Source organism: Ruegeria sediminis, assembly GCF_005938215.1.
Lineage (GTDB): Bacteria > Pseudomonadota > Alphaproteobacteria > Rhodobacterales > Rhodobacteraceae > Ruegeria > Ruegeria sediminis.
The window spans coordinates 110663-330672 of the sequence record NZ_VCPD01000001.1; the positions used below are offsets into that span (position 1 = coordinate 110663).

The 220010-nt window shown below is 63.8% G+C and carries 232 protein-coding genes, 3 tRNA genes, 1 pseudogene and 2 riboswitches (2 of these 238 running past the window's edge); of the genes and pseudogenes, 122 read left to right on the top strand and 114 right to left on the bottom strand.

Annotation, left to right across the window (positions count from 1 at the left end):
- Nucleotides 1–241: the 5' portion of a succinate dehydrogenase assembly factor 2 gene (locus FGK63_RS00570; RefSeq protein WP_138839656.1), read on the bottom strand. 17 nt of this gene lie to the left of the window's left edge; the window shows 241 of its 258 coding nt (coding positions 1–241); its start codon is at nucleotides 239–241; the stop codon falls past the left edge of the window.
- A complete protein-coding gene (locus FGK63_RS00575) occupies nucleotides 238–630 on the bottom strand; it encodes a helix-turn-helix domain-containing protein (protein ID WP_171052538.1) in 393 nt (130 codons plus the stop codon). The genes FGK63_RS00570 and FGK63_RS00575 overlap by 4 nt, the downstream gene beginning before the upstream one ends.
- A gap of 91 nt (nucleotides 631–721) precedes the next feature.
- Between FGK63_RS00575 and FGK63_RS00580 the strand changes: the two genes are divergently transcribed.
- Nucleotides 722–1924 carry a pyridoxal phosphate-dependent aminotransferase gene (locus FGK63_RS00580; protein ID WP_138839657.1) on the top strand — a complete coding sequence of 401 codons (1203 nt, stop codon included), beginning with the start codon at nucleotides 722–724 and terminating at the stop codon, nucleotides 1922–1924.
- A gap of 10 nt (nucleotides 1925–1934) precedes the next feature.
- A complete protein-coding gene (locus FGK63_RS00585) occupies nucleotides 1935–2336 on the top strand; it encodes a hypothetical protein (protein WP_138839658.1) in 402 nt (133 codons plus the stop codon).
- Between the two features lie 2 nt (nucleotides 2337–2338).
- Here the strand turns inward: FGK63_RS00585 and FGK63_RS00590 are convergent, their stop codons facing one another.
- Nucleotides 2339–3688 (bottom strand): MATE family efflux transporter, encoded by a 1350-nt coding sequence (locus tag FGK63_RS00590; protein ID WP_246043880.1) that lies wholly within the window; start codon nucleotides 3686–3688, stop codon nucleotides 2339–2341.
- A 105-nt stretch (nucleotides 3689–3793) separates the two neighbouring features.
- On the opposite strand from FGK63_RS00590, the gene FGK63_RS00595 reads away from it, so the two are divergent.
- From FGK63_RS00595 to FGK63_RS00610, 4 genes are all read left to right on the top strand, one after another.
- Nucleotides 3794–4435, top strand: a complete 642-nt coding sequence (locus tag FGK63_RS00595; RefSeq protein ID WP_138839660.1) for a TIGR02453 family protein — start codon at nucleotides 3794–3796, stop codon at nucleotides 4433–4435.
- A 56-nt stretch (nucleotides 4436–4491) separates the two neighbouring features.
- On the top strand, nucleotides 4492–5370 hold the full coding sequence (locus tag FGK63_RS00600; protein ID WP_138839661.1) for an alpha/beta fold hydrolase: 879 nt from the start codon (nucleotides 4492–4494) through the stop codon (nucleotides 5368–5370).
- Between the two features lie 81 nt (nucleotides 5371–5451).
- Nucleotides 5452–7410, top strand: a complete 1959-nt coding sequence (parE, locus tag FGK63_RS00605; protein ID WP_138839662.1) for a DNA topoisomerase IV subunit B — start codon at nucleotides 5452–5454, stop codon at nucleotides 7408–7410.
- A gap of 34 nt (nucleotides 7411–7444) precedes the next feature.
- Complete coding sequence (locus FGK63_RS00610) at nucleotides 7445–8005, top strand: hypothetical protein (RefSeq protein WP_138839663.1); 561 nt, start codon at nucleotides 7445–7447, stop codon at nucleotides 8003–8005.
- A gap of 550 nt (nucleotides 8006–8555) precedes the next feature.
- On the opposite strand, the gene FGK63_RS00615 is transcribed toward FGK63_RS00610, so the two are convergent.
- Nucleotides 8556–8951: a YybH family protein gene (locus FGK63_RS00615; protein ID WP_138839664.1), complete on the bottom strand. Its 396-nt coding sequence runs from the start codon at nucleotides 8949–8951 to the stop codon at nucleotides 8556–8558.
- 244 nt (nucleotides 8952–9195) lie between these two features.
- Nucleotides 9196–9966: an alpha/beta hydrolase gene (locus FGK63_RS00620; protein ID WP_138839665.1), complete on the bottom strand. Its 771-nt coding sequence runs from the start codon at nucleotides 9964–9966 to the stop codon at nucleotides 9196–9198.
- A 127-nt stretch (nucleotides 9967–10093) separates the two neighbouring features.
- Between FGK63_RS00620 and FGK63_RS00625 the strand changes: the two are divergent.
- Nucleotides 10094–10843, top strand: a pseudogene (locus tag FGK63_RS00625) (hypothetical protein); the annotation flags it as partial.
- Nucleotides 10844–10850: 7 nt separating this feature from the next.
- Here the strand turns inward: FGK63_RS00625 and FGK63_RS00630 are convergent.
- The gene (locus FGK63_RS00630) at nucleotides 10851–11528 is read right to left on the bottom strand and encodes a TIGR04283 family arsenosugar biosynthesis glycosyltransferase (RefSeq protein ID WP_138839666.1); all 678 of its coding nucleotides are present in this window, start codon (nucleotides 11526–11528) and stop codon (nucleotides 10851–10853) included.
- A 73-nt stretch (nucleotides 11529–11601) separates the two neighbouring features.
- On the opposite strand from FGK63_RS00630, the gene ygfZ reads away from it, so the two are divergent.
- The gene (gene ygfZ / locus FGK63_RS00635) at nucleotides 11602–12339 is read left to right on the top strand and encodes a CAF17-like 4Fe-4S cluster assembly/insertion protein YgfZ (protein WP_138839667.1); all 738 of its coding nucleotides are present in this window, start codon (nucleotides 11602–11604) and stop codon (nucleotides 12337–12339) included.
- A 111-nt stretch (nucleotides 12340–12450) separates the two neighbouring features.
- Nucleotides 12451–13380 carry an ABC transporter transmembrane domain-containing protein gene (locus FGK63_RS00640; RefSeq protein ID WP_138839668.1) on the top strand — a complete coding sequence of 310 codons (930 nt, stop codon included), beginning with the start codon at nucleotides 12451–12453 and terminating at the stop codon, nucleotides 13378–13380.
- A gap of 67 nt (nucleotides 13381–13447) precedes the next feature.
- On the opposite strand, the gene efp is transcribed toward FGK63_RS00640, so the two are convergent.
- On the bottom strand, nucleotides 13448–14011 hold the full coding sequence (gene efp, locus FGK63_RS00645; protein WP_138839669.1) for an elongation factor P: 564 nt from the start codon (nucleotides 14009–14011) through the stop codon (nucleotides 13448–13450).
- 219 nt (nucleotides 14012–14230) lie between these two features.
- Between efp and FGK63_RS00650 the strand changes: the two genes are divergently transcribed.
- Both FGK63_RS00650 and FGK63_RS00655 read left to right on the top strand, forming a co-directional pair.
- Nucleotides 14231–14551 (top strand): DUF6280 family protein, encoded by a 321-nt coding sequence (locus FGK63_RS00650; RefSeq protein ID WP_138839670.1) that lies wholly within the window; start codon nucleotides 14231–14233, stop codon nucleotides 14549–14551.
- A 175-nt stretch (nucleotides 14552–14726) separates the two neighbouring features.
- A complete protein-coding gene (locus FGK63_RS00655; RefSeq protein WP_138839671.1) occupies nucleotides 14727–16184 on the top strand; it encodes a cobyric acid synthase in 1458 nt (485 codons plus the stop codon).
- Nucleotides 16185–16187: 3 nt separating this feature from the next.
- Here the strand turns inward: FGK63_RS00655 and FGK63_RS00660 are convergent, their stop codons facing one another.
- From FGK63_RS00660 to FGK63_RS00670, 3 genes are all read right to left on the bottom strand, one after another.
- Nucleotides 16188–17015: a hypothetical protein gene (locus FGK63_RS00660; RefSeq protein WP_138839672.1), complete on the bottom strand. Its 828-nt coding sequence runs from the start codon at nucleotides 17013–17015 to the stop codon at nucleotides 16188–16190.
- Between the two features lie 202 nt (nucleotides 17016–17217).
- A complete protein-coding gene (locus FGK63_RS00665) occupies nucleotides 17218–18636 on the bottom strand; it encodes a TolC family outer membrane protein (RefSeq protein ID WP_138839673.1) in 1419 nt (472 codons plus the stop codon).
- Nucleotides 18637–18729: 93 nt separating this feature from the next.
- Nucleotides 18730–19383 (bottom strand): protein-L-isoaspartate O-methyltransferase family protein, encoded by a 654-nt coding sequence (locus FGK63_RS00670; RefSeq protein ID WP_138839674.1) that lies wholly within the window; start codon nucleotides 19381–19383, stop codon nucleotides 18730–18732.
- A gap of 239 nt (nucleotides 19384–19622) precedes the next feature.
- Here FGK63_RS00670 and FGK63_RS00675 point away from each other — a divergent pair.
- Nucleotides 19623–19696, top strand: a tRNA-Cys gene (locus tag FGK63_RS00675).
- Nucleotides 19697–19764: 68 nt separating this feature from the next.
- Here the strand turns inward: FGK63_RS00675 and FGK63_RS20635 are convergent.
- Nucleotides 19765–19917, bottom strand: coding sequence for a hypothetical protein (locus FGK63_RS20635; RefSeq protein WP_171052539.1), 153 nt, complete (start codon nucleotides 19915–19917; stop codon nucleotides 19765–19767).
- Between the two features lie 144 nt (nucleotides 19918–20061).
- A complete protein-coding gene (locus FGK63_RS00680) occupies nucleotides 20062–21027 on the bottom strand; it encodes an NAD(P)-dependent oxidoreductase (protein ID WP_138839675.1) in 966 nt (321 codons plus the stop codon).
- A gap of 123 nt (nucleotides 21028–21150) precedes the next feature.
- Here FGK63_RS00680 and FGK63_RS00685 point away from each other — a divergent pair, with 123 nt between their 5' ends.
- The 8 genes from FGK63_RS00685 (at nucleotide 21151) to cobJ (ending at nucleotide 30384) form a co-directional block, all read left to right on the top strand.
- Nucleotides 21151–22035 carry a LysR substrate-binding domain-containing protein gene (locus FGK63_RS00685; protein WP_138839676.1) on the top strand — a complete coding sequence of 295 codons (885 nt, stop codon included), beginning with the start codon at nucleotides 21151–21153 and terminating at the stop codon, nucleotides 22033–22035.
- Between the two features lie 71 nt (nucleotides 22036–22106).
- A riboswitch (cobalamin riboswitch) is annotated at nucleotides 22107–22315 on the top strand.
- 70 nt (nucleotides 22316–22385) lie between these two features.
- A complete protein-coding gene (locus FGK63_RS00690; protein ID WP_138839677.1) occupies nucleotides 22386–22769 on the top strand; it encodes a DUF1636 family protein in 384 nt (127 codons plus the stop codon).
- Nucleotides 22770–22771: 2 nt separating this feature from the next.
- A complete protein-coding gene (gene cobW / locus FGK63_RS00695; RefSeq protein ID WP_138839678.1) occupies nucleotides 22772–23827 on the top strand; it encodes a cobalamin biosynthesis protein CobW in 1056 nt (351 codons plus the stop codon).
- Between the two features lie 15 nt (nucleotides 23828–23842).
- Nucleotides 23843–27136 carry a cobaltochelatase subunit CobN gene (cobN, locus tag FGK63_RS00700; RefSeq protein ID WP_138839679.1) on the top strand — a complete coding sequence of 1098 codons (3294 nt, stop codon included), beginning with the start codon at nucleotides 23843–23845 and terminating at the stop codon, nucleotides 27134–27136.
- Complete coding sequence (locus FGK63_RS00705; RefSeq protein WP_138839680.1) at nucleotides 27133–28260, top strand: cobalamin biosynthesis protein CobG; 1128 nt, start codon at nucleotides 27133–27135, stop codon at nucleotides 28258–28260. The genes cobN and FGK63_RS00705 overlap by 4 nt, the downstream gene beginning before the upstream one ends.
- Nucleotides 28260–28889: a precorrin-8X methylmutase gene (locus tag FGK63_RS00710; protein WP_138839681.1), complete on the top strand. Its 630-nt coding sequence runs from the start codon at nucleotides 28260–28262 to the stop codon at nucleotides 28887–28889. Before FGK63_RS00705 ends, FGK63_RS00710 begins: the two co-directional genes overlap by 1 nt.
- Entirely contained in the window at nucleotides 28886–29614 is a 729-nt protein-coding gene (locus FGK63_RS00715; RefSeq protein WP_138839682.1) for a precorrin-2 C(20)-methyltransferase, read from the top strand. Before FGK63_RS00710 ends, FGK63_RS00715 begins: the two co-directional genes overlap by 4 nt.
- Nucleotides 29611–30384: a precorrin-3B C(17)-methyltransferase gene (cobJ, locus tag FGK63_RS00720; protein ID WP_138839683.1), complete on the top strand. Its 774-nt coding sequence runs from the start codon at nucleotides 29611–29613 to the stop codon at nucleotides 30382–30384. The genes FGK63_RS00715 and cobJ overlap by 4 nt, the downstream gene beginning before the upstream one ends.
- On the opposite strand, the gene FGK63_RS00725 is transcribed toward cobJ, so the two are convergent.
- Nucleotides 30375–31106, bottom strand: a complete 732-nt coding sequence (locus FGK63_RS00725) for a cobalt-precorrin-6A reductase (RefSeq protein ID WP_138839684.1) — start codon at nucleotides 31104–31106, stop codon at nucleotides 30375–30377. The genes cobJ and FGK63_RS00725 overlap by 10 nt on opposite strands.
- On the opposite strand from FGK63_RS00725, the gene cbiE reads away from it, so the two are divergent.
- From cbiE to FGK63_RS00770, 9 genes are all read left to right on the top strand, one after another.
- Nucleotides 31105–32304, top strand: coding sequence for a precorrin-6y C5,15-methyltransferase (decarboxylating) subunit CbiE (gene cbiE / locus FGK63_RS00730; RefSeq protein WP_138839685.1), 1200 nt, complete (start codon nucleotides 31105–31107; stop codon nucleotides 32302–32304). The genes FGK63_RS00725 and cbiE overlap by 2 nt on opposite strands.
- The gene (locus FGK63_RS00735; protein ID WP_138839686.1) at nucleotides 32301–32669 is read left to right on the top strand and encodes a cobalamin biosynthesis protein; all 369 of its coding nucleotides are present in this window, start codon (nucleotides 32301–32303) and stop codon (nucleotides 32667–32669) included. The genes cbiE and FGK63_RS00735 overlap by 4 nt, the downstream gene beginning before the upstream one ends.
- Entirely contained in the window at nucleotides 32666–33460 is a 795-nt protein-coding gene (cobM, locus tag FGK63_RS00740) for a precorrin-4 C(11)-methyltransferase (RefSeq protein WP_138839687.1), read from the top strand. Before FGK63_RS00735 ends, cobM begins: the two co-directional genes overlap by 4 nt.
- Nucleotides 33447–34766 (top strand): cobyrinic acid a,c-diamide synthase CobB, encoded by a 1320-nt coding sequence (locus tag FGK63_RS00745; protein WP_138839688.1) that lies wholly within the window; start codon nucleotides 33447–33449, stop codon nucleotides 34764–34766. Before cobM ends, FGK63_RS00745 begins: the two co-directional genes overlap by 14 nt.
- Entirely contained in the window at nucleotides 34763–35491 is a 729-nt protein-coding gene (gene cobA / locus FGK63_RS00750) for a uroporphyrinogen-III C-methyltransferase (RefSeq protein ID WP_138839689.1), read from the top strand. The genes FGK63_RS00745 and cobA overlap by 4 nt, the downstream gene beginning before the upstream one ends.
- Nucleotides 35484–36227 carry a precorrin-6A synthase (deacetylating) gene (gene cobF / locus FGK63_RS00755; RefSeq protein ID WP_138839690.1) on the top strand — a complete coding sequence of 248 codons (744 nt, stop codon included), beginning with the start codon at nucleotides 35484–35486 and terminating at the stop codon, nucleotides 36225–36227. Before cobA ends, cobF begins: the two co-directional genes overlap by 8 nt.
- A gap of 43 nt (nucleotides 36228–36270) precedes the next feature.
- A riboswitch (cobalamin riboswitch) is annotated at nucleotides 36271–36480 on the top strand.
- Between the two features lie 36 nt (nucleotides 36481–36516).
- On the top strand, nucleotides 36517–36687 hold the full coding sequence (locus FGK63_RS00760; RefSeq protein ID WP_138839691.1) for a CbtB domain-containing protein: 171 nt from the start codon (nucleotides 36517–36519) through the stop codon (nucleotides 36685–36687).
- A 4-nt stretch (nucleotides 36688–36691) separates the two neighbouring features.
- Nucleotides 36692–37384, top strand: a complete 693-nt coding sequence (locus FGK63_RS00765) for a CbtA family protein (RefSeq protein ID WP_138839692.1) — start codon at nucleotides 36692–36694, stop codon at nucleotides 37382–37384.
- A gap of 64 nt (nucleotides 37385–37448) precedes the next feature.
- Entirely contained in the window at nucleotides 37449–37931 is a 483-nt protein-coding gene (locus FGK63_RS00770) for a hypothetical protein (RefSeq protein WP_138839693.1), read from the top strand.
- Here FGK63_RS00770 and FGK63_RS00775 read toward each other — a convergent pair.
- A complete protein-coding gene (locus FGK63_RS00775; protein ID WP_246043881.1) occupies nucleotides 37919–38278 on the bottom strand; it encodes a DUF1636 family protein in 360 nt (119 codons plus the stop codon). The genes FGK63_RS00770 and FGK63_RS00775 overlap by 13 nt on opposite strands.
- A gap of 148 nt (nucleotides 38279–38426) precedes the next feature.
- Between FGK63_RS00775 and FGK63_RS00780 the strand changes: the two genes are divergently transcribed.
- The 7 genes from FGK63_RS00780 to mdoH all read left to right on the top strand — a co-directional run bounded on the left by FGK63_RS00780 (nucleotide 38427) and on the right by mdoH (nucleotide 47918).
- Entirely contained in the window at nucleotides 38427–38891 is a 465-nt protein-coding gene (locus tag FGK63_RS00780) for a DUF302 domain-containing protein (protein ID WP_138839694.1), read from the top strand.
- A gap of 79 nt (nucleotides 38892–38970) precedes the next feature.
- Nucleotides 38971–40590: a thiamine pyrophosphate-binding protein gene (locus FGK63_RS00785; protein ID WP_138839695.1), complete on the top strand. Its 1620-nt coding sequence runs from the start codon at nucleotides 38971–38973 to the stop codon at nucleotides 40588–40590.
- Entirely contained in the window at nucleotides 40577–41761 is a 1185-nt protein-coding gene (locus FGK63_RS00790) for a CaiB/BaiF CoA transferase family protein (protein ID WP_138839696.1), read from the top strand. Before FGK63_RS00785 ends, FGK63_RS00790 begins: the two co-directional genes overlap by 14 nt.
- A gap of 180 nt (nucleotides 41762–41941) precedes the next feature.
- Nucleotides 41942–43309 carry a tetratricopeptide repeat protein gene (locus FGK63_RS00795; RefSeq protein WP_138839697.1) on the top strand — a complete coding sequence of 456 codons (1368 nt, stop codon included), beginning with the start codon at nucleotides 41942–41944 and terminating at the stop codon, nucleotides 43307–43309.
- A 27-nt stretch (nucleotides 43310–43336) separates the two neighbouring features.
- On the top strand, nucleotides 43337–44554 hold the full coding sequence (locus FGK63_RS00800; protein WP_138839698.1) for an OpgC family protein: 1218 nt from the start codon (nucleotides 43337–43339) through the stop codon (nucleotides 44552–44554).
- Entirely contained in the window at nucleotides 44551–46050 is a 1500-nt protein-coding gene (locus FGK63_RS00805) for an OpgD/OpgG family glucan biosynthesis protein (RefSeq protein ID WP_138839699.1), read from the top strand. Before FGK63_RS00800 ends, FGK63_RS00805 begins: the two co-directional genes overlap by 4 nt.
- A complete protein-coding gene (gene mdoH, locus FGK63_RS00810; RefSeq protein WP_138839700.1) occupies nucleotides 46047–47918 on the top strand; it encodes a glucans biosynthesis glucosyltransferase MdoH in 1872 nt (623 codons plus the stop codon). The genes FGK63_RS00805 and mdoH overlap by 4 nt, the downstream gene beginning before the upstream one ends.
- Here the strand turns inward: mdoH and FGK63_RS00815 are convergent, their stop codons facing one another.
- Both FGK63_RS00815 and FGK63_RS00820 read right to left on the bottom strand, forming a co-directional pair.
- Nucleotides 47919–48734, bottom strand: a complete 816-nt coding sequence (locus FGK63_RS00815; protein ID WP_138839701.1) for a CE1 family esterase — start codon at nucleotides 48732–48734, stop codon at nucleotides 47919–47921.
- Nucleotides 48731–49213, bottom strand: a complete 483-nt coding sequence (locus FGK63_RS00820; RefSeq protein WP_138839702.1) for a rhodanese-like domain-containing protein — start codon at nucleotides 49211–49213, stop codon at nucleotides 48731–48733. The genes FGK63_RS00815 and FGK63_RS00820 overlap by 4 nt, the downstream gene beginning before the upstream one ends.
- A gap of 233 nt (nucleotides 49214–49446) precedes the next feature.
- Here FGK63_RS00820 and FGK63_RS00825 point away from each other — a divergent pair, with 233 nt between their 5' ends.
- Genes FGK63_RS00825 through selD form a run of 7 tightly spaced genes read left to right on the top strand, consistent with a single transcriptional unit; the run spans nucleotide 49447 to nucleotide 57546 of the window.
- Nucleotides 49447–52323 (top strand): monovalent cation/H+ antiporter subunit A, encoded by a 2877-nt coding sequence (locus FGK63_RS00825; RefSeq protein WP_138839703.1) that lies wholly within the window; start codon nucleotides 49447–49449, stop codon nucleotides 52321–52323.
- 1 nt (nucleotide 52324) lies between these two features.
- Nucleotides 52325–52684 (top strand): Na+/H+ antiporter subunit C, encoded by a 360-nt coding sequence (locus tag FGK63_RS00830; protein ID WP_138839704.1) that lies wholly within the window; start codon nucleotides 52325–52327, stop codon nucleotides 52682–52684.
- Complete coding sequence (locus FGK63_RS00835; protein ID WP_138839705.1) at nucleotides 52681–54228, top strand: monovalent cation/H+ antiporter subunit D; 1548 nt, start codon at nucleotides 52681–52683, stop codon at nucleotides 54226–54228. Before FGK63_RS00830 ends, FGK63_RS00835 begins: the two co-directional genes overlap by 4 nt.
- Nucleotides 54225–54722, top strand: coding sequence for a Na+/H+ antiporter subunit E (locus tag FGK63_RS00840; RefSeq protein ID WP_138839706.1), 498 nt, complete (start codon nucleotides 54225–54227; stop codon nucleotides 54720–54722). The genes FGK63_RS00835 and FGK63_RS00840 overlap by 4 nt, the downstream gene beginning before the upstream one ends.
- Complete coding sequence (locus FGK63_RS00845; RefSeq protein WP_138839707.1) at nucleotides 54719–54988, top strand: K+/H+ antiporter subunit F; 270 nt, start codon at nucleotides 54719–54721, stop codon at nucleotides 54986–54988. The genes FGK63_RS00840 and FGK63_RS00845 overlap by 4 nt, the downstream gene beginning before the upstream one ends.
- 7 nt (nucleotides 54989–54995) lie before the next feature.
- Nucleotides 54996–55382 carry a Na+/H+ antiporter subunit G gene (locus tag FGK63_RS00850; protein WP_138839708.1) on the top strand — a complete coding sequence of 129 codons (387 nt, stop codon included), beginning with the start codon at nucleotides 54996–54998 and terminating at the stop codon, nucleotides 55380–55382.
- A gap of 4 nt (nucleotides 55383–55386) precedes the next feature.
- Complete coding sequence (gene selD / locus FGK63_RS00855) at nucleotides 55387–57546, top strand: selenide, water dikinase SelD (protein WP_138839709.1); 2160 nt, start codon at nucleotides 55387–55389, stop codon at nucleotides 57544–57546.
- Here the strand turns inward: selD and mnmH are convergent.
- Both mnmH and FGK63_RS00865 read right to left on the bottom strand, forming a co-directional pair.
- Nucleotides 57537–58589, bottom strand: coding sequence for a tRNA 2-selenouridine(34) synthase MnmH (mnmH, locus tag FGK63_RS00860; protein ID WP_138839710.1), 1053 nt, complete (start codon nucleotides 58587–58589; stop codon nucleotides 57537–57539). The genes selD and mnmH overlap by 10 nt on opposite strands.
- A gap of 65 nt (nucleotides 58590–58654) precedes the next feature.
- Nucleotides 58655–59320, bottom strand: coding sequence for an SOS response-associated peptidase (locus FGK63_RS00865; RefSeq protein ID WP_138839711.1), 666 nt, complete (start codon nucleotides 59318–59320; stop codon nucleotides 58655–58657).
- A gap of 72 nt (nucleotides 59321–59392) precedes the next feature.
- On the opposite strand from FGK63_RS00865, the gene FGK63_RS00870 reads away from it, so the two are divergent.
- The gene (locus FGK63_RS00870; RefSeq protein WP_218961083.1) at nucleotides 59393–61198 is read left to right on the top strand and encodes a tetratricopeptide repeat-containing sulfotransferase family protein; all 1806 of its coding nucleotides are present in this window, start codon (nucleotides 59393–59395) and stop codon (nucleotides 61196–61198) included.
- 85 nt (nucleotides 61199–61283) lie between these two features.
- Here FGK63_RS00870 and FGK63_RS00875 read toward each other — a convergent pair whose 3' ends face one another.
- Nucleotides 61284–62861 carry a bifunctional metallophosphatase/5'-nucleotidase gene (locus tag FGK63_RS00875; protein WP_138839713.1) on the bottom strand — a complete coding sequence of 526 codons (1578 nt, stop codon included), beginning with the start codon at nucleotides 62859–62861 and terminating at the stop codon, nucleotides 61284–61286.
- Nucleotides 62862–62989: 128 nt separating this feature from the next.
- Between FGK63_RS00875 and FGK63_RS00880 the strand changes: the two genes are divergently transcribed.
- The 4 genes from FGK63_RS00880 to arsC are packed head-to-tail and all read left to right on the top strand — an operon-like array spanning nucleotide 62990 to nucleotide 65149.
- Entirely contained in the window at nucleotides 62990–63328 is a 339-nt protein-coding gene (locus FGK63_RS00880) for a DUF952 domain-containing protein (RefSeq protein WP_138839714.1), read from the top strand.
- Nucleotides 63325–63756, top strand: coding sequence for a DUF1330 domain-containing protein (locus FGK63_RS00885; RefSeq protein WP_138839715.1), 432 nt, complete (start codon nucleotides 63325–63327; stop codon nucleotides 63754–63756). The genes FGK63_RS00880 and FGK63_RS00885 overlap by 4 nt, the downstream gene beginning before the upstream one ends.
- The gene (locus FGK63_RS00890; protein ID WP_138839716.1) at nucleotides 63753–64811 is read left to right on the top strand and encodes a quinone-dependent dihydroorotate dehydrogenase; all 1059 of its coding nucleotides are present in this window, start codon (nucleotides 63753–63755) and stop codon (nucleotides 64809–64811) included. The genes FGK63_RS00885 and FGK63_RS00890 overlap by 4 nt, the downstream gene beginning before the upstream one ends.
- Nucleotides 64808–65149 carry an arsenate reductase (glutaredoxin) gene (gene arsC / locus FGK63_RS00895; RefSeq protein ID WP_138839717.1) on the top strand — a complete coding sequence of 114 codons (342 nt, stop codon included), beginning with the start codon at nucleotides 64808–64810 and terminating at the stop codon, nucleotides 65147–65149. Before FGK63_RS00890 ends, arsC begins: the two co-directional genes overlap by 4 nt.
- A 3-nt stretch (nucleotides 65150–65152) precedes the next feature.
- Here the strand turns inward: arsC and FGK63_RS00900 are convergent, their stop codons facing one another.
- From FGK63_RS00900 to FGK63_RS00910, 3 genes are read right to left on the bottom strand one after another with little or no spacing between them, the layout of a single operon-like run.
- On the bottom strand, nucleotides 65153–66469 hold the full coding sequence (locus tag FGK63_RS00900) for an MATE family efflux transporter (protein WP_138839718.1): 1317 nt from the start codon (nucleotides 66467–66469) through the stop codon (nucleotides 65153–65155).
- Nucleotides 66470–66475: 6 nt separating this feature from the next.
- Entirely contained in the window at nucleotides 66476–66994 is a 519-nt protein-coding gene (locus tag FGK63_RS00905; RefSeq protein ID WP_138839719.1) for a PaaI family thioesterase, read from the bottom strand.
- 1 nt (nucleotide 66995) lies between these two features.
- Nucleotides 66996–67415: a PaaI family thioesterase gene (locus tag FGK63_RS00910; protein WP_138839720.1), complete on the bottom strand. Its 420-nt coding sequence runs from the start codon at nucleotides 67413–67415 to the stop codon at nucleotides 66996–66998.
- Between the two features lie 116 nt (nucleotides 67416–67531).
- Between FGK63_RS00910 and FGK63_RS00915 the strand changes: the two genes are divergently transcribed.
- The 7 genes from FGK63_RS00915 (at nucleotide 67532) to FGK63_RS00945 (ending at nucleotide 75302) form a co-directional block, all read left to right on the top strand.
- Entirely contained in the window at nucleotides 67532–67900 is a 369-nt protein-coding gene (locus FGK63_RS00915; protein ID WP_138839721.1) for a MerR family transcriptional regulator, read from the top strand.
- A gap of 551 nt (nucleotides 67901–68451) precedes the next feature.
- Complete coding sequence (locus tag FGK63_RS00920; RefSeq protein WP_138839722.1) at nucleotides 68452–68853, top strand: MerR family transcriptional regulator; 402 nt, start codon at nucleotides 68452–68454, stop codon at nucleotides 68851–68853.
- Nucleotides 68854–68901: 48 nt separating this feature from the next.
- Nucleotides 68902–70683, top strand: a complete 1782-nt coding sequence (locus FGK63_RS00925) for an acyl-CoA dehydrogenase C-terminal domain-containing protein (RefSeq protein ID WP_138839723.1) — start codon at nucleotides 68902–68904, stop codon at nucleotides 70681–70683.
- Nucleotides 70684–70735: 52 nt separating this feature from the next.
- The gene (locus tag FGK63_RS00930) at nucleotides 70736–70948 is read left to right on the top strand and encodes a hypothetical protein (protein ID WP_138839724.1); all 213 of its coding nucleotides are present in this window, start codon (nucleotides 70736–70738) and stop codon (nucleotides 70946–70948) included.
- Between the two features lie 282 nt (nucleotides 70949–71230).
- A complete protein-coding gene (locus FGK63_RS00935) occupies nucleotides 71231–71869 on the top strand; it encodes a glutathione S-transferase family protein (RefSeq protein ID WP_138839725.1) in 639 nt (212 codons plus the stop codon).
- Nucleotides 71870–71879: 10 nt separating this feature from the next.
- Nucleotides 71880–73091, top strand: coding sequence for an acetyl-CoA C-acetyltransferase (locus FGK63_RS00940; protein WP_138839726.1), 1212 nt, complete (start codon nucleotides 71880–71882; stop codon nucleotides 73089–73091).
- A 12-nt stretch (nucleotides 73092–73103) separates the two neighbouring features.
- Complete coding sequence (locus FGK63_RS00945) at nucleotides 73104–75302, top strand: 3-hydroxyacyl-CoA dehydrogenase NAD-binding domain-containing protein (protein WP_138839727.1); 2199 nt, start codon at nucleotides 73104–73106, stop codon at nucleotides 75300–75302.
- Nucleotides 75303–75378: 76 nt separating this feature from the next.
- Here the strand turns inward: FGK63_RS00945 and FGK63_RS00950 are convergent, their stop codons facing one another.
- Both FGK63_RS00950 and FGK63_RS00955 read right to left on the bottom strand, forming a co-directional pair.
- Nucleotides 75379–76080: a Hint domain-containing protein gene (locus FGK63_RS00950; protein ID WP_171052540.1), complete on the bottom strand. Its 702-nt coding sequence runs from the start codon at nucleotides 76078–76080 to the stop codon at nucleotides 75379–75381.
- 324 nt (nucleotides 76081–76404) lie between these two features.
- Nucleotides 76405–77313: a DMT family transporter gene (locus FGK63_RS00955; RefSeq protein WP_138839729.1), complete on the bottom strand. Its 909-nt coding sequence runs from the start codon at nucleotides 77311–77313 to the stop codon at nucleotides 76405–76407.
- 171 nt (nucleotides 77314–77484) lie between these two features.
- On the opposite strand from FGK63_RS00955, the gene FGK63_RS00960 reads away from it, so the two are divergent.
- The gene (locus FGK63_RS00960) at nucleotides 77485–78498 is read left to right on the top strand and encodes a hypothetical protein (RefSeq protein WP_138839730.1); all 1014 of its coding nucleotides are present in this window, start codon (nucleotides 77485–77487) and stop codon (nucleotides 78496–78498) included.
- 24 nt (nucleotides 78499–78522) lie between these two features.
- On the opposite strand, the gene upp is transcribed toward FGK63_RS00960, so the two are convergent.
- From upp to FGK63_RS00990, 6 genes are all read right to left on the bottom strand, one after another.
- Nucleotides 78523–79155, bottom strand: coding sequence for a uracil phosphoribosyltransferase (gene upp, locus FGK63_RS00965; RefSeq protein ID WP_138839731.1), 633 nt, complete (start codon nucleotides 79153–79155; stop codon nucleotides 78523–78525).
- Nucleotides 79152–80138: an adenosine deaminase gene (locus tag FGK63_RS00970; protein WP_138839732.1), complete on the bottom strand. Its 987-nt coding sequence runs from the start codon at nucleotides 80136–80138 to the stop codon at nucleotides 79152–79154. Before FGK63_RS00970 ends, upp begins: the two co-directional genes overlap by 4 nt.
- Complete coding sequence (locus FGK63_RS00975) at nucleotides 80135–81346, bottom strand: phosphopentomutase (protein ID WP_138839733.1); 1212 nt, start codon at nucleotides 81344–81346, stop codon at nucleotides 80135–80137. The genes FGK63_RS00970 and FGK63_RS00975 overlap by 4 nt, the downstream gene beginning before the upstream one ends.
- Nucleotides 81343–82650, bottom strand: a complete 1308-nt coding sequence (locus tag FGK63_RS00980) for a thymidine phosphorylase (RefSeq protein WP_138839734.1) — start codon at nucleotides 82648–82650, stop codon at nucleotides 81343–81345. The genes FGK63_RS00975 and FGK63_RS00980 overlap by 4 nt, the downstream gene beginning before the upstream one ends.
- Nucleotides 82651–82654: 4 nt before the next feature.
- On the bottom strand, nucleotides 82655–83047 hold the full coding sequence (locus tag FGK63_RS00985) for a cytidine deaminase (RefSeq protein ID WP_138839735.1): 393 nt from the start codon (nucleotides 83045–83047) through the stop codon (nucleotides 82655–82657).
- Between the two features lie 107 nt (nucleotides 83048–83154).
- On the bottom strand, nucleotides 83155–84240 hold the full coding sequence (locus FGK63_RS00990; RefSeq protein WP_138839736.1) for a cupin domain-containing protein: 1086 nt from the start codon (nucleotides 84238–84240) through the stop codon (nucleotides 83155–83157).
- 143 nt (nucleotides 84241–84383) lie between these two features.
- Between FGK63_RS00990 and FGK63_RS00995 the strand changes: the two genes are divergently transcribed.
- The 3 genes from FGK63_RS00995 (at nucleotide 84384) to prpE (ending at nucleotide 89210) form a co-directional block, all read left to right on the top strand.
- Nucleotides 84384–86657, top strand: a complete 2274-nt coding sequence (locus FGK63_RS00995) for an NADP-dependent malic enzyme (protein ID WP_138839737.1) — start codon at nucleotides 84384–84386, stop codon at nucleotides 86655–86657.
- Nucleotides 86658–86699: 42 nt separating this feature from the next.
- Complete coding sequence (locus tag FGK63_RS01000; protein ID WP_138839738.1) at nucleotides 86700–87089, top strand: GFA family protein; 390 nt, start codon at nucleotides 86700–86702, stop codon at nucleotides 87087–87089.
- Between the two features lie 231 nt (nucleotides 87090–87320).
- Nucleotides 87321–89210, top strand: a complete 1890-nt coding sequence (prpE, locus tag FGK63_RS01005) for a propionate-CoA ligase PrpE (RefSeq protein ID WP_138839739.1) — start codon at nucleotides 87321–87323, stop codon at nucleotides 89208–89210.
- 36 nt (nucleotides 89211–89246) lie between these two features.
- On the opposite strand, the gene FGK63_RS01010 is transcribed toward prpE, so the two are convergent.
- Complete coding sequence (locus tag FGK63_RS01010) at nucleotides 89247–90056, bottom strand: class I SAM-dependent methyltransferase (protein ID WP_138839740.1); 810 nt, start codon at nucleotides 90054–90056, stop codon at nucleotides 89247–89249.
- Nucleotides 90057–90223: 167 nt separating this feature from the next.
- Here FGK63_RS01010 and FGK63_RS01015 point away from each other — a divergent pair, with 167 nt between their 5' ends.
- A complete protein-coding gene (locus FGK63_RS01015; protein WP_138839741.1) occupies nucleotides 90224–91666 on the top strand; it encodes an amidase family protein in 1443 nt (480 codons plus the stop codon).
- Between the two features lie 268 nt (nucleotides 91667–91934).
- On the opposite strand, the gene FGK63_RS01020 is transcribed toward FGK63_RS01015, so the two are convergent.
- Nucleotides 91935–92696, bottom strand: a complete 762-nt coding sequence (locus FGK63_RS01020) for an NAD kinase (RefSeq protein ID WP_138839742.1) — start codon at nucleotides 92694–92696, stop codon at nucleotides 91935–91937.
- A 167-nt stretch (nucleotides 92697–92863) separates the two neighbouring features.
- On the opposite strand from FGK63_RS01020, the gene glyA reads away from it, so the two are divergent.
- Nucleotides 92864–94159 (top strand): serine hydroxymethyltransferase, encoded by a 1296-nt coding sequence (glyA, locus tag FGK63_RS01025; protein WP_138839743.1) that lies wholly within the window; start codon nucleotides 92864–92866, stop codon nucleotides 94157–94159.
- A 49-nt stretch (nucleotides 94160–94208) separates the two neighbouring features.
- Here the strand turns inward: glyA and FGK63_RS01030 are convergent, their stop codons facing one another.
- The gene (locus FGK63_RS01030) at nucleotides 94209–94583 is read right to left on the bottom strand and encodes a hypothetical protein (protein ID WP_138839744.1); all 375 of its coding nucleotides are present in this window, start codon (nucleotides 94581–94583) and stop codon (nucleotides 94209–94211) included.
- A gap of 91 nt (nucleotides 94584–94674) precedes the next feature.
- Between FGK63_RS01030 and FGK63_RS01035 the strand changes: the two genes are divergently transcribed.
- Nucleotides 94675–95433, top strand: a complete 759-nt coding sequence (locus FGK63_RS01035; protein ID WP_138840420.1) for an alpha/beta fold hydrolase — start codon at nucleotides 94675–94677, stop codon at nucleotides 95431–95433.
- Nucleotides 95434–95451: 18 nt separating this feature from the next.
- Here FGK63_RS01035 and FGK63_RS01040 read toward each other — a convergent pair whose 3' ends face one another.
- Nucleotides 95452–95844 carry a rhodanese-like domain-containing protein gene (locus FGK63_RS01040; protein WP_138839745.1) on the bottom strand — a complete coding sequence of 131 codons (393 nt, stop codon included), beginning with the start codon at nucleotides 95842–95844 and terminating at the stop codon, nucleotides 95452–95454.
- 329 nt (nucleotides 95845–96173) lie between these two features.
- Nucleotides 96174–97163, bottom strand: a complete 990-nt coding sequence (locus tag FGK63_RS01045; RefSeq protein ID WP_246043884.1) for a helix-turn-helix domain-containing protein — start codon at nucleotides 97161–97163, stop codon at nucleotides 96174–96176.
- Between the two features lie 122 nt (nucleotides 97164–97285).
- Here FGK63_RS01045 and FGK63_RS01050 point away from each other — a divergent pair, with 122 nt between their 5' ends.
- Both FGK63_RS01050 and FGK63_RS01055 read left to right on the top strand, forming a co-directional pair.
- On the top strand, nucleotides 97286–97597 hold the full coding sequence (locus tag FGK63_RS01050; RefSeq protein ID WP_138839747.1) for a hypothetical protein: 312 nt from the start codon (nucleotides 97286–97288) through the stop codon (nucleotides 97595–97597).
- A gap of 100 nt (nucleotides 97598–97697) precedes the next feature.
- On the top strand, nucleotides 97698–97856 hold the full coding sequence (locus FGK63_RS01055; protein ID WP_138839748.1) for a DUF1328 domain-containing protein: 159 nt from the start codon (nucleotides 97698–97700) through the stop codon (nucleotides 97854–97856).
- Nucleotides 97857–98005: 149 nt separating this feature from the next.
- Here FGK63_RS01055 and FGK63_RS01060 read toward each other — a convergent pair.
- From FGK63_RS01060 to FGK63_RS01070, 3 genes are all read right to left on the bottom strand, one after another.
- Nucleotides 98006–98091, bottom strand: a tRNA-Leu gene (locus FGK63_RS01060).
- A 137-nt stretch (nucleotides 98092–98228) separates the two neighbouring features.
- Nucleotides 98229–99104, bottom strand: a complete 876-nt coding sequence (locus FGK63_RS01065; RefSeq protein ID WP_138839749.1) for a cytochrome c — start codon at nucleotides 99102–99104, stop codon at nucleotides 98229–98231.
- A 6-nt stretch (nucleotides 99105–99110) separates the two neighbouring features.
- On the bottom strand, nucleotides 99111–99569 hold the full coding sequence (locus FGK63_RS01070; RefSeq protein WP_138839750.1) for a c-type cytochrome: 459 nt from the start codon (nucleotides 99567–99569) through the stop codon (nucleotides 99111–99113).
- 497 nt (nucleotides 99570–100066) lie between these two features.
- Here FGK63_RS01070 and FGK63_RS01075 point away from each other — a divergent pair, with 497 nt between their 5' ends.
- From FGK63_RS01075 to FGK63_RS01085, 3 genes are all read left to right on the top strand, one after another.
- Nucleotides 100067–100609, top strand: coding sequence for a hypothetical protein (locus FGK63_RS01075; protein WP_218961084.1), 543 nt, complete (start codon nucleotides 100067–100069; stop codon nucleotides 100607–100609).
- 115 nt (nucleotides 100610–100724) lie between these two features.
- Nucleotides 100725–101006 (top strand): hypothetical protein, encoded by a 282-nt coding sequence (locus FGK63_RS01080; protein ID WP_138839752.1) that lies wholly within the window; start codon nucleotides 100725–100727, stop codon nucleotides 101004–101006.
- On the top strand, nucleotides 101006–101347 hold the full coding sequence (locus tag FGK63_RS01085; RefSeq protein WP_138839753.1) for a hypothetical protein: 342 nt from the start codon (nucleotides 101006–101008) through the stop codon (nucleotides 101345–101347). The genes FGK63_RS01080 and FGK63_RS01085 overlap by 1 nt, the downstream gene beginning before the upstream one ends.
- Here FGK63_RS01085 and FGK63_RS01090 read toward each other — a convergent pair.
- Nucleotides 101297–102241 carry a site-specific integrase gene (locus FGK63_RS01090; protein WP_138839754.1) on the bottom strand — a complete coding sequence of 315 codons (945 nt, stop codon included), beginning with the start codon at nucleotides 102239–102241 and terminating at the stop codon, nucleotides 101297–101299. The genes FGK63_RS01085 and FGK63_RS01090 overlap by 51 nt on opposite strands.
- A 92-nt stretch (nucleotides 102242–102333) precedes the next feature.
- Nucleotides 102334–102409 (bottom strand) — tRNA-Thr (locus FGK63_RS01095).
- A 153-nt stretch (nucleotides 102410–102562) separates the two neighbouring features.
- On the opposite strand from FGK63_RS01095, the gene FGK63_RS01100 reads away from it, so the two are divergent.
- Nucleotides 102563–103441 carry a hypothetical protein gene (locus FGK63_RS01100; protein ID WP_138839755.1) on the top strand — a complete coding sequence of 293 codons (879 nt, stop codon included), beginning with the start codon at nucleotides 102563–102565 and terminating at the stop codon, nucleotides 103439–103441.
- Between the two features lie 18 nt (nucleotides 103442–103459).
- Here FGK63_RS01100 and FGK63_RS01105 read toward each other — a convergent pair whose 3' ends face one another.
- The gene (locus FGK63_RS01105; protein ID WP_138839756.1) at nucleotides 103460–103726 is read right to left on the bottom strand and encodes a DUF2312 domain-containing protein; all 267 of its coding nucleotides are present in this window, start codon (nucleotides 103724–103726) and stop codon (nucleotides 103460–103462) included.
- 156 nt (nucleotides 103727–103882) lie between these two features.
- On the opposite strand from FGK63_RS01105, the gene FGK63_RS01110 reads away from it, so the two are divergent.
- A complete protein-coding gene (locus FGK63_RS01110; RefSeq protein ID WP_138839757.1) occupies nucleotides 103883–104101 on the top strand; it encodes a hypothetical protein in 219 nt (72 codons plus the stop codon).
- A 9-nt stretch (nucleotides 104102–104110) separates the two neighbouring features.
- Here the strand turns inward: FGK63_RS01110 and FGK63_RS01115 are convergent, their stop codons facing one another.
- Entirely contained in the window at nucleotides 104111–104326 is a 216-nt protein-coding gene (locus FGK63_RS01115) for a hypothetical protein (RefSeq protein ID WP_138839758.1), read from the bottom strand.
- Nucleotides 104327–104595: 269 nt separating this feature from the next.
- Between FGK63_RS01115 and FGK63_RS01120 the strand changes: the two genes are divergently transcribed.
- From FGK63_RS01120 to FGK63_RS01135, 4 genes are read left to right on the top strand one after another with little or no spacing between them, the layout of a single operon-like run.
- The gene (locus FGK63_RS01120) at nucleotides 104596–105459 is read left to right on the top strand and encodes an MBL fold metallo-hydrolase (RefSeq protein WP_138839759.1); all 864 of its coding nucleotides are present in this window, start codon (nucleotides 104596–104598) and stop codon (nucleotides 105457–105459) included.
- Between the two features lie 39 nt (nucleotides 105460–105498).
- Nucleotides 105499–105927, top strand: a complete 429-nt coding sequence (locus FGK63_RS01125; protein ID WP_138839760.1) for a YeeE/YedE family protein — start codon at nucleotides 105499–105501, stop codon at nucleotides 105925–105927.
- A complete protein-coding gene (locus tag FGK63_RS01130) occupies nucleotides 105927–106358 on the top strand; it encodes a DUF6691 family protein (protein WP_138839761.1) in 432 nt (143 codons plus the stop codon). The genes FGK63_RS01125 and FGK63_RS01130 overlap by 1 nt, the downstream gene beginning before the upstream one ends.
- 9 nt (nucleotides 106359–106367) lie before the next feature.
- On the top strand, nucleotides 106368–106799 hold the full coding sequence (locus FGK63_RS01135) for a protein tyrosine phosphatase family protein (protein ID WP_138839762.1): 432 nt from the start codon (nucleotides 106368–106370) through the stop codon (nucleotides 106797–106799).
- A 24-nt stretch (nucleotides 106800–106823) separates the two neighbouring features.
- Here the strand turns inward: FGK63_RS01135 and FGK63_RS01140 are convergent, their stop codons facing one another.
- The 5 genes from FGK63_RS01140 to FGK63_RS01160 form a co-directional block, all read right to left on the bottom strand.
- Nucleotides 106824–107945 carry a FliM/FliN family flagellar motor C-terminal domain-containing protein gene (locus tag FGK63_RS01140; protein ID WP_138839763.1) on the bottom strand — a complete coding sequence of 374 codons (1122 nt, stop codon included), beginning with the start codon at nucleotides 107943–107945 and terminating at the stop codon, nucleotides 106824–106826.
- A 78-nt stretch (nucleotides 107946–108023) separates the two neighbouring features.
- Entirely contained in the window at nucleotides 108024–110702 is a 2679-nt protein-coding gene (locus FGK63_RS01145) for a sensor histidine kinase (RefSeq protein ID WP_138839764.1), read from the bottom strand.
- Nucleotides 110690–111010, bottom strand: coding sequence for a hypothetical protein (locus FGK63_RS01150; RefSeq protein WP_138839765.1), 321 nt, complete (start codon nucleotides 111008–111010; stop codon nucleotides 110690–110692). The genes FGK63_RS01145 and FGK63_RS01150 overlap by 13 nt, the downstream gene beginning before the upstream one ends.
- Entirely contained in the window at nucleotides 111007–111387 is a 381-nt protein-coding gene (locus tag FGK63_RS01155) for a response regulator transcription factor (RefSeq protein WP_138839766.1), read from the bottom strand. The genes FGK63_RS01150 and FGK63_RS01155 overlap by 4 nt, the downstream gene beginning before the upstream one ends.
- 82 nt (nucleotides 111388–111469) lie before the next feature.
- A complete protein-coding gene (locus tag FGK63_RS01160; protein WP_138839767.1) occupies nucleotides 111470–112768 on the bottom strand; it encodes a helix-turn-helix transcriptional regulator in 1299 nt (432 codons plus the stop codon).
- Between the two features lie 232 nt (nucleotides 112769–113000).
- On the opposite strand from FGK63_RS01160, the gene FGK63_RS01165 reads away from it, so the two are divergent.
- The 5 genes from FGK63_RS01165 (at nucleotide 113001) to FGK63_RS01185 (ending at nucleotide 118260) form a co-directional block, all read left to right on the top strand.
- The gene (locus FGK63_RS01165; protein WP_138839768.1) at nucleotides 113001–114353 is read left to right on the top strand and encodes a substrate-binding protein; all 1353 of its coding nucleotides are present in this window, start codon (nucleotides 113001–113003) and stop codon (nucleotides 114351–114353) included.
- A gap of 129 nt (nucleotides 114354–114482) precedes the next feature.
- Nucleotides 114483–115514 carry a branched-chain amino acid ABC transporter permease gene (locus FGK63_RS01170; RefSeq protein WP_138839769.1) on the top strand — a complete coding sequence of 344 codons (1032 nt, stop codon included), beginning with the start codon at nucleotides 114483–114485 and terminating at the stop codon, nucleotides 115512–115514.
- 3 nt (nucleotides 115515–115517) lie between these two features.
- A complete protein-coding gene (locus FGK63_RS01175) occupies nucleotides 115518–116723 on the top strand; it encodes a branched-chain amino acid ABC transporter permease (protein ID WP_138839770.1) in 1206 nt (401 codons plus the stop codon).
- Nucleotides 116724–116735: 12 nt separating this feature from the next.
- Nucleotides 116736–117491 carry an ABC transporter ATP-binding protein gene (locus FGK63_RS01180; RefSeq protein WP_138839771.1) on the top strand — a complete coding sequence of 252 codons (756 nt, stop codon included), beginning with the start codon at nucleotides 116736–116738 and terminating at the stop codon, nucleotides 117489–117491.
- 13 nt (nucleotides 117492–117504) lie between these two features.
- A complete protein-coding gene (locus FGK63_RS01185) occupies nucleotides 117505–118260 on the top strand; it encodes an ABC transporter ATP-binding protein (protein ID WP_138839772.1) in 756 nt (251 codons plus the stop codon).
- A 128-nt stretch (nucleotides 118261–118388) separates the two neighbouring features.
- Here FGK63_RS01185 and FGK63_RS01190 read toward each other — a convergent pair whose 3' ends face one another.
- From FGK63_RS01190 to FGK63_RS01205, 4 genes are all read right to left on the bottom strand, one after another.
- Nucleotides 118389–119006, bottom strand: coding sequence for a LysE family translocator (locus tag FGK63_RS01190; protein ID WP_246043886.1), 618 nt, complete (start codon nucleotides 119004–119006; stop codon nucleotides 118389–118391).
- Between the two features lie 134 nt (nucleotides 119007–119140).
- The gene (locus tag FGK63_RS01195; protein ID WP_138839773.1) at nucleotides 119141–119944 is read right to left on the bottom strand and encodes a 3-hydroxybutyrate dehydrogenase; all 804 of its coding nucleotides are present in this window, start codon (nucleotides 119942–119944) and stop codon (nucleotides 119141–119143) included.
- Entirely contained in the window at nucleotides 119941–121449 is a 1509-nt protein-coding gene (locus FGK63_RS01200) for a class I adenylate-forming enzyme family protein (RefSeq protein ID WP_138839774.1), read from the bottom strand. The genes FGK63_RS01195 and FGK63_RS01200 overlap by 4 nt, the downstream gene beginning before the upstream one ends.
- Nucleotides 121446–122606: an acetyl-CoA acetyltransferase gene (locus FGK63_RS01205; protein ID WP_138839775.1), complete on the bottom strand. Its 1161-nt coding sequence runs from the start codon at nucleotides 122604–122606 to the stop codon at nucleotides 121446–121448. The genes FGK63_RS01200 and FGK63_RS01205 overlap by 4 nt, the downstream gene beginning before the upstream one ends.
- 86 nt (nucleotides 122607–122692) lie before the next feature.
- Here FGK63_RS01205 and FGK63_RS01210 point away from each other — a divergent pair, with 86 nt between their 5' ends.
- The 4 genes from FGK63_RS01210 to aat all read left to right on the top strand — a co-directional run bounded on the left by FGK63_RS01210 (nucleotide 122693) and on the right by aat (nucleotide 125905).
- Nucleotides 122693–123229 (top strand): LuxR C-terminal-related transcriptional regulator, encoded by a 537-nt coding sequence (locus FGK63_RS01210; protein WP_138839776.1) that lies wholly within the window; start codon nucleotides 122693–122695, stop codon nucleotides 123227–123229.
- 150 nt (nucleotides 123230–123379) lie between these two features.
- Nucleotides 123380–123871, top strand: a complete 492-nt coding sequence (gene accB / locus FGK63_RS01215; RefSeq protein ID WP_138839777.1) for an acetyl-CoA carboxylase biotin carboxyl carrier protein — start codon at nucleotides 123380–123382, stop codon at nucleotides 123869–123871.
- Nucleotides 123872–123880: 9 nt separating this feature from the next.
- Nucleotides 123881–125230 carry an acetyl-CoA carboxylase biotin carboxylase subunit gene (gene accC, locus FGK63_RS01220; RefSeq protein ID WP_138839778.1) on the top strand — a complete coding sequence of 450 codons (1350 nt, stop codon included), beginning with the start codon at nucleotides 123881–123883 and terminating at the stop codon, nucleotides 125228–125230.
- A 42-nt stretch (nucleotides 125231–125272) separates the two neighbouring features.
- Nucleotides 125273–125905, top strand: coding sequence for a leucyl/phenylalanyl-tRNA--protein transferase (aat, locus tag FGK63_RS01225; protein ID WP_138839779.1), 633 nt, complete (start codon nucleotides 125273–125275; stop codon nucleotides 125903–125905).
- Here the strand turns inward: aat and FGK63_RS01230 are convergent.
- The 6 genes from FGK63_RS01230 to FGK63_RS01255 all read right to left on the bottom strand — a co-directional run bounded on the left by FGK63_RS01230 (nucleotide 125869) and on the right by FGK63_RS01255 (nucleotide 129630).
- On the bottom strand, nucleotides 125869–126225 hold the full coding sequence (locus FGK63_RS01230) for a DUF2155 domain-containing protein (protein ID WP_138840422.1): 357 nt from the start codon (nucleotides 126223–126225) through the stop codon (nucleotides 125869–125871). The genes aat and FGK63_RS01230 overlap by 37 nt on opposite strands.
- On the bottom strand, nucleotides 126225–126680 hold the full coding sequence (mlaD, locus tag FGK63_RS01235; protein WP_138839780.1) for an outer membrane lipid asymmetry maintenance protein MlaD: 456 nt from the start codon (nucleotides 126678–126680) through the stop codon (nucleotides 126225–126227). The genes FGK63_RS01230 and mlaD overlap by 1 nt, the downstream gene beginning before the upstream one ends.
- A 13-nt stretch (nucleotides 126681–126693) precedes the next feature.
- Nucleotides 126694–127077 carry an NADH:ubiquinone oxidoreductase subunit NDUFA12 gene (locus FGK63_RS01240; RefSeq protein WP_138839781.1) on the bottom strand — a complete coding sequence of 128 codons (384 nt, stop codon included), beginning with the start codon at nucleotides 127075–127077 and terminating at the stop codon, nucleotides 126694–126696.
- A 78-nt stretch (nucleotides 127078–127155) separates the two neighbouring features.
- Nucleotides 127156–127518: a RidA family protein gene (locus tag FGK63_RS01245; protein ID WP_138839782.1), complete on the bottom strand. Its 363-nt coding sequence runs from the start codon at nucleotides 127516–127518 to the stop codon at nucleotides 127156–127158.
- 63 nt (nucleotides 127519–127581) lie between these two features.
- Nucleotides 127582–128850: an ATP-dependent Clp protease ATP-binding subunit ClpX gene (clpX, locus tag FGK63_RS01250; RefSeq protein ID WP_138839783.1), complete on the bottom strand. Its 1269-nt coding sequence runs from the start codon at nucleotides 128848–128850 to the stop codon at nucleotides 127582–127584.
- Nucleotides 128851–128997: 147 nt separating this feature from the next.
- Entirely contained in the window at nucleotides 128998–129630 is a 633-nt protein-coding gene (locus FGK63_RS01255) for an ATP-dependent Clp protease proteolytic subunit (protein WP_138839784.1), read from the bottom strand.
- 270 nt (nucleotides 129631–129900) lie between these two features.
- Between FGK63_RS01255 and FGK63_RS01260 the strand changes: the two genes are divergently transcribed.
- Nucleotides 129901–130905 (top strand): GlxA family transcriptional regulator, encoded by a 1005-nt coding sequence (locus FGK63_RS01260; RefSeq protein ID WP_138839785.1) that lies wholly within the window; start codon nucleotides 129901–129903, stop codon nucleotides 130903–130905.
- A gap of 18 nt (nucleotides 130906–130923) precedes the next feature.
- On the opposite strand, the gene FGK63_RS01265 is transcribed toward FGK63_RS01260, so the two are convergent.
- The 11 genes from FGK63_RS01265 to FGK63_RS01315 all read right to left on the bottom strand — a co-directional run bounded on the left by FGK63_RS01265 (nucleotide 130924) and on the right by FGK63_RS01315 (nucleotide 140841).
- Nucleotides 130924–132186, bottom strand: coding sequence for an NAD(P)/FAD-dependent oxidoreductase (locus FGK63_RS01265; protein ID WP_138839786.1), 1263 nt, complete (start codon nucleotides 132184–132186; stop codon nucleotides 130924–130926).
- Between the two features lie 34 nt (nucleotides 132187–132220).
- Nucleotides 132221–132931 (bottom strand): c-type cytochrome, encoded by a 711-nt coding sequence (locus FGK63_RS01270; RefSeq protein ID WP_138839787.1) that lies wholly within the window; start codon nucleotides 132929–132931, stop codon nucleotides 132221–132223.
- A gap of 1 nt (nucleotide 132932) precedes the next feature.
- Entirely contained in the window at nucleotides 132933–133994 is a 1062-nt protein-coding gene (locus FGK63_RS01275) for a c-type cytochrome (RefSeq protein ID WP_138839788.1), read from the bottom strand.
- The gene (gene soxC, locus FGK63_RS01280) at nucleotides 133978–135249 is read right to left on the bottom strand and encodes a sulfite dehydrogenase (protein WP_138839789.1); all 1272 of its coding nucleotides are present in this window, start codon (nucleotides 135247–135249) and stop codon (nucleotides 133978–133980) included. The genes FGK63_RS01275 and soxC overlap by 17 nt, the downstream gene beginning before the upstream one ends.
- A 73-nt stretch (nucleotides 135250–135322) precedes the next feature.
- A complete protein-coding gene (soxB, locus tag FGK63_RS01285) occupies nucleotides 135323–137020 on the bottom strand; it encodes a thiosulfohydrolase SoxB (RefSeq protein ID WP_138839790.1) in 1698 nt (565 codons plus the stop codon).
- A gap of 100 nt (nucleotides 137021–137120) precedes the next feature.
- Complete coding sequence (gene soxA / locus FGK63_RS01290; RefSeq protein ID WP_138839791.1) at nucleotides 137121–137972, bottom strand: sulfur oxidation c-type cytochrome SoxA; 852 nt, start codon at nucleotides 137970–137972, stop codon at nucleotides 137121–137123.
- Between the two features lie 73 nt (nucleotides 137973–138045).
- Nucleotides 138046–138375, bottom strand: a complete 330-nt coding sequence (gene soxZ / locus FGK63_RS01295; RefSeq protein ID WP_138839792.1) for a thiosulfate oxidation carrier complex protein SoxZ — start codon at nucleotides 138373–138375, stop codon at nucleotides 138046–138048.
- Between the two features lie 32 nt (nucleotides 138376–138407).
- Nucleotides 138408–138824, bottom strand: coding sequence for a thiosulfate oxidation carrier protein SoxY (gene soxY / locus FGK63_RS01300; protein ID WP_138839793.1), 417 nt, complete (start codon nucleotides 138822–138824; stop codon nucleotides 138408–138410).
- A 42-nt stretch (nucleotides 138825–138866) separates the two neighbouring features.
- Nucleotides 138867–139343: a sulfur oxidation c-type cytochrome SoxX gene (gene soxX, locus FGK63_RS01305; RefSeq protein WP_138839794.1), complete on the bottom strand. Its 477-nt coding sequence runs from the start codon at nucleotides 139341–139343 to the stop codon at nucleotides 138867–138869.
- A gap of 174 nt (nucleotides 139344–139517) precedes the next feature.
- Nucleotides 139518–140096 (bottom strand): thioredoxin family protein, encoded by a 579-nt coding sequence (locus tag FGK63_RS01310; RefSeq protein WP_138839795.1) that lies wholly within the window; start codon nucleotides 140094–140096, stop codon nucleotides 139518–139520.
- A gap of 19 nt (nucleotides 140097–140115) precedes the next feature.
- On the bottom strand, nucleotides 140116–140841 hold the full coding sequence (locus FGK63_RS01315) for a cytochrome c biogenesis CcdA family protein (protein WP_138839796.1): 726 nt from the start codon (nucleotides 140839–140841) through the stop codon (nucleotides 140116–140118).
- A 47-nt stretch (nucleotides 140842–140888) separates the two neighbouring features.
- Here FGK63_RS01315 and FGK63_RS01320 point away from each other — a divergent pair, with 47 nt between their 5' ends.
- From FGK63_RS01320 to FGK63_RS01330, 3 genes are all read left to right on the top strand, one after another.
- Complete coding sequence (locus tag FGK63_RS01320) at nucleotides 140889–141260, top strand: thioredoxin domain-containing protein (protein ID WP_138840423.1); 372 nt, start codon at nucleotides 140889–140891, stop codon at nucleotides 141258–141260.
- Between the two features lie 139 nt (nucleotides 141261–141399).
- Nucleotides 141400–141738, top strand: a complete 339-nt coding sequence (locus FGK63_RS01325; RefSeq protein WP_138839797.1) for an ArsR/SmtB family transcription factor — start codon at nucleotides 141400–141402, stop codon at nucleotides 141736–141738.
- A 140-nt stretch (nucleotides 141739–141878) separates the two neighbouring features.
- Nucleotides 141879–142934: a YeeE/YedE family protein gene (locus FGK63_RS01330; RefSeq protein WP_138839798.1), complete on the top strand. Its 1056-nt coding sequence runs from the start codon at nucleotides 141879–141881 to the stop codon at nucleotides 142932–142934.
- A gap of 8 nt (nucleotides 142935–142942) precedes the next feature.
- Here the strand turns inward: FGK63_RS01330 and FGK63_RS01335 are convergent, their stop codons facing one another.
- Complete coding sequence (locus tag FGK63_RS01335) at nucleotides 142943–143881, bottom strand: zinc ABC transporter substrate-binding protein (protein WP_138839799.1); 939 nt, start codon at nucleotides 143879–143881, stop codon at nucleotides 142943–142945.
- Between the two features lie 94 nt (nucleotides 143882–143975).
- Here FGK63_RS01335 and FGK63_RS01340 point away from each other — a divergent pair, with 94 nt between their 5' ends.
- From FGK63_RS01340 to FGK63_RS01360, 5 genes are all read left to right on the top strand, one after another.
- Complete coding sequence (locus tag FGK63_RS01340) at nucleotides 143976–144455, top strand: Fur family transcriptional regulator (RefSeq protein WP_138839800.1); 480 nt, start codon at nucleotides 143976–143978, stop codon at nucleotides 144453–144455.
- A complete protein-coding gene (locus FGK63_RS01345; RefSeq protein ID WP_138839801.1) occupies nucleotides 144452–145216 on the top strand; it encodes an ATP-binding cassette domain-containing protein in 765 nt (254 codons plus the stop codon). The genes FGK63_RS01340 and FGK63_RS01345 overlap by 4 nt, the downstream gene beginning before the upstream one ends.
- Nucleotides 145216–146010, top strand: coding sequence for an iron chelate uptake ABC transporter family permease subunit (locus FGK63_RS01350; RefSeq protein WP_138839802.1), 795 nt, complete (start codon nucleotides 145216–145218; stop codon nucleotides 146008–146010). Before FGK63_RS01345 ends, FGK63_RS01350 begins: the two co-directional genes overlap by 1 nt.
- Nucleotides 146011–146085: 75 nt before the next feature.
- Nucleotides 146086–146223 (top strand): entericidin A/B family lipoprotein, encoded by a 138-nt coding sequence (locus FGK63_RS01355; protein WP_138839803.1) that lies wholly within the window; start codon nucleotides 146086–146088, stop codon nucleotides 146221–146223.
- 843 nt (nucleotides 146224–147066) lie between these two features.
- Nucleotides 147067–147495: a type II toxin-antitoxin system Phd/YefM family antitoxin gene (locus FGK63_RS01360; RefSeq protein WP_138839804.1), complete on the top strand. Its 429-nt coding sequence runs from the start codon at nucleotides 147067–147069 to the stop codon at nucleotides 147493–147495.
- On the opposite strand, the gene FGK63_RS01365 is transcribed toward FGK63_RS01360, so the two are convergent.
- The 3 genes from FGK63_RS01365 to lepA form a co-directional block, all read right to left on the bottom strand.
- Nucleotides 147492–148121 (bottom strand): hypothetical protein, encoded by a 630-nt coding sequence (locus FGK63_RS01365; RefSeq protein ID WP_138839805.1) that lies wholly within the window; start codon nucleotides 148119–148121, stop codon nucleotides 147492–147494. The genes FGK63_RS01360 and FGK63_RS01365 overlap by 4 nt on opposite strands.
- Before the next feature lie 382 nt (nucleotides 148122–148503).
- A complete protein-coding gene (locus FGK63_RS01370; RefSeq protein ID WP_138839806.1) occupies nucleotides 148504–149100 on the bottom strand; it encodes a hypothetical protein in 597 nt (198 codons plus the stop codon).
- Nucleotides 149101–149199: 99 nt separating this feature from the next.
- The gene (gene lepA / locus FGK63_RS01375; protein ID WP_138839807.1) at nucleotides 149200–150999 is read right to left on the bottom strand and encodes a translation elongation factor 4; all 1800 of its coding nucleotides are present in this window, start codon (nucleotides 150997–150999) and stop codon (nucleotides 149200–149202) included.
- A 162-nt stretch (nucleotides 151000–151161) separates the two neighbouring features.
- On the opposite strand from lepA, the gene FGK63_RS01380 reads away from it, so the two are divergent.
- The 3 genes from FGK63_RS01380 (at nucleotide 151162) to FGK63_RS01390 (ending at nucleotide 153666) form a co-directional block, all read left to right on the top strand.
- Nucleotides 151162–152217 (top strand): Hint domain-containing protein, encoded by a 1056-nt coding sequence (locus FGK63_RS01380; protein ID WP_138839808.1) that lies wholly within the window; start codon nucleotides 151162–151164, stop codon nucleotides 152215–152217.
- Nucleotides 152218–152261: 44 nt separating this feature from the next.
- Nucleotides 152262–152579, top strand: a complete 318-nt coding sequence (locus FGK63_RS01385; protein ID WP_138839809.1) for a hypothetical protein — start codon at nucleotides 152262–152264, stop codon at nucleotides 152577–152579.
- Between the two features lie 121 nt (nucleotides 152580–152700).
- A complete protein-coding gene (locus tag FGK63_RS01390; RefSeq protein ID WP_138839810.1) occupies nucleotides 152701–153666 on the top strand; it encodes a LysR family transcriptional regulator in 966 nt (321 codons plus the stop codon).
- A gap of 6 nt (nucleotides 153667–153672) precedes the next feature.
- Here FGK63_RS01390 and FGK63_RS01395 read toward each other — a convergent pair whose 3' ends face one another.
- On the bottom strand, nucleotides 153673–154113 hold the full coding sequence (locus tag FGK63_RS01395; RefSeq protein ID WP_138839811.1) for a low molecular weight protein-tyrosine-phosphatase: 441 nt from the start codon (nucleotides 154111–154113) through the stop codon (nucleotides 153673–153675).
- A 30-nt stretch (nucleotides 154114–154143) separates the two neighbouring features.
- Here FGK63_RS01395 and FGK63_RS01400 point away from each other — a divergent pair, with 30 nt between their 5' ends.
- Entirely contained in the window at nucleotides 154144–154842 is a 699-nt protein-coding gene (locus tag FGK63_RS01400) for an NAD-dependent deacylase (RefSeq protein ID WP_138839812.1), read from the top strand.
- 41 nt (nucleotides 154843–154883) lie between these two features.
- Here the strand turns inward: FGK63_RS01400 and FGK63_RS01405 are convergent, their stop codons facing one another.
- Complete coding sequence (locus FGK63_RS01405) at nucleotides 154884–155363, bottom strand: copper chaperone PCu(A)C (protein WP_138839813.1); 480 nt, start codon at nucleotides 155361–155363, stop codon at nucleotides 154884–154886.
- A 50-nt stretch (nucleotides 155364–155413) separates the two neighbouring features.
- On the bottom strand, nucleotides 155414–155764 hold the full coding sequence (locus FGK63_RS01410; protein WP_138839814.1) for a hypothetical protein: 351 nt from the start codon (nucleotides 155762–155764) through the stop codon (nucleotides 155414–155416).
- Nucleotides 155765–156241: 477 nt separating this feature from the next.
- Between FGK63_RS01410 and FGK63_RS01415 the strand changes: the two genes are divergently transcribed.
- Complete coding sequence (locus FGK63_RS01415; RefSeq protein ID WP_171052541.1) at nucleotides 156242–157006, top strand: methyltransferase domain-containing protein; 765 nt, start codon at nucleotides 156242–156244, stop codon at nucleotides 157004–157006.
- A 69-nt stretch (nucleotides 157007–157075) separates the two neighbouring features.
- Here the strand turns inward: FGK63_RS01415 and rpmB are convergent, their stop codons facing one another.
- On the bottom strand, nucleotides 157076–157363 hold the full coding sequence (gene rpmB, locus FGK63_RS01420; protein WP_138839816.1) for a 50S ribosomal protein L28: 288 nt from the start codon (nucleotides 157361–157363) through the stop codon (nucleotides 157076–157078).
- 190 nt (nucleotides 157364–157553) lie between these two features.
- Nucleotides 157554–158531 carry a methylmalonyl Co-A mutase-associated GTPase MeaB gene (gene meaB, locus FGK63_RS01425; RefSeq protein WP_138839817.1) on the bottom strand — a complete coding sequence of 326 codons (978 nt, stop codon included), beginning with the start codon at nucleotides 158529–158531 and terminating at the stop codon, nucleotides 157554–157556.
- A gap of 148 nt (nucleotides 158532–158679) precedes the next feature.
- Between meaB and hrpB the strand changes: the two genes are divergently transcribed.
- Nucleotides 158680–161124, top strand: a complete 2445-nt coding sequence (hrpB, locus tag FGK63_RS01430; RefSeq protein WP_138839818.1) for an ATP-dependent helicase HrpB — start codon at nucleotides 158680–158682, stop codon at nucleotides 161122–161124.
- 46 nt (nucleotides 161125–161170) lie between these two features.
- On the opposite strand, the gene FGK63_RS01435 is transcribed toward hrpB, so the two are convergent.
- A complete protein-coding gene (locus tag FGK63_RS01435; RefSeq protein WP_138839819.1) occupies nucleotides 161171–162781 on the bottom strand; it encodes a GMC family oxidoreductase in 1611 nt (536 codons plus the stop codon).
- Nucleotides 162782–163056: 275 nt separating this feature from the next.
- Between FGK63_RS01435 and FGK63_RS01440 the strand changes: the two genes are divergently transcribed.
- Entirely contained in the window at nucleotides 163057–163515 is a 459-nt protein-coding gene (locus tag FGK63_RS01440) for an NUDIX hydrolase (protein ID WP_138839820.1), read from the top strand.
- A gap of 91 nt (nucleotides 163516–163606) precedes the next feature.
- On the top strand, nucleotides 163607–165085 hold the full coding sequence (locus tag FGK63_RS01445; RefSeq protein ID WP_138840424.1) for an inorganic phosphate transporter: 1479 nt from the start codon (nucleotides 163607–163609) through the stop codon (nucleotides 165083–165085).
- A 105-nt stretch (nucleotides 165086–165190) separates the two neighbouring features.
- Here the strand turns inward: FGK63_RS01445 and FGK63_RS01450 are convergent, their stop codons facing one another.
- From FGK63_RS01450 to FGK63_RS01465, 4 genes are all read right to left on the bottom strand, one after another.
- On the bottom strand, nucleotides 165191–165943 hold the full coding sequence (locus tag FGK63_RS01450; RefSeq protein ID WP_138839821.1) for a hypothetical protein: 753 nt from the start codon (nucleotides 165941–165943) through the stop codon (nucleotides 165191–165193).
- A gap of 342 nt (nucleotides 165944–166285) precedes the next feature.
- On the bottom strand, nucleotides 166286–167212 hold the full coding sequence (argF, locus tag FGK63_RS01455; protein WP_138839822.1) for an ornithine carbamoyltransferase: 927 nt from the start codon (nucleotides 167210–167212) through the stop codon (nucleotides 166286–166288).
- A 76-nt stretch (nucleotides 167213–167288) separates the two neighbouring features.
- Nucleotides 167289–168476 carry an aspartate aminotransferase family protein gene (locus tag FGK63_RS01460; RefSeq protein WP_138839823.1) on the bottom strand — a complete coding sequence of 396 codons (1188 nt, stop codon included), beginning with the start codon at nucleotides 168474–168476 and terminating at the stop codon, nucleotides 167289–167291.
- Nucleotides 168477–168729: 253 nt separating this feature from the next.
- Nucleotides 168730–168987, bottom strand: coding sequence for a zinc ribbon domain-containing protein (locus FGK63_RS01465; protein ID WP_138839824.1), 258 nt, complete (start codon nucleotides 168985–168987; stop codon nucleotides 168730–168732).
- Between the two features lie 77 nt (nucleotides 168988–169064).
- Here FGK63_RS01465 and FGK63_RS01470 point away from each other — a divergent pair, with 77 nt between their 5' ends.
- From FGK63_RS01470 to FGK63_RS01480, 3 genes are all read left to right on the top strand, one after another.
- Nucleotides 169065–169430, top strand: a complete 366-nt coding sequence (locus FGK63_RS01470; RefSeq protein ID WP_138839825.1) for a MerR family transcriptional regulator — start codon at nucleotides 169065–169067, stop codon at nucleotides 169428–169430.
- Between the two features lie 51 nt (nucleotides 169431–169481).
- The gene (locus FGK63_RS01475) at nucleotides 169482–170372 is read left to right on the top strand and encodes a DMT family transporter (RefSeq protein ID WP_138839826.1); all 891 of its coding nucleotides are present in this window, start codon (nucleotides 169482–169484) and stop codon (nucleotides 170370–170372) included.
- A gap of 130 nt (nucleotides 170373–170502) precedes the next feature.
- Entirely contained in the window at nucleotides 170503–171744 is a 1242-nt protein-coding gene (locus FGK63_RS01480) for an MFS transporter (protein WP_138839827.1), read from the top strand.
- Here the strand turns inward: FGK63_RS01480 and FGK63_RS01485 are convergent.
- Nucleotides 171741–172544 carry an ABC transporter permease gene (locus FGK63_RS01485; protein ID WP_138839828.1) on the bottom strand — a complete coding sequence of 268 codons (804 nt, stop codon included), beginning with the start codon at nucleotides 172542–172544 and terminating at the stop codon, nucleotides 171741–171743. The genes FGK63_RS01480 and FGK63_RS01485 overlap by 4 nt on opposite strands.
- Before the next feature lie 130 nt (nucleotides 172545–172674).
- On the opposite strand from FGK63_RS01485, the gene FGK63_RS01490 reads away from it, so the two are divergent.
- Together FGK63_RS01490 and FGK63_RS01495 are read left to right on the top strand one after the other, a co-directional pair.
- Entirely contained in the window at nucleotides 172675–173253 is a 579-nt protein-coding gene (locus FGK63_RS01490; RefSeq protein ID WP_138839829.1) for a GcrA family cell cycle regulator, read from the top strand.
- A 355-nt stretch (nucleotides 173254–173608) separates the two neighbouring features.
- A complete protein-coding gene (locus FGK63_RS01495) occupies nucleotides 173609–174283 on the top strand; it encodes a J domain-containing protein (RefSeq protein ID WP_138839830.1) in 675 nt (224 codons plus the stop codon).
- 21 nt (nucleotides 174284–174304) lie between these two features.
- Here FGK63_RS01495 and FGK63_RS01500 read toward each other — a convergent pair whose 3' ends face one another.
- A complete protein-coding gene (locus FGK63_RS01500) occupies nucleotides 174305–174823 on the bottom strand; it encodes a YHS domain-containing (seleno)protein (protein WP_138839831.1) in 519 nt (172 codons plus the stop codon).
- A gap of 248 nt (nucleotides 174824–175071) precedes the next feature.
- Here FGK63_RS01500 and yghU point away from each other — a divergent pair, with 248 nt between their 5' ends.
- Nucleotides 175072–175950: a glutathione-dependent disulfide-bond oxidoreductase gene (yghU, locus tag FGK63_RS01505; protein ID WP_138839832.1), complete on the top strand. Its 879-nt coding sequence runs from the start codon at nucleotides 175072–175074 to the stop codon at nucleotides 175948–175950.
- A gap of 50 nt (nucleotides 175951–176000) precedes the next feature.
- Here yghU and FGK63_RS01510 read toward each other — a convergent pair whose 3' ends face one another.
- Nucleotides 176001–176789 carry an SseB family protein gene (locus tag FGK63_RS01510; protein WP_138839833.1) on the bottom strand — a complete coding sequence of 263 codons (789 nt, stop codon included), beginning with the start codon at nucleotides 176787–176789 and terminating at the stop codon, nucleotides 176001–176003.
- The gene (locus FGK63_RS01515) at nucleotides 176782–177369 is read right to left on the bottom strand and encodes a uracil-DNA glycosylase family protein (protein WP_246043888.1); all 588 of its coding nucleotides are present in this window, start codon (nucleotides 177367–177369) and stop codon (nucleotides 176782–176784) included. The genes FGK63_RS01510 and FGK63_RS01515 overlap by 8 nt, the downstream gene beginning before the upstream one ends.
- A gap of 294 nt (nucleotides 177370–177663) precedes the next feature.
- Here FGK63_RS01515 and FGK63_RS01520 point away from each other — a divergent pair, with 294 nt between their 5' ends.
- The 4 genes from FGK63_RS01520 to FGK63_RS01535 are packed head-to-tail and all read left to right on the top strand — an operon-like array spanning nucleotide 177664 to nucleotide 182246.
- A complete protein-coding gene (locus FGK63_RS01520; RefSeq protein WP_138839835.1) occupies nucleotides 177664–178323 on the top strand; it encodes an ABC transporter ATP-binding protein in 660 nt (219 codons plus the stop codon).
- The gene (locus tag FGK63_RS01525; RefSeq protein ID WP_138839836.1) at nucleotides 178301–179893 is read left to right on the top strand and encodes a KpsE/RkpR family capsule polysaccharide export protein; all 1593 of its coding nucleotides are present in this window, start codon (nucleotides 178301–178303) and stop codon (nucleotides 179891–179893) included. Before FGK63_RS01520 ends, FGK63_RS01525 begins: the two co-directional genes overlap by 23 nt.
- A gap of 5 nt (nucleotides 179894–179898) precedes the next feature.
- Entirely contained in the window at nucleotides 179899–180732 is an 834-nt protein-coding gene (kdsA, locus tag FGK63_RS01530; RefSeq protein WP_138839837.1) for a 3-deoxy-8-phosphooctulonate synthase, read from the top strand.
- Between the two features lie 17 nt (nucleotides 180733–180749).
- The gene (locus FGK63_RS01535) at nucleotides 180750–182246 is read left to right on the top strand and encodes a phosphomannomutase/phosphoglucomutase (RefSeq protein ID WP_138839838.1); all 1497 of its coding nucleotides are present in this window, start codon (nucleotides 180750–180752) and stop codon (nucleotides 182244–182246) included.
- 81 nt (nucleotides 182247–182327) lie between these two features.
- On the opposite strand, the gene FGK63_RS01540 is transcribed toward FGK63_RS01535, so the two are convergent.
- The gene (locus FGK63_RS01540) at nucleotides 182328–184277 is read right to left on the bottom strand and encodes an AsmA family protein (RefSeq protein ID WP_138839839.1); all 1950 of its coding nucleotides are present in this window, start codon (nucleotides 184275–184277) and stop codon (nucleotides 182328–182330) included.
- A 101-nt stretch (nucleotides 184278–184378) separates the two neighbouring features.
- On the opposite strand from FGK63_RS01540, the gene rimO reads away from it, so the two are divergent.
- Entirely contained in the window at nucleotides 184379–185767 is a 1389-nt protein-coding gene (gene rimO / locus FGK63_RS01545; RefSeq protein WP_138839840.1) for a 30S ribosomal protein S12 methylthiotransferase RimO, read from the top strand.
- A 48-nt stretch (nucleotides 185768–185815) separates the two neighbouring features.
- Here rimO and FGK63_RS20890 read toward each other — a convergent pair whose 3' ends face one another.
- Nucleotides 185816–186046, bottom strand: a complete 231-nt coding sequence (locus FGK63_RS20890; protein WP_218961086.1) for a hypothetical protein — start codon at nucleotides 186044–186046, stop codon at nucleotides 185816–185818.
- Between the two features lie 5 nt (nucleotides 186047–186051).
- Between FGK63_RS20890 and FGK63_RS01550 the strand changes: the two genes are divergently transcribed.
- The gene (locus FGK63_RS01550; protein WP_218961087.1) at nucleotides 186052–186375 is read left to right on the top strand and encodes a hypothetical protein; all 324 of its coding nucleotides are present in this window, start codon (nucleotides 186052–186054) and stop codon (nucleotides 186373–186375) included.
- A gap of 80 nt (nucleotides 186376–186455) precedes the next feature.
- Here the strand turns inward: FGK63_RS01550 and FGK63_RS01555 are convergent, their stop codons facing one another.
- Nucleotides 186456–186812, bottom strand: coding sequence for a diacylglycerol kinase (locus tag FGK63_RS01555; protein ID WP_138839842.1), 357 nt, complete (start codon nucleotides 186810–186812; stop codon nucleotides 186456–186458).
- A gap of 177 nt (nucleotides 186813–186989) precedes the next feature.
- Here FGK63_RS01555 and FGK63_RS01560 point away from each other — a divergent pair, with 177 nt between their 5' ends.
- Nucleotides 186990–187838: a trypsin-like serine peptidase gene (locus FGK63_RS01560; protein WP_246043890.1), complete on the top strand. Its 849-nt coding sequence runs from the start codon at nucleotides 186990–186992 to the stop codon at nucleotides 187836–187838.
- 57 nt (nucleotides 187839–187895) lie between these two features.
- Here FGK63_RS01560 and FGK63_RS01565 read toward each other — a convergent pair whose 3' ends face one another.
- A complete protein-coding gene (locus FGK63_RS01565; RefSeq protein WP_138839843.1) occupies nucleotides 187896–188081 on the bottom strand; it encodes a hypothetical protein in 186 nt (61 codons plus the stop codon).
- 231 nt (nucleotides 188082–188312) lie between these two features.
- Between FGK63_RS01565 and FGK63_RS01570 the strand changes: the two genes are divergently transcribed.
- Nucleotides 188313–188555, top strand: a complete 243-nt coding sequence (locus tag FGK63_RS01570; RefSeq protein ID WP_138839844.1) for a CDGSH iron-sulfur domain-containing protein — start codon at nucleotides 188313–188315, stop codon at nucleotides 188553–188555.
- Here FGK63_RS01570 and FGK63_RS01575 read toward each other — a convergent pair whose 3' ends face one another.
- From FGK63_RS01575 to FGK63_RS01595, 5 genes are all read right to left on the bottom strand, one after another.
- Nucleotides 188556–188813 carry a DUF6455 family protein gene (locus tag FGK63_RS01575; RefSeq protein ID WP_138840426.1) on the bottom strand — a complete coding sequence of 86 codons (258 nt, stop codon included), beginning with the start codon at nucleotides 188811–188813 and terminating at the stop codon, nucleotides 188556–188558. It lies immediately after the preceding gene.
- A complete protein-coding gene (locus FGK63_RS01580) occupies nucleotides 188813–189082 on the bottom strand; it encodes a DUF6455 family protein (RefSeq protein ID WP_138839845.1) in 270 nt (89 codons plus the stop codon). Before FGK63_RS01580 ends, FGK63_RS01575 begins: the two co-directional genes overlap by 1 nt.
- Before the next feature lie 15 nt (nucleotides 189083–189097).
- On the bottom strand, nucleotides 189098–189349 hold the full coding sequence (locus tag FGK63_RS01585) for a DUF6455 family protein (protein ID WP_138839846.1): 252 nt from the start codon (nucleotides 189347–189349) through the stop codon (nucleotides 189098–189100).
- A gap of 71 nt (nucleotides 189350–189420) precedes the next feature.
- Nucleotides 189421–189789, bottom strand: coding sequence for a YigZ family protein (locus FGK63_RS01590; protein WP_138839847.1), 369 nt, complete (start codon nucleotides 189787–189789; stop codon nucleotides 189421–189423).
- A complete protein-coding gene (locus FGK63_RS01595; RefSeq protein ID WP_138839848.1) occupies nucleotides 189786–190496 on the bottom strand; it encodes a M48 family metalloprotease in 711 nt (236 codons plus the stop codon). The genes FGK63_RS01590 and FGK63_RS01595 overlap by 4 nt, the downstream gene beginning before the upstream one ends.
- Before the next feature lie 122 nt (nucleotides 190497–190618).
- On the opposite strand from FGK63_RS01595, the gene FGK63_RS01600 reads away from it, so the two are divergent.
- Nucleotides 190619–190867 (top strand): hypothetical protein, encoded by a 249-nt coding sequence (locus tag FGK63_RS01600; RefSeq protein ID WP_138839849.1) that lies wholly within the window; start codon nucleotides 190619–190621, stop codon nucleotides 190865–190867.
- A 25-nt stretch (nucleotides 190868–190892) separates the two neighbouring features.
- Here the strand turns inward: FGK63_RS01600 and FGK63_RS01605 are convergent, their stop codons facing one another.
- Nucleotides 190893–191081, bottom strand: a complete 189-nt coding sequence (locus FGK63_RS01605; RefSeq protein WP_171052542.1) for a hypothetical protein — start codon at nucleotides 191079–191081, stop codon at nucleotides 190893–190895.
- 142 nt (nucleotides 191082–191223) lie between these two features.
- Here FGK63_RS01605 and FGK63_RS01610 point away from each other — a divergent pair, with 142 nt between their 5' ends.
- Together FGK63_RS01610 and FGK63_RS01615 are read left to right on the top strand one after the other, a co-directional pair.
- Entirely contained in the window at nucleotides 191224–191802 is a 579-nt protein-coding gene (locus FGK63_RS01610; protein ID WP_138839851.1) for a nitroreductase family protein, read from the top strand.
- Nucleotides 191799–192512, top strand: a complete 714-nt coding sequence (locus FGK63_RS01615) for an EI24 domain-containing protein (protein ID WP_138839852.1) — start codon at nucleotides 191799–191801, stop codon at nucleotides 192510–192512. The genes FGK63_RS01610 and FGK63_RS01615 overlap by 4 nt, the downstream gene beginning before the upstream one ends.
- Here FGK63_RS01615 and FGK63_RS01620 read toward each other — a convergent pair.
- From FGK63_RS01620 to mce, 3 genes are read right to left on the bottom strand one after another with little or no spacing between them, the layout of a single operon-like run.
- On the bottom strand, nucleotides 192503–193822 hold the full coding sequence (locus FGK63_RS01620) for a ferredoxin reductase family protein (RefSeq protein WP_138839853.1): 1320 nt from the start codon (nucleotides 193820–193822) through the stop codon (nucleotides 192503–192505). The genes FGK63_RS01615 and FGK63_RS01620 overlap by 10 nt on opposite strands.
- A 40-nt stretch (nucleotides 193823–193862) precedes the next feature.
- Nucleotides 193863–194138, bottom strand: a complete 276-nt coding sequence (locus FGK63_RS01625; RefSeq protein ID WP_138839854.1) for a DUF1467 family protein — start codon at nucleotides 194136–194138, stop codon at nucleotides 193863–193865.
- Nucleotides 194139–194162: 24 nt separating this feature from the next.
- Nucleotides 194163–194567 carry a methylmalonyl-CoA epimerase gene (mce, locus tag FGK63_RS01630; RefSeq protein ID WP_138839855.1) on the bottom strand — a complete coding sequence of 135 codons (405 nt, stop codon included), beginning with the start codon at nucleotides 194565–194567 and terminating at the stop codon, nucleotides 194163–194165.
- A gap of 136 nt (nucleotides 194568–194703) precedes the next feature.
- Here mce and FGK63_RS01635 point away from each other — a divergent pair, with 136 nt between their 5' ends.
- Both FGK63_RS01635 and FGK63_RS01640 read left to right on the top strand, forming a co-directional pair.
- On the top strand, nucleotides 194704–195423 hold the full coding sequence (locus tag FGK63_RS01635) for a response regulator (protein WP_138839856.1): 720 nt from the start codon (nucleotides 194704–194706) through the stop codon (nucleotides 195421–195423).
- Between the two features lies 1 nt (nucleotide 195424).
- On the top strand, nucleotides 195425–195646 hold the full coding sequence (locus FGK63_RS01640) for a hypothetical protein (RefSeq protein WP_138839857.1): 222 nt from the start codon (nucleotides 195425–195427) through the stop codon (nucleotides 195644–195646).
- A 130-nt stretch (nucleotides 195647–195776) separates the two neighbouring features.
- On the opposite strand, the gene aspS is transcribed toward FGK63_RS01640, so the two are convergent.
- The gene (aspS, locus tag FGK63_RS01645) at nucleotides 195777–197552 is read right to left on the bottom strand and encodes an aspartate--tRNA ligase (RefSeq protein WP_138839858.1); all 1776 of its coding nucleotides are present in this window, start codon (nucleotides 197550–197552) and stop codon (nucleotides 195777–195779) included.
- Nucleotides 197553–197759: 207 nt separating this feature from the next.
- Between aspS and FGK63_RS01650 the strand changes: the two genes are divergently transcribed.
- The gene (locus FGK63_RS01650) at nucleotides 197760–198986 is read left to right on the top strand and encodes an SAM-dependent methyltransferase (RefSeq protein ID WP_138839859.1); all 1227 of its coding nucleotides are present in this window, start codon (nucleotides 197760–197762) and stop codon (nucleotides 198984–198986) included.
- Between the two features lie 12 nt (nucleotides 198987–198998).
- Here the strand turns inward: FGK63_RS01650 and FGK63_RS01655 are convergent, their stop codons facing one another.
- The 3 genes from FGK63_RS01655 to FGK63_RS01665 are packed head-to-tail and all read right to left on the bottom strand — an operon-like array spanning nucleotide 198999 to nucleotide 201396.
- Nucleotides 198999–199670, bottom strand: coding sequence for a CPBP family intramembrane glutamic endopeptidase (locus tag FGK63_RS01655; RefSeq protein WP_138839860.1), 672 nt, complete (start codon nucleotides 199668–199670; stop codon nucleotides 198999–199001).
- Nucleotides 199667–200314 carry an aminotransferase class IV family protein gene (locus FGK63_RS01660; RefSeq protein WP_138839861.1) on the bottom strand — a complete coding sequence of 216 codons (648 nt, stop codon included), beginning with the start codon at nucleotides 200312–200314 and terminating at the stop codon, nucleotides 199667–199669. The genes FGK63_RS01655 and FGK63_RS01660 overlap by 4 nt, the downstream gene beginning before the upstream one ends.
- Complete coding sequence (locus FGK63_RS01665) at nucleotides 200269–201396, bottom strand: aminodeoxychorismate synthase component I (RefSeq protein ID WP_138839862.1); 1128 nt, start codon at nucleotides 201394–201396, stop codon at nucleotides 200269–200271. The genes FGK63_RS01660 and FGK63_RS01665 overlap by 46 nt, the downstream gene beginning before the upstream one ends.
- A gap of 177 nt (nucleotides 201397–201573) precedes the next feature.
- Here FGK63_RS01665 and carB point away from each other — a divergent pair, with 177 nt between their 5' ends.
- Both carB and FGK63_RS01675 read left to right on the top strand, forming a co-directional pair.
- Complete coding sequence (carB, locus tag FGK63_RS01670) at nucleotides 201574–204918, top strand: carbamoyl-phosphate synthase large subunit (protein WP_138839863.1); 3345 nt, start codon at nucleotides 201574–201576, stop codon at nucleotides 204916–204918.
- Nucleotides 204919–205279: 361 nt separating this feature from the next.
- Nucleotides 205280–206410: a beta-ketoacyl-ACP synthase III gene (locus tag FGK63_RS01675; RefSeq protein WP_138839864.1), complete on the top strand. Its 1131-nt coding sequence runs from the start codon at nucleotides 205280–205282 to the stop codon at nucleotides 206408–206410.
- Here the strand turns inward: FGK63_RS01675 and FGK63_RS01680 are convergent.
- Entirely contained in the window at nucleotides 206403–206864 is a 462-nt protein-coding gene (locus FGK63_RS01680) for a hypothetical protein (protein ID WP_138839865.1), read from the bottom strand. The genes FGK63_RS01675 and FGK63_RS01680 overlap by 8 nt on opposite strands.
- Before the next feature lie 354 nt (nucleotides 206865–207218).
- On the opposite strand from FGK63_RS01680, the gene FGK63_RS01685 reads away from it, so the two are divergent.
- A complete protein-coding gene (locus FGK63_RS01685; RefSeq protein WP_138839866.1) occupies nucleotides 207219–207797 on the top strand; it encodes a thymidine kinase in 579 nt (192 codons plus the stop codon).
- A 2-nt stretch (nucleotides 207798–207799) separates the two neighbouring features.
- On the opposite strand, the gene FGK63_RS01690 is transcribed toward FGK63_RS01685, so the two are convergent.
- The 10 genes from FGK63_RS01690 to FGK63_RS01735 all read right to left on the bottom strand — a co-directional run.
- Nucleotides 207800–208756: a 2-hydroxyacid dehydrogenase gene (locus FGK63_RS01690; RefSeq protein WP_138839867.1), complete on the bottom strand. Its 957-nt coding sequence runs from the start codon at nucleotides 208754–208756 to the stop codon at nucleotides 207800–207802.
- On the bottom strand, nucleotides 208756–209094 hold the full coding sequence (locus FGK63_RS01695; protein WP_138839868.1) for a tRNA-binding protein: 339 nt from the start codon (nucleotides 209092–209094) through the stop codon (nucleotides 208756–208758). Before FGK63_RS01695 ends, FGK63_RS01690 begins: the two co-directional genes overlap by 1 nt.
- Nucleotides 209087–209902 carry a pyrroline-5-carboxylate reductase gene (proC, locus tag FGK63_RS01700; protein ID WP_138839869.1) on the bottom strand — a complete coding sequence of 272 codons (816 nt, stop codon included), beginning with the start codon at nucleotides 209900–209902 and terminating at the stop codon, nucleotides 209087–209089. The genes FGK63_RS01695 and proC overlap by 8 nt, the downstream gene beginning before the upstream one ends.
- A gap of 39 nt (nucleotides 209903–209941) precedes the next feature.
- On the bottom strand, nucleotides 209942–210442 hold the full coding sequence (locus FGK63_RS01705; protein ID WP_138839870.1) for a type III secretion system chaperone family protein: 501 nt from the start codon (nucleotides 210440–210442) through the stop codon (nucleotides 209942–209944).
- 525 nt (nucleotides 210443–210967) lie between these two features.
- Nucleotides 210968–213364 carry a hypothetical protein gene (locus FGK63_RS01710; RefSeq protein WP_138839871.1) on the bottom strand — a complete coding sequence of 799 codons (2397 nt, stop codon included), beginning with the start codon at nucleotides 213362–213364 and terminating at the stop codon, nucleotides 210968–210970.
- A gap of 10 nt (nucleotides 213365–213374) precedes the next feature.
- The gene (locus FGK63_RS01715) at nucleotides 213375–216737 is read right to left on the bottom strand and encodes a TipJ family phage tail tip protein (protein ID WP_138839872.1); all 3363 of its coding nucleotides are present in this window, start codon (nucleotides 216735–216737) and stop codon (nucleotides 213375–213377) included.
- Nucleotides 216728–217144: a C40 family peptidase gene (locus tag FGK63_RS01720; protein ID WP_138839873.1), complete on the bottom strand. Its 417-nt coding sequence runs from the start codon at nucleotides 217142–217144 to the stop codon at nucleotides 216728–216730. Before FGK63_RS01720 ends, FGK63_RS01715 begins: the two co-directional genes overlap by 10 nt.
- On the bottom strand, nucleotides 217141–217665 hold the full coding sequence (locus FGK63_RS01725) for a hypothetical protein (protein WP_138839874.1): 525 nt from the start codon (nucleotides 217663–217665) through the stop codon (nucleotides 217141–217143). The genes FGK63_RS01720 and FGK63_RS01725 overlap by 4 nt, the downstream gene beginning before the upstream one ends.
- Nucleotides 217662–218084: a hypothetical protein gene (locus tag FGK63_RS01730; protein WP_138839875.1), complete on the bottom strand. Its 423-nt coding sequence runs from the start codon at nucleotides 218082–218084 to the stop codon at nucleotides 217662–217664. The genes FGK63_RS01725 and FGK63_RS01730 overlap by 4 nt, the downstream gene beginning before the upstream one ends.
- A protein-coding gene (locus tag FGK63_RS01735) for a phage tail length tape measure family protein (RefSeq protein WP_246043894.1) crosses the window boundary here: on the bottom strand, nucleotides 218081–220010 show its 3' portion. It continues 539 nt past the right edge of the window; only the last 1930 of its 2469 coding nucleotides appear in the window; the start codon falls outside the window, past its right edge — the gene reads right to left on this strand; the stop codon is at nucleotides 218081–218083. Before FGK63_RS01735 ends, FGK63_RS01730 begins: the two co-directional genes overlap by 4 nt.

Sequence of the window (220010 nt, forward strand, 5' to 3'; positions counted from 1 at the left end):
GCGAGATGTCCGAAATCAATTCGGCATAGGGTTCCGGCGACGCGACCTGCCCGGTTACCCATTGATAGAGATCCTGGTCGTTCTCGTGCAGCAGCGAGTCGTAAAGATCCAGACCCGCGTCGTTCATCCCGTCCAGATTGCGGTCGGCATAGGCCGACAGGATCAGGTCCATCTCCTTGATCCCGCGCCGCATCGAGCGCATCTTCATGCGCTTGATGCGGTTCTCGCGTGTTTCGGTCATTCCTGCCGTTCCATCATCAGCCGCACCCGCTTTTCCAGCCGCGCGGCGCGTTCGGCACTGGACCGCATCTCGCCGCGCAGGACGCGCAGTTCGGCGGTGATGGCCGACAGGTCGGCGGTCTCGTCGCTCAGGTCGACCGGGGCTTCCATGCCCTCGCCTTCGCCGGTCAGCAGCCATTTGATGGAAACGTTCAGCATTCCCGCCATCATCGACAGCCTGTTGGCGCGCGGCTCGGACAGATCGTCCTCCCAGGCGACGATGGTCGATTTCTTGACGCCCAGCCGCCGGGCCAGCTGCGCCTGCGTCATGCCTGCCGCCTCGCGGGCGCCGGCGACCCGGTCTCCGAAAGTGGCTGCATCCGGTCCGAACCAATCTGCGGTTTCGCTCATCAGGGCCTCCATTGGCTTCCTTCCATATCGCTTGATCACAATTCTGCCGCACCCTATGACAGACAGGCTCAACATACAAACCGAGGCCCGCATGAGTTTCCTGTCTGCGACATTGTCCCGCGTCAAACCGTCTCCCACGATCGCGATGACCGCCCGGGCAGCCGAACTCAAGGCCGAGGGCCGCGACGTCATCGGCCTCAGCGCCGGCGAGCCCGATTTCGACACGCCGCAGAACATCAAGGACGCCGCCGTCGCCGCCATCGCGGCGGGCAAGACCAAATACACCGCGCCCGACGGCATTCCCGAACTGAAGCAGGCGGTCTGCGCCAAGATGGCGCGCGACCACGGGCTTGCCTACACGCCGGCGCAGGTTTCGGTCGGAACCGGGGGCAAGCAGACGCTCTACAACGCCCTGATGGCGACCCTGAACCCGGGCGACGAGGTGATCATCCCCGCCCCCTACTGGGTCAGCTACCCCGACATGGTGCTGCTGGCGGGCGGCACGCCCGTCGTGGTCGAAACCACGCTGGAAAACAGCTTCAAGCTGACCGCCGGACAGCTCGAGGCGGCGATCACGCCGAGGACCAAGTGGTTCATCTTCAACTCGCCCTCGAACCCGACCGGCGCAGGTTACAACCGGGCCGAACTCAAGGCGCTGACCGACGTGCTGATGCGGCATCCCCATGTCTGGGTGATGTCCGACGACATGTACGAACACCTCGCCTATGACGGGTTCGAGTTCTGCACCCCCGCCCAGGTCGAGCCCGGCCTCTACGACCGCACGCTGACATGCAACGGCGTCTCCAAGGCCTATGCCATGACCGGCTGGCGCATCGGCTATGCCGCCGGGCCGGTCGAACTGATCACCGCGATGCGCAAGATCCAGTCGCAATCCACCTCGAACCCCTGCTCCATCAGCCAGTGGGCGGCGGTCGAGGCGCTGAACGGCACCCAGGCGTTCCTGGCCCCCAACAACGAGATCTTCAGGCGCAGGCGCGATCTGGTCGTCTCGATGCTGAACCAGATCGACGGCATCACTTGCCCCACGCCCGAGGGCGCCTTCTACGTCTACCCCTCGATCGCCGGCCTGATCGGCAGGACGACGCCCGCCGGTACGCTGATCGACACGGACGAGGCCTTTGCCAACGCGCTCCTCCAAGAGGCGGATGTCGCCGTGGTCTTCGGCGCCGCCTTCGGGCTGTCTCCGAACTTCCGGATCAGCTACGCGACGTCCGACGAGGCCCTTGAACGGGCCTGCGCGCGCATCCAGCGCTTCTGCGCCGCGCTGAAATAAGGGGCCGAGGATGACCAGTGAACTGCCCGAATTCTACTTCCGCGCCCGTGAAAACGGAGCTTTCGTGTTCCGGGTGGACACCGAGAACCGGCAACGGCGGGTCGAGATGGAACAGATCGCCGTCGTCAACATCCGCAACGGCGAGATCAAGCCGCAGGGCGGACGCACGCTGACGCCCGAAGAGACCGCGGCCATCGAAGCCTGGATCGCCGAGCGCAGAGAGGTTCTGGCCCGGCGCGACATCGACGACATCCTCCGCACCGTCGATCATCTCAACCTCACCGCCCATTGGGCGCAGTCCAAGGCCACCGAAGCCCAGCTGGATCAGGTCAGCGACGCGCTGCTGATGGCCATGCACGACCTGCGCGCGGTGCTGGTGCGCAAAAAGGCCGACCGGCTGGGCAAGAAGTAGCGTCAGGCCGGCAGGCCGATCCGCTCGATGACCTTGCCCCAGAACCGCGTCATCAGCAGCACCCCAGCGAAGGCGAGGCCAAGGACCAGACCGGCCCAGACGCCGATCCCCTCGAACCCGTAGACGAAGCCCAGCAGGTACGAGGCCGGCATTCCCACCACCAGGTAGCTGAGCGCCGCCATCAGCATCGGCACGGTGGTGTCCTGCACCCCGCGCAGCAGGCCCAGCGCGATGACCTGCGCCCCGTCCACCAGCTGGAACAGCGCGGCCATCGCCAGCAGCCCGACCCCGATCGCCAGGATCTCGGGCCGCTGCGGATCGCCGGGTTCGAGAAACAACGAGATCAGCGGCGCGGCGCAGGTCAGGAACAGCAGGATCGTGACCGCCGACATCGCCAGCGACATCGCGGTCACCACCTTGGCGCCGCGCGCCAGATGCGCCCGGTCCTTGCGTCCAAAGGCGTTCCCCGCCCGGATCGTCGCCGCGTTGCTGAGGCCCAGATGCACCATGAACGTGGCCGAGGCCAGCTGCAGCGCGATCCCGTGCGCCGCCAGCGGCACCGCCCCCAGCCATCCCATCATCACGGCCGAGGCCGCGAACAGGCTGACCTCGCTCAGGTTGGTCAGGCCGATGGGCACGCCCAGCCGGAACACCCGGTTGAACATCTCCCAGTCCGGCCGCCAGAACCGCTGGAACAGACTGTGCTCCGGCAACTCGCGCACCGCATAGTAGATCACCGCGATCAGCGAGACCGTCTGCGTCGTGACCGAGGCGATCGCGGCGCCCATGATCCCCAGTTCCGGCGCGCCCCAGTTGCCGAAGATCAGCGCATAGTTGGTCAGCGCGTTCACCACTGCGGCCGCCACCGCGATCCACAGCACGATCTGCGTCCGCTCCAACGCGGCCAGGTAGGATTTCAGCACCATCACCAGCAGTGCCGGCAGCATCCCCCAACCGGCCACCCGCAGGTATTCCGAGGCCAGCGCCGCGACCTCCTGCGCCTGCCCCAGCGCCAGCAGGATCGGGCGCGACCACCACAACAGGGGCATGACGCCGGCGGAAAACAGGATCGACAGCCACAGCCCCATGCGGCTGGCGCGGCGGATGCTGGTCTCGTCCTCCTCGGCGGCGGCGGCGGCGACCATCGGCATGACCGCCCAGCCGAATCCCGCCCCCAGCAGGAACAGCACGAAGAAATAGCTGCCGGCTAGGGTCACGGCGGCCAGCGCCTCGACCCCGTACCAGCCCAGCATGACGGTGTCGGTCAGGCCGATAGCGAACTGCGCCAGATGCCCGCCGACCAGCGGCAATCCCAGAACGGCAACCGCGCGGGCATGGGCCCCGTATGTCATGACCGTGCTCATCCGGCAGGCTTAGGACCGGGAAACCGCGCTGACAAGAGTTGTTCTTGCGGCACGGGTTTCCATGCTAGGCTTGCCGCCGAGATTGGAGGCTCCATGCCCGACCCCTTCGCCCAGCTGATCCCCGAGGCCCGCGCGTTCCTGGCCGAGCTTTCGGCCAACAACACGCGCGACTGGTTCACCGCGCAGAAATCCCGCTACGACAGGGAACTGAAAGCGCCTGCAACCCTGCTGCTCGACCAGTTCGCGCTGCAGATCGGGCCGGGCGCCGGGACCAAGCTGTTCCGCCCCCACAGGGACGTGCGCTTTTCCAAGGACAAGACGCCCTACAACACGCATCTGCACATGCTCTGGACCCTGCCCGGCGACGCCCTGCAACAGCCCGGCTTCTTCTTCGGCATATCGCCCGATTACGTCAGCATCGGCGGCGGCGTCATGGGCTTTGACAAGGAACCTCTCGCGCGATGGCGCGACGCGGTCTCCGGCGATTTCGGCAAGGACATGCAGGCGCTGCTGGCGGGCTATCGGGATCAGGGCCTGCGCATGGACGAGCCGGAACTCAAGCGCGTTCCGCCCCCCTTCGACAAGGCGCATCCCCATGCCGACCTGCTGCGGCGGAAATCCCTGACCGTCTGGCGCGACCTGCCGCAAGCCGCCTTCGACGCGCCCCTGACCGCGCTGCAGGACACCTGGCAAAACCTGCAACCCCTGTTCGACCGGTTGCGCAAGGTGCCGTGACGGCTTTCTGGACCCGCCCGCCTTTGCGCGGCATTCTGGCAGGGAAAGGGCGCGCCATGATCACGGAAACCATCGATCTGAACGGAAACCCGTTTTTCCTCCGCAAGTGGGGCGACCCTTCGTTGCCGCCACTGCTCATGCTGCACGGCTTTCCCGAATATGGCGGCGCCTGGGCCGATCTGGCCCCGCACCTGTCCCGACACTTCCACTGCATCGCCCCGGATCAGCGCGGCTATGGCCAAAGCTGGACCCCGGCGGGGGTCGAAAACTACACCCTGTCGAAACTGGTCTCGGACATGGCCGCCCTGATCGACCGGACCGGCGCGCCCGTCACCGTCCTCGGCCACGACTGGGGCGCTTCGGTCGCCTATGGCCTCGCCATGTTCCGCCCCGAACTGGTCCGCCGCCTGATCATCGCCAACGGGGTTCACCCGGCGCCGTTCCAGCGCGCGATGGCGGCAGGCGGCGCCCAGTCGCAGGCGTCGCAATACATCAACCGGCTGCGCGCCCCGGACGCCGCCGCGTGGCTTTCGGCCGACGATTTCGCCAAGCTGGAACAGTTCTTCCGGCATGGCATGGGCACCGACTGGCTGTCCGACGAACAGGTCGCGCTCTACCGCGCCGAATGGGCCCGCCCCGGCCGCCTCGACGCCATGCTGAACTGGTACCGCGCGTCGCCGCTGGTGGTGGCCGAGCCCGGCAAGCCGCGCACCGACCTGCCGGGACTGCCCGCCGACCGGCTGCGCGTCACCTGCCCGCACCTGCTGATCTGGGGGCCCGAGGACACGGCGCTGCTGCCCAAATCCACCGCTGGCCTCGAAGACTACGCCCCCGACCTGACCCGCGTCACGATCGCGGGCGCCGACCACTGGCTGCACCACCAGAAACCCGCCGAAATGGCCCGCGCGATCCTGGACTGGACCCGGACCGGCTGAGCCCCGGGGGAAAACCACCCTCTTTCCCCCGCGCGCCAGTCCTGCCATAATCGGGCAAACACGAAAACACGAGCAGCACCCATGCCCGAAGATCTTCTGAGCGGAGCCCCCTCCTCCACCTATGACGCGTCCTCCATCGAGGTTCTCGAAGGGCTGGAGCCCGTGCGCAAACGCCCGGGCATGTACATAGGTGGTACCGACGAACGCGCGCTGCACCACATGGTGGCCGAGATCCTCGACAACTCGATGGACGAGGCTGTGGCCGGCCACGCCAACCGGATCGAGGTAGAACTGCACGCCGACTACGCGCTCACCGTGCGCGACAACGGCCGCGGCATCCCCATCGATCCGCACCCGAAATTCCCCGGCAAATCCGCGCTCGAGGTGATCCTCTGCACCCTGCACGCGGGCGGCAAGTTCTCGGGCAAGGCCTACCAGACCTCGGGCGGCCTGCACGGCGTCGGCGCATCGGTTGTCAACGCGCTCTCCGATTCCATGGTCGTGCAGGTGGCGCGCGACAAGACGCTCTACGAACAGCGTTTCTCGCGCGGCCTGCCGCTTGGCCCGGTGGAAAAGGTCGGCGCCGCCCCCAACCGGCGCGGCACCACCGTCACCTTCCACGCGGACGAGGAAATCTTCGGCCACCATCGCTTCAAGCCCGCCCGCCTGTTCAAGTCGATCCGCTCCAAGGCGTATCTCTTCTCGGGCGTCGAGATCCGCTGGAAATCCGCCATCGACGACGGCGAAACGCCGACCGAGGCCAGCTTCCACTTCCCCGGCGGCCTCAGCGACTACCTGAAAGAGACGATGAACGGCTCGTCCACCTATGCCGACCAGCCCTTCGCCGGCACCGTCGATTTCACCGAGAAATTCGGCACCCCCGGCAAGGTCGAATGGGCGATCAACTGGACGCCCTCGCGCGACGGCTTCATCCAGTCCTACTGCAACACCGTCCCCACCCCCGAGGGCGGCACCCACGAATCCGGGTTCTGGGCCGCGATCCTGAAAGGGATCAAGGCGTATGGCGAGCTGATCAACAACAAGAAGGCCGCCCAGATCACCCGCGAGGATCTGACCACGGGCGGCTGCGCGCTGGTCTCCTGCTTCATCCGCGAGCCGGAATTCGTCGGCCAGACCAAGGACCGCCTCGCCACCGTCGAGGCGCAGCGGCTGGTCGAGAACTCGGTCCGCGACCATTTCGACAACTGGCTCGCCGCCGACACCAAATCCGCCGGCGCCATCCTCGATTTCCTCATCCTGCGCGCCGAGGAACGGCTGCGCCGCCGCCAGGAAAAGGAAACGCAACGCAAATCCGCCACCAAGAAGCTGCGCCTGCCCGGCAAGCTGGTGGACTGTTCCGCCACCAACCGCGACGGCACCGAGCTTTTCATCGTCGAGGGCGACAGCGCCGGCGGTTCCGCCAAGATGGCCCGCAACCGCCAGACCCAGGCGCTTTTGCCTCTGCGCGGCAAGATCCTGAACGTGCTGGGCGCGGCCTCGTCCAAGCTGGGCACCAACGCCGAGATCAGCGACCTGACGCAGGCGCTCGGCGTCGGCCTCGGCACCAAGTTCAACGTCGACGACCTGCGCTATGACAAGGTCATCATCATGACCGACGCCGACGTGGACGGCGCGCATATCGCCTCGCTGCTGATGACCTTCTTCTTCACCCAGATGCGCCCGATGATCGACCACGGGCACCTCTACCTCGCTTGCCCGCCGCTCTACCGCCTGACGCAAGGCGCCAAGCGCGTCTACTGCCTGGACGAGCGCGAGCGCGACGAATGGCTGGAAAAGGGCCTTGGCGGCAAGGGCAAGATCGACGTCTCCCGCTTCAAGGGCCTCGGCGAAATGGACGCCAAGGACCTCAAGGAAACCACGATGGACCCCAAGTCCCGGAAATTGATCCGCGTCACCATCGACGAGGACGAACCCGGCGAAACCGGCGACCTGGTCGAGCGCCTGATGGGCAAGAAACCCGAACTGCGGTTCCAGTACATTCAGGAGAACGCGCGGTTCGTGGAGGAGCTGGATGTTTGAGATCACTAACACCTATCAAAAAAGATTTTGACCGTTGCCCCTGACGACAGCCATTGAACACGAGAATCTCACAAAGACCCGAAAATCACTGTTTTTCGCTATAGTTTTCACATTCGCGGTTGCTAACGCTGAATTACTGAGCAACCAAATTTCGGTCTTTGGACTTGAGATATCGGTTGTTCAAAGTGACTTGGTCGCTTTCGGCCAACTAGTGGTAATCTTTTTATTGTCGATCTTCTTTCTTCACAGTTTGGTAACCGTTTTCGAAGCAATTTCCACTCTAATTAAGAGAGTTAATGAGCGTTGGAACAAACGTTCAATGGCCGAAATTGAGAGAATCAATAATGAAATGTTTCCTGATCCTTCATTAGGCCACGAAGATCCCTACGGGCATTTAGAGGCTTGGGAATATCAACACATGATGGAAAACCAAAAGCGTGCCAAGCGTGAGGACATTGCCGCCACAGTGGTAGATGTTGCTGTAGGTTTTCGAAATTTTGTACTGGAGTATCTACTTGTACTCGTGGCCGCATTATTTGCGTTGATTAATCCAAAGATTATTGAGACCGCTGTTCAGCATTGGCAATCATTTTAGGCCCATGAATTAGTTGGTGATTTCACTCTGCGAACCGAGCAGGCGTAGGGTGGGCTTGCAATCCACCGCTGCCCTATCAAGACCCGCCAAAATCCATCGAACGAGTACTAATTCATAAATCCGCCGACGCGACAATTGATGTAAACACCCATCTAAAACCACCTAGTCACCCACACCTGCCCGCCGAAAACCGCAGGATCGCCTCCGGTCAACATCGGAAAGGCCGGGCGCGTGGGGATAGGTGCACCCAAACTCCCGAACCCGGCCTTGCCCAAAACAGGCGGATCACCCGCTCCACAAGCAAGCGTAGGATGGGTGCTCGCACCATCACCTCAAATCCTCCCCAACGATGGGTTAATAACCGATCGTAACCCACCACACACCTCGCGCCTGCCGTTGGGGGCAGGTCGGGCGCGTGCATGACACTCGACACCCTGTATGGCCAGGACAGGTTCGTACGCTCCGAAACCCCGTAGGCCGGGCTTCAGCCCGGCACTCCCAGCAAGCGTAGGGCGGGTTTCCAACCCACCACCGGCCCCTCAATCACCCCCTACTGCCTCGCGTTGAAAATCGCCGCAGCGATCAACCAGGTTCCATCCGGCTGCCTGCGCAGCTTGAGAACCTGCCGCGCAGGCTGTCTCTCCTCCGCGCCCGCCGCGTCCTCGGTCACCCTGACGAAACTGCAGATCGCCACGGCCAGGTCGCCGGCCCCTTCGACCACCATCGATTCGACCTCGAAACGCCTGACCGGCGGCCAATCGCGGATCCAGGCCGCAAGCTGATCGTGGCCGGTGACATCGGGCCTGCCCGGCGGCATCAAGCGCGCGTCCTGCGTCCAGTGCCCAAGCCAGGATTCCCGGTCACCGTCGGTGATGTTCCCCAGCGTTGTCCTGACGACCTGTTCGATCGCGTCCCTGTCCCGCTCCGATAAGACCCCTTCCGCCATGTCCGCTCCGATCCGTTGCGTTTGTCAGTCCGACGATCCCGTGCAATTTCCAGGTCCCAATGGAGCCGCTCAACCGGAATGGTGTCAACTCCGGGCCGTAGGGCCGTAGGGCGGGGTTCACCCCGCCAATGCACCCCGAAATCGGCCGTCCGTACTTTGTACAAACCGGACACCCCCCTCCCCGGCGCGTGTACAAAACGGACATTTCCGCCTTCCCTGCTGCCTGCATCCCGCCAGCCGGGGATCAGCCCACATTCGCCTCCAGCCAGTCCGCGATCTGCCCCGCCACCTTCTCCCACCCCGGTTCCAGGAACAGGAAATGCGCGTGGCCCTCGGCCAGAATGAACGTCCCGCGGTCTCCGTACCGCTCGGCCAGGTCGCGGCAGGTGTCGGGATTCACCGCCCGGTCCTCGGCGCCCGAGACCACCAGGACCGGGCAATCCACCTTGTCGATATCGACCTTCATCGCCGCGTGGTCGTCGAACATCCAGAAGAACATCTCGAACATCACCCGCCCGCTTTCCGCGCCCAAGCGATTGAAAACATTATGTTGTTCTGCCTCGCTCAGCTTGTTGAGGGCAAAAGGCGCCATCAGGTCGAACTCCACCCGCATGGGCTGTTTCCAGAACGCCCCGCCCTCCATCAGCGCCTGCGGCACCGCCCGTTCGTCGTCGGTCGCCGGCAGCGTTCCCCAGGGCGCGTTGGGGTTGATCAGCACGATGGCGCTCGCCAGCCCCCGCGTCGCCACCTTCTGCGCCGCCACTCCGGCGATGGCATGACCCAGGATGACCGGCTTGCCGCCCAGCCCCCGCACGAATTCGGCAATATCGTCGGCATAATCCATCACGCTGGTATCAGCCAGCCGCGGGTCCGGCTCGTCCCCGGGATCGCCGCCGTGATATCGCAGCGCCGGCGTGTGCACCGTCCAGCCGCGGTCGCGGAAAAACCCGGCGTAATCCTCCATGCACCAAGGCCCTGCAAAGGCCCCGTGGATCAACACGATCTCTTTCGTCATGAAAACGCCTCCCTGCTTTCCCTGTACAAAGTGCCAGAATAGCGCAGGAACCATGCGGGCACTAAGCCTATCCTACATCTTCGTGATCCCCGTTGCGCTTGGCCTTGCGCCCCCTAAACTTCTTCCCATGACATTCATCGTCGAAAACCAGCTGCCGCTGCTGCTTTTGTCCTTTCTGATCGGATCGGTCGGCACCGCCTTTTTGTTCCGCAAGCCGGCCGAGCACACGGCCTGGAAGATCGCGGATCTGGTCTGGGTCCTGCTTGGCGGCATCGGCGCGCTGGTGGCGGTGCTGGCGGGGCTGTACACCGAGGACAGCTCGCGCCTGGACCGGCAGATCGACCTCGCCTATGCCGCCACCACCGCCTTCGACCGCGACGCCGCGCGGTTCCGGCTGCGTTTCTGCGATCCGGCTTATGATCCCGATACCGAGGTCCTGTGCGAGAAGGTCGAGTTCCTGTCGGCCTCGACCGCCAGCAATGCCGACCTGCCCCTTTTCATCGCCGTCACCAACGAGGTCGCGCCACTGCAAGGGCTACGGTTCCTGTTCGGCGGCGACAAGGAGCGCGACGAGATGCGCGAGATGGCGGCGCGGGCGGATGCCTTCGACATCGATCAGTTCCTTGTCTTCACCACGCTCGACGCGCCCACGCAGCAGGCGGTGGACAACATGCGCCGCAAGGTGCCCGCGATCGCCGGCGACTACATGATCCTGGCGCAAAGCTATGACGACCTGGTCGAGCAGGTCGGCAAGCTGAAGGACGAATGGGAGATTCTGCAGGCCAATGCCGAGATCCTGATGCTGCAGGTGATCGCGCTGTGCCTGATCGCCTTCGCCGCTCCCTTCCGGCTGGGCCGGTCCCTGGTGGAACTGCGCAAGAGCCTCAGCGCCGGTAAGCCTGCGCCAGCCGTTCGGGATCGACCCCCAGAAAATACCGGGCCAGCGTCCACAGGTTCCGTGCCCCCCGCCGCAGCCAACCCGAGCGGCGATAACGCTCCGCACTCGTGAGTGCCCGGGCAGGCAGCAATCCAGCGCGCGGCAAGGCGCGCACCAGCGCCACATCCTCCATCAGAGGCTGATCGGGATAGCCACCCGCTGCGTCATAGTCGGATCGCGAAACCAGCAGCCCCTGATCGCCATAGGGAAGCCCGAAGACGCGGCTGCGCAGGTTGGCCCAGCCTGCGACCCAAAGCGGCCAGAACCCCTTGGCGCGGAAGCCCAGCCGGAATGCTGCGGGGCGTGGCGTTGTTTCCAGATGGCTCAGAACGGCTTGGGCCCAACCCGGTTCAAGCACGGAATCCGCGTGCAGCACCAGCAGCCAGTCGCCCTTGGCCGCGGCGCAACCGCGGCGCAACTGCCCGCCCCGGGACGGCGGTCCGTTGACGATCTGCGCCCCCGCGCTTTCGGCGATCTTCGCCGTATGATCCGATGACCCGCCATCGCTGACCACCAACTCGCAGATCAGCCCCGCCTGCAGCCCCTCCATCAGCGCCTCGAGCGTTTTGGGCAGATCCTCTTCCGCGTTCAGGGTCGGGATGACGATGCTGATCGGGGCGGGCACGTGTCTCTCCTCTGGTCATGGTCGCGGGATTTCCTATATCACGTGGTCCAAGGAAATGACGAGGACCCGCCCCATGCCAACCCGCCGCATCCTGCGCCTGTCCGGCAAGGACACCGAAGAATTCCTGCAAGGGCTGATCACCAATGACGTAAAACGGCTGGATCAGGGGCTGGTCTATGCCGCGATGCTGACGCCGCAGGGAAAATACATCGCGGATTTCTTTCTGGCGCGCGATGGCGACGCCGTGCTGCTGGATGTCGCCGAAGAGCTGGCGGACAGTCTGGTCAAACGCCTTGGCATGTACAAGCTGCGCGCCGATGTGACGATCGAAGACAGCGGGCTGCACCTGCAGCGCGGCACCGGTTCGGCCCCTGAGGGCGCCCTGCCCGATCCGCGTCATCCCGACATGGGTTGGCGCGCCTATTCTCCATCGCCCGAAAGCGACGACGGCACCGACTGGGACGCGATCCGGGTGGCGCATTGCATCCCGGAAACCGGCATCGAACTGACCCCCGATAGCTTCATCCTGGAAGCCGGTTTCGAGGCCGTGAACGGCGTCGATTTCCGCAAGGGCTGTTACGTCGGTCAAGAGGTCACCGCGCGGATGAAGCACAAGACCGAACTTCGCAAGGGGCTTCGCGTTGTCGCCATCGACGGCGCTGCTCCGTTGGGCAGCGAAATCACGGCTGACGGCAAGCCGGCGGGCACGCTGTTCACCCGTTCGGGTGACCGCGCCATCGCCTATCTTCGCCTAGACCGCGCGCAATCCCGGATGAAGGCAGGCGAAGCGACCCTGAGTCTCGCGGACTGACCGCCCCCCTGTGACCAAAACGGCTCGACGCGGGATTCCGGCGGCATATGGATTTGAACTCCGCCCCCACCCGCGTCACACTCCCGCCAGTGACCTGACCGGGATATCCTCATGTTTCAGCTCTATGCCGCAATCTGGCGCGTCAGTTCGGGCCGCCAGATCGTTCTCATCGTTCTCTCCATCGCCATCGCGGCTCTGGCGGCGGTGCCACTGGAGTTTCAGCGCGACATCGTCAACCACCTGACGGCGCAGGACGCCGACAAGGAGATGCTGCTGCTGTTGGGTTCGGGCATGATGGCCGTCATTCTGCTGAGTCTGTTCCTGAAATGGGTGCTGGGTTTTCGGGCCGGTACACTCGGCGAGGACATCATCCGGCTGATCCGCAGCCGCCTTGTTGGCCGCGCGGCGGAAATCGGCGAACGCGGTGATGACGTGCGCCGGGGAACCTTGACGACTGCGGTGTCCGCCGAGGCGGAGGAACTGGGCAAATTCGCCGGGGGAGCGTTTTCCGATCCGGTGGTGCAGATCGGAACGCTGATAAGCGTGATCGGCTACATTTCGTCAACCCAGCCGGGGCTGGGCCTGATCGCGCTTTCGATGATCGTGCCGCAGGTGGTCATCGTTCTGATCTCGCAGCGCAAGGTGAACACTTTCGTCGCCGAACGGGTCCGGATTCTGCGTGCGGCGACGGATCAGTTGACCGCAAAGGAGATCGAGGAAATCAGCCGGGAGGCCAACGACCGCTTCGACGCGATTTTCGAAACGCGGCGGAGGATGTTCTTGTGGAAGCTGTCCGCGAAATTCCTGCTGAGTACGATAAACGGGGCCGGGACGGTCGGCGTCCTCATGCTGGGGGGCTGGCTGGTTCTGAACGGCAAGACCGACGTCGGAACGGTCGTCGCCGCGACGAGCGGCCTGACCCGCATCCAGGGGCCAACGGCCTTTCTCATCGCCTTCTACCGTCAGGTCAGCGCAAATCGGATCAAATACGAATTGTTGCTGGAACTATTCGAACCCAGCAACACTCGCCTCGCACGTTGAGGTCGCGGCCCCTGGCAGAGCTGCGCCAACCGAGCCCGAATGGAGTGACCGGGTTGGTGACGCGACGTTATGCGCGCTCGGAATACTCCATGGTCTCGGTGTTCACCACGATCATTTCGTCCTGCGCGATGAAGGGCGGAACCATGACCTTGACGCCGTTGTCGAGAAGCGCCGGCTTGAACGAGTTTGCCGCCGTCTGGCCTTTGACGACCGGCTCGGTCTCGACGATCTTGCAGATCACCTTTTGCGGCAGCGTGGCGTTCAGCGCCTCGCTGTCATAGAATTCCACCACGATGGTCATGCCATCCTGCAGGAACGGCCGGCGCTCGCCCAAGAGGTCCGCAGGCAGTTCGATCTGCTCGTAGGATTCGGCGTCCATGAAAACCAGCATCCCATCGGTTTCATAGAGAAATTGCTGGTCCTTCTGCTCCAGACGGACGCGTTCGACCTTGTCCGCCGACCGGAAACGTTCATTCAGTTTCGATCCGTTGCGGAGGTTGCGGAGTTCCACCTGAGCGAAAGCGCCGCCCTTGCCCGGCTTCACATGATCGACCTTGACCGCGGCCCACAGGCCGCCGTTGTGCTCCAGAACATTGCCGGGGCGGATTTCGTTCCCATTGATCTTGGGCATGACTAAATTCCTTCACACATGGTTGATGCGCCGTTCGGCGACCCTATATCTGGCGGGACCGGACCTGGCAAGACAACGAGACCTAGTGCTGCAATTGCAGAAAGCTATGCAACTGACGCAACGCTAATATGCAAATTAGGTGTATCCGAATCGCGCTTTATCGGTCATAAGGACCGCCACGCCGAAAATTGCAAGAGCAAGAACAACAAGGGAAACGAGATGAGAGATTTCGTTGACGGCACAGCCTTTAACAACGAGCAGGGCAACCGCGCTCGCAAACTGTTTGCGGCCGTTGTACTGGCCGCACTGGATGATGCCATCGCCGATGACAAGAAGTACGGCAACGGGCCCGAGCAGATCGCCCGCTGGGCGCGCTCGCGCGACGGCCGTGAAGTGCTGACCTGCGCAGGCATCGACCCGAACGAACGCGTCGTTCAGGGCCTGATGGAATTCGTTGGCCGCGGCGTCCGTACCTCGGTCGCGCTTTCGCGCGAGGAAAGCGAGCGCCGCAACGCCGCGCAGCAGGCCGAAGCCGCCTGACGTAACCGAATACCACTGAAAAAAGGCGCGCCCCTGACGGTGGCGCGCCTTTTTCTTCGGCCCGGCCTACCTGAGCAGACGGCGTAATGTCGGATTCGCGATCGAATTGGGCCATCGGGGACTTTTCCTCGGAGGTCAAATCGGGTCATGTGCGCGCGTAAACAGGAGGCTGGCCATGGTTCGCGCCATCATGATTCAAGGCACCGGGAGCAATGTCGGCAAATCGGTGCTGGTCGCCGGTCTTGCACGCGCCTACACGCGGCGCGGATTGCGTGTCGCCCCGTTCAAGCCGCAGAACATGTCGAACAACGCCGCCGTGACCGAAAACGGTGGCGAGATCGGCCGTGCCCAGGCCCTTCAGGCCCGTGCCGCAAAACGCCCCGCGCTTACGGACATGAACCCGATCCTGCTGAAGCCCGAGACCGATACCGGAGCGCAGATCATCGTGCAGGGGCGCCGCGCCGGAACGATGAAGGCCGGCGACTACCGCAAGGACAAATCGAAACTTCTGGGCGCTGCATTGGAGAGTTTCGACCGCCTCTGCGCGGATGCGGATCTGGTGCTGGTCGAAGGCGCGGGCAGCCCCGCCGAGACGAACCTGCGCAACGGCGACATCGCCAACATGGGCTTTGCCTGCGCCGCCGGTGTGCCGGTGGTGCTGGTTGGCGACATACACCGGGGCGGGGTCATCGCCCAGATCGTGGGTACGCGGGCAGTTCTGGATCCCGGCGACCTCGGGACGATCCGTGGATTTGCGGTGAACCGGTTCAAGGGCGACGTGTCCCTGTTCGACGACGGCCGCGACGACATTGCGGCGCGTACCGGCTGGCCATGCCTCGGCGTCGTGCCATGGTTTCACGACGCTTGGAAGCTCCCGGCCGAGGACATGATGGACATCCGCTCGCACGAGGGCGGAGCCTGCAAGATCGCCGTGCCTCAGCTGGAGCGTATGGCGAATTTCGACGACCTCGACCCGCTGTCCGCGGAACCCGGTGTCAGTGTCGAGATAATCGCGGCGGGCCGTCCTCTTCCCGGCGACGCAGATTTGGTGCTGCTGCCGGGCAGCAAATCCACCATCGGCGATCTGACCTTTTTCCGGGAGCAGGGCTGGGACATCGACCTTTTGGCTCATGTGCGGCGGGGCGGGCACGTGTTGGGGCTGTGCGGCGGCTACCAGATGCTGGGAAAGACCATATCGGACCCCGAAGGCGTGGACGGCCGGCCGGGCACCGTCGACGGGCTGGGATTGCTGGATGTGGCAACGGTCATGGCTGGTGAAAAGCAGGTCACGCTTCGCGATGCCACCGCCCTGCCGGGCGGCGAACCGGTGTCGGGCTACGAGATCCACATGGGACGTACCGAAGGGCCGGATTGCGCCCGGGCCTGGCTCAAGATCGACGGGCGGCCCGAAGGCGCGGCAAGCGCGAACGGCCGCGTTCGCGGCAGCTATCTGCATGGCCTGTTCTCTTCGGACAAGTTCCGTGCAAGCTATCTGGCTGGGCTGGGTGCCGACTCCGCCGTCGCCTATGAGGACGGCGTGGAACAGACGCTGGATGCTCTGGCGGATCACCTGGAGCGGCACATGGATCTGGACCTGATTTTGTCGCTGGCGGAAGAACCGCGCCGCCCCTGAGCGCTATTTCAGGTCCCGAGTGGCAAGGGCATTGAGGATCTCGCGGCGGACGAGTTTGCGCACGTTGCGGGTGATACGTTCGCCCAACGCGCCTTGCAGTTCCTCCCGTACGATGTCGGCCACCAGGATGCGCAGGGCTTCTTCGTCCAGTGCCGTCTCGTCCGGATCCGGTTCGGTTTCCTTCGCTTCCGCAGCGGCCATGCCCGTTTTCGGATCCTCTTCGGAATCTTCCTGGGCCGGTTTCGAATAGATCTCGTGCGCAGGAACGTGAACGAATTGCGCAGTGACGCCGCCGAGGGTTTCCGAAGACGCATCCTCTTGCGACGCTCCGGTCGCTTCGTCCTGTTCCATCGGATCGCCGCCGGAGGCCGATTGCTCCGTCTCACGGTCGGTCGGTTCTTCGTGCAACCTCAGGGTGATTCGGCGGACGCGGGTTCCGGAATATTCGTCGTCGCTGTCGCCATCCGGTTCCCACTGATCTTCGGTCTCGGCGATCGCGGTCTCAAGGGCTTCGATCTTGGCGCTCAGACTATCAGCGAGTTCCTCCTGAAGCGGACCGATCTTGGACTTCCCCGTCCAGTTTTCCTCGGCCGGCTCCTGTGCCCTTGCATCGCTGTCATTGGGCTCGGACGCCGGGGCCGATGCTTCGTCAGGCTTCACTGCATAGTCAGGGCGCAGCAGCATTACCCCGGACGGGCCATCCGCATCGTCTGCATCCTTGTCGCCCTGTGCGGAACTGGCCTCTGGTTCCAGTTGGGATTTTTCCGGTTTCGCGTCCGCGCTTCCGGCGTCCTCCGCAGGCTCGCTGATGCGCAAGGCAGGCGTCAGCACAAGGCACTCCGGTTTTGACTCCGTTGCCTCCGGCTTTATCAGCGGCGCCTTGCGACCTTCCTCGCTTACCAGACGCCGAATCGAGGACAGCACGTCCTCGATCTCAGATTTGGCGACACTATCTGACATTGTTTTCTACCGCTCTTGCCCTAGGGCCCGAGTGTAGCCAAACTCATGCCAACTCACAACAGAGACAGTATTTTTAGTCCCTGTGCAGCGCCTTCAGAACGCGATCCAGATCACGGCTTTGCTTGCTCAACTGCGCCGGTGCGTTCTTGACCAGGTTGTAATAGAGCGTCGGATCATAGATCTGCACTGCCAGCCCCAGTCGTTCAGCCGTCAGCAAACCCTGCGCCTGCAGCAGCTGATAGGCGGCCAGCGAACGCTCGGTCCGTGAGCCGACTTCCGCCAGTTTCGCGTCGAGCAGGTCCTGTTCGGCGATCAGAACGTCCAGAGTCGTCCGCGCGCCAAGGGCCGCTTCTTCGCGAATCCCGTCAAAGGCGACTTGCGCGGCGCGCACCCGCTCGGTCGAAGCTGTAAGGCTGGCCGTGGCGGTTTCGAACCGGGCATATGCTTCGGCAACGCCCTGCGTGATGTCCTTCTGAACGTTCAGAAGGTTCGCACGCGACGCATCCCGGGTGGCCATCGCCCTGCGCACGAAGGCCGCAAGGCGGCCGCCAGCATAGATGGGCTGACGGAATTCCAAGGACAGTCTGGCATCGTTGGAATAGTCGTTGTCGTCGATGCTCTCGGTGATGCCGACATCCGCGAACAGCCGCACGTTGGGTCCAAGACCCGCCCGCTGCTGCGCGACGATGAGGTCAAGCGCCCGGACCTGATGCTGTGCCGAAAGGATCGACGGGTGATTGCGCGCAGCCAGATTGACCGCTTCGCTTTCCGATGCCGGCAATCTAGGCAGGCTCGGTTGACCCGCGGTCCGTCCCGGCTGTCTGCCGACGGCGTTCACGTATTCGGCCTGCGCCGTGCTCAGCGCGCCGCGGGCGTCCGACAGGTTGGCGCGGGCTTGCGCCAGACGCGATTCGGACAGCGCAACGTCGGTACGGGTCACCTCGCCCACGTCAAAGCGATCCTGCGTGGCACGCAGTTCCTCGCCCAGCAGACGCACGTTGTTTTCGCGGATGGCGACCGTTTCCTCGCGCAGCAGGACGTTCAGGTATGCGCGAACGGCGCGAAAAAGCACCTGTTGCTCAACCTGAATCAATGCCTGACGGGTCGAGAGCACGGTTTCCTGCGCGGACTGCTTGCCCAAAAGGCTTGCACCCCCGTCGTAGAGAAGCTGGCTCAACGAGACGCCGGTGAAAAACCGTGAAGGGTCCGAGTTGGACACAACTCCGTTGGTTCGGGAGTCGTTGTAATCCTGCGAAACCCGTATGGTCCAGTCGATGATCGGGCGCAGCGCCGCAAGGGCGATGGCCACATCTTCGTCCGCGGCACGAAGCAGCGCGCGGTTCTGTTCCAGCAAGCCGCTGGTGTTGTAGGCGCCAATCATGGCGTCGGTCAGGTTGTCGGCGGATACGGGCCGGGCCGTTACCGAGGTCAGAGCCACTCCGACCGTCAGAATAATCGCCCGCGCCAGTTTGCCTCGCGTGGCTATGCGCATACTATTCCCCTTGATTTAAAATTAACCTGCCTGGGGAGCAGTTTGCGCGCTAGTTTTCAACTAATCAAGACACTGTGCAAATCCGGTTCGGAACTATAGCGAAAATGCACACTCTGCTTCAAAGCCCGGCAATACAGGGGCGCTGGCGTTGAACGCATAGCGCCAGGACACCCGGCCGCCGGCCTTGTGTCCGATCCGCACGGTGCCCAGTTCGCCTTCCATGAAGAGGCAGGCGATGCGGCCATGATCCTTGAGCTGATCCAGAAGCGCCGGCGGCACGACCTCCACCCCGCCCTGAACCATGATCACGTCATAGGGCCCGTGCTCCGCCGCGCCTTCTGCCAACGGGCCGGTGTGGACGATCGCATTGTCCGCCCCTGAATCCAGCAGCAAAGTTTGCGCCTCAGTGGCCAACCGCTCGTCTTCCTCGACCGCCACGACAAGCTCGGCCATGCGCGCCGCCACGGCCGTCGAATACCCCAGCGCCGGCGCCACATCGAGCACCATTTCGTCATTCAGAATGTTGAGGCCGTCGAGCATCTTGGCCAGCGTCCGCGGTTCAAGCAGGCAGCGTCCACCGCCCAGTTTCATCAGGTCGCCGACATAGGCCGCCTCGCGCTGCGCGTCCGGAACGAACTGCTCCCGCGGCACCGAAAGCATCGCCTCGATGATCGGGAACTTGGTGACGTCGGAAGGCCGGATCTGCGTATCGACCATCATGCGGCGGCGGGCTGCGAAATCTGTCATTGGATCGCTCTTGTTGTCCCTCGGTTATTTGGCTTTTGCCACATCGCGCGGACCCCGGCAACGTCCCTCGGCGCGTAATCGGGTCGCGGCGGGCCGTTTTGACTTGTGCGTAGCACATCCGGGTCGAGACGCATTTCCGCCGGATTGCAGCAGATTCTCGAACGGACTACTGGACGTCTTCCCGGAAAGCTGGTAGAACGCCGTTCACACCACAACAAGTGCTTGATTTCACTTGAAAAGGCGAGTTGGCGGAGTGGTGACGCAGCGGATTGCAAATCCGTGTACACCGGTTCGATTCCGGTACTCGCCTCCAATCACATGAATCGAACGAAAAATCCGGGTTCCAAGCGAACCTGCGGGTACGAATTGCGTCCGACGGCGTCAGAATCCCTGGTACATGTAGGCTTCGCGATTTGCCTTGTGCCTTTCATAGTCCGCCTGCGACGCGCCGGATCCTTGGCCGGTATTACCCGGTTCACAGGCCATTAACGGGAAAAAAGCCAGAAATCCGGCGATCATGCGGAACCAGGTCATGTTGGGCCTCCGCGCCCAGCAGCGTTCAGTGCCAATCCTAGATTGATTTGGCTTGTATTCCATCGGAATTCGGCCGTCCCCGGTCCCGGACCAGGGACAGTCCCGCTCAATGGCCGTCCGACCGCATACCCTTTGACCTGCCGCCTACTCAGCCGCCTTCAGTTCCTTTCCCTGCGGGATGACTTCGTAACCCGCCTCCTCCGGCTCGTCATCCAGCATTTCGGGCGGGAAACCGGGGGCGCGGATGTCAAGACCGGTGGCGTCCTCGAGGCGGCGGATGATGTCGTCTGATTGCGCCCGCGTGCCATAGCGGTTCTGCCCGTCCTTGAAGATGTCGATCATCAGCGGTGAGATCTCCAGCGGAACGCCCGCATTCTCGGCGATCTTCTGGAACAGGCCGATATCCTTGAGCACCAGGTCCATGGTGAAGTTGATGTCGCGCGAACCGTTCAGAATCACCTGGCTTTCGGTCTCGTGCACGAACGAGTTGCCAGACGAGATGCGAATCGCCTCGAAAGTGGTGTTGAGGTCCATGCCTGCGGCTTTCATGGTAACCAGCGCCTCGCAGCAGGTCAGAAGGTTGGCGGTGGCGAGGTAGTTGGTCATCACCTTGAGAACCGAGGCCGAGCCCAGGTCGCCGGTATGCAGGATCCGCCGCCCCATCACTTTCAGGAACGGCAGGATCCGCTCGAATGTCGCCCGGTCACACCCGGCGAAGATCGAGATGTTGCCAGTATCCGCCCGGTGGCAACCTCCTGAGACCGGGCAATCGACGGCGGCCCCGCCCCGCTCGATCACCAGGGCGCCCAGGCGCTTGGCCTCGGCCTCGTCGGTGGTGGACATTTCCATCCAGATCTTGCCCGACTTCACCTCGGGCAACATCGCCTGCATTACGGCGTCCGAGGCGGCGGGCGACGGCAGGCAAGTGATCACCGCTTCACAGTCGCGCATCATCTGCGCCGGCCCTTCGGCCTTTTTGGCGCCCCGCGCGACGAAGGCGTCGACCAGATCCCTGTTCAGATCATGCACGGTCAGATCGATGCCATTGCGCAAGAGTGAACCCGACAGCTTGCCGCCGACATTGCCCAATCCGATGAAGCCGACTTTCATTTGATGTTCCTCCCTGGCGGGACCGATGCCCGCGAACACGATTCACGCGCAGTATCCCTCTTGGAAAGAGCCAACAGAAACGAATAATATCGGCCTCGATGCCAAAGAATTTTTGGTGATGATTTGGAACGCCTTCCCAATCCGTCCTGGCTTCGCACGTTCGAGGCCGCCGCGCGCCACCTGAACTTCACCTCGGCCGCGCGCGAGTTGGGGCTGACCCAGACAGCGGTCTCTCTTCATATCCGCTCACTCGAAGCGGAGTTGGGAGCCAAGCTGTTCACCCGGGCGGCGCGGCGGATCGAACTGACCGAACTGGGTCAATCCTACGCCCTGACGGTCCGCAGGGCCTTGTCCGACATCGCGCTCAGCACCAACAGCCTGTTCGGCCCGGCCACGCGCCAGACCTTGACGATCAGGGCGGCGATCTCGACGGCGACCTACTGGATCGCGGCCGAACTGCCGGAATTCGGCAGGCTGTATCCCGATATCCCGGTGCGGCTGGTCTCGCATATCTGGAACGACAGCGCCGCGCCCGCCGACGTTGATGTGGAAATCCGCCTGGGATACGGCGACTGGCCCGGGGTGAGTGCCGAGAAACTCTGCGATGAAACCATCGTTCCGGTCTGCCCGGCGCGCCGCCCGACACCGGACCTGACCCGGATGCAGTCAGGGCCGTTGGTTCACATCCTCGGCTACGAGGACAACTGGGCCCGATACTTCGAGGCGCATGGGCTGTCCCATGACGAAAACGCGATCCGCCATTCGGTCGACACCACGGTCGCCGCCCTGCAACTGGTGATGGCTGGCGCAGGGTTCGCCACCGTCCTGACCCGCTTTGCCCGCAACGCCATCGCTCAGGGCGCGCCCCTGAAAATCGCCGGGCCACCGATTCCCTTCGCCCAGTCGCATTACCTGATCCGCCCCGAAGGCGCAGGCGCCCTGACCGGTTCCGCGCGGCTGTTCGAGGCCTGGTTGCGCGACCGGCTGGCCTCCGATGCCGCTCAATGATCCCGGCGGGTCGCATTTGCGCCCCGGTTCCCGGCAAGGTTACCCCGCGCTTGACAAGGCCCCTGCCCATGCCGCATGTCCCATCCGTTGGTGTCTGTGCAGACAGATGAAAAGGGAATGCGTCAGCGGAATCCTCCGTCAAACGCAGCCGCCCCCGCGACCGTGACCGGAGAGGGTGCCCATAGCCACTGGCCGACCGGGGCCGGGAAGGCGGGACACCCGACAGAGGCTTCCTCTGACATCCGCAAGCCGGGAGACCTGCCAACGCCCGAAGACCAAACCGGACGGGGTGTTCCGGTGTCGGGCCGTGGCCCGCATGAGACCCCGTCCCCCGAGACCTGCAAGGGGGGATGAGAGACGTGACCGAGCACAAGCCAGTCGAATTGCTGGTCTGCACCACCTGCCGCCGCGGCCTTCCCGTCGAAGACGACGCCCAGCGCCCCGGCGCCCTGCTGCACAAGGCGCTGGAAAAGGCCGGCCTGCCCGAAGGGATCCGCCTGCGGCCGGTGGAATGCCTGTCCAACTGCGACCAAGGCTGCTCGATCGTGCTGCGCGGCGGCCCGTCGCGCTGGACATTCGTCTACGAGAACCTGAACGAAGCCGACGATGTTGAGATCATCGTCGAAGGCGCCACCAAATACCTGGCCACCGAGGATGGACTTGTGAAATGGCGCGACCGTCCCGAACACTTCCGCAAAAACTGCGCCGCCCGCATTCCCCCGATAGGAGCCTGACCATGTCGAACCTAGAAAAACTTCCCGTCACCGTGATCACCGGCTTCCTGGGCTCGGGCAAGACCACACTCATTCGGCATCTGATGCAGAACCCGCAGGGCAAGCGACTGGCCGTGATCGTGAACGAATTCGGCGACGTGGGCGTCGATGGCGAGATCCTGAAAAGCTGCGCCATTCCGGAGTGCCCCGCCGAGAACATCATGGAACTGGCCAACGGTTGCATCTGCTGCACCGTGGCCGACGACTTCATTCCCACCATCGAGGCGCTTATGGCGCTCGAGCCGCGCCCGGATCATATCCTGATCGAAACTTCCGGGCTCGCGCTTCCCAAACCGCTGCTCAAGGCGTTCGATTGGCCCGATATTCGCTCGAGGATCACCGTCGATGGCGTGATTGCGCTGGCGGATGCCGAGGCGGTTGCCGCCGGTCGGTTCGCCCCCAACGTCGAAGCGGTGGATGCCCAGCGCCTGGCCGACGACTCGATCGACCATGAAACGCCGCTGTCGGAAGTGTTCGAGGATCAGATCTCCTGCGCCGACATCATCCTGCTGACCAAGCCCGATCTCGCCGGCCCCGAGGGCATTGCAAAGGCGCGCGAGATCATCGCCGTCGAGGCGCCGCGCCCGCTGCCGGTGGTCGAGGTTGCCGAAGGTGCGGTGGACGCGCGCGTGGTGCTGGGGCTTGGGGCCGCCGCCGAGGACGACATGGACGCCCGCCCCTCGCATCACGACGGGCATGACGACCACGAGCATGACGATTTCGAAAGCATCGTGATCGACCTGCCCGAACAGACAGATCCGGCGGAACTGGTGGCCCGGATCGAGCGGCTGGCAAAAGAGCTGAACATCCTGCGCGTCAAGGGATACGCCGCAGTCGCAGGCAAGCCGATGCGCCTATTGGTGCAGGCCGTCGGCGCGCGGGTGCGGCATCAGTACGACCGCCCCTGGAAGCCCGAGGAAGCACGTCAAAGCCGAATGGTGGTGATCGCCGAGCATCACGATATCGACGAGGCCGCCATCCGCGGCATCCTCGCGGGTGTGACCGAAGCCGCCGAATAAGGACCCCTGCCGCCGATGCATGTCGTCTTTCGCGAAAGCCACGGTCTTGAAGAAACGGAGACCCCGACCGACCTGGGCCAGAGCCCGGCGGATCTGGTGGTGCTGTCCTTTTCCGACAGCGATCTCGGCGCTTTCACGGCGGGCTGGCATCGCGGCGGCGGTCCCGATGGCAGACTGCCCAGCCTGCGCCTGGCCAATCTGGCGTCGCTCAAGCACCCGCTTTCGGTCGATACATATGTCGAGCAGACCCTGGAGGGGGCCAAGGGCATCCTGATCCGCCTGATCGGCGGCGTGCCCTATTGGTCTTACGGGCTCCAGCAGGTTCAGTCGCTGGCGCAGCGAAACGGGCTGGCCCTGGCGGTGTTGCCCGCCGACGGGCGCGAGGATGCGCGGCTGGACGAGTTCTCGACCCTGCCCGTCTCGACGTTGCGGCGGCTTTCGCATCTTTGCGACGTCGGTGGCGAGGTGGCCGCGCAGGCGGCGCTGGCGCAGATGGCGCTTGCCACCGGTCTTTATGCGGGGCCGGTCGTCGGCTCGAAGGTGCTGCCCGAATTCGGCGCGTGGTGTCCCGACCGGGGCGTGATTGCGGCGGATCGTGCCTTAGACGGCGACAGGCCGCGTATCCTCGTCAGCTTCTATCGCGCCTATCTGACCGCTGCCGACACCGCGCCCATTGCCGCGCTGATCCGCGCGTTTCGTGCGCGCGGCTATGACGCGGCGGGCCTGTTCGCACCCTCGCTGAAAGCGCCGAGTGCGGCGGCATGGCTTTCGGATCAGGTGGTCGCGCTGAAGCCCTCGGCCATCGTCAACGCGACGGCGTTTTCGGGCAAGGGTGACAACGGAGCCTCGCCCCTGGATGCCGCGGGGGTGCCCGTGTTCCAGGCGATGCTCGCCACCTCGAACCGAAAGGCTTGGGACGATGCGGAACGCGGCCTGTCCCCTGCAGATCTGGCCATGCATGTGGTGCTGCCCGAGGTCGATGGCCGTATCACCGGCAGTGTGATCTCGTTCAAGGAACCCGGGGTAAGAGACGAACATCTGCAATTCGCCCGCGCCCTGCACACGCCGCAGCCCGACCGGATCAACGCGCTTGTGGACAGGGTCGGTGGCTGGGTCCGGCTGGCCGCCAAGTCCAAAGCGGAACAAGTGCCGGTGCTGGTGCTTTCGACCTATCCCGGCAAGGACTGGCAGATGGCCCATGCCGTCGGACTGGACGCCTTGGCTTCGGCCGAGGCGATGCTGGCCGACATGGCAGATGCGGGATATGACACGGCCCCCGGCGAACCCATCGCGGAATCCCTGCCCGAGGCGCGGATCAGCTGGCCGGTGGAGGACTACCGAAAGGCGCTTGCGACCCTGCCCGAACCCCTGCGGACCAACCTGCTCACGGTCTGGGGAGAGCCCGAGGAAGACCCGGCCTGCGTGAACGGCGCCCTGCACTTTACCGCGCTGCGCCGAGGCAAGTCGATCGTCGCGCTGCAGCCGGAACGCGGCACACCGGAATTGCGTGACGACGAGTATCACGACCTTTCCCGTACGCCGCGCCACGCCTATGTGGGTTTTTACCTCTGGCTGCGGCACGCGTTACAGGCCGATGCGCTGATTCATATCGGAGCGCATGGCACGCTTGAATGGCTGCCGGGCAAGTCGGTGGCTTTGTCCGGCGCCTGCTGGCCCGAGGCGCTGACCGGCGATTTGCCCGTGATCTACCCTTTCATCGTGAACGACCCCGGCGAGGCCGCACAGGCGAAGCGTCGCATCGGTGCCGTGACCCTCGGCCACGTTCCCCCGCCGCTTCGCGAGAGCGGCACGCCCAACCGGATGGTGCGGCTGGAGGCGTTGCTGGACGAGTTCTCGAACGCCGACGGTCTGGATCCAAGGCGCCGCGACCGGCTGCAGGCGGATATCCGGGACGAAGCGCAGGCGATCGGGCTGGAACAGGACCTGGGGCTTGACCGCGCTACCTCGACCGCCGAGGCGATCACCCGCATCGACCGTTTCGTCTGCGACATCAAGGAAAGCCAGTTCGGCGATGGTCTGCACATCTTTGGCCGAGTGCCCGAGGTAAAGGGAAATTTCGATGCGGCGCCCTCCGCCGATGCCGAACGCGCTGCCCTGCTGGACGCGCTGCGGGGCAAGCGGATCGAGGCGGGTCCGTCCGGCTCACCCTACAGGGGTCGCTCCGACGTTCTGCCGACGGGGCGGAACCTCTACACCACCGACCCGCGCTCGGTTCCGACGCGCGCCGCTTATGCCCAGGGCGTGAAGCTGGCCGAGGAACTGGTCAGGCGGCATTTGCAGGAGGAAGGCGACTATCCCAAGGGGCTGATCGTCGATCTCTGGGGGTCAGCCACCATGCGCACGGCGGGCGAGGAATTCGCCATGGCCCTGCACCTGATGGGCGTCAAACCGGTCTGGGACCAGGGCTCGGAACGTGTGTCGGGGATCGAGGTGCTGCCGATCACCGATATGGACCGCCCGCGGCTGGACGTCACGCTCCGCGTTTCCGGCCTGTTCCGGGACGTGTTTCCCACCCTGTCGGCCCTGTTCGGTCAGGCCGTCCGCGCGCTTTCGGCCCGTGACGAAGCATCGGACTGGAACCCCTATGCCGGGCAGGAACCGTCCGCTCGGGTCTACGGGCCTGCACCGGGCAGCTACGGCCTGGGCATGGGGCACCTGCCCGAGACCTATACAGACGAAGCGCGCGCCGCAGCCGGCCGGGCCTGGCTCGACGCCAGTTCCTTTGCTCTTGAGGGCGAGAACATCGCCCGTGATGCCCAAGGCATCACCGAGCGCGTCGCGAAAGCGGACAGTTTCGTCCACCTGCAGGATCTGAGCGAAACCGATTTGCTGCTGGCGAATGACTACGCCACTCACGAGGCCGGATTTGCTGCCGCCAAGGCCGTGACCGGCGGCAATGCGCGGCTTTATCATCTGGACAACACCAATCCGGACACGCCCCGCGCCCGGACCCTGCCCGAGGAAATCGCCCGTGTCGTGCGGGCCCGCGCCGCCAATCCGGGCTGGATCGCGGGGATGCAGCGGCACGGTTTCCGCGGCGCGGCCGAAATCGCGGCAACGCTGGATCACATGGCTTCGTTCGCGCATCTGTCGGGTAGCGTGGCGCCGCATCTCTTCGACCTCTACCACGACGCCACGCTGGGCGATCCCGAGATCGACACCTTCCTGCAACAGGCGAATCCGCAGGCGCACCAGGCCATGCAGGACCGGTTCCGCGCGCTATACGACGCCGGGCTTTGGGACACGCGCCGGAACTCGATCCGGGCCGGGATGGAGGGACAGCAATGAGCGCTCCTGTCGTTCAAGGATGGTGTCCCGGCGCGCACCGACCGATGATGTCGGGGGACGGGCTGGTCGTGCGCGTCCGTCCGCGCCTGGCGCGTCTGACGGCGGAACAGGTGCTTGGGCTTTGCGCGACGGCCGAGCGGTTCGGCAACGGCACCATCGACCTGACCAACCGCGCCAACCTGCAGCTGCGCGGCGTGGCGGAGGCCGACCATCAGGCCCTGCTTGCCGAACTTGCGGCGCTCGACCTGCTGGATGCCGAGCCGGGACTAGAAGTTCGGCGCAACATCCTGGTGACGCCGCTCTACCGCGACGGTGATCTGACCGACCGTTTGGCGCGGACTCTGACAGCGTGTTTGGGCGAGTTGCCTGCGCTGCCTGCGAAATTCGGCTTTGCGGTGGATACCGGCCCGGCGCGTTTGCTGGCGGCGGATTCGGCCGACATCCGGCTTGAACTTGACGAGAAGGGTCTGATTCTGCGGGCCGATGGGGTGGACAGCGGGCGCCGAGTCGCCGAGGTCGACGCCATCGACCGCCTGCTGGACCTGGCCCGCTGGTTTGCGCGGAACCACACGCACGAGACTCGCCGTATGGCGAGGTTGATCCAGGCCACTCCATTGCCGAAGGAGTGGCAAGTTGCCGCCCCTGGACCCGTAGGCGCACCGCTGCAACCCGGAGCAACGGCCCTCGGCCCGATCTACGGCGGGGTTTTCGGGCAACTGCCCGCTGCCGGGCTTGCAGACCTGATAGCGACCAGCGGCGCAATCGCGATGCGCGTGACGCCGTGGCGCCTGATACTTCTGGAAGGCGGAGCCAAAGTGCCCTCAGAAGCCTTCGTGACGGCCCCCGACGATCCGCTCTTGACAACCGACGCCTGCCCCGGCGCGCCCTACTGCCCGCAGGCGCAGGCCGAAACCCGCGCCATCGCCCGCGCCCTTGCCCCGCGCTTATCCGGCAGCCTGCATGTCTCGGGCTGCGCCAAGGGTTGCGCCCGCATGGGCGCTGCGGATGTGACGCTGGTGGGCAACGATGGACGTTTTGACCTTGTAAAACACGGCCGCGCGGGGGATGAGCCCTGCCAGCGCGGGCTGAGCCCCGAAACACTGAAGACCATGGACCTGACCTGATGCCCTACGAATACGAAACCGACGGCGCGGCGATCTACAAGCAATCCTTCGCCACGATCCGGTCCGAAGCCGATCTTGCCCGTTTCGACGCCGACGAAGAACAGGTCGCCGTGCGCATGATCCACGCCGCCGGCATGGTTGGGCTGGAGGAACACGTGCTTTTCTCGCCCGGCTTCGTTCAGGCCGCCCGTACCGCGCTGGAGAACGGCGCGCCGATCCTGTGTGATGCTCGCATGGTCTCGGAAGGCGTTACCCGGTTCCGCCTGCCCGCCGACAACGAGGTGGTCTGCACCCTGCATGACGAACGCGTGCGCCCGCTGGCCGAGAAGATGTCGAACACCCGTTCGGCTGCGGCGCTGGAACTGTGGCGGCCAAAGCTCGAAGGCGCAGTCGTCGCCATCGGTAACGCGCCCACAGCCCTGTTCCACCTGCTGAACATGCTGGAAGACCCCGATTGCCCACGCCCCGCCGCGATCATCGGCTGTCCGGTGGGCTTCGTCGGAGCGGTTGAAAGCAAGGACGCCCTGTGGGAGGCGCAGCCGGTCCCCTGCTGCATCGTCAAGGGCCGTCTGGGCGGCAGCGCCATCACCGTCGCCGCCATCAACGCCATCGCGAGCCGGGCTGAATGAAGATGGGAACGATATACGGCGTAGGTCTTGGCCCCGGCGATCCCGACCTTATGAGCGTCAAGGCCGACCGCCTGCTGCGCAATGCACGGCATGTCGCGTACTTCCGCAAATCCGGCCACACAGGGCAGGCCCGCAAGATCGTCAACGGTATGATCCCGGGTGATGCGGTTGAATTTCCAATGGAATATCCCGTCACCACCGAGATCCCGGTGACCGATCCACGCTACAACGAATTGCTCGCCGAGTTCTACGAGGACTGTACGCGGCGGCTGAAAGACCTGTCTGACCGGGGCGAGGACGTGGTTGTGCTGTGCGAGGGCGACCCGTTCTTCTACGGCTCTTTCATGCATCTATATTCCCGCCTGCGCGAGTCCGCGCCGGTCGAGGTGGTCCCCGCCATCACCGGAATGTCCGGTGCCTGGACCGCGACCGGAGATCCGATCACCTGGGGTGACGACGTTCTGACGGTTCTGGTCGGCACCCTGCCCGAAGAGGTGCTTGTGGCCCGCATGGCGCAGACCGATGCGCTGGTGGTGATGAAGATCGGGCGCAACATCGACAAGGTGAAACGGGCGCTGAGGGCCTCGGGCCTCTTCGACCGCGCCTGGCTTGTGGAGTATGCCCAGATGCCGGATCAGACGGTCACGCGGCTGAGCGACGCCGGCGACAAGATCACCCCTTATTTCTCGATCATCATCGTGCATGGACAGGGGCGGCGGCCATGAGCGGCTGGGTCAAGATCGCGGGCCTGGGACCGGGCAACGAGGCGCTGATCACGCCCGAGGTGACCGAGGCGCTGGCGCAGGCGACCGACGTGGTCGGCTACATTCCCTATGTCGCCCGCGTGGCCGAGCGGGAGGGGCTGACGCTCCACGCTTCGGACAACCGGGTCGAGATCGACCGGTCGCAGCACGCGCTGCAGATGGCGGCGGAAGGCAGACGGGTTGTCGTCGTGTCTTCGGGCGATCCCGGCGTTTTCGCAATGGCCGCAGCGGTCTATGAGGCGCTGGAAAACGGCCCCGCCGGATGGCGCGATCTAGAGATCGCGGTCCTGCCGGGCATCACCGCCATGCTTGCGGCCTCGGCCCGTGCGGGCGCGCCCTTGGGCCACGATTTCTGCGCAATCAACCTGAGCGACAACTTGAAGCCATGGGCATTGATCGAGAAACGCCTGCGGCTTGCCGCGCAGGCGGATTTCGCGATGGCCTTCTACAATCCGCGGTCGAAATCCCGCCCTGAAGGTTTCGTGAGAACGCTGGAGATCCTGCGCGAGGAGTGCGAGGCGGAACGGCTGATCCTGTTCGCGCGTGCAGTTTCGACGCCCGAAGAAGAAATCCGCATCTCGACGCTGGCCGATGCAACCCCGGACATGGCCGACATGCGCACCATGGTGATCGTCGGCTCCTCGCTGACCCGGATCATCGAACGGCAGGGCAACCCGATCGTCTACACACCAAGGTTCACACCCGCCGCAGAGGCAAGGGATCAGGCATGAGCGAGCCAGTCCAGAACCTGCGCCACGCTGAACAACTCCGTCCGTTGCGGCTGGACGGGCCGGTCGATCATGAGCACCGGCAGGCCCAGTACACGCGCCGCGTCCAGCTTGGCCCGCGCGCCTGTGCCGCCCGCGTTCTTGGATACGACAAGCTGTGTTCTGTGCCTTTCCATCAGCGCCTTGTCGCCTTCGGCGGTGAAGGGGCCACGCGATACCACGACGTCACAATTCGGCAGCGGCAAGCCGTCCGGTTCATCCACCAGACGCAGCAGGTAGTGATGCTGGGTCTGGGAGGCGAAATCTTCCAGATGCATCCGGCCAACGGCAAGGAACACGCGCCGCGCCGCGCCGTTCAGTGCGGCGACAGCCGCGGGGATGTCGGGAACGCGCCTCCAATCGTCACCTTCGACCGGCTCCCAGGCCGGACGGGTGAGCACGGCGAGCGGCGTTGCCGTTTCGGCGCAGGCTCGGACAGCATTCGCGCTCATCTGCGCGGCAAAGGGGTGCGTGGCATCTACGACATGCGTAATGCCATGTTCGGCGATGAAATGCGCCAGCCCCTCGGCCCCGCCGAACCCTCCCACGCGGGTCGGCAAGGGCTGCGCCCTCGGGCTGTCCACGCGCCCGGCGTAGGAGTAGATCGCGGGCAGTCCCGTCTCGGCCACCGCCTTGGCCAGGGTGTTGGCCTCGGTCGTGCCGCCGAGAATCAGGAGGTGAGGCATGGCTGAATCTCCGTGGCTGACCATTTTGGGACTGGGCGAAGATGGACTGGATGGCCTGCCGCCCGCAAGCCGTCAAGAGCTGGACCGGGCCGAAGTGGTGATGGGCCCGCCCCGTCACCTGTCGCTGGTTCCCGACATAAAAGCCGAACGGATCGAGTGGCCAGTGCCGTTTTCCGACGGGCTGCCCATTCTGCAGGGCCTGCGCGGGCGGCGGGTGGTCGTTCTGGCCTCGGGCGATCCGTTCTGGTTCGGCGCGGGCTCGGTCATAGCCCGGCATTTCGCAGCCGAGGAATGGAAGGCCATTCCCGGACAATCGACCTTTTCGCTGGCCGCGGCCCGTTTGGCCTGGCCGCTTGAACAGACAATGACCTTTGGTCTGCACGCCGCGCCTCTGACACGCCTGCGCCCGCATCTGGCGCGGGGTTTGCGCGCGATCATCCTGCTGCGCGACGGGGCCGCGGTGGCCGAACTGACGACCTATCTGAACGACACCGGCTTTGCCGACACGGTGCTTCACGTCATGGAGGCGCTCGGTGGACCACGCGAACGCACTCAGAAAATGTCGCTGACCGAAGCACTGCTCGGTTCGTTCGAGCACCCGTTCTGCGTCGGGCTGGAGATTGCGGGGTCGGGCGACGCGATCCCGAAAGCCTCGGGCAAACCTGACGCGATTTTCGAGACCGACGGACAGATCACGAAACGGCCGATCCGGGCCTTGACGCTTTCCGCCCTTGCGCCGCAACACGGCGAACACCTGTGGGATATCGGCGGCGGCACCGGCTCGATCAGCATCGAATGGCTGATGTGCGATCCCACGCTCACCGCCACCACGATCGAGCCGCTGAAGGACCGCGCCGAGCGCATCCGGCGCAACGCCGTCGCACTGGGTCAGGACCGGCTGGAGGTCATTCACGGCGAAGCGCCCGATGCGCTGAACGGGCTAAGCCTGCCCGACGTGGTGTTCATTGGCGGCGGACTCAGCGACGCGCTGCTGGACTGGCTTGCGGCGAACCTGAGCGCGGGCACACGGCTGGTTGCCAATGCGGTCACGCTGGAAAGCGAGGCCCTGCTGGCGGTCTGGCACGGGAAGCTGGGCGGCGACCTGCTGCGGATCGAACTGGCGCAGGCATCGCCGCTGGGGCCGCGGCGCGGCTGGAAATCCGCATATCCCGTCGTGCAGTGGAGTGTGACCCTATGATCGTTGCCGGATTCGGTTTTGCCACCTCCGCCACCGGAAAAAGCCTGCACGAAGCTTATCTTGCGGCATCAGAAGGGCAGGCCGTGACCGCGCTTGCGACGGCTACCGACAAGGCGGAGCATCCCGCCTTTGCGGAACTGGCGGGACGGTTGCAATTGCCGGTTCACTCGGTTCCGCAAGCCGCGCTCGAAGCCATAAATACACCCACCAAATCCGGGCGCAGCATTTCGGAACGCGGCGCTGGCAGCGTGGCCGAGGCCGCCGCGCTTGCCGCTGCCGGACCCGGCGCGCGGCTGGTTTCCACTCGACACATCTCGACCGACCGCCGGGCAACCTGTGCGGTCGCCATCGGAGGACAGACATGACCGTTCATTTCATCGGCGCCGGACCGGGCGCCGCCGACCTGCTGACCCTGCGCGGGCGCGACATCATCGCATCCTGCCCGGTCTGCCTCTATGCCGGGTCGCTGGTGCCCGAGGAGATTCTGGGACACTGCCCCGCAGGCGCCCGGATCGTGAACACCGCGCCGATGGACCTGGACCAGATCATCGCCGAGATCAGGGCAGCGCACGAGAAAGGGCATGACGTCGCCCGCCTGCATTCCGGCGACCTGTCGGTCTGGTCCGCGATGGGCGAACAGATCCGTCGCCTCAAGGCGATCGGCATTCCGGTCAGCGTAACTCCAGGCGTTCCCTCCTTTGCGGCGGCGGCGGCGGCATTGGGTGCGGAACTGACCCTGCCTGGCCTTGCGCAATCGGTCGTGCTGACCCGCACACCGGGGCGCGCTTCGACCATGCCCGAAGGCGAAACACTGGAGAATTTCGCCCGCACCGGCGCGACCCTGGCGATCCACCTGTCGATCGGCAATCTGGACAAGGTGATTGCCGACCTGACCCCGGCTTATGGCGCAGACTGCCCTGTGGCGGTGATCTATCGCGCCAGTTGGCCGGACGAACGGATCATCCGCGCCACGCTGGCGACGTTGAAAGACGCGCTGGACGAAAGCATCTCGCGCACCGCACTGATCATGGTGGGCCGGGCATTGGCCGGCGAAGGGTTCGACGAAAGCTGCCTCTATTCCAAGACCTATGACCGTCGCTATCGCCCGCAAAGTGCAGACAGCCCGTGGTCGAGTTGGGCCCATGGCGATGACTAACCCGCCCGGCATACTGATCTCGGCCCCGTCGTCGGGCACCGGCAAGACCACGGTCATGCTGGGCCTGCTGCGCGCGTTGGCCGAAGACGGCCTGACCGTGCAGCCGTTCAAGAGCGGGCCGGATTACATCGATCCCGCCTTCCATCTGGCCGCCGCCCGTCGTTCGTCGTTCAACCTCGACAGCTGGGCGATGAACGAAAACCTGCTGGGGGCGATCGCGTCGCAGTCGCAAGGGGCCGACATCGTGGTGGCCGAGGGTTCCATGGGTCTGTTCGACGGCGTGGCCAGTCCCGGCGAGTTGGGCCACGGCTCAAGCGCGGAAACCGCGCTCCGCATGGGTTGGCCGGTGGTCCTGGTGCTGGATGTAGGCGGACAGGCGCAGTCGGCGGCGGCCACGGCGCTGGGGTTCCGCATGTACAACCCGGATCTGCCTTTCGCCGGGGTAATCCTGAACCGCTGCGCCAGTCCGCGGCACGAGCGCCTGACCCGATTGGGGATGGAACGCGCCGGGCTGCCGGTGCTGGGCGTCCTGCCCCGGCGCGGCGACCTGACCCTGCCCGAGCGGCACCTGGGCCTCATACAGGCCGTCGAGCACCCCGACCTGGAAAGTGCCATCTCGGGTTACGCCGCCTTTCTGCGTGAGCATGTGGACCTGAAGGCGATCAAGGCCGCTGCGCGCACCAATGGCATCGCACACCGGGGGGCGCTGCCGAATCCGCCCGCACAGCGCATCGCGCTGGCGCGGGATGCAGCGTTTTCGTTTACCTATCCGCACCTGCTGGAAGGCTGGCGCGCGGCGGGGGCGGAAATCCTGCCCTTCTCGCCTCTTGCCGATGAAGCACCGGACAAGGATGCCGACCTGATCTGGCTGCCGGGCGGTTATCCGGAACTGCACGCGGGGAAACTGGCGGCAGCGGACACATTCCTGACCGGTCTGCGCGGACATGCCGAAACCAAACCGGTGCATGGCGAATGCGGCGGCTACATGACGCTCGGCGAGGCGCTGATCGACAAGGACGGAGTGAGGCACAAGATGGCGGGGTTGCTGGGCCTGGTGACATCCTATGAGAAACGCAAGTTCCATCTGGGCTACCGCAAGGCGCATCTCGAAGCGCCGATGCCGGGATTTGCGGTCGGGGCGGTTCTGCGCGGTCACGAGTTTCACTATTCGACCATTCTTGAGCAACCCGACGCGCCGCTGGCCCGGGTGCTTGACACCGAAGGCGCTGATGTCCCCGAAACCGGCTCGGTGCGGGGCCATGTCACGGGCACCTTCTTTCACCTGATCGCGGAGGCCACGGCATGAACGGCTTCGTCTCGTTCGTCGGATCGGGGCCAGGCGACCCGGAACTGCTGACTCTCAAGGCGGTGGATCGCCTGCAGCAGGCGGACGCGGTGCTCTTCGACGACCTCAGCAGCGGCCCGATTCTGGCCCATGCGCGCGAGGACGCGGATCTGGTCGGCGTCGGCAAGCGCGCAGGACGCCCTTCGCCCAAGCAGGATCATGTGAGCCGCCTTCTGGTGGACTATGCCCGGTCCGGTGCCCGCGTGGTGCGGCTGAAATCCGGCGACGGCGGACTGTTCGGGCGTCTGGAAGAAGAGCTTGTGGCGTTGCGCGACGCAGGGATCGGATACGAGATCATTCCCGGCATCCCTTCGGCGGTCGCGGCAGCCGCGGCGGCGGGCATCCCGCTGACGCGCCGATTGACCGCCCGGCGGGTGCAGTTCGTGACCGGCCACGACGTCAGCGGCAAGCTGCCCGAGGACCTGAACCTGCCGGCGCTGGCCGATCCCGGCGCCACCACCGTCGTCTTCATGGGCAAGCGCACGTTTCCGCTGTTGGTAGAGACGCTGAATGCGCATGGCCTTGCACTCGATACGCCTGCCCTGATGGCCGAATCCGTTTCGACGCCCGATCAGACGCTGCATCGCTCGACGATAGGCGAACTGGCAAGGAAGCTTGCAGCCGAAGTGGGCACCGCGCCCGCCCTGATCCTTTACGGACCCTTGGCGGAGTTCGACGATGTATGAACTGAACCTGATCGGCATCGGCACCGGCAACCCGGATCATGTCACCTTTCAGGGAGCCAAGGCGATCCGCGAGGCGGACCTGATCCTCATCCCGCACAAGGGCGAGGACAAGGCGGACCTGGCGGGCCTGCGCGAGGAGATCATCAGGCAGGTCACCGAGACCGCGCCTCGGATCGCCTATTTCGACATACCCAAGCGCCGCTCGGACGACGGCTACCTGCAGGGTGTCGACGATTGGCACGACGCGATCGCGTTGCGCTGGCAGCAGGCGATCGCAGCGCATCCGCAGGCCAAGCAAGTGGCTCTGCTGATCTGGGGCGACCCGTCGCTTTATGACAGTTCGCTGCGAATCGCTTCTCGCCTTGATCCCCGGCCCGAAACCCGGGTGATTCCCGGCATCACGGCGTTGCAGGCCCTTACGGCGGCCCATGCGATACCCATCAACGACATCGGCGCACCCTATGTGGTCACGACCGGGCGGCGCATCCGCGATGAGGGCTGGCCCGGCAACGCCGGCAAGGTCGCCGTGATGCTGGACGGAGAATGCTCGTTCCAGAGCCTCGAGATGGCGGATTATGACATCTGGTGGGGCGCTTACGTCGGGATGAAGGAAGAGATTCTGATCCACGGGCGACTGGTTGAGGTCGCCGCCGAAATCCTCGCGAAACGGGCCTGCGCACGCGCCGAGCACGGCTGGATCATGGACATATACTTGCTGAAAAAGCGCGGGAATTGACCTGAAACGTCGCAAATGGCGATTGCGCCGAAGGGCGCATCGCGGCTAAATGAAAGGGTCTGGTCCTGCCGGAGCAATCCGGAGGCTAAGAGGGAATTTGGTGCGCCGCGCCCTGCGGTCAAGGCCAAAGCCGCCCCCGCGACTGTAAGCGGTGAGCCTCTGTTCAACCAGCCACTCCCGCCGCGTTCGGGGGGAAGGCGAACAGAGGCACTGACCCGCGAGCCAGGAGACCTGCCAGGCGAGGAACGAAACACCGGCCGTCGGGTGCGGCGGCTAAGGAGGACAAGAAATGACGACCAAAACTCTCAATGCATCCGTCGCCGGTTCGGCCATCCTGCCGGCGTTGTTTGCCGTGGTCTTGGGACTTGGGATCATCACGCTGGCCGGCCACGTTCAGGCGTCAGCCCTGCATGACGCCGCTCACGACGTGCGCCACGCGACCGGTTTCCCCTGCCACTAGGACCATGTTCAGTCGCATTCTGACCAGCGCGTTGTTCGCTGGTGCTGCAGCGGGGTTGATTACCGCCCTGCTGCAGCTTCTGTTCGTACAACCCGTTCTGCTTCATGCCGAACTGTACGAGTCCGGAGAACTGGTGCATTTCGGCGCCGAAGCCGTGTCGGCCCATCCCGAACTGCCGGGTTTCGACGCCATGCGCGACGGGCTGAGCATCGTCTTCACCATGCTGACCTATACCGGCTACGCGCTGGTGATGGTGGCGCTGATGTCCCTTGCCGAGCGCATGGGGCACGAGGTCAACGCGCGGGCGGGAATCCTGTGGGGGATCGCGGGTTTCATCACCTTCCACTTTGCCCCCGGTCTGTCGCTGGCCCCCGAAGTGCCGGGCGTCGCCGCAGCGGATATTGGCGCGCGCCAGATCTGGTGGACCGCGACCGTCGCAGCCGCCGGTGTCGCCATGTGGCTGATCGCCTTTGGCGGCAATATGGTGAGCTATCTGATCGCGGCGGCGTTGTTGATCGCTCCGCACGCGATCGGAGCACCTGAACCCGAAAGCTTCACGGGCCCGGTTCCGACCGAGATCGGCGCCTTGTTCGCCGCCCGCGCCTTTGGCGTCGGCTTGGCGGCCTGGGTGCTGCTGGGCGCGTTCGCGGGATATTTCTGGCAGACCGAACGCAAACACGCCGACGCCAAGGCCTGATCGGAGACCTGATTTGCCCGCCGGATCTGCGTCCGGCGGGCATTTCTGTTTCAAAGGAAAAAACATGTCCCGCTCACTCGCACTCTTCGCAATCGGGCTCGTCTTTGGCGGCGGCATCGGTTTCGTCACGGCTGCCGGAAATGGGGTGACCTTCGATGGGCACGATCATTCCGACCCGTCCCACCACGCCGGCGCCGGCGGACACGACCATTCGACGGTCATCAACCTGCCTGCCGGTCCCAATGCGCCCGGCGTCAAAATACAGCTCACGCAGGATCCGATGGCGGGATGGAACCTCCACGTGATGCCACGGAACTTCCGCTTTGCGCCGGAAAATGCTTCGACGGACGACAGGCCCGGCGAGGGCCACGCGCATGTCTACGTCAATGGAACCAAGCTGGCGCGGCTCTACGGCAACTGGATGCACATTGCCGATCTGCCCAAGGGCGAGGTCGAGGTCGCAGTGTCGCTGAACGCCAACGGCCACAGCCCTTTTGCGGTAGACAACGTGCCGGTCAGCGCCTCGCTGACGGTTCAGGTGGAGTGATATGCGGGCATCCGCGACCTGAGACAAAGTCGAAGCCGCCCGCAGGGCCGGGCGTCTTCGATCCAGCCCGAGGGACTTTCCAGGTAGGCTTTGCACGTCGCCGCGATGTCGGCGGCATCGGTAACAGGATCGATCCCTTCGAACACGTAGGACGCGAGGCCCGGTCCCTGCAATCCAAGTGCAACCGGCTGCGCGCAGGCGCTGAAACAAGCGTGTTCGGCCAGTTCGACCCTGCCCTGCAGTCCGGCCCGGGCCACCGCCTCGGCCACAGCCTGCCGCTCGGCAGCCCGGTCGCGCGAGCCGGAACAGCTGGTGCAGATCAGCAAGCGCATTCGTGGTTCGCCCATCCTCGGCCTTTCCATGGTTCCGGCCGTTTCTGCGGCTTTCGCGCATCAGGCGCAAGGGTCAACCGAGATCTCAAAGCACGGGATTGTGACGACGGCGCGACCGGAAATCTGGCATGAATTCCCGGGAAAACCATCCGGAGGCGGAACGATGAAACTTGTTTGCTCTGTCCTGTGTCTCGCGGCATTGCCTGCCTGGGCGGGCGATCTGCAACCCCGCGAGGGCTGGGCGGTATACCCGACCGGCAAGGCCTATGACGCCTTGGTCGCGGATGTCGTCGCTGCGGTCGCAGAGCATGGGCTGATCGTGGTCACTCAAGCGGGCCCGACCGAAGCCGCCGCATCTCGCGGCATCACCATCCCGGGCAACCGTGTCATCGGAGCTTTCAACAACGATTTTGCGGTCCGCGTGCTGAACCTTTCCACCGCCGCCTTGATCGAGGCGCCGATCAGGTTCTACGTTACCGAAAACGAGGACGGCACGGCGACGTTGTCCTACAAGACGCCAAGCCACGTCTTCGCGCCCTACTTGAACGAAGGCGGTGTCGCCCTGGTCGCGATATCCGGGGAACTGGACGGCAAGTTCCAGGCGATCGCGGAAACGGCCGCCAAATAGTCACACTGGCGTGATCCGGCTTGCGTCCGCCCGTCGCCTCCGCAATCTGCGACAAAGCGACTCGGACGGAGCTTGAACGATGCAGGACACGATGCCTCGCGCTGCGGACCTTCTGGCGCGGCGCCTCTACGAGGCGGGGTGCCGCCATGCCTTCGGAATGCCGGGCGGCGAAGTTCTGACGCTGGTCGATGCGCTCGAACAGGCGGGCATCGCCTTTCACCTTGCAAAGCACGAAAACGCGGCCGGTTTCATGGCCGAGGGCGTTCATCACCGCGACGGGGCGCCCGCCATACTGGTGGCGACGCTGGGCCCGGGCGCGATGAACGGGATCAACGTGGTCGCCAACGCCTTTCAGGACCGGGTGCCGATGATCGTGCTGACCGGCTGCGTCGATGCGGACGAGGCGTTGACCTACACGCATCAGGTTATGGATCACGCGCAAGTCTATCGTTCGATCACCAAGGGCACGTTCCGGCTGACGCCTGACGGCGCGGACGTCATTGCCGACAAGGCGGTCTCGCTTGCGACGCAGCCACGTCCCGGCCCGGTGCATGTCGATGTTCCGATCTCGGTCGCGGACACGCGCGTCGCGGCACCGAAGCCGCGCCGATTGGTCCCTGCCGCCCCGAACGCCCCCCAGGGCGCGGGTCTTGAACTGGCGCGCCGCTGGTTGGCCGAGGCCGAGCGGCCCTTCGCCATAGTCGGGCTGGATGTGCTGTACGACGGATCGACGTCAGTCCTGCGCGCCTTCCTGGACCATTTCGGCATTCCGTTCGTGACGACCTACAAGGCCAAGGGCGTCGTCCCCGAGGATCATCCGCTTTGCCTCGGCGGAGCCGGGTTGTCGCCATTGGCCGACAAGCACCTGCTGCCGCTGGTGGAAAAAGCGGACCTCATCCTCTGCCTCGGCTACGACCCGATCGAGATGCGTACCGGTTGGCGCGAGGTTTGGGACCCGGACCGCCAGCGCGTCATCGACATCGCGGCGGTGGCAAACAATCACTACATGCACCAGGCCGGACTGAACTTCGTTTCCGACACCGGCGCGACACTCGAGGCGCTAGCCAAAGGCATTCTGGCGCGGGAGACCTGGAAAGGGGGCGAACCGCAAACGGTGAAAGATGCGCTGTCGCGGGCCTTTCCATCCGACGACGATTGGGGGCCTGCAGCGGTGATCGCCGAGACGCGCAAGGCGATGCCCGCGAACACGTTGGCAACGGCGGATAGCGGCGCACACCGCATCCTCCTATCGCAAATGTGGCAATGTTCCGAACCGCGCGGGCTGATCCAGTCAACGGCGCTCTGCACGATGGGTTGCGCGGTGCCGATGGCGATCGGGCTGAAGCTGGCCGAACCCGACCGCCCGGTGATCAGCTTTTCCGGCGATGCAGGGTTCCTCATGGTGGCGGGCGAGCTGTCGACCGCCGGCGAGATGGGCGGCAACCCGATCTTTCTGGTCTTCGTCGATGCCAGCCTCGCGCTCATCGAACTGAAACAACGCGGGCGGCAAATGGCGAACAAGGGTGTCGACTTCGGCCGCCACGACTTTGCCGCTATAGCCCGTGCCTTTGGTGGCCACGGGCACACGGTCCGCAACCGTACCGAATTGCACGCGGCGCTGCAGGAGGCGATGCAGGCCGACACCTTCACCGTGATCGCCGCCGAGATTGAACGAGGAGGCTATGATGGCCGCATCTGAAGGACCACTGAAAGGCGTCAAGGTTCTGGACCTGACCCGCATCCTTGCCGGACCGACGTGCACGCAGTTGCTGGGCGATCTGGGAGCCAGCGTGATCAAGATCGAAAACCCGGCGACCGGCGGCGATGACACGCGCCAATGGGGTCCGCCCTATGTCAGGGATGCCGACGGCAACCGCTCGGACCTCAGCGCCTATTTCATGGCGGCGAACCGGAACAAGCGATCGGTGGCCGTGGACATCGCGTCGCCCGAGGGGCAGGCGACGATCCGGGCGCTGGCGGCGCAGGCGGATATCCTTGTCGAGAATTTCAAGCCTGGAGGGCTGTCAAAATACGGTCTCGACTACGAGACCCTGTCGCGTGACCTGCCGCAACTCGTCTATTGCTCGGTATCCGGTTACGGGCAGACCGGGCCAAATGCGTCCAAGCCGGGTTACGACCTGATGGCGCAGGGTTACGGCGGGATCATGTCCTTGACGGGCGAGCCGGACGGCGCGCCGATGAAGGTGGGCGTGGGCGTCGCCGACGTCATGTGCGGGATGTATGCAGCGGTCGGCATTCTGGCGGCGCTGCGCCACAGGGATCTGACGGGCGACGGCCAGCAAATCGACGTTTCACTGGTGGACACGCAGGTGGCCTGGCTGATCAACGAGGGCGTGAACTACCTGACTTCGGGACAGGTTCCGCAGCGGCGCGGAAACGGGCATCCGAATATCGTGCCCTATGACGTCTATCAGACCTCAGATGGTCACGTCATCCTGGCGGTCGGCAACGACAGTCAGTTTCGGCGGCTGTGCGGGTTTCTCGGCCTGGACGAAGTGCCCGGAGATCCCCGTTTCACGACCAACCCGGCCCGGCTGGAAAACCGCGACGCGCTCAACGCCATGCTGCGGCCGGCTTTGCAGGCAAGACAGATGCGGGACGTGATCGCGGGCCTCGAGGCGCTGAAAGTGCCGGTCGGGCCGGTACAGACGCTGGACCAGGTATTCGACACGGATCAGGTGGCGGCGCGCCAGATGCAAATTTCGATGCAAGCCGCCCCGGGACAGGTGCAGCTGATCGGAAATCCGCTGAAATTCACGCGCACTCCGGTCACCTATCGCCATGCGCCGCCCACCTTTGGCGCCGATACCGAAACCGTTCTGAGCGCGGAAGATCCCTTCGAGGAATGAAACACCGGCTCCCCGCAAGCGGGGAGTCGCTGAAAAGTGCTTGTTAAACCGGCGGTTTTCTTCGCGTTCGTGCACACGGGCTTTCACCAATTCGCGAGCGGCGTCGATCCCTGTGCGGCACTCCAATATGGTCTGCTATGGGAATGATAGCCTTAACACGCAGATGGATTGGACCTTGGCATGAAGCAAGACGTTTTTGGACAGATGAACAGCCTGACCCGCGCGGACAGCATCGAGGCGTGGAATGGCGTTCTGCTGGGCTTCATGGCGCACGCGGCGGTTACCCCGCAGCATCTGGGGAAAGTCCTGGAACTGGAACCCGATTTTGCGCTGGGCCACGCCACCAAGGGGCTGTTCATGCTGCTGCTGGGCCGCCGAGAATTGCACCCGGTGGCGGCAGATGCATTGAAAACCGCCGATGCGGCGATGGCCAAACAGCCGGTTTCCCTCCGCGAGAGGCACTACGCCGAGGCTTTGCGTCACTGGCTTGCCGGCAACCCGAGCCTTGCCGTGCAGGAATTCGAGGCCGTTTTGCGGGACCATCCGCAGGATTCGCTGGCGATGAAACTCAGCCACGCCACGCGCTTTGTCCTGGGCGATTGCGCCGGTATGCGGCGTTCGATCGAGCGGGTGATCCCGGCTTATGAGCCGGACCACCCGGGCCGGGGCTACCTGCTGGGCTGCCACGCCTTCGCGCTGGAGGAGACGGGTGCCTACGAAAAGGCCGAGATCGCCGGGCGCCAGGCGCTCTGGATGGTGTCGGACGATGCCTGGGGCCTGCACGCGGTCGCGCATGTGCATGACATGACGGGAAACGCCAAACAGGGGCTCGACTGGCTCGCCGGACGCGAGGCCGCCTGGTCGCACTGCAACAACTTCCGCTATCACGTCTGGTGGCACAAGGCGCTGATGCATCTCGATCTTGGCCAGATCGACCAGGTTCTGGACCTGTACGATTCCGAGATCCGCAAGGACCGGACCGACGATTACCGCGACATCTCGAACGCGACCTCGCTGCTCATGCGTCTTCAGTTGGAGGGCGTGCATGTGGGCGACCGCTGGCAGGAATTGGCCGATCTGAGCGCGGCGCGGACGGAGGATGGCTGCCTGATTTTCGCCGACCTACATTATTTGCTTGCATTGTGTGGGGAAAACAGATCAGAGGCGATTTCGAAATTGATGCAGCGAATCCATAGAGATGCAAAGCTGTCCGACAATGACACGACCCGCCGCATGTCCGACCCCGGGGTCGAGGCCGCATTGGGCCTCGAAGCCTTCGGCGACGCCCAATACGGGCGCGCCTTTGACCACCTGTGCGCCGCGCGTGGTTCGTTGCAACGGGCCGGCGGTTCGCACGCGCAGCGCGACGTGTTCGAACGTATCACGATCGACGCGGGGCTTCGCGCGGGCAGGCTGGATGCGGTCGAGCGGATACTGGACGACCGCCGCGCAAAACGCTCGGGAGAGGACAATTTCGCCCTCGCCCGCCGCGCCCTGATCGACGCGGCACGTGGCGGACAAGACGCAAAAAGCGTTCCCGCCGAATAACTTAGGACAATGAAGGACAAAGAACGCATGGCGACGATTTCGCCCGCTACTGATTTTGCTCCGGTCGCGGCCCGTTCCGCGAGCCCTGCCCGCACGCGCGACCCGCGGCTGGATTTCTATCGCGGCATCGCGATGTTCATCATCCTTGTCGCCCACATTCCGAACAACCCCTGGGCGAACTGGATTCCGGCCCGTTTCGGTTTTTCCGACGCCGCGGAAATCTTCGTCTTCTGTTCCGGCATGGCCTCGGCCATCGCCTTTGGCGGCGCGTTCGAACGGGCAGGCTGGTGGATGGGCACCGCGCGCGTGGTATTTCGCATCTGGCAGGTGTACTGGGCGCATATCTGTCTGTTCCTGTTCGTCGCCATGTCCCTTGCCGCCATCGATCTGACGGGGCGGTATGACGGGAGTTATGTCGAGGCGCTGAACCTTCAGCATTTCTTCAACGATCCGATGCCGCAGCTCGTGGGGCTGTTCACCCTCACGTATGTGCCGAACTATTTCGACATCCTGCCGATGTACCTGGTGGTTCTGGCCCTCATGCCGCTGATGATGGCCCTGTCGCGGATCGGTTTCTGGGCCGCCGCGGCCGCTTCGGTCGGCATCTGGCTGGTGGCGCAGACCGGCGTACTGGCCCTTCCTGCCGAGCCCTGGTCCGATAGGCAGTGGTTCTTCAACCCGTTCGCATGGCAGTTGCTGTTCTTCACCGGTTTCGCCTTCATGCGCGGCTGGATCCCGGCGCCGCCGGTATCCAGGACGCTGATCTGGACCTGTGCGCTGTTCCTGGTGCTCTCCGCCCCGTTCGGATCCTGGAAAGTCCTGACATGGGTCGACGCCTGGAACAGCAATGTCGCGGAAGCGATCTTCAAGACCTGGCCTTTCAGCGCGGATATGCGGGACAAGACCGAGTTCGGCCTGCTGCGCTACATGCACTTCCTGTCGCTCGCCTATCTGGGCTGGGTCGTGGCTGGTGAAAAGGGCTCGCGCCTCGTCAGCGAAGGTGAGGGCGTCGGCTCGCAGATCTGGAGCTTCGTGCTGGCCGTGATCACCAAGGTCGGCCAGCAATCTCTGGCAGTGTTCGTATTTTCCATGGCGGCCGCGCAACTTATCGGCTTTGCCATGGACCAGACAGGGCGGAATCCCGCCAATGTACTCCTCTTCAACCTGGTCGGGTTTGCCTTGATCACCGCGGTTGCTTATCTAGCCGGGTGGTTCAAGTCGCATCCGTGGAAGTCCAAGAAATGAACCTTACACGCCGCGCCTTTCTTGCCTCAACTTCAGCCATCGCGCTGGTTCCCGCCGCCTATGCGACGGATGGGGGTACGCCCTTCGATCGCGAACACGTCATCGCCGAGGCCCGCGATCTCGCAAGCCGCGACTATGCCGAGCGCCCGACCATTCCGCAGGAGTGGCGCGACCTGACCTACGAGCAGTACCGCTCCATCCGGTTCCGGATTGAAAAAGGATACTGGTACGGGACCGAGACGCCCTTCAGCGTCGATTTCTTTCCCCCCGGCCTCTATTTCCCGCGCGCGGTCAAGGTCTTCGCGGTCGAGAACGGCATGGCCAACCCGGTCGCGTTCGATCTGTCGATGTTCGACAAGTCTGCCGACGTGCCCCCCCTGCCGGTGGACGAAACTCTTGGCTTTTCCGGGCTGCGGCTGCGCACCGAGATGCACCGCCCCGGCCTGACGGACGAATTCTGCGTGTTCCAGGGCGCCAGCTATTTCCGTGCCATCGGTCTGAACGAGGTCTACGGCCTGTCCGCCCGTGGCCTGGCGCTGAAGACCGGCGACCCGGATGGCGAGGAGTTCCCCGAGTTCATCCGCTTCTGGCTGGAGCGCCCCGCGCCCGGCCAGCGCAACATGATCGTTCACGCACTGATGGACAGCCCCAGCGTCACCGGCGCCTACCGGTTCGACATCACGCCCGGCGCGGATTGCGTGATGGAGGTCGAGGCCACGCTGTTCCCGCGACAGGATCTTGACCATGTGGGCGTCGGCCCGCTGACCTCGATGTTCCTCTACGACCGTACCAACCGCCACCGGTTCGACGATTTCCGCCCGGCCGTGCATGACAGCGATGGCCTGATGATCACCAACGGCTCGGGAGAGGTAATCTGGCGTCCATTGGCCAACCCGAAACAGCTGCAGATCTCGTCATTCGTGGATTCTAACCCGCGCGGTTTCGGTCTGATGCAGCGGTCGCGGGAGTTCTCGGATTTCGCCGATCTCGAGGCGTCCTATCACAAGCGCCCCTGCCTGTGGGTCGAACCCAAAGGAGACTGGGGCAACGGAACTGTCGCACTGGTGGAAATCCCCGCGGATCAGGAGATCTACGACAACATCGTCGCTTATTGGCGTCCGTTGGAACCTTATGCCGAAGGCAGCCGGGTAGACCTGTCCTATCGTCTGACCTGGGGCGAGGAGCCTGCGCGCACGGCCATGCCCCGTGTCATCGAAACGGCCATGGGCAAGAAGACCTTCGGCACCGGGCGCGAGGTCGTGATCGACTTTGAAGCAAGCGAGTTGTTCGACGAACCGGACGCGCTGACCATCGTGACGCAATCGCCGCATGTGGAGATTTCGCCCGGTGTGCTGCAGCACAACCCCGACACCGGCGGTCTGCGCCTTGCCTTTTCCTTCGACCCCGGCGAGCGGGACCATGTCGAGCTTCGCGCCCAGTTGCGCAAGGGCGATCTGCCCGCGTCCGAAGTCTGGCTCTACCGGTGGACCGCATGACCCGCGACCTGCACATCATGCCGCCCGAGGCGCCGCTGCCGATGCCCGAACAGGACTTCGGCCGCGCATTCCGGGACGATCGCGCACCGAAAGACCAGCCGGTCCGGTCCGTGGGGCTATGGCGCGCCCTCGCCTTCTCGCCCGCCATGGCGGCGACACTGGGTCTGCTCTGGGTGATGCAGGATTGGTTCTCGGGAGAGGGTTTCAGCATCATCGAGGCTGTTCTTCTGGCCCTGATCGCGTTCAACTTCTTCTGGATTGCCTTCACCGTCAGCACCGTTCTGCTGGGCATGATCTCGCTTTCGCGGCAGGACAAACCCGAACGTCAAGTCCGCCCGCAACCGCTGCGCGTGGCGCTGGTGATGCCGGTCTACAACGAAGTGCCATGGTTTGTTCTGGGCAATGCCCGGTCGATGCTCGAAGAACTGCGCGCGCGCGGCGGACAGCATCATTATGCCATGTTCATCCTCTCGGATACCCGCGACGATACGATCGCTGCGCAGGAACAATCCAGCATCGAGGCGCTGCGCACGACGCTGGCGCCCGGGCTGGAACTCTACTACCGCCGCCGGGAGCAGAATACCGACCGCAAGGTGGGCAACATCGCCGACTGGGTGAGCCGCTGGGGCGGCGCCTGGGACGCGATGCTGGTTCTGGACGCCGACAGCCTGATGACCGGTCGCGCCATCGCCCGGCTCACCGATGCGCTGGCCCGCGATCCGGGAGCTGGCCTGATCCAGAGTTTTCCGCAACTGATCGGCGCCCAATCCGTTTTTGCCCGGATGCAGCAATTCGCCAACGGCGTCTACGGCGTCGCCTTTGCCGAAGGACTTTCGCGTTGGTGCGGTCAGGAAGGCAACTATTGGGGTCACAACGCCATCATCCGCACCGCGGCCTTCGCCAGCTGCGCCGGCCTGCCCAAGCTGCGCTCGCTGACCGGCGGCGAGAAACTGATCATGAGCCATGATTTCGTCGAGGCCGGCCTGCTGCGCCGCGCCGGCTGGTCCGTGCGTTTCCTGCCACGCATCCGCGGCTCGTACGAAGAGACACCGCCCACCCTGATCGACCATATCCTGCGCGATCGGCGCTGGTGCCAGGGCAACCTGCAGCATCTGAAACTGCTGGGTTCCCGCGGGTTCCGCTCGATCTCGCGTTTCCACATGTTCCACGGGGCGGTGGGCTACCTGATGTCACCGCTGTGGTTCGCGCTTCTGGTGATGTGGGCGCTGATCGGCCAAGGCAAGGACGCTTCGGTGCTGCATTACTTCAGCCCGGACAACCCGCTTTTCCCGCAATGGCCCCAGATGTCGGAAGGCCGGCATGTCCTGGTCATTCTGGTGATGTATGCCATGCTGTTGGCGCCCAAGCTGTTGGGCATTGCCGCCCTGCCGCTGAGCGGCGCGCGATATGCGGATTTCGGCGGCGGCCTGCGGTTCGCCCTGTCTTTCCTGTCCGAAGTGATCCTGTCGGTCCTCTACGCGCCCATCCTGATGGTGCAGCAGATGATCGCGGTGTTTCGCACCGCTTTGGGCCTGCAAAAGGGCTGGTCCCCACAGGCCCGCGACGGCGGCCGCTACAGCCTGACGACGCTGCTGATCTGCCATGCGCTTGAAACCGTCAGCGGGCTCGCCCTCAGCGCCGGGATTCTCGCGGGGCTGGTTTCCGTCTGGCTGGCGCCGATTGCGGTGAGCCTGGCGCTCGCCGTGCCGCTCTCCGCGCTCAGCGGTGTGTCGGCAGGCATGGCGCGCAGGCTTCTGGGCATGCGGGAGGAATACCGCGAACCCGCGATCACCCGCGCGGCGCGGCGTTATCGCGACGAGCTTCGGGCGCTGGTCGAAGGCAAGGGCACCATGACCCCTGCCGAGTGATCAGCCGCCCGGCAGGCCCTCGTACCAATCCACGAACATGTCGGCCCACCCCTCGGGGATGCCGTGACCGCCTGGAAACAGGGCAAGTTCCAGCGCGCTGCCTTCGGCGCAGCGCGTCCATTTCCGGCGCATGAACTGGCCCGTTTCGCTGAAGGCGTCGGGAATGTTGTCCACGCAGCCATTGGCCCCACGCCAGATTTCCAGCCCCGTAAAGATGTCGCCCTGCTGGAATTGCCCCCCGCCCAGATACCGCCCTTCCAAAGGCACCACGGCGTCGGTCCAGCCATGTGTGTGAAACAGCCTTACGGGCCCGGCACAACTGTCCGGATGCGGGCGCCAGAAGCCACCGGATACCGGGGCATAGGCCGAAAACGCATCCGGGGTCGCACAGGCCAGGTAATTGACCATGAAGCCGCCCGCCGAAAACCCGCTGAGCACGACGCGGTCGGCATCAATTCCGAAACGCTTGTACGCATCTTCTACCACCGAGGTCAGAAACCGTGTCTCATCCCGTCCCTGACCGCCAGGGTAGAAATTCCAGCTGCGTCGTCCGTTTTCCTCCATGCCCTCGGGGGCCAGCACCGCATAGCCGCGGACCAGCAGGCCATCGACCAAGGCGCGGTTCTTCATGACGTTGGATGCGCTGCCGCCGTAACCGTGCAGGAAGATCACGAGGGGCGGGTTGTTCCGCTGCGGCAACTCGATGTGGTAGGCCCCTGTGGCGATCTGGCACGTCGCTGGTTCAGCGCCACAGGCCGCCCGTGCGGCCTCGCCCACAAGCCCAACGCAAAGGGCCAGCCAGAGTTTCCGGATCATCCCGCAACTCCGTCGTAATCCCGCACCGGCAAACCGGCCTTGACCCAGCCTGGCCCGGCGCGCGATCCCAGCATACCCTCGGGAACGTCCACGATATTGGCAAACCCGGCCTCGGCCAGCTCCAGGCTCAGCCGCGCGGAACGCACACCGCGCGCGCAGATCAGCGCAATCGCCCGGTTCCGATCCGGCCCCGCCGCATCGACCATGGCCTGCACGAAGTCCGCCCGCCGCATGTCGATGGGATGCGCGCCCTCGCCAATGCCGGTCGCCCGCCATTCCTGGGGCGTGCGGATGTCGATCAAAACGAGGTCTCCGGCCACGGCCCCTTCATGCGCGTCCTGAACGCTCAGGCTGCCCCCGTCATAGGCGGGCGGCGTCAGGCGGTATTCGCGAATGGCCAGGAACGTCACGAACGCCACGCCGCCTATCAAAAGGGCGCGGCGCGGCAAGAAACCGGAAAACCCACCGTCGCTTGTCATACAGCCTCCATTCGCACGAGCGTTTGCGTTTCATAGCACGGGATAGTGTCGGATTCTGCGTTCGCGGCCAGTGCGTTCGATCAAGTTCACGTCAACAGACCCGCTGCCGGATCGGGCGGCATCCACGCAACCCATAGCATCTAGAAAGCGACGCCGGGGTTTCAACGGCTGGACAGTCAGGAAAATTTCCTTACTGAATCAGCACTAATTTGCGCAAAGACCGGAGTTAGCAGGTGTCCCTATTCCTCATCGCGGCCCTACCCTTTCTCGGGGCGGTCTTCCCCGCCCTGCTGATCCGAGCCGGACGCAATGCGGCAGCTTCGAGCGCGGGACTGACCAGTTTTCTGGCCCTGGTCGGCCTGCTGGTGCACATCCCGGCGGTCATGCGGGGCGAGTTGGTGACCGCCCATTTCGACTGGATTCCCGGGCTTGGCCTGAATGCGCATTTCATGCTCGACGGGCTTGGCCTGCTGTTCGCTTCGCTTATTCTGGGGATCGGCCTGCTGATCATTCTCTATGCGCGCTTCTACCTGTCGCGCGAAGATCCGATGGGACAGTTCTTTTCCTATCTTCTGCTGTTCCAGGGCGCGATGGTCGGGATCGTCCTGAGCGACAACATATTGCTGCTGATCGTTTTCTGGGAACTGACGTCGCTCAGTTCGTTCCTGCTGATCGGCTATTGGAAACACCTGCCCGAAGGCCGGCAGGGCGCGCGCATGGCGCTGGCCGTCACGGGCTCGGGCGGGCTCGCCATGATTGCGGGCATGCTGATATTGGGCAACATCGTCGGATCCTTTGACCTGAGCGTGATCCTGCAGAACAAGGAGGCGATCCAGTCCTCGCCCTATTACCTGCCGGCACTGATCCTGATCCTGCTCGGCTGCTTCACGAAATCGGCGCAGTTCCCCTTTCACTTCTGGTTGCCGCACGCCATGGCGGCCCCGACGCCGGTTTCCGCCTACCTGCACTCGGCAACGATGGTGAAGGCGGGAATTTTCCTGATGGCGCGGATGTGGCCGGTGCTGTCTGGAACGCCGGAATGGTTCTACATCGTCGCCACCACGGGCCTTGTCACCATGGTGATCGCCGCGGTGATCGCGCTGATGAAAGACGACCTGAAGGCCATGCTGGCGTTTTCGACGGTGTCGCATCTGGGCCTGATCACCATGCTTCTCGGCTTTGGCACCGAAATCGCCGCAGTCACGGCAGTGTTCCACATCATCAACCACGCCACTTTCAAGGCGGCCCTCTTCATGACCGCTGGCATCGTCGATCACGAGGCACATACGCGCGACATCAAGCGCTTGGGCGGATTGCGGCACCTGATGCCGCTGACCTTCACGATCGGCACGATTGCGGCGCTTTCCATGGCAGGGATTCCGCCGTTCAACGGATTTCTCAGCAAGGAGATGATGCTGGAAGAGACCGTGCACACGGTCTGGAACCATTCGCACTACCTGGTGCCGGGCCTCGCGCTGCTGGCGGCCATCTTCTCGGCCGCCTATTCGTTCCGGTTCATCTCGCATGTCTTCCTGGGCCCGCAGCGCGACGACTATCCGACGACGCCGCACGATCCCGGCCCCGGCATGTGGCTGTCGCCAGCGTTTCTGGTGGTACTGGTGGTCGCCATCGGCCTGTTCTCGAAGGCGATTGTCGGCCCGCTCGTCGCAATTGCTTCAAGTGCAGTCATCGGCAGCGAGGAACTGCCCTACTATTCGCTGAAACTCTGGCACGGCTTCACGCCCGCGCTCTACATGTCGATCGTCGCGGTGATCGGCGGCTTGGTGCTGCTGGGCCTGCACGGCCACCTGGAGCGGGTCTGGAACGCCATACCGCGCCCCGAAGCGAAGTCGATATTCGATATGGTGATCGGCGCGCTGACCGCCGTCAGCCGCTGGTTCACCGACAGCGTGCATAACGGCGTCATCAGCCGCTACGCGATCATCTTCGTGGCGTTCACCGTCGGTCTGGGATATTACGCCTATTCGACCGGCACCATCGGCGTCCCGACCCGCGTACCGCTGCCCGCGCCGATCATTCCCATCATCGGTTGGGTCTGCCTGGTCGGAGCCACGCTCGCCATCATGCATTTCCACCGCAACCGCCTGTTGTCGCTGGTTCTGATCGGAGTCGTAGGGCTGATCGTGTCGATGTCCTTCAACTACCTGTCGGCGCCGGACCTGGCGCTGACGCAAATCTCGGTCGAAGCGGTGACGATGGTTCTGCTGCTGTTGTCGCTGAATTTCATGCCGACCGAAACGCCCTGGGACAGCCCCGCGCGTCGGCGCTGGCGGGACGCGGCGATCTCGGTCGTGGCCGGGCTTGGAACCGGCGGGCTCATCTATGCGCTGATGATGCGCGATTTCGCATTTCCCACGATCTCCGAGTTCCACCTGGCCAATTCCTACAAGGGCGGCGGCGGCACCAATGTGGTCAACGTCATCCTGGTGGATTTCCGGGGCTTCGACACATTTGGCGAGATCATCGTCCTGGGCATCGCTGCGCTGGTGATCTTTTCCCTTACCGAGGGCGTACTGGCCACCAAGGTGCGCGCCTATCTGTTGAACCGTAAACCGCACTGGCCGCAGTCGGGCGACGCGCACCCGCTGATGATGGTCGTCGTCACCCGCGTGATGATGCCCATCGCGCTGATGGTCGGCGCCTACATCTTTTTCCGCGGCCACAACCAGCCGGGCGGCGGCTTCATCGCCGGCCTGATCGTGGCGATCGCCTTCCTGATGCAGTACATGGCCAGCGGCTTTACCTGGGCGGCCGAGCGTCAGCGGTTCTACTACCACGCCACGATCGGATGGGGTGTCCTGATCGCCGCCGCAACGGGGCTGGGCGCGTGGTTCAACGACATGCCATTCCTGACCAGCGACTACGGCTACATTACCTGGCCGCCGCTCGAAGAATTCGAGTGGGCTACAGCGATGCTGTTCGATACCGGCGTGTTCCTGGCGGTTCTCGGCGCTGTGATGCTGGCGCTGGAAAGCCTGAGCCGCTTTGCATGGCAGCCGGGCATGGTGTCGGAACACGCGATGGACATCAATCCGCAACGGGACGATCCGGTGATCGTCGATCACTCGCAGGCAAAGGAAGGAGCCTGACATGGAAGCGCTTCTCGCATCCGCCGTCGGCGTCCTGACGGCAGCCGGCATCTTTCTGATCCTGCGCCGCCGGACCTTTCCGGTGATCCTCGGCCTTTCGTTGCTGACCTACGCGGTCAACGTCTTTCTGTTCGCCACCGGCAGGCTTGCGCTGAACGCGCCGCCGGTTCTGAACAAGTACGAGGAGGTGGCCTATACCGATCCGTTGCCGCAGGCGCTGGTGCTGACCGCAATCGTGATCTCCTTCGGGATGACCGCCGTTATCGTGATGATCGCGCTCAGCGCCTATCTCTCGACCAAGAACGATCATATCGACATGACCGCCCAGGACAATGTGGACGAGGCAGGAGAAGACGCATGAACCACTGGATCGTCGCGCCGATCGTCCTGCCCGCGATCCTGGCGCCCTTCATCATCATGGTGCTGCGCTATCATCTGGACCTGCAGCGCATCTTTTCCGTGGCCGGAACGGTCGGTCTTTTGGGCATTGCCCTGACCCTGACGGCCCAGGCTTCGACCGGAGAGATCCAGACCTACGAACTTGGAAACTGGCGCGCGCCTTTCGGCATCGTTCTGGTGCTGGACCGCATGTCGGCGATGATGGTGCTGTTGACCGCGGTGCTGGCCCTGCCGGTCGTGCTCTACGCGATCGGTTCCGGCTGGGACGAGCGCGGCAGGCATTTCCATCCTCTGTTCCAGTTCCAATTGATGGGCGTGGCCGGGGCCTTCCTGACCGGTGATGCATTCAACCTCTTCGTCTTTTTCGAAGTGCTTCTCATCGCCTCCTACGGCCTGATGACGCATGGCGGCGGCGCGGTGCGCCTGAAGGCCGGCGTTCAGTATGTCGCGTACAACCTTCTGGGCTCAACGCTGTTCCTGTTCGCGCTCGGCACGCTTTACGGTGTGACCGGCACGCTCAACATGGCCGATCTGGCGGTGCGCGTGGCCGAAATGCCGGCCGAAGACACCGCACTGCTGCGCGTCGGCGCTGTTCTTCTGTTGCTGGTGTTCTGTGTCAAGGCTGCTGTTCTGCCGCTGCATTTCTGGCTGCCGGCCAGCTATGCCAACGCCCCGCTGCCCGTCGCAGCTCTCTTCGCCATCATGACCAAGGTCGGATCCTATTCCATTCTTCGGATCTACACACTGGTATTCGGGCCCGACGTGGCGGCCACTTCTGGCCTGGTCGGGGATTGGCTGCTTCCCGCGGCTTTGCTGACGCTGGCGGTCGGCACGATCGGCATTCTCGGCGCTCAGCACATCGCGCGGTTGGTCGCCTTTGGCGTAATCGGTTCGATGGGCACGTTGCTGATCGCCGTGTCGCTTTTCAATGCAGAAGCAACGGCCGCCGCCCTGTACTACACGGTCCATTCCACCTTTGCCGCAGCCCTGCTGTTCCTCACGGCCGATCTTGTTATCAGCCGTCAGGGCGGAGCGATCACGGACAAGACGCCCATGGCACAGACCGGTCTGATCTCGTGCCTCTTTTTCGCCGGCGCCATCGCGCTTGCCGGGATGCCGCCTCTATCCGGGTTCATCGGGAAACTCCTGGTTCTCGACGCTTCTCGAAGCAATCCGGACTATCCGCTGATCTGGGCAGTGATCCTGATCAGTTCCCTGGTGACCATCGTCGGCCTTGCCCGCGCAGGTTCTCTGATTTTCTGGAAAAGCCACGAAACCAGGCACAATCCCGAACTGGAGCCCGGCAACAAGGACGAAGAGGTCGCAAAGCCCGCGCCCGAACCCGACGCGGGCCTCGCCTTTTCCGCCGTCTTCGGCGTGCTGGCCGGGCTGGCGATGCTGACGCTTTTTGCAGGCCCGGCGTTGGAGTATACCAGAAGCACCGCCAAACAGCTTTTCTCGCCCGCAGGCTATATCGAGGCGGTTCTCAAGGGGGATCAGGAATGAAGCTGCTGCGCCGGATCTTTCCGCACCCGCATCTGACCATTCTGCTGACGCTGGTGTGGTTGCTGCTCGCCAACAAGCCCTCGCTGAACTCGCTGCTCTTCGGCCTGCTGTTGGGCATCGTGATTCCCTTCATTACCCAGCCCTACTGGCCGGACCGCCCCAAGCTGCGCAACTGGCCGATGGTTGTGGAATACATCCTGGTCGTGCTGTGGGACATCGTTTTGGCAAATATCGCCGTTGCGCGGATCATCCTGTTCAAGCGCGACGAGGACCGGGAACCGAACTGGGTTTCCATTCCGCTGGAATTGCGCACGCCCGAGGCGATCACGGTTCTGGCCGGCACCATCACCATGACGCCCGGCACCGTTAGTTGCGACCTGTCCGCGCAGGGGCACAACCTGCTGGTCCATTGCCTCGACGCGCCCGACCCTGACGCGGTGCGGGACCAGATCAAAAGCCGCTACGAACGCCGCCTGAAGGAGATTTTCGAATGATCACCTATGCGCTTTATTTCACCTTCGCCTGTTTCGGCGCGGCGGTCCTCATGTGCCTGTGGCGGATCATCAGCGCCGACAGGGTCGCCACGCGGGTTCTGGCGCTTGACACGATGGTCATCAACACCATTGCGTTGATGATCCTCTATGGCCTGACCTTGGGAACGGAGATCTTCTTTGAGGCGGCGATGATCATCGCAATGCTCGGCTTCGTTTCCACCGTGGCCTATGCGCGTTTCATGCTGCGCGGCAACATCATCGAGTGAGGCGGCCATGCATTCCCTTTTCGAACTCCTGATCGCATTCTTCCTGATCGTCTCGGGTATCTTCGGTTTCGTCGGATCCTACGGAATGCTCAAACTCAAGGACCCGATGTCGCGCCTTCACGCGCCGACCAAGGCCACCACGCTGGGCGTCGGCGGCGTGCTGCTGGCGTCGATCTTCCACTCGATCCTGATCGAACGACACCTGTCTCTGCACGAACTGCTGATCACGCTGTTCCTGTTCCTGACGGCGCCGATCACGGCGCTGTTCATTGCCAAATGGCACATCAACCGCCATGAAACACCCGCAGACCTGCCTGACGCCGGCGAAGACGGGCTTTGGGCCACTCATGCGGTTCCGCAGGACGAAGAAAAACCGGACCAGACGACGAACTGACGACATGCACACTCCTCCCCTGCCCCTGACCCGCGATCTGGTCCTGATCGGCGGGGGACATTCCCACGCGCTGGTGCTGCGAAAATGGGGCATGAACCCCTTGCCCGGCGCGCGTCTCACCGTGATCAATCCCGGCCCGACGGCGCCCTATTCCGGAATGCTGCCGGGATTCGTGGCCGGCCACTATCAGCGCGAGGACCTGGACATCGACCTCGTGAAACTGGCGCGTTTTGCCAGCGCGCGTGTGATCTTGGGCGAGGTTCGGGGGATCGACCTGGACCGGCGCGAGGTTCTTGTTCCGGGCCGTCCGCCGGTGAGATTCGACGTGGCCTCGGTAAATGTGGGCATCACCTCGGACATGCCCGCCCTGCCCGGCTTTGCCGATCATGCAGTGTCGGCCAAGCCGCTCGGCCCGTTCGCGGCGCGGTGGGCCCGGTATCTGGCGGGCGAAGGCCCGGCCTCGGTCGCGGTGATCGGCGGCGGCGTCGCAGGCGCCGAACTGGTGATGGCAATGGCCCACGCGCTGCGCAACCGGGGCCGACCTGCCCGGGTTACGTTGATCGACAATGCGATGGTCCTGTCCGCCATCGGAGCAAAGGCGGCCGCCTCGGTGCGACGCGCCCTGGCCACGCTGGGCATCGATCTGATCGAAAAAGCGCCGATCGCTCGGATCGGGGCAGGACACCTGATGCTGGAAGACGGACGAGAGATCGAAGCCGAGTTCGTCACCGGCGCTGCTGGCGCGCGGCCCTATGACTGGACCGCGAAAACGGGGCTGCAACATCAGGACGGCTACATCGCCGTGAACGGATATCTCCAATCCAGCGATCCGGCGGTCTTTGCCGCCGGAGACTGCGCGCATCTGACCGACAATCCCCGCCCCAAGGCGGGAGTCTATGCGGTTCGCGAGGCACCGATTTTGTACCACAACCTCCGCGCCGCCTTGGGCGCTGGAAGGATGCGCCGCTACGTGCCGCAGAAGGACTATCTGAAACTCGTGTCCTTGGGCGGCAAAAACGCTCTGGCGGAACGGTTCGGAACCGCGCTCAGCGGGCCGTTGATGTGGAAGTGGAAGGACCATATCGACCAGAAATTCATGAACAGGTTCCGCGACCTGCCCAGCATGGAAACACCCGCCTTGCCGCGCCAACGCGCAGCGGGCCTGCCCGAAGCGTTGGGCGACAAGCCGATGTGTGGGGGCTGTGGCGCCAAGGTCGGTCGCGGCGCGCTCAGGGCGGCGCTGGCGGCCCTGCCCGGACCGGACCGCGCCGACATCACACCTTTGCCCGGGGATGACGCGGCCTTGGTGACCACCGGCGGCACGCGGCAGGTGATGACTTCGGACCATCTGCGCAGCCTGACGAACGATCCGGTCCTGATGACCCGCATCGCCGCCATTCACGCGCTTGGCGACATCTGGGCCATGGGCGCGCGGCCGCAGGCGGCCACCGCCACGCTGATCCTGCCGCGCCTGTCACCAGCAATGCAACAGCGCACGATGGCCGAGATCATGGCCGCTGCGACCGAGGTCATGCGCGCGGCCGGGGCCGAGATCGTAGGTGGACACAGTTCGATGGGCGATGAGTTGACCATCGGTTTCACCCTCACCGGGTTATGCGAGAACAACCCAATCACCCTCGCTGGCGGACGGCCCGGCGACGCGCTGATCCTGACCAAGCCGCTGGGCAGCGGCGTTCTGATGGCGGCTGAAATGGCCGGCAAGGCCAAGGGCGGGTGGGTTGCCGCCGCCTATGACCTGATGACCCTTCCACAGGGCGGCGCGGCGCAGATCCTGCGCTGCGCGCATACCATGACGGACGTCACCGGCTTTGGCCTAGCCGGGCACCTGCAAGGCATGTGCGAAGCGTCGGGTTGCGGCGCTGTCTTGGAGCTCGACGCGGTTCCGCTGATGCAGGGCGCGCTGGAACTGTCGGAAAATGGCGTCCGGTCCACAATCTTTGCAGACAACCGCGCCTTGGCGCCGGAGCTTCCGACCGGCGGCAAGGCGGACCTGCTTTTCGACCCGCAGACTGCGGGCGGCCTGCTGGCCGCTGTTCCGTCGGATCAGGCAAACCGGCTGATGAACGAACTGCAGGACGCAGGCCATACCGCCGCGATCATCGGCCGCTTGACGGATACGAAAAGTCTGAACCTTCAGATCTGAGACACGATGCTTTCGATCTTTGCTGCCGCAGCTTGCAATCCCTGGGCATCGAGCGTTTCTGCGGTAACCTTTGCGACTGCGTCCGCCCCGTGGCTTTTTCGGGATTTCAGGTAAGCCGGGTCATAGTGCTGTTCCATCAGGGTTCGGGTCAGCCCTAGTTTGTCGCCACCCTCGATCAAGGCGAACCAGCCGTCCACGACCTCGTGACCCCGGTGGAGGCGCAGCGGATCCAGCCTTTCCTTCAGCCGCTGGGAATCCGAGAGAATGTCTTTGTAGGCTGCGGTCAGATAGGCCGTTCGCGCCTCCAGCGGTGCCGCCACTTCGATCCTGGGTGCGGCACGCAGCGCGGTCCACAGACTGGGCGGCAGGATCCGCTCGCCGATTTTCGAGGATTCGGCTTCGACCACGACCGGCCGCGTCGGGTCCAAGTCGCAGAACCCGGCCGCAAGCGCGGATTCGAACGCCTTCTGGCTGGGCTGCCCGCCAGGCATCGTTCCCAGCAGCGACCCGCGGTGGTTGGCCAACGCCTCAAGATCCACCACCTGAACGCCCCTCGCCGCGAGCAGCGACAGAAGCTCCGTCTTGGCGGTTCCGGTGTATCCGTCCAGCGCCACCAGGCGGTGCGGCAGCGGATCGTCGTAGAGATAGCGATTGACCAGACGGCGATAGGTTCGATATCCACCCTCAACCACATCGGCGCGCCAACCGATCTGCTGAAGCATCCAGGTGAACGAACCTGACCTCTGACCGCCCCGCCAGCAATAGACCAGAGGGCGCCAGCCGCCATCGTGGTGGCTGAGATGCCGTTCGATGTGGTTGGCGGCATTGCGGAACACCAGCGCCGCACCCAGCTTGCGGGCGAGAAAAGGGCTCTGCTGCACATAGATCGTGCCGACCCGCGCCCTCTCCTCGTTGTCCAGCACCGGCAGGTTGATCGCACCGGGCAAGCGATCCTCGGCGAACTCGGCGGGACTGCGCACGTCGATCACGGTGTCGAAACCATGGGCGTAGAGTTCGGGCAGAGTGGCGAATTTCAGCGGCATGGGTTCGGTCTATCGCGCTGAATGACGAAGGAAAAGAGGCGACGCACCCAGCGGGCCGCTTGTGGTCACGAAGGCAAAGGCTCGATCAGGTCCGGCCCGCTGGCCCGGTTCGAGTTGACCGCCGTACCTACCCTGTGGAAATCGAGAACGTCCTGGTCGCCCGGGCGCATAAGCGTGGCCGCCCCCTTGCCTTCCTCACCCAACCAAAGGGGCCAGTCATGAGGTTCAAGGATCAGCGGCATCCTGTGGTGGATCGCGCTCATCCGTTGGTTGGCTTGCGTCGTCACGACCGCGCAGGTGCTTTGACGGGCTTGCTCAGTGCCCCAGTCCTGCCAGACAGCGGCAAAGGCGATTGCCCCGCCATCCTGTCGAAATATGTACCACGGCAGGCGTTCGTCGCTGTCCGACTTGGTCCACTCGTAGAAACCCGAGGCCACGACCAGGCACCGCCTTTCACGGCAGGCGGCACGGAAGGCGGGTTTTTCCGCGATGGTTTCGGCCCTGGCATTGATCAAAAGCGGCCCCGCGTTTTCGGCCTTGTACCAATGCGGCAGGAACCCCCATCGCATCTGGACAAGGCGGCGCCCGGTATCGCCGTTTCGGACCACATGAACCTGATTGGTCGGGCAGACATTGTAGTTGGGCACCTGAGGCAGGGCGTTCGCCGGCTGCGCGGAAAACAGCTGCGCCATGGCGTCGCTGGGCAGGGTTATCGCAAACCGTCCACACATGCCTGTCGGCCTCGATCATTCAAAAAACCAGCACCGAGTATCGCCACGAAGTGGCGGCCCCGCAAGCCGGTCTTGCCTTCGGTCGGCTGCGGCCGCATATTCCTGAAGATCAGATCAAAACGAACTTTTCGAATGCACGAGCTTCTTGCGAAAAAAGCCATTGATGCGATCAACGCGGGACAGTTCAGAACCGCCCAGAAACATGCGCTGCGCGGGATCAAGCAATATCCCAATCGGCCCGAATTCTCCAACTTCGCTGGCGTCGCAGCCGGTGCGCTCGGCAAGTCGAAAGAGGCAGTGGCGCATTTCCAGACCGCCGTGAAGACCGCGCCAGCCTATGCCGACGCGCGCCGAAATCTTGCGCAGACGCTGATCTTGATGAACCGGCCTGAACCCGCGCTTGCGCAGCTCGACACCTTGCTCGAGGCAAATTCGAAAGATGCCGCGGCCAGCTATCTCAGAGCGCAGGCTTTACTGGCGATGGGGAACACCCGATCGGCGCTGGAGCAGATCGATGATCTGATCCGAAGCGGTATTCGCCGGCCACGTGAGTTGTCGATGCGGGCGCGGATCCGGTCGGCGCTCGGCGACGAGTCGGGCGCGTTGAGTGATCTCGAGGCGGTTCTGTCCATCGACCCGGACCACGTCGATACCCTTGTGGCGATCTCGCAACCACTTGCCCGTGCCGGCCACGTTGGCGAAGCCGAATCTGCGGTTCGCAGGGCGGTCGCACTGTCGCCGGGCAACCTGGATGCACAGTTGCGGCTTGCCGCGCATCAGGAAGAGACCGGTCAGACCGAGGCCGCCGCCGCAACCTGCCTGTCCGTTCTCGATCAGAGTCCCGGCCAACCCTTCGCCCTGGAACAACTTGCACGCCTGAAGGGGGCCGAGCAGAAGGACAGGATTCTGGCCGAAGCGCGGAAAGCTCTCAAGACGGCGGCCGAACCCAGTATCCAGCGCGCCAGCCTGCATTTTGCCTTGGCCAGCCTGGCAAAAGCTTCCGCGGATCCATCGGACTTTGCGCGCAATCTGGAAAAGGCCAATGCCAACATGGCGGCGTTCCATCACTACAATTCCGACTACGAAGAAAACCTGACCAACAGGCTGATTGCGCGTTTCCCGCTGGGAACTCAGGTCTCCGCCGGACCATCAGGCTCAGAGCCCAGACCGATCTTCGTGGTCGGATTGCCCCGTTCGGGAACAACCCTCACCGAACTCGTGCTGGCAGGGAACCCCGAAGTGTGGCCGCTAGGTGAACTCGGCACGGCAGGGCGTATCGCAGCGCCCATCATCGACAGGAATCTGCCGTTCGAGGAAGAAGAGCGCGCGGCCTTTGCCAGCGCCTATGTCGCGGATCTGACCCTCGAATCGCGACAGGCGCGCGCGCGGGTAGACAAGATGCCCGAGAATTACCGGGTGTTGGGCTTTCTGGTCACTGCCCTGCCCGATTGCCGCATCGTCAGCCTGCGCCGAGACCCGCGCGACCTGGCGCTGTCGCTATGGCAGGCGCATTTTTCGGGCAGTGCTCTGTCCTATGCCTATGACTTTCAAGCCATGAGTCATCGATTCAACCAATACGCCCGCCTGATGAATCATTGGAAAACTGTGTTTGGCGACTGGATCATGGAAGTACGCTACGAAGACCTTGTCCGGGAAACCGAGCAGACCAGCCGCCGGCTCGCCGCCTTCTGTGGCCTGGACTGGTCGGAAGCGATGGCGCGACCTCACGCGTCTGCAGGAACGGTTCTGACGCTCAGCGCATCCCAGGTTCGCCAACCGGTCCACGCCCGTTCAGTTGGCGGGTGGAAACGACACCGGGAAATGCTTGCGCCTTTCATCGACGGCCTGGACAAGTCCCTCTGGCCGGGACTGGATTGACGAAGCCGGTACGATAGGCTGCATCCTTTTTTGGTAGGCCGCGCTCAGACAGGCGCGGCCTTTGCTTGGCCGCTATTCGACTATGTCACTTCCGCTTGATGCGACCGTCCACGTAGGGCTGATAGGGCGCGTTGCGGGCCAGGTATTCCGCCGTGACATCCGCCAGATCCGGGCCGAAGTCGTAGGCGTTCTTGTCATCGCCCGCAAACACGTCATAGCCGTCGCCCCCATTTCGGACATAGTTGTTGGTCACGACCAGATAGGTCGCCGCCGGATCGATCGGAGCAAACCCGCCTTCGCCGGCCACCATGACCTCAGAGACGCGGCCCTCGTTCGGAGCCACGGAAGGATCCCACGAGAAGGTAAGACCGGCAACTTGCGGGAAACGGCCCTTGACCTCTTCCACCTGGCTGACGCCGTTTTCCAGCGCGTCGATGATGCCCTGTCCGCTGATCTCGAAGGTCGAAAGCGTGTTCTGGAACGGCAGAACCGTCAGCACCTCGCCCATGGTCACGTCACCCGGATCGATCGAGGCGCGCAGGCCGCCCGAATTGGCGATGGCGATGGTCACGCCCTGATCGGCCACCCGGTCGAGCATGGCGTCGGCCACAAGGTTGCCCATCTGGCATTCCTGTACCCGGCAGACATCGCGGGATCCCTCGATCGGCGCGGCGGCACTGGCCACGACCTTGCTGCGGATCTCGTCGAGCGGCTTGGCCAGCTCCGCGATGCGCTCGACCGTGGCCGGATCTTCGTTCACCGTGTTGTCCATGATCAACGGTTCGCCAACCGCCTCGATCACGTTCCCTTCGTCGTCGAACGTCACGTTCAATTCGCCAAGGAATTTGCCATAGGCATAGGCCTGCACGATCTGAACGCCGTTCACCACGGTCGGATAGGGACCGGCGGCCTTGTCCGACACGTTCGACAGGAAGGTGTTGGAATGCCCGCCCACGATCACGTCCACGCCCGTCGTCTCGGATGCGACGCGTTTGTCGACGCCAAAACCGGAATGGCTGAGCACGATGATCTTGTCGATCCCCTCGGCGGTCAGCTTGTCCACCTGCTCCTGCACCGCCGCGACCGGGTCGCTGAACGTGATGTTGGGGCCGGGTGAGGCGATTTCATGCGTGTCCTCGGGCGTCAGGCCGACAAGCCCCAGCTTTTCGCCACCGACCTCGATCACCGTGGATTTCTTGATCTTGCCGGTCAGCAGTTCCTCGGCGCTGATATCGGCGTTCGACATCAGGATGGGAAAGTCCACGGTGTCGACGAACCCGCGCAGCACCTCGGGGCCGTCGTCGAATTCGTGGTTGCCCACGGTCATCGCGTCATAGCCGAGCTTGTTCATGAACTCCGCCGCGACCTTGCCCTTGTAATAGGTATAGAAAAGCGAGCCCTGGAACTGGTCGCCGCCATCGACAAGGATCGAATTCTCGGCCCGCCCGCGCGCCTCTTCGACCGCAGTCACCAGTCGGGCGGTGCCTCCGAAGCACTTCCCCTCGGCCTTGTCGTCGTCTTCGCAACCGCTGTCATACTTGTTGATCGGCTCGAAGCGCGAATGGAAATCGTTGGTGTGCAGGATAGTCAGCTTGTAGTCGGCCGCCGCCATGCCCGCCGTCAGGCCCAGCGCGGCGACCGTGGTCAGAAAACGGGTATACATCAGATGGTCTCCCCTATGTTGTTTTCCCGGATCGTGCGACGACAAAGGGGCCAAGTCAAAGAATCTGTTCAGGCGACGTAGGGGAAATGCGGCTTGATTCCAGTCGTGCCCCAAGGCATCAGAGCGCCATGTTGATCTACAAGATTTTCCGGGCGGACGAGTGGGCCGCATTGCAGGCCAGGGGCGAAACGCAAGGGGCCCCGGTCGACGTCGCCGATGGCTTCGTTCATTTCTCGACCGCCGCGCAGGCCGCCGAAACCGCCGCGAAACACTTCGCGGGGGCCGAAGGGTTGATCCTCGTGGCTTGTGACGGTGAAGCGATGGGCGGCGATCTGAAATGGGAAGTGTCGCGCGGCGGTGCGCTGTTCCCTCATCTGTATCGGAACATCCGGATTTCGGATGTGGTCTGGTCACTGTCCCTGCCGCTCGAGGGCGGCGTTCATCAATTTCCGGAGAACATGGAATGAACGCGTATGTCGACCCCGAGCGGGAACAGTTCGAAGCCTTCAAGACACTCGACAGGGACCACCCGATCGAGATGTTGAACCTCGTCAAATTCCGCACCGACGCCGCCTACCCGGAAGGCCATGAAAAGGCGGGGGCCGGCCTGTCCGGTGCCGAAGCTTACCGACTATACGGCGCCGAAACCGCGCCAATCATAGCCCGGCTTGGCGCATCAATCGTCTGGCGTGGGTCCTTCCAGACAACGCTGATCGGACCGCGAGACGAAACTTGGGACGAGGTGTTCGTCGCCCGCTATCCTACGGCCCATGCGTTCCTGGAAATGGTGACGGACCCGGTTTATCGAAACGCCGTCGTTCACCGGCAAGCTGCCGTCGAAACCTCGCGGCTGATCCGCTGCGCTCCGGGCAAAGTCGGAAAGGCATTCGGATGAAGGCCATCGAAAAACTCGGGCTGTCCCTGCTGCACAAGGTGGATCCCGAAACCGCTCATGGCCTGTCCATCAAGGCGTTGAAGCTGGGGTTGGCGCCCTTGCCCGGCCCTGTAACCTCGCCTCGATTGCATACGAACGTCGCCGGGCTGGACCTGCCCAACCCCATCGGGCTGGCCGCCGGGTTCGACAAAAACGGCGAGGCGCTGGCACCGCTCTCGCGCGCGGGGTTCGGGTTCATCGAAGTCGGGGCCGTCACCCCGCGCCCGCAGCCCGGTAACCCCAAACCACGCCTGTTCCGGTTGAGTGAGGACCAAGCCGCCATCAACCGGTTCGGGTTCAACAACGAGGGCATGGAGGTCATGGCGAAGCGCCTTGCCGAGCGCCCTAAGGATGCGGTGATCGGCCTGAACCTGGGGGCCAACAAGGACAGTACCGACCGTCCCGGCGATTTCGCCAAAGTGCTGGCCCATTGCGCCGAATACCTGGATTTCGCGACCGTCAACGTCTCGTCGCCCAACACGGAAAAGCTGCGCGATCTGCAGGGAAAGGCGGCGCTCGGCGCCTTGCTGGCAGGAGTGATAGACACTCGTGACGCCCTGCCCCGGTCGCTGCCGATCTTTCTGAAGATCGCCCCGGACCTGACCGAGGCCGAACTGGAGGACATCGCCGAGGTCGCCCGCGAAACCGGCGTAGATGCGGTCATTGCGACGAACACGACCCTCTCGCGCGAAGGGTTGAAAAGCGCGCACAAGGCCGAGGCCGGCGGTCTGTCCGGTGCGCCCCTGTTCGAGAAATCCACCCGCGTACTGGCGCGGTTGAGCCGGCTGACCGAAGGCAAGTTACCTCTGATCGGTGTCGGGGGTGTCAGCAACGCCGAGCAGGCCTATGCCAAGATCTGCGCCGGCGCATCGGCGGTGCAGTTCTACACGGCGATGGTCTACGGAGGATTGTCGCTGGCCGCAGAGATGGCAAAGGGACTGGACCGACTTTTGGCCAGAGACGGGTTTGACAACGTGGCCGAGGCTGTAGGCAGCAAGAGAGAGGACTGGCTATGATCGAGTACTGGCACAATCCCCGATGCTCAAAATCCCGCGCGGGGTTGGCCCTGCTGGAGGAGCGAGGTGCGGAGATCAAGGTCAGGAAGTATCTGGAGGATGCGCCCAGCTTGGACGAGTTGACGGCGGCAAGGAACGCCCTGGGCGCAACCGCATTGGACATGGTGCGGACTGGTGAGCAGGTCTTCAAGAAGATGGGGCTTTCCAAGACCGACCCGGACGACGTTCTGCTTGCCGCCATGGCCGCCAACCCGATCCTGATCGAGCGCCCGCTGGCGATCAAGAAAGGCAAGGCGGCGATCGGACGCCCGCCGGAAAAGCTTTTGGACCTGCTCTGAGCGTCAGGCGATCCGCGCCTCGAGCTTGGGATAGCGCAGGCCCAGCGTGATGCCGCGGGCAACGTTCAGCACCATCAGCGACGCCCACAGGCCGTGGTTGCCCGACCCGGGCACCAACGCCACCAGCGCCACGACATAGATCGCGACCGACTGGATCATCGCGTTGCGCATCTCGCGGGTCCAGGTCGCACCGATATAGATGCCGTCGAACATCCAGCTTGCCACGCCCAGCACGGGCGCGATTGCGGCCCAGATCAGGAACTCTCGACCGGCCAGGCGCACGTCATGCGCGGTCGCCATGAGGTCGATGATGAACGGCCCCGCGGCGAGGAAAACCAGACTCAGCGTAACCGCGCCACACACGCCCCATTGCGAGGCGACGATCGACGCGCGCCGGACCTGATGGCGATCCTTCGCGCCCACCGCTCCGCCGACCAGGGCTTCGGCGGCGAAGGCGAAGCCATCGAGCGCGAAGGACGTAATGGAAAGGAACTGCAGCAGTACCTGATTGGCGGCGAGGTTCACGTCGCCCAGATCCGAACCGATGAACAGGAAGGTCGTAAACGACACCGTAAGCAAGACTGAGCGAACCATGATGTCCATGTTCACCTGCATCATCCGGCGCAGGCGCACCGCGTCGAAAATCCGCGCCCAGTCGTGCCACTGCTCGCCGGCGAAGGCGTCGCGGCAAAGCCACAGCCCCAATCCGATGCCAGCCCATTCGGCGATCAGCGTGGCGAACGCGACACCTTCGACTCCCCATCCGAGGCCCAGAACGAACCAGAGATCCAGCAGGATGTTCAGCCCGTTCATGACGACCTGCAAAACAAAGACGCCCCGCGTGCGCTCGACGGCGATCAGCCATCCGGTCACCGCGTATAGCGCGATGGTGGCGGGTGCGCCCCAGATGCGGATTTCAAGGTAGTTGCGCGTCAGCGCCTCGACCTCGGCGCTGGCCGGAGCAAGGGCGAACGCTCCCCAGAACAGCAATGCCTGAAACAGGATGAAAACCGCTCCGGCGGCACCGCCGAGAAGAATACCGCGCATCAGCAAAGCCCCGGTCTCGGCCGCGTCCCCTGCCCCGCGCGCCTGCGCCGCAAGCCCGGTCGTGCCCATCCGCAGGAAACCGAAAACCCAATAGAGCGTGGACAAGATCACCGCGCCGATTCCCACCGCGCCGATCGGCGCGGCTTCGCCCAACTGCCCGACTACGCCCGTGTCCACCGCGCCCAGAATCGGAACCGTGGCATTCGACAGCACGATCGGCAACGCGATCTTCAGCACCCGCCGATGCGTGATGGGCGCCGAAGCGTCCTGCATGACGCTTCAGCCCTTGTCTGGCCTGGGTTGAGGCATGAGGAAGTGCCCTGAGGCTTGCGCAAACAGCTTGGCGTGATTGTCCTGCCACGCCTCGACACGCACCGAGGCGTAGCGCCGGCCGGACCGGCTGATGAAGGCGCGCGCATAGGCGTCGCGCGGCAGGCCCGAGCGCAGGTAGTCCACGGTGAAATCAATGGTCTTGGGAAAGCGGATCTTTTCGTCGTTCATGACGTCTTCCGCATCAAGTTCACCGCTTTCGATCCTTGGGAACAAGTACTCCCAACTCAGCGTGATCACCGCCGTGACCTCGAGAAACGCTGCCGTCACACCGCCGTGGATCGCAGGCAGGAACGGGTTGCCGATCAGCTTTTCCTCAAAGTTCAGAACGCCAGTCAACTCGTCGCCGCGCCGGTCGAAGCTGATGTTGAGAAACCGGATGTAGGGAACGCCCTCGACCAGCGCCTTGAGCGCCGCGTCGCGACGTTGCTTGACCACCTGCATCGGTTCGGGACGGGGACGGGCCATGTCACTTGCCCTCCACAGTGAAGGACCCCGACGCGGTCGCGACGGGACGGTCCTGATCGTCATCCGTCGCGGTGGCGCGCACAAACGCCACGTTCCGCGTGATGTGGTAGCAGGTCGCGCGGGTCGTGATGCTCTGCCCGGGCGTGGCCGCGCGCATGTAGTCGATCCGCAGGTCGATGGTGGCGGTGCCGCCGGGCGCCGACGGGTGGCTCATCACCGCCGCGCCGCAACAAGTGTCCAGCATGGCCGAAACCGCGCCGCCATGAATCACCCCGGTTCGCGGGTCGCCGATCAATGCCTCGTTGTAGGGCATCGTGATCTCGGCCTCTCCGGCGCCGATGCTCGTCAGTTCGAGCCCCAGCGCCTTTGCGTGCGGGATCGCCTCGATGAATTGGCGCGCCAGTTTCGTTTTGTCGACCATGTGCTTGGATCCTGTCCTTGCGTTTCTCCTTTATGATCCGCAGGCTGCGCAAAGAGCAAGCCCGCCTGTTGCGCTTGACTTCGCGACACCATAGGTTGCCGTCGAGGAGAATTGGAATGTCCGACACCCGTTTGTCATTCAAGGAGATGTGCGCGGAATTTGACGTCACGCCGCGCACTCTGCGCTACTACGAGTATATCGAACTCCTGCAACCGGATCGCGAAGGACGTTCGCGATTCTACGGCCCCCGCGAGCGCGCCCGCATGAAGCTTATCCTGCGCGGCCGGAAATTCGGTTTCCAGCTCGAGGAAATCCGGCAGTGGCTGCTGATCTACGAGGACGAGGGGAACGAAGCGCAGATGGCGGCCTTTGTCGAAATGGCGGACCGGCAGATGCAGGAACTGCGCCAGCAGCGCGAGCAACTCGACGAGGCGATGGACGAGTTGCAGCGCCTGCGCGACCAGACCGCGGGCAGCCTTGCCTGAGACACCCTTCTGACAGCGGCTCAATTCGCTGTTATCAGTGGTCCCGAAACGTTGATCCCAGATTTGCGCAGGATCACTCTTGCAGCTTGAAACCGGACGGTTCCGACAGGGATTCGTCCGGGCCGCTTGCTGGGAGGTTGCACGATGCGGCATTCGCATTTTCTGCCTGCTCTTTGCTTGGCTATCGCGTTGGCCGGATGCGATATCGGCCCGAACGGCTATGGCACGGCACCTCCGGGTGTTTCGCAGGCAGAGTGGGACGCCCAGGTCGCAGCGAAACGCAAAGCGCGACGCGAATTCTATTCAGGACCGCGTGGCGGCATGACGGGGCGATGATCCCGTTGGTCCAAGGACGATTCACGCAGGGATTCCAGCCAAAACGCTCAACGTAGGCGAAACATTCTTGCCGCAACGGCACCTTACGCGAATTGATCTTACGTCAACGTTTTCATGACGCAGCGTCCGACTTACGTTAACGTCAATCTCATGTTGTAAAACGCGCATCGACTGCGCACCTCTTGGCCATGACGCCAGTGATGAGAGTTTGAAAAATGACCGAAGAACTGATGACCATCCGCGAAATGTGCGAGGCCTACGACGTAACACCGCGCACCTTGCGTTTCTACGAGGCGAAGGAGCTTCTGTTCCCGATCCGGGAAGGTCAGAAACGCCTGTTCACCAAACGCGACCGCGCCCGCCTGAAACTGATTCTGCGCGGCAAGCGCTTCGGCTTCAGCCTCGAGGAAATCCGCCAGCTTCTGGACCTGTACCACGCCGGTGACCAGCAACTGACTCAACTGACCCGCACCTACGAGATCGCTTGCGAGCGGCTGGCGGACATGGAGTCGCGGCGTGACGAGCTGACCCAGGCCATCGAGGACCTCAAGGAGCAGTTGAAATGGGGCGAGCAGGTGATCGCCTCCATGAAGAAAGAAAAGAAGGCCGCCGAGTAACCTGCCCGGCCGCCATCTCTGGACATCCGAACAATCAGGGAGCTTCTCATGCCCGTCTACAACGCCCCGACCAAGGACATGAACTTCGTTCTGCACGACGTTCTCAAGGTCTCGGAAGCCGACATTCCCGGCTACAGCGAACTGGAGCCCGAATTTACCGGCGCCGTTCTCGAAGAGGCCGGGAAGGTCGCGACGAACGTCCTGCACCCGTTGAACGCGGTGGGCGATACCGAAGGCTGCCGGTTCGAGAACGGCGTCGTCTACACGCCGACCGGCTTCAAGGAAGCTTTCGAACAGATGAAGGAAGGCGGCTGGACCGGGCTGGACATGCCCGAGGAATATGGCGGTCAGAACATGCCATACGTTCTGGGCACAGCAGTGGGCGAGATGTTCTCGGCGGCGAACCAGGCTTTCGTCATGTACCAGGGCCTGACGCACGGCGCCGCCTCGGCGATCCTCGCACATGGCGGCGAGGAGCAGAAGAACACCTATCTGCCCAAGATGGTGTCCTGCGAATGGACCGGGACCATGAACCTGACCGAGCCGCATTGCGGCACCGACCTGGGCCTGATGCGCACCAAGGCGGAACCGCAGTCGGATGGATCCTACAAGATCACCGGGCAGAAGATCTTCATCTCGTCGGGCGACCACGACCTGGCCGACAACATCATCCACCTGGTGCTAGGCAAGATCGTCGGCGGCCCCGAGGGCATCAAGGGCGTGTCGCTGTTCATCGTACCCAAGTTCCTCGTGAAGGAAGACGGCAGCCTTGGCGAACGCAACGCGGTCTCGGTCGGCAAGATCGAAGAAAAGATGGGCATCCACGGCAACTCGACCTGCGTGATGAACTATGACGGCGCGACCGGCTACCTGATCGGAGAAGAGCACAAGGGTATGCGCGCGATGTTCACCATGATGAACGAGGCGCGCCTGGGCGTGGGCATGCAGGGTCTCAGCCAGGCCGAAGCCGCCTATCAGAACGCCTTGGAATATGCCAAGGATCGCCTTCAGGGCCGCGACGTGACCGGGCCGAAAAACCCCGATGGACCCGCCGATCCGCTGATCGTGCACCCGGACATCCGCCGCAACCTGATGGATCAGAAAAGCTTCACCGAGGGCGCGCGCGCCTTCATCCTGTGGGGAGCGACCCTGATCGATCAAGCGCATCGCTCGGGCGACGCGGATGCGGACGGGCTGATTTCCTTGCTGACCCCGGTCATCAAGGGCTTCCTGACCGATCAGGGCTACGACATGACCGTGCAGGCGCAGCAGGTTTATGGCGGCCACGGCTACATCGAGGAATGGGGCATGTCTCAATACACACGCGACGCCCGCATCGCGATGATCTACGAAGGCGCCAACGGTGTTCAGGCGCTGGACCTGGTCGGCCGCAAGCTGGCCCAGGACGGCGGCAAGCACGTGATGGCGTTCTTCGAGATGGTCAAATCCTTCTGCAAGGAAAACGCCGGTCAGGACGAGGCTTATGACAAGGCCTTCATCGAGCCGCTGAAAGCGGCGTCCAAGGATCTGCAGGCGGCCGGAATGTACTTCATGCAGAACGGCATGAAGAACCCCAACAACGCGTTGGCGGGTTCATACGACTTCATGCACATGTTCGGCCATGTCTGTCTGGGCCTGATGTGGGCGCGCATGGCCAAGGCCGCAGCGTCACAACTGGCGGCAGGCGCGACTGACGCGGCGTTCTACGAGACGAAGATCAATACCGGCCGCTATTACATGGCGCGACGCCTGCCGGCCACCGCCATGCACCTCGCCCGCATCCAGTCGGGCGCGGACACGGTGATGGCACTGGACGCGGCGAACTTCTGATCCCAGTCTGGCTTCGGGCGCAATCGCCCGGAGCCAAACCCCGGAGGACACCATGCCGAAACGTTTCCGCCTGACCCGCCGTTTTCCCGTCGCGATGACCGAGGACGGGTATCGCAAGCTCAGGAACTTCGCACGCGAAGCGGGCCTGGACGAGGGCGAGGCGCTGTCCTTCCTGTTCGAAAATTTCAACAGCGTGATCGACGGCGACAACCTGACTCACAGGTTGCGCCTGTTCAACGCGGAACTGGAGGAACGCAAACGCTGAAGACCCGGCCGCGCTGTATCCACGTTTGCGCCAGTTGGCGAGTCTGGATGCCTCCGGCGGGAGTATTTGAGAAAAGATGAAGACGTGATGCGCCTCTGCCACCGGGCGCACTCGCCATCAGGACAGGGACGACTTCACCTTTTGCGGTCATCGGCTCTCCAGCCTGTACCGCCGGATCATAGAGACAGATGAAGGTTAAGAAAGCCTAGCCAATAACACTTCATCTTTTCCCAAATACTCAATTCCGACTTTGCCACGATCGCCACGGGAGGGCCAAAGAGAATGACGATCAAACTTTATTGCTTCGGAGAAAGCGGCAATTCCTACAAGGCCGCTCTGGCGCTGGAGTTGTCCGGACTCGATTGGGAGCCGGTATTTGTCGATTTCTTCAACGGCGAGACCCGAACCCCGGAATATCGCGCCACGGTCAACGAGATGGGCGAGGCTCCGGTTCTGGTAGACGGCGATTTCCGCACCAGCCAGTCCGGCGCGATCCAGGCCTATGTCACCGAAAAATCGGGCAGGTTCGGCGGCAAGACCCGCGAGGAGAACTACGATATCCTGCGCTGGGTTCTGTGGGACAATCACAAGCTCAGTTCAATGGCGGGGATGACCCGTTTCCTGATCAATTTCCTGCCCGAAAAGCATCGCAATCCGGATGTGATCGCGTTCAACCAGGGGCGGTTGAAAGCGGCCTACCAGGTGCTGGACGCCCATCTCGAAGGCCGCGAGTGGATCGTCGGCGATGGCGTGACCAATGCCGATCTCAGTTGCTGCGGCTACCTTTACTACCCCGAGCCTTTCGGCTTCGACCGCGCCGAATGGACCAATATCGACGCTTGGCTGACCCGCCTTTCCGAGCAGCCCGGCTGGAAATCCCCGTATGACCTGATGCCCGGCAATCCGTCGGATCGAGCTTAAGGAGAGCATCATGACCGAAGCCTATATCTATGACGCCCTGCGCACTCCGCGCGGCAAGGGCCGCAAGGACGGCAGCCTGCACGAGGTGACCTCGCTGCGCCTGTCGGCCCTGACCCTGAACGCGGTGAAAGAGCGCAACAACCTGGACGGCCACGCCGTCGAGGACGTGATCTGGGGCAACGTCACCCAGGTGATGGAACAGGGCGGCTGCCTCGCCCGTTCGGCAGTGCTTGCCTCGGACCTCGATGAATCGATCCCTGGCCTGGCGATCAACCGCTTCTGCGCCTCGGGTATGGAAGCGGTGAACCTGGCCGCGAACCAGGTCAAGGGCGGCGCGGGCGATGCCTATATCGCTGGCGGCGTCGAGATGATGGGCCGCGTCGCCATGGGCAGCGACGGCGCGGCGATCGCCGTGGACCCCAGCCTTGCCATGGACAGCTATTTCGTGCCGCAGGGCATTTCGGCCGACATCATCGCCACCGAATATGGCTTCACCCGCGATCAGGCCGACGCGCTGGCCGTGGAATCCCAACGCCGCGCCAAGGTTGCCTGGGACGAAGGCCGCTTTGCAAAATCGGTGATTACCGTGCGGGACCAGAACGGCCTGCCGATCCTCGATCACGACGAATACATGCGCCCGGGCACGGACATGCAAAGCCTCGGCGCGCTGAACGCGTCGTTCCAGATGATGGGCGAACAGATGCCGGGCTTCGACAAGGTGGCGATGCTGAAATACCCTCATCTGGAAAAGATCAACCACATCCACCACGCAGGTAACTCATCGGGGATCGTCGATGGCGCCGCCGCCGTTCTGATCGGGAACAAGGAGTTTGGCGAGAAGTACGGCCTCAAACCGCGGGCACGCATCAAAGCGACGGCCAAGATCGGCACCGACCCGACCATCATGCTGACCGGCCCGGTGCCGGTGACCGAAAAGATCCTGGCCGAGAACGGAATGAAGATCGGCGATCTGGACCTGTTCGAGGTGAACGAGGCATTTGCCTCGGTCGTGTTGCGCTTCCAGCAGGCTTTCGACGTGGACCCGGATATCGTGAACGTGAACGGCGGCTCGATCGCGATGGGCCACCCTCTGGGCGCCACCGGCGCCATCATCATCGGCACCCTGCTGGACGAGTTGGAGCGTCAGGACAAGGAAACCGGCCTCGCCACGCTGTGCATCGCGTCCGGCATGGGTGCGGCGACCATCATCGAGCGCGTGTAAGGAGAAGAACCAATGGCTGATTTCAAATACTCCGTGGACGCGGACGGCGTCGCCTTCATCACCTGGGACGCCGAAGGCAAGTCGATGAACGTCATGACCCGCGAGGCTTTCGAGTTGGTGGATGGTCTGGTCGACAAGGCGCTTGGCGATGACGCGGTCAAGGGCATCGTCATCACCAGCGGCAAAAAGGACTTTGCCGGCGGCATGGACCTGAACACGCTGGCTGTGATCCGCGAGGAAGCGGGCGACAACCCGGCGCAGGGTCTGTTCGATTTCGTCATGGGCGGTCACCGCATCCTGCGCAAGCTGGAACTGGCGGGAATGGATCCCAAGACCAAGAAGGGCGGCAAGCCCGTGGCCTGCGCCATCAACGGCACCTGCGCCGGCATCGGCACCGAGATCGCGCTGGCCTGTCATCACCGGGTAATGACCGACAATCCCAAGGCCAAGATCGGCCTGCCCGAGATCCTTCTGGGCATCTTCCCCGGCGGCGGCGGCACCATCCGCTATTCGCGCATGGTCGGCGCGATGGCGGCGGCCCCGGTCCTTCTGGAAGGCAAGATGATGGACCCGGCCAAGGCCAAGGGTGCAAGCCTGATCGACGCGGTTTCGGATGACCCGGTCGCCGCGGCCAAGGAATGGGTTCTGAACGCCAAGGACGCTGATCTGGTCAAGCCGTGGGACGCCAAGGGCTACAAGATGCCCGGCGGCGCGCCTTACCATCCGGCGGGCTTCATGACCTTTGTCGGCGCTTCCGCCATGGTGAACGGCAAGACCCAAGGCGCCTACCCCGCTCCCAAGGCGCTTTTGAGCGCGATCTACGAAGGCGCGCTGGTCGATTTCGACACCGCGCTGAGGATCGAGGCGCGCTGGTTTACCAATGTCCTGATGAACCCGAGTTCCTCGGCGATGATCCGGTCGCTCTTCATCAACAAGCAGGCGCTGGAAAAAGGCGCGGTGCGGCCCAAGGACGTTCCCGATCAGTCGGTCAGGAAGATCGGCGTTCTGGGTGCCGGCATGATGGGCGCGGGCATCGCGCTGGTCAGTGCGCAGGCCGGGATGGAGGTTGTCCTGATCGACCGCGACCAGGCTGCCGCCGACAAGGGAAAGGCCTATACCGAAGCTTATCTCGACAAGGGCATCAAGCGCGGCAAGGTCACGGCCGAGAAGAAGGAAGCCATGCTGGGCCAGATCACCGCAACGCCGGACCTGCAGAAGCTGCAGGGCTGCGACCTGATCATCGAGGCGGTTTTTGAAGACCCGGGCGTGAAGGCCGACATGACCAAAAGGGTCGAGGCGATCATCCCCGAGGACTGCATCTTTGCCTCCAACACTTCGACCCTGCCGATCACCGGTCTGGCCGAAGCCTCGGTCCGGCCCGAGCAGTTCATCGGCATCCACTTCTTCTCGCCGGTCGAGAAGATGTTCCTGGTCGAGATCATCAAGGGCAAAAAGACCGGCGATCGCGCGGTGGCCAAGGCGCTCGACTATGTGCGCCAGATCCGCAAGACGCCGATCGTGGTCAATGACGCCCGGTTCTTCTATTGCAACCGCTGCATCATTCCCTACGTCAACGAAGGCGCGCGGATGATCACCGAGGGCGTGAGCCCCGTACTGATCGACAATGCCGCCCGCCAGCTTGGCTTCCCGGTAGGGCCGATCCAACTGACCGACGAAACCTCGATCGACCTTGGCGCCAAGATCGCGCGGGCGACCAAGGCGGCGATGGGCGACGCCTACCCGGAAAGCCCGGCAGACGATCTGATCTTCTGGATGGAGGACCTGGGGCGTCTGGGCCGCAAGACGAATGCGGGCTTCTTCGACTATGACGACAAGGGCAAGCGCGTCGGATACTGGAAAGGCTTGCAGGAGAAATACCCGCTGGCTGACGAGCAGCCTGACCTGATCGAGGTGCAGGAACGCCTGATGTTCGCGCAGGTGCTGGAAGCGGTCCGCGCGCTGGAGGAAGGTGTGCTGGAAGACATCCGCGAAGGCGATGTCGGTGCCGTTCTAGCCTGGGGCTTTGCACCGTGGTCGGGCGGACCGCTCAGCTGGCTCGACATCATCGGCACGCCATATGCGGCCGAGCGGTGCGACCAGTTGGCCGAGAAATATGGGCCACGGTTCGCCTGCCCGCCGCTGCTGCGCGAGATGGCGGACAAGGGGCAGAGCTTCTACGGACGCTTCAACCCCGAAGCCAAGGCCGCATGATCGGTACGCGGGCGCATCCCCAAATGCGCCAGCGTTATCCCAATCTCCGTCAAACCAAACTGCCTGACCGCAGGATCTATGCCAGCGGTTTCGGCCTTCCCGGACGTCCGGGGCGCCGATCGACGTTTACGGGACGGACCGGCAAAACCGGCTTGTTCGGGATCGCGGTAGGAAGTTCTCCAAGCGGGCTCGCCAGCGTCGTGGCGTCGTTCAGTCGCGCAAGCTGTTTCGCCACGCCTTCCGCTTGCGCTCCGCTCAGAACCGCATACCCTTTCTTGTTTGCGGCTCCGGACGTCCATCTTTTCGTCGCCATAGAGGGGCAGTACGCCATCATGCCTCCTTCGACATAGATCACTTCATCCGTGGCAAAGGACAGGGTGGCGAGACCAAGGCGCGCGCCCGGCAGCCCGCTGGCGATCCCGCAGACACCTTTCAGCAGCCGCGCCGAAATGACGGCCTGCCGGTCGTCCGCGAACTCGGAAACCGCATCGCAATCGACCAGCATCCCCTGTTCGGGCATCAGCCAGAGCGGCCGCTTGTTGAACACGGAACCGGCAGGAACCCGGACCGGCCTGTTTTCTTCGGAAAGCCCGTCATCCGGCAGGGCCAGTACCTCGCGCTCCGTACTTGCGACTTGCTGAAAGTCGTGATCCAGGGTGCGCACCAAATCGCCGGCCACGATCTTTTCGACGGGCCGCCATCCCCTGTCGGTCAATACGGCGGTGCCGTGCAACAGACCCGATCTGCGGGTAACGACCGACCCGTTCGCGACGCGCAACCCGTCTTCTCCGGAGAAAAACTGGGAACCAGAATTACCATTTACTTCAAACACGTGCCCGCCCCCTTCTCGTGCACTTCACTCAACAGATCTAAATGAATAGCACCGGGTCGGCGGCGGGCGGCCACATTTCGCCACATTTCCGACGCATTCGCGTCAAGATTGTGTCATTTCCCGATTTTCGGAAACGCTTAAGTTCAATCGCCCGGCACTGTCTCGCAACCGGAAACTTGAGAGCTCGACTTCAGTCGAACTGATAGTCGAATCTCTGAATATCTTCTGAACGACTGGTCTGAACGATAGCGGCGGAACAATCAGACCGCCTCAGCCCGAGCGCAAGGCGATGATCCCGCCGGCAAAGGCGATCAGGCCGACCCCCAGGATCTGCGGCGCCCCCAGCGTCTGGCCTAACGCCACCCATGCGAACAACGGGCCGAAAATCATCACGGAATATTCGAACACCGCCACGTAGGAAGGCTCGCCCAGCTGATACGCCTTGATCAGCATGAATACCGCCAGGGACGATCCCACCGCCTGCAGCACGACCCAGGGCGCGGCACCGCCCATCGGCCAGACCCACCCGCGGGCCACGAATCCCGCCGGGCCCGCAACCGGTTCGATTGGAAACAGGGCAAGCCCGATCAGACCGGCTGCCCCTGCCAGCCCCAGGGCCAGAACCATCCCGCCCAGCAGCGCCACCGTGCTTTCTCCGGCGCAATAGGCGCGCGTGATGACTGCTGCCAGCGCATAGAACAGACCGCCCGCCACCGGAATCAGAACCTTGGCGTCAAAGGCCCGAGGGTCGGGCTGCAGGACGCAGAGGATTCCGGCAAAGCCGATCGCCACCGCAAGAATGCGCCAGGGGCCGATGCGTTGCCCCATGCCAAGGGACGAGATCAGCAGCACGAATATGGGCGAAGTGAACAGCCCCGCCAGCGCCTGTGCAATCGGCATGAGGGCAAGAGCACTGAAATAGAACAGCATCGCCAGGGCGATCAGGGCACTGCGCAACACCACCACACCCGGCCGCAGGGGCCGGATGCTGCCGAGACCGAGCAGCGACAACCCGCAGACCAAAGGCAACATGAGAAGAGCGCGGGTGAAATGGAACTGCCAGAGTCCGATGTCTTGGGCCAGACGGACCACGAAATTGTCGATCACGCCGATGATAGCCATGGCCGCTACCATCAACAGCGAAGCTGCAACCGGCGATGTTCGTTGAATTGCCTGCATTCCCTTTGTCTAGCAGCCTTCGCGCCCGCGACGCGTTTCCAACGCGACACGATTTGCCGGTTTTCGGACTGTCTCGGTTATTTTCGGCAAACCGGGTGTTCTACCCGTTTGCCGTGGCTGAATTCTCCATGTTAGTCTGTGGGAAAAGAAAGACGAGCAGATTTCAACCGCATGACGGCCCTGAAGCAATATGAACGGATCGAAGCTACCGGTCTGTGGCGCTCTTCGCCAGAAGAACAGCGGCGTGAGGTCGTGGTGTCGATCGGTGAAGCGACGCTGACCATATCGGATTTCAATGACCGTGCGCTGACGCACTGGTCGCTGGCGGCTTTGGAACGTCAGAACCCCGGAGAGTATCCCGCGATCTTCAATCCGGACGGCGATCCCGGCGAGACGCTGGAGCTGGCCGAGACGGAAACCACGATGCTCGAGGCAATCGACCGTCTGCAGCGAGCCATCGAACGTTCGCGCCCGCATCCGGGCCGCCTGCGCTGGCTCAGCGTCGCCGGGGTCGTGGCGGCGGTCGCCGCCCTGATGATCTTCTGGCTGCCCGGTGCGCTGCAACGTCATGTCGTCGCGGTCGTGCCCGCGATCAAACGGCTGGATATCGGCAATGCCATCCTGCGCCGGATCGAGAGGGTTTCGGGGCGGAGCTGCACGTCCGAGGACGCGCAGCCGGTTCTGGACCGCCTCGCGCAGCGGACGGGAGTGCGCAAGATCGTCATATTGCCTGCCGGCGTCGCCGACAGCCTGATCCTGCCCGGCAGGATCGTTCTGCTGAACCGCACGCTGATCGAAGACCACGAAGACCCGGCGGTTGCAGCCGGATTTGTGCTCGCCGAACGCGCTCGCGCGCAGAGCAAAGACCCTCTGGCGGCTCTTCTGGACCGGGCCGGGCCGTCGGCGTCATTCCGATTGCTGACGACCGGGGAATTGACCAAGGAGACCATGGACCAGTACGGGGAGCGGATCATGGCGGAACCCCGGCCAGAGATCGACGATCAGGACTTGCTTGCCGTCTTTGGTCAGGCCGCCCTGCCCTCGACACCCTACGCCTACGCGATCGACATAACCGGCGAATCCACCATTGGCCTGATCGAGGCGGACCCGATGGCGGGACGAGAGTTGGAGCAGATTCTGCCGGACCGCGACTGGGTGGTCCTGCAAAGCATCTGCGGCGGGTAGATGAAAAGCGGGCCGTTCTACGGCCTACTTGGTTCCGAACATCCGGTCGCCCGCATCGCCCAGACCGGGCATGATGTACCCTTTGGAGTTCAACTCGCGGTCCAGTGCCGCGGTCACGATGTGAACATCCGGATGCGCCTCTTTCATGCGGGCGACGCCCTCGGGCGCGGCAAGCAGGCATAGGAACCGTATGTCGTTGGCCCCGGCCTTTTTCAGCAGATCGACCGCCGCGGCCGAGCTGTTGCCGGTCGCCAGCATCGGGTCCACGACGATCACCAGGCGGTCGTCCAGCCCTTCGGGCACCTTGAAGTAATATTGCACGGGTTTCAGCGTCTCTTCGTCGCGGTAAAGCCCGACGAAGCCCACGCGGGCCGAGGGAACCAGTTCCAGGACTCCGTCCAGCATCCCGTTCCCGGCGCGCAGGATCGACACCAGTGCCAGTTTCTTGCCAGCCAGGATGGGCGCTTCCATCTCTTCCATCGGAGTTTCGATGGCGCGGGTCGTCAGCGGCATTTCACGCGTGATCTCATAGGCCAACAGCAGCGTGATCTCGCGCAAGAGCTGACGGAATGAGGCGGTCGAGGTCCCCTTGTCCCGCATGAGCGTCAGTTTGTGCTGTACCAGCGGATGATCGACGACGGTCAGGTGTTCGCTCATGTTCTCTCCAGTCTCTTCTTGGCCCGCGCCCGGGTGTCTTCGTCGCAAAAGGCCGCGTTCAAAGCGGTTTCGTTGATCGCGGCGAAATCCTCGGCCTGCCAGCCGAATGCCTTGTGAAGCATCTCATATTCGCGCCGCAACGTGGTATGAAAAAAAGGCGGGTCGTCGGTGGAAACCGTGACGCCTACGCCGGAATCGCGCAGCTTTGCAATTGGATGCTCGGCGAAACCCGGAAACAGCCCCAGGGCCACGTTGGAGCCCGGGCAAACCTCAAGCGTGATGCCCCGGTCCACCAGTTCGTGCACCAGATCGGGATCCTCGATCGCGCGGACGCCGTGACCGATGCGTTCAACACCCAAAGCGCGCACCGCTTCGCGAACGCTGTCGGGACCGCCAAATTCGCCCGCATGGGTGGTCAGGCGCAACCCTGCCTCGCGCGCGCAGTCGAAGGACCAGGCAAAATCCGCCTGCCGCCCGACGGTTTCATTGCCGCCCATGCCGAACCCGGTGATCCAGTCACCCGCGGTCTCGGCCGCGCAGCGGGCCGCGTCCTTGGCCCGTTCCGGCCCAAAATGGCGGACGCAGGTGACGACACCGCGCAGTGTGATGTCGAATTTCCGCTCGGCTTCGTCAGCGGCATCCCGGATGGCGTTCACATAGTCGCGCCAAGCCTGTACGTCACCGCCGCCGCAGAAATCCGGGCTGAGGAAGGTTTCGGAATAGACGACGCCGTTTTCAGCGCTTTCTTCCAGGATCGCAAGCGTCAGACGGCGGAAATCTTCGGGGCTTTTCAGCACTTCGCAGGCGGCTTCGTAGACCTTCAGGAAATGCGCGAAATCGCGAAAATCATAGGTGCCGTCCGGTTTGAAGATGCCGCTCAGGTCTACACGCTTCTCATGCGCCAGTTGCCGGATGAAGGCGGGCGGCGCTGCGCCTTCGTGATGCAGGTGCAATTCGATCTTTGGCAGGTCGGCGACGCTCACAGAAAACTCCTCCCCGGCCCCTGCGACGGAACGCCGAGGTGGTGCGCGATGCTGGCGGCGACGTCGGCGTAGTTCACTCGCCCGATTTCGCCGGCGCCGGTTCCAGCGATCAGGACCGGGGCCTGTTCGCGTGTGTGATCGGTGCCGCGCCAGGACGGATCATTGCCGTGATCGGCCGTCAGCAACAACAAATCCCCCGGCCGCAGCTTCTTCAGGATCTCGCCGATTTCGCGGTCGAACCATTCCAGCGCACGGGCATAGCCGCTGATGTCGCGGCGGTGCCCGAAGTTGGTGTCGAACTCGACGAAATTGGCAAAGATCAGACTGCCATCCCCGGCCCCATCCACCAGCGCCGACAAGTGCCGCATCAATTCGGCGTCCGAGCCCTTGCTGAGCGTATCGATACCCTGCATCGAGAATATGTCGCCGATCTTGCCGATCGCGTGCACCCGCCCGCCCGCATCCTGAACCCAGTTGGTCAGAACCGGCGCGGGCGGCAGGATGGCGAAATCCTTGCGGTTCGTGGTGCGCGTGAACCCCCGTTCCGGCGATCCTACGAATGGGCGCGCGATCACCCGTCCCACTTTCATCCCGTGCAGTCGGGGGGCAAGCGCCTTGCACATGGCGAGCAGGCGGTCGAGGCCAAAACTCTCTTCATGCGCGGCGATCTGGAAAACGCTGTCGGCGGATGTGTAACAGATGGGCCAGCCGGTGCTCATGTGTTCGGCGCCCAGCCTTTCGATGATGGCCGTTCCCGGTGCGTGACAATTTCCCAGAATGCCTTCGGTTCCGGCGGCCTCAGCGGCGGCACGGCTCAGGTCATCGGGGAAGGCCGGGACGGTGTCGGGGAAATAGTGCCAGTCCCAAGGCACCGGCAGCCCCGCCAGTTCCCAATGTCCCGAGGGCGTATCCTTGCCGCGCGAATGCTCGCGCGCGCAGCCCCAAAGGCCGGTCGGCGTGGCCTCCAGCCCCGGTGTGTCATCGCCCGAGGCCAATCGTACCGCAGCGCCCAAACCCAGACCGTCGAGCACCGGCAGGTTCAGCGGACCCGACCTGCCCTCCTCGGCTTGGCCATCGGCGCAGGCTTGCGCGATATGGGCGACGGTGTTGGCCCCGGTATCGGGAAGATCGCCGTTGAAGAACAGGTCGGCGTCCGGGGCGCCACCGATCCCGACCGAGTCCATCACCACAAGAAACGCGCGCTTCACTGGCTTATCCTCTCGTGAACCAGGTCCGGAGCCGCGACCGGCTTGGGCCCGATCCGGATCGCCCCACGCACCGCCGCAGCCGCGCGCCGCGCCGCGTCTTCGCGGCTGGCGTGAATGACCGCAAGCGGCGTGCCCTTGGACACTTTCTCGCCAATACGCACGATGCCCGACAGGCCAACGGCCGGATCGATCACGTCGCTTTCGACCTGGCGCCCGCCACCCAGTTCCACGACGGTCAGTCCCAACGCCTCTCCGTCGATTTCGGTCACGTAGCCGGCGCGCTGCGCGGTCACTTCCTGGATCACGTTGGCCTCTGGCAGGAACCGTGCCCAGGTTTCGACGAAATGCACAGGCCCGCCGACCGCCGCCATCATTCGCCCGAACCGCTCGGCCACGCGGCCGTCGCGGATCACCTCCATGATCTTCGCGCGCCCTGCTTTGGCGTCTTGGGCAATGCCGGCGTCCGTGAGCAATACGCCGCCAAGCTCGGCGGTTATTTCAACCAGTGGAGTATCCGCCTCGCCCGTCAGCACCTTCATCACCTCGGCCACTTCCAGCGCATTGCCCAAGGCGGGCGCCAATGGCTGGTTCATGTCGGTGATCACGGCGGAGGTCCGGCACCCGGCGGCGTTGGCGGTTTCGGTCAACGCAGTCGCCAGCTTGCGGGCATCCTCGATCGTCTTCATGAAAGCGCCGCTGCCGACCTTGACGTCCAGCACCAGCGCATCCGGGCTTGCCGCCAGTTTCTTTGAAAGGATCGACGCGGTGATCAGATCAAGGCTTTCGACGGTCGCCGTCACGTCCCTGATCGCATAAAGCCGCTTGTCGGCCGGCGCGATCTGCGCCGTAGCCCCGACGATCGCCGCCCCGGTGTCGCGCAGGATCTCTGTCAACCGGTCCTGCCCCACCTGCGTCGTGACGCCGGGGATGGACTCGAGCTTGTCCAGCGTGCCGCCTGTGTGCCCAAGCCCCCGGCCCGAGATCATCGGCACATACGCCCCGCATTCCGCCAGGGCCGGAGCCAGCACCAGGCTGACGCAATCCCCGACGCCTCCGGTCGAGTGCTTGTCGATCACCGGGCCGTCCAGATCCCAGGTCAGGACGTCGCCGCTGTCGCGCATCGCCAGCGTCAGCGCCGCGCGACCTTCGGCGCCGAGGCTGCCCATGCAGACCGCCATGGCGAATGCCCCGGCCTGCGCGTCGCTCACCCCGCCATCCGCCAGGCCCTGGGCGAACCATACCAGTTCGTCCGAGGACGGCGCCTCGTGGCGGCGCAGCTTCGCGATGATCGAGCGGGCGTCCATCGGTTCAGCGGCCTTCGATATGCGAGGTGTCGAAAGCGCCCGGCAGGAGTTCCGCGATGGTCATCCGCCGTTCGACGCCCTTCACATTGGCCATCGTCACCACAACGTCACCGTTGCCGAATTCCGCCAGCTTCTGCCGGCAGCCGCCACATGGGGTCACGGGCTCGGGGCAGTCGGCGACCACATAGACTTCGGTCAACACGGTCTCGCCGGCCGCCACCATGGCCGCAATCGCCCCGGCTTCGGCACAAGTTCCTTCCGGGTAGGCGACGTTTTCCACGTTGCATCCAGCATGGATGGCACCCGAGGCCGACCTGATCGCCGCACCTACCTTGAAGTTCGAATAGGGTGCGTGGGCATTTTCACGAACTTTCAGAGCGGCGTCTTTGAGTTCCATGGCGATTCCCCGTTTTTTATCATCTGGTCAGAAAGCCATACCCTAATTGAAATCGCCGGGGGAGTTGAAGCCCCCGGATTTTTTGTGGTTCCGCGGCGGCAGGCCGCTCAGCCCGGTCTGGTTTCGAACACGCCCGGCAAGGTCACTTCCAGCAGCTCCACGTCCTCAGAGGGATCGCCCAGGCGGGTGCGCATTCCCGGCGGGATCACGAAGGCGTCGCCCTGCTCCAACCGGTATGGATCGCGGCCTTCGCCCTCCAGCGTCACCGCGCCACTCATGACAAACGTGAAGTGGATGTCGGCGTCATGCGCGGCCCAGACCGGATCGCCCTGCCCCCGGCGCACGACCTGTACTCCGGCGACTCCCTTGGTGTTTTCGGCGATGGTGGTGTCCCGGCAGACATAGCCCGGCAGGCGGAACGGGTTCCATTCGGCGTCTTTGGCGCGATTGTAGACGAACCTCTGCCCCTGCCATTCGCGCGCAGGGCGATAGTTGGGCGTGGGCAAGTCCATTTCATGGTCGATCTCGGTCACGTGCTCTGCGGGCACCCCGATCTCGATGACCTGCACATTGTCGGACGCCTCCAGGACCCGATGGCGGATTTCCGGCGGTTGGATGAAGCAATCGCCGGCAGTCAGCCGCATCTTGTCGCCCTGGTCCTCATAGACCACATCGACCCAGCCATGAATGCAGAAGATCAGTTGGAACCCGACCTTGTGAAAATGCACCATGTCGGGCACCGGCCCGCCGTCGGGTATACGGATGTGGCTGGCGATGATCGAACCGCCGAGGCGCGATGGCACCAGGTCGCGGTAATGCATCCCGGCCCGGCCGATGATCCATGGGGCCTGGTCCTTGAGGCGGCGCACCACGAAGGAATGCACCGTCTCCGGTATCACCATCGGCGGGTTGCGTTCCTCGATCTCGACGCAGGTGCCGTTCGGGGCCACAAGACTGCGCCGGCCACCTGCGAAGCCGTCAGGATCCTCGGTCAGGATGCGGATCGTGCCCGGCGGTTCGGGCGCGTCCCTGTCCAACCGCACTCGCAAGCCATGACCGGAAAACACCGCCGTGCGCGGATCGTCCGCAGGATAGATCATGTCCATCCGCATCCCCAGAACCTTGGTGAAGAACGGGATGTCGTCGCGCAGCTCGCTGGTGGGCAGGCGCACTTCGGCGATGGTGTCGGTCATGGTAATCTCCTCTGATCCGGACAGTGGCCGCGGGGTCTGCGATTTGCAAGAAGCCGCCTGCGACCCTGTGGCCCGAAATCGTCTGTTTCCCCAGCGTCAAATATAGTTTAATGCTAAACTAAATATTTCAGGGAAGATCCGACATGTCCGAACCACACAACCTGCGCCAGGCAGCCCTCGACTATCACGAGTTTCCGAAACCCGGGAAACTGGAGATCCGGGCGACCAAGCCGATGGCCAACGGGCGCGACCTTGCGCGGGCCTATTCCCCGGGTGTGGCCGAGGCCTGCATCGACATCAAGGACGATGCCGCCAACGCGGAACGTTACACGGCGCGCGGCAACCTGGTGGCGGTGGTCTCCAACGGAACGGCGGTTCTGGGCCTGGGCAACATCGGTGCGCTGGCCTCGAAACCTGTGATGGAAGGCAAGGCGGTCCTCTTCAAGAAATTCGCGGGCATCGACTGTTTCGATCTGGAAGTGGACGAACCCGATCCCGAAAAGCTCGCAGAAATCGTCTGCGCGCTGGAACCTACCTTTGGCGCCATCAACCTTGAGGACATCAAGGCGCCCGATTGCTTCATCGTCGAAAAGATCTGCCGCGAGCGGATGAACATTCCCGTCTTCCACGACGACCAGCACGGAACGGCCATCGTGGTCGGGGCGGCGGCCAAGAACGCGCTGCACGTGGCGGGCAAGCGGTTCGAGGAAATCAAGATCGTCTCGACTGGCGGTGGCGCCGCCGGGATCGCCTGTCTGAACATGCTGGTCAAGCTGGGGGTCCGGCGCGAGAACATCTGGCTGTGCGACATACACGGACTGGTCTATTCCGGCCGCAAGGAGGACATGAACCCGCACAAGGACTCGTTTGCGCAGAACACCGACCTGCGCACGCTGGATCAGGTGATCGACGGTGCGGATTTGTTCCTGGGACTCAGTGGACCCAACGTGCTCAAACCCGAAATGGTCGAAAAGATGTCCGACCGCCCGATCATCTTCGCCCTTGCCAACCCGACACCCGAAATCCAGCCCGCCGTCGCGCGTGAGGTTGCTCCGGATGCGATCATCGCCACCGGCCGCAGCGATTTTCCCAACCAGGTCAACAACGTGCTGTGTTTTCCGTTCATCTTCCGCGGCGCGCTCGACGTGGGTGCGACCGAAATCAACGACGCAATGCAGATCGCCTGCGTCGACGGCATCGCCGACCTGGCCCGCGCCACCACGAGCGCCGAGGCGGCCGCGGCCTACAAGGGCGAACAATTGAATTTCGGCGCCGACTACCTGATCCCCAAGCCTTTCGATCCGCGACTGGTCGGCGTGGTTTCGTCCTCGGTCGCCAAGGCCGCGATGCAAAGCGGGGTAGCGCGACGGCCCATCGAAGATCTGGAAGCCTACAAGGAAAAGCTGAACCAGACCGTGTTCAAATCGGCCCTCCTCATGCGGCCCGTGTTCGAGGCCGCCTCGGCAGCGTCGCGCCGGATCGTTTTTGCTGAAGGCGAGGACGAACGGGTTCTGCGCGCGGCGCAGGCCATTCTCGAGGAAACCACCGAAACGCCCATCCTGATCGGCCGTCCCGACGTGATCGAAAGCCGCTGCGAGCGCATCGGCCTTGCTGTCCGTCCCGGCCGTGATATCCAGATCGTGAACCCGGAGAATGACCCGCGATATTACGACTACTGGAACTCCTACCATCAGATCATGGAGAGGCGCGGCGTCACGCCCGACCTCGCCAAGGCGATCATGCGCACCAACACCACCGCCATCGGCGCGATCATGGTGCATCGGGGCGAAGCCGACAGCATGATCTGCGGCACGTTCGGCGAGTACCGCTGGCACTTGAACTATGTCGAGCAGGTTCTCAACGACGGCGACCTGCGCCCGCACGGCGCCCTGTCGCTGATGATCCTGGAAGACGGCCCCCTGTTCATCGCCGACACACATGTGCGGCAGCTGCCCGATCCCGGCGAACTGGCCGAAATCACGCTGGGTGCGGCGCGGCACGTGCGCCGCTTCGGTCTGGAGCCCAAGATCGCCTTTTGCTCGCAGTCGCAATTCGGCAACCAGACCGAAGGCTCGGGCAATCGCCTGCGAGAGGCGATCAGGATTCTGGACAGCAAACCGCGCGATTTCACCTATGAGGGCGAAATGAACCTGGATACCGCGCTGGACCCGGAGTTGCGGCAACGTATTTTCCCCAATTCGCGGCTTGAAGGCGCGGCCAACGTGTTGATCTTCGCCCATGCCGACGCGGCCAGCGGGGTTCGAAACGTCCTGAAGATGAAGGCAAACGGGATCGAGGTCGGGCCGATCCTGATGGGCATGGGCAACAAGGCGCATATCGTGACGCCGGCGATCACGGCGCGCGGGTTGCTGAACATGGCCGCCATTGCCGGAACGCCGGTCGCGCATTACGGTTGACCCGGCGGCCGTATTGCTGGCCGTCCACCGAGGGAGGCTGGAATGAAGGGGCATTGCCACTGTGGGGCGGTCAGATGGGAAAGCGATGGCGAAGTGGCCTGGAGCTGCTATTGCCATTGCGCCGATTGCCGCCGGATATGCGCGTCACCCGTCACGGCGTTTTTCGGATTGCCGCATGACGCAGTCAACTGGTCTGGCGACGCACCACGCGTCTACAACTCGTCCGAAGGTGTTGAACGGCTGTTCTGCGGCGTATGTGGAACGCAGATGGCCTACCGCCGTGACGGGGACAAGGTGAACATCCACCTCCATACCGCGACGCTGGAAAACCCGGACGACCTGGCGCCCCGGTTCCATGTGTTCCATTCCGAGCATCTGCATTGGCTCAACATCGAGGACAGGCTGCCGCGTTACGCGAAGACGACCGGATAGGAATCGATTCCCGGGCGCCCCGGATTTGCAGGAACTTGATTTGCAGATTTGCAAATCCACTCGCAGTTTCCGGGCTCGTGCGGATTTGCGCTCGATTTGCAAAACTTTGCAGAAGATATCCGCCTAATCTGCAAATATTTCGCGATAAACTGACGCGCCGTAATTCGCGGCGCTTGCCCGGTGCGTCTCGGACGCCTAACAACTCTCCAAGCCGAACGTGAGGAGGACGCCATGGCATATCAGGACGTTTACGAGAGCTGGAAAAGCGATCCCGAGGCCTTCTGGATGGAAGCCGCCAAGGGCATCGATTGGGACGAGGCTCCGACCAAGGCGCTCTTCGACGACAACGCGCCGCTATATGAGTGGTTCTCGGATGCGAAGGTCAACACATGCTGGAACGCCGTGGACCGCCATGTCGAGAACGGGCGTGGCGAGCAGACCGCGATCATCTACGACAGCCCGATCACCCATACCAAGCGCGAGATTTCCTATGTGGAACTGCGCAACCGGGTCGCCACCCTGGCCGGCGCCCTGCGTGCCAAGGGTGTGGAAAAGGGCGACCGCGTCATCATCTACATGCCGATGATCCCAGAGGCGTTGGAGGCAATGCTGGCCTGCGCGCGCCTGGGCGCGGTGCATTCCGTGGTGTTCGGCGGCTTTGCAGCGAACGAACTGGCGGTCCGGATCGACGACGCCAAGCCGAAAGCGATCATCGCCGCGTCCTGCGGGATGGAGCCCGGCCGGGTCGTTCACTACAAGCCTCTTCTCGACGGCGCCATCGACATGGCCCAGCACAAACCCGACTTCTGCGTCATCTTTCAACGCGAGCAGGAAGTGGCAAAGCTGGTCGAGGGCCGCGACTTCAACTGGCACGGCTTCCAATACGGCGTCGAACCGGCGGAATGCGTGCCGGTGGCTGGCAATGACCCTGCGTATATCCTCTACACGTCCGGAACCACCGGCGCGCCCAAGGGCGTCGTCCGCGCCACCGCCGGTCATCTGGTGGCGCTGAACTGGTCGATGAAGAACCTCTACAACGTCGATCCCGGCGACGTGTTCTGGGCGGCTTCGGATGTCGGCTGGGTCGTGGGACATTCCTACATCTGCTATGGCCCGCTGATCCACGGCAACACGACGATCGTGTTCGAGGGCAAGCCCGTGGGCACCCCCGATGCCGGCACCTTCTGGCGCGTGATCTCGGAACACAAGGTCAGAAGCTTCTTCACCGCCCCGACCGCCATCCGCGCCGTCAAGCGCGAGGACCCAAAGGGCGAGATGCTGGCGAAATACGACCTGTCCTGTCTCAAGGCGCTTTACCTGGCAGGCGAACGCGCCGATCCGGATACGATCGTCTGGGCGCAGAAGGCACTGAAAGTGCCGGTGATCGACCACTGGTGGCAAACTGAAACCGGCTGGGCCATAGCAGGCAACCCGCTGGGGATCGAGGAACTGCCCGTCAAGCTCGGCTCGCCGGGCAAGCCGATGCCCGGCTACGACGTGCAGATCCTGGACGAAGGCGGGCAACCGATGAAACCCGGTGAACTGGGCGCTATCGCGGTGAAGCTGCCCTTGCCGCCGGGCACGCTGCCGAACCTGTGGAACGCCGAAGCACGGTTCAGGAAATCCTATCTTCAGCAGTTTCCCGGTTACTACGAAACCGGCGATGCCGGCATGATCGACGAGGACGGATACCTCTATATCATGGCCCGCACCGACGACGTCATCAACGTCGCTGGCCACCGCCTGTCCACTGGTGCGATGGAAGAGGTTCTCGCTGCCCATCCGGACGTGGCGGAATGCGCGGTGATCGGGGTGTCGGACCAACTCAAAGGCCAGATGCCCGTGGGCTTCCTGTGCCTGAATGCCGGTTCCGACCGAAACAACGGTGAAGTCGTCCAGGAAGTGGTCAAGATGGTACGCGACAAGATCGGACCCGTCGCGGCCTTCAAACAGGCCGTCGTGGTGGACCGCCTTCCCAAGACGCGTTCAGGCAAGATCCTGCGGGGCACCATGGTTTCGATCGCGGACGGGAAAGAATACAAGCTGCCCGCCACCATCGACGATCCCGCCATTCTGGACGAGATCAAGGTTGCGCTGCAATCCATCGGCTACGCGCAGTGAAACAGGAAGGCCCGCCGCCGGTGCGGGCCGTCATTCTCAGCTGGCGGTGATCACGAAACCTTGGATCTTGGCGGATACTTCGCCTTCGCCATACCGGTCGCGGATTTCCTCGGTTGCGGCTCCGATGATCCGGTTCAGCATCTTTTCCCCGTGCGGCGCCAACTCACCATAAAGCGGCGTTCCGCGCACATAGGCAATCGCCGGGTGCGAAGGGTCGGCAGCAGTGCTGACACCCGAGACGGTTTCGATCTCGATGTGGCGGAAGCCCGCCTTTTCAAGTTCGGCCCGGATGCGTTCCGGATTGCCGTGCCCGTGAGGCGTTCGGGCCAGGAAATTCGCGTGCGCCTCGGGCAGCAACGTCCGGGCCACATGGGTCACGATGTCCGCGAACTCGTTCTGGGCGATGGTGTCCCAGACGTTGAAAAGAAACCTGCCGCCGGGGCGCAGCACACGCCGCGCCTCGGAATAGCCCGTGACCCGGTCGGGAAAGAACATCACCCCGAACTGGCAGCAAACCGCGTCAAAGCTCTGATCCTCGAAGGGCAAGTGCAGCGCATCGGCCGGCAGCCACTCGACCGGCGGATCGGTCGGCTGCCGCGATTTCGCCCGTTCGAGCATCGGAGGGTTCAGATCCGTGACGCAGTACCGGGCTCCCTGCGGCAGGAGTGGCGCCAGGGCACGGGTGACGACCCCGCTTCCCGCCGCCGTTTCCAGAACATCCTTGACCGGTTCGGCAACGACCCGACGCGCCAGATCCCGTGCATATGATTCAAAGATCAGTGGGACCAGGTATTCATCGTAGTAGTCGGGAATGCTTCCGGCAAAAACCTTGTCATTCTCGCTCATCCCCTCCTCCCCTTGCGACTCCACGAACGAAGTATACCGCAATTCGGCCCAAGTGTCGGGACGTTCGTCGAAGGCCGCACGACCCTGCGTCAAGTTGCTCCGTCTGCCGGATCTGCATCTTGGCAATTGCAACTCCGACGCCCTAGGCTTGCCGCAGGAGACCCCGCATGACCGACAGCAACATCTGGCGTCTGAGCGCCACCGAAATCGTGACCCGCACCAAGAGCGGCGCCCTGACAGCGGAAGACGCCGTGGCGGCGGCCGTGAACCGGATGGAAAAGGCGAACCCCGCCCTGAACGCGATTGTGGACAGTTGTGCGGTTGAAGCCCTGGAACGGGCCCGCGCGCTGGACAAGGCCCGGAACACGGGCGAGCCGTGCGGGCCGCTGCATGGGGTTCCGGTCACCATCAAGGTGAACGTCGATCAGAAGGGACATGCCACGACGAATGGCGTTGTTGCGCTGAAGGACATGATCGCACCCGGCGATGCGCCGGTCGTCGCGAACCTGCAAAAGGCCGGCGCCGTCGTGATCGGTCGCACCAACACGCCGGAATTTTCGTTTCGTGCGGATACGGACAACCTTCTCTACGGACGGACTCACAACCCCTGGGGCAAGCACATCTCGCCCGGCGGATCCTCTGGCGGGGCGGGCGCCGCCGTGATGGCCGGGATCGGCGCCCTCGCCCATGGCAACGACATCGGCGGCAGCCTGCGGTTCCCGGCGGCTGCGAACGGGGCGGTCACGGTCAAGCCCGGCCTTGGCCGCGTTCCGGCGTGGAACCCGAGCCAGAAGGCCGAGCGCGGACTGCTGGCGCAGTCCATGTCGGTGCAGGGTTTGATCACGCGCACGGCCGAAGATCTGCACCTGTCGATGCCAAGCATGATCTCACCAGACCCACGCGACCCTTTCCATGTTCCGCTGTCTTGGCGCGGCGTCCCGGTCGACGGGCCAATCAGGGTAGCATTCACCAAGAACACCTTCGGCTACGAATTGCACCCCGAGGTCGAGGCGGCGCTCGATACAGCCCGCGATGCGCTGGTCGAGGCGGGTTATCAGGTCGAAAATGCCGAACCGCCGGACGTGTTCGAATGCGGGCGCATCGGCTACCGCGCCTTGATGGGCGAGGTCTGGACCCTCATGAAAGCGGATATCGACGCCCACGGCTCGCAGACCATTCGGGACATCTTTGAAGTCTATTTTCAGGAATTCCCTCCGTTCACCGGGGACGATCTGGTGCGGATGATGGCCAAGCGCAGCCACTATGCGCGCGAATGGTCGCTCTTCACCGAGGATTACCCGCTGGTCCTGACCCCGTTCCTGCCGCAGCCCTTCTTCAAACCCGACCGCGATACCGAAGGGGCCGAGGGGGTGCACGAGGTTCTGGGCTGCGCCGTCTATTCCTACACCATGAACTTTGTCGGCCTGCCTGCCGCATGCGTCCCGGCCCGCGTGGCCCCGCTGCCGCAAGGACCGCAACCCATCAACGTCCAGATCGTCGCACGACGCTGGCGCGAGGATCTGGCGGTGGACGCCGCCGCGGCCATTGAAGCGCGCGTCGGACGGATGTGCGAAACGCTCTGGCGGCTCATGGATGGGCAGGAACCCTGACGGGAAAAGCAATCGACCCCGGGTCTTTGCAGCTGATCTGCACCCCGGGGCCTGTCCTGCTAAAATATTCCCGGATAGTGATGACGAGCGCGGAGAACTCCGCCCACGCCAGCGCGAAAACTGCGCAACCATCTTGATAACGTCGCTTGGTGGCCACTCACTTCCACCGGGACGTTTCATCCGGGCAGGTTCAGGTTATTGCGATTTCCATGACGCGACTGTGATCTTCTTCACAGATCCGGGATATTCCTCGCGCAGTTCGTCGAAATCATGTGAATTGCTCAGAAATCAGGCGCTCTTCCAGCCCGTGGCCCGGGTCGAACAGGATCCGGTGCTGGATTGTCGGTTCGGACCGGATTTCGACCCAATCGATGTCGGTGATCGAAATCGAATCGGCGTCGGCCATGACCGGGCGTTTGTCGGATTCCATCACGTCGAACCGCACATGCGCCGTCTTCGGCAGCAAGGCCCCGCGCCACCGTCTCGGACGGAAGGCTGCAATCGCGGTCAGCGCCAGAACGTCCGACCCGATCGGAAGGATTGGGCCGTGGGCCGAGTAATTGTAGGCCGTCGAGCCCGCGGGCGTTGACAGAAGCGCCCCGTCGCAGACCAGTTCGGCCAGCCTGAGCCGTCCGTCGACCGTGATCTTGAGACGGGCTGCCTGCGGGCCGGCCCGAAGCAGCGAAACCTCGTTGATCGCCAGGGCTTCGTGCACCTTTCCCGACTGGTCCATCGCCGTCATCGCCAGTGGGTTGATGATCTCTTCCTCGGCTGCGGCGAGACGGTCCAGCAGATCGGTTTCGCTGTATTCGTTCATCAGAAACCCGATCGTGCCGCGGTTCATGCCGTAGACCGGAACGCTCAGGTGTTGGGTGCTGTGCAGCGTGCGCAGCATGAACCCGTCTCCGCCCAACGCGACGATCGCGTCGGCGTCCCGCGGCGCAACATTGCCGTAGCGTCCGACCAACGCGGCCCGGGCCGTCTGCGCCACCGGCGCGTCGCTGGCCAAAAAAGCGATTCTCTTGCTCATGTTTTCGGGTTTCCGGTGCTGCGCATTTGGTTCCGAAACAAACATACCTTTCCCCGTTAGGCCAGACTTGACGCCGCAGCGGGCCAATTCGTCGCTTTAAAGCCTTTTGCGCGGGCATGGTTTCCTATAGGAAATCCGCCAAAGTCACCCAGCCATGCGGAGCCCCCATGAACGCCAATCTTCGTGATACCGGTTTCTTCACCCAGTCCCTCGCGGACCGGGACCCCGAACTCTACAGCTCGATCACGTCCGAGCTTGGGCGTCAGCGCGACGAGATCGAACTGATCGCTTCGGAAAACATCGTCTCGGCCGCCGTGATGGAGGCGCAGGGTTCGGTGATGACCAACAAATACGCCGAGGGTTACCCCGGCCGCCGCTACTATGGCGGGTGCCAGTTCGTGGACATCGCCGAGAATCTGGCGATCGACCGCGCCAAGCAACTGTTTGGCTGCGAATTCGCCAACGTGCAGCCCAACTCGGGCTCGCAGGCCAACCAGGGTGTCATGCAGGCGCTCATCCAGCCCGGCGACACCATCCTGGGCATGAGCCTCGACGCGGGCGGCCACCTGACCCACGGCGCCGCCCCCAACCAGTCGGGCAAGTGGTTCAAGGCCGTACAATACGGCGTCCGGAAGGAAGACAACCTGATTGACTACGATCAGATCGAGGCCTTGGCGAAGGAACATCAACCCAAGCTGATCATCGCGGGCGGCTCGGCGATCCCGCGCGTCATCGACTTTGCCCGGATGCGCGAAATCGCGGACATGGTCGGCGCCTACCTGCATGTGGACATGGCTCATATCGCCGGCCTGGTCGCGGCGGGCGCGCATCCTTCTCCCTTCCCGCACGCACATGTGGCCACGACCACGACGCACAAGACCTTGCGCGGCCCGCGCGGCGGCATGATCCTGACCAATGACGAAGCCATCGCGAAAAAGATCAACTCGGCGATCTTTCCGGGCATCCAGGGTGGGCCGTTGATGCACGTGATCGCAGCCAAGGCCGTCGCCTTCGGCGAGGCGCTGCGTCCCGAGTTCAAGACCTACATCAACAACGTGGTCAACAACGCCAAGGCGCTGAGCGATCAGCTGATCAAGGGCGGCCTGGATACCGTGACCCACGGCACCGACACGCATGTGGTTCTGGTCGACCTGCGCCCCAAAGGCGTCAAGGGCAACGAGACTGAAAAGGCGCTTGGCCGCGCGCATATCACCTGCAACAAGAACGGCGTCCCGTTCGATCCGGAAAAACCGACGGTTACCAGCGGCATCCGCCTGGGCTCGCCCGCCGGCACCACGCGCGGCTTCGGCGAGACCGAGTTCCGCCAGATCGCGGACTGGATCATCGAAGTCGTTGACGGTCTCGCCGCCAATGGTGAGGACGGCAACGGCGCGGTCGAGGACAAGGTCAAGGCAGAAGTCGCGGAACTCTGCGCACGCTTCCCGATCTATCCCAATCTCTGATCGAACCCGCCAATCGTACGGAAAACGGCGCCCTCGCGGCGCCGTTTTTTTAGATCAGACCGCGCCACCTGAGCAGCACGAAGATAAGAACCAGCAGCAGCAGGATGTTGAACGCCATGCCGCCCAGCATCCCAAGGAACCATCCGCGCCTCCGGTCCGCCAGATCGATCGCACGCAGATGCGTCTGCACCTCATGCGCCGCGTCGTTGAGTTGCGGCGTGTTGAGCGTCAGCCGCAGCTTGGGATGCTGCGCCATGGGTTCGGCCCGGGCCAGTTGCATCGCATGGGCGTAGATCCGGCGCGGTAGGCGGTGCTTGGCCCGCCGCAACGACGCCGCCAGGGTCTTTCCCCTTACGCCCAGTTTTTTCCTCAGCAAAGCGATCGTCGCCGCGATCTGATCCTGGATGACGGTGTCTTCCGACATGTGCAGCCTCCTGAAGGGGCATGATATCCGCGCACTTGCGGGGTCACAATGGGGGCTGGCGGTTCCCCGCGCGGGCAGGTATCACCACGTCATGCTCAACACGATCGTTCACGGCGAACCGACCGATACGCCTCCGCTCATCATTGCTCACGGCTTGTACGGCTCGGCGCGAAACTGGGGCGTCATCGCAAAGCGCCTGTCCGACGAACGGCAGGTCGTCGCGGTCGACATGCGCAATCATGCCCACAGCCCTTGGTCGGAAAGGCACGACTATCCAGACCTGGCGGCGGATCTTGCCGAAGTCATCGAGAGCATTGGCCAGCCCGCGGACGTGGTCGGCCATTCGATGGGCGGCAAGGCCGCCATGACGCTGGCCCTGCAGCACGGGGGATTGGTGCGCAAACTGGTGGTCGCCGACATCGCACCGGTCGCCTACGGTCACAGCCAGATGCCCTACATCGACGCCATGCGCGCCGTTGACATGTCACGAGTCGAGCGCCGCCCTGACGTGGAACAGCAGCTTGCGGATATGGGCGTCGAGAGAACCCTGCAAAGTTTTTTTACCCAGTCCTTCGACGTTCCGACCAAGCGGTGGCGGCTGAACCTCGACGGGCTGGCCGCGGAGATGCCCAAGATCATGGGCTTCCCCGAGTTCGACGCATCCTGGTCCGGTCCGGCCCTTTTCCTATCCGGGGCCGCGTCCGACTACGTCAAACCCGAACACCGCGACAAGATCCGCACGCTGTTTCCCAATGCGCGTTTCGCCAAGATTCCCGGAGCGGGACATTGGCTGCATTCCGAGAAACCACGGGAATTCGAAGCGGCCGTCCGGGCCTTTCTGAACGCCTGAACCGACCGGCCGCTTGGGTCACATGCTTGTGTCAACGGGTTCGACTATCTCGCCGCCGCCCTTGTGCCAATCGCTCAGGCCGCCGAGATTGTAGACTTGGGAATAGCCCATGTCCTTGAGCAGCTTGCCTGCCAGCGCCGCACGGCCGCCCGAGGCGCAATGCAGGACGATCGGGCGATCCTTGCGAAGCTCGGGGTCATGAAACTGCGTCGTGGGGTCTGCGCGGAATTCCAGCATCCCACGGGGGATGTGATGCGACCCGGCGGCGCGGCCGGCGCGTTCGAGTTCGGGAACGTCCCTGACATCCAGCAGCAATCCGCCTTGGGCCATAAGTTCCTGCGCTTTCGCTGCGTCGATGCGTTCGACCACGGCGTTCGCGGCTTCCATCATGTCCTTGACCGTCAGCGGCATTTGCAGCTCTCCCTGATTGTGATGATCGAAGCCCAATATTCACATTCTTGAAGGTTTTGGGAAAGCCCTTCCGCGTTTCATTGCCTCCGAAAACGGGTCTTGGACCGTGCAAAAACGACCCGAATGCAATCACCTTCGGGCGATTGCCAGAGAATGGCGGGTGGGGAAAACACTTTGGCCAAATCGAAAAAGCGGCTGGCGCCTTTCGTCAATACATCTGCAACGTCCACTCACGGGACAGGCCGGGGCGAGGCGCGTGCGCCGATGACCCCCGGCCACCCTTTGAAAAAACCTCCTCCGCTTCCTGCGACGGCCGCAAGCCATGTGGCTCAGGTTTCGCCCTGGCGTGCCGCGCTGTCTCGGAACACCTTGGGCGGTTGCCCCGTCCATCGCTTGAAAGCCGTCGAAAAAGCCGCTTGATCCGAGTAGCCCAGCGTAAACGAAATTTCGGACAGGTTCATGCCGTTCTTGATGAAGGTCCGCGCCAGATCACATCGCAGGTCGTCCACGATATCGCGGTAGTTAACCCCTTCGTCCCTGAGCCTGCGCGCGAAGGTTCGGGAGCTCATGCCAAGGCTGGCGGCGGCCTCGTCCGCAGGAATGACGCGGCCCGGCATGGACGAGACGATCAACCCTTCGACCTTGGCCCTCAGCGCCAGCGGCTGTGATCGCCGGTCCGCCAGGAGCCGTTCGCCATACTCCACAAGGTGCTCTTGGAGCCTTGCATCATAGGTGGGAATCGGCATCGCAAGAGTCGAATGGGACAGGATGATCTCCATCTTCTCCGCTCCGAAAACCACCGGAAAACCCGCGAGTTTCCTGAACTTGTCCGCAGCTTGCCCGACCTCATGCTGCAAGCGCATCTCGATCGGAAAGAAATCCGACTGGCAGATTGTCCGCGCCCGCGCAAGGCTACCGAAGAACAGGAACTCGGTCCGCCTGTGATACCGCGCAAAACTCGCATCCTTCCATTCGGCTTCGAACGTGGCGAAATTGCCCGAGATGCGCAGACTGAAGGCAATCGCCGGATCTATGATGTCGTGGAACCGCGACGTGTTTTCGAGTACTTCGCGCAGATCGCGCGAGTACTTGTTGATGTAAGCGGTCAAACTCGATGAGTGCTTGAACGCCAAACCAGCCCTGGCGCCAAAGGTGATGTCCTTTAGCGCGTCGCAGGCCCCACGAACAAACAACGCCTCTTTCCTTGCGCTGAAAAGCTTGGCCGGTGGCGCGATATCCTGTTCGGACAAGTCGCAAACTTTCAGAACCCGCGCGACAACCTCGGGACTGCCGCCCGATTTCTCGAGGAAGCTCGTCAAGTGCCTTAGACGGGAGACATCAACTTCCATTGCGCCGATTTGAGATCCGGAATGCCACGTCCCGAGCCTAACGGGTTGCCCGAATATTGAAAGCCTTGGTCTCTGGGCAAAAGGAAAGGTTCGTGACCGAACTACGCAATTCATTGGCCTCAAATCACAAGACCAAACGCGTGCCGTCGCATATTTTTCGCCCGCTGCCGGGTATGGTGCTTTGGGGATCGAGCATCAGAACTGAAAAGACCAGGACCCAAGACTGGCGGACAGTTCCCCGGCACATCTATCTCAGTGCGAAGCCGGGCACGAGACACCCAATGATCCGGGTGAATGCGTTGAAAAATAAAAGCGCCGAAGTCAATTTTCGCGGCGCCGTTCTGGGAGGTCGGCTATGGCCTTTGCGATCAACGCCGAATGCCCGCAGTTCCGCGGCCCTGTGAATCGTGGTAAACTGGACCACGATTTGAACTGCTGCGGCAAAACTGAAGCGTGTTTTGACCGGGACAGCATTAAGGTGGATTTTTCACGAAGGGACAAAAAATGCTGACATGGATCGTCATCTTTTTCGTCATTGCGCTGATCGCCGGCATACTGGGCTTCAGCGGGATATCGGCAGCTTCCGCCGGAATAGCGCGAATTCTGTTCTTCGTTTTCCTGGTGCTTTTGATCGGATCCCTGCTGGTGCATCTGTTCAGCTGAACCCGCCCGCCGGAAGCCTGGCAAATGGCCTGGTGCCGGTTTGACGTCACCACACAAGCGGGAACAAGAGGTCTTCTGCAATCCTCGCCTCGGCCGCCGCAAGATTGCGTCAATCGCCTGAACCGGCTTGGAGCAGGGTTTCAAAATACTGGTGCGGGCGGTGGGACTCGAACCCACACGGCACAAAGGCCTTCGGATTTTAAGTCCGATATGTCTACCATTCCATCACGCCCGCAACCGGCGCCATGGGCCGGCGATCCCGGCCCAGACCTTCCGTATCTTCCCAAGACGCTGAAAACAATGCGCCTCGATCGGCAAGGCGCAGATTTTTTCCTTCCGCGCAACGGCACGGTCAACCAGGGACACTGCCCTCTACGGCAGCGCCTGCAGATAGGAGGCGACAGCTTGCCGGTCTGCTGCCGGCAGTTGCGAGAAATTCTTGATGACGGCCACCATGTGCCCTCCCGCGCTGTCGAAATCCGGCGTAAAGCCTGTCTCGAGGTAATAGGCGATATCCCCGGCACTCCAATCGAATTCGCCAGGCGTCAGCGCCGGTATCTTCCCCTCGCCCGTCGGGTTCGGCGCTCCGGACAGCCAGGCGCTTCGGTCCAGCCCCCCAAAGGCGTCACGCGGCGTGTGGCACTCGCCGCAATGTCCCAACGCCTCGACCAGCACGCGGCCCCGTTCAATCTCGGGCGTCGGAGCGTCCTGCATCACCCATTCGGGCGACAGGTTGAGAAGCTTCCACAGTCCAAGCCCGCGGCGAACCGAGAAGGGAAAGGATACTTCGTGCGGCTGGCTGGGCGTGGCGTCGGCGGGAAGGGTCTGCACGTAGGCCCATAGATCGGCAATCTGCTGATCCGTCATCCGCGCATATGACGTGTAGGGAAAGGCAGGGTAATAGTGTCTGCCATCCGGCGAGGTTCCGTGCCGTAAGGCGCTTGCGAAATCCGCCAAGCTCCACCCGCCGATACCCGCCTCCGGATGGGTCGAGATGTTGGGCGCGATAAACGTGCCGAATTCCGACGGAAAGCGTTGACCGCCAGAGAGCACAAGCGTTTCCTGGGATTTCGGGGCCGCGTGACAGGATGAGCAGCCGGCGGCGACAAAGACTGCCTCGCCCGCCGCAGCATCACCCGAGATGCCCGAAAAACTGTCCTCTGCAGCACGCGAAGGGACGGTCAGCCAATAAAAACACGCGGCGGCCAAGACGGCCGCCACGGCAAGCAGCAACGCTACCCGTCGCATACCCGGTTAGTTCTGCGGCACGCGATAGTCGTCATGACAGGCCTTGCAGGCGCCGCCAACTGGGCCCAAGGCCGCGCCGATCTCGGCCGCGCCCTGACCAGCAGCCGTCTGAAGCTGCGCGGCCGGCGCCGCCAGGTCGCCCCATTTCTTCTGGAAGTCCGCAAAATTTGTCCAGACTTCGGCCTTTGCGTCCGAACCCTCGATTGCTTGCGTGTGGGAACCTTCCGGCCATTGGGTCACCTGATTGAGCCCGGTGACGATCAAAAAATTCTCTGCCGCGGCCTGAGCCAGTTCCGCGTCATACTCGCGATCGCCCTTGGCCATGCCGCCAAGGATGCCGAGGTTCAGCGCCAGCAACCGCATCTGCCCCTGCCGCGCCTTGAGTTCCGCGCCGTAGTCCTGCGCCAAAGCGCCGCCGGCGCCGAAAATAGTAATTAATGCAAGCGTCGAAAATGTCTTCTTCATGAGTTTCGCCTTTCAGCTCTGATAACCGTGGGCAATGGTAGCTTTATTTCCTGTGTCGCCGGGTTGAATTTTCCGTGCGTATTTTGACAGAAAACCTGCATGTGCGAACACTGGCCGGCCCGTCAGGCTCCTATTCCTGAGTACATTTGTTTCCCCGGAGACTCATGTCAACAGGCTGAAGATGCTCCACATTCCGCTTGCACAGGACCATTGCCATCGAATGGGCGGTGGGAAACGAGCATCGAGAATTTGCGATCTGCAAGCCGGATGAAGATGGTGCCCCCACACGGACTTACCTGAAGAACCGAAACAGGCGCAACTGACTGTTTTTCAAGGGATACTCAGAACGGCTTCGCGGCCGTGTGTCCCGTGACGTGTCTCTTTTGTGTCCCACGAACAGGACAGCTTTGCAAGGCATCAAATCCCACACCCAGCTTGCCCCCACCTCGGCAGCAACACTATTCTGCATATGAGGCAGCATGACAGGGATGGCAGTAGTGACCACAGCAGACTGGGCAATCATTATTTCTATGGCTTCGCTTGCAGTGTCCATTGCGGGCTTCGTGTGGAATATCTGGTCGAAGTTCATCTACCCCAAACCGAAGGTGCGTGTTGGAATGTCCAACAAAATCGCCATCGGTGACGGTTGGGAACCTGCGCCCCGTTGCATTTCACTTAGTGCGGTAAACCATGGCCCGGGAGAGATCACCATTCACTCAGCGATAGCCCGACCGAGATGGAAGTGGTATCGCCGCAAAGGGCGTACGTATGCCATGCTCAACCCACTGACCAACTGGCCCTATAACGAGACCACAGACGGGCCATTCAGCGGCGGCTTGCCAAAAACTTTGAGGGTGGGAGAAACGTTTGACGCACACTTCATTCGATCTAGACGATGGTTCGACAGGGGCGACCTCATTCGCTTCGGCTTTACAGACAGCTTCGGGCGAAACCACTGGGCACCGATGAAGCACTCGAAGAGTGTTCGAGCAGAAATTGAAAGCGACGAAACACTCGAAAGGTTCAACAGCGAGGCCTGACGACCCAACGCAAGCGGTTGTTTGGTCCGTTTCGTTTCACCGCAAAAATCTGTCTCCCAGAGATCAATATAGCGGCCCGCGAAATCCCCCCGTGGGTGGGTACCCCTCAAACACAATGACTGACACTATCCGCATCGACCTCGACACAATCCGAGTCTACCGCAACAAGAGCGAGTACCGGACGACCCAGCGAGCCAGATCAAGCCTCGGCCACGAGATCGTCGGGGATGGCTTCATCGTCTCGAAGCTCGCAGCCATTCTCCGCAAGGAAAATCCCCAGTTTGACGGCCTGTTGGAAGTCTATCGTGGCGACAACCCGTGTTTCATCCCAACGCCCCTCAAAACGGCCTTTCGCAAAGGCCCACAACCGAAGCAGCTGCGAAAGGAAGCAGCATAATGGCCATTTCCAACTACACCCGCCCGTCCAAGACCCCGGCGTCCGCAGTGGGCGAGAAGAACCGCGCCCGATGGAGCCTTCATTTCCGCAAGAAGCTGCTCTCTTTGATCGAGCCCGTCGAGTTCCTGACCGCTGAAGAAGACGCGGCGAACGATGCCCACAAGTACCCATGGGGAAACCGCCGCCGCTGGGTCTCCATCCGCATCCGCGCCGACCAGATGGCAGCCATTGAACTGCTACAGAAACGGCACCTAAAGGCCACTGGCAAGGAAATCTCGCGGGCCGAAGTCTTATGGCACTTCAGTGTGAACGTCTTCGACGCGGAGACCAACTACTTCTGAGAGGCGGCAGCCAGTGCCTTCCAAGAGCCGCCATATCAAGCGCAGCGCAGGTTTCCTTGCCTTGTCCCTCAGGCGTCTTCGCATGGCCAGCAAGATGTCTTTCGGTAGCGGGTCTCTCTTGTTGCTCTCGGTTTCCGGCGGTCCATCCGGGTCTGCGACCTCAAGGCCAACGAATGGGTTGTGGGCCTTGCCCTGAAGATCGAACTCTACAATAGCCAGATTGACCATGGCCACCAGTGTATTGAGTTCCCGTTCTAGGGATGCAGGTGACAAAGGAGACCCGTCCTTCTTCTTCTCCTTCCGCAAGCTATCCCTCAGCCTTCTTGCATGGACCCTTTTGAGGTCCACAAGCGGCAGCTTCTGCAGCGGCCCTAGCGCCCTCTCAACGCGCTCACACACACGCTCCAATTGGTTGCGTTTGTACCGGCCTCTAGCCCCCTCTACGCGCTCCTTGCGGTACATCTCCTTGGCGTCCTGCATGGTGACCGGGGGTTCTTCCGCCTCGGGTTGCATCACTGCCTTGATCAAGATTGGGTCGGCACCTCGACGGTGAAGGTCTTCCGCCAAGACCTCTTGCCGTTCGTCGTCGTCAAGGCTTCCCGTGATCTCGGCTTTCATGGCTTCGGCTTCCTCTACGGCCTCCCGCCAGTGTTCCAACGGCGAGAGTTTCCCTTGCCCAGCAGCCTTGCGTTTGGCCTTTTTTACGATCTTTTCAAACTCGGCCAACAGGGTTTCCTGTTCAGACACCAGAGCGGCACCTTCACGGGCCTTCATGGGAACCTGAAAGAATTCCTCGCCCACCACCTCCGCAACAACTTTTGGAAAGCGCCGCCGGAATCGTTTGCGCCCCCCTGAGAGTTCGTCAACGTGCTTAAGCTTCATCGTCATCACCATGGCGTATGTCCCATTTGTGTCCCGCTTTGTGTCTCGGGATGGGCGCTAGGTGCCTGATATCCTTGATGAACAGGGCCTTCAAGTGGCCGTTATGGTGCCCCCACACGGACTCGAACCGCGGACCTACTGATTACAAATCAGTTGCTCTACCAGCTGAGCTATAGGGGCGCCGATGTTCGATTACTGGCTCCGACTGACGACTGCAAGCCTCAATTTCCACGCGGCGCAGGCTGATCGGCATTCCCGGAAACACCGCGGTTTGACTGTTCGGGGGACAGGTTGTAACCCGAACCTGCTGAATTGTTTGAGCGGATGGTAAAGATGCAGGTGGCCTTGCACGCCGGAGCCCATTTGACCGATGAAGGCCGTCTCCTCAATTGCCTGGCCGATAACAAGGGCACTTTCAAGGAGCGCGGGATCGAAATCCCGGAACCAGAAATTTACCGGGGTTTGTTGAGGGAGACCTTCGAAAGGCTCGCCTCGCAGCCGCCTGCCCCGGGGTTGAGAGACGATCTGGTCGAAGCAATTCTGGATGGTGAAACGGCCGAACGTGTGGTGCTGTCGAACGTGCATTTCTTCGGTCCGAAATGGACTTGCATTGGCGAGGAAACCTTTTACCCGCTGGCCGGTCCGCGCATGGCCCAGTTGTGCGATATTTTTGTCAACGATCAGGTGGAACTGTTCATGGCTCTACAGAATCCGGGCGTTTTCATCCCAAAGATTCTGAATGCTCTGCCGGAACCAAGACGCCTCAATATCATGCAGCAGACCTCCTTGGGCGACTTACGCTGGTCGACGATGATCGAACAGATCCAGCAGATGGCCCCGGACGCGAAGCTCACCTTTTGGTGCAACGAGGACACGCCGCTGATCTGGGGACAAATCCTGCGGGCGCTCGGCGGATTGTCAGCGAACGACCCCATCCGCGGGCTCTATGCGTTGCTTGGCGAACTCCTCACCGAGGATGGGCGTCAGGAGTTTCGGGTCCTGCTTTCCCGCAACCCGAATCTCGATCAACGTGGGATCCAGAACATGATCGCGGACGTTCTGCAGAGACACGCCCGCGACGAGATGATGGAAGAAGAGCTGGATCTTCCCGGCTGGAACAGCGACGTGGTCGACGCTTTCACGGAACTCTACGACGAAGACGTTGCCAGCATCCGAGCAATGCCCGGCATAACCTTTCTGGCGCCCGGCTGAAGCTCTGCCGGCGCGGGATCACATGCCCAAGGCTTCCTTGTACATTTCCAGGACCGCCTCTTCCTCGGCGATGTCGTCCTTGTCGCGCTTGCGCAGCGCGATCACCTTGCGCATGACCTTGGTGTCGTAGCCGCGCGCCTTGGCTTCGGCCATGACCTCTTTCTGCTGGTCGGCGATGTCCTTCTTCTCGACCTCGAGGCGTTCGAAACGCTCGATGAACTGGCGCAGTTCGCCTGCGGTCACACGGTAGGTGTCTGCGGCCTGGTTCTCGGTCATGTCGTCCATCTGCGTCTCTCCCAAAGGCTGAAAACGGGCAGGATGCGGGATACATCGGTGCCGCATCAGCCGCAAGCGATCATTGGGAGGTTTCGGCTTCGGCTTGCGTCACGGGCACCGATCCGTTAACGGCAGACCGGTCCGAATGACTGCTGTGGGTGCATCATGTTCGAAATCATCATCTGGGGCGGCGCCGCCCTTTCGCTGGCCGGTCTCGCAGGATTGATGTGGTGCATCCTGCACGTGATGAAAGCGCGGAAAGCGGGGCTTTCCGACGATGAACTCCGCACCACGGTCCAAGGCGTCCTGCCCTGGAACCTGGCGTCGCTGTTTCTGTCGGTGATCGGTCTGATGATGGTCATCCTCGGGATCTCCCTCGGATGACCAATCCGGTCATACCGGTAGATTGTCGAAACTCGCCTCGATAGCGTCCTCACAAAGCGCGGCGTCCATCCGAAGCAGCTTGGACGGGATCGCCACACCCTGTACGCGCATACGTTGTACCATCTTGCTGACGGTCGGCTGCAATTCCAGCCGCGTATCAAGACACGCGCCGTCGAGTTTGCGCTCCAACCGTTCGACTTCCTTGTAAAGGTCTTGTGCGGTCATCGGGCTCCTCCCCTTTTTCATCTGAGCCTGACAGAGTTTGGTAACACTCATAAGAACAACTTGTGGCGCGAAGGCCTCATCTGCGGTTTTTCGCGCGGGTCTGCCTCACATTTCGGCAGATCTCCGCACTTCGTGTATCCTGTTAGCAGTTTGAGGCCGCAAAGGCCTTGACCGACATCAACTCAGATTCGCCCGGATGTCGACAGATGACATATTGCATCACATTCAAAAAGTAATATATAAACTGCGGGAAGAGAATGGAGATACCGATGACACCCTTCGTGAAAGCCTTCTTCGACGAAGCCACCAACACGGTGTCCTATCTTGTGCGCGAACCGGAAGGGCGCGCCTGCGCGATCATAGACAGCGTGCTGGACTTCGATCATGCTTCGGGGCGCACCGATACCGCTTCAGCCGACACCATCGTGGATTTCGTGAATGCCGAGGGACTGAAGGTCGAGTGGATACTCGAAAGCCATGTCCATGCCGACCACCTGTCGGCCGCGCCTTATCTGCAGGAGAAATTGGGCGGCAAGATCGGCATCGGGAAAAACATCACGGTCGTGCAGGACACGTTCGGAAAGGTATTCAACGAGGGCACCGAATTCCAGCGCGACGGCAGCCAGTTCGACGCACTGTTCTCCGAGGGCGACAGTTTCCATATCGGACAGATGCGGGGCGACGTTTTGCACACGCCCGGACATACTCCCGCGTGCCTGACCTACGTGATCGGCGACGCGGCTTTCGTGGGCGATACGCTCTTCATGCCGGATTTCGGAACCGCGCGCTGCGACTTCCCGGGCGGTTCGTCCGAGGCCCTGTACAAGTCCATCCAAAAGATCCTGGCCCTTCCCGATGAAACACGCATCTTCGTCGGTCATGACTACAAGGCCCCGGGCCGCGACGAATACGCATGGGAGACCACCGTGGGCGAGCAGAAGGCGCTGAACGTCCATATCGGACAAGGCAAAAGCATCGAGGAATTCGTCAAGATGCGCGACGCACGCGACGCGACGCTGGGGATGCCGCGGCTGATCCTGCCCTCGCTGCAAGTGAACATGCGGGCGGGCCAGATGCCGCCGGCGGATGAAAAGGGCGACGTTTTCCTGAAGCTTCCGGTCAACAAGCTCTGATCCAGAAACGAAACGCGCGAACAGGGGTAAAACTGAACCATGGAAACGGATTGGATCTGGGGACTGGTCGGCGGAATGCTGATCGGGCTGGGAGGAGCCGTCTATTTGCTGGGAAACGGACGCATCATGGGCGCCAGCGGCATTCTCGGCGGGCTTCTTGACGGAAGCGGGCGCAACAGCGCGGCCGAGCGGATCGTGTTTCTGTTCGGGGTTGTCGTGGCACCGTTGATCCTCTGGCCGCTCTACAATGTCGAGATCGACACGCATCTGACCAAGGATATCGTCGTCGTGATCGCTGCTGGTTTGCTTGTCGGCATCGGCACCCGTGTGGCCAACGGCTGCACTTCGGGTCACGGGGTCTGCGGCATCTCGCGATTTTCGCTTCGCGGCATCGTCGCCACGGTGTTCTACATCCTTGCCGGCGGCCTGACGCTGGCCGTTTTCCGCCATGTTCTGGGAGTGATCTGATGAGGTTGTTCCTGGCTCTGATTGCCGGTTCTCTCTTCGGTGCCGGCCTTTTCGTCTCTGGCATGACCGACACGACCAAGGTGCAGGGTTGGCTCGACGTGTTCGGGAACTGGGATCCAACACTCGCCTTCGTGATGGGCGGTGCGATCATCCCGATGTTCTTTGCATGGCGCCTGACGGCAAACCGCAAACCGGCGGTCGGCGGCGAGTTTCCGGTTCCGCCCCGACCGGAACTGGACCACCGCCTGATCACCGGGTCGGTCATGTTCGGCATGGGTTGGGGCCTTGCCGGCCTCTGCCCGGGTCCGGCAATCGCCTCGATCACCTATGGCGGCATCGGCGGTTTGGTCTTTCTGGGGGCCATGATCGCCGGGATGATGATGGCCCCCAGGGTCAACGCGCAACTGGACAGGCTTGCGGCCGCGGCATAAGGAACAGACATGGAGATTCGCCCGATCACGCCCCGCTACGCCGTCTCGCCGCAGATCACGGTCGAGGATGTACCGGCCATCGCCGCCGCCGGATTCGTCAAGGTCATTTGCAACCGGCCGAACTCCGAAGTCCCGACCGAGCAGCAATCCGATGCGATCGGCGCGGCGGTTCGCGCGGCTGGGATGGACTACGAGGTGCTGGAACTGACGCATCAGACGATGACCCCGGAAAACGTGGCGAGGCAGCGCGAGATGGTCGAAAGCGTCGATGGCCCGGTGTTGGCGTATTGCGCTTCGGGCACCCGATGCTCGGTCGTCTGGGCGCTGGGTCAGTGCGGCGAGATGAGCCCCGAAGAAATTCTCGGCAGAACACGCGATGCCGGGTATCAACTGGATGGCCTGCGCCCCACGCTGGAACAGCTTTGCGCGTCGGCGGGCTGAATCCGCCTTGTCTGAGACGCCCACCTAGTTTTCGAGATCGGCCAACCCGGCAAGTTCCGAAATTTCCGCAATCGCTTGCTCCGGCGTCAGCCTTTGCAGGGCGCTTTCGTCATCTGCCGCCAGTTCTCCCGCGGTATGCGATGGCGCAACGGTTGACGACATGTCTTTTCGCGCAGCATTGCTCGGATTGGTCAAGACCGCCTTCTCGCGCTTGTCAGGCGCTCCGACCTCATACGCCCGAAACGAGGCTTCCTGAACCGTCGAGCTCCCCGGCCCCGACGGGTTCTCGTTGATGCGCACCGCTTTCATGCCGCCGCACTGTCCCAGCCTGCCGATCGCGACTTTCCTGCGCTCGATCGTCAACAGACAGGTGCGGTCCAGGCGGGTGCCGGTCAAGGGCAGGAGGTTGCCCACGTTGAGCGACGCCAGTTCCGACAAGGGCAGTTGCATCTGACCAATCACGGCTGTCAGGTCCGCCCGCATCACCCCGGACACTTGTTCCAGCCGCCAACCCGGCGAAGCGGCGGCTTCGGCATCATGATCTGCAAGCGTGGCAGGTTCCGGCACAACCACGGTTATACCTCCTTGTCTCTGTCCTCCGGCAATCTCGACAGTCAGTTCGCAGACCCGATAGACCTCCTGTTCAAGTGCCAGTTGCAAGCCCTGCAGATCATCGGCACGCGACAGATACCCGAAGGCGGACAGGCACCTGCGATCTTCGGCCGTTTCGACCAGACCCTCTGCCCGGGCCAACGTCAACTCGATCAGCGGAGCAACCATTGCCGCGTCGGTCTCGGTGTATCGCCGCCGGACGATCTCGCCGCCCGACACCTGCCCGGTCGTCTGCTGCTGAATGATGGCCGCAACGCACCCTGGATCGACGCAGGCCGCAGCCCTGCGCCCGTCATGCGCAGCGAACAGCAGATACAGCCATCCATCTTCGAGCGCATCCCGAAGCTCTTCAAGTTGCCTGCGGGCTTGCCGGGCCCCGATTATGCACATGGACAGGTTCAGGCTCTCGCGAGCGGCTTGCACCAGCCCGCGACGCAGCGCCCGCAGGATCGACTTGGGATTGCCCCCGGCCTGCTCGCGCCCAAGCTCAAGCTTGCGCGACAGAACCGATCGCGTTTTCCCATCCGCCGACATGCCCTGAACCTGCCAATTATGCTCACGTTGCAGGTTCGGTCTAACCCGGCGCGGGTTACGAATTTCCTTATGCGCGTTTCACTGCGCGGCCTGCTTGTAGGCAAGCGGCAGGCTGATGCGGAACGCACCGCCCCCCTGCCCGGCCAAATAGCTGACCTCGCCGTTCAGACGCTGCATGATCTCGCGGCAGATTGCGAGGCCCAAGCCCGCTCCTCCGGCCTTGTCCGAACCGACGCGGGCGAACTTTTCGAACACCATCGACTGCGCCTCTGGGGGAACACCACTGCCATTGTCGATGAAATCGACCACCGCCTGACCGCCCACATCGTGGACCGAGATGGTCAGAACCGGGTCCGGCGCATCGCAGTATTTCTGCGCGTTTGCAATCAGGTTGATAAAGACCTGCCCCAACCGGTCCAGGTCCGTGTGCAGCGGGATGCGCTCTGACGCCCGGTTGCGGCGGACGCGCAACGGGCGGTCCGATCCCGCCATTGCCGTGGACACGGCACGGTCCAGCACGTCCTGCAGGTTGCCGTCGCCCATGTTCAGATTTACCTGTCCGTTTTCCAGCACGCTGAGATCCAGAAGATCATCCAGCAGCCGCGTCAGCCTCAGGGCTTCATCGTGGATAATGGCGGCATAGCGGGTGCGTTCCTGGGCGGTCAGCCCCTCGGTGTCCCGCATGATCTCGGAAAAGGCCCGGATCGAGGTCATGGGGGTCCGCAACTCATGGCTCACCTGGCTCAGGAACGCGTCCTTCTGCATCGAGATCTGCGTCAGTTTCTCGTTCGCTTCACGCAGCTTGCGCGCGGTCCGGGCAAGTTCGGCGGATTTCGTTTCAAGCTGTCCCGAATACTCCAGCAACTGCGCGGATTCGTCGGCCACCGCCAGGAGATCCTCAACCGACACCGACGAACCGCCAACGATCTGGCCGATCATCGCATGGGCCGTGGCCGCCCCGACTGAACCGCTCAACTCGCGCTCAAGGCTCTCCAGAAAGGCGGGCGTGGGTTCGGGCAGGTAACCGCGCCCGCCCTGCCGTTCGGCCTCGGCCTGGAAGAACACGTGGGCTTCCGCAGCGCCCAGAATACGCTGGGTCATGATCATCAGGTCTTCGCTCTGAGCAACCGATCCGGTCCAGCCGCGCGGTCCGGCCGAATGGTCGAAGACATTGACGAACTGCGCGCCCTGCAGGCGCTCGAGCGGGCTTGGGAAACTGACCAGCGACGCGATGCAGAAAGCCGCCGCGTTAAGCGACAGCGACCACATGACGGAATGCACCATCGGGTCGATCCCCTCGATCCCGAACAAGGCCTGCGGTCTAAGCCAGCCAAGGCCAAGAGGTCCGTTTTCCAGCACCGAGGCCGGCATCAGCGCACCGCCCATGCCAGGCAGCAGCAGCGTGTAGATCCAAAGCCCGAACCCTACGGTCAGACCGATCAAGGCGCCTGTCCGCGTCGCCCCGCGCCAGAACAGCCCGCCGACCAGCGCAGGCAGGATCTGCGCGATCCCGGCGAATGCGATCAGCCCGATAGCGGCCAAAGCCGCGCCACCGCCGGACAGCCGGAAGTAGACAATGCCAAGCGCCATGATCACCGCAATCGAAATTCTGCGCGAGAGCAGGACGATATCGCGGACATCCCCCGACATCGACGCCCGGCGGCCCTGCGCGCTCAGCCAGATCGGCATGACGATGTGGTTCGAGACCATCGTGGACAATGCCATGGCGGCAACGATCACCATCGACGTCGCGGACGAGAACCCGCCGATGAAGGACAGCATGGCCAACCAGTCGTTCCCCAGCGCCAACGGGATGGTAAGAACGAACAGGTCCGGGTTCGAGCCCTCGGGCATCAAGTCGAGGCCGACGACGGCGATCGGCACCACGAACAGGCTCATCAGCAGAAGATAGAGAGGAAAGGCCCAGGCCGCCGTTCTGAGATGGCGTTCATCGTCGTTCTCGACGACCATGACCTGAAACATCCGGGGCAGACAGACGAATGCGGCGGCCGAAAGGAAAGTGATCGCGGCCCAGCGGCCCCTGTGGACGTTCCACCGTCCGATCTCGGATGCGTCGATCCGTTCCATGATCGGACCGACGCCGCCGGCAATTCCCCAAACCACGAAAATACCGACGGCCAGCAAGGCAATCAACTTGACGACCGCTTCGATGGCGATCGCGGTGACGACCCCGTGGTGACGTTCATTCGCATCCAGGTTCCGGGTGCCGAACAGGATGGCAAAAACGGCCAGCCCAGCCGCGACCCAGAACACGCTGGTGCCTTCGTGGTAGATGCCGGACGGGTCGGCCTCGGCGAATATGCTGAAGGACAGAGTTATCGACTGCAGTTGCAGCGCGATGTAGGGCGTCACCCCAAGAACCGCCAGAATGGTGACGCAGATGGCCAGAATGTTGGATTTCCCGTAGCGCGAGGAAATCAGGTCGGCGATGGATGTCACCCTCTGGCTTCGCCCCACGCGCACCAGTTTGCGCAGGCCCCACCACCAGCTGATCATGATCAGCGTCGGGCCAAGGTAGATCGTCACGAACTCCAGTCCCGACCGGGCCGCATAGCCAACGGCGCCGTAAAAGGTCCAGGCGGTGCAGTAGATCGACAGCGACAGGGTGTATACGAAAGGTGTCCGCAGCCAGGTGCTGCGTCCGGTCGCCGCCAACCTGTCGGCCGCGAAGGCGACGCCGAACAACAGGACGACGTATCCCAGACAGACCAGTATCAGGACGTTCAGCGTGGCCATTTCTCGGATTCCGGATCATTGACCTCGCGCGGCGGCAGGCGTTTTGCAGCGATGCCGAAACCCGCACTCGCAACGATCAGAGCCGCCCACCAAAAGAAGATGTAGATAATGGCGGACGACATCGGTACGGGCTCGGCCTCGCCGGGACCGGCCGGCCACAGCAGCGGAATCGCGAACAGGCCCGCTCCGATGATCGGCAGCAACCGGGCCGCATCCGCCAGACGCCGGCGGCGATAGCTGTGGCGCTCAAGGAAAACCGCCGGCGGCGACACCGCCGGTTCAACCTCGGGATTCCGTTTTTCAGTCATGCCTTCGAGGCCTGGGCGTGCAGGTCCCGCACTGCCGTCACGACCTCGGTATTGGAGAAAGGCTTGGTCATGAACCGGCTCACCCCGGCCTTCTCAGCCATCTCGCGGTCGCGCAGTTGTCCGCGCGCCGTCAGCATCAGCACAGGCAGCTTGCGGGTATCCTCCTGCTCCCGCAACTCGCGCAGGATGTCCATGCCGCTTTTGCCCGGCAGCATGACATCCAGAATGAGGAGATCGGGCCGCGAGGCCATGATCAGTTCAAATGCATCGGACCCCTCGGCATGCGTCTCCACATGCCAGCCCTCCCGGGTCAACAAAAACCGTATCGCTTCGGTGATGTTGGGTTCATCTTCGATCAGCAGAACCTTGCGGCTCATCCTAGCCCTTCCCTCCCCGTGGCCGGACAGCGGTCTACCGCATGTCGCGCAGGATCAGATTAGCCCTGCCTTGACAGAACTGTCAAAAACCTTCGCTTAGAATCGAAGGTTCCCGTCTGGCGGAACAGCCGCTCTTTGGACATATACGGCAACTACTGCCGACCTGTTGCGCGGCGACGCGGCCCTGGTCGGCGCTGTCGACGGGAAGAATGAGCATGATGGAACGATAGATCGGATCGCGGTCGAACTCCGCCATTGCCTGCGGCCACGCGATGGCGAAACAGTCGAATTCCGCCGCCGTCCGGCCCAGCTGCGCGACCCGCCTCCGGATCGGCACCAGAGGACGGTTCAGCGCGGTGAACAGCGGCCAGAGCGGGCACGACTCGCCATGGCGCGGCAAGGCGAAACCGGGAACGGCCTTGCGAAACAGGATGCTGCCCGAGGCATCGCAGACCACCAGTCCGGCGGCGCCAGGCAGCAATTCCTCCGGCAAGGTGGCGAGCCGGCGCAGCACCGTTGCGAAATCCACGCCGAACCGCGAGGCGAGATGCAGCGGGTCGATATCACCCTCGCCAAGTTCGGCGGCGAAAGCTTGCAGCGGAAGCGCCCGTGCATCCGCAGCATAGCCGTCCAGCATCTTCTTTGCGATCGCCCTCGCAGCGCTTGAGTCCAATCCGTCCAAAGCGACACTGGCGGCATCCTCGCCGGCTTCGATCGCCGGGAAATGATAACTCTGCCCGGAAAAGTACGCCTCGACCTGTTCCAACGGCACGCCGCGGTGATCGTCGTCGGTCTCGCTCTCGTCAAGATAGTTCACCAACGCCTTGGAACTGTCGGCAAGACGTTCGGCGTCCTGGTGGATGTTCCGATGAAACCTGTCGCGCCACTCGGGTTCGATGTCGCCGGGTTCGGCCAGGATCGCGGCCATCGAGCGGATCGCCGCCGCGGTCGTCAAGACCTCGTGCAGCGAGGACGCCAGATGCGGATCGTGCGTCAACCGGTCCGAAAGGGTTTCCACCGTCCGTTCCAGCGATCCTACGCGGCGGTGCATCTGGGCCAGAACACCGGCCCAGCCGGGAAACCTACCGGCGAACTCGTCTGCGCGGTCCGTTTCGGCCTGAACGTTGGTGGCGTCTGCGGCAGCTTCGCGCAGCGAGGCGATCAGCGCGGCCTCGGCGCCTTCGGTCAGCATCGACGGCTCGACCGACAAGGCCGACGCGATGTCCATCAGCAGTTTGCCTCCGATTCTGCGGCGATTGTGCTCGATAAGGTTGAGGTACGAGGCCGATATTCCCACGCTACGTGCCAGATCCGCCTGGCGCATGCCCGCGATCATTCGCCTTTCGCGTATCCGGCTGCCTGTCAAAGTGTCGCGGACCATGGCGTTCCTCTCTCCCTTTTCAACGGGATTTCAACGGCTTTCTGCGGCGCAATATAAGAGAATTTACAATTTGTCGAGCCCACCTGTTCATATCTTTTCAAAATAATCATGCGTTTAAAAGGACTTATTGCGAAATTTTCTTTTTCGTCCTCATACTTTTTTTGCACATATTGTGCCCACGCCCGGCGGAAAGAGGAGCCAAAGGGCGAAATCTGGGAAATGGGAGGAAAGAATGTCCAACAAATCCGTCACCCGTCGTGGCGTGCTGAAAACCGGTGCTGTCGCCGGCGCCGGCGTTGCCCTGCCGACGATTTTCACCGCTTCGTCAGCTTCGGCTTTCACCAACGAACCAACCGGCGGCACCGTCACCCTTGGATTCAACGTACCGCAAACCGGCCCCTACGCCGATGAAGGCAATGACGAACTTCTGGCTCAGCAGCTGGCGGTCGAGCACCTGAATGGTGAAGGCGATGGCGGCTGCCTCAACACCTTCACGTCCAAGGCGCTGAAAGGCAACGGCATCCTCGGCAAGAAGGTGACCTTCGTGACCGGCGATACGCAGACCAAGTCGGACGCCGCGCGGGCATCGGCAAAGTCGATGATCGAAAAGGACGGCGCCATCATGATCAACGGCGGGTCCTCCTCGGGTGTGGCCGTGGCCGTTCAGGGCCTGTGCCAGGAAGCCGGGATCATCTTCATGGCCGGCCTGACGCATGCCAACGACACCACGGGCAAGGACCGCAAGAAGAACGGCTTCCGCCACTTCTTCAACGCTTACATGTCGGGTGCGGCGCTTGCGCCGGTGCTGGCGAAAGAGATGGGCGCCGACCGTCGTGCCTATCACCTGACCGCCGACTACAACTGGGGCTGGACCCAGGAAGAGTCGATCGTAGCTTCGACCGAAGCACTCGGCTGGGAGACCGTCAACACGGTCAAGACACCTCTGGCATCGACTGATTTCTCGTCCTACATCGCGCCGGTTCTGAACTCGGGCGCCGACGTTCTGGTTCTGAACCACTATGGCGGCAACATGGTCAACTCGCTGACCAACGCGATTCAGTTCGGACTGCTGGACAAGGTCGCGAACGGCAAGGACTTCAAGATCGTCGTTCCGCTCTACTCGGAACTGATGGCCGCAGGTGCAGGCGAAAACATCAAGGGCGTGCTCGGCTCGATGAACTACAACTGGCAGCTGGAAAACGAAGGTTCCAAGGCGTTCGTCAAGTCGTTCGGCGAAAAGTACGGCAAACCGCCGTCCAACTCGGCCCAGACCTGTTATGCGCAGGTTCTGCTCTATGCCGACGCCGTCGAGCGTGCGGGTTCGTTCAACCCCTGCGCCGTCGTCGAAGCGCTTGAAGGCTTCGAGTTCGACGGTCTTGGCAACGGGAAAACGCTGTATCGCGCCGAAGACCACCAGTGCTTCAAGGACGTGCTGGTCGTGCGTGGTGCGCAAAACCCGACGAACGCGTACGACACGCTGGAAATCGTCGAGATCACGCCGGTCGATCAAGTCACCTATCCGCCGGATCATCCGATGTTTGGCGGTGCCGAGGCGACGCTCGGCGAGTGCAACGAAGGCGCCTAAGCCAACTCAGCCCGGGCCCCTGAAGTGGGGCTCGGGCACGCACCCTTATAGAAACCGGACGCGAACCCCGATCACTACGCCGGACTTACCCGGCAAGCGGGTGTACGCCACAAAAGACGGTGGGGACCGATGGACGCCATCCTACTGCAAATTCTGAACGGGCTCGACAAGGGATCAGCTTATGCGCTGATCGCGCTGGGTCTGACCCTGATCTTCGGCACTCTGGGCGTTGTGAACTTCGCCCATGGGGCGCTGTTCATGATCGGCGCATTCTGCGCTGTCACCCTTCAGCGGATCCTGAATCTCAGCTTCGAGTCTGTTGATGAAAGCCAAACCGACTTTCTCGGCAATCCGCTCAAGGTGAAAACACCATATGTCGAGGCTTGGTTCGGGCCAGAGGCCGGCGCCGTGATCATCGACTGGTCCGTGCCGCTGGCAGTCCTGTTCGCCATCCCGATCATGCTTTTCGTCGGTTATGCGATGGAGCGGGGACTGATCAAGTTCTTCTACAAGCGTCCTCACGCCGATCAGATCCTGGTGACCTTTGGCCTCGCCATCGTCCTTCAGGAAGTGATCAAGTATTTCTTCGGCGCCAACCCGATCCAGACGCCGCCGCCCGAGGCGCTGCGCGGATCGCTGGATCTTGGCGTCATGGTCGGCTTCGATCCCAATGCGATCATCTATCCGATCTGGCGTCTGGTGTACTTCGTCTTCGCGACGGTGATCATCGGCGGCGTCTTCGCCTTCCTGCAGTTCACCACGTTCGGCATGGTCGTGCGCGCAGGCATGGCCGACCGGGAAACCGTCGGGCTGCTGGGCATCAACATCGACCGCCGCTTCACGATCATGTTCGGCATCGCGGCCGCCGTGGCCGGCCTTGCCGGGGTGATGTACGGACCCTTGAACCCCCCGAACTACCACATGGGCATGGATTTCCTCGTGCTCAGCTTCGTCGTGGTCGTCGTCGGCGGCATGGGCTCGTTGCCGGGCGCGGTTCTGGCCGGGTTCCTGCTGGGTATTCTGGAGAGCTTCGCCTCGACGACCTGGGCCACGACGACGATCCCGGGCATCAACCAGATCATCATCTATCTGGTCGCAATCATCATTCTGCTCACCCGTCCGCGGGGCCTGATGGGCCGCAAAGGCGTGATGGAGGACTAAACCATGCTGGGACTGGACAAGAAAGACACCACCCTGCTCATCATCGTGGCGCTCCTCACGTTGCTGGCGCCCTTCCTGCTGAACCCCTTCCCTTCGGACAGCGCGATGGCCCAGTTCAACGCGGGGTATCCGGACCTGATGCAGCGGTTCGTCATATTCGGGATCTTTGCCGTCGGCTTCAACATCCTGTTCGGACTGACCGGCTATCTGTCCTTCGGACATGCCGCGTTTCTGGGCATAGGGTCCTATTCTGCGGTGTGGATGTTCAAACTCTTCTCGTACAACGTCATACCGGCGATCGCGCTGAGCGTTATCATGGCCGGTCTGTTCTCGCTGCTGATCGGCTTCATCAGCCTGCGGCGTTCGGGCATCTATTTCTCGATCCTCACGCTGGCCTTCGCCCAGATGAGCTTTGCGCTGGCCTACTCCGTGCTGTCGAACCCCAAGTTCAACCTGACCAACGGCGAGACCGGGCTTCAGGTCTATGCGGATGACCCCCAGATGTTCCATCGGGACGGTCTGCCGGACCTGCCGCACCTGTTCGGCCTGTCGATGCGCTCGACATATACGCTGGACATGGGTGCATGGAGTTTCGACTTCAACGCCGGCTACTACCTGTGCGCGGTCATCATGATGATCGTCTTCTACCTGGCCATCCGCATTTTCCGGTCACCCTTCGGCATGATGCTGCGTGCGGTCAAGTCGAACCAGCAGCGCATGAACTATACCGGGCTCAACTCCCGCCCGTACACGCTGGCTGCTTTCGTGATCTCGGGCATGTATGCCGGTCTGGCCGGCGGTCTGATGGCTGCGATGGACCCGCTGGCGGGCGCCGAGCGGATGCAGTGGACCGCATCGGGCGAGGTCGTTCTGATGACCATTCTCGGCGGCACCGGCACCCTGATCGGTCCGGTCCTGGGCGCGGGCTTCATCAAGTATTTCGAGAACATCTTCTCGAAGATCAACGACAGCGTCCTGCACGGCTGGTTCGCCTTCCTTCCGGACGGAATGGAGGACTTCGTGGTCGCCGTGCTGCACCCGTTCGTCGGCAAGGGCTGGCACCTCACGCTGGGCATCCTGTTCATGCTGGTGGTGATCTTCCTTCCCGGCGGCCTGGTCGAAGGCGGAACACGCCTGCGGAACTGGTTCCGCGGCAAGCGATCCGGCGCCGACGACAAGCCTTCGGGCAAAACCGAACCCGCGGAATAAGGAGACGCTCCCATGGGTATTCTCGAAGTCAAGGACGTGGGAAAGCGGTTCGGTGGCCTGCAGGCGCTGAGCAACGTGAACCTCAGCGTCAAGGAGAACTCGGTCCACGCCATCATCGGACCGAACGGCGCCGGCAAGTCCACCCTGCTCAACTGCCTGGTCGGCAAGCTGATCCCGGACTCGGGCTCGGTCATGTTCGACGGGCAGTCCGTTCTGGGCAGGGCTCCGTTTGAAATCAACCAGATGGGCATCTCGCGCGTGTTCCAGACCCCTGAAATCTTCGGGGACCTGACCGTGATGGAGAACATGCTGATCCCGATTTTCGCGATGCGCGACGGGGCGTTCCGGATGCACGCCTATGAAACCGTCGCCAACGAGCGCGAAGTCATCGAGCAGGCCGAGCAGATGCTGGAAGAGATGAACATGGCCGACAAGCGGCACATGCACTCGGCGGCTTTGTCCCGAGGCGACAAGCGGCGGCTGGAAATCGGCATGTGCCTCAGCCAGAAGCCGCGCCTGCTGCTTCTGGACGAACCGACAGCCGGGATGGCTCGGGCCGACACCAACAACACCATCGACCTGCTCAAGCAGATTTCGGAAGAACGCGACATCACGATCGCCATCATCGAGCATGACATGCACGTGGTGTTCAGCCTGGCCAATCGCATCACCGTTCTGGCGCAAGGCACCCCGCTGGTCGAGGACGACCCGCAGAACATCCGCGGCAACCCGAAGGTTCGAGAAGCCTATCTGGGCGAGTCGGCGTAAGGAGGAACATCAGATGAACGTCAAACCCGATTTCTCCAAGAACGCCAACGCGGCGCAGACCGCACCGGCCTTTCTGTCAGTCTGGGACATGCACTCCTACTATGGCGAAAGCTATATCGTGCAGGGCATCAGCTTCAACGTGCACGAGGGCGAGATCCTTGCCCTTCTGGGGCGCAACGGGGCAGGCAAGACATCGACGCTGCGCTCCATCGCACGCACCGGCAGCCCCGAGGTCCGCAGCGGCGAGATCTGGCTGGATCACCAGCCGCTGCACAAGATGACCAGCCACGAGGCGGCGGCCGTCGGTCTTGGCCTCGTTCCCGAAGACCGGCGCATCATCCCCGGCCTGACGGTCGAGGAAAACCTGCAGCTTGCCCAGATCGCCCCGCCTATCGGCTGGTCGCTGGAGCGTATCTACGATCTGTTCCCGCGCCTGGGCGAGCGCCGCAAACAGGAAGGGATCACCCTCTCGGGTGGCGAACAGCAGATGCTGTCCATCGCCCGCGCGCTGGCCCGCGACATCAAGGTGCTGCTGCTGGACGAACCCTACGAGGGTCTGGCTCCAGTGATCGTGGACGAGATCGAAAAGACGCTGATCCACATCAAGGAACAGGGCATGACCACCATCATCGTCGAGCAGAACGCAGTGCGGGCGCTGGAACTCGCAGACCGCGCCGTGATCCTGGACACCGGCGGGATCGTCTTTGACGGCACGGCGTCCGAAGTTCTGGAAAACGAGGAACTGCGCTCCGAGTACCTGGCGATCTGACGTAACACTCCCCGTCGCACGGCCGAAATGCCGTGTGGACAAACTGAAGGGTCGGCGGACTATCAGCCGACCCGTTTTTTTTGCGGCAATGCCGAGCCCCGCTTCGCGCCGAGCGACACGGCCCCGGGTCAGCGCGTGGCGATTGCCGTTGCCGCACCTGCCATCATCCCGGCCCCGAACCGGTTTGCCATCTTCATGGCGCGCGGTGTCCTGAGCAAATCGCGCGCCTTCGCAGCGGCCACCAGCCATGACGCATAAACGGCCGTCAGAACGACAAGCATCACGGCGACCAGAATCGCCCATCCCGCGGCAGTCAGATGCTTCAGATCGACGATGGTTGGAAGCAACGCCATGTAGAACAACATGATCTTGGGGTTGCCCAGCGTCAGCGAAAACCCGGCCAGAAACAACTTGCTGCCTGACGACCGAGCCGGAACCGCGCTTCCGGGTTCGTTGACCGGGGCAGTCCACATTTTCCATGCAAGATAGGCCAGGTATCCGACGCCCGCCCATTTGACGGCGACGAACACCAGGTGAAACGATTGGGCCACGGCGGCGAGGCCCCAGACGGCCATGGACAGCCAGATCGCTTCTCCGATCAACATGGCTGCAAGAAATGGGAGGACATCGCCGGCGCCACGTGAAAGAACACGCGCCACAAGGGCGGCAGTGCTTGGCCCCGGCGATCCAGAAGCGACAAGAAGTGCTCCCGCAAAAAGAAGCAACGAAGAGATTTCTATCGGCATCTGTCTGTCCCTTGGAAAGCGTCAGGCCCGACAGTGCAGGCTTGCAACGCGGAATTCAATCCTGGAGGGACGAACAGTCCAGCCGATTTCCCCCCTGTCCAACTCTTTGCCGATACGTCGACGGCTTTCGATCGTTACTGGGCGGTCCACCCTCCGTCGACCGGGATCGCGGCGCCGGTCAGGTTATGCGCTAGCGTCGAACACAGCCACAGAGCAAGCGCCCCGATCTCGGATGGATCGGAACCGCGAAGCGAGGGTTGCTTTTCCTTCAGCATGTCCGCAACCGCTGCGTCGCGGTCCCCGTCGAAGGCGGCCATGCGTTCCTGAATCTGCGGCTCGATGATGGCGGTGTTGGTCCAGCCGGGACAAATGCAGTTGACCGTCACGCCGCCCGATTTGCTGTTTCCGCGTGCAGCGTATTCCAGCGCCGCGACCTTGCTGAGGCCGACCAGCCCGTGCTTGGCCGCCACATAGGGCGCCTTTTGTTTCGATGCGACAAGCCCATGCACCGAGGCGATGTTGATGACCCTGCCATAGCCGCGTTCGGCCATGACCGGCATCGCCGCCTGCATGGTCTGAAAAGCGGCGCTGAGGTTGATGGCGATTATGGCGTCCCATGTGCTTCGCGGCATGTCCGCCAGCCAGGCGGTGTGCTGGATGCCGGCATTGTTGACCAGAATGTCCGCTCCTCCCCACGCGGCGACCGCCTGCATGAGGGCGTCGATTTCTGCGGCGTCGCGCAGGTCGCCCGCGAAGAATTCAGCCTCGGGCGCACCCTTGTTGCGCAGATGGAGGCAGACTTCCTTGATCTGATCGGCATCGGCCAACCCGTGTACGGCTATGCGCGCCCCGGCACCCGCAAGCGCCTCGGCAATCGCCAGCCCGATCCCCTGTACGGATCCGGTCACCAGTGCGGTCTTTCCCTTCAAGTCGGTCATGTTTCCTTCTCCAGCATCTTGCGCAGCTCGGTTTTCAGAACCTTGCCATAGTTGTTCTTGGGCAGTTCGCCGACAGCAATGTACGCCTTCGGCCGCTTGAACCGGGCGATGTTCTGGGTGCAAAGCTCGTCCAGTTCCGCGGGATCGGCTTTGCCAACGACAAAGGCGACCACTTCTTCGCCCCATTCGGTATGCGGACGGCCCACGACCGATACTTCGGTCACCTGTGGATGGGTCAGAAGAACCTCCTCGACCTCGCGCGGATAGATGTTCGAGCCGCCCGAGATGATCAGGTCCTTGGAACGGTCCTGCAGGGTGACGTAACCGTCCTCGTCCATGAACCCCATGTCGCCGGTCATAAGCCAGCCGTTCACCAGCGTCTTGCCGGTCGCGTCGGGGTTCTGCCAATAGCCCGGCATGACCACGTCACCGCGAACCATGATCTCGCCATGGCTGCCGGGCGGCAGAAACGCCCCGTCGCTGTCGCCAATGCGGACTTCGACCATCGATTGCGCCCGGCCAACGCTGGACAATCGCTGCTTCCAACGCGGGTGGCTGCGATCGGTCACGTCATGGCGCGACAGCGCGGTGATCCCCATCGGGCATTCGCCCTGCCCGTAAATCTGCACGAAGATCGGCCCGAAATGGTCCACTGCCTCGACGATATCGGCCAGGTACATCGGCCCGCCCGCGTAGATGATCGTACGCAGCCCGTCCCCGCTCTGGCCCGTGGCCTTCGCGACGTCGGTCATCCGTTTTACCATCGTCGGCGCGGCGAACATTTGCACGCGGCCGAAATGACGAGCCAGATCGAAGATTTCCGCCTCGTCGAACCCGCCGGAATCCGGGCAGACATGGCGTGCCCCGGCCAGCACATGCACCATGTTGTAAAGACCCGCCCCGTGGCTCATCGGCGCGGCGTATAGGATCGCGTCTTCAGCGCTGACGTTGTCCACATCGGTCCCATAGGCCAGCGACACGCCCATCAGCATTCGATGGGTGATCGTAACGCCCTTGGGTTTGCCGGTCGTTCCCGAAGTGTAGAACAACCACGCGAGATCCACGGGTTCGCGGTGCACCGGCTCGTCTATCGGATCATGTGCAAGAGCCGCGGCATAGTCATTGGCCGTGATATCGACCAGACGACCCTTCACATCGGCATCGGACAAGGCCTCGGTCAGGCCCGGAGAGGTAAAGGTGATGTCGGTGCCGGAGTTGTCGAGAATGTAGGCGACCTCGCGACCGTGCAGCTTGGCATTGATCGGCACGGCGGCGGCGCCGGCATACCAAATGGCGTATTGCGCGATCAGGTAGTCGGGGCAGTTCTTCATGAATATCGCCACGCGGTCGCCCGGCCTGACGCCCTGCGCGACCAGCCAGCCCGCCACTTGCAAGGCCCGGCGATGGAAAGTTCCGTAATCAGCCACCAAGTCGCGACCGGAATACAGCGCCGGCCGTTCGGCGTTCAGTTGCGCCTGCCGCTTGAGCCAGAGACCGATGTTCATCCCTTGACCCCTTCCAGAACCGACGCATAGTTCGCGACGCCGGAACCGCCCATGTTGAAGACCAGCCCCAGTTCGGCGCCGGGATGCTGCATCGCGTCGGCTTGCCCAAGAACCTGACGCGCGATCAGCGTGTGCATCGACACACCCGTCGCACCCACGGGATGACCCTTGGCCTTGAGACCGCCTGACAGGTTCACCGGCAGCCTGCCGCCGGCGTGAACGATCCCGCCTTCCAGAACATCCGCCGCATGACCATGCGCGGCAAGGCCCATCGCTTCGTAGATCAGCAGTTCGGCAATGGTGAAACAGTCGTGCACCTCGGCCACGTCGATATCGTTGACCGTGATGCCAGCCCGGTCGTAAGCGGCGTGAATCGCCTTGCGCGGCCCCTCGAAGGCCAGAAGGTCGCGTTGAGACATCGGCATGATGTCGTTGACCTGTGCCACGCCGCGCATCTTTACGGCCTTCGACACATCGCCCAGCAGTTCCTCGGAAACCAAAACCAACGCCGCGGCCCCGTCGGACACCAGCGAGCAATCGGTTTTCTTCAGCGGCGGCGCAATGATCGGGTTCCGCTCGGACACTTCGGCGCAAAACGCTTCGTCCATCGGCTTTTGCAACTGTGCCAACGGGTTGTTCACCGAATTGCCGTGGTTCTTGGCCGCGATCCGGGCGAGTGCGCGGGTCTGGTCGCCGTACTTGGCGAAATAGGCCTGCGCGAATTGGGCGAACACCCCCGGAAAGGACAACCCCGCCTCTTCGGCCTGATAGGCCGCATGGCCCAAAGCTGCCGCCACATCAGGCGTGGGTAGATGGGTCATCTTTTCGACACCGATGACCAGGGCAACCTTGGCCTCGCCCGCCAGTATGGCTTGCCGCGCTGCAAACACCGCTGCGGAACCCGACGCGCAGGCGTTTTCAAGCCGGGTTGCGGGTTTGAAACGCAAGCCCGGATCGATGCTCATCGCCAGCGAAGCGGGAAAGCCGTCCGGAACCAGCCCGCCGTTGAAATGCCCGAGCCAGATGCCGTCCACGTCTTCCGCGCCGATCCCGGCATCCAACAACGCCTGGCGCCCGGCCGCGACGATCATGTCCTCAAGCGTCAGTTCCGTGAGCTTTCCGAATTTCGTATGGCCCCAGCCCGCAATCAGTACCATGGACTCCTCCCTTTCTCTCGTGCAAAGATTTATGATCCTGCGCACGCCCACCGCAACTCCGTAAAAATACCCGGCACCATGAGGTTATGAGCGATCCTGCTTTCGAATATGCGCCGATCGGCCTTGTCGAACTGGAGAACCGCGTGATCCGGCGCTGCAACCTGCAGTTTGCGCGGATGTTCGGCGGCGAGGAGCCGGAATACCGCAACATGCCTTTGCTGCACCTTTACCCTTCCGTAGCCGACTGGGAACGGATCGGGGCGCGCGGGCTGCAGGTGATGCGCGAGACCGGCTATTACACCGACGAGCGCGTCATGCGACGGCGCAACGGCGATCTGTTCTGGTGCCGGGCGCGTGGCCGGTCGCTGACCCCGGACGATCCGTTCAGGCACGGCATCTGGAGCTTCTCCGACATCTCCGAGGAACGCCCGATCGTCGAACTGACACCGCGCGAACGCGAGGTGGCGATCCTGTCCTGCCGGGGCCTGTCGGCCAAGGAAATCGGTGCTGAACTGGGCCTCAGCTACCGCACCATCGAGGCGTACCGGGCGCGTCTTCTGGAGAAGTTCGGCGCGCGCAAGCTCTCCGAACTCGTGGCGAAACTGTCGGGCATGCCGCTTTGACCCGGCCCGGGACTTTCAATCTTTGTCCACCAAGGCCATCTCAACGGTTTAGTCGGCGCTTTTCATGGCCCTTCGCATGGCTTATAAGGCCGCCAAATTGATCAGAGCCCGCAAGGACAGACGGGCCAAGGGGAACCGTCGAGGACACTCATGACAGAAAACAGACACGAAGCGGATGTGGCGTTCATCAAGGCTCTGGCCGAACTGCTGCGCGAGAACGACCTGACCGAGTTGCAGGTCAAGCGTGACTATGGCGAAGAGGACAGCTTGAATGTCCGCGTAAGCCGTGTTTCCCAGACCGTCGCCGCCCCCGTGCATGTGGCAGCTCCGGCACCTGTGGCAGCGGCCCCCGTTGCTGCCCCTGCTCCCGCCGCGGCCCCTGCACCGTCCGACGATCCCGCCAGCCATCCTGGCGCCGTAACCTCGCCGATGGTCGGAACCGTCTATCTGCAGGCCGAACCTGGCGCTGCGCCCTTCATCTCGGTCGGCGCGAACGTCGCCGAGGGGGATACGCTGCTCATCGTCGAAGCGATGAAGACCATGAACCACATCCACGCTCCCAAGTCGGGAACGGTCCGCCGGATCCTCGTGGGCGATGGCGACGCCGTGGAATTCGGCACCCCTCTGGTCATCATCGAGTAAGGTCAGCCGATGTTTGACAAGATCCTGATTGCCAACCGTGGCGAGATCGCCCTGCGCGTGATCCGCGCCGCTCGCGAGATGGGAATTGCCACGGTCGCCGTGCATTCCACCGCCGACAGCGACGCCATGCATGTGCGCATGGCCGACGAATCGGTCTGCATCGGCCCGGCGCCCAGCCCTCAAAGCTACCTGTCGATGCCCGCGATCATCTCGGCCTGCGAGATCACCGGCGCGCAGGCGATCCATCCCGGCTACGGCTTCCTGTCCGAGAACGCCGATTTCGTGCAGATCGTCGAAGATCACGGCATCACCTTCATTGGCCCCACCGCCGAGCACATCCGGATCATGGGCGACAAGATCACCGCCAAGGACACGATGAAGGCTCTTGGCGTGCCCTGCGTTCCCGGCTCTGATGGCGGCGTTCCGGATCTGGCTTCGGCCAAGCGGATCGGGGAAGAGATCGGCTATCCCGTCATCATCAAGGCGACCGCTGGCGGCGGCGGCCGCGGCATGAAAGTCGCCCGCACCGAAAAAGAGATGGAAAGCGCCTTCATGACCGCTCGGGCCGAAGGCAAGGCCGCCTTTGGAAACGACGAAGTCTATATCGAGAAATACCTGACCACGCCGCGCCACATCGAGATTCAGGTCTTTGGCGACGGCAAGGGCCATGCCGTGCATCTGGGCGAACGCGACTGTTCGCTGCAGCGCCGCCACCAGAAGGTTTTCGAAGAAGCGCCGGGCCCCTGCATCTCCGAGGAAGAGCGCGCCAGGATCGGCAAGATCTGCGCCGACGCGGTGGCCAAGATCAACTATATCGGCGCGGGGACCATCGAATTTCTCTACGAGAAGGGCGAGTTCTATTTCATCGAGATGAACACCCGCCTGCAGGTTGAGCACCCGGTGACCGAAGGCATCTTCGGCGTCGATCTGGTCCGCGAGCAGATCCTCGTCGCCGCGGGCGAGCCGATGTCCTTTGGACAAGACGATCTGCAGATAAACGGCCACGCCATCGAAGTGCGCATCAACGCCGAGCGACTGCCCAATTTCTCGCCCTGCCCCGGAAAGATCACGGCCTATCATGCGCCGGGCGGTCTGGGCGTGCGGATGGATTCGGCGCTCTACAACGGCTACTCGATCCCGCCCTACTATGACTCGCTCATCGGGAAACTGATCGTGCAGGGGCGCGACCGGAACGAGGCGCTGGCGCGTCTTCAACGGGCCCTGGGCGAACTGATCGTGGACGGCGTGGACACCACCGTGCCGCTTTTTCACGCCCTGCTGCACGAGCCCGACATCCACAGCGGCGACTACAACATCCACTGGCTGGAGCGCTGGCTTGCGGAGCACATGGCCAAGTAAGGCTGCGGGCCGGGCGTCCGTCCCGGCCCCGGAGTTTCCGGAATGAGCCTTACTCCGGAACTTTTGCTGCACGGATATTCCATCGGGATATTCCCGATGGCCGAACACCGCGACGACCCCGAGCTTTTCTGGGTCGACCCGAAGTACCGCGGCGTCATTCCCCTGGACGGTTTTCACCTGTCGCGTACGCTGGCGCGCCGGATCCGAAGGGCGGACTTCGAGATTACCATCGATCGTGAATTTTCGGGTGTGGTCGAAGGCTGCGCCGACAGGGCGGAAACCTGGATCAACGATGAACTGCGCACCCTGTACGAGACCCTCCATGGCCGGGGCTTTGCGCATTCACTGGAAGTCTGGGAAGGCAACACCCTGGTCGGTGGCGTCTACGGCGTGGCCCTCGGCGCCGCCTTCTTTGGCGAGAGCATGTTTTCCCGCCGCACGGACGCCTCGAAAATCGCGCTGGCATATTTGGTGGATCGATTGCGGCAAACCGGGTTCAAGCTGTTCGACACCCAGTTCCTGACCGCGCATCTCGCCTCGTTGGGTGCAATCGAAATCCCTCGGGCCAGGTACAAGAAGGAACTCGCCGCGGCGCTTGAAGGCAGCGCCGATTTCTCTGCGCCGCTGGAGCAGACGCCTCAGGGCGTCATACAGCGGATCACCCAGACGTCGTAGCGGGCATGGTCCAACGCATTCAGCGCGGGCGACGTGGCGATCATCCAGCCATCAAAAAGCTGCTCTGACCGCCCCTGTTCCCAGATGGTGAGATAGGCGAAGGCGTCGCCCGTCGGGTTGTCCGCGGGATAGCGGCAATCACCAAGGGCCACGTCGAGGCCGAAGACCGACGCGGTTTGCCCGTTCGTCAACTGCACATCGATGGTCTGCCCATTCACCTTGTCCAGGCCGCGCAGGATCGCGCCCTGTCCCGAGGTGACTTGTTCCTGCGCCCAGGCGGCAGTGCCCAGGAAGGCCAGGGTAAGTGAAAGGATCCGGATCACTCGCTGCTCCCGTCTCCGGCCACGAACTTGACGAGCAGGGAAATCAGGCTGACCGCCCCCTGCGTGTCCTCTATCATGTCGCCCGGTTCGAAAAAGAAGAGGGACCCGCCAGGCATGATCTCGACGAAGTTGCCGCCCAGCAAACCCTCTGACGAGATCACCGCGGCGCTGTCGTCGGGGATCTTGATGCCATCTGAGACCGAAAACGTGGTGTCGGCGCGATAGCTCTCCGGGTTGAGGGTGACGCCTGTCACGGCGCCGATCTTGACGCCGGCCAGACGGACGTCGGTGCCCACGGTCACCCCTTCGAGCGATCGGAACGACGCGCCCAGTTCGTAGCCGTCGCGTTTCTGCGACAGGCCGGTGGACTGGCTGGCATAGACGCCAAAGGCGATTGCAAAGGCCAGCACGGCGCCGCCGACAAGCACTTCGGTCCTGTTGTAGGTAGACATCGGTCCGCCTCGATTATTCCGGCCGCCAGGCCTCGTAGTCAGCGCGCTCGATCGGATCGGGCCGGCGGATGGAGCCTGCGGGAGCATAGGCCATGGCCGTTCCCGTCAAGTTCTCCTGGTGCGGTTTTTCCCAAGTCTTGTGCTTGAGCGGCTTGTCGGTCGGAGGCTCGTCCCAGGTGCGGTGCAGCCAGCCGTGCCAGTCGGGGTCGATCCTGCTGGCCTCGGCCTCGCCATTGAAAATGACCCAGCGCTTGCTGTCATCGGCATTGCGGTAGAACACGTTTCCCTGATCGTCTTCGCCAACCTTGGTGCCCTTGCGCGCGGTATAGATCTGGGTATTGAGGGTCGCCCCGTTCCACCAGGTCACGGCCCGCAAAAGAGTGTTCAGGATTCCCATCGGCAGCCTCCGGCATTTCGTCCCTCGCAGGTATGGACCAAAGGTTGGCCAAGGTCCAGAGCCACCAAGCCGCAGCCGCTATTCCGGCATGAGAGCGGTGACTTCGATCTCGATCCGGTATTTCGGGTCGATAAGCCCGCATTCGATCATGGTCGCCGCCGGCGGGTTGGCGCCGAAGGTCTCGGTCAGGATCGGCCAGCAGGGCTCGAACTCGTGCCGGTCCGGCAGCATGTAGGTCACCCGAACCACGTCGGCGAAAGAAGCACCCGCTTCGGCAAGCGCCTTGCCTATGGTCGCCAGCGCCGAACGGCATTGCTCCGCCACCCCGTCGCCCTGCCCCACAGTGCCGGCGACGTGGACGAACCCGCCCGCGACCACGGCCCGGCAATAACCGACCTTTGCCTCGAATTCCCCACCCGTCGAAATACGTCGAATTGTCATGGCATCCTCACAAGAAAACGGCGCGGAGAGGTCCGCGCCGTGAAAAGCCTGGTTCAGTCCGGATCACCCTGCTGACGCAGATTCCTTGCCCGCCTCGGCATAGATGATCAGGGGCTGCGCATCCGAAGTCACCGCCTCTTCGTTGACGACGACCTTGGTCACGTTCTTCATGCCGGGAAGTTCGAACATGGTATCCAGCAGGATGTCCTCGAGGATCGAGCGCAAGCCGCGCGCACCGGTCTTTCGTTCGATGGCGCGCTTGGCGATCGCCTTGAGCGCGTCGTCGGTGAAGTCCAGCTCGGCGTCTTCCAATTCGAAAAGGCGTTGGTACTGCTTGACCAGGGCGTTCTTGGGCTGGGTCAGGATGGTGACGAGCGCGTCCTCGTCCAGATCCTCGAGCGTCGCCAGAACCGGCAGACGGCCGACGAATTCGGGGATCAGACCAAATTTCAACAGATCCTCGGGCTCCAACTCTTTGAAGATCTCTCCCACGCCGCGGTCGTCATTGTCCCGCACGTCGGCACCAAAGCCCATGGCCGAGCCCTTGCCCCGCTGCGCGATGATCTTGTCGAGCCCCGCGAAGGCTCCACCGCAGATGAACAGGATGTTGGTTGTGTCGACCTGCAGGAACTCCTGCTGCGGATGCTTGCGCCCGCCCTGCGGCGGAACGCTTGCCACCGTGCCTTCCATCAGCTTCAGCAGCGCTTGCTGCACGCCCTCGCCCGACACGTCGCGGGTGATAGACGGGTTTTCCGACTTGCGGGTGATCTTGTCGACCTCGTCGATATAGACGATGCCGCGCTGAGCGCGCTCGACATTGTACTCGCTGGCCTGAAGAAGCTTGAGGATGATGTTCTCGACGTCCTCGCCCACGTAGCCGGCTTCGGTCAGGGTGGTGGCGTCCGCCATGGTGAAGGGAACGTCCAGAATACGCGCGAGCGTCTGCGCCAGCAGTGTCTTGCCGCAGCCGGTAGGCCCGATCAGCAGGATGTTCGATTTGGCAAGTTCGATGTCGTTGCCGGCCTTCTGGGCATGGTTCAGGCGCTTGTAGTGGTTGTGCACGGCGACCGACAGGACGCGCTTTGCGGTTTGCTGGCCGATCACATAGTCGTCCAGGACTTCGCAGATGTCCTTGGGCGTCGGCACGCCGTCCTTGGATTTCAGACCGCTGGCCTTGGTCTCTTCGCGGATGATGTCCATGCAAAGTTCGACGCATTCATCGCAGATGAACACGGTTGGGCCTGCGATCAGCTTGCGCACCTCGTGCTGGCTCTTACCGCAGAAGCTGCAGTAGAGCGTATTCTTGCTGTCACCGCCTGAATTCGTCGCCATGATCTACCTTTCGGGCTCCGTCTTTGCGGCCCCTTCCGGGGCCGCGCTCTGCCGCCTGTTCAAGCAGCTTAGGCCAGCGTTCCGGCCGCTACAATCGCAAATTATGTCCCGCGCTCCATCGGCGTCGGGACAAGGTGCCTTGCCGCCTTATGCCTCGTCATCGCCCGACTTGGCGCGGCTCTCGACGATCTCGTCGATATGGCCCCAATCCTTCGCCTCTTCCGGCGACATGAAATTGTCGCGGTCGAGCGCCTTTTCCACCGCTTTCTTGCTCTGGCCGGTATGCTTAACGTAGATGTCGTAGAGCCGGTCCTTGAGCTTCTGGGTTTCGGCCGCGTGGATCATGATGTCGCTGGCCTGACCCTGATAGCCGCCCGAGGGCTGGTGCACCATGATGCGGCTGTTGGGCAACGAGAACCGCATGCCCGGCTCGCCGCCCACCAGCAGCAGGGACCCCATCGAGGCCGCCTGGCCGATCACCAGGGTCGAACATTTCGGTTTGATATACTGCATTGTGTCATAGATCGACAGTCCCGAGGTCACGACACCGCCTGGCGAGTTGATGTAGATCGAGATCTCTTTCTTGGGATTCTCGGCCTCGAGGTGCAGCAGTTGCGCGACGATCAGATGGCTCATCCCGTCATGAATCGGGCCATTGACGAAAACGATCCGCTCCTTCAGCAGGCGCGAGAAGATGTCATAGGCGCGCTCGCCCCGGCTGGTCTGCTCGACGACCATGGGGACAAGCGTATTCATGTAGGTGTCAACTGGATCGAACATTCGGAACCTGCCTGCTCTTTGCGATGGATCGGGACGATACCCGGCGAAGTGTTACACGAGTCTTAGTGTCGCCTCCGGGGGGCTGCAAGGCCCGCCGGACGAATTCATTCCAGGTGAAACAAATGACTTTCTGTCGCAATGTTATTGCTTCACGCCGCAATATTGACGATCAGGACGGGTTTCCCCAGTCTATATCGACGAAAACCGACTCAACCTCGTCAGAAACCGGCACAAGGCAAGACGCGTGCCCCCGTCCCCAGTGTTGTCGCCATGTCCCGAGACCCCTTCGTTCAAAAAGGTGCTTCCGCAAACCTGACACTCGCCTACGAGGGGCCGCCGCAGAAGTTCTATTTCCTGCTGCTTCCCAAATCCACCATGCTGGCCGTCGCCGCCGCCATCGAACCCCTGCGCATCGCCAATCAACTGACCAAGAAGCAGCTCTATACCTGGCACACGATGACCGAGACCGGAGAGCCGGTCACCTGCTCCAACGGGCTGCGGATCACGCCGGACGAGGCCATGGCGCCGCTTCCGGCGGATGCGATGGGGTTTGTCTGCGCCGGTGTCGAGCCGGAACGGAGCCATTCGCCGGCCGTTCTCAACTGGCTGCGCCGGGAGTACCGGTTCGGTCGTTCGCTGGGCGGCATCTGCACCGGGGCCTTCGCCCTGGCCAAGTCCGGCCTGCTGGACGGCAGGCGGTTTACGCTGCACTGGGAAAACCAGCCCGGCTTCGTCGAGGCGTTCCCGACCCTGCTGCCGACTCCGAATATCTTCGAGGCGGACGGGCGCATCACGACCTGCGGCGGCGGCAATTCGGCCATCGACATGATGCTGGCGCTGATCGAGCAACGCCACGGGCCCGAACTGGCGATCATGGTCGCCGACATGTGCATCCACATGCGCTCGGGCAACCGGTCGCCCCAACGTTCGGCGCAGTCGGTGATCATCGGAAGCCGAAACCCCGCCCTTCTCAAGGCGATCCAGCTGATGGAGGCCGAACTCGAAGACCCCCTGTCCAGCACCGAACTCAGCAATCAACTGGGCATCTCCCGCCGGCAATTGGAACGGCTGTTCAAACGTTACCTGGGACAAGGGCCGATGGCCTATTACCTGGATCTGCGCGTCTCGCGCGCCTTCACCTATCTCAACGAAACGAACATGACCGTGGCCGACATCGCCGCTGCCACGGGCTTTGCCAACACCAGCCACCTGTCCCGGCAATTCCGGGCGAAATACGGGGCGCCGCCGCATTCTTTCCGCAAGGCCTGGTCCTGAGCGCCCCGATAGGGCGGATCAGCCGAACATGTCCGAGGTGATGCCGGCGTACCAGCCAATGCTTTCCTCGTAGGTTGCCTGACGCAACTCGGCATCCTCGCCAGTCTGACTGATGAAACCGTCCACCTTGGCAATCTTGTCTTCGGTCGCCTCATAGGTGGCGCCGACTTTGACCCCGTCATTCGCGGCGATCAGTGACCAGCAGGTGTTCGAGAACTTGGCCGGGAACAGCTTGGCGTCCGTCAGGGCCGCCTGCACGGCCATCGCCGCCACCTTGGCCTGCGAGTTGGCCGAAAATCCTGACTTGGGCATGTCGCCCTGCGCGCTGGCATCGCCCAGCACGTGGATGTTCTGGTCCATGCGGCTTTGCATGGTGCGCCCGTCGACCGGGACCCAGTTGTCGTCGGTGATCCCGGCCAGTTCGCAGATCCGGCCCGCCTTCATGGCGGGAATGACGTTGCAGACATCGACCTTGATCTGTTCGCCGTCGATGGTAACGGTCATGGCGTCCGGGTCCACCGAGACATTGCCTCCGCCGAAATCGCCTCCGATCCAATCGATCATGCCGTTGTAATGTTTCGCCCAACCCTCCTGAAACAGCGCCATCTTGGAGAAGTTGGTTTTCGGATCCGCCACGACAATCTTAGCCGTCGGGTTCCGCTCCTTGAGGATGTGGGCAACCATCGAGACCCTTTCATACGGTCCGGGCGGGCACCGGAACGGGTTGGGCGGAGCCACCATCGCGAAGGTGCCGCCTTCGGGCATGGCTTCGATCTGCGACTTCAAGAGTTCGGTCTGCGACCCGGCCTTGTAGGCATGCGGCATCCTGTTTTGCGCCGCCAGACCCCACCCCTCGACCGCGCCTTCCACGAAATCGATGCCGGGAGACAGGATAAGACGGTCGTAGGGCAGCGTTCCGCCCCCGGCCAGGGTGACCGTCCTTGCGTCCCGGTCAATGCCCACAGCCCAGTCATGGACGACGTTGATACCGTAGTTGCCGGCCAGCTTTCCGTAGGAATGCGCCAGCGAGGGCATCTCGCGGAAGCCGCCGAGATAGAGGTTGGAGAAGAAGCAGGTGTAGTAGGTCCGCGTCGGCTCAACCAACGTCACGTCGATCGCGCCCTGCGACCCCTTGGCGATATAGCGCGCTGCCGTTGCGCCGCCCGCGCCGCCGCCGATCACCACGACGCGCGGTTTCCCGGCACCCAACACCATGGGGGCCTGCAGCGCAGCCGCGACAGCGACCCCGGTTCCCAGAAACGTCCGTCTGTTCAATGTCATTGTTACCTCTCCCAATGAAACGAGCGCCAGAGGCTCACTCCAGCGCGCCAAAATACGCCGCCAGGGCCGCGATCTCTTCATCCGACAGACGCCCGGCCATCATCTGCATCACCGGATGAGGGCGGATCTGGCGCTTGTAGGCGTGCATCGCGACCACGAAATCCTCGGACGGCCAGCCGGTAATGACGGGGATTCCGTCATAATCGCCGCCTATCTGGTGACAGGTGGTGCATTCTGTCGAAAGATACGCCCCGTATTCATGGTCGCCGATGATCGCCAGCACTTCGGGCGCCAGTTCGACCTCGCGTTTGCGCGCCGTCGGCGCAGCCTCGGGGATGTCCTGCGGACTGGCGGAGAACTGGCGCAGAAAGGCCAGAACGTCGTTCCGGTCGCGCTGTTCCTTGAGGCCGGGAAAGTTCATCCGTGTTCCGCTGACCAGCGCCTTCGGGTTCTCGAGATAGGCGTCCAGATGTTCGAGGTCCCACACCATTCCGTCGCGGCGCGCCCGTTCAATACTCTCGGAATACCTGAAGTCATGAAACTGCGCGACCTTGCGGTCGAATATGCCGTTCAGGTGCGGCCCCACGCGGTGGACCGCGCCTTGCCCGATCTCGTGGCAGCCGGCGCATTTTGCGAAGATCTCGGCACCGCGTTCGGCATCGCCGATGCGGGTGGCTTCTTCCTCGGCCCGGGCCGCGCCGATCAGCGCGCCCCAGCCTAGAAATGCCGCTCCCAGCCAGCGCATGTCACTGCTGGAAGCTCATGAGATAGGCGATGACCGCATGAACGTCTTCGTCCTTCTTCAGACCGGCGAAAGACATCTTGGTCCCGTTCATGTAATCCTTGGGCTTGGCGAGAAAGGCCGCCAATTCGTCTTCGGACCAGACCAGGCCGTCGCTCGCTGCGGCCTGCATGACCTTGGAGTACTTGAAGCCGTCAACCTGACCGGCCGAAGCCCCGACGATGCCATTCAACGTCGGTCCCGTCTTGTTCTTGGCGCCGTCTCCGACCTGATGGCAGGCCTTGCATTTCTTGAAGACCTTTTCTCCTGCCGAAACCAGTTCCGCATCCAAAGCCGCAGAGGCTTCCACGGCCTTGGCCTCCTCGACGCGTGCTTCTCCATGCGACGCCGCCGCAGAATGGCCGTTTTGGTCCTGGCCTGCCTCGGTGCCGATCTCTTCTGGCGTGACGTCCAGAACCGCGGCGCGCATGGTGATTTCGACCGTGTCCTTGCAGTCTTCCATGCAAGGCTCCGAGGTCCAGAAATGCGCCTCGGTCGCTTCGCGGTCATCGACGATGAACCCGCCGGCATTGGGCATTTCGACGTCGAGGAAATTCTCGTCCGACAGAACGAAGTCATCCTCCACGAGGTCGTTGGAGTAGAGGATATAGGCCACGATCGCATAGGTGTCGTCGGCGCTGAGCGTCTGGGCGTTTCCGAACGGCATCGAGCGGTTGACGTAGTCCCATGCGGTCGACAGGTAGGGCCAGTAGGACCCGACGGTCTTCAGCGGATCCTTGTCCGCAAGGGTCCCCTTGCCGCCTGCGAGCTTGGGCCAATTGTCCACGCCCTCGGCAAAGTCGCCATGACAGATGGCGCAATGTTCAGCAAACAGCATTTCGCCATCTTCGACGGATCCCGAACCGGCCGGCAAGCCGGTCCCATCGGGCGACACGTCAAGATCCCAGGCGGCGATTTCCTCGGGAAGCGCGGCCCGCCCGAGGCCAAGCTTCTCGGCCATGGCCGGAGCGGCGGCGCAGGTGGAAACCAAGGCGATACCGGCCAGCAGATTAAGAAACTTCGACATTCTCGGCCTCTCCGTTTTCCTTGACCCACCAGGTCTGAACGCAGTTGTTGTGATAGATCGAATTCTCGCCCCGCACCTCGCGCAGTTGCGCCTTGGTGGGCTGGACGTAGCCGGTGGAATCCTTTGCCCGGCTTTGCAGCAGCATCTCGGAGCCGTCCCAGTTGTGATCCAGATAGAACCGCGTCAGCGCCTTATCCGTGCCCGGCGCGGCCAGACGGGCCGGCATCCAGGTGATACCGCCATCGACCGAGACATCGACGCCGGTGATCGCGCCGCGGCCTGACCATGCAAGACCGGTTATGACCAGTGGCCCGGGGCCGTGCCTGATCGGCGCCTGCGGGCTGGGCGAAGTGACGACCGACTTGGCGTCCATGACCCAGGTCCACTTGCGGCTGGTGCCGTTCGCCAGAGTGTCGGTGTATTTCGAGGTCTCCTCGCGGCTTTCGACCGGCCCCTCCATCACTTCGACCCGGCGGAGCCACTTGACCCACATGTTGCCTTCCCAACCCGGCACGACGAGGCGCACGGGATAGCCATGCTCCTTGCGCAGCGCCTCGCCGTTGGCCTTGAAGGCGACCATCACGTCGTCCATCGCCTTTTCCAGTGGAATCGACCGTCCGTTCGAACTCGCATCCGCGCCCTCGACATAGACCCATTTGCCTTCCGGCTTTACCCCGGCCTCTTGCAGCAGGCTGCGCAGCGGCACGCCGGAATATTCCATGTTGTGAATCATGCCATGGGTGAACTGAGCGCCGTTCAATTGCGCGCCAGCCCATTCCATGCCGGTATTGGCCGCGCATTCGCAGAAATACACACGGTTCTCGCGCGGGAAGCGCTCCAGGTCCCCGTAAGTGAAGACCAGCGGCGTATCCACAAGCCCGTTGATCATCAGCCGGTAGTCATCCTTGCGCAGTTCGATCGCCCCGGAGTGGTGGCGCTCGAAAGCGCAGCCCTGCGGCGTGATCGTGCCGTCGAGCGCGTGGATCGGGGTGAAATTGATCGAACTGATCGTGTCCGCGGTCAGCCATTCCACGTTCCTGCGCACGACGTCGGATTCGAACTCGATCGGCAAGCCGTAGGGCGTTGCATCGACGCCTTCGCCGGTCGCCCTGGCCCAATCCTGCACATCAGTAATCAGCGGGTCCGGACCCGCCGCCCTCGCCGCGCCCGCAGCGACGGCCCCTGCCCCGGCCGCGGCGGCTCCGGTCAGGAACTGCCGGCGGGAGGGAGCTTTCTTGGGGGAGCTCTCACTCATCTGAACATGCCTCCTTGAAGGTTTCGGCACCCGCATCCGCGAATGCGCAACAGCTTGAAAGACGCCCGGGCTCTCAGGCGCCCACGACATTGACCGAATTGTTCGGGTTAACCGTCACGGTTCCCAGCTTGCGGACGTGGCTTTCGACCACATCCCAGATCATCGGTCCTTCGGTGCCTTCGTTGACGCTGGCCCATCCTGCGACGACGTAGGATTTGGCGGGGTCGATCGCTTCGCCCGTCCTGAGCAGGGTCATGTCGCTGATCCGCTCGCCCTGCGGCCTGTTGATGTCGATGCGATAGCCCATGCCGCCAATGCGGACCATGTCGCCGCCCTGCTGGTAATAGGGGTCGGGGTTGAAGATGTTGTCGGCCACGTCCTCGAGGATCACCTTGATGAATTCGCCCGTCATCTCGGTTCGGTATGCCTGCCCATAGGTCATCGAGGTCACGTTCCAGATGTCCTCGCGGGTGATGTCATCGCCGGGCACAAGGCTCGGGCCCCAGCGCACACCCGGCGACATGGCGATGTCCGCCTCTCGCTCTGAGATCAGCGCATCACAGATCAGGTCATCCCAGGTGCCGTTGAAATTGCCGCGGCGATAAAGCAGCGTGTCGGTCCGGCCGATGACCTCGGCCAATTCGGCGGCATAGGGTGCGCGTTGCTCTTTGATCAGCGCGGTCATGGCCGGATCGGGCGCGATCACGTCCGAGAAAATCGGGATCAGCTTGTGGCGCAGCCCCATCATCTGGCCGTCGCGCACGTCCAAATCGACACGGCTGACGAACTTGCCGTTCGAGCCGGACGCGATGATGTGGGTCTTGCCGACCAGAACAGGCTCGGGCAGCGCATCGTGGGTGTGGCCGGACAGGATCACGTCAATGCCCTGCACCTTTCCGGCCATCTTCTTGTCAACGTCAAAACCGTTGTGGGACAGGACGACGACCACGTCCGCGCCTTCGGACCGAACTTCGTCCACCATCGACTGCATGTTCTCATCCCGGATGCCGAAAGAGTATTCGGGGAACATCCAGTTCGGGTTGGCGATCGGCATGTAGGGAAAGGCCTGACCGATCACCGCAATCTTTGCGCCGCCGCGCTCGAAGAACTTGTAGGGCTTGAACAATTCGGCTGGCTCGTCCCATTCCGCATCGAAGATGTTCTGGCCCAGCGCCGCGTAGGGCAGACCTTCGACGATCTCGTTCACCCGGTCACTGCCCAGAGTGAACTCCCAATGAAAGGTCATCGCATCGGGTTTGAGCGCGTTCATGACATTGACCATGTCCTGACCGGCGGTGTGATAGCAGGTGTAAGAGCCGTGCCATGTGTCGCCGCCGTCCAGCAGCAGCGCATCCGGACGGTCCGCGCGGATCGCGTTGATCACGGTCGCGACACGGTCCATGCCCCCGACGCGGCCATAGGCCTTGGCAAGCGAAGAAAAGTCGTCATGGGTCAGCGCATAGGCCGAGGCGCTGCCGTCGGCGATGCCATACGCCTTGCGGAATTCAGCGCCGGTGATGTGGGGTACGAACCCCTGGTTCGCGCCGACCCCAAGGTTGATTTCAGGCTCACGGAAAAAGATCGGTTTGAGTTGGCCATGAATGTCGGTGACGTGGATCAGGCTGATGTTGCCGAATGTTTCGAATTCCAGCAGTTGATCCTGGGTCAGGGCCTGTTGCGCGGCCAGCCGGGCCCAGTTGCCGAAACCCGATGCCCCCACCAGGGCCGAGGCTGCCATGGAAACTTGCAGAAAATCGCGACGCGAGATCATGGTGATCAGCTTTCCCGTTTATACATGCTTTAAATTCGCATGTTTGAATTTATTGGATGCAACAAACCCCGCACCCGACCGGGAACGGGGCCTGAAGGATTCAGTTGCGGACGGACGGCCCTTCGACCGAAAGGCCGTTGCCGCGTGAGGCGACGTAGAGTTCAAGCGCCACGAAATCGTCGCTGCCGGGTTTGAAGGTTTCGGCGCGCGTGTCGCGGACACACCCCTTGAAGCGCGCATGGGCTGTGTTCAGCTTGGCGTTCTTCAGACGGTAGGTCGGGAAACCATTGATCTGGCCCTGGCTCAGATGGTCCGCGCGGATCATGTTGCCATAGTTCTGTTCATGGCAGTTGGCGCAGCTCAACTCCAGCTGACCGTAGCGCGTGTAGTAGATTTCCTTGCCCTTTTCCCAAGTCTCCTGGGCCGGACCGTCGATCGCCACGTTGACCGGCATGCCGCGGGATTGGACCGAGATCAAGGCTTCCATCGCAGCCATGTCGCCGCCCGTGTATTTCCACTTTTCGGCGCCCATCTTGTTCTCGCGGCAGTCGTTGATCTGCGTCGCAAGGGTGCGAACCTCGCCTGCGTCTTCGTTCCATTTCGGATAGACCGCGCGAACACCGGCCATGCTGTCTTGGACGGCGTCATGGCAGGATGCGCAGGATTTGCCTTCGGTACCGTCGGCTGTATCCCAAGCTTCCTGCGCCTGATCGACGAACACCATGCCGGGATTGTCGAAATCATCCATCTGCAGCGCCTGGGTCTCGTCCGAACGGAAACGCCAACCCGAGTAGATCTCGTCCACTGCATCGGCCATATGCGCCGGCGCGGCTGTCTTGGTGACCATCTCGATCTCGCCGTTCACGACAAGCGCGTCCTCGTCCGGACCCGCCAGCACCGACAGCGGCGCGGCCACCAGAGCGGCAATCGCGGTCATTGCCTTGAAGTTCATTCAGTTTCCTCCCTTGGGTGATCGACCCCGCCCACCAAAACCGCGGGCGGAATCCATGGTCCTGGGTCGCAGGTCACGCGATCGCGATCGGTTTCTTTTCGTCGTAGACCGAGCCGTCGTCGTCGTACCAGGTAAAGACGAACTCCCCGGCCTCGGGCAGGGTCGCGTCGAACTGGAAATACGGATTGGTCGAGATCGCGGGCTCCATCTTCACGTCGATCACCAGCTCGCCGTTGAACTCGCAGGTGAAGCGGTTGATGATCGAGCGCGGGATGACGTTGCCTTCCTTGTCCTTGCGCTGACCGCTTTCCATCTTGTGGCTGATCAGGGTCTTGATCGTGACCGCTTCGCCGGCGGCGGCGGATTTCGGGACCTTGACGCGGGGTTTCACACCAGATGCCATTTCATTTCTCCTGTGTCTGAGGATGGGCGGGCTTAACCGCCGCAGCCCCCGATGGTCACTTTCACGGTCGCGCTGGCCTTGGCAAAAGACCCGTCTGCAAGCCTGGCAATGGCCACCACGTCCTGCGTTTCGGCCAAACGGATACGGGTGGAGGCCGCCTGCGATGCCGCCAGCGGGCCGAAGTTGAAGGTCGCCACACCCGGAACCGGGTTGCCCGTAGCCAGGACCATGATCGCGGTTGCGCCCGGTGCGCTGACCTCGATCGGAACGGTGTTGCCGTTCTCGGCGATTTCAGGCGCAGTCAGCGTGATGCCTCCTTCGGCCATCTCTGCGCCGCCGGTGAACTCGGCAATCGCATCCTCGACCGCCGCATTGGCGCGGAACGGCAGGACGGTCAGAGCCGCCGCACCAAGGGCCAGGCCCAAGGTTTCACGACGTGTGAATTCCATCGATTTTCTCCTTTGCAAAATGCAAGGCGCGCAGGGCGGACCTTACTCTTCCTTCAGGGTCGCAAGGAACGCGACCACGTCTTCGATCTCCTGAGCGCTCAGGATCGGCGGCAACGGCCCCTCGGGCGCGTTGCCGGTATATGCATCGCCCGGGCGGACAAACCCGTCGACTTTGTAGAAGGCCGGCATCACGGTGCCGTCGAAAGTCATCTTGGCGTTGCTCACCAAACCCCGCAGTTCGGCCTCGCTCCAGCGCGAACCCGCGCCGTCCAGTGGCGGGCCGACCTCACCATGAAACGGAACATCCGCCAGAGCGGCGACCTGATGGCAGGCCACGCAATTGCCCTTGGACTTCTCGCCCACGATCACCGCGCCATTGGCCGCGTCACCGGGCGCTCCCGTCAAGGATGCCTCGATCGCCCCGTCATCGTTGAACGCGACATCCTCGGGACCGACTTGGCCTGCCAGGGCGATGCTGCCGGTCAAGGCCGTGGCCAGTGTCAGAGATGCAAATTTCATGTGTCCTCCCCTTGGCTGCCACGATCAGCGCGGCGCAGTTGCTTGGTATACCGTAGGCTACAGCCTGGGCTAAACGCAACAACAAATTCATGTTCATGAATTTTTTGTTTTATTTCACGGCGAAGCCCTGGCAGGCAACGAAGTTATCACTGCTGGAGGAGGTTCGAGATCCGCTCAGCGGGTGTCGCCGTCGTCGCGTTCTCGAATCATGCGTGCGTGGTAACGCTGGAAATCCTCTTCGGACTGGTCGAGGTACCGTTCTTCCGCCACCCAGGTCAGCAGGTCGAGCGTCGTGCCCGCGGAAAAGGCGCCGGGCATGACGGCCACGGCCTGCTCCACGGCGGTCTGAGCGGAATCCAGTTCGGTTGGCAAAAAAATCATCGTCGGCGTGAACAGGACGCCCCAGCGCCGCGCCGCCTCTTTTTCGGAAAGCGCCTCGCCATCCGTATCCACCAGTTCAGTGTCGCCGTGCAGGTTGATCTGCACAGGGAAATAGGTGTCTTCCAGCAGCGACCGGACCCTGGGATCGGTAAAGGTCTTTTCGTGCATGTCCCTGCAGTAGAGGCATCCACGCTGCTCGACCAGCAGCATCAGGCGCTTGCCCTCGGACTGCGCCTCGGCGAAATCCTCGCCCAGATCCTTGAACGTGTCGCGCATCCAGTCGGCCTTGTGCAGGCCATCATCCCCGATCTCGGCAGCCCAGACCGGAACCGCCAGAACGAGTGCAACCAGTCCGGCAATCAGGTGTTTCATTTCAAACTCCTCCTCAGTTTCAACCGATGCTGGCAAACCCGGGCATCCAGCGGATCATGGCGTCCGCGATCAGGTTCACCCCACCCGTCGCGATCAGAACGGCGAACAGGATCAGCATGGCGCCCATCGCCTTTTCGACCCAGACGAACGCCGAACGATGCCGCTGCACCCAACCGAGAAAGGGCTTGGCGAACAGCGCAGCGACGACGAAGGGCGCCGTCATTCCGACGCCGTAGACGAACAGCAGGACGGTACCGCGCCATATCTCGCCCATCCCCGAAGCGATCATCAGGATCGACGCCAGCGCGGGGCCGACGCAAGGCGTCCAGCCGAATCCGAAGGCCAGCCCCATGAGGTATGCCCCCAGCACGGTCGAAGCTTCGGCGCGACTCTCAAGCCGGGCCTCGCGATAGAGCAGCGGGATGCGGACGATGCCGAGAAAGTGCAACCCAAAGATCAGCAGGATGCCGGCAGCGACCCAGGACAGGGTGTCCAGGTACGTGCCGAACAACTGGCCGAGGGCCGTGGCCCCCATGCCCAGCAGCATGAAGATCGTCGTGACGCCCAGCGCGAACATGACCGAAGAGACCATCAGCCTTTTCTGCGCGCCCGCGGCGATCTTTCCATCCCTTCGCAGTTCGGCGATGCTTAACCCGCCAAGATAGGACAGGTAGAAAGGGACCATCGGCAGAATGCAGGGCGTGAAAAAGCTCAGCAATCCCGCCGCAAAGGTTGCAAAATTCAAACATTCAAATTATATTATCCAATATCATGAGGTCAACACCGATGCCAATGGTCCGACTGCTTTTCGCGCCGATCTTTGTGATCATGTCGCTGACCCCCGCTTTGGCGGCCGAGTTGGTGATGGTCGAAGAAACCGGATGCAGCTGGTGCGCGCGGTGGAATGCCGAGATCGCGCCCGCCTACCCCAAGACCCGCGAAGGCAGGTTTGCGCCGCTGCGCCGCGTGTCTCGTCATGACATGCCGCAGAATCTGAAACTGCAACGCCCGGTGCATTTCACGCCCACCTTCCTGATCGTCGAGAACGGAAGCGAAGTCGGGCGTCTGGAAGGATATCCGGGCGAAAACTTCTTTTGGCCCATGCTGGAGCGTCTGTTGATCGCACACACGAGATTCGGAGAAGGAAACAACAAGGGAAGCTGAACCGGTCGATCGACATTCACGGATTTTTGATCGTCCCCTGTGGAAAAAACCGTGTGACACGTGTAACGGGACGGATCAATCGACTCACGACTCGGTGACGAGGAAGACCCCGCTTCCGGGAAACCAAGGAACTGCAACGATGGCACTGCCCCATTTTTCGGCCGACATGGCGGAAGAAGAACTCGACAAGATGGTCGACAACGCGACGCGCGCGTCGAACTTTCTCAAGGCGATCAGCCACGAAGGACGGCTGATGATCCTGTGCCATCTTGTTTCCGGCGAGAAATCCGTCACCGAACTGGAAGAGCTGCTTTCGGCACGGCAAGCCGCCGTGTCTCAGCAGTTGTCGCGCCTGCGGCTTGAAGGGCTTGTCGTTCCGCGCCGGGACGGCAAGGCAATCTACTACCGCCTGGCCGATGACCGCCCGCGCCGCATGCTTGAAACGGTTTACGAGCTTTTCTGCGGCGACGAGGACTGAGGTCTATCCAACCCGAAACCCGCAACGCGCCGTCCTGACACCGGGCATTTTCGCCTCGGGCGGTGACTCTCCTTGCGAACGCATGGTATTATCTGCATGTTTCTCTGCGTGAACATCTGGCCACCGGAGTATGCAGCGCCATGTTCGAGACACTGACCGAGCATCACATCGTTGCCGCACTGGGGTTTGGTGGCGGTATCCTGTTGGGGCTTGCCGCGCGACTGGGCCGATTCTGCACGCTTGGCGCAATCGAAGACCTTCTTTATGGCGGGTCCGACCTGCGGATGCGGATGTGGGCGCTGGCCATCGGCAGCGCGGTCATAGGCAGTTTTGCGCTGATGTCATTCGGGATGTTCGAACCCGGCGACAGCTTTTACCTTTCGATCCGCTGGGCACCCATGGCCTCGGTCGTCGGCGGGCTGATGTTCGGATACGGTATGGCGCTGTCCGGAAACTGCGGGTACGGCGCGATCGCGCGGCTCGGCGGCGGCGATCTTCGCTCGTTCGTCATCGTTCTGGTGATGGGCGTGTTCACCTATGTCGCCCTCAGCGGGCCACTGGCGCCCGTGCGCAATTTCCTTTTCCCGCAAGAGCCGGTCGCTTCCGAAGTTCCTCCCGGTCTGGCGCACCACGCAGCGGCGCTGACGGGGCTGCCGCTTGGCCCCATCGGGCTGGCCATCGGCGCCATGATCTGCGTTGCGGCGCTGAGCGGCTCTTCGCTGCGACAAAGCCCGAAATCCATCATCTGGTCGCTCGTGGTCGGGCTGGCAATCGTGTCCGGCTGGGCCGGAACCGCATGGGTCTCCGAACACGGGTTCGAGGCCCTTCCCGTCGTCTCGCACAGTTTCTCGGCGCCGGTCGGGGAATCGATCCTTTTCGCCATGACCGGCAGCCTCAGGCCGCTGTCCTTTGCGGTCGGGTCCGTTGCCGGGGTCTGGACCGGGGCCTTCATCGGTTCGATGATCCGAGGCCATTTCCGCTGGGAAGCTTGCGAGGATCCGCGCGAATTGCGCCGGCAGATCATCGGGGCCGCGATCATGGGCATGGGCGCCGTGCTGGCGATCGGCTGCACCGTCGGTCAGGGGTTGAGTGCGTTCAGCCTGCTGTCACTGAGTGCGCCTGTCACGTTCGTCGCGATCTTTGCCGGCGCCGCCCTTGGTCTGCGGCAGTTGATCGAGGGCTTCAGATCAGCGTGATCCGCCCATCAGTCGCCTTTGGCGCAGGCCGCGAAACTATCCGCCATGCTCTGCAATAGCGCCGGGTACAAGTTCGGCCCGGGTTCCAGGCGGGCACCCAGCGGATCAAGTTCATGGATCTGGACGGCCTCTTGCCCTAGCGCCGCATTGAACAGGCGGGTATCGAACTGCGGTTCTGAAAAGGCGCAGCTTGCGCCCTTCTTGGCGATGCGTTCACGCAGAGCCGCCAATCTGGCCGGCCCCGGCGAGCTGGCATCGCTCAGGCTGATGGTACCGACCGGCTCCAACCCGAACCGCTTTTCGAAATACTGGTAGGCGTCGTGGAACGAGATGTACCGGACGTCCTGCATCGCGACGAGGCTTGCCGAAAGCTCGCCTTCCAACGCTTCCAGACGGGTGTGCGCTACCGTGGCATTATCGCGGTAGATCGCGGCGTTCTGCGGGTCGATGTCCGACAGTTCTTCTGCGATGCGGGTCAGCCAGACCTGCGCGTTTCGAGGATCGAGCCACGCGTGCGGATCCACACCTTCATGGTCATGTTCGTCTTCATCGTGCCCATGATGCGCGTCGTCATGCCCGTCCCGTTCTTCCGAATGCCCGGCCAGGTCGCGGAAATCATGGTGAACGGTTCCCTCGACATCCATCAGTTCCAGCTGCCTCGCGCCCTGAGCGAGCGAGGCCAGCGGTTTGACCATCCACGGCGCAAGCTCTTCGCCCACCCAAACCACAAGATCCGCGGATTGCAGAGCCTGCGCCTCGGACGGGCGCATCGAATAGCCATGCGGCGATACGCCCGGACGAATGATCAGATCGGGCGATCCGACGCCCTCCATGACCTGGGATACCAGGGAATGCACCGGCGCAATGTCAGTCGCGACCTTGGGACCATCGGCCGTTGCAGCACCTGCCCAGGTGATTGCCACAGTCAACAGGGAAAACCGGATCATTGCCACCTCGCGCTGATATGTTATTACATCTCGGCGCGCTTGATACCCACGACGTTATAACATATCAAGCGAAAACCTCATCCGGGAGCAGCCCATGGCCACGATCGGCTTTCGACAGCATGACCACGGTCAATGCATCGCCACGGCCCTGTCGCAGGCCGAGGCCAAATGCGCCGAACAGAAACTGCAGTTCACTCCGGTCCGGCGCAGGGTTCTGGAAATCCTGCTGGACAAACACCGCGCGATGGGCGCGTACGATATTCTCGACATTCTCTCGGCCGAAGGCATGGGATCGCAGCCGCCCGTCGTCTACCGGGCGTTGGACTTTCTTGTGCAACACGGCTTTGTCCACCGGATCGAGAGGCTGAACGCCTACACAGCCTGCGCGCACCCGACCCATGACCACGTTCCCGCTTTTCTGGTCTGCCGCGAATGCAAGGCCGTGGCCGAGACGGAAACCGAACTGACACAGGGCCGCCTTGGCAGCGCCGCCGACAAGACCGGATTCCGGATCGAAAAGATCGTCGTGGAGGCCGAGGGTCTCTGCCCCGCCTGTGCCGGAGCCCGGCCATGACCGTCCCCCTGATTTCCGCCAAGGATCTCTCCGTCCAATTGGATGGCCGCCCGATCCTGCAGCATATCAGTGTCGAGATCGCCGCGGGCGAGATCGTCACCATCGTCGGCCCGAACGGATCGGGAAAATCGACCTTTCTGCGCGCGCTCATCGGCGCCGTGCCTCTGTCGAAAGGGCGCGTGACCCGCGCCCCCGGGCTGAAGATCGGCTACGTCCCGCAAAAGCTTGCCCTGGATGCGTCGCTGCCGATGACCGTCCAGAGGTTTCTGGGCCTGCCGCGGCGCGTTTCGACTGCTGCAGCGCTGCAAGCGCTTGGCAACGCAGGAGTTCCCGACCTGTGCAACAGGCAGATGACCGATCTGTCGGGAGGGCAATTCCAGCGCGTCCTGCTTGCGCGGGCCCTTCTGGATCGTCCGCAGCTTCTGATGCTCGACGAAGCCACGCAGGGCCTCGACCAACCGGGCGCCGCCGCTTTTTATCAGCGGATCGAACAGGTTCGGCAGGAACTGGGCTGCGCGATCGTGATGGTCAGCCACGATCTACACGTGGTCATGGCGGCCTCGGACCGGGTGCTGTGCCTGAACGGACATATCTGCTGCCAGGGCTCGCCGCAGATGGTGGCCGACGCTCCGGAATACCGCGCCCTGTTCGGGACCGGCACCAAGGGCACGATGGCGCTTTATAGGCACCAGCACAGCCATTCGCACGACCATGGCCCGGACCATCAGGATCACCATCACGAGCATGAAAGGGCACAGTGATGCTTGATGACTTCATGATCCGCGCCGCCCTTGCCGGCCTTGGCGTCGCTTTCGCCGCGGCGCCTTTGGGGTGTTTCGTCGTCTGGCGCCGCATGGCCTATTTCGGCGAGGCGACCGCCCATTCGGCCGTCCTCGGCGTCGCTCTGGCCCTGAGTTTCTCGCTGCCGATCCTGCCTGCTGTCATCATGGCGGCGCTCGCCATGGGGCTGACCGTTACGATGTTCCGCGGACGAGGTTATGCCATGGACACGTTGCTGGGCGTGATGGCCCATACCGCGCTGGCCGCAGGCATGGTGGCCGTCGCGCTGCTGTCCGACGTTCGGCTGGACCTGAACGCCTTTCTTTTCGGGGACATTCTGGCGGTGACGCGCGGCGATCTTGCGACCATCTGGGCCGGCGGCGCGGCGATCGTCGGGCTGATGTCCTGGCGCTGGTCCGCCCTGCTGGTTGCAACGCTGAACCCCGATCTGGCCCGCGCCTCCGGCATCGATCCGAGGCGCGAGGAACTGTGGCTGACCCTCGCCCTGGCGCTTGTTGTGGCCGTCGCGATCAAGGTGGTTGGCGTTCTGCTCATCGCGGCGCTTCTGGTGATCCCGGCGGCGGCTGCGAGGCCGCTGGTCCGCACCCCCGAGGGCATGGCGATTGCCGCCGCCGCCATTGGCGGGACGGCCGCGATCGCCGGGTTGGCCGGGGCGTATTGGGGCGACAGCCCGGCAGGACCCAGCATTGTCTGCGCGGCCACGCTGCTGTTTCTTGCCTCGGCGGCTCTTGGGCCGGTGCTGCGCCGGCGGTAAGCCGCCTGCAGCGCATCTGGAACCCTGCCTGCAAGGGTGCTAATGGAAGTCAGACGAGCAGAGACGGAGAGCAAGATGATCCGCACGTTCCTGATTGGGCTGACCCTGTTGACGCTGGCCGCCTGCGAGACGGCCAAGGGCGCGGGGCGGGACATCCGGAAGGCCGGCGACGCCATCGAGGACGTGGCCGGCGACATACAGAGAAAGTTCTGAGGCGACGCGCAGGACCCCAAATCTCGCCGTTTGCAGGCGGGCAACCGCAATATATGGTTGATATTGCCGCGCTCCGATAGTATTCACCAAGATACAGGTGCATAGACGCGGTAATGCATCAGCTGACGCTGGGAACGGGGTTCGATTGCCATTGCAACCGAGCCCCGTTTTTCCTTCCGGGTATGTTGTGAGTGGTGGCCTGTATGAAATCCCGGTGCCCAAAAGAAAAAGGCGTCAGGTGCTCAGACGCGGTCTTCGCATGCATCCCAGGGACGCTCCTGACGCCTTGCTGGAACGATCCGCCCGGAGGCTCGGCATCCCAGTTGCTCTGGTCCCGAGGGAACCGTCGCTACCGCGCAGCGCCCTAAAGCGCCTTGCGATCCGCATCGACCTTTCTGTGAAGCCGGGCATTCGCCGCGGGCACGAGGCCCGACCGCGACTGACCGCCCCCCGGTAAGTCATTGCAGTTCAACACAAATCTCGAAGATTTGCCGTCCCTGCCCTGACCCCCTGGTCCTTGCGACCGCTCCGGTTCCGAAGAACCGTTGCAGTAAGGAAACTGTTGCATCGGACCCGCCACGGGACAAGAAAATAGCACTGCAGCATGGAAATTCGACGGGGACAAAGATGTTGATATCCGGCGGGAAAGCGGTGTGGACAAGTCGAGAAACCGCGTCGCGCCGCGCGGTTGAGGGTGGAAAAAACCTGGCGGTTTCCGGGGGCCGGACTCACGGCTTTTTCTGCAGGTGCGAAGGCCGCGGAACGGTGCGGCAGGCCGGTTTTTACCGATTTGTACCAGCTTCGGGACCCTGACCTTCCGAATCGTACAAAGGAGATTCGCCGATGCGCTACACGATTTCGCAGGCCCGCGCGCAGCTGGGGCAGCTGGTGACCCGGGCGCAGGACCCGCGCGAGGTGATCGTGCTGACCCGGAACGGACGGGCGCTGGCGGCGCTGGTCTCGATCGCCGAGGCCGAGCGGATCTGGGACCTGGAATCGGACGAGACCATCGGCTGGAAACATCCGCTCAGCGGCATCCGCGGCTGGTGGTCGAAGGGGCGCAACATTCCGGGGATGGAACCGGGGCCGGACGGCAGATACGTCACCGCGCGCGAGGCGGCCCTGCGGGTTCGCGAGGTGCAGATGACCCGCGCCGAAGAACGGCGCATCCTGGCGCGCCGCGGACTGGAGCCGGTGGAGGGCGGCGAGGTGATGCAGCGCGACGAGATCGCCTGGTGGCGGCGGCTGACGGGCCGGGTGAGCCGGGCCTAGTTGTCCTCGGCCGGCGTCTCTTCGACGTTCACGAACATCACGCGGCCGATCCGGGTGTTGCGCCCGCGGTCGCGGTGCATCAGCAGACCCTCGACGATGTAGAGCCGCTCGACCAGGTAGGCCGCGCGGCCGCCGTTTTCGTCACGCACCTCGATGAAGGGGTTCAGGGTGTTCTCGACCAGCCGGAAATACTCGGGGTCGGCGTGGTCCTGGAAGCTGCGCATGATGTCTAGGACCTCGTCATAGTCCGTTATCCTTTCGTCAACGAAATAGGCGCATGTTGCCTCGTAGCCGGTGCCGACGGCGGCGGCGACAAGGGCCGGGATCCAGACGGAGGGGTTCATCAGGATGGCGGCGGCCGAGCCGAGGGCGCCGCTGGTGCCCGCCACGACGCCGGCAGTGCCCGACGCGCCGGCCAGCGTGTTGCCCAACATGGTCAGGCCATTGGTGGTGTTGACCAGGGTGTAAAAACCCGAGGCCCCCGCCCCGCCAGCGCTGGCAGCGGCCGGCCTGCCCTTGTCGACGCCCAGCAGATGGCTGGGCCGGTAGTCGCAGACCTTGGCCTGCGCCATCGTGGAAAGAAGCGCCGCCGCCGCGGCGCCGAGGATAACCGATCTGAAACTCATTTTGGGACTGCCCGGGTTCGTTGTTTTTGCCGCCGAGATGTGGCGGGGTTGGTGCCTGTTCAAGAAGGGGTAGTCGGGATTTTGCGGGGGATCAAACGGGATTTGGGTGGGGTGAGTGGTTTGGGCGGGTGGTTGCTGGTGGGGGGAAGCGTTCATCCATCGTAGGGCGGGCTTCAGCCCGCCAATCGAGCGTTCCTTTCGGCGTCGGCAAGGGTGGTCAGGGTGGTTGGAGGGCTGAAGCCCGCCCTACGAGGGGGTACATACGCCAGTAGATCCGCAGAACGGAGGGTTGCATGGGGGGGAGGAACACTTTGCCGACCGGTGCAGGCAATTCCGGATGTTGGAATGTCTGCTTCGGCTAGAAGGAGCGGTAAGTTCAGCCTTACAACGGGTCTTCATCCGAAGAGTAAAACAGCCGCACCAATGCGTTTCTGTTTTGAACAGCTTGATCCAAAACGTTGATTTTTATCTTCATCCATTCAATTTTTCGCGCGTAAATCCAAGTAACCGCTTTATTGGCCCGAACCAAATCGTCGACAATTAGCTCCAAGTCTTCCGGCTTTTTTGGATGAAGCAACCTATTCCTAGTTTCGGTGGTATGTAGAACATGCTCCCACCCCTCGCTGTTAAAATCTGCAGCGTAAGTTACGTCAAATATTGAATAGGCACGTGCTATTGCTTTGAATTTAGTCTTGTTGTCGAGCCTCAAATCTCTGAACTCAACCTCTCCGTTCTTTTTTACTCCGAGGGTCTTTCCATTGACCGCCAGAACTCCAAGATCAAAAAAATTCGGCGAAACGTGGAGATCGAACAGACGACTGGCAGCCTCAGCCAATATCGCCTCAATAAAACTTGCCGCTGAAATAATCAGATATCGCTCATCCAAGCCCTGAAATTTAAACGCTTGGTTCGCAGCGGAGGTCAACCGTTCATCGAACGCTTCAAAGTCTTTCAACAAAAGATCTGAAAGTTCACTCATCCATATTCGACGCCAAAACGTCTCCCCACAACCACTCTATTGGGCACGCAGATACCTGCGCCAACCGCATTCGCCCACCGTCACAAAAAATGGACAGCCTCAGCTGTCCATCTTCAACGCCGAAATGAACGCCTCCTGCGGGATGTCGACCTTGCCGAACTGGCGCATCTTCTTCTTGCCGGCCTTCTGCTTGTCCAAGAGTTTCCGCTTGCGCGTGGCATCCCCGCCATAACATTTCGCGGTCACGTCCTTGCGCAGCGCCGAGAGCGTCTCGCGGGCGATGACCTTGCCGCCGATGGCCGCCTGGATCGGGATCTTGAACATGTGGCGGGGGATCAGTTCTTTCAGCTTTTCGCACATGGCGCGGCCGCGGGTTTCGGCGCGGTCGCGGTGGACCATGACCGACAGCGCGTCCACCGGCTCGTCATTGACGAGGATCGACATCTTGACCAGGTAGTCCTGGCGGTAGCCGGTCATCTGGTAGTCGAAGCTGGCGTAACCTTTCGTTACCGATTTCAGCCTATCGTAGAAATCGAACACAACTTCGTTGAGGGGGAGATCGTAGACGACCATCGCGCGCTGGCCGGCATAGGAAAGGTCCAGCTGGATGCCGCGGCGGTCCTGGCAGAGTTTCAGCACGTCGCCCAGGTATTCGTCGGGCACCAGGATGGTGGCCTTGATGCGCGGCTCCTCGAGGTGGTCCACCTTGGAGAGGTCGGGCATGTCGGCGGGGTTGTGCAGCTCGTGCTTGGTGCCGTCCTTCATGTAGACGTGGTAGACCACCGAGGGGGCGGTGGTGATCAGTTCGATATCGTATTCGCGTTCGATCCGGTCGCGGATCACCTCGAGGTGCAGCAGCCCGAGGAAGCCGCAGCGGAAGCCGAAGCCGAGGGCGGCCGAGGTCTCCATCTCGAAGGAGAAGGAGGCGTCGTTCAGCGCCAGCTTGTCGATGGCGTCGCGCAGATCCTCGAATTCGGCGCTGTCCACGGGAAAGAGGCCGCAGAACACCACCGGCTGCGCCGGCTTGAAGCCGGGCAGCGCCTTTTCGGCGCCGTTGCGGTCGTTGGTGATGGTGTCGCCGACGCGGGTGTCGCGGACCTGCTTGATCGAGGCGGTGAGAAAGCCGATCTCGCCGGGGCCGAGGCTGTCCACCATCTGCATTCCGGGGCGGAAGACGCCGACGCGGTCCACATGGTGCAGGGTGCCGTTCGACATGAACTTGACCCGCATCCCCTTTTTCAGCACCCCGTCCATGATGCGGACAAGGACGATGACGCCGAGATAGGCGTCGTACCAGCTGTCCACCAGCATCGCCTTCAGGGGCGCGTCGCGCTCGCCCTTGGGCGCGGGCAGGTGGTGGACGATGGCTTCGAGCGTTTCGTGGATGCCGACACCGGTCTTGGCCGAGACGCGGATGGCGCCCGAGGCGTCGATGCCGATGACGTCCTCGATCTGCTCGGCGACGCGGTCGCAGTCGGATGCCGGCAGGTCGATCTTGTTCAGCACCGGCACGATCTCGTGATCCGCGTCGATGGCCTGGTAGACGTTGGCCAGCGTCTGCGCCTCGACCCCCTGGGTGCTGTCGACGACCAGAAGCGAGCCTTCGACGGCGCGCATCGAGCGGGAGACCTCGTAGGCGAAATCGACGTGGCCGGGGGTGTCGATGAGGTTCAGCACGTATTGCTCGCCATTGTCGGCGGTATAGTCGATGCGGACCGTGTTGGCCTTGATGGTGATGCCGCGCTCGCGCTCGATATCCATGCTGTCGAGCAGCTGTTCCTTCATGTCGCGGTCCTGCACCGTCCCGGTCTCCTGGATGAGCCGGTCGGCAAGGGTGGATTTGCCATGGTCGATATGGGCGACGATGGAGAAATTGCGGATATGAGCGAGGTCTGTCATGGAGTGGGATATGTCCGGAGATTGGGGACTCGTCAAGCGGGGATAAGCGTCGTGCCGCCCGGTGTTTTGGCGGCGCAAGACGCTTCATTTCGCGAATCCGGGGTGCTAGGCTGCTGCCGAGCGGAAAAGCCACGGCAAAAGCCGTGAGAGACGGGGCAGGCTATGGCGAATTACTCGATCTTCATGCTGGGCGAGTCCCAGATCACCGTCTCGGGCGGCCAGCAGCTGGACGGGATCACGCAAGGGGACGGGTCGCACCTGGTCGGCCACACGATCACCCTCAACTCGCGGGCCTGGACCGAGGTGTTCATCAGCGACCAGGGGTCCGACACCGATTTCGAGGACAATGACGGCAATCAGGTCCTGAACGGCGCGCAGACGATCGACGGCACGAATTTCGCCAGCGGCACCCGCGTCGAGGCCGAATTCGGCATCACCCTGACGGACGGAACCAACACCTGGCAGGCGATCGCGTTCAACGTGAACAACTCGTCCCCCAGCTTTGCGACGGTCGAAGGTCTGGCCTTCATCGGCGGCCCCGGCGGGTTTCCCCCGGACGGGGTGCCGCTGACCGTGGTCAGCGCGCAGGAAGGGCCGAGCTTTCCCGCGGCCAATTACGCCACGCCCATCTGCTATTGCGGCGGCACCCGGATCGCCACAGACAGCGGCGACCGGGCGATCGAGGATCTTGGACCGGGGGACCGGGTCTGGACCAGGGATGACGGTTTCCAGACGGTGCTGTGGACGGGTGGGCAGGACACGCTTTGCTTTGGGCGGTTCGCGCCGGTCGAGATCCCGGCCGGGCTGCTGGGCAACGACGCGCCGCTGCGGGTGTCGCAGCAGCACCGGCTGCTGATCGGCAGCGCCGCGTCGGAACTGCTGTTCGGCGCGGCCGAGGTTTTTGTTCCCGCCATCAGCCTTGTCGATGCCGGCCTCGCGCGGGTCGCGCCGGTGAGTTCGACGCGCTACTACCACCTGCTGCTGGAGCGGCACAGCGTGATCCGCGCCAACGGCGCCGCCTCGGAAAGCCTGTTCCTGTCGGAGCGGGTGGGCGAGGACGATCCCGACCGGTTGTTCTTTCCCGAACTCGCGGCAATGCGGGTGGACCGGATGACCCTGGCGCGTCCGGGGCTGACCCGGCGCGAGGCGGTTCTACTTTTGCGGGAAACGTTCCCCGTTGATTCAGAACGCCTTATGCGCCATACTTCGCGCACCTGAGAGGGGCGGAAGATTCCTCCGGGCAGGCAATACGAGGCAAGATCATGAGACAGTTCCTGACCATCGCCCTGTGCGCGTCCACCTTGGCCGTTGCGAATCCGTCCGCCATCCTGGCGTCCACGGGCGACATCAAGCGCGCCTGCATGGCCACTAACCGGCCGGAAGCGACCCGGCAGCGTTGCGGCTGCATTCAGGACGTGGCCAACAACGCCCTGTCGCGCAAGGAGCAGCGCACCATCGCCAAGTGGTTCCGGGATCCGCATCAGGCGCAGACCGTCAAGATGTCGAAAACCGCGCGCGACGACCAGCTTTGGGACCGCTACGAGGCCTTTGGCCAACTCGCGCAGGCCGTCTGCAACTGATCGGCGCGAAATGCGGCGAAATGATCCCGCCCCGCCGGCCGGGGTGGGTTTTCCGCGTGCGCAACGCTTGACCTGACGCCGCCCGGCTTTCAGTAATGGCGAAACGGAAAAGGGCGGCGGCATGGTGATGAAAGGGGTGACCCTGCGCGGGCTGGAAGTGTTCGCGGCGCTCGCGCGGGCGGGGTCGGTGGCGCAGGCCGCCGAGATCACCGGCCTGAGCCAGCCCTCGGTCAGCCAGCAGTTGCGCAATCTTGAGCAGGCGCTTGGCACCGACCTGGTGGATCACGGGCGGCGGCCGATGCGGCTGACGCAGGCCGGACGAAGCTTTCTGGCGCGGACCGAGGCGGTGCTGAGCGAATTGCAACTGGCCCAGAGCGAGCTGATGGTGATGGATCTGGGCCATCTCAGCACCCTGTCGATCGGGATGATCGACGATTTCGACAACGATCTGACGCCGCGGCTGGCGACGCTGCTGGCCGACAGCCTGACCCGGTCGAAATTCAAGCTGATCACCCTGCCGAGCCTGGAGATCTTCGAGGCGCTGAGTTCGCAGCGGCTGCATCTGGCGGTGTCCGCCAATACCGGCGAGGTGCTGCAGGGGGTGATCGAATATCCGCTGGTGCAGGATCCTTTCATCCTGGTGGCGCCCCGCGGAGCCGTGCCCGAAGGCGCGGACATCATGGCCGCGCTGCACGGGCTGCCGTTCCTGCGCTACGCGCGCGAGCAGTTGATCAGCCGGCAGATCGAGGCGCATCTGGCGCGGCAGAAGCTTGAGTTCGAGGAACGGTTCGAGATCGGCTCGCACCTGGCGCTGATGGCGATGGTGGCGCGGCGGCTGGGCTGGGCTCTGACGACGCCGCTGGGCTACATGCGGGCGGTCCGGTTCCATGACGAGATCGACGCCTTTCCGGTGCCCTTCGGGGATTTCGCGCGCACGATTTCCCTGTTCGCCCGGTCCGACTGGTCGGATCAGGTGCCCCGTGACGTGGCCGAGATGATGCGGCGGCTGATGCAGAGCCAGATCATCGACCCGGCGGTCGCGCAACTGCCCTGGCTGGGCGGTCGTCTGAAGGTGATCGCGGGGTAAGCGCGCTCAGCCCAGATGCGCGCCGAGTCCGTCCATCGCCGCCTCGATCAGGTCCAGCGCGCCGTCGAAGTCGCGGGTGTAGTAGGGATCCGGTACATGATCCGCCCCTGACCCGGGCGCGAAATCGGTCAGCAGGCGCACGGGCGTTTCGTTGCCCGGCGGGCGCAGCGCCTCGATATCGGCGAGGTTGCTTGCGTCCATGCCCAGGATCAGGTCGAAACGGGTGAAGTCGGCGGCCACGAACTGCCGGGCGCGCAGGCCGCCGAGGTCGAGGCCGCGGGCGCGGGCGGCCTGCTGCATCGGGCCGTAGGGCGGCTGTCCGACATGCCAGTCCGAAGTTCCGGCGCTGTCGGCGGCAAGATGCGGCAGACGGGCGCGAAAGACGCCTTCGGCGGCGGGCGAGCGGCAGATGTTGCCAAGGCAGACGAAGAGGATACGGTGGGTCATGACAGGGGCGTTCTACCGGCTGGAGGAGAGATGGAAAAGATCGTCATTCTGACCGGGGCCGGAATATCGGCGGAAAGCGGGCTGGGCACCTTCCGCGACGAGGGTGGCCTGTGGTCGCAGCATCGGATCGAGGACGTGGCGACGCCCGAGGGATTTGTGCGCAATCCCGGCCTGGTGCACGGGTTCTACAACGCCAGACGCGCGCAGGCGGCGCGGGCGCGGCCCAATGCGGCGCACAGGGCGCTGGCGCGGCTGCAGCGGGACTGGCCGGGCGAGGTGGTGATCGTCACGCAGAACGTGGACGGGCTGCACGAGGCCGGCGGGGCCGAGGCGGTGATCCACATGCACGGCACGCTGGCCCGGGCCCTGTGCGGCGCCTGCGGCCACCGGTGGGACGCGCCCGAGGAAATGGCGGTCGGAGAGCCCTGCCCCGCCTGCGACCGGCCCGCGGCGCGGCCGGACGTGGTGTGGTTCGGCGAGATGCCCTATCGCATGGACGAGATCTATGACCATCTGGCCGAGGCGTCGGTCTTTGCCGCCATCGGCACCTCGGGCCAGGTCTATCCGGCGGCGGCCTTCGTGCACGAGGCGATCGCGTCGGGGGCGCGGACGGTGGAGCTGAACCTGGAACCGTCGATGTCGGTGTCGAGCTTCGACGAGGCGCGGTTCGGTCCGGCCACCGAGACGGTTCCGGCCTGGGTGACGGAGTTGCTGGGCCGTCAGGGGTGACGACAGGCCGGGCTGCGCCCGGCCTGAAGACGCGCGCAGCCTCAGTTCGAGTGCTTCTTGTGCATCATGCCGTCCTCGTCCCGGCGCTCGAGGTCGACGGGGATTTCGATCTCGATCTCTCCGGCCTTTTCAAAGACCAGCGTGACCGGGATCATCGCGCCCTGTTCGAAGGATTGTTTCAGCCCCATGAACATCACGTGGTCGCCGCCGCGCGCCAGCATGTGGGTTTCACCGGCGGGGATGGCAAAGCCTTCCTCGACGTGCATCATCTTGGCGACGCCGTCGTCGCTGATCTTGTGGGTGTGCAGTTCGACCTTGGCGGCGACGTCGGATCTGGCGTCGATCAGGCGGTCGTCGGCATCGCCCTTGTTCATGATCATCATGAAGGCGGCGCCGGCCTTGGCGTTCATGCCCGATGAACGCGCATAGGCGTCCTCGATCATGATCAAGCCATCGGCCAGGGCGGCGCCGGCCAGGGTCACGGTTGCAACTGCTGCAAGCAGGGCGGATTTGAGCGACATCGTGTCTCTCCTTTGGTTATCTGTCTGACGATGTTGAGGTTTCCTGCGTGTCAGGCAGCAAGGGGAGGCGCGCGTGCGGGCGTGTTCGGGAGCGGCGGCGAGATCAGGCTTTTCGCGACGCGCGACGGCGCGGGCAGGTCGCGATCCGGGGCCGCCGGAACGGGGATATCGGGCAAAAGGACCGCACCCAGGACCGTCAGGGCGTAATCCGGGCAATAATGCGGGGGTTTCGCGGGCCGCCCGCTTTCATCCATGTAGAGGATGACGGGACCGGTGCCGGTGCAGATCTCCATCTGGCCGACAGCGGCATTCAGACCGCGCGACGCGGCAAGGCCCTGGCCCGTCAGGGCCACAAGCGCCGCGAGCGTGAATGCCAGATATGCGCGCAGAACCGTCTTCATCTTGGGAGCTTTGTAAGCCCGGCGGATCGGCGGCTTCAAGCGCAATCGGCGCCTGCGACAGCAAGGTCATCGCGGATAGAGGTCAGCCCCAGATCGGAGGCATCGAGGGACGACGCGGCTTAGCGGCGCGTGTCCGCCCTGGTCACCTTGATGGCATTCGGCCCGGCATGAGTACGGTTCACGTATCTCTGCATCTGGGCGCATTGTCGAATGACGCGCAGGAACGCGAGGAAAACATCAGAGCTGTTATGACGAGGCAGAAAAGGCATTTTGGCAACCCAGGCAAAGGTAACAGACATCTGATGGATACAATGGCCACCGTTTCCTGTCTGTGAACAATGTCACATCCGGCGCTGCCGCGGGAATGGCGTTTTACCGCCGGTGCGTCGCTGCAATCTGTTAGGATCGGGGTCGGAGCAACGTTTCGAGGACAATATGGCAGATCCGTATTCAAACCTGGCCGCCGAGGACAAAGCCATGCAGACGGCCATCGCCGACGCCATGGACGCCCGATGCAAGGAACCCGCGCAGATGGCGATCCGCAAGGAATACCTGAGCGATCTGGATCTGCCCGAGGGCGCGTTCGCGGTTGAGTTCGGATCCGGCACGGGCCATGTGACGCATGACCTGATCACCCTGGCCGGGGCCGACCGGGCGCTTGGGATCGAACCGTCGCCGGTGATGGTCCAGCGGGCTGAAACGCATTTCGCGTCGGAGCCGGGTCTGAGTTTCGAAATCGGCGACGCGAAAAGGACGTCGCTTGAGGACGGGTCGGTCGATCTGGTGTTGATGCACACGCTGTTGTGCCACGTGCCCGGTCCGGAGGATGTCATCGCCGAGGCGCATCGCGTGTTGAAGCCCGGCGGAATTCTGGCGGTCTGCGACGGCGACTACGACACCGCGACGGCTCAGATCGCGGATTTCGATCCGCTGGACCAGGTGGTGCGCTTCATGATCGACCAGAACGTGACCAACCTGTGGGTCATGCGTCGGGTCGCGGGCATGTTGGCGGCGTCCGGCTTCGATCTGGGAAAACGGCGGGCGCACAGCTATGTCGCGGAAGGAGAGGCCACCTATTACCTGACCGTGATCAATCGCGGCGCGGAGCGGATGGCCGAGACGGGCGTGCTGTTTCCGGAAACTGCCGAGGCCCTGAAGGACGAGGCCCGGAGGCGCGTCGAAGAAAGCACGTTCTTTGGTTTCATGTCCTATGTCAGCCAGATCGCCTGCAAGCCGGGCTGAGCGGCTGCAAAACAGAAACCCCGCGCTGAGGCAGCGCGGGGTCTGAATGGCAGGTCCGTAAGTGGCGGATCAGGCCGAGGCTTGCGCCTTGGCGATCTCTTTCTTCACTTTCAGGGCATTCGCGGACAGGTCTTCGTCCTTGGCCTTGGCCAGGAACGCGTCCAGACCGCCGCGGTGGTCGACCGAGCGCAGGGCGGCGGCCGAGATGCGCAGCTTGACGCCGCGGCCCAGGGTTTCCGACTGCAGCGTGACGTCGTTCAGGTTGGGCAGGAAACGACGCTTGGTCTTGTTGTTGGCGTGGCTGACATTGTTGCCAGTCATCGGGCCTTTTCCGGTCAGTTCGCAACGGCGCGACATGGTTTCTTCCTTTGTTTCTGGAGGCCGGGCAAGATGCCAGCGGCCAAATCACAAGGGGCGCAACCCGAAGTCGCGCCCGAAAACTGGTTGGATGCGTGTAGTGGGAATCGCGCGGGGGGTCAAGATGGGTGGCGCGAAATCTTTGCCTTTGCGCCGGCGGGCGTTTCCGGCGACGAAACACGGGCCGCGGTCAGTCAGCCTTGATGGTGGCCAGCATCGCCCGGGCGGCGGCGGCGGGGCTGAGCCTGCCGCCCGAAACCTCGGCGCTGAGCCGGTCCATTTCCGCCTTCGCCTCGGCCGTGTCGAGCCGGGAAAGCAGGGCGTGGCGGACCTCCTGGTCGAACCAGTAGCGGGCCTGCGCCGCCCGGTTGGCGTCCCAGTGGCCGTTTTCCCTGCGCCAGGCAGTGAGCGCCTGCATCTCCTCCCAGGCTTGCGCCAGGCCCTGTTCCTCGACGGCCGAGACCATCAGCGCCTTGGGGAACCCGTCGGGATCCTGCGGGCGCTTGCGCAAAAGGCGCAGCGCGCCGGAATAGTCGGCGCAGGTGCGGGTGGCCGCCGCCTTGAGGTCGCCATCGGCCTTGTTGATCAGGATGATGTCGGCCATCTCCATGATGCCGCGCTTGACGCCCTGCAACTCGTCGCCGCCCGCGGGCGCCAGCAGCAGCAGGAAAAGGTCGGACATTTCAGAGACCACCGTCTCGGACTGGCCGACGCCGACGGTTTCGATGAGCACGACGTCAAAGCCCGCGGCCTCGCACAGCGCCACCGCCTCGCGGGTGCGGCGGGCGACGCCGCCGAGGTGGGTCTGGCTGGGCGACGGGCGGATGAAGGCGTTGCGGTCGCGGGACAGGCGCTCCATCCGGGTCTTGTCGCCGAGGATCGAGCCGCCCGTGCGGGCCGAGCTTGGATCGACCGCCAGAACGGCGACGCGCAGCCCCTGCCCCGTCAGCAACATGCCGAAGCTCTCGATGAAGGTGGACTTGCCGACGCCCGGCGTGCCCGACAAGCCGATGCGCAGGGCCTGACGGCGCTCCGCGGCGACGCGGTCGAGCAGGTCGGCCGCCTGCGCCCGGTGATCGGCGCGGCGGCTTTCGACCAGCGTGATCGCCCGCGCCAGCGCCCGCCGGTCGCCTGCCAGGATCCTGTCGCCGAGCTGATTGATGTCCATGATCCCCCCTCGCGGAAATTTCGCCTAAATGACGCGGGCGGGCCCGGTTTGTCCAGTGCCGGAGGGTGGCGGGATTTGCCGCAGGCCCCGCGGCCGGCGCGCTCTGGCGGTGCTGGACGTTGGCTGCGGCTTTGGCGATAAGGCCGGGATGGAGAGACTGCCGATAGATGACGCGCTGCCCGAGCTGATCGCCGCCCTGAAGGCGCGCGGACGGGCGGTGCTGCAGGCGCCGCCCGGCGCGGGCAAGACCACGCGGGTGCCGCTGGCGATGCGCGACGCCGGGCTGACGGCGGGCCGGATCGTCATGCTGGAGCCGCGTCGGCTGGCGGCGCGGGCAGCCGCCGAGCGGATGGCCGAGACGCTGGGCGAGCGCGCGGGGAACACCGTGGGCTACCGGGTGCGCGGCGAGGCCAAGGTTTCCAGGGCGACCCGGATCGAGGTGGTGACCGAGGGGATCCTGACGCGGATGCTGCAATCCGAGCCGGACCTGCCGGGCGTGGGCGCGGTGATCTTCGACGAGTTCCACGAACGCTCGTTGAATGCCGACCTGGGGCTGGCGCTGGCGCTGGAGGTGGCGGGGGCGCTGCGCGAGGATCTGATGCTGCTGGCGATGTCCGCGACGCTGGACGCCGACCCGGTCGCCCGGCTGATGGACGCGCCCTTGGTAAGCTCGGAAGGGCGGAGTTTTCCGGTCGAGACGCGCTGGCTGGACCGGCCGCTGGGCGCGCAGGCGCGGCGGCTGGATGGGCTGGTCGATCTGGTGGTGCAGGCCGAACGCGAGACGCGCGGGATGGGCGGCGGGATGCTGGTGTTCCTGCCGGGCGAAGGCGAGATCCGGCGGGCCGAGGCGGCGCTGGCGGGGCGGCTGCCCGGGGATTGCGCGCTGCGGCCGCTGTTCGGGGCGATGCCCTTCGCCGCCCAGCGCGCGGCGATCGCGCCGGTCGAGAGCGGCCGCAAGGTGGTGCTGGCCACGTCGATCGCCGAGACCTCGCTGACCATTCCTGACATCCGGGTGGTGGTGGACATGGGGTTGGCGCGGCGGGCGCGGTTCGATCCGGGCGCCGGCATGTCGCGGCTGGTGACCGAACGGGTGACGCGGGCCGAGGCCACGCAGCGCGCGGGCCGCGCGGGGCGCGTGGCCGAAGGGGTATGCTATCGCCTGTGGTCGAAGGGCGAGGAAGGCGCGCTGGCGGCGTTTCCGCCCGCCGAGATCGAAGCGGCTGACCTGACCGGCCTGGCGCTGGAACTGGCGCTGTGGGGGGCTGAACCCGGCGACCTCGCCTTTCTGACGCAGCCGCCCGAGGGGGCGATGGCCGAGGCGCGCGCGCTGCTGGGGATGCTGGGGGCGCTGGACGACAAGGGGCGGATCACCGGACACGGGCGGGCGCTGGCGGCGCTGCCGCTGCATCCGCGGCTTGGGCACATGCTGGTGACCGCGGGGGCGGAGGCGGCCCCGTTGGCGGCGCTGATGGCCGAACGCGATCCGCTCAAGGGCGCGCCGGTTGACCTGGCGCTGCGGCTCGAGGCGTTGCGGGACGTGCGGGCGTTTCAGCGCAACCGGCCCTGGCAGGTGAACATGGGCGTGGTGGACCGCATCCGGGCCGAGACCAAGCGGTTGCGGTCGCAGGCCGGGCGCGGTGGCGGCCAAAGCCCGGCGGCGATGGCGGCGCTGGCCTATCCCGACCGGATCGGGCAGCGGCGCAAGGGCGACGAGCCGCGCTTTGTCCTGTCCGGCGGCAAGGGGGCGATTCTGGAAGGCGGCGATCCGCTGGTCGGCGCGCCCTACCTGGTGGCGGTCGATACCGACGGCAACCTGCGCGAGGCGAAGCTGCGGCTGGCGGTGCAGATCTCGGAACGCGAGATCCGCGAGCTGTTCGGCGATCAGATCGCCTGGGTTGACAGCTGCGCGTGGTCGAAACGCGAGCGGCGGGTGGTGGCGCGCAGGCAGGAACGGTTCGGGGCGGTCACGCTGGGCGACCGGATCTGGAAAGAGGTGCCCGACGAGGAGGTTGCCCGGGCGATGCTGGACGGGGTGCGCGATCTGGGCCTGCGGCTGGAGGGCGCGGCGGCGCGGCTGGCGGCGCGGGTCGAACTGGTGCGGGCCGGGGGCGCGGACCTGCCGGATTTCTCGATCGAGGGGCTGATGGCGTCGCTGGAGGACTGGTTGCTGCCGATGCTGTCGGGGGTCAAAAGCGCGGAGGACTGGAAACGGTTCGACCTGCTGCCCGCGCTGAAGGCGCGGCTGAGCTGGGAGCAGGCGCAGGAACTGGACCGGCGGGCGCCGGGGTCGTTCACGACGCCGCTGGGGCGTAAGATCCCCATCGACTACGGCGGCGAGGCGCCCGAGATCTCGGTGCGGCTGCAGGAGTTGTTCGGCGTGACGCGGCATCCGGTGGTCGGCGGGCAGCCGCTGAAGATCACGCTGCTGTCGCCCGCCCAGCGCCCGATCCAGATCACCCGCGACCTGCCGGGGTTCTGGGCCGGCTCCTATGCGGACGTGCGCAAGGACATGCGCGCGCAGTACCCGAAACACCCCTGGCCCGAGGATCCCACGCAGGCCGACCCGACGCTGCGGGCCAAGCGGAGGGGGTGAAGGGGCGCTGCCCCATTACGCCGTGCACTCGGCCCCCGGCGCGATTTTAGCCGGACGAAGACCGGATCATGCCGGCGGCTTTTTCGGCGATCATGATGACCGGCGAGGCGGTGTTGCCCGACACGATTTTCGGCATGATCGAGGCGTCGATGACGCGCAGGCCGGATAGGCCGTGGACCTTGAGGTCGGGCGAAACCACCGCCATCGGGTCGGAGCCCATCTTGCAGGTGCCGACGGGGTGGAAGATGGTGGTTGCGATGTTGCCGGCCTCGTGCAGCAGGTCGGCGTCGGAGTGGATGGAGTGGCCGGGCAGGTATTCCTGCGGCGCGTAGGGTTGCAGGGCGCGGGCGGTCATGATGGTGCGGGCCTGCCGGATCGAGGCGACCGCGACCTGCTTGTCGCGCTCGGCACTGAGATAGTTGAGCCGGATGTCGGGCTGCAGGTCGGCCTCGTTCCGGGTGATGTGGCAGTCGCCCACACTTTCCGGGCGCAGGTTGCAGACCGAGACGGTGATGGCCGGGAACGGGTGCAGAGGGTCGCCCAGGCGGTCGGTCGAAAGCGGCTGGACGTGGTATTCCAGGTCCGGTGTCGCCAGCGCGGGGTCGGATCTGGTGAACATGCCGAACTGGCTGGGCGCCATCGACAGCGGCCCCGAGCGGGTGAGCGCGTATTTCAGCGCGATGCCCAGGCGGCCGGTCAGGGAGTTGGCCTTTTCGTTCAGGGTTTCGGCGCCCGAGACCTTGAAGACGGTGCGGATCTGCAGGTGGTCCTGGAGGTTCTCGCCCACGCCCGGCAGCTCGTGGTCGGGCGTGATGCCGAGGGCCGACAAGCGGTCGGGCTGGCCGATGCCGGAAAGCTCGAGCAGCTTGGGCGAGTTGATGGCGCCGGCGGCCAGCAGCACCTCGGCGCGGGCGGAAACGCGCATGGCCCGGCCCTTGTGGCGGAAGGCGACGCCGGTCACGCGCTTGCCGTCGAGGATCAGCCGGTCGGTGATGGCGTGGGTCAGAACCCGCAGGTTGGGGCGTTTCATCGCCGGGCGCAGGAACGCCTTGGTGGTGTTCCAGCGCACGCCGTTCTTCTGGTTGACCTCGAAGAAGCCCGAGCCTTCGTTGCTGCCGGTGTTGAAATCCGCGGTGGGCAGGTAGCCGAATTCCTTGGCCGCTTCCTGAAAGGCGCGCAGGATGTCCCAGCTGAGGCGCTGGGTGGTGACCTTCCATTCGCCCCCTGCCCCGTGCAGATCGGTTTCGCCGCCGTGGTGATCCTCGGATTTGCGGAACCAGGGCAGCACGTCGTCCCAGCCCCAGCCGGTATTGCCCATCTGCCGCCAGCCGTCATAGTCGGCGGCCTGACCGCGCATGTAGATCATGCCGTTGATCGACGTGCAGCCACCCAGCACCTTGCCGCGCGGATAGACGAGGCTGCGGCCGTTCAGCCCCGGTTCGGAGGCGGTCTTCATCATCCAGTCGACGCGCGGATTGCCGATGCAGTAGAGGTAGCCCACCGGGATCTGCACCCAGTGGTAGCGGTCGTTTCCGCCGGCTTCCAGCAGCAGGACGCGCGTGCCGGGGGTCTCGCTGAGGCGGTTGGCCAGCACGCATCCGGCGGTGCCGCCGCCGACGATGACGTAGTCGTAGTCGCCGTCCAGTGTTTCGGTCATGTGGCCCTCCCTCGCCCGCCAGCTTGCCGATTGGCGCGGCGGTTGCAATGGGGTCGCGCGCCGGTTCGTCCGATCCCGGGCCCGCATCGAGCGGCGGGAAGGTTCCGTCGGCGGGTTTTGGCACCTGCCGGTGGCCATCGGGCGCAGCCGGTGCTTGCATTCCCCTGGGTAAATCCCATATTGACCGTCTGGCGCCGGGCCAGTTGAAGTCCCGGCGAATTTCCGTAAGATACCGGCAAAACAAAAGAAACTGCAGGCAAGATAGTCGAGCATCCGTGAACGACGCGATACGAACAGCTTGGGAAGAAGTGGTTCGGCCACTGATCCTGCGCCCGAAACGGGTGCAGGTCGCCGCGCTGTGCCTGCGGCAGGCGGCGGAAGAGAACGAGGTGCTGCTGATCACCAGCCGCGGCCGGGGCCGGTGGATCGTGCCCAAGGGCTGGCCGATCGACGGGCTGGACGGCCCGGAAAGCGCCCTGCGCGAGGCCTGGGAAGAGGCCGGCGTCAGGAAGGGCGACGTCAGCAGGCAGCCGGTCGGCCAGTACAGCTATGAAAAGTTCTTCAACGACGGCTCGGCCCAGACGATCGTCACCAACGTGTACCGCGTGCAGGTCACCAAGCTGGAGAAGAAATACCCCGAAGCCAAGCAGCGCAAACGCCGCTGGGTCAGCGCCGGAGAGGCGGCCAACCTGGTCTCGGAACCGGAACTGAAGGAAATTCTGCGCGGATTCTGACGGAATCGAGCGCATTTCGTGACAAATCTCTTGTTTCCGGGGCCCCGGGGCCGTAGTCGCAGGTGCGACTGATCACATGGCCCAAGAGACGATGTCCGACACCGAAACCCAAACCCGATGGAAAGCCCTAGACAAGGATCTCAAGCGGATCTCGCGCGTTGAACAGGCGAATGCCTACGTGGCCCGCCCGATGGTCGCGCCGGGGATCGCGCTGGCCTTCATCGTGGTCGCCGGGGTGGTGGCGTCGGTGTTCTTCGGCGGCGTCAACGGCAACCTCGTCGTGATCGCCGCGGCCGCGTTCGGCGCCTACATGGCGATCAACATCGGGGCCAATGACGTCGCCAACAACATGGGGCCGGCGGTGGGCGCCAATGCGCTGACCATGGGCGGCGCCATCGCCATCGCCGCCATCGCGGAAAGCGCCGGGGCGCTGCTGGCCGGGGGCGACGTGGTTTCGACCATCTCGAAGGGGATCATCGATCCGACTTCGGTGCAGGACAGCCAGGTGTTCATCTGGGCGATGATGGCGGCGCTGATCTCGTCGGCGCTGTGGGTGAACCTGGCGACCTGGGTGGGCGCGCCGGTGTCGACCACCCATTCGGTCGTCGGCGGCGTCATGGGCGCCGGCATCGCCGCGGCGGGTATGAGCGCGGTGAGCTGGGGCACGATGGGCACGATCGCCGCCAGCTGGGTGATCTCGCCGGTGCTGGGCGGGGTGATCGCCGCCGCCTTCCTTGCGCTGATCAAGGCCAAGATCCAGTACCAGGACGACAAGATCGCGGCGGCGCGCCGCTGGGTGCCGATCCTGGTGGCGGTGATGGCGGGCACCTTCGCCACCTACCTGGCGATCAAGGGCCTGAAGCGCATCGTCAAGATCGACCTGGAGATGGCGCTGCTGATCGGCCTGGTCACCAGCGTCGCCTCCTGGGCCGTCACGGTGCCGCTGGTGCGGCGCAAATCCGAGGGAATGGAGAACCGGACCAAGTCGGTCAAGACGCTGTTCGGCCTGCCGCTGGTGATTTCCGCGGGCCTGCTGAGTTTCGCCCATGGCGCCAACGACGTGGCCAATGCCGTCGGCCCGCTGGCCGCCATCGTGCACGCGACCGAGTTCGGCGGCTTTGCCGACAAGGTGTCGATCCCGAGCTGGGTCATGGTCATCGGGGCCTTCGGCATCTCGTTCGGGCTGTTCCTGTTCGGCCCCAAGCTGATCCGCATGGTCGGCAGCCAGATCACCAAGCTGAACCCGATGCGGGCCTATTGCGTGGCGCTGTCGGCGGCGATCACCGTGATCGTGGCAAGCTGGCTGGGCCTGCCGGTCAGTTCGACCCACATCGCCGTCGGCGGCGTGTTCGGCGTGGGATTCTTCCGGGAATGGCATTCCGAGCGGCGGCGGCGGAACTCGAACAACAAGCGCCCGCCCGAGATGCGCATGGCGCGCGAGGAGCGGCAGCGCCGCAAGCTGGTCCGCCGGTCGCATTTCCTGACCATCGTCGCCGCCTGGGTCATCACCGTCCCTGCCGCGGCGGTGATGTCGGCGCTGATCTTCCTGCTGCTGAACGCCTTCGTCTGAGGGCGGCGGCCGGTTTGACGTAGGGCCGGTGGTGTTTTCAAGACCCTGCTTCAAGCTCCGAGGCGGCAGAAGGTGCTATTTTGGGAGCGGGCGCTGTCCCTACGCCTAGTCCCACCTCGGCAGATTGATCGACCCGGCTGTAACTTCTTTGGTCACATCCGCTGTTCTCAGAATTCGTATAACGTCCTGAGCAAAGATCGGAAACCTGTCAATGGGTATCGGCGTATGTTCGGGGCCACCGCCGATGAATTGTAAGTTTGCCCAGATCTGACCGTATCCAACTTTGATCATGCAGTTCATGGATTCAGCCGGGTGGCGATCAAGTTCCTTTGAGCAATCGATGAAATGCGGCGGATACTCCGTATCATTCTCGTTTTTCTCTGAAACGAACATGAAAAACTTTCGCCCCACGAAGGTGTCGTCACCTGGACTGATGTATTGACGGATCTCGTAGGTCACGTTGCCAAACTGCCGATATCCAACATGCTTGCTGTGTGTCAGATGAAATTCTTCATTCTTTTCCCAAGTTGCCAACCCGTTAACCACCAAGCCAACCATCGCCGTCTCGTGCTGCAGGTCATCGACGCGCCGTGGGTTGTAGAAGAACCGCATGACCCGTTGGCCGTTGATTTTGGGCGACAAATACGCACGGCATACCCGGAAGTAGTAGGGTCCGACCTGCGCTATGGATCCGTTTCGATAGGGGCCGGCATCGGTGTGCAGTTTCGTGAACTCCCCAACACACCACGGTTGGCTATGGTAGGCAGGAAGCGCGGGACGATAAGGGTCCGGGCCGGCATATGCCGCTGTAGCGTAGAGCAATGCAACCCAAAATAGATTTATCTTGATACGAATCATTTATCGCGATCATTTTCAAGTATCGTTTTGAGAGGATTGCGCATACCCAATCAGATATCAATCGCGCAGATCTTTTCCGAAGCCAGCCAGTCGAATGTGTAAACCTGGTCCGATTTGGCCACCGCCCAAATCTCAGTTGAGCGGCCTTGTTTTTTGCACGGCTATCTAAGATATGCACGGCAACTCCGGGTGATCAGAGCTGCGCTGCAAACCCAAACCTGCGCACGGACAAACCGTGACATCTCGGTCCAAAACGAACAATGATGCGCCCGGAAGCGTCGTTTGGACAAAAAGGATTTCAGTATTGAGCGGCGGCGCGCCCCCCGCCGCCAATCGTTGGGCTCAGACGCCGAGGCACCAGCGCATGATGGCCTTCTGCGCGTGCAGGCGGTTTTCGGCCTCGTCGAAGATGACCGAGTTGGGGCCGTCCATCACCTCGGAGGTCGCCTCTTCCTCGCGATGCGCGGGCAGGCAGTGCATGAACAGCGCGTCCGGCTTGGCGTGGGCCATCAGTTCCGCGTTGACCTGATAGGGGCGCAGCAGGTTGTGGCGGCGCTCCTTGGCGGATTGCGCGTCATGCATCGACACCCAGGTGTCGGCGACCACCAGGTCCGCGCCCTCGACCGCCTTGTAGGGGTCGCGCTCGACGGTGATCTTCGAACCCTTCTGGCGGGCGAAGCCCATGAATTCCTCTTCGGGGTCGAACTGGGCGGGGCCGGTGAACGTGAAGTCGAAGCCGAATTGCCCCGCGGCGTGCAGGAAGGAGGCGCAGACATTGTTGCCGTCGCCGGTCCAGACCACCTTCTTGCCCTTGATCGGGCCGCGGTGTTCCTCGTAGGTCAGCACGTCCGCCATGATCTGGCAGGGATGCGTGCGGTCGGTCAGGCCGTTGATCACCGGCACGTCGGCATATTCGGCCATCTCGGTCAGGATGGTCTCGTCGAAGGTGCGGATCATGATCATGTCCACGTAGCGCGACAGAACGCGGGCGGTGTCGGCGATGGTTTCGCCATGGCCAAGCTGCATGTCCTTGCCCGAGAGCACCATCGTCTCGCCGCCCATCTGGCGCACGCCCACGTCGAAGGAGACGCGGGTGCGGGTCGAGGGTTTCTCGAAGATCAGCGCCACCATCCGGCCGGCCAGCGCCTGGTCGTCGTCGGGCGCGGCCTTGGGGCGGCCCTGGCGGGCCTGTTTCATGGCGCCGGCCTGGTCGATCATGGAGCGCAGCGCGGCGGCGTCGGTCTTGTGGAGGTCGAGAAAATGGTTCATTTCGGTTCGCTTTTGGCTGATCGGCGGGTGGGGGCCAGCCCCCAACACCCCCGGAGTATTTGGAAAAAGATGAAGGTCAGGCGGTCGCGAGCTGTTTCTCGACCTGCGTGGCGGCCTTGTCGAGGCGGATGAGGGCCTCGGCGATGTCGTCCTCGGTCAGGGTCAGCGGCGGCAGCAGGCGGATCACGTTGTCGGCGGCCGGTACGGTGATGACGAGGTTGTCATAGCCCGCGCCGACCACATCGGTGTTGGTCGCCTTGCACTTGAGCCCGAGCATGAGGCCCATGCCGCGCACCTCTTCGAAGACCTCGGGGTGATCGGCCACCAGCCCTTCGAGTTTCTGGCGCAACAGGCCCGCCTTGCGGCTGACGCCCTCGAGAAAGGCGGGCGTCGCGACCTGTTCCATCACCGCGCAGCCGACGGCGCAGCCCAGAGGGTTGCCGCCATAGGTGGAGCCGTGGGTGCCGGCGGTCATGCCCGAAGCGGCGTTTTCGGTGGCCAGCACCGCGCCCAGTGGGAAGCCGCCGCCGATGCCCTTGGCCACCATCATGATGTCGGGGGTGATGCCCGCCCATTCGTGGGCAAAGAGCCGGCCGGTGCGGCCGACGCCGCACTGCACCTCGTCCAGGATCAGCAGCAGGCCGTTCTCGTCGCAGATGCGGCGCAGCGTCTTCATGTCCGCGTCGGGCACGGGGCGGATGCCGCCCTCGCCCTGCACCGGCTCGATCAGGATGGCGGCGGTCCTGTCGGTGATGGCCGTGGTGACGGCGTCGAGATCGCCGAATTTCACGTGCACGAAACCGGGCAGCAGCGGGCCGAAGCCCTTGGTCATCTTTTCCGACCCGGCGGCGGCGATGCCGGCCGAGGAGCGCCCGTGGAACGAGCCGTCGAAGGTGATGATCTCGACCCGCTCGGGCTGGCCCTTGTCGTGGAAATGCTTTCGCGCCATCTTGACCGCCAGTTCGCAGGCCTCGGTGCCGGAATTGGTGAAGAACACCGTGTCGGCGAAGGTGTGTTCGACCAGCATGTCGGCCAGCGCCTGCTGCTGCGGGATCTGGTAGAGGTTCGAGACATGCCAGAGCGCATGCGCCTGTTCGGTCAGGGCGTTGACCAGGGCGGGATGCGCGTGGCCCAGCGCGTTCACCGCGATGCCAGCGCCCAGGTCCAGGAAACGTCGCCCGTCCGCCTCGGTCAGCCAGGCGCCTTCGCCCTTGACGAAGCTGAGGGGCGCGCGGTTGTAGGTCGGCAGAACGGACGGGATCATCGGATCATCCTTTTCATCTGGTTTGAACCCAAGTGAGTGATACACCGGAGCAGGGTTCGTCAACTGGTTTGGTTAGGAGTGTGCGCATTTGGGCGATGCGCAAGGATCAAACGGCCGGTTACGCGGCGATGCGTCGGCGTCGGAGAAAGGTGATTTCGCCATGTTTGATCATGGGCGCTGCATAGCGCCTTTCGGTCGGGCTGAAAAGACGGGAAATGCAGGGCGGGGAATTATCGCCGCCGGCCGGTCGATGTCATCCTTCGCGCCAGCGGTCGAGCCGGCCCATGCCGCGGGTGAAGGCCCAGGCCAGGATGCGCGGCATCCCGTTGGCGGCCAGCGCATCCTGGCAATAGGCCTGGAACTCTTCCAGCGTCGCGCCGGGGTGGCGGAAGGCGCCGTTCTCGTAGCAAATCGAGCAGTAGCGGCTGCTGCGGGTACCGTCGACCTCGCTGCCGCCGCCCTCGGGATCCTTGCTGAGCGGCATGCCGCAGCTTTGGCACTTGGGTCCCATCGTCTTTCCCCTTGCAGATGATGCGCGCCCTCAATAGGATCAAAACAGTGGAGTTTAGTCAACGGTTTTGTTGAGATATGCGTATCGGAGAACTGGCCCGGCGCAGCGGCCTGAGCCGTGACACGCTGCGATTTTATGAACGGCAGGGGCTGATCCGTTCGACCCCGGGGCCTGACGCCACCAACAGCTATCGGGACTATCCCGAAGACGCGCTGATCACGCTGGAGCAGATCGCCGACGCGCAGGCGGCGGGGATTTCCATTGCCGATCTGACGGTATTGCTGGGCCAGTTGCAGGCCGCCGATCCCGACACCTTCGACGGCGAAGCCTTTTTGCAGGACCGGATCGACGAGGTCGAGGCGCGGATCGCCCGCGCCGAACGCTTTCTGGAGGGTCTGAAACGCGCGAAGGCCGCGCTTGCCGCGCCGCCGGTCCGGCGCTGAGCGCGGTTTTTGCCGCTTGTCTTTTCCCGCCCGCTGGCGCACCGGTGGCGCATGTTCGTACCCAAGGCCCAGAATCCGGCGCTGGCGGCGCTGCTCATCTTTTCCGCGACCGCGTTCATCGCGGCCACGACGCTGCTGGCCAAGGCGCTGGGCACCGGCGCGCTGGGTCCGGCGCTGCATCCGATGCAGATCAGCCACGGGCGGTTCCTGTTCGCATTTGTCGCGATCGTCTCGGCCGTGGGCCTGCTGCGGCCGCGGCTGCGGCGCCCGTATTGGCGGCTGCATCTGGGCCGCACAAGCTTTGGCTGGGCGGGCGTGACGCTGATGTTCGCATCGGTCGCGCATATCCCGATGGCCGATGCGACGGCGATCTCGTTCCTCAACCCCGTCTTCGCGATGGTCCTGGCGATTCCGCTGCTGGGCGAACGCATCGGGCCGTGGCGGTGGTTTGCGGCGGCGGTGGCGCTGACGGGGGCGCTGGTGCTGCTGCGCCCCACGCCGGCGAGCTTTCAGCCCGCGGCGCTGCTGGCGCTGGCGGCGGCGGTCGTGATCGGGATGGAGCTGATCTTCATCAAGAAGCTGTCGGGCCGCGAGGCGCCGATCCAGATCCTGCTGGTGAACAACGCTATGGGGCTGACCATCGCGAGCATTGCGGCGCTGGCGGTCTGGCAGCCGCCGACGACGGTGCAATGGGCGGCGCTGGCCGGGATCGGGCTGCTGATGGCCTGCGCGCAGGCCTGTTTCGTCAACGGAATGGCGCGTGCCGATGCCTCGTTCGTGGCGCCGATCAGCTATGCGACGCTGATCTTCGCGGCGCTCTACGATCTGGCCGTCTTCGACGTGGTACCGGACATGGTCACGCTGACCGGTTCCGCGATCATCCTGGGCGGCGCGGTGATTCTGGTCTGGCGCGAGGGGCGGGTCCGGGTGGCCGCGCCCTGACCGCCCTCCCCTTTGGGGGGAGCAAAAAACACGCCAAAAACGTCTGACTGCGACGCAAATGTCGCATTTGCCCATGACGCGCGGCGCGCGGCGGGCATGTTGGGCCCTAGTTGGTTAGAGAGATTGCCGGATGCACGAGCGCCGAATTCCCGAATGGGTCCGTCATGCCCCTGCCCCCTCGGTGCGGGATTTCGGGATTCTTGCCGGGCTCGAAGCGGTGGTGCGCGGCATCCTGATCTCGGTCTTTCCGCTGATCATGTACCGGGCGCTGGGCGACGCGGCGACGGTGTCCTTCTTGTATTTCCTGATCGGGATCGTTTCGCTGGTGGCGGGGCTGATGATGCCGTTCGTCATCCGCTACATCCCGCGCCGCTGGGCCTATACCGGCGGGTGCCTGCTGTTCATCGCCGGCGCGGGGCTGGCGATCCTGGGCAGCCCCGAGGCGGTGGTGGCGGCGCTGGCCTGCAACACCGTGGCGGCGGTGGTCACCTTCATCTGCTTCAACGCCTATGTCCTGGATTACATCGACCGGATCGAGCTTGGCCGCTGCGAAACCAGCCGGATGTTCTACAGCGCGCTCGGCTGGACGGCGGGGCCGATGGCGGGCGTGCTGCTGATGGAGGTCTGGGCCCCAGCCCCCTTCGTGATCAGCGCGGTGGCGGCCGCGGTGATGCTGGCGGTGTTCTGGGTGCTGCGGCTGGGCAACGGCAAGCTGATCACCAAGGCGCGTGGCCCGGCGAAGAACCCGCTGGCCTTCCTGCCGCGTTTCTTCGCGCAGCCGAGGCTGGTGGCCGGGTACCTGTTCGCCATGATCCGGTCCTGCGGCTGGTGGATCTATATCGTCTACCTGCCGATCTTCGCCATCCAGAACGGATTGGGCGATCAGTTGGGCGGCATCCTTCTGTCCTTCACCAACGGGATGCTGTTCACCTCGCCGCTGATCCTGCGCTGGGTGCAGGGGCGGTCACTGCGGGCGGCGGTGCGCACCGGCTTTGCCGTTGGGGCCGTCTGCTTCCTGACCGCGGGCATCCTGGCGGGTTGGCCGGTGGTGGCGGTGGCGGCGCTGGTCCTCGGCTCCATCTGGCTGATCCTGCTGGACATCTGCGCCGGGCTGCCGTTCCTGATGGCGGTGAAGCCGTCCGAGCGGACCGAGATGTCGGCGATCTATTCCAGCTACCGCGACGTCTCGGGCATCCTGACGCCGGGGGTTGCGTCGCTGGTGCTGCTGGCGACGCCGGTGGCGGGGATCTTTGTGGCAGGCGGCCTGGCGCTGATCGGCGCATGGCTGATCGCCGCGCGGCTGCATCCGCGGCTCGGGCGCCCGCGGGAGCCGTGGCAGCCGGGTTCGCTGGCCGAACCGGACGTGATCTAGGCCTTGAGCCGGTAGCCGGTCCGCAGCATCTGCCAGGTGACGGCGCAGACCAGCAGCGTCGCGCCGGTGCAGACCGCCAGACCCAGCCAGGGAGAGCTGTCCGACACTCCGATCATGCCGAAGCGCAGACCGTCGATCAGGTAGAACACCGGGTTGGCATGGGTCAGCCGGTTCAGCAGCGGCGGCAGCGCGTCCACCGAGTAGAACGTGCCCGACAGGAAGGCGAGCGGGGTCACGATGAAATTGGTGATCGCCGCCATCTGGTCGAACTTGTTGGCGAAGATCCCGGCGAACAGGCCCAGCGCCCCCATGAAGGCCCCGCCGAGCACGACGAAGGCGAGCGACAGCAGCAGGTTCTGCGGCACCAGCCCCAGCAGCAGCGCCATCGCGAGGCCGACCGACAGCGCGATCAGCGCACCGCGCGCCACCCCGCCCGCCAGGTAGCCCAGCAGAATCTCGAGCGGCGACAGCGGCGGCATCAGGGTGTCCACGATGTTGCCCTGCACCTTGGCGATGACCATCGAGGAGGAGGTGTTGGCGAAGGCGTTCTGGATCACCGTCATCATCATGATGCCGGGCGCCAGGAAGGTCAGGAACGGCACGCCCATCACGTCCGGCCGGCCCGGCCCGACCGCGATGTTGAAGATCAGCAGGAACAGCCCGGCGGTGACCAGCGGCGCCAGCAGAGTCTGCGTCCACACGACCAGGAACCGCAGCACCTCGCGCTGCGCCAGCGTGTAAAGACCCATCCAGTTGAATCGGCCGAACCCGCGCTCGCCCCGGTCCGTGAGATTCTGCATGTTCCCGCCCCCGTCTGATTCGAAGATGCCTTGTAACTCGGCCCGCAGTGATTAGAATAGGGCGTCGAGACGAATTCCGAAGGCGGCCGCGATAATGGGGGCCGCTTTCCCGCTTTTTGAAAGGCTACCCATGTCCTGGACTGACGAGCGCGTTGAACTGCTCAAGAAAATGTGGGGCGAAGGCCAGTCGGCCAGCCAGATCGCCAAGGAACTGGGCGGCGTGACCCGCAACGCCGTGATCGGCAAGGTGCACCGCCTGGGCCTGTCGAACCGCACCTCGGGCAGCGCGCCCGCCAAGGCGGAGGTCAAGGAGAAACCCGCGCCCGCCGCTCCCAAGGCCGAGGCCAAGCCCAAACCCGCGCCCAAGACCGAACCGGCCCGCCCGGCCGCGGCGCCCGCCGCCGAAGCCAAGCCTGCCGCGCCTGCGCGCCGCCAGATCATTCCGGCCGGCCAGCCGCTGCCGCCGCAGCCCTCGGCCAACGAGATCAGCCCCGAGGCGCTGGCCAAGGTCAACGAGGTCGAGAAAAAGGCCAAGAAGCTGACGCTGATGGAGCTGACCGAGCGCACCTGCAAATGGCCGGTGGGCGATCCGGCAACCGAGGATTTCTGGTTCTGCGGCCTGCCGGTGGAACAGGGCAAGCCCTATTGCGAGGCGCATGTGGGCGTCGCGTTCCAGCCGATGAGCGCCCGCCGCGACCGCCGCCGCTGAGGCCGCGCCGATACCCGGACAAAGACCCGCGCCGCAAGGTGCGGGTTTTTTTGTTGCGCGGTCCACTGTGGCGACCGGTTCGCCGCGTTCCGCAGGGGCAACCACGCCGGCGGGCACGGCGAAATTTCGCGTTTCTGGTCAACAACTTCCGACAGATTCGGGTAACGCGGTCCGGCCTGGCTGTGGCGGGTTCGGAAACCTTTGGAACATCGCGGTTAATTCATACCCAATCGCGGCCAATCGCGTTCTGAAATCGCGATTGTCTCCGTTGCGCGCCCAAAGAAACGGATGAATTTGACAGCGGCACGGCATTGACGCGAGGGTGAACCTTACTACGGTTGAAGAGTTTTTGAGTATGGGTCCGATTGACAAAGTCAGGGCGCGCACGGCGGCCCTCGAGGAGTTGGGTGTCGATGTCGACGCCGGCCCCGATGAAATCCGCGAAGCCTGGAGACGCGTCGCATTTCAGGCGCATCCCGATCACTCGGGCGGGGACAACGAGGATTTCGCCCGCGCCAAGGCCGCCTATGACGTGCTTCGCAAGGAAGGTCTGGCGGGTTCGGCGCACTGCGCCAGGAACGTCCCGCCAAAACCCCGCCGGCCGAAAATCGAAGTGCGGGTCATCGAGTTTTCAGTCGAGGAAATGGCCACCTGTCAGGCCCTTCTGGATGCCAACGTCGTCAGCTTGGACAACCTGTCCTTCGTCGATGCCGACGGGCTGAAGGAAAAGCCTGCCCAGCCCGCCGCGCGGGATGGCGCGCCGAAGGATCATGTGGCGATTGCCGTCCGCTGCCACGGGCGTCACCTGACATATATCGTCGCGTCCACCGCCGAGGCGGGCATCAACCGCGTGGCGCTGCCCGCCTCGGTGCTGGAACACGCCCGCCGGGCCAAGCCGAAGATCGTCGTGTTCCGCTGCCCCAAGGCCGGTACGGGCGAGGTTACGCTTCCGGCGACGATCCAGTCGCAGATGTTTCCGGGCGCAAGGCAGGTCTCGATCCGTTTCCAGTCGGGCGTCGGCCAATCCTGATCCTGCCGGGGCGGACGGCGATCAGTTGCTCACCGGCGCATCGGAGGTGAAGTTCGGAATCACGTTGGTCGAGGCATCGGCGGATTCGATCCCCGGCCAGTTGCCCTCGGCAATGTTGATGTTTCCGGGGATGTCCTCTTCCCAGAACCCGACGACATTGGTGGTGATGTTGAGATAGAGCTTGTCATCGACGATCCGCCAGAGGTTCGGGTTGCCGGGTACCTTGCCGCCCTTGGACACGCCGTAGGCGCAGTGGCCGTCATATTGGGGCGCGTAAAAGGCGGGGTTTTCCAGGAACTTGTCGCGGTTCTCTTCGGTCGCAAAGGCCCAGGTGGCGCCGTTGTAGTCGGCGGTGATGTCAGCGCGGCCCTTGACGCCTTCGGGCTGCGGCGCGCCGACGGCGGCCTGATCGAGACCGCGATAGGCGACCACGTCGTAGCCGGAGACGGCAAAGCCGGTGCCGTCGACATATTGCGGGCCGGCATGGGCGGGAAGGGCAAAGGCCGCGGCGGCGGCGATGGCAAGGGCGAAACGCTTCATGTCTGTGGTCCTTTTCGTTCGACTCGTTCGGGGCACCGGCGCGGACCGGTCCGGAGGCGAGAATATGGATTTCCGACCGCAATCGCAGGGGGCCTCGCGCCGATGTGAGAGCGGTTGGGGCATTCGTGAAGCGGCGCCGGGAAATGTTACGACGCGGCTCTTGCCCACGGGGTTGGACTCTGGCCTATTCGGCATTAGCTGAGAACGGAACGGGCGCACCGGGCCCGAAACTACGAGAAAGGCGCGCAATGAGCGACAACTCCACATACTCCCCGCCCAAGGTCTGGACCTGGGACGGCACCAGCGGCGGCCGGTTCGCCAGCATCAACCGTCCGGTCGCAGGCGCCACGCATGACCGGGAACTGCCGGTCGGCAAGCATCCGCTGCAGCTTTATTCGCTGGCCACGCCCAACGGGGTGAAGGTGACGGTGATGCTGGAAGAGCTTCTGGCGCTGGGACATGCGGGGGCCGAATACGATGCCTGGCTGATCAGCATCACCGACGGCGAGCAGTTCGGTTCGGGCTTTGTCGAGATCAACCCGAACTCCAAGATCCCGGCGCTGATGGACCGGTCCGGCAAGGAGCCGGTGCGCGTCTTCGAAAGCGCCTCGATCCTGTTCCATCTGGCCGAGAAATTCGGGGAATTCCTGCCCAAGGAAGGTCCGGCGCGGACCGAGGTGATGAACTGGGTGTTCTGGCAGATGGGCAGCGCGCCCTACCTGGGCGGCGGGTTCGGACATTTCTACGCCTATGCGCCGGAGAAGTGGGAATACCCGATCAACCGCTTCTCGATGGAGGCGAAGCGGCAGTTGGACGTGCTGGACCGGGAACTGGCGGACAAGACCTATATCGCGGGCGAGGACTACTCGATCGCCGACATCGCGATCTGGCCCTGGTACGGGCAGCTGGTGCTGGGACGTTTGTATGACGCCGGCGAGTTCCTGGACGTGACCAGCTACAAGAACGTGCTGCGCTGGGCCGAGATGATCGACGCCCGTCCGGCGGTCAGCCGGGGGCGGATGGTCAACCGCGCGTCCGGCGAGCCGCGCTTCCAGCTGCGCGAGCGTCACGACGCCAGCGACTTCGACACCCGCACGCAGGACAAGCTGGACGCCGCCGCGGAATGATCCGAGGAACGATTGGAGGGGCCGGGTCGCCTGGGCGCGCCCGGCCCTTGCTATTTCAGGATCGGCGGGCGGTCCGGGTCTGAGCCGGGCGCGGGCCGTACGGCGCGCTGCTCGGACCGCTGCGGCAGGTCGAACCTGAGACCCGCCTTGGCCAGATGCGCCGTCACCGGATCGTCGGGCGCAAAGAAACCCACATCCATCGCCCCCGCCTCGATGCCCGAGAAGGTCAGCGCCTCGGACGCGGCCTTGGCCAGCGCGCCCTGCGCTTCGGTCACTGCCCCGACGAAGCCCAGCATGTGGCCGCGCGCGCCGCCCGCGTCCACGGTGCCCACCAGAAACGCCGTCTGCGCCAGCCCCGCCGTCGTCGCCAGCTTGGCGTCGAGCGCGGCGATCAGGTTTTCCGGCAGCCCCTTGGGCGCGTGAAACTCGGCGATCCGCGTCTGCACCTCGTCCGGGACGTGGCTGAGCGTGTCGCTGAGCCAGCCCATCGCTTCGGCCGGGATCAGGATCGATGAGGGCGCGACTTCGAGGTTCAATCCCAGCCCGATGCCCTGCCCTGCCAGCATCGCCGACAGCACCCGCCCGGAAAGCGCGGCATAGGGCGCGGGCCGGCCGGCGAAGCGGGCCAGACGGTCCTCGCGGTCGAAGGCCAGCACGAAACGCCCGTCGGCCACGTCGAACAGCTCGGGCGAGATGTTCTCATCCGCGGCTTCTTCGGTCAGCAGCAGGAACAGTTCGGCGTCGGCCAGCCGTTCGAAAAAGCGGAGCCGGGCCGCGTCATCCTGCGGCGCGGCTTCCATTGCCGCGTGGGCCGCATCCAGCGCCGTCGTGTCAGTCATTCAGCACCTCCTGCACCCGCGCGCGCAGGACCGGCAGCAACTCGGCCTCGAACCACGGGTTCTTCTTCAGCCATGCCGTATTGCGCCACGACGGATGTGGCAAGGCGAAGACCCGCGGCGCATGGTCCCGCCAGGAGCGGACGGTTTCGGTCACGGGGGTTTTGGCGGCGAGGTGGTATTTGTGCGCATGGCCGCCGACGAGGATGGTCAGGGGCACGTCCCCCAACTGGGCCATGACCCGGCCGTGCCAGGTGCGGCGGCAGACCGGCGGCGGCGGCAGGTCGGCGTTGCGGGCGTCGTAGCCGGGAAAGCAGAAGGCCATCGGCACCACGGCGACGAGGGACAGGTCATAGAAGATGTCCTCGCCGATCCCCAGCCAGTCTCGCAGCCGGTCGCCCGAGGGGTCGGTGAAGGGCCGGCCCGAGGCGTGGACCCGCGCGCCAGGCGCCTGCCCTGCTATCAGGATCCGCGCGCCGGGGCGGAACCAGACCACCGGGCGCGGTTCATGCGCCGTCGCGGTGGCGGCGAAACGCTGGGCGCAGAGGCGGCAGCCCCTGATCTCGTCAGCAAGCGCGGGCAAGGGCGCAATCCTTGGGCGGAAACCGGGTTGTGCGGGCCATGGCGGAAAGATAGGCATCCGGCGGCAGTGGTCCAGTGGTCAAAGCCCCGCAGCGGAATCCCGCGGAAGCGGACCGGACAGGAGAGACTTGATTGTCACAAAGCTTGCCCAGAGCGCCCCTCCCCGCCCCGTACGCATTGATCATTTGTTTCACATTTCGGCATAATGTGGCCACCATCCGGGGGTATCGGACAGTACCCCGACAAGGCCGGCCATCCGTGTCCGGCCCGGATCACGAGAACCGCAAGGCGGCAGATGCTTGAGTTTGAAAACGTCAGCAAGTCCTTCTGGACCGGGACCCGCCGCAAGGTGATCCTGGACCGGGTCTCGTTCCGGGTGGAACTGGGCAAGTCGCTGGGCATCCTGGCGCCGAACGGCACCGGCAAGACCACACTCATCAACATGATGGCGGGGCTGGAAAAACCGGATGAGGGCGTGATCCGGCGCGAGTGCCGCGTGTCCTTCCCGATGGGATTCGTGGGCGGCGTGTCCAACATGCTGTCGGCGCTGGAAAACGCGCGCTACATCGCCAAGATCTACGGCATGGATTCAGACTATGTCGAAGCCTATTGCCGGTGGCTGTGCGATCTGGGGGAGTATTTCAACCAGCCGCTGGGCACCTATTCCTCGGGGATGCGGGCGCGGTTCACCTTTGCGCTGATGCTGGCGCTGGATTTCGACATGTACCTGATCGACGAGGGCATGCCGGCCACGACGGATGTCGAGTTCAACCGCAAGGCCGGATCGATCCTGCGCGAACGGCTGCGCACCACGACCATCGTGATCGTTTCGCACAGCCCCGAGACACTGGAAAAATTTGCCCGGCAGGCGGCTGTCCTGGTGGACGGGCAGCTTTACATGTTTGACACCTTGGAAGAGGCGAAGCAGCTTTATGACTACCAAACCCAAGGCTAGGAAATACCGCATCCCCCAACCTTCCGGCGCCGGGGCAGAACGGGCGGAAGCGGCGCGCGGGGAGACCGAGCTGTCGCCCGCCGAACGGATTCGCCAGGCGCTGGGCGGGGGCGAGGACGCCGCGGCCAGCCGCGAACTGGACGCGATCAAGCGCGAGGGTCTGACCGGGCGGCAGTTGCGCGTGGCGCGGCGGCTGGCGCAGAAACACGGCCTGCCTGCAACATCGGACTACGACGCCGTGCGCCTTCTGCGGCAAAAGGGCATCGACCCGCTGCAGCGTTCGAACCTGCTGGATCTGGTCGTGTCCGGGAAACAGGGCGCGCGCGAGGATGCCGAAGGCGCCGGTTCGTCCGAGATCAAGCTGCCGCAAACCCTGCGGAAGCCGGGCGAAACCCTGCCTGCGGCCGAACTGAGCCCGGCGCAGCGGCGCGAGGTCGAGATCGGCCGGATCCAGCGCGACATCGTGCGCCGCCGCCGCCGCAAGCTGATGGCGCTGTTCGCGCGGTTGGCGGCCTTTGTCCTGCTGCCGACGCTGTTGGTCGGATACTATTTCTACCGCGTCGCCACGCCGATGTATGCCAGCAAGTCGGAATTCGTGATCCTGCAGGCCGACGGCCAGATGGGCGCCGTGGGCGGGCTGCTTGCCGGCACGCAATTCGCGACGTCGCAGGATTCGATCTCGGTCCAGTCCTTCCTCGAATCGAAGGAGGCGATGCTGCTGCTGGACCGCGACGCGGGGTTTGCCGCGCATTTCCAGCAGCCGGACATCGACCCGATACAGCGGCTGGACCCGGACGCCAGCAACGAAGAGGCCTACAAGACCTACAAGCGCATGATCAAACTCGGCTACGACCCGACCGAGGGCGTCATCCGCATGGAGGTGGCCGCGGCGGATCCGGCCACGGCGACCGAGTTCTCGCAGAAGCTGATCTCTTACGCCGAGGATCGGGTGAACAACCTGTCCGAAAAGAAGCGCGAGGACCAGATGAAGGATGCGCGCCAGAGCTTCGAGATGGCGCAGGACGAGCGGCGCAAGGCGCAGGAGGACCTGGTCGAACTGCAGCTGAAGGGCGCGGTTCTGGATCCCGAGGGTGTCATCGCCAGCCTGCGCGGCCGCATCGACCAGGTCGAGGTGCAGTTGCAGGACAAGCGGCTGCAGCTGGCGGCCCTGCTGGACAATGCCCGCCCCAACAAGGCCAAGGTCGAAGGCGTGCAGGGCGATATCGAGCGGCTGGAGGCGGTGCTGGAGGATCTGAACGCCGAAATGGTCGATGCCTCGAATGGCGAAAACTCGCTGGCTCGGCTGAGCGTGCGCATCCAGATGGCGCAGGCCGATCTGGTCACGCGGGACATGATGCTGCAAACCGCGTTGCAGCAAATGGAAAACACCCGGATGGAGGCGAACCGGCAGGTGCGCTATCTGACCGTCTCGGTCAATCCGGTTCCCAGCCAGGAGCCGAGCTATCCGCGCAAGTTCGAAAATACGATTTTGGCATTCCTCCTGTTTGCTGGTATCTACCTTCTGATCTCGCTTACCGCGTCGGTCCTTCGTGAACAGGTATCCTCGTAAGACTCATGAAACATGTAAGAATCGCCGATCTCACGGTCGGCAACGACCTTCCGCTCACCATCATCGCGGGCCCCTGCCAGCTTGAAAGCGCCGATCACGCCCAGATGATCGCCGGCGCGATGAAAGAAGCCTGCGACGCCGCCGGCGCGCAGTACGTGTTCAAGGCCTCATATGACAAGGCCAACCGCACCTCGCTGGGAGGCAAGCGCGGCATGGGCATCGACGCCGGGTTGAAGGTGCTGGACGGCATCCGGCAGTCGATGGGCATTCCGGTGCTCACCGACGTGCATACCGAAGACCAGTGCGCCGTCGCGGCGCAGGCGGTGGACGTGCTGCAGATCCCGGCCTTCCTGTGCCGCCAGACCGACATGCTGCTGGCGGCGGGCGAAACCGGCAAGGCGGTCAACGTCAAGAAGGGCCAGTTCCTGGCGCCCTGGGAGATGCCCAACATCGTCGAAAAGATCGAAAGCACCGGCAACGAGAACATCCTTCTGACCGAGCGCGGAACCTCGTTCGGCTACAACACGCTGGTGGCGGACATGCGGTCGCTGCCGCAGATGGCGCAAACGGGGTATCCGGTGGTGATGGACGCCACCCATTCGGTGCAGCAGCCGGGCGGCAAGGGCGGCTCGTCCGGCGGACAGCGCGAATTCGCGCCGGTGATGGCGCGGGCGGCGGTGGCGCTGGGCGTCGGCGCGGTCTTCATCGAGACGCACCAGGACCCGGACAACGCCCCCTCGGACGGGCCGAACATGATCCCGCTCGGGCAGATGCCCGAGCTTGTCGCCACCTTGATGCGCTTTGACGCCTTGGCTAAAGCAAACCCGATCAAGATCTGAAGCAAGAGTTTTTCCTCATGACCAAACCCCTCGCCGAGGTGACGCCGAACACCTGGAGTTTTCTGCGCGACCCGATGATCAAGCCCACCGGCTTTCGCGAATATGACGCGCGCTGGAAATACCCGGACGAGATCAACCTGCCCGGCATGACCGCCCTGGGCCTGGGCCTGGGCACCCAGATGCACAGGCGCGGGATCGAGCCGGTGATCGCGGTCGGCAACGACTATCGCGACTATTCGCTGGCCATCAAGAACGCGCTGATCCTGGGCCTGATGCAGGCCGGCATCCAGGTCAAGGATATCGGCCCGGCGCTGAGCCCCATGGCCTATTTCGCGCAGTTCCACCTGGACGTGCCGGCGGTGGCGATGGTGACGGCCTCACACAATCCGAACGGCTGGACCGGGGTGAAGATGGGGTTCGAGCGCCCGCTGACCCACGGGCCGGACGAGATGGCCGAACTACGCGACATCGTGCTGAGCGGCGATTTCGAGACGCGGCCCGGCGGCACCTACGAATTCGTCGAAGGAGTGCGCGAAGCCTATATCGACGATCTGGTGGGCGATTTCCGCATGTCCCGGCCGCTCAAGGTCGTCTGCGCCACGGGCAACGGTACCGCCTCGGCCTTTGCGCCCGAGATCTTCGAGCGGATGGGGGTCGAGGTCGTGCCCAGCCACAACCGGCTGGATTACACCTTCCCCAACTACAACCCCAACCCCGAGGCCATGGAGATGCTGCACGACATGGCCGCCACGGTGAAGGCCACAGACGCCGACCTGGCGCTGGGCTTCGACGGTGACGGCGACCGCTGCGGCGTCGTGGATGACGAAGGCGAAGAGATCTTTGCCGACAAGGTGGGCGTGATCATGGCCCGCGACCTGTCCAAGCTGCATCCGAACGCGACCTTCGTGGCCGACGTGAAATCGACCGGCCTGTTCGCCGCCGATCCGGAGCTGCAGAAGAACGGGGTAACGGCGGTCTACTGGAAGACCGGCCACAGCCACATGAAGCGGCGCGTCAAGGAAATCGGCGCGCTGGCGGGGTTCGAGAAATCCGGGCACTACTTCCTGGCCGAACCCATCGGCCGCGGATACGACTGCGGCATGCGCGTGGCGGTCGAGATCTGCAAGCTGATGGACCGCAACCCGGACAAGAGCATGTCGGACCTGCGCAAGGCCCTGCCCAAGACCTGGTCGACGCCGACCATGTCGCCCTATGCGGCCGATACCGAGAAATACGACATCCTCGCGCGCCTGGTCGACAAGCTGGTCGCCAAGCACGAAGCCGGCGAAAGCTTTGCCGGCCGCGCGATCAAGGAGGTCGTGACGGTGAACGGCGCCCGCGTCATCCTCGACAACGGCAGCTGGGGGCTGGTGCGCGCCTCGTCCAACACGCCGAACCTGGTCGTGGTCTGCGAAAGCAGCGAGAGCGAACAGGAAATGCGGGCGATCTTTGCCGATATCGACGCGGTGATCCGCACCGAACCGGCGGTGGGCGACTACGACCAGACGATCTGATCCGTTCGCGGCTTCATCTTTTACCAAATACTCCCGCCGGAGGCTCTCGAACGGGCCACCGGCGGCGAGGGTCGGCCAGGTTCAGTCCACGCCCAGCAGCTTGAGCAAGCCCTTCTTGGCCTCTTCCTCCAGTCTGTCCTTGATGACCTCCTCGAGATCCTGTTCCTCGGTGATCGTGGTGTCGAGTTCCTTTTCCAGCTTCTGCCGCAGTTTGTCCTTGGCCTTGGCCTCGACCTCGTTCAGCTTCTTTTCCTTCGCCGCCTCGATCACCTTGCTGAGATCGGGCTTGATGGCGGGATCCGCCCAGGGCCCCACGATGCGGACCGGCACTGCCAGCCCCTGACCCGAGTTGGCCCGAAGCGCGACCGGCGTGAACAGGTAGTCGATGTCGCGCGCGCCAAGCCCGATGCGCCCGTCGCCGTCGGCACGAAAATTGTCGAGCTGCATCAGCAGGTCACGGTTGAACAGGTCGCCATCGATGATCGTGAAACTTGCCGCCAGGCTGTTGAACACCGTGGTTCCTCCCGTTCCGGCCCCCGACCCCATCAGCCGGTCCAGGTCGAAGCCCGAGATCACGCCGCGCCCCATGTCGATGCGCCCCTCGCCGTTCAGCGAGCGCATGATCTGATCTTCGGTCTGGCCGACGCCCAGGAACTTGACCGCGCCCGACGCCTTGCCGGACAGCCGCTCGACCCCGGCCAGCGTGGACAGCGCCTCCTGCGTCTCGATCCCGTCAATCTTCATGTCGCCTGCCACGGACAGGCCGCCCCGGTTGTTGGCCACCAGCTGCCCCGTAAGCGTTCCCGAGAACAGGGTGACGGGATGCATCTCCAGAACCGCGCGCGCCCGGTCCAGGGTCAGGGTGACGCGGCTGGGGCCCAGCTTCAGATCGCCGGTCGAGATCGAATTGGCGTCGAGGCGGATCGAACCGTTGGCCAGCGACAGGGCCGAGGCGTCGATCGGCGCCTTGGACCATCCCTGCGGCGTCTGCGCCCCTGCGCCACCGCCTGCGGACGGGGCGCTCGGTCCTCCGATCTGCGACAGGTCCAGATCGCCCGCGGCCAGACGGGCCGTCACCTGCGGCGGGTCGGCGGCGATCATGTCGGCCTCGCCGGTGAAGCGGTTCTGGTCCAGGACTGCCGTGAGGTCGCGCAGCGACAGGCGGCCATCCTGCGTATAGGTCATCTGCGCGGTGACATTGGCCACCTGCCCCAGCCCCTTCGGCACCGCAACCCCCGCCTGCCCGAAAGCGGCCAGCATCCTTGCGGTATCCGTGGTCTTGATCCGGGTGGTTCCCGCCATCTCTCCGGCAGTGTTCACCTTGCCGGCAAAGGTGATGGCCCCGCCCGGGGCGGTCAGCGCCATGTCCATCCCGGTCACCGTCCCGGAGGCGAAACCGGGCAGGTCGGGGATCCGCATGTCGACGTCGATCGGACCATCCCCCAGCTTCAGCCGCGCCCGCACCTCGAGCGGCGCGGTCGGCGCGGGCCAGCTGGCCGCCAGATCGACATTGGCGAAATCCATCCGGGTCTCGCCTTCTTCGACATAGATCAGGCGCGCGTTGGTCAGTTCCAGCGAGTCGAGCGTGACCTCGCGCTGTTCGGCGGGGGCCTGCCCGGGCCCGGTCGGGGTTGCCGCTGGCGCCGAAGGGGCGCCGAACTCCCAGTTGCCGCGACCTTGCGATGATTCGAGGCGCAGGACCGGATCCCGGGCAACGATCTGCCTGATCCTGACATTGCCGGACAGCAGGGCCGAGGCGTCGACTCCGACGGCCAGCCCCTGCGCCGAGAGCATCGGCTCGGGGCCGGCCCAGTCCGCGTTGCCGATGGTCACAGGCCCGGTCTCGATGCCCAGAACCGGCCAGAAAGACAGGCTTACATCGCCCGACAGCGTCAACTCACGCCCGGTCTGCGCCTTGACCTGGTCCGCGAGAATGGCGCCCAGCTTGTCCCCGGGCATCAGCAGAAGCGCGCCGATCACCAACACGACCACCGCGATCAGAATGAACGCGATCCGCAAAAGCCAGCCCATGATTCTGCTCCTCACCTGTTCTGATTATGCATTGCATATGACAAGCCAGCCTTGCTCTCGCAACATTTGCAAGCAGAAGTGATCCCCACTATATGCGCGCAATGAGCACGAACCCACCGAACCTCCGCCCCGACCTGGCGCCCGCCGCCCGCTTTACCGATGCGCCCCGCGCCGGCCAGCCGACCATCGGCATGGTCTCGCTCGGCTGTCCCAAGGCGCTGGTGGACAGCGAGCGCATCCTGACCCGGCTGCGCGCCGAGGGGTACGGCATCTCGCCCGACTATGCCGGGGCCGATGCGGTGATCGTCAACACCTGCGGATTCCTCGACAGCGCCAAGGCGGAATCGCTGGAGGCCATCGGCGAGGCGCTGGTGGAGAACGGCAAGGTGATCGTGACGGGGTGCCTGGGGGCCGAGCCGGATTACATCCGCGAGCATCACCCGCGCATCCTGGCCGTCACCGGCCCGCACCAGTACGAGCAGGTGCTGGATGCCGTGCATGCCGCCGTGCCGCCCGACCCGCACCCGTTCGTGGACCTGCTGCCCGCCTCGGGCGTCAAGCTGACACCCCGCCATTACAGCTATCTGAAGATTTCCGAGGGCTGCAATCACAAGTGCCGGTTCTGCATCATCCCCGACATGCGGGGGCGTCTGGCCAGCCGCCCGGCCCACGCGGTGCTGCGCGAGGCCGAAAAGCTGGTGGAAAGCGGCATGCGCGAGTTGCTGATCATCAGCCAGGACACCTCGGCCTACGGGCTTGACCGGAAACACGACGTGAACCCGTGGAAGGACGGCGAGGTGCGCAGCCACATCACCGACCTGGCGCGCGAACTGGGGCGGATGGAAGCCTGGGTGCGGCTGCATTACGTCTACCCTTACCCACATGTGCGCGACCTGATCCCGCTGATGGCGGATGCGGGATGCAACGTGCTGCCCTATCTCGACATTCCGTTCCAGCACGCCCACCCGGACGTGCTGAAGCGCATGGCGCGGCCCGCGGCGGCGGCGAAAACCCTGGACGAGATCGCCGCCTGGCGCGAGGTCTGCGCCGACATCACCCTGCGCTCGACCTTCATCGTCGGCTACCCGGGCGAGACCGAGGCCGAGTTCCAGACGCTGCTCGACTGGATGGACGAGGCGCAGCTGGACCGCGTCGGCTGCTTTCAATACGAGAACGTGGACGGCGCCCGGTCGAACGACCTGCCGGACCACGTGCCGGCCGAGGTCAAGCAGGACCGCTGGGAGCGGTTCATGGAAAAGGCGCAGGCGATCTCGGCGGCGAAGCTGGCCGCCAAGGTCGGCAGCCGCATCGAGGTGATCGTGGACGAGGTGGACGCCGAGGCCGCCACCTGCCGCACCAAGGCGGACGCGCCGGAAATCGACGGCAACCTGTTCATCGACGAGGACTTCGAGGGGTTGAAGCCGGGGGATATCGTGACGGTCGAGGTGGACGAGGCCGGGGAGTATGATTTGTGGGGGCGGGTTGAATGAGGCTACGACTTTCTTACGTTGGCCCTCTCAAGGGCAACAGCCGAAAGCTCAGAGATATTTGGCATCTAAGGGAGTATTTTCACCCACAACTGCAAAGGTTTTGGAACTCACACGAACATTTGAGCACATGGTTAAGCACATCAACAGACCAAGGGTTGTCATTGGGACAATCCAACGACGACGAGGGCCGTGTTCCGCTTTCGCGACTTTTCGCAAAACATTTTTCGTTTTGCCAAAAGCACTTTGTACCCTTGGCGGTAAAACACTCACATCTGTCATGTGAAGTGTCCGTTTTGCTCTTGGTGGCACCAAATAGCCCGCACCTGCTCGCCAAGGGTGATATCGACAATCGTATGAAAACGCTCTTGGATGGTCTTCGAATGCCGCAGCAGAAATCGGAGCTCTTGGACCTACATGATCTCGGAAACCTTGAGCGCCCGATTTATGTTCTTATGGAAGACGATAGTCAGGTCGCAAAGCTCTCTGTTGAGTACGACACCTATTTGGCGGCCAGCGACGCCGACATTAAGAACGACGTAGTTAATGCAATCATAGATGTTCAAATCCGCCCAACGTTGATTACCATAGATAACACTCTCTACTTGTAGCGTTGCTGGAGTTGACGCTCTTAAGCACTTTAAGACTTTCGACTTTGTTCACAACGATGTGGTAATTTTTGAGCGGGGCCTTAGACCAACCCCACCAGCACCACCACCCAGACCACGCCCGCGGCCACGGCGGTCAGCGCCACCGCCGCGCTGGCGGCGTCCTTGGCCTGACCTGCCAGTTCGTGGTGGTCGGTCGAGGTGTGGTCCACCGCCCGCTCGATGGCGGTGTTGAACAGTTCGGCGACCAGCACCAGGATCCCCAGCGCGAGGATCAGCGCGCGTTCGGCGGTGCCGAGCGGCAGCAGGAACGCCAGTGCGGCCGAGATCAGGTTGGCCCAGACCCAGGCCCGAAAGGAATATTCGCTTTGCCAGGTGTCGGCGCAGCCGGCCCAGCTCCAGACGGTTCTGGATTTCAGGCGGGTCAGAAAGTATCGCATCGGTCCTCCGTCCGGGGAATTGCAGGGGCAGGCGCGTGTCGTGTCCGCAGGAAAGCCCAACTGCGTCGCCCCGTCCAGCCGGGTTCGCGCGCAGGCGACGGGATTGTTGCATCGACATTCCGCCCGCGCCGTCCCATCATTCAGATCAGGGAAGGGAATTGCCGGAACGGGGGCCACGTGACCGCGAAACACAAGACCGCGACAGCCTTGATCCCGGCCATGATGATTGTGGCTGCGGCCTCCGCCTTCGCCCAATCGCCGGATGCGGGGATGACGGGCGGCAAGGCGTTCGCGCCGGAATTCAATGCGATCTGCCGCTCCGGGAACCGGATGTCGCAGGGGTGCGAGGCGATCCGCCAGCGCGAGATCGTGGATGCATCGGCAAGCCCATGGCGGGCGGTCGGGCGGGTCAATTTCGCCAGCACCCAGGTCAGGAGCCATTGCACCGGCACGCTGATCTCGGAGCGGGTCGTGCTGACCGCCGCGCATTGCCTGTACAACCACCCCCGCAAGTCGTGGATCCCGCCGGAAAGCATCCGCTTCGTGGCCGGATACCAGCGCGGCGAGGGAGTGGCCGTGTCGCAGGTGGAGCGGTTCGTTCTGGATCCGGTGAAGGACACTGCGACCCGCGATTTCGAGGGCGGCCCGGCCCAGGACTGGGCCCTGCTGGTCCTGAAAGAGCCGATCGGCCGGGACGTGGGGTTTCTTGAAACCGGCGATCTTATAGCGGCGGCGCTGACCGGGCAGCCCCTTGCGCTGGCCGGCTATGCGGGGCTGCGCCAGCACGTGCTGGCGGTGGCGCGGGATTGCGGGGCTCCGGATATCCGCCCGCAACAGGGCGTGTTCCTGCTGCCCTGCGCGGCCATGTCGGGCGATTCCGGCGCGCCGGTTCTGGCCGATATGGAGGGGACGCCTCGGGTCGTGGGCGTGCTGTCCAGCGTGGCGGTGGTGGACGGGGAAAGCGTCATCATAGCCATCCCCGTCGCGCGGCTCGCGAAGGCGATGGAGATTGCGTCAGAGGATTAGGAACGGACCGCAAAGGCGGGAACAGGCGGCCGCAAAGGGCCGCCTGTCAGGAAATCGTCAGCTGACCGGCGAACAGACGGTCTGACCGGCCTCGGTGGTTGCCAACTGATAGCCAGTCGGGCAGCTGGCAGCGCCATACTTGTCATAGGAGGGCTGCACGTAGACCGGCTCGGGCTCTTCCTGCTGCGCGCAGGCGGTCAGGACCAGGGCGAATGCACCAAAGGCAGCGAGTTTCAGTTTCATGTCCTTCAATCCTTTATTTCTCAACTTTTTTTCCCCAACCAACCGGGGTTCCATCAGGTTACGCCCTCGAATGCGCCGTGGCAACCGAATCGGGTCGGGCGCGGCCGTCGGAGCGGAGAATCGCAGACGGAATTGTTCATAGATCGGGCAGGTTTGCGCGAATCCCGGCCTACCAATCCGGCAAACCTCAGCTATGCTTTGCCCCAGACATCAGCCAGCGAGGAGAGCCACATGTCAGACGCCCCCAACATCGCCCAGAAAGGGCCGTTCCCTGTCGAGGTCAAGGAAGGCAAGACCTACTTCTGGTGCGCCTGCGGGCAATCCGGCAAGCAGCCCTTTTGCGACGGCTCACATAAGGGAAGCGCGTTCGAGCCGGTGAAATACACGGCCGAGGCGGACAAGAAGGTGTTCTTTTGCGGCTGCAAGCATTCGTCGAAAAAGCCGCTCTGCGACGGGACGCATTCCAAGCTCTGATCACTTCAGCCGGTTCAGGACATCGGCATTGGCGCAAAACTCTGGCGCGGCTTCGGCGCAGGCCTGCCGCGTCGCCAGCCAGAGTTCGCATTGGCGGTGGCAGTCGGCGGCGCGGCACCGGGTGACCATCTCGGCATAGCCCTGCTCGGTCAGGCGACCTTCGGCCATCGCCTCGGACAGGGACACGTCCATGCAGCGGGCGACCGAGCGGGTGAGCCAGAAGTGCTTTTCGATATCGCCCAGCGAGATCTGTAGCATCATTCGTCCTCTTTCTGTTTTCTCCTCAGCGCCGCCAGACGGGCGCGGTTGGCGCAGGATTTCGGTGCGTCCTCGACGCTTTCGTTCTGGTCCAGCCATGCCCGACAACCGCCGGCGTCCTCGCAGGCCCGGCAGGTCTGCACCATCCCGGCCCAGTCTTCCTGGCTGAGCCGGCCTTCCTCGTGCGCCGCCACGATGTCCGTCCCGGTCGCGCGGCCCATCCCCAGAACGAGGCGGAGATGGGTCATTATCTTTCCGAGCGGGGGCATGGCGGGGTCCAGGGGTCAGGGGGTGAGACGGGCGAAGAGGTCCTGGTTGCGGCAATATTCGGGCGTCAGGCCCGAGTGATGCACGCGGGCGAGATAACTCGCGCAGTTGTCGGGGTTCGGGCAATCAGTGCAGCGCAGGACCGCATCCGAGATCTCGTCCGACGAGACGTTGCCGGAAATCGCGGTCTCCTGCAGGTCGATGCCCAGCGTGGATGCCATCCGATCCACCAGGTCGGCGTGGCGTCTGAGCGTGTCGCGGTCGGTCATCGGGTGATCCTTTCTGTCGCGCTGATGGGACAGAACCTACCCGTTGTTGGCCGCGTTGCCATTGACTCAGGTCAAGACGCCAGTCCGATGTGGTCGAGATAGGCGCGGGTCGCATCCTGCACCCGGCGGAAGCGGTCACCGCCCAGCTTCTTGCCGCCGTACCAGCGGGTGACGATGATGACGTGGTCTTGCAGGCCGGCGCGCTCCATCATGCGCAGGATCACCATGGCGGCGCCGGACTCGCCGTCATCGGCCTTGAGCGCGCCGGTGGGCAGCACCGCCGCCCAGGTGTTGTGGGTGGCCTTGGCGTATGAGCGGTCGGCCTTGAGTTGGGCTAGCACCGCGTCCACCTCGGCCCGGCTGGTCGCAGGCGCCCCGGTCACGGCGTATTTCGAGCCGCGGTCGGTCAGGACCACGCCAAGGCGGACCAGTTGCGTCACCGGATCAGGCCCAACTGGCGGGCGGTCTGGTTCACGGCCTGAACCCGCTGCGCGTTGGGCGGGTGCGAACCCAGGAACCGGTTGCCGGGATCGGGGACGCGGTCGAAGAACAGCACTCCGACCAGTGGATTGTAGCCTGCGTTGTAAGTGATGATGGTGCCAAGCTGATCCGCCTCGAGCTCGAACTCCTTGGAATAGCTGCGGGCGCCCACCACAGCGCCCAGCTGCTGCGCCGCGTCGATGGCGGCCGCGTTGCCACCGGTCAGGCCGGCAAGCTGGCCAAAGACGATGGCCCCGACCGCCGCGTTCTGCGATTGCCGCGCGATGTGGCCGCGAATGTGATGCGCCGCCTCGTGCCCCATCACGAAGGCCAGTTCGTCGCCGTTTCGGGTCGAGGCGATCATCGACTGGGTGAAGACGATCACCGGCCGGCCCTGCTTGTCGAGGGTCTGGTAGGCGTTGGCGGGCGCGCGCTTGTCCGGGTCGATCAGGATGCGGAAGTCGCAATTGCCTCCGGACGTGCGGCGCTTGCATTCGGCCCGCGCCTGCGCCCCGACTGCCTGGCTGACCGCGTCGAAATTCTTGGCGGCCACGCGCGTGTTCGGGGGCAGCGCCGAAGATTGCGGCGCCGGGACGGTCGCCGGCGGCGGGGCCGTGACCTCGCAGGCGGAGAGAACGAGAACCAGAAGCAGGGCGATCCGGCGCATCAGGGGGCCTTTCTTTTCAAGTCGTCGGACCAGGAGATTAGCCCGCGACGATGCGGTCTTCCACTCCAAAGCGGCCGCGTCAATGGCTTGCAATCGTTCGGGGCGGCCGTCACTGTGAGGTCATGTTTACGATTGAGCACGAGTTCGACTCGACCGTCATCACGCTGGTGGACGAAGGCGACGCGCCCTTGCAGGAGGACGTGGTCATCAACAGTTTCGCCGAATGCGTCACGCTGGAGCAACTGGATCCCCGCACCGACCAGATCCACAAGATCACCCTGTCGCCGGAACAGCTGCGCGACCTGGCCGCCGCGCTGGACCTGCCGGAAGGGGTGTACCAGATCCGGGAAACGCCGGCTCAGGGGTCATAGCAAAAACCTAGTCCTGCGCGGGGGCTCAGAATTCGTCGCCGCGCGGGCCGTAGTAATAGGCGTTGGCCGCGGCACGCTCTTCGGGGGTGCGGCCATGCGCCGGGGCGAGACCGCCGGGCAGCCCCTCGATCCCGGTATCCGGTCCGGTCGCGGCCGGCTGGCAGGCGGACAGAACGGCGGATGTGCAAAAGAGAATGATGATGATCCTGGGCATGGCGTCTCCTCGAACCTGCTGACAAGATAACAGGCCGGGGCCAAGGCGCATCGCCGGAATGCCACGGTCACCTTCATTTTACCCTTGAAACGCCCGCCTGCCTGACCGAGATACAGGGGGCTTATGTAAAAAGGTTTCACATATGTCGCTGGAGAACCCCGCCGCCCTCGAATTCCTGCTGTCGCGCCGGTCGCGCCCGGCAAAGACGCTGGTCGCCCCGGCGCCGACCCGCGAGCAGTTGCAGCCGCTTCTGACCGCCGCCGCGCGCAGCCCGGATCACGGCAAGCTCGAACCGTGGCGTTTCGTCGTGCTGGAAAAGGGCGCGATGCCGCGTCTGGCGGACATGACCGAGGCCACGGGCAAGGCCCTCGGCAAATCCCCCGAAGAAATCGCCAAGGCGCGCAGCCAGTTCGACCAGGGCCATCTGGCGGTCGCGGTGATCGAGGTGCAGAAACCGTCGGACAAGATCCCGGCCATCGAACAGACCTACTCCGCCGGGGCAGTCTGCCTGGCGCTGCTGAACGCCGCCCTTGCGGCGGGCTGGGGCGCGAACTGGCTGAGCGGCTGGCAGGCGCATGACCGTGGCTTTTGCGAAAAGGCGCTGGGACTGGCGGAGAACGAGCGGATCGTCGGTTTCGTGCATATCGCGACCGAAGGCGCCGCCCCGCCGGAACGGCCGCGCCCGGATGTCGATGCCATTACCGAATGGGTTTCGGAATGATCATCGTCAACTCGTTCTTCCTGGCGCTGGGCCAGATCGGGGATCACAGGTTCCGCAAGGTGCTGCTGATTGGGGTCGGCCTGACCTTCGCGCTGCTCTTCGGGTTCACCTCGGCGGTGGTCTGGGGCGCGGGCCTGTTCGTCGGCGACACGGTGACCCTGCCCTGGATCGGCACCGTCACCTGGGTCGGCAACGTCCTGAGCTGGGCGCTGTTGCCGCTGATGCTGCTGCTGTCGGTCGTGCTGATGGTGCCGGTCGCCTCGGCCATCACCTCGATGTTTCTGGACGAGGTGGCGCAGGCGGTCGAGGACCGGCATTATCCGCAGTTGCCGAAAGTGCCGGGCGTGTCCTTCATGGACGGTCTGGCCGATACGCTGAGCTTTCTGGGGGTGCTGATCGCGGCCAACCTGCTGGCGCTGATCCTTTATGTCGTCTTCACGCCGCTGGCGCCGCTGATCTTCTGGGGGCTGAACGGGTTCCTTCTGGGGCGGGAATACTTCACGCTCGCCGCCATGCGACGTCTGGGGCGGGAAGGCGCGCGCAAGCTCAGGGCGCAGCACATGCCGACCATCTGGATCGCCGGCACGCTGATGGCGGTGCCGCTGTCGGTGCCGGTCGTCAACCTGCTGGTCCCGATCATCGGCGCCGCGACCTTCACCCATATCTTCCACGGCCTGAACGACCGGGCCCGGGCGCGCGGTCAGTCGTAGACGAAGGATTCGCTGAGGATCCGGCGGGCGGGCACGCCCATCGCGATCAGGTCGCGCCGGACCGCGCTGAGCATCGCGGGCGGGCCGCAGAGGACATAGACCCAGTCCCGCTGCGCCGGGTCCGCGAACACCTTTTCAAGAAGCGCACGGTCGATCATGCCGACCTCGCCCTGCCAGTTCTCGGGCGGTTCGGACAATGTGTGGACCAGCCGCAGCCCGCCCGCCTGCTCCATCGCGGCCACTTCCGCGCCATCGACGATCTGCGACGCGGCGCGGTTGCCGTAGATCAGCGTCACCGGGCGCGGATCGTTCTTCGCCCGCAATTCGCGCAACAGGCCCAGCATCGGCGCGACGCCCACGCCGCCTGCGATCAACGCCACGCCCGGGGCGGTCTGCCCGCCCAGCGTCAGGCTGCCGAAAGGCGCGTCGAGATAGGCCCGCGCGCCGGGTTCGATCCTGCCGAGGCTGCGGGTGAAATCGCCCAGTTCCTTGATGACGAAGCGGATCTCGGGGCCCTCGGCGGGCGCCGAAGCGATCGAGAACGGGTTGTCGTTCACCGAGAACGGGCTGCGCCCGACATGCAGCCAGGCGAACTGACCGGCCTCGTACCGCATCCCGTCATGGCCGTCCGGGGCCAGCACCATCTCCCAGGTGCGTTCGGCCACCTTGGCGACGCGCGTGATCCGCCAGGGCCGCCGCAGCCGCGCGAGCGGTGACAGCAGATAGACCCGCAGCAGCGACAGAACGGCGATGCCGCCCAGCCCCAGCCAGAATCCCGCCAGCACCGGATCGGAACTGTAGCGTCCCGCCACCAGCGCGTGCCACAGCACGAAGACCGCGACCGCCAGGGCCGTCAGCCCATGCGCCAGCCGCCAGATTTCATAGCGTTTGCCCGGCCCGTTCCGCGACAGCGCGAGTCCGACCAGCACCGGCAGCAGCACCCAGGCCGCCGCACCCGGCAGGATCGTTTCGGGCTGCCAGGACAGCGTCAGTTGCCGGGTCACATCCCAGGGATAGGCCGGGTTGCGTTCAGCCCGGTAGAGAAAGGGGTGGATCAGCGCCAGCACCAGCGCCACCCGCGCCAGAAGTTGGTGCCAGCGCATGGTCACGTCCATGCCGATCCGGCGCGAGATCAGCCGGAACCGTCCCGAGAGCGGGAATTCGACCAGCAGGACGACGGTGGCCAGCATCCCGGCGCCGGTGGCCAGTTCGTCCCACAGAGACCGCGGCGGAATGCCCTGCGCCACGGCAAGCCCAAGCGGCGCCAGCACCAGGCCGAGATAGACCAGAAACAACAGCCAACCGGGCATCCGCTTTCCCTCCGGTCACACACGGCCGGCCCGCAGCCGGTCAGTCGGGCGGGCCGAGCCTGTTCATCCAGTCGAAATCGCGCACGCTGATCAGGCCCGAGATGATGATCCCGGCGATGACCACCCACAGGATCACGGCGATCAGCGTCGTGATCCACGCCTTTTTCTTCAGGTGATGCTCTTCCGGCGCGCCGGCATGGGTGCCCGGCACGATCTCGCCCAGATCCCCCTGGGTCTTGACCCGGATGGGCAGGACCACGAGGAAGGTCATGAACCAGATGACGGCGAATAGGACCAGGGCGGCGGTGATCGTCATGGCAGGGGCTCCGGAGGGGCGGCGTCAGACCTGTTCAAGTTCGACGAGGCAGCCGTTGAAGTCCTTGGGGTGCAGAAACAGCACCGGCTTGCCATGCGCGCCGATCTTGGGCTCGCCCGAGCCCAGCACGCGGGCGCCGGTTTCCTTGAGGTGATCGCGGGCGGCGATGATGTCCTCGACCTCGTAGCAGACATGATGGATGCCGCCCGACGGGTTCTTGTCGAGGAACCCCTTGATCGGGCTGTCTTCGCCCAGGGGATAGAGAAGCTCGATCTTGGTGTTGGGCAGTTCGATGAAAACGACGGTGACGCCGTGATCGGGCTCGTCCTGCGGCGCGCCGACCTTGGCGCCCAGCGCCGTGCGGTATTGTTCGGACGCTGCCTCCAGATCAGGAACAGCGATGGCGACGTGGTTCAGCCGGCCGATCATGGGTGTCTCCTCTTGCCTCGGGTTGCCATGGGTTATGGGGGCTCCCCCGGCAAAGGGCAAGTGCGCCAAAGCGCCCATTAACCATCCGTTAGCCGGTTTTTCCTAGCAATGGAGCGACCGCAGAAGGGAACCCGCCATGGATGATTCGGACCTGTTCGCCGCCCCGCACCGCCCGCCCTGCCCGTCCAGACCGCTTCTGGGCCTGACGATCCTGCTGGTCGAGGACAGCCGATATGCATGCGAAGCCATGCGCCTGATGTGCCTGCGCAGCGGCGCCCGGCTGCGGCGGGCCGATTGCCTGAAATCCGCACGCCGCCATCTGCAGCTCTACCGTCCGTCGGTGGCCGTCGTGGATCTGGGCCTGCCCGACGGATCGGGGGCCGGGCTGATCGAGGAACTGGCCAAAGCGGCGCCCAGGATCGGCGCGATCCTCGGCACCTCGGGCGACGACTTGGCCGAAGGGATCGCGCTGGCGGCGGGCGCGGACGGGTTCCTGGCCAAACCGGTGACATCGCTTGCGGATTTTCAGGACCGGATCCTGTCGCTATTGCCCGAGGATCGCCGATCGGCGGTCCCATGCCGGCTGACCGACGAGGTCATTCGCCCCGACTCCATCGCCTATCGGGAGGACATGGCCCATATCGCAGACGTCCTGACCAAAGCGCGGGACGAGCGGGTGCTGGACTACGTGACGCAGTTCGCCGGCGGCGTCGCGCATTCGGCCGGGGATTACGCACTGGCCGAAGCCGCGCGCACCCTCGCCCGAACGCGGGCGCGGGGTGTGCCGGCGACGGCGGCGGCTGCGCGCCTGGCGGGGCTGGTTCAAAACCGGCTGGACCGGCGCGAGGCGATCTGAAATGGCCGAAATATGTTTGGCGGCGCTCGCCCTGGTCGCGCTTGGCGCCTATCTGCATACGCGCAACATAGCCCGGGCCATCCGACTGAGGCGTGCGCGTACGGGCGGCTGGATAGGCAGCCTCATCCTGACGGCCTCGGACACCCGGTCGGACCTGTCCAGGGGCGTCACGCTTTCGGGCGCGGGTCCCTGCCCGGCCGACGTTCCCGGGCATGGCATCTAGCGAGACTGCGACCGCATCCTGAGCCGCGGGAATGCCGGACGCGGGCGACCTGCGCCTCCCGAAGCGTCCGCCTTGTTGTCGAGCATCCGAAAACCGCGGCGCCGCCCGCCGGAGCGCGCGGCGCTTTGCATCATTCCTGCGGGATGACGCGCAGGCCAAGCTCCATCAGCTGATCCGAAGTCGGATCCGACGGGGCCTGCATCATCAGGTCCTCGGCGCGCTGGTTCATCGGGAACATGATGACTTCGCGGATGTTCACCGTATCGGCCAGCAGCATCACGATACGGTCGATGCCCGCGGCGCAGCCGCCATGCGGCGGGGCGCCATAGTGGAAGGCGTTGACCATGCCGCCAAAGCGACGGCGCACCTCGGCCTCGCCATAGCCGGCGATCTCGAAGGCCTTGAACATGATCTCGGGCTTGTGGTTCCGGATCGCGCCCGACAGGATCTCGTAGCCGTTGCAGGCCAGGTCGTACTGATAGCCCAGCACCTCGAGCGGATCGCCCTCGAGCGCCTTCATCCCGCCCTGAGGCATCGAGAACGGGTTGTGCTCGAAGTCGATCTTGCCGGTTTCCTCGTCCTTTTCGTAGATCGGAAAATCCACGACCCAGGCAAAGGCGAACCGGCTCTTGTCGGTCAGTTCCAGTTCCTCGCCGATGACGTCGCGCGCCTTGCCCGCAACCTTTTCAAAGGTCTTGGGCTTGCCGCCCAGGAAAAACGCCGCGTCGCCCTTGCCGAGACCCAGTTGCAGGCGGATCGCCTCGGTGCGCTCGGGGCCGATGTTCTTGGCCAGCGGCCCGGCCGCTTCCATGCCGTCCTCGCCTTCACGCCAGAAGATATAGCCCATCCCCGGCAAACCCTCTTTCTGGGCGAAGGCGTTCATGCGGTCGCAGAACTTGCGCGAACCGCCGCCCGGCGCCGGGATGGCGCGGATCTGGGTGCCTTCCTGCTCCAGCAGCTTGGCGAAGATGGCAAAGCCCGAACCGCGGAAATGTTCGGAGCAATCCTGCATCTTGATCGGGTTGCGCATGTCGGGCTTGTCGGTGCCGTACCACAGCGCCGCGTCCTTGTACGAGATCTGCGGCCAGACCTTGTCGACCTTCCGGCCGTTGCCGAATTCCTCGAAGATGCCGGTCAGCACCGGTTGGATCGTGTCGAACACGTCCTGCTGGGTGACGAAGCTCATTTCGAGGTCAAGCTGGTAGAAGTCGGTCGGCGAGCGGTCGGCGCGCGGGTCCTCGTCGCGGAAACAGGGCGCGATCTGGAAATAGCGGTCGAAGCCCGAGACCATGATCAACTGCTTGAACTGCTGCGGCGCCTGCGGCAGCGCGTAGAACTTGCCCGGATGCAGGCGCGAGGGCACCAGGAAGTCGCGCGCGCCCTCGGGGCTGGAGGCGGTGATGATCGGGGTCTGGTATTCGCGGAAGCCGCTGTCCCACATGCGGCGGCGCATCGAGGCCACCACGTCCGAGCGCAGCGTCATGTTGCGCTGCATCGCCTCGCGGCGCAGGTCGAGATAGCGATAGCGCAGGCGGGTTTCCTCGGGATATTCCTGATCCCCGAAGACCATCAGCGGCAGTTCCTCGGCCTTGCCCAGCACCTCGAACTCGCGCACGTAGACCTCGATCTCGCCGGTCGCCAGCTTGGGGTTGATCAGCTCGGGGTCGCGCGCCTTGACGGTGCCGTCGATGCGGATGCACCATTCCGAGCGCACCTTTTCCAGTTCCGCGAAGGCGGCGCTGTCGCCGTCGCATAGCACCTGCGTCACCCCGAAATGGTCGCGCAGGTCGATGAACAGCACGCCGCCGTGATCGCGCACCCGGTGCACCCAACCGGACAGTCGGACGGTTTCACCAACATTGGCGGCGGTCAGATCGGCGCAGGTGTGGCTGCGGTAGGCGTGCATCGGTCATATCCCTTCGGGCGCAGAATTCGTCGCGCCGATACACCGCGATGCGCCCGGGAAGTCAAGGGTTCCGCCGCCGGGCGGGCCAGAAGGCAGCTAAAATACCGACAAATCTTGATTTTGTAGTATATTTCCAACGCTGTGGTATCGATTCACGCGACCCCTATTTCAAGATGCCCGCCACTCCGGGCAGGAGAGACAAGGATCATGTGGCAGAAAACACTGGATCGAGTATTGCGTTCATTGATCTCGAACGGCGCGTTGCGGGTGACCTATCCGGACGGAACCGTCCGGGTCTACGGGAACGGAACCGAGCCCGCCCCGGAAATCCGGATTAAGGACAAGGCCTTGCTGGCCCGGCTGTGCCGGAACCCCGAGCTGGCCTTTGGCGAAGGCTACATGGACGGCGCGATCACGACCGGCGACAGCACGCTGGAAGGCGTGATGCGGGTGACGATTCGCAACGTGGCCCAGGGCAATTTCCCTGCGGTCTACTATTGGAAGGACCGGGTACACTATCTGCTGAGACCCATCCTGCAGCGCAACACGCTGCGCCTGGCCCGCCGCAACGTGGCGCATCACTATGACCTGTCCGACGATTTCTACCGGCTGATGCTGGATGAAGACATGCAGTACAGCTGCGCCTATTTCGCCACGCCCGACCTGACGCTGGATCAGGCGCAGGCCGCCAAAAAGGCGCATATCGCGCGCAAGCTCTATCTCAAGCCCGGGCTGCGGGTGCTGGACATCGGTTGCGGCTGGGGCGGTCTGGCCCTGACCCTGGCGCGGGATCACGGGGTCAAGGTCACCGGGCTGACCCTTTCGCAAAACCAGCACGACGCGGCCACGGAACGCGCCGCGCGGGCCGGGTTGCAGGACCGCGTCGAAATCCGCCTGCAGGACTATCGCGAGCTTGAGGGCGAATTCGACCGCGTCGTTTCGGTGGGAATGCTGGAACACGTGGGCGCGCCGCATTACGGCGAGTTCTTCGGCAAGGTCGCCAGCCTGCTCAAGCCCGACGGGGTCGCCCTGATCCACACGATCGGGCGCAACGGGCCGCCCACGAACCAGTCGCCCTGGCTGAAAAAGTACATCTTTCCCGGCGGCTACGTGCCTTCGCTGTCGGAACTGGTGGAGCCCATCGCGCATACCGGCCTGTGGCACCTTGATATCGAAAGCCTGCGGCTGCACTACGCCATGACCCTGCGCTGCTGGCTGGAGCGGTTCGACGAGAACCTGGATCAGATCCGCGAGATGTACGACGACCGCTTCATCCGCATGTGGCGGTTCTACCTCACCATCTGCATGCTGGTCTTCGAGGAACGCGACCAGACGGTGTTCCAGCTGCAACTCGGCCATCGCCGCGACGCGGTGCCGCTGACCCGCAACTATCTGTATGCGGCGGACGGGCAGATGCGCGACGCAGCCGAATGACCCCGGCAAAGGTCAGAAGGGCCGCTGTGCGTTGCCCGAGAAGAAAAAGATGCCCAGACCGGCGGCGAAGATGATGTTGCCCGCCACCGCGTGCAGCAGAACCGCGTAGAAGAACGAGCCGCGCTGGCGATAGGCCCAGGAGAACACCAGTCCTCCGGCAAAGGTCATCGCGGCGACGATCCAGCTCCAGTACATCAGGTGGGCGAAGGAAAAGATCGCGGCGTTCAGCAGATAGGCCGCGCGGCCCTTCGGCAGGATCGCGTGATAGCGGCGGTAGAACAGCGGTCGAAATAGCAGTTCCTGCGGCAGCGCCGAAGCCAGGGGATAGCCGACAAGGATGGCGGCCAGCAATTCGGGCCTGTTGCGCAGCAGAAAGAACGCCGCCTCGGGCCTTGTCGCCTGGACGACTGCGACGCAGAAGACGGTCATGACCAAGGCGAAGGCGACAAGCTCGGCCCAGGACCAGTTGCGCCAGTCGTAGCGCAGTTCGGCCCATGAGAATCCGGGCGTGACATGCAGCAATGCGATGCCCAGCGCCGTGAAGGCGAACAGCGCCGGGAACATCCAGTCGGGCGGGGCCAGCAGCGCGATCAGCAGGGGCGCGGCAAGGTAGAACAGCCCGAATTCTACGCACAGCCGCACCTGCGCCGGTGTTACGCTTGATGCTGTCCTTTTTCTGCTCACACCAAAACCAGTTCCACCCGGATCATGCCGCGCAAAGAATTGCCCACGTGGATTTTTTTGGCGTTTTGCAGATCGGTCAAGGTCAACGGCGCCTCTGCGACCTCTCCGGTTTCCAGAAGCAGTTCGCGCAGGATGCCCGGCAGAAGGCCGGATGACAGGGGCGGCGTGACGTGCCGGCCGTCCCGTGTTTCGACGAACAGGTTGGTGATCGTGCCTTCGCAAAGCTCGCCGCGATCGTTCAGAAACAGGACCTCGTCGATGCCCGCGGGCAGGTTGGCGCGCGCCGCGTCGTAGACGGCGCGTTTCGTGGTCTTGTGGCGCAGCCAAGGGTCGCCCGAGGCAAGCCGGGTCTCGGACACGCCGACGCGCCAGACCGGAGGCGCATCGGTCAAAGGGGCGGTCGCCAGGTCGAACTTGCCCGCGACATCCAGCGTCAGGCGGCAGCGCAGGGCCGTCCTGCCCACGGCCTTCTCCAGCGTGTCCCGCGCGCAGACCGGATCGAAGGGCATTCCCAGCGCGGCCGCCGACCGGGCCATGCGCGCCAGGTGCCGGTCGCGGCGGGCAAATCCCTGTCCGGGCCGAAAGCCCAGGGTTTCGATCAGGCGGAAACCAGGCTCAGCTGGCGGGCAAAGCGGGCTTTCCATAGCGCCTCCTCGTATTCGGATGCGGCCGTGCTGTCCCAGACCACGCCACCGCCCACGTTGAGCGTGGCGCGCGCGCCCTCGACGGCCAGCGTGCGGATCGCCACGTTGAACTCCGATCGACCGTCGGGGGCGGCCCAGCCGATGGTGCCGCAATAAATGTCGCGCGGCCAGGGCTCCAGTTCCGACAGGATCTCCATCGCGCGGATCTTGGGCGCGCCGGTGATCGAGCCGCAGGGGAACAGCGCGGTCAGGATCTCGGCCAGCCCCGCATCGGCGCGCAGTTGCGCCCTCACCAGCGAGACCATCTGGTGCACGGTGGCGTAGGTTTCGACCTTGAACAGTTCCGGCACCTTGACCGAGCCCGGCAGCGCCACGCGCGAGATGTCGTTGCGCAGAAGATCGACGATCATCAGATTCTCGGCGCGGTTCTTTTCGTCCGAGGCGAGAAACGCGCGGCGGCGGGCGTCTTCGGCTGGATCGGCGCTGCGAGGCTGGGTTCCCTTCATCGGGCGGGTTTCGATCACGCCATCCGCATCGGTGCGGAAGAACAGTTCCGGCGAGCGGCTGAGCAGATCCGGCAGCCCCTCCTGCTGGACCAGCGCGCCGTGGCCGACGGGCTGGCGTTCGGCCAGCGCAGCATAAAGCGCGGCGCTGTCGCCCTCGACGCCCAGGTCGATCGGAAAGGTCAGGTTGGCCTGATAGATGTCCCCGGCGCCGATGGCCGCATGAACGGCGGCGAAAGCGCGGGAATATCGCGCCTCGTCCCAGCGCGGCGCGAAATGCGTGACGCCGCCGCCGACGCCGGGGAGGGATCGGGTGCGCGGCGCATCGTAGACGCCGAAGCACAACAGGGGCAGACGCCGGTCCGATGGCATCCGCGCGGCGAGGCGGGGTTCCAACGCATAGCCCAGTTCGTAGCTGGCATAACCCGCCAGCCACGCGCCCTGCGCCCGCGCCGCGTCCAGCGCCGCCAGCGCGCCGGGCACTGCGGCCGGGTCATCGGCCCGGATCATCCGCATCGGCCGGTCGAAACACGTGCCCGGCCCGGCCGGACCCTGATCGAAACGAATACGCAATAGCATCCCCATTTGCCGTGAGGCGCGATATAGAGAAATCGGGACCGAGCGAAAGGGGAGAAAGCGGCAAATGCGCCGCTGTTTCCGATCCCTCTTGAACCTTTTCGCGCGGTCCCTATAACGCACGACAATTTGGGCGCCCGAGCGGCGCCCCTGACTCGCGCAAATCGAAGGGACCTGGCCATGCCGAAGAGAACCGACATCCAGTCGATCATGATCATTGGAGCGGGGCCGATCGTCATCGGGCAAGCGTGCGAATTCGACTACTCGGGCGCCCAGGCCTGCAAGGCGCTGCGCGAGGAAGGCTACCGGGTCATTCTGGTGAACTCGAACCCGGCCACGATCATGACGGATCCGGGGCTTGCGGACGCCACCTATATCGAGCCGATCACGCCCGAAGTCGTCGCCAAGATCATCGAAAAGGAACGTCCCGACGCGCTGCTGCCCACGATGGGCGGGCAGACCGGTCTGAACACCTCGCTTGCGCTCGAGGAAATGGGCGTCCTGAAGAAATTCGGCGTCGAGATGATCGGCGCCAAGCGCGAGGCCATCGAGATGGCCGAAGACCGCAAGCTGTTCCGCGAAGCGATGGACCGCCTGGGGCTGGAAAACCCGCGCGCCACCATCGTCACCGCACCCAAGCGGGAAAACGGCACGGCCGATCTGGACGCTGGCGTTCAGATGGCGCTGGACGAGCTGGACGACATCGGCCTGCCGGCGATCATCCGGCCCGCCTTCACTTTGGGCGGCACCGGCGGCGGCGTCGCCTACAACCGCGAGGATTACATCCGCTATTGCCGGTCGGGCATGGACGCCTCGCCGGTGAACCAGATCCTCGTGGACGAGAGCCTGCTGGGCTGGAAGGAATACGAGATGGAGGTGGTGCGCGACACCGCCGACAACGCCATCATCGTCTGCTCGATCGAGAACATCGATCCGATGGGCGTGCATACCGGCGACTCGATCACCGTGGCCCCGGCGCTGACGCTGACCGACAAGGAATACCAGATCATGCGCAACGGCTCGATCGCCGTGCTGCGCGAGATCGGGGTGGAAACCGGCGGTTCGAACGTGCAGTGGGCGATCAATCCCGAAGACGGCCGCATGGTGGTGATCGAAATGAACCCGCGCGTGTCGCGCTCGTCGGCGCTGGCGTCGAAGGCGACCGGTTTTCCGATCGCCAAGATCGCCGCCAAGCTGGCCGTGGGATACACGCTGGACGAGCTGGACAACGACATCACCAAGGTGACGCCGGCAAGCTTCGAGCCGACCATCGACTATGTCGTCACCAAGATCCCGAAATTCGCCTTCGAGAAGTTCCCCGGCTCGGAACCCTATCTGACCACGGCGATGAAATCGGTGGGCGAGGCCATGTCCATCGGCCGCACCATCCACGAGTCGATGCAGAAGGCGCTGGCCTCGATGGAGTCGGGCCTGACCGGGTTCGACGAGATCGAGATCGCGGGGCTGAACGTGGGCGTCTGGGACGAGGCCGACGACAAGGCCGCCGTGATCAAGGCGATCAGCCAGCAAACGCCCGACCGGCTGCGCACCATCGCGCAGGCGATGCGCCACGGCCTGTCGGATGACGAGATCAACGCGGTCACCAAGTTCGATCCCTGGTTCCTGGCCCGCATCCGCGAGATCGTCGAGGCCGAGCGCGATTTGCGTCAGAACGGCCTGCCGGAGACCGAGGAAGGCCTGCGCGCCGTCAAGATGCTGGGCTTCACCGATGCGCGCCTGGGCAAGCTGACCGGGCGCGACGAGGCGAACGTGCGCCGCGCCCGCCACAACCTGGGCGTCACCGCCGTCTTCAAGCGCATCGACACCTGCGCCGCCGAGTTCGAGGCGCAGACGCCCTACATGTACTCGACCTACGAGGCGCCGATGATGGGCGAGGTGGAGTGCGAGGCGCGCCCCAGCGACCGCAAGAAGGTGGTCATCCTTGGTGGGGGTCCGAACCGGATCGGCCAGGGCATCGAGTTCGACTATTGCTGCTGCCACGCCTGTTTCGCGCTGACCGATGCGGGCTTCGAGACCATCATGATCAACTGCAACCCCGAGACCGTGTCGACCGACTATGACACCTCGGACCGGCTGTATTTTGAACCGCTCACCTTCGAGCACGTGATGGAGATCCTGCGCACCGAACTGCAGAACGGCACGCTGCACGGCGTGATCGTGCAGTTCGGCGGCCAGACGCCGCTGAAACTGGCGAACGCGCTCGAGTCCGAGGGCATTCCGATCCTGGGCACCACCCCGGACGCCATCGACCTGGCCGAGGACCGCGAGCGGTTCCAGGATCTGGTCAACAAGCTGGGGCTGAAACAGCCCAAGAACGGCATCGCCTCGACCGACGCACAGGCGCTGAAGATTGCCGAAGACATCGGCTTCCCGCTGGTGATCCGCCCCTCCTACGTGCTGGGCGGCCGCGCGATGGAGATCGTGCGCGACATGGATCACCTGAAACGCTACATCAACGAGGCGGTCGTGGTCTCGGGCACCAACCCGGTCCTGCTGGACAGCTATCTGTCCGGCGCGGTCGAACTGGACGTGGACGCGCTGTGCGACGGCAAGGACGTGCATGTGGCGGGCATCATGCAGCATATCGAAGAGGCCGGCGTGCATTCCGGCGACTCCGCCTGCTCGCTGCCGCCCTATTCGCTGTCGAAAGAGATCCTCGCCGAGATCAAGGATCAGACCAACAAGCTGGCCCGCGCGCTGAATGTGGTCGGCCTGATGAACGTGCAGTTCGCGATCAAGGACGACGAGATCTACCTGATCGAAGTGAACCCGCGCGCCTCGCGCACCGTGCCTTTCGTCGCCAAGGCGACCGACAGCGCCATCGCCTCGATCGCGGCGCGGGTGATGGCGGGCGAGCCGCTGTCGAATTTCCCGCTGCGTCCGCCCTACAAGGAAGGCCAGGACACCAAGATCGCCGACCAGATGACGCTGGCCGATCCGGACATGCCGTGGTTCTCGGTCAAGGAGGCGGTGCTGCCCTTTGCCCGCTTCCCCGGCGTCGACACCATCCTGGGTCCCGAGATGCGCTCGACCGGCGAGGTGATGGGCTGGGACCGCGACTTCCCGCGCGCCTTCCTCAAGGCGCAGATGGGCGCCGGCATGGTGCTGCCGTCCAAGGGCCGGGCCTTCATCTCGATCAAGGACGCCGACAAGGGCGCGGCGATGCTCGAAGCGGCAAAGGTGCTGGTCGATCAAGGCTTTACCCTGGTGGCCACGCGCGGCACCCAAAGCTGGCTTGACGGTCACGGCGTACCCTGCGACGTGGTGAACAAGGTCTACGAGGGTCGCCCTGACGTGGTGGACATGCTCAAGGACGGGCAGGTTCAGCTGCTGATGAACACCACCGAAGGCGCGCAGGCGGTCGAGGACAGCAAGGCCATCCGCTCGATCGCGCTTTATGACAAGATCCCCTATTTCACCACAGCCGCCGGATCCCACGCCGCGGCGCTGGCGATCAAGGCGCAGGCCGAAGGGGATTTCGAGGTGAAATCGCTGCAAGGGTGACGGGCGGCGGCGTAGCGCAAGAAAGCGCCGCCTTCGTCCCGTGCGCGCGCGATCCGTTGACGCGGCTCCGACGGATCGTCATCGTGCTGCCAACGAGCAGAAAACGAGAAACCCGATGCGTTTGTTCCTGATCCTTTCCACTTCGCTTTGCCTTGCCGCCTGTGACGTCCCGTTCGTGCCGCTGATCTGATCGCCGGACATTCCGCCCGCGATGCGGGCGCTCGCAAGACACCGGCCTGCGGCACCCGGGTCGCAGAGCGAAATTTTGCTGGCAAGGCCGCATTCCCTTAGGTCACCTGCCCTTGATCCGGCGGCATGGCGCCTGCATCTTGTGCAAATCCGAAAATCGCCAGGACGCGCCATGTATACGCCAGCCATCACCGGAACCGGTGTCTTCACGCCCGAGAACGTGATCACCAACGCCGAGCTCGTCGTCGCATTCAATGCCTATGCCGACAAACAGAACGCGTTGAACGCCGAAGCCATCGCCGCCGGACGGATGGAACCGATGCAGCATTCGTCGGAAGAGTTCATCGTCAAGGCGTCGGGGATCGAGAACCGCTACGTGATGGACAAGGCCGGCGTTCTGAACCCCGACATCATGCACCCCACCCTGCGCCAGCGCAGCGATGACGAGCCGGGGATCATGACCGAGATGGCGGTTGACGCCTGCAAGAAGGCGCTGGAACAGGCCGGCCGCAGGCCCGAGGACGTGGATCTGGTGATCTGCGCGGCCTCGAACCACGAACGCGCCTATCCGGCGGTGGCGATCGAGATCCAGCAGGCGCTGGGGATCACGGGATTTGGTTTCGACATGAACGTCGCCTGTTCCTCGGCCACATTCGGCATACAGGCGGCGGCGGACATGGTGCGCTCGGGCTCGGTGAGGGCGGCGCTGGTGGTGAATCCCGAGATCTGCTCGGGCCACCTGGAATGGCGCGACCGGGATTGTCACTTCATATTCGGCGACGTCGCCACCGCGACGCTGATCGAACGAATCGAGGACGCCAGAGGGCCGCATTTCGAGATCCTTTCGACCCGCTGCGCCACCGAATTCTCGAACAACATCCGCAACAACAACGGCTTCCTGCGCCGCTCGCGCCCGGACGGCGTCGCCGACCGCCGCGACATGCAGTTCATGCAGAACGGCCGCAAGGTTTTCAAGGAAGTGCTGCCGATGGTCAGCCAGCACATCGCGGACCACATGGCCTCGGAAGGGATCGGGAACTCGGACCTGAAACGCCTGTGGCTGCATCAGGCCAACAAGACGATGAACGATTTCATCGGCAAGAAGGTTCTGGGGCGCGAGCCTGGGCCGGGCGAACAGCCCAACATTCTGCAGGACTATGCCAACACCTCGTCCGCCGGGTCGATCATCGCCTTTTCCAAGCATTCCGACGACCTGCAGGACGGCGATGTCGGCCTGATCTGTTCCTTCGGAGCGGGGTATTCCGTGGGGTCCGTGATCGTCCGGCGCAGGATGCCTAGCTGACGCTTTCCTCTTCCAGGTGCAGCTTCATGTCGATGAGCACCTGTTGCAGCAGAACCGTTTCCTTCAGCAGGCGTTTCGCCTCGTTGACGGTGATGATCTGATCTTCCATCGCCGCCTGATACTCGGTCATCAGCATGGCGAACCGCTGGCTCAGCGCGATCACGTCCGAGTTCACGCCGCCGTTCCGTGACGGGGTCGAGTTGCGGGTATCATGCGACAGGGTGATGTTCTTGAGATCGGCAAGCGCCGAAGTCACGTGCGGGAACTTCGCTACGCTTTCCAGCTTGGCCACCGCATCGACCGGCATGAACCTGTCGGAATGCTCGGCATTGTCCGAATAATAGCGGCCCAGCGTCGCCTTGGACTTGCCCGTGATCGCGCATGCGGCCTCGATCCCGACGTCCTTGACCAGCGCCTCGGTGTGTTTCTTCAGATATGCCCCGATATCCGCCATGTCCGCCCCCGTCTGAACCCATGTGTGCCTGCCCCGCTACCATTCTGGGGAAAAGGCGGGAGATTTTCCCATTCCTGACTAATAATTGAAATGTCATTCTTTGACTATCCCTCAGATATGCGAGGGATTTTGTGAGTGAGTGGCGGCATTTCCTGCCGGTAATGAGTGTGAGCGGGGCAAAAATTGAGCCCTGCAATGTTAGGGCCGCCTGGCGGCCAAAGGCGTCGTTGTTGTGGAGCGGGGCAGCCATCCCCATAGAGCTAGCGCTCGTTCCCCGCACCGCAGCGGCGGCGTCGATCGTCTTCGTGACAACCACGCCTTGCCCGGCGGTTCCAAGCGATTTAGACCCGGTTCATGGCAAAGCTCTACTTCAACTACTCCACCATGAATGCCGGCAAATCGACGGTTCTGCTGCAGGCGTCGCACAACTACCGCGAACGCGGCATGGACACCTATCTCATGACGGCGGCGGTCGATGGCCGCGCCGGCACCGGGCGCATCGCATCGCGCATCGGGATCGAGGCCGAGGCGGACGTTTTTGGGCCGAATGACGATGTGTTCGCCATGATCCAGACGCGCCTGTCCAAGGGACCGGTGGCCTGCGTCTTCGTGGACGAGGCGCAGTTCCTTTCGGAACGGCAGGTCTGGCAGCTGGCGCGGGCGGTGGACGATCTGAACGTTCCGGTGCTGGCCTACGGGCTGCGGGTGGATTTTCAGGGCAAGCTGTTTCCGGGCTCGGCCACTTTGCTGGCGCTGGCCGACGAGATGCGCGAGGTGCGCACCATCTGCAGATGCGGCCGCAAGGCGACCATGGTGATCCGCCAGGACGCGGACGGAAAGGCCATCACCGAAGGCGCGCAGGTGCAGATCGGTGGCAACGAGACCTACGTCTCGCTCTGCCGGCGCCATTGGCGCGAGGCGGTGGGCGCCTGAGCCTAGGGCGTCACCGCGTTGGGCAGCGCGCGCCCTTCGGCAAAGGCCGCCACATTGTCGAGCGCCATCAGCCCCATGTTGGTGCGGACCTCTTCGGTCGCGGTGCCCAGATGCGGCAGCAGCGTGACGTTTTCCATTTCCAGCAACGCTTCGGGCACTTTCGGTTCGAACTCGTAGACGTCAAGCCCCGCCCCCGCGATGCGCCCCGACCGCAACGCGGCGATCAGCGCGGCTTCGTCGACGACTTCGCCGCGCGCAATGTTGATCAGCATGGCGGTCGGTTTCATCGCGTCCAGTACCCCGGCGTCGATCAGATGCCGAGTCGCTGCTCCGCCGGGAACCGCGACCACCAGGAAATCGACCCCTGATGCCAGCGCGGTCAGGTCGGCGGCGAAGTCCGCGGGGAAGTCCAGCTCCTTCCGGCCGCGCGCCACATAGGCGACCTGCATCCCGAAGCCGAAATGGCAGCGCCGCGCAATGGCCTGCCCGATCCGCCCCAGACCGACGATGCCGACCCGCTTGCCTGTCACGTGTTGTCCCAGCATCTGGGTCGGGTGCCAGCCCTGCCATTGGCCCGAGCGCACCAGCCGCTCGCCCTCGCCCGCGCGCCTGGCTGTAGCCAGAAGCAGGGTCATCGCGATATCCGCAGTGGCGTCTGTGACGGCGCCGGGCGTGTTCGACACCTGCACCCCCGTAGCCTTGGCGGCCAGGACGTCGATGTGATTGTAGCCGACGCCGAAATTGGCCAGCAGCTTGCAGCGCGGCCGGGGAACCGCAGCAAAGACCCCAGCCGAGAACATGTCGCCCAGCGTCGGGATCACGGCGTCGAACCCGGTCAGCGCGTGATGCATCTCGTCAAGGGTCAGCGGCGTGGTGCCGGTGCGGATCTCGACGTCGAAGTCGGCACGCGCCCGCGCTTCGACCGCGGGCGGCATCGGCCGGGTGATCCACAGCTTCATCAGTGCATTCTCCCTCCGACGGGCACCTCGCCATCGGGGCCGATCAGGACGACCTCGCCGTTTTCATCCGGCAAGCCCAGAACCAGAACCTCGGACATGAACCGCCCGATCTGGCGGGGCGGAAAGTTGACCACGGCGAGCACCTGCTTGCCGACCAGCGTTTCCGGATCGTAATGCGCGGTGATCTGGGCCGAGGTCTTGCGCTCGCCGATCTCGCCGCCGAAGTCGATCCACAGCTTGATCGCGGGCTTGCGCGCCTCGGGATAGGGCTCGGCGCGGATCACTTCGCCGACGCGGATATCGACCTTGAGGAAGTCGTCGAACGAGATCTCAGCCACGGGACAGCTCCTTGGATCGGTCGGTGGCCGCGGCGACGGCGCGGTTCAGCAGGCCCGGAAAGCCGGTTTCGGGCTCCATCAGCACCTCCAGCGCCGCCTGGGTCGTGCCGTTTGGCGAGGTGACGTTGATCCGCAGCTGCGCCGGGTCCTCATCGGCGACCTCGGCCAGCGCCCCCGCCCCGGCCACGGTGGCCTTGGCCAGTTGCATCGCAAGCTCGGCCGGCAGCCCCTGCGCCTCGCCTGCAGCGGCCAGCGTTTCGATCAGGTGGAACACGTAGGCCGGACCAGAACCGCTGACACCTGTCACCGCATCCATCTGCGCCTCGTCCGCAAGCCGCACGGTCTGACCGACCGCCTCGAGCAGGCTTTCGGCCTGCGCCAGATCCGCTTCGGAAGCGTGGGAATTGCCGATCAGGGCAGTGATTCCGCGCCGGATCGCCGCCGGAGTGTTGGGCATGGCGCGAACGATCGGGGTGCCTGCGCCCAGCGCCTTTTCGAACGTGGCGATCGAGGTTCCCGCGGCCACCGACACGAACAGGCTGCGGCCGCCGCCCAGCGCCTTGATGGCCGGCAGGGCGTCGCCCATCATCTGCGGCTTCACGGCGACAAGTACGACGGCGGGCGCTTCGGGCAGCGGCGTGTTCAGGTTGACGCCCTGCGCCTTGAGCCAATCGGACGGGTGCGGGTCGATCACCCACACGGAAGCGGCGGGCAGGCCGTGGTCCAGCCAGCCCGCCAGCATGGCGGAACCCATCTTGCCGCAGCCCAGAAGCACCAGCCCCTGGTCCGCGATCCGTGACATGTCCATGATTGCCCCTCCCCTCGTCTTCAGGCTCGGGGCAAAGGTTTACGCGCGGCCGTAGGCCTCTGCAATGGCGACTTGCATCGCTTCGTCCGGGGTGCGGTTGCCCCAGGTCACCAGCTGGATCGCCGGGTAGTAGCGCTCGGCACTCAGGACCGCGGCGGTGATCATCGTGTCGATCTGTTCCGGGCTGGCGGTCTGGCCGCCGGACAGCACCAGGCCGTAGCGGTAGATCATCAGTTTCTGGTTGCCCCAATAGGTGAAGGCGCCGGCCCAGCACTGATCGTTCATCGCGTTGAGCAGCTCGTAGAGTTCCGGCACGCGGTCCTCCGGCGGCTCCATCTCGAACGAGCAGAGCATCCGCAGCGTCTCGTCATAGCCGGACCAGGCCAGGGTGATGGAGTAGGTGCGCCACTGCCCCTCGACCGCCATCGCGATCTGATCGTCGCCGATCCGGTCGAAATCCCAGTCGTGGTGCTCGGCAATATGTTCGACGATGTCGATCGGATGAATGTCTTCTTCCAGATACTGCTCGGAAAGGGCCATGATACCACCTCACTGATCGCTAGCTCGTCGGGGCGGCAGCGCCCCCAGCGCTAGATGCCTGCTCTACAAGCCGGGTTTTCTCCCGCAGCTTGTACTAAATATGGTGCGATGTGGCAGGTTTTCTGGCAACCCCCAATTTTGGGGATAACGGCAATAAGTTGTGGACAGCCGGCAACTGCGCCCAAAATATTGGCGTCAGACACAGCTTCTTCTTGCAATGGGATCGCATTCGGTCACAATGCACAACACCGCGCATGTAGCGTGACACCGGTATTTGCATAGTTTGACAGCAAAATTTGCAGCCGACGATTTTGGTACCACGGGTCCGGCACCGCCGACTCAGCTGGCTTCCGAGGCTCTCCTGCCATCCTGGCCGCGTTCAGCTCCCCACCTACCACTTCCAACCCGAATTCTCCCGGTCATCCCATCGACCGTTCAAAATCATCCGGAGGGCCGATCTTCTAAAGGGTCGTTCAACAGGCTTTAGGGTGACGCCCTTTGCCACATGTTGCCTGTCCACCTCCTTTACCATGTTGCCGCCGCTGACCGCACCCATGAATGCGCGGTATTGCCGTCACCAGTGTAGACATAGATGTAGTTGCCATCAGCGGCCCAGTCCCCTGGAGCAGCGGCGATAGAACTGTTCACTGGCACAGAGACCTTACGTGCCAGTGGGGCCCAGGCGCCGGAACCGCCGCCGCGGGCAGCCGCGATTCCCTTCTTGGTACCGTAGTTAATACTGATGAGCGTCCCATCGAGTTGGGCGATGGACCCACCGGCCAGAATGTCTGCATCCGCTTTCGCCACAGGATTTAGAAACACACCACCAAGTTGGAAAAACATCCTGCCAGTGTAGTTCTCAGCGGTGTCGTCATACCAGCGCCACACCGGTAGCTCGCCACCATAGTCGGTCTGGTTGCGATAAAACCCGCTGCCATACTGCCCAAACGTCAGTGTTACTGGTTCAACACTTGTCGCCTGTTCGCCACCGCCGAGGTGCGAGCCAATCTGCCAATACTCCGAACCAGCGTAGGACTGGTCGATCACGAACTTGAGGGATCTCGGGAGTCGGAGCCTGCCATCATAGGTGTTCTCAAGGTAAAATTCGAACCCTAAGCCATCGGACTGTTCGATTCGCGTGCCAATTCCCAACAAGCCGGGTTGCGTGGTCCAAGGCGGCCGGGGATACCCACCGGCCATCCCACCCACGTACTCCACCAGCTCCATAACCTTGTAGGCCACGAAGGTACCGAGGCCATACACTGTCTGGTGAACGCCGCCGGATGTGAAGTCGGTGCCCTGTGGTACAAGCCAGCCTGCGGCGCTGTCGGGATTGTAATCCAGCATGAACGGCGTGTAGGTGTCCAGGTAGCAGTAGTTCTTGCCCGATGCCCGCCGGGTTCGACACTGGGAGATGAGGATCGCGTTCTGGGCTCTGGCGTCGGCATCTTCCGCTCCACTGTTCGGGATCGGAAGGCCAGCCATCACCACAACGTCTGCTCCTGTGGTATCAAGGATATCGAACAGGTAGCCGACGTGGCTGCCAAGTGTGGCTTCCGTCTCGCGGCCGGCGAAGGTAACTAGATCCGGTGCAACCTCCCCGAGAACGGTTTGCAGGTTGGCCCGCGCCTGTGTGTACTGCATGGCGTCAGCTATCCCAAGCCCCCCCTGGTTCAACGCGCCGTGCCAATGCACCCTATTGACGTCAGACTGCCGCATGAAGGCATACGCCCATTTGTAGACGCCACCAGAAATGACCATGCGGAGCGGTTGATTATTGCTGCTGCCCTGGCTGATGGAGAAAAATCCAATTTCTCCATCGGTTCCTGCTGATGTATCGACTGCGGGACCGATATCGACCCATCCCGCGCCATCATCCTTTTGCATCTGAACAATGCCGCCGCTTGCGTTGTCGACAATGTAGAAAAACTTCACCTCGGTCCAATGAAAGGGCGCGCCTGACATGCGAACAAGGGGGGAGACCCCTGCCGGATACTGGAAAAGCGAGCCTTTGTACCAGACGTCATACTGGTCAGAGAGGGTTGTCTCGCCGTGCCCAGTCTCCGGAATGATATCGCATCCACCCGGATACGCATTCAGGTTCGTCGTCGCGCCCGGCGCGTTCCATACTTTACTGGAATACATGCGGGCGGACAGGTAGGGACCAAGGACGAAAGTTGGGTCGCCAGCCACGCTATCGAACATATGGACAACATTGAGTTGCGTCGTGGCCGTCTGGACCTGGAGGAGCTTCTTGGCCAGCTTCGGCAAGAAGCGGTGGTGTTGGTATCCACGTTCCCAAAGCCACGTTTGGTACACAAGTGCTCCTGACGACACCGTGTAAAAGGTGCTGATACCACCCATATTCTCGTCCGCGAGAACCGCGATCTTGGAACCGTCAGCGAGCCCCGTTGCCGCCGCATCCGCGATCGCACGCGTCTCAAAAACCTCGTCGAATGCGCCCGAGTTCGCCAACGCCAAAATCTGGTCTCGAAAGTTCTCAGCTTGTTGACTGGCGACACCCGAGGCGGCAGCGGCCGCTTGCGAATGACCAACGGAGATGGCCGCATCTGCTTCGGACGCCGCTGCGGCAGCGGCACTGTTCTGCGCCGCTTCCATCGCGATGCTGAGTGGCGCGTTTCCAACCCGCGCCCAAGTGCCGGAACCGGATGCTCCGGATTTCTCGTAGAGCCCCACTTTCGAGGCGTCCGGATCGGACCAGACCACCGCCAGCGAGCCGGCGTCCCAGGCAAGGTCCGCATCGAGTTGAGCTAAGGTCGCGTAGGTCGGGCCGATCCGGCTTCCGACCAGGCCGACGAGACGATCCAGCGACAGACGAACGGTGCTGCCGTTGTGGTTGCCAAGCAGCTCATCGACCGTCGAGCTGCTGGTGAAATTCGTCGTCTGCACACCTGCCGGCATGTCTCTCTCCTTAGATGATGGTTGTACTGAACGGACCGGACATCGGTCCGGGATTGCCGTCGTCGTTGAGCGGTTCAATCCAATAGTTGTAAGTCCCGGCGGCCACGCTGCCTGTGGTTTCCAGGTAGAGCACCGCGTCGTCGATCTGGCCGTCGAAATCCGAGCTGGCCGCAAAGCCGAAGTCAGTATTGCCGGTCACCGCCACAAGGCTGTCCGTCGCTGCGCCGTCCGCCATGAGGGCAACGCCGCTCTGATCGGTGCCACCAAAGATGGTCGGCGTGACGCTGCCGGCGGTGCGTCCCGAGACGGTGATCGCGGATCGGTACGTTTTGCCTGCGGTCAATGCGATAGCCTGGCGGATCGTGTCGGCCGCGCCGGAGGTATGCTGCGCCAGACCTGAGGCGATAGACCAGTTGGCATCCGCCACCCAGTCTGAGCTGCTGTCGAACCCGCTGTTAGCCAGCAGGTTGACCCGCGTGCCGTCACCATCGACATGGCTGAGCGTGCTGCCCGCCACGACCGCAATCGGCGCGCCTGCGGCATGGACGTTCCGATCGAGTGTGCTGCCATTGGGCACACGATAGATCTGGATCGTGGAGATCGCGGGATCCGCCGGCGTGGCGACGGTGATCCGGGCATGGCCGAGATTACCCACGACATCTATCGCGCCCGCGTCCAGCTGCCCCGGCAAGGCAATCGCATCGCCGCCAACCGTGACGGAAAGGGTCGCGGTATAGGGGCTTTCGGTGGTGTCCTCGGCGATGGCAACGGCGCGCAGGTTGATCTCGTCTTCCGTGGTGTAACCGGTGATCTCGGCACCGCCGTTGACCACCGGCAGGGTGACCGTTGTCCAAGTCGAGTCGGTCGCCAGCTTGTGCTCCAGACGCAGGCTCGACAGGGAGACCGCCGAACCGGTGCCGGGCACCAGCAACACGGTGACCGTACCGGGGCCCGGCGTCGGCGGCTGGGCCGGATCGTCGTTGGTGTAGCTCGCCGTGCTGGTGACCCGGGTGAAGCGCGGCGCAGGCGGCGCGATGCTGGCACCTGTGATCTCAGAGCCGACGCGGCCGGTCCAGACCGGGGGAACCTCGGCATCGGTCAGGGTGTCGATCTCGGGCGCCGCTGCGACCATGTTCAGGACCGAGGAGAAGCCTTCGCCGCCCTCGACACCGCGCACCTTCAGGGCGAGGCTTTCGGTCGCCATCTCGCCAAAATGAACAACCTCGCCGACCGCCGGCAGGGCATCGTTCGCCACCAGGCGCAGCTGGGCAGAGGGCTCCGTATCCGTCACCACCTGCCGCACGATCGAGGTGCCAATCACGTCACTGGCGTCTGCGTACTGACGGAAGCGGATGGCGTAGCTGCTGCCCGCCTGCATCTCGACCATCTCGTCCAGTTCGACCCAATATCCCGAGACCGACTTGACCCGAGCGGCCAACTGGCTGCGGGACAGGACGTCGAAGGAGCCCATGACCAGGTCGCCGCGGGTGGCGACGCGGGCCATGCCGGACTGGATGGCGGTGAAGGTGTCGGCCCGCTGCTGCAGCTCGTACTGGCGGCGGCGCGCCTCGATCCAGATCTCGTCCGGGTCGGTCTTGCCGGGAAGTTCCAGCGCTTCGGTCAGGGTGATGGAGCCGGAATGACCCGGCCAGGGCACCAGCCGCTCAGCCAGGGCATAGCCGTTGGTCTCGTCGGAGAAGGTAACGCGGAAGGCGTGCGGCGGCTCAAAGTAGGTCCGGCTCCAGGAGAAGTCGGCCGAGTTGCGCGGGTTGATGTGATCGATGACCAGGCTGTCCGGACGGTCGATCACCACGCCCCATTTGACGCCGTCATGGCGCGGGGTGGCGCGGCCGGCGGCGCAGATCGCCCGCAACATGTCGTTGAAGCTCTCGGCCTGGTCATGCACGCGGTCGTATTTCAGTCCCTTGGTGACGCACCAGTCGTGCCAGTCGGCCAGCTGGTCCCAGTCGATTGTGCTGTCGGTAACGGGATAGGGGTTGGCTGGACCCTGAACGGCCGCGACATAGGCAGCGGCGGGGTTGCGGCTCAGGGTCTCGGTCCAGGCGGCTCCATCCCAGGCATCGGCATAGCGCTGCACGACGGCGTTGAAATTGTCGAGGGTGCCGTTCAGCTGGTAGGTCGCCTTCATCCGCACCGCTGCCAGCGCCAGCGGCTTGTTGATGTTGAGCGGGTATTCCGGCCGCCGCGACTGCAGGCCCGCCAGCGTCACACGGTCGGAGACCTGCGTCGAGGGGCTCTCGTCGGTCATCCGGGTGATCTCGATCTCCCACTTGCCGCGCGACGGCAGTTGCCAGGTGTGCTGGCGGAAGAACGCCTCGCGCCGTGCCGCCCGCAAATTCAGCGTGGTCACGGTCTGCCAGGTGGTGTCGCCTTCTGCGCGCTGGCGGATCCGGATCGATACGGCGCGGTCGGTGACCGATCCGTCGTTGGTGACCTCAAAAAGGCCCGAAGGAAAGCCGAGGATGACGCTGGCCGAGCGGGTGTCGCTGGCGGTCGTGCGTACGACCGGCGTCTCAATGCTGGACCCGGAGATGATCTTGCCGGCATCGTCGCGCGGCAAGGGGCGCACCAGTTCTACCCCTTCGGCATCTTCCAGCACCTGCTGCGGATAGAGGGTGATCGGCGCGTCTGTGACCCGGCCCTCGCGCAGCTCGATCTCGACCTCGTCGAATTCCGAGATCGGCGTCTCACCCAGACGGATGTCTTCGATCTTCAGCGGCCCGTAGCCGAAGCAGAACAGCGCCCGCACATATTGGGTGTCACCAACGATCTCTGTGTAGGAGGCAGCTGCAAAAGGCGGAGCATAGCGGTGCCGGCCGAAGATCATCGGCACCGGCTCATTGGGCCGCGCGGTGTTGCTCCAGCCCGCAATCGAATAGGTGTTCCTGCGCTCGCCTGCGTTGTTCCGGGCCTCGGGTTGCGGCAGCGGCACCAGGGCGTTGACCAAGAGTGAGCCGACGATCGTCAGACCGGCGCCGACCAGCGCGATTCCCACCTTGCCGGCGATACCCAAGACGCCTGCGACGGCCGGCGCCAGCGCCAGCGCCGCAACCGACACCACCGCCAGCAGCACGGTGCGCAAGGCGTTCTTGCCGGGCACCAGCCGGATCACCACCTGGACGCCGGCGCGTGGCCGCACCTGGTTCCAGTATTCCAGGGAAACCGCCGCCGCGCCTTTCTCGGTGACCAGCACCACGCGCAGCAAATGCCGGTCCGCCGGGGTCAGCCCGGGCACGGCCTGTGCCACGATCTCCGCCACGGTCAGACCTTCGGGCAGCTCGAGGCTCGACCGGCCTTGGCCGGGATCCAGCAGCGGGGCGGTGGTGACATGCAGGGCCTGTTTCAGAGGCATTGAACACCCCTTTCAACATGCCGGTAAGCGCCGCAGAACCGGCTGCTCCAGCGCGGCGCGCGGATGTCGGCGATGCGCGCCTGTTCGGTGCCGTCCATGTGCAGCATGTGACGGGTATCCACGTTGATGCCGATATGTGAGCGGAAGCGGCCGCGGCGGAACAGCAGCAGATCGAACGGCTCGGGTGTTGCGACCGGATGCCAGGGCCCGTCCACTTCAGCGCCGGAAATCAGCGCCGCAACTTCGGCATGCTCGTCGGGGCTGACATAGGCCCCGTCATAAGACGGCAGCCCGATGCCCAGCTCGCGGGCATAGACCAGCCGCGCCAGCCCCCAGCAGTCACAGCCCATCTCGCTGCGGCCAAAATCGGCCTGCGGAATGCCCACGTATCGGCTGGCCCAGCTCATCGGAACAACCCCGGGAAACGGTCCTTGGTGAAGCGGTCCATCGGCACCGTCTCGTCCTCGATCGGCCGGCGCGAGATCTGCAGGCTGATCTCGGAGGCATCGCCCTCGGCACCCACGATCCGCAGGTCGCGGTATTCCACCTCGACCACGTCCGGGCTCGAGGCCAGCACCACCGCCATGTTCACCACCGGCAGATCGGTGAAGGACCGCAGCAGGGCGGCGATGTCGTTGTCGACATTTTCCAGAACGATCGTGGCGGTGGCCGGCGCGTCCTCCTGGTCGCTCGGCAGCTCGGCCGAGGCCAGCACGAAGAGATACGGATCGGTCACCGGATCCGCGCCGTCCCAGGCCGAGCGGGTGCCATACATCAGCGGCTCGACCGACAGCCGTTCAGTCGGATCGGTGGAGAGCCGCACCGGCGCGTCGAGATAAGGATGCGTGATAGAGAAGAGCGCAATCTCCACCTCGTCGGTGGTGGCAGCCTCTGCCGCGCTGCGGGCGTTCAGCGACACGCGCCTCATGGCATCACCCAGACCGGAAACGAATAATGGAACTCGACGCCGACGATGCGCTCGACGGGCATCTCGGAGCCGAACAGGCAAAGCCACTGCGCCGACAGCAGCACCGGATTGCCAGCACCATCCAGCACCGGCGTGCCAATCTCGGTCAGCATGGGCCAGCCGTCGGTGGTGGGATCCGGCATCCAGAACGGCAGGACGCCCATCCGGGTGTCGTATTCAAAGAAGGTGTCGAAAGTCGCTTTTTGCGACCGGCTCAGCTGCACCGTCAACTGGACCGCGCGCGCCACGCTCGACCAGCGGCGGCGATAGCCCGGCGGGCCGGCATCACCCGATTTCTTCAGGCGCGGATCGGAATACTGACCCTGCCAGCCCGGGCGGGTCGGGCGCGGCAGTTCGGAAGGCCAGACAGGCACGGTCATCGGCGCGTCCCCCTTGGCGTGACGCCGTATCGGTCGCGCAGCACGCGGCGCGCTCCACCGCCCGGTGTTTCGATCGCCTGCCCGACCTGGTCGGCAAGCACCAGGCGCACGCGGCGGCGGCCATTGCCGTCGGTTGAGTGTTCCGCTTCGCCCTGAACCGGGGTGGAGCCATAGTTGGCGATCTCGATCACCGGTGCGGCCATGGCTGCAGCTCCGCCGCCGGTCATGACCGGCGGGCCACCAATGAGACCACCCGTGGCGAACATCGGGAAATCCATCCCGGCATTGATCATTTCCAGTAGGGTGCGGTGCTTGCGGGTGGCTTTGGCATTGACCATGAATTCACCGGACGAGCCCCACATCAGGATGTCGTCGGAAGTGCCGGAACCGGGACCGGCAAGATAGCCGCCAGTTGCAGCGGCGGGCAGGATCGCCGAGACGATGGTGCCGAGCCAGCCGCCCTCCTGGGCGCCAAAAACGCCCGCCAGCGGTCCTTCCCCCAGAAACGCCGCCTGCAGCGCCGCATCGCCGATCGCGGCTGCGAGGTTTTTCAGCATGTCGACGGCGCTGGCCCCGTCGCGCAGGAGGCCTTGCATCGCGTTGAAAGACACGCTGGCAAACAGGTCCTGGGCGTCTCGCGCCGCGTCGATCGCGTCTTTTTCCTCGATCTGTTGGCCTATGAGGTCGGCCAGCGCATCCCGCTGTGCCTGGGTCGCGCCGGCCAGCAGGTCGCGGTGGCGCAGCAGTTCCTTCTGCAAAGGGTCGGTCTGGCGCAGGATGTCGAGTTCCAGCTGCTCGCGCCGGATCAGCTGGTCCAGTGCCTCGATCTGACGACCGCCACCCTTGGCCGTGCGGTCCCGTTCCCGCGCCGCCTCGCGCGCGGCATCGAGTTCATCGTCCAGCTCTGCGCCATAGCGGGCCATGCCGCGCTCGAAATTGATCACCTGCCGCCCGAACCAGCTTGCGCCCTGCTCCCGCGCATCAAATTCGGCTTCACGCTTGGTGTCGCGGGCGACGTTGGCGGCCTCGCGGATGCTCTTGCCTTCTTGCAGCGCCTGCAGTTCCGCCGCCTTGGCTGCGTTCGAGATGGCGCCGCCGCCGAGGCTGGCGAGATCCGAAAGGATGGCCGCGACTTCCGAACGCACGGCCACCATCTGGTCCGCCCAGCGGGCGGTCGCGTCCTCGGCGTCGAACGCCGCCTGGGCCGCGTCCATGATCTCGTCCTTGAGGCTTTGCGAGATCTCGAGGCCGTCGAGCTGGGTCTGCAGGGCCTTCTCCTCGATGGCCCAACGTGCTTCGGCCGCCTCGACGCTGTCGGCGCCATGGATTGCCACGATGCGCTGCAGCGCCGCTTCTTCCTGGATTTGGGTCAGCAGCTCCCGGCCCTTGGCCAGCTCGCGATCCGACTCGGCGCGGCTGCGTCCGTAGAGGGCCAGAGCCCGGACCTTTTCCCGGTTGCTGTTGGCTTCTTCAGCCAGCCGCGCAGCCACGGCCTGGCGCAACGCGTCCTCGGCATCCCGCAGCGACTGGTACACGGCCAGCTGCTCGGCATTCATCTGCCGGAAGCCGCCGGTGGCGGAGAGAATGCCGGCCTTCAGATCGCCGATCAGATCGAGCTGATGCTCGATTCCGTCCGCTTCTCGCAGCTCGGCGAACTGCTGGGCCATCTTCACGATGTGATCGGTGCCCTGCAGCGCGGCATTCTGGTCCGGCCCGAACAGCTGCATCATCGCAGCGCTCAGGTTCGTCTTGGTCTCCTGGACAACCGCAACCACCGCGTTGCCCGCCTGCGCGGCCTGTCGCTCGACATCCTCGCGCAGCAGCGCCTGGGTATCGCGGTGCAACGCCTGCACCTCGGCCGAGGCCGATCCGTAGACCTTCACCAGGTCGGAATAGGTCTGTTCGACCGACGTCCGGTAGGCCTTG

Bases quoted from the DNA above. Each gene is read 5' to 3' on its own strand.
- FGK63_RS00575 (WP_171052538.1), bottom strand. From the start codon at position 630: ATGAGCGAAACCGCAGATTGGTTCGGACCGGATGCAGCCACTTTCGGA.
- FGK63_RS00580 (WP_138839657.1), top strand. From the start codon at position 722: ATGAGTTTCCTGTCTGCGACATTGTCCCGCGTCAAACCGTCTCCCACG.
- FGK63_RS00585 (WP_138839658.1), top strand. From the start codon at position 1,935: ATGACCAGTGAACTGCCCGAATTCTACTTCCGCGCCCGTGAAAACGGA.
- FGK63_RS00590 (WP_246043880.1), bottom strand. From the start codon at position 3,688: ATGACATACGGGGCCCATGCCCGCGCGGTTGCCGTTCTGGGATTGCCG.
- FGK63_RS00595 (WP_138839660.1), top strand. From the start codon at position 3,794: ATGCCCGACCCCTTCGCCCAGCTGATCCCCGAGGCCCGCGCGTTCCTG.
- FGK63_RS00600 (WP_138839661.1), top strand. From the start codon at position 4,492: ATGATCACGGAAACCATCGATCTGAACGGAAACCCGTTTTTCCTCCGC.
- parE (WP_138839662.1), top strand. From the start codon at position 5,452: ATGCCCGAAGATCTTCTGAGCGGAGCCCCCTCCTCCACCTATGACGCG.
- FGK63_RS00615 (WP_138839664.1), bottom strand. From the start codon at position 8,951: ATGGCGGAAGGGGTCTTATCGGAGCGGGACAGGGACGCGATCGAACAG.
- FGK63_RS00620 (WP_138839665.1), bottom strand. From the start codon at position 9,966: ATGACGAAAGAGATCGTGTTGATCCACGGGGCCTTTGCAGGGCCTTGG.
- ygfZ (WP_138839667.1), top strand. From the start codon at position 11,602: ATGCCAACCCGCCGCATCCTGCGCCTGTCCGGCAAGGACACCGAAGAA.
- FGK63_RS00640 (WP_138839668.1), top strand. From the start codon at position 12,451: ATGTTTCAGCTCTATGCCGCAATCTGGCGCGTCAGTTCGGGCCGCCAG.
- efp (WP_138839669.1), bottom strand. From the start codon at position 14,011: ATGCCCAAGATCAATGGGAACGAAATCCGCCCCGGCAATGTTCTGGAG.
- FGK63_RS00650 (WP_138839670.1), top strand. From the start codon at position 14,231: ATGAGAGATTTCGTTGACGGCACAGCCTTTAACAACGAGCAGGGCAAC.
- FGK63_RS00655 (WP_138839671.1), top strand. From the start codon at position 14,727: ATGGTTCGCGCCATCATGATTCAAGGCACCGGGAGCAATGTCGGCAAA.
- FGK63_RS00665 (WP_138839673.1), bottom strand. From the start codon at position 18,636: ATGCGCATAGCCACGCGAGGCAAACTGGCGCGGGCGATTATTCTGACG.
- FGK63_RS00670 (WP_138839674.1), bottom strand. From the start codon at position 19,383: ATGACAGATTTCGCAGCCCGCCGCCGCATGATGGTCGATACGCAGATC.
- FGK63_RS20635 (WP_171052539.1), bottom strand. From the start codon at position 19,917: ATGACCTGGTTCCGCATGATCGCCGGATTTCTGGCTTTTTTCCCGTTA.
- FGK63_RS00680 (WP_138839675.1), bottom strand. From the start codon at position 21,027: ATGAAAGTCGGCTTCATCGGATTGGGCAATGTCGGCGGCAAGCTGTCG.
- FGK63_RS00690 (WP_138839677.1), top strand. From the start codon at position 22,386: ATGAGAGACGTGACCGAGCACAAGCCAGTCGAATTGCTGGTCTGCACC.
- cobW (WP_138839678.1), top strand. From the start codon at position 22,772: ATGTCGAACCTAGAAAAACTTCCCGTCACCGTGATCACCGGCTTCCTG.
- cobN (WP_138839679.1), top strand. From the start codon at position 23,843: ATGCATGTCGTCTTTCGCGAAAGCCACGGTCTTGAAGAAACGGAGACC.
- FGK63_RS00705 (WP_138839680.1), top strand. From the start codon at position 27,133: ATGAGCGCTCCTGTCGTTCAAGGATGGTGTCCCGGCGCGCACCGACCG.
- FGK63_RS00710 (WP_138839681.1), top strand. From the start codon at position 28,260: ATGCCCTACGAATACGAAACCGACGGCGCGGCGATCTACAAGCAATCC.
- FGK63_RS00715 (WP_138839682.1), top strand. From the start codon at position 28,886: ATGAAGATGGGAACGATATACGGCGTAGGTCTTGGCCCCGGCGATCCC.
- cobJ (WP_138839683.1), top strand. From the start codon at position 29,611: ATGAGCGGCTGGGTCAAGATCGCGGGCCTGGGACCGGGCAACGAGGCG.
- cbiE (WP_138839685.1), top strand. From the start codon at position 31,105: ATGGCTGAATCTCCGTGGCTGACCATTTTGGGACTGGGCGAAGATGGA.
- FGK63_RS00725 (WP_138839684.1), bottom strand. From the start codon at position 31,106: ATGCCTCACCTCCTGATTCTCGGCGGCACGACCGAGGCCAACACCCTG.
- FGK63_RS00735 (WP_138839686.1), top strand. From the start codon at position 32,301: ATGATCGTTGCCGGATTCGGTTTTGCCACCTCCGCCACCGGAAAAAGC.
- cobM (WP_138839687.1), top strand. From the start codon at position 32,666: ATGACCGTTCATTTCATCGGCGCCGGACCGGGCGCCGCCGACCTGCTG.
- FGK63_RS00745 (WP_138839688.1), top strand. From the start codon at position 33,447: ATGGCGATGACTAACCCGCCCGGCATACTGATCTCGGCCCCGTCGTCG.
- cobA (WP_138839689.1), top strand. From the start codon at position 34,763: ATGAACGGCTTCGTCTCGTTCGTCGGATCGGGGCCAGGCGACCCGGAA.
- cobF (WP_138839690.1), top strand. From the start codon at position 35,484: ATGTATGAACTGAACCTGATCGGCATCGGCACCGGCAACCCGGATCAT.
- FGK63_RS00760 (WP_138839691.1), top strand. From the start codon at position 36,517: ATGACGACCAAAACTCTCAATGCATCCGTCGCCGGTTCGGCCATCCTG.
- FGK63_RS00765 (WP_138839692.1), top strand. From the start codon at position 36,692: ATGTTCAGTCGCATTCTGACCAGCGCGTTGTTCGCTGGTGCTGCAGCG.
- FGK63_RS00770 (WP_138839693.1), top strand. From the start codon at position 37,449: ATGTCCCGCTCACTCGCACTCTTCGCAATCGGGCTCGTCTTTGGCGGC.
- FGK63_RS00775 (WP_246043881.1), bottom strand. From the start codon at position 38,278: ATGGGCGAACCACGAATGCGCTTGCTGATCTGCACCAGCTGTTCCGGC.
- FGK63_RS00780 (WP_138839694.1), top strand. From the start codon at position 38,427: ATGAAACTTGTTTGCTCTGTCCTGTGTCTCGCGGCATTGCCTGCCTGG.
- FGK63_RS00785 (WP_138839695.1), top strand. From the start codon at position 38,971: ATGCAGGACACGATGCCTCGCGCTGCGGACCTTCTGGCGCGGCGCCTC.
- FGK63_RS00790 (WP_138839696.1), top strand. From the start codon at position 40,577: ATGGCCGCATCTGAAGGACCACTGAAAGGCGTCAAGGTTCTGGACCTG.
- FGK63_RS00795 (WP_138839697.1), top strand. From the start codon at position 41,942: ATGAAGCAAGACGTTTTTGGACAGATGAACAGCCTGACCCGCGCGGAC.
- FGK63_RS00800 (WP_138839698.1), top strand. From the start codon at position 43,337: ATGGCGACGATTTCGCCCGCTACTGATTTTGCTCCGGTCGCGGCCCGT.
- FGK63_RS00805 (WP_138839699.1), top strand. From the start codon at position 44,551: ATGAACCTTACACGCCGCGCCTTTCTTGCCTCAACTTCAGCCATCGCG.
- mdoH (WP_138839700.1), top strand. From the start codon at position 46,047: ATGACCCGCGACCTGCACATCATGCCGCCCGAGGCGCCGCTGCCGATG.
- FGK63_RS00815 (WP_138839701.1), bottom strand. From the start codon at position 48,734: ATGATCCGGAAACTCTGGCTGGCCCTTTGCGTTGGGCTTGTGGGCGAG.
- FGK63_RS00820 (WP_138839702.1), bottom strand. From the start codon at position 49,213: ATGACAAGCGACGGTGGGTTTTCCGGTTTCTTGCCGCGCCGCGCCCTT.
- FGK63_RS00830 (WP_138839704.1), top strand. From the start codon at position 52,325: ATGGAAGCGCTTCTCGCATCCGCCGTCGGCGTCCTGACGGCAGCCGGC.
- FGK63_RS00835 (WP_138839705.1), top strand. From the start codon at position 52,681: ATGAACCACTGGATCGTCGCGCCGATCGTCCTGCCCGCGATCCTGGCG.
- FGK63_RS00840 (WP_138839706.1), top strand. From the start codon at position 54,225: ATGAAGCTGCTGCGCCGGATCTTTCCGCACCCGCATCTGACCATTCTG.
- FGK63_RS00845 (WP_138839707.1), top strand. From the start codon at position 54,719: ATGATCACCTATGCGCTTTATTTCACCTTCGCCTGTTTCGGCGCGGCG.
- FGK63_RS00850 (WP_138839708.1), top strand. From the start codon at position 54,996: ATGCATTCCCTTTTCGAACTCCTGATCGCATTCTTCCTGATCGTCTCG.
- selD (WP_138839709.1), top strand. From the start codon at position 55,387: ATGCACACTCCTCCCCTGCCCCTGACCCGCGATCTGGTCCTGATCGGC.
- mnmH (WP_138839710.1), bottom strand. From the start codon at position 58,589: ATGCCGCTGAAATTCGCCACTCTGCCCGAACTCTACGCCCATGGTTTC.
- FGK63_RS00865 (WP_138839711.1), bottom strand. From the start codon at position 59,320: ATGTGTGGACGGTTTGCGATAACCCTGCCCAGCGACGCCATGGCGCAG.
- FGK63_RS00875 (WP_138839713.1), bottom strand. From the start codon at position 62,861: ATGTATACCCGTTTTCTGACCACGGTCGCCGCGCTGGGCCTGACGGCG.
- FGK63_RS00880 (WP_138839714.1), top strand. From the start codon at position 62,990: ATGTTGATCTACAAGATTTTCCGGGCGGACGAGTGGGCCGCATTGCAG.
- FGK63_RS00885 (WP_138839715.1), top strand. From the start codon at position 63,325: ATGAACGCGTATGTCGACCCCGAGCGGGAACAGTTCGAAGCCTTCAAG.
- FGK63_RS00890 (WP_138839716.1), top strand. From the start codon at position 63,753: ATGAAGGCCATCGAAAAACTCGGGCTGTCCCTGCTGCACAAGGTGGAT.
- arsC (WP_138839717.1), top strand. From the start codon at position 64,808: ATGATCGAGTACTGGCACAATCCCCGATGCTCAAAATCCCGCGCGGGG.
- FGK63_RS00900 (WP_138839718.1), bottom strand. From the start codon at position 66,469: ATGCAGGACGCTTCGGCGCCCATCACGCATCGGCGGGTGCTGAAGATC.
- FGK63_RS00905 (WP_138839719.1), bottom strand. From the start codon at position 66,994: ATGGCCCGTCCCCGTCCCGAACCGATGCAGGTGGTCAAGCAACGTCGC.
- FGK63_RS00910 (WP_138839720.1), bottom strand. From the start codon at position 67,415: ATGGTCGACAAAACGAAACTGGCGCGCCAATTCATCGAGGCGATCCCG.
- FGK63_RS00915 (WP_138839721.1), top strand. From the start codon at position 67,532: ATGTCCGACACCCGTTTGTCATTCAAGGAGATGTGCGCGGAATTTGAC.
- FGK63_RS00920 (WP_138839722.1), top strand. From the start codon at position 68,452: ATGACCGAAGAACTGATGACCATCCGCGAAATGTGCGAGGCCTACGAC.
- FGK63_RS00925 (WP_138839723.1), top strand. From the start codon at position 68,902: ATGCCCGTCTACAACGCCCCGACCAAGGACATGAACTTCGTTCTGCAC.
- FGK63_RS00930 (WP_138839724.1), top strand. From the start codon at position 70,736: ATGCCGAAACGTTTCCGCCTGACCCGCCGTTTTCCCGTCGCGATGACC.
- FGK63_RS00935 (WP_138839725.1), top strand. From the start codon at position 71,231: ATGACGATCAAACTTTATTGCTTCGGAGAAAGCGGCAATTCCTACAAG.
- FGK63_RS00940 (WP_138839726.1), top strand. From the start codon at position 71,880: ATGACCGAAGCCTATATCTATGACGCCCTGCGCACTCCGCGCGGCAAG.
- FGK63_RS00945 (WP_138839727.1), top strand. From the start codon at position 73,104: ATGGCTGATTTCAAATACTCCGTGGACGCGGACGGCGTCGCCTTCATC.
- FGK63_RS00955 (WP_138839729.1), bottom strand. From the start codon at position 77,313: ATGCAGGCAATTCAACGAACATCGCCGGTTGCAGCTTCGCTGTTGATG.
- FGK63_RS00960 (WP_138839730.1), top strand. From the start codon at position 77,485: ATGACGGCCCTGAAGCAATATGAACGGATCGAAGCTACCGGTCTGTGG.
- upp (WP_138839731.1), bottom strand. From the start codon at position 79,155: ATGAGCGAACACCTGACCGTCGTCGATCATCCGCTGGTACAGCACAAA.
- FGK63_RS00980 (WP_138839734.1), bottom strand. From the start codon at position 82,650: ATGGACGCCCGCTCGATCATCGCGAAGCTGCGCCGCCACGAGGCGCCG.
- FGK63_RS00985 (WP_138839735.1), bottom strand. From the start codon at position 83,047: ATGGAACTCAAAGACGCCGCTCTGAAAGTTCGTGAAAATGCCCACGCA.
- FGK63_RS00990 (WP_138839736.1), bottom strand. From the start codon at position 84,240: ATGACCGACACCATCGCCGAAGTGCGCCTGCCCACCAGCGAGCTGCGC.
- FGK63_RS00995 (WP_138839737.1), top strand. From the start codon at position 84,384: ATGTCCGAACCACACAACCTGCGCCAGGCAGCCCTCGACTATCACGAG.
- FGK63_RS01000 (WP_138839738.1), top strand. From the start codon at position 86,700: ATGAAGGGGCATTGCCACTGTGGGGCGGTCAGATGGGAAAGCGATGGC.
- prpE (WP_138839739.1), top strand. From the start codon at position 87,321: ATGGCATATCAGGACGTTTACGAGAGCTGGAAAAGCGATCCCGAGGCC.
- FGK63_RS01010 (WP_138839740.1), bottom strand. From the start codon at position 90,056: ATGAGCGAGAATGACAAGGTTTTTGCCGGAAGCATTCCCGACTACTAC.
- FGK63_RS01015 (WP_138839741.1), top strand. From the start codon at position 90,224: ATGACCGACAGCAACATCTGGCGTCTGAGCGCCACCGAAATCGTGACC.
- FGK63_RS01020 (WP_138839742.1), bottom strand. From the start codon at position 92,696: ATGAGCAAGAGAATCGCTTTTTTGGCCAGCGACGCGCCGGTGGCGCAG.
- glyA (WP_138839743.1), top strand. From the start codon at position 92,864: ATGAACGCCAATCTTCGTGATACCGGTTTCTTCACCCAGTCCCTCGCG.
- FGK63_RS01030 (WP_138839744.1), bottom strand. From the start codon at position 94,583: ATGTCGGAAGACACCGTCATCCAGGATCAGATCGCGGCGACGATCGCT.
- FGK63_RS01035 (WP_138840420.1), top strand. From the start codon at position 94,675: ATGCTCAACACGATCGTTCACGGCGAACCGACCGATACGCCTCCGCTC.
- FGK63_RS01040 (WP_138839745.1), bottom strand. From the start codon at position 95,844: ATGCCGCTGACGGTCAAGGACATGATGGAAGCCGCGAACGCCGTGGTC.
- FGK63_RS01055 (WP_138839748.1), top strand. From the start codon at position 97,698: ATGCTGACATGGATCGTCATCTTTTTCGTCATTGCGCTGATCGCCGGC.
- FGK63_RS01065 (WP_138839749.1), bottom strand. From the start codon at position 99,104: ATGCGACGGGTAGCGTTGCTGCTTGCCGTGGCGGCCGTCTTGGCCGCC.
- FGK63_RS01070 (WP_138839750.1), bottom strand. From the start codon at position 99,569: ATGAAGAAGACATTTTCGACGCTTGCATTAATTACTATTTTCGGCGCC.
- FGK63_RS01080 (WP_138839752.1), top strand. From the start codon at position 100,725: ATGACTGACACTATCCGCATCGACCTCGACACAATCCGAGTCTACCGC.
- FGK63_RS01085 (WP_138839753.1), top strand. From the start codon at position 101,006: ATGGCCATTTCCAACTACACCCGCCCGTCCAAGACCCCGGCGTCCGCA.
- FGK63_RS01090 (WP_138839754.1), bottom strand. From the start codon at position 102,241: ATGGTGATGACGATGAAGCTTAAGCACGTTGACGAACTCTCAGGGGGG.
- FGK63_RS01100 (WP_138839755.1), top strand. From the start codon at position 102,563: ATGCAGGTGGCCTTGCACGCCGGAGCCCATTTGACCGATGAAGGCCGT.
- FGK63_RS01105 (WP_138839756.1), bottom strand. From the start codon at position 103,726: ATGGACGACATGACCGAGAACCAGGCCGCAGACACCTACCGTGTGACC.
- FGK63_RS01110 (WP_138839757.1), top strand. From the start codon at position 103,883: ATGTTCGAAATCATCATCTGGGGCGGCGCCGCCCTTTCGCTGGCCGGT.
- FGK63_RS01115 (WP_138839758.1), bottom strand. From the start codon at position 104,326: ATGACCGCACAAGACCTTTACAAGGAAGTCGAACGGTTGGAGCGCAAA.
- FGK63_RS01120 (WP_138839759.1), top strand. From the start codon at position 104,596: ATGACACCCTTCGTGAAAGCCTTCTTCGACGAAGCCACCAACACGGTG.
- FGK63_RS01125 (WP_138839760.1), top strand. From the start codon at position 105,499: ATGGAAACGGATTGGATCTGGGGACTGGTCGGCGGAATGCTGATCGGG.
- FGK63_RS01130 (WP_138839761.1), top strand. From the start codon at position 105,927: ATGAGGTTGTTCCTGGCTCTGATTGCCGGTTCTCTCTTCGGTGCCGGC.
- FGK63_RS01135 (WP_138839762.1), top strand. From the start codon at position 106,368: ATGGAGATTCGCCCGATCACGCCCCGCTACGCCGTCTCGCCGCAGATC.
- FGK63_RS01140 (WP_138839763.1), bottom strand. From the start codon at position 107,945: ATGTCGGCGGATGGGAAAACGCGATCGGTTCTGTCGCGCAAGCTTGAG.
- FGK63_RS01145 (WP_138839764.1), bottom strand. From the start codon at position 110,702: ATGGCCACGCTGAACGTCCTGATACTGGTCTGTCTGGGATACGTCGTC.
- FGK63_RS01150 (WP_138839765.1), bottom strand. From the start codon at position 111,010: ATGACTGAAAAACGGAATCCCGAGGTTGAACCGGCGGTGTCGCCGCCG.
- FGK63_RS01155 (WP_138839766.1), bottom strand. From the start codon at position 111,387: ATGAGCCGCAAGGTTCTGCTGATCGAAGATGAACCCAACATCACCGAA.
- FGK63_RS01160 (WP_138839767.1), bottom strand. From the start codon at position 112,768: ATGGTCCGCGACACTTTGACAGGCAGCCGGATACGCGAAAGGCGAATG.
- FGK63_RS01165 (WP_138839768.1), top strand. From the start codon at position 113,001: ATGTCCAACAAATCCGTCACCCGTCGTGGCGTGCTGAAAACCGGTGCT.
- FGK63_RS01170 (WP_138839769.1), top strand. From the start codon at position 114,483: ATGGACGCCATCCTACTGCAAATTCTGAACGGGCTCGACAAGGGATCA.
- FGK63_RS01175 (WP_138839770.1), top strand. From the start codon at position 115,518: ATGCTGGGACTGGACAAGAAAGACACCACCCTGCTCATCATCGTGGCG.
- FGK63_RS01180 (WP_138839771.1), top strand. From the start codon at position 116,736: ATGGGTATTCTCGAAGTCAAGGACGTGGGAAAGCGGTTCGGTGGCCTG.
- FGK63_RS01185 (WP_138839772.1), top strand. From the start codon at position 117,505: ATGAACGTCAAACCCGATTTCTCCAAGAACGCCAACGCGGCGCAGACC.
- FGK63_RS01190 (WP_246043886.1), bottom strand. From the start codon at position 119,006: ATGCCGATAGAAATCTCTTCGTTGCTTCTTTTTGCGGGAGCACTTCTT.
- FGK63_RS01195 (WP_138839773.1), bottom strand. From the start codon at position 119,944: ATGACCGACTTGAAGGGAAAGACCGCACTGGTGACCGGATCCGTACAG.
- FGK63_RS01200 (WP_138839774.1), bottom strand. From the start codon at position 121,449: ATGAACATCGGTCTCTGGCTCAAGCGGCAGGCGCAACTGAACGCCGAA.
- FGK63_RS01205 (WP_138839775.1), bottom strand. From the start codon at position 122,606: ATGGTACTGATTGCGGGCTGGGGCCATACGAAATTCGGAAAGCTCACG.
- FGK63_RS01210 (WP_138839776.1), top strand. From the start codon at position 122,693: ATGAGCGATCCTGCTTTCGAATATGCGCCGATCGGCCTTGTCGAACTG.
- accB (WP_138839777.1), top strand. From the start codon at position 123,380: ATGACAGAAAACAGACACGAAGCGGATGTGGCGTTCATCAAGGCTCTG.
- accC (WP_138839778.1), top strand. From the start codon at position 123,881: ATGTTTGACAAGATCCTGATTGCCAACCGTGGCGAGATCGCCCTGCGC.
- aat (WP_138839779.1), top strand. From the start codon at position 125,273: ATGAGCCTTACTCCGGAACTTTTGCTGCACGGATATTCCATCGGGATA.
- mlaD (WP_138839780.1), bottom strand. From the start codon at position 126,680: ATGTCTACCTACAACAGGACCGAAGTGCTTGTCGGCGGCGCCGTGCTG.
- FGK63_RS01240 (WP_138839781.1), bottom strand. From the start codon at position 127,077: ATGGGAATCCTGAACACTCTTTTGCGGGCCGTGACCTGGTGGAACGGG.
- FGK63_RS01245 (WP_138839782.1), bottom strand. From the start codon at position 127,518: ATGACAATTCGACGTATTTCGACGGGTGGGGAATTCGAGGCAAAGGTC.
- clpX (WP_138839783.1), bottom strand. From the start codon at position 128,850: ATGGCGACGAATTCAGGCGGTGACAGCAAGAATACGCTCTACTGCAGC.
- FGK63_RS01255 (WP_138839784.1), bottom strand. From the start codon at position 129,630: ATGTTCGATCCAGTTGACACCTACATGAATACGCTTGTCCCCATGGTC.
- FGK63_RS01260 (WP_138839785.1), top strand. From the start codon at position 129,901: ATGTCCCGAGACCCCTTCGTTCAAAAAGGTGCTTCCGCAAACCTGACA.
- FGK63_RS01265 (WP_138839786.1), bottom strand. From the start codon at position 132,186: ATGACATTGAACAGACGGACGTTTCTGGGAACCGGGGTCGCTGTCGCG.
- FGK63_RS01270 (WP_138839787.1), bottom strand. From the start codon at position 132,931: ATGCGCTGGCTGGGAGCGGCATTTCTAGGCTGGGGCGCGCTGATCGGC.
- FGK63_RS01275 (WP_138839788.1), bottom strand. From the start codon at position 133,994: ATGTCGAAGTTTCTTAATCTGCTGGCCGGTATCGCCTTGGTTTCCACC.
- soxC (WP_138839789.1), bottom strand. From the start codon at position 135,249: ATGAGTGAGAGCTCCCCCAAGAAAGCTCCCTCCCGCCGGCAGTTCCTG.
- soxB (WP_138839790.1), bottom strand. From the start codon at position 137,020: ATGATCTCGCGTCGCGATTTTCTGCAAGTTTCCATGGCAGCCTCGGCC.
- soxA (WP_138839791.1), bottom strand. From the start codon at position 137,972: ATGAACTTCAAGGCAATGACCGCGATTGCCGCTCTGGTGGCCGCGCCG.
- soxZ (WP_138839792.1), bottom strand. From the start codon at position 138,375: ATGGCATCTGGTGTGAAACCCCGCGTCAAGGTCCCGAAATCCGCCGCC.
- soxY (WP_138839793.1), bottom strand. From the start codon at position 138,824: ATGGAATTCACACGTCGTGAAACCTTGGGCCTGGCCCTTGGTGCGGCG.
- soxX (WP_138839794.1), bottom strand. From the start codon at position 139,343: ATGAAATTTGCATCTCTGACACTGGCCACGGCCTTGACCGGCAGCATC.
- FGK63_RS01310 (WP_138839795.1), bottom strand. From the start codon at position 140,096: ATGAAACACCTGATTGCCGGACTGGTTGCACTCGTTCTGGCGGTTCCG.
- FGK63_RS01320 (WP_138840423.1), top strand. From the start codon at position 140,889: ATGGTCCGACTGCTTTTCGCGCCGATCTTTGTGATCATGTCGCTGACC.
- FGK63_RS01325 (WP_138839797.1), top strand. From the start codon at position 141,400: ATGGCACTGCCCCATTTTTCGGCCGACATGGCGGAAGAAGAACTCGAC.
- FGK63_RS01330 (WP_138839798.1), top strand. From the start codon at position 141,879: ATGTTCGAGACACTGACCGAGCATCACATCGTTGCCGCACTGGGGTTT.
- FGK63_RS01335 (WP_138839799.1), bottom strand. From the start codon at position 143,881: ATGATCCGGTTTTCCCTGTTGACTGTGGCAATCACCTGGGCAGGTGCT.
- FGK63_RS01340 (WP_138839800.1), top strand. From the start codon at position 143,976: ATGGCCACGATCGGCTTTCGACAGCATGACCACGGTCAATGCATCGCC.
- FGK63_RS01345 (WP_138839801.1), top strand. From the start codon at position 144,452: ATGACCGTCCCCCTGATTTCCGCCAAGGATCTCTCCGTCCAATTGGAT.
- FGK63_RS01350 (WP_138839802.1), top strand. From the start codon at position 145,216: ATGCTTGATGACTTCATGATCCGCGCCGCCCTTGCCGGCCTTGGCGTC.
- FGK63_RS01355 (WP_138839803.1), top strand. From the start codon at position 146,086: ATGATCCGCACGTTCCTGATTGGGCTGACCCTGTTGACGCTGGCCGCC.
- FGK63_RS01360 (WP_138839804.1), top strand. From the start codon at position 147,067: ATGCGCTACACGATTTCGCAGGCCCGCGCGCAGCTGGGGCAGCTGGTG.
- FGK63_RS01365 (WP_138839805.1), bottom strand. From the start codon at position 148,121: ATGAGTTTCAGATCGGTTATCCTCGGCGCCGCGGCGGCGGCGCTTCTT.
- FGK63_RS01370 (WP_138839806.1), bottom strand. From the start codon at position 149,100: ATGAGTGAACTTTCAGATCTTTTGTTGAAAGACTTTGAAGCGTTCGAT.
- lepA (WP_138839807.1), bottom strand. From the start codon at position 150,999: ATGACAGACCTCGCTCATATCCGCAATTTCTCCATCGTCGCCCATATC.
- FGK63_RS01380 (WP_138839808.1), top strand. From the start codon at position 151,162: ATGGCGAATTACTCGATCTTCATGCTGGGCGAGTCCCAGATCACCGTC.
- FGK63_RS01385 (WP_138839809.1), top strand. From the start codon at position 152,262: ATGAGACAGTTCCTGACCATCGCCCTGTGCGCGTCCACCTTGGCCGTT.
- FGK63_RS01390 (WP_138839810.1), top strand. From the start codon at position 152,701: ATGGTGATGAAAGGGGTGACCCTGCGCGGGCTGGAAGTGTTCGCGGCG.
- FGK63_RS01395 (WP_138839811.1), bottom strand. From the start codon at position 154,113: ATGACCCACCGTATCCTCTTCGTCTGCCTTGGCAACATCTGCCGCTCG.
- FGK63_RS01400 (WP_138839812.1), top strand. From the start codon at position 154,144: ATGGAAAAGATCGTCATTCTGACCGGGGCCGGAATATCGGCGGAAAGC.
- FGK63_RS01405 (WP_138839813.1), bottom strand. From the start codon at position 155,363: ATGTCGCTCAAATCCGCCCTGCTTGCAGCAGTTGCAACCGTGACCCTG.
- FGK63_RS01410 (WP_138839814.1), bottom strand. From the start codon at position 155,764: ATGAAGACGGTTCTGCGCGCATATCTGGCATTCACGCTCGCGGCGCTT.
- FGK63_RS01415 (WP_171052541.1), top strand. From the start codon at position 156,242: ATGCAGACGGCCATCGCCGACGCCATGGACGCCCGATGCAAGGAACCC.
- rpmB (WP_138839816.1), bottom strand. From the start codon at position 157,363: ATGTCGCGCCGTTGCGAACTGACCGGAAAAGGCCCGATGACTGGCAAC.
- meaB (WP_138839817.1), bottom strand. From the start codon at position 158,531: ATGGACATCAATCAGCTCGGCGACAGGATCCTGGCAGGCGACCGGCGG.
- hrpB (WP_138839818.1), top strand. From the start codon at position 158,680: ATGGAGAGACTGCCGATAGATGACGCGCTGCCCGAGCTGATCGCCGCC.
- FGK63_RS01435 (WP_138839819.1), bottom strand. From the start codon at position 162,781: ATGACCGAAACACTGGACGGCGACTACGACTACGTCATCGTCGGCGGC.
- FGK63_RS01445 (WP_138840424.1), top strand. From the start codon at position 163,607: ATGTCCGACACCGAAACCCAAACCCGATGGAAAGCCCTAGACAAGGAT.
- FGK63_RS01450 (WP_138839821.1), bottom strand. From the start codon at position 165,943: ATGATTCGTATCAAGATAAATCTATTTTGGGTTGCATTGCTCTACGCT.
- argF (WP_138839822.1), bottom strand. From the start codon at position 167,212: ATGAACCATTTTCTCGACCTCCACAAGACCGACGCCGCCGCGCTGCGC.
- FGK63_RS01460 (WP_138839823.1), bottom strand. From the start codon at position 168,476: ATGATCCCGTCCGTTCTGCCGACCTACAACCGCGCGCCCCTCAGCTTC.
- FGK63_RS01465 (WP_138839824.1), bottom strand. From the start codon at position 168,987: ATGGGACCCAAGTGCCAAAGCTGCGGCATGCCGCTCAGCAAGGATCCC.
- FGK63_RS01470 (WP_138839825.1), top strand. From the start codon at position 169,065: ATGCGTATCGGAGAACTGGCCCGGCGCAGCGGCCTGAGCCGTGACACG.
- FGK63_RS01475 (WP_138839826.1), top strand. From the start codon at position 169,482: ATGTTCGTACCCAAGGCCCAGAATCCGGCGCTGGCGGCGCTGCTCATC.
- FGK63_RS01480 (WP_138839827.1), top strand. From the start codon at position 170,503: ATGCACGAGCGCCGAATTCCCGAATGGGTCCGTCATGCCCCTGCCCCC.
- FGK63_RS01485 (WP_138839828.1), bottom strand. From the start codon at position 172,544: ATGCAGAATCTCACGGACCGGGGCGAGCGCGGGTTCGGCCGATTCAAC.
- FGK63_RS01490 (WP_138839829.1), top strand. From the start codon at position 172,675: ATGTCCTGGACTGACGAGCGCGTTGAACTGCTCAAGAAAATGTGGGGC.
- FGK63_RS01495 (WP_138839830.1), top strand. From the start codon at position 173,609: ATGGGTCCGATTGACAAAGTCAGGGCGCGCACGGCGGCCCTCGAGGAG.
- FGK63_RS01500 (WP_138839831.1), bottom strand. From the start codon at position 174,823: ATGAAGCGTTTCGCCCTTGCCATCGCCGCCGCCGCGGCCTTTGCCCTT.
- yghU (WP_138839832.1), top strand. From the start codon at position 175,072: ATGAGCGACAACTCCACATACTCCCCGCCCAAGGTCTGGACCTGGGAC.
- FGK63_RS01510 (WP_138839833.1), bottom strand. From the start codon at position 176,789: ATGACTGACACGACGGCGCTGGATGCGGCCCACGCGGCAATGGAAGCC.
- FGK63_RS01520 (WP_138839835.1), top strand. From the start codon at position 177,664: ATGCTTGAGTTTGAAAACGTCAGCAAGTCCTTCTGGACCGGGACCCGC.
- FGK63_RS01525 (WP_138839836.1), top strand. From the start codon at position 178,301: ATGACTACCAAACCCAAGGCTAGGAAATACCGCATCCCCCAACCTTCC.
- kdsA (WP_138839837.1), top strand. From the start codon at position 179,899: ATGAAACATGTAAGAATCGCCGATCTCACGGTCGGCAACGACCTTCCG.
- FGK63_RS01535 (WP_138839838.1), top strand. From the start codon at position 180,750: ATGACCAAACCCCTCGCCGAGGTGACGCCGAACACCTGGAGTTTTCTG.
- FGK63_RS01540 (WP_138839839.1), bottom strand. From the start codon at position 184,277: ATGGGCTGGCTTTTGCGGATCGCGTTCATTCTGATCGCGGTGGTCGTG.
- rimO (WP_138839840.1), top strand. From the start codon at position 184,379: ATGAGCACGAACCCACCGAACCTCCGCCCCGACCTGGCGCCCGCCGCC.
- FGK63_RS20890 (WP_218961086.1), bottom strand. From the start codon at position 186,046: ATGACAGATGTGAGTGTTTTACCGCCAAGGGTACAAAGTGCTTTTGGC.
- FGK63_RS01555 (WP_138839842.1), bottom strand. From the start codon at position 186,812: ATGCGATACTTTCTGACCCGCCTGAAATCCAGAACCGTCTGGAGCTGG.
- FGK63_RS01565 (WP_138839843.1), bottom strand. From the start codon at position 188,081: ATGAAACTGAAACTCGCTGCCTTTGGTGCATTCGCCCTGGTCCTGACC.
- FGK63_RS01570 (WP_138839844.1), top strand. From the start codon at position 188,313: ATGTCAGACGCCCCCAACATCGCCCAGAAAGGGCCGTTCCCTGTCGAG.
- FGK63_RS01575 (WP_138840426.1), bottom strand. From the start codon at position 188,813: ATGCTACAGATCTCGCTGGGCGATATCGAAAAGCACTTCTGGCTCACC.
- FGK63_RS01580 (WP_138839845.1), bottom strand. From the start codon at position 189,082: ATGCCCCCGCTCGGAAAGATAATGACCCATCTCCGCCTCGTTCTGGGG.
- FGK63_RS01585 (WP_138839846.1), bottom strand. From the start codon at position 189,349: ATGACCGACCGCGACACGCTCAGACGCCACGCCGACCTGGTGGATCGG.
- FGK63_RS01595 (WP_138839848.1), bottom strand. From the start codon at position 190,496: ATGCGCCGGATCGCCCTGCTTCTGGTTCTCGTTCTCTCCGCCTGCGAG.
- FGK63_RS01600 (WP_138839849.1), top strand. From the start codon at position 190,619: ATGTTTACGATTGAGCACGAGTTCGACTCGACCGTCATCACGCTGGTG.
- FGK63_RS01605 (WP_171052542.1), bottom strand. From the start codon at position 191,081: ATGCCCAGGATCATCATCATTCTCTTTTGCACATCCGCCGTTCTGTCC.
- FGK63_RS01610 (WP_138839851.1), top strand. From the start codon at position 191,224: ATGTCGCTGGAGAACCCCGCCGCCCTCGAATTCCTGCTGTCGCGCCGG.
- FGK63_RS01615 (WP_138839852.1), top strand. From the start codon at position 191,799: ATGATCATCGTCAACTCGTTCTTCCTGGCGCTGGGCCAGATCGGGGAT.
- FGK63_RS01620 (WP_138839853.1), bottom strand. From the start codon at position 193,822: ATGCCCGGTTGGCTGTTGTTTCTGGTCTATCTCGGCCTGGTGCTGGCG.
- FGK63_RS01625 (WP_138839854.1), bottom strand. From the start codon at position 194,138: ATGACGATCACCGCCGCCCTGGTCCTATTCGCCGTCATCTGGTTCATG.
- mce (WP_138839855.1), bottom strand. From the start codon at position 194,567: ATGATCGGCCGGCTGAACCACGTCGCCATCGCTGTTCCTGATCTGGAG.
- FGK63_RS01635 (WP_138839856.1), top strand. From the start codon at position 194,704: ATGGATGATTCGGACCTGTTCGCCGCCCCGCACCGCCCGCCCTGCCCG.
- FGK63_RS01640 (WP_138839857.1), top strand. From the start codon at position 195,425: ATGGCCGAAATATGTTTGGCGGCGCTCGCCCTGGTCGCGCTTGGCGCC.
- aspS (WP_138839858.1), bottom strand. From the start codon at position 197,552: ATGCACGCCTACCGCAGCCACACCTGCGCCGATCTGACCGCCGCCAAT.
- FGK63_RS01650 (WP_138839859.1), top strand. From the start codon at position 197,760: ATGTGGCAGAAAACACTGGATCGAGTATTGCGTTCATTGATCTCGAAC.
- FGK63_RS01660 (WP_138839861.1), bottom strand. From the start codon at position 200,314: ATGGAAAGCCCGCTTTGCCCGCCAGCTGAGCCTGGTTTCCGCCTGATC.
- FGK63_RS01665 (WP_138839862.1), bottom strand. From the start codon at position 201,396: ATGCTATTGCGTATTCGTTTCGATCAGGGTCCGGCCGGGCCGGGCACG.
- carB (WP_138839863.1), top strand. From the start codon at position 201,574: ATGCCGAAGAGAACCGACATCCAGTCGATCATGATCATTGGAGCGGGG.
- FGK63_RS01675 (WP_138839864.1), top strand. From the start codon at position 205,280: ATGTATACGCCAGCCATCACCGGAACCGGTGTCTTCACGCCCGAGAAC.
- FGK63_RS01680 (WP_138839865.1), bottom strand. From the start codon at position 206,864: ATGGCGGATATCGGGGCATATCTGAAGAAACACACCGAGGCGCTGGTC.
- FGK63_RS01685 (WP_138839866.1), top strand. From the start codon at position 207,219: ATGGCAAAGCTCTACTTCAACTACTCCACCATGAATGCCGGCAAATCG.
- FGK63_RS01690 (WP_138839867.1), bottom strand. From the start codon at position 208,756: ATGAAGCTGTGGATCACCCGGCCGATGCCGCCCGCGGTCGAAGCGCGG.
- proC (WP_138839869.1), bottom strand. From the start codon at position 209,902: ATGGACATGTCACGGATCGCGGACCAGGGGCTGGTGCTTCTGGGCTGC.
- FGK63_RS01705 (WP_138839870.1), bottom strand. From the start codon at position 210,442: ATGGCCCTTTCCGAGCAGTATCTGGAAGAAGACATTCATCCGATCGAC.
- FGK63_RS01710 (WP_138839871.1), bottom strand. From the start codon at position 213,364: ATGCCGGCAGGTGTGCAGACGACGAATTTCACCAGCAGCTCGACGGTC.
- FGK63_RS01715 (WP_138839872.1), bottom strand. From the start codon at position 216,737: ATGCCTCTGAAACAGGCCCTGCATGTCACCACCGCCCCGCTGCTGGAT.
- FGK63_RS01720 (WP_138839873.1), bottom strand. From the start codon at position 217,144: ATGAGCTGGGCCAGCCGATACGTGGGCATTCCGCAGGCCGATTTTGGC.
- FGK63_RS01725 (WP_138839874.1), bottom strand. From the start codon at position 217,665: ATGAGGCGCGTGTCGCTGAACGCCCGCAGCGCGGCAGAGGCTGCCACC.
- FGK63_RS01730 (WP_138839875.1), bottom strand. From the start codon at position 218,084: ATGACCGTGCCTGTCTGGCCTTCCGAACTGCCGCGCCCGACCCGCCCG.